Source organism: Kitasatospora sp. NBC_00240, from assembly GCF_026342405.1.
GTDB lineage: Bacteria > Actinomycetota > Actinomycetes > Streptomycetales > Streptomycetaceae > Kitasatospora.
Genome location: NZ_JAPEMU010000001.1, coordinates 3,033,496 through 3,260,944, shown reverse-complemented (window position 1 = coordinate 3,260,944; position 227,449 = coordinate 3,033,496). Strand labels below are relative to the sequence as shown.

General features: G+C 73.4%; 202 protein-coding genes, 1 tRNA gene, 3 pseudogenes and 1 riboswitch (2 of these 207 running past the window's edge). Of the genes and pseudogenes, 119 read left to right on the top strand and 87 right to left on the bottom strand.

What is annotated here, in order from left to right; translation table 11 throughout:
• Window positions 1-681: the 5' portion of a DUF692 domain-containing protein gene (locus tag OG689_RS44800; RefSeq protein ID WP_323189284.1), read on the bottom strand. 156 nt of this gene lie to the left of the window's left edge; the window shows 681 of its 837 coding nt (coding positions 1-681); the start codon lies at window positions 679-681; its stop codon lies off the left edge, out of view.
• Window positions 682-986: 305 nt separating this feature from the next.
• Here OG689_RS44800 and OG689_RS13805 point away from each other — a divergent pair, with 305 nt between their 5' ends.
• The 4 genes from OG689_RS13805 (at window position 987) to OG689_RS13790 (ending at window position 3,904) form a co-directional block, all read left to right on the top strand.
• Window positions 987-1,907: a GNAT family N-acetyltransferase gene (locus OG689_RS13805; RefSeq protein ID WP_266320481.1), complete on the top strand. Its 921-nt coding sequence runs from the start codon at window positions 987-989 to the stop codon at window positions 1,905-1,907.
• Between the two features lie 79 nt (window positions 1,908-1,986).
• A tRNA-Trp gene (locus OG689_RS13800) sits at window positions 1,987-2,060 on the top strand.
• A gap of 92 nt (window positions 2,061-2,152) precedes the next feature.
• A complete protein-coding gene (locus tag OG689_RS13795; RefSeq protein WP_266320479.1) occupies window positions 2,153-3,064 on the top strand; it encodes an aldo/keto reductase in 912 nt (303 codons plus the stop codon).
• Between the two features lie 3 nt (window positions 3,065-3,067).
• Window positions 3,068-3,904, top strand: a complete 837-nt coding sequence (locus OG689_RS13790) for an MOSC domain-containing protein (protein WP_266320477.1) — start codon at window positions 3,068-3,070, stop codon at window positions 3,902-3,904.
• A 155-nt stretch (window positions 3,905-4,059) separates the two neighbouring features.
• Here OG689_RS13790 and OG689_RS13785 read toward each other — a convergent pair whose 3' ends face one another.
• Window positions 4,060-4,338, bottom strand: coding sequence for a peptidoglycan-binding domain-containing protein (locus OG689_RS13785; RefSeq protein WP_266320475.1), 279 nt, complete (start codon window positions 4,336-4,338; stop codon window positions 4,060-4,062).
• 310 nt (window positions 4,339-4,648) lie between these two features.
• Between OG689_RS13785 and OG689_RS13780 the strand changes: the two genes are divergently transcribed.
• A complete protein-coding gene (locus OG689_RS13780; RefSeq protein ID WP_266320474.1) occupies window positions 4,649-4,867 on the top strand; it encodes a hypothetical protein in 219 nt (72 codons plus the stop codon).
• Between the two features lie 497 nt (window positions 4,868-5,364).
• On the opposite strand, the pseudogene OG689_RS13775 reads toward OG689_RS13780, so the two are convergent.
• From OG689_RS13775 to OG689_RS13755, 5 genes and pseudogenes are all read right to left on the bottom strand, one after another.
• Window positions 5,365-5,607: pseudogene (locus OG689_RS13775) on the bottom strand (XRE family transcriptional regulator); the annotation flags it as partial.
• Window positions 5,608-5,646: 39 nt separating this feature from the next.
• Complete coding sequence (gene msrB / locus OG689_RS13770) at window positions 5,647-6,054, bottom strand: peptide-methionine (R)-S-oxide reductase MsrB (protein WP_266320473.1); 408 nt, start codon at window positions 6,052-6,054, stop codon at window positions 5,647-5,649.
• Window positions 6,055-6,097: 43 nt separating this feature from the next.
• On the bottom strand, window positions 6,098-7,507 hold the full coding sequence (gene murC, locus OG689_RS13765) for a UDP-N-acetylmuramate--L-alanine ligase (protein ID WP_266320472.1): 1,410 nt from the start codon (window positions 7,505-7,507) through the stop codon (window positions 6,098-6,100).
• Between the two features lie 112 nt (window positions 7,508-7,619).
• The gene (locus OG689_RS13760; protein ID WP_266320466.1) at window positions 7,620-8,081 is read right to left on the bottom strand and encodes an indole-3-glycerol phosphate synthase; all 462 of its coding nucleotides are present in this window, start codon (window positions 8,079-8,081) and stop codon (window positions 7,620-7,622) included.
• 110 nt (window positions 8,082-8,191) lie between these two features.
• Window positions 8,192-8,974 (bottom strand): pyrimidine reductase family protein, encoded by a 783-nt coding sequence (locus OG689_RS13755; protein WP_266320465.1) that lies wholly within the window; start codon window positions 8,972-8,974, stop codon window positions 8,192-8,194.
• Window positions 8,975-9,038: 64 nt separating this feature from the next.
• On the opposite strand from OG689_RS13755, the gene zapE reads away from it, so the two are divergent.
• Window positions 9,039-10,118, top strand: coding sequence for a cell division protein ZapE (zapE, locus tag OG689_RS13750; protein ID WP_266327103.1), 1,080 nt, complete (start codon window positions 9,039-9,041; stop codon window positions 10,116-10,118).
• 16 nt (window positions 10,119-10,134) lie between these two features.
• Here zapE and OG689_RS13745 read toward each other — a convergent pair whose 3' ends face one another.
• Together OG689_RS13745 and OG689_RS13740 are read right to left on the bottom strand one after the other, a co-directional pair.
• Window positions 10,135-10,719, bottom strand: a complete 585-nt coding sequence (locus OG689_RS13745) for a TetR/AcrR family transcriptional regulator (RefSeq protein WP_266320464.1) — start codon at window positions 10,717-10,719, stop codon at window positions 10,135-10,137.
• Complete coding sequence (locus OG689_RS13740; protein WP_266320463.1) at window positions 10,716-12,332, bottom strand: MFS transporter; 1,617 nt, start codon at window positions 12,330-12,332, stop codon at window positions 10,716-10,718. The genes OG689_RS13745 and OG689_RS13740 overlap by 4 nt, the downstream gene beginning before the upstream one ends.
• Before the next feature lie 122 nt (window positions 12,333-12,454).
• Between OG689_RS13740 and uvrB the strand changes: the two genes are divergently transcribed.
• The 5 genes from uvrB (at window position 12,455) to OG689_RS13715 (ending at window position 19,157) form a co-directional block, all read left to right on the top strand.
• Entirely contained in the window at window positions 12,455-14,545 is a 2,091-nt protein-coding gene (gene uvrB, locus OG689_RS13735) for an excinuclease ABC subunit UvrB (RefSeq protein ID WP_266320462.1), read from the top strand.
• A 248-nt stretch (window positions 14,546-14,793) separates the two neighbouring features.
• A complete protein-coding gene (locus OG689_RS13730; protein WP_266320461.1) occupies window positions 14,794-15,375 on the top strand; it encodes a TerD family protein in 582 nt (193 codons plus the stop codon).
• 410 nt (window positions 15,376-15,785) lie between these two features.
• On the top strand, window positions 15,786-16,766 hold the full coding sequence (locus OG689_RS13725) for a TerC family protein (protein ID WP_266320460.1): 981 nt from the start codon (window positions 15,786-15,788) through the stop codon (window positions 16,764-16,766).
• Window positions 16,767-17,108: 342 nt separating this feature from the next.
• A complete protein-coding gene (locus OG689_RS13720; protein ID WP_266320459.1) occupies window positions 17,109-18,236 on the top strand; it encodes an RNA ligase in 1,128 nt (375 codons plus the stop codon).
• A 3-nt stretch (window positions 18,237-18,239) separates the two neighbouring features.
• Window positions 18,240-19,157 carry an AAA family ATPase gene (locus tag OG689_RS13715; protein WP_266320457.1) on the top strand — a complete coding sequence of 306 codons (918 nt, stop codon included), beginning with the start codon at window positions 18,240-18,242 and terminating at the stop codon, window positions 19,155-19,157.
• Window positions 19,158-19,213: 56 nt separating this feature from the next.
• Here OG689_RS13715 and OG689_RS13710 read toward each other — a convergent pair whose 3' ends face one another.
• Complete coding sequence (locus OG689_RS13710; protein ID WP_190214825.1) at window positions 19,214-19,867, bottom strand: MBL fold metallo-hydrolase; 654 nt, start codon at window positions 19,865-19,867, stop codon at window positions 19,214-19,216.
• 116 nt (window positions 19,868-19,983) lie between these two features.
• Window positions 19,984-20,775 carry a maleylpyruvate isomerase family mycothiol-dependent enzyme gene (locus tag OG689_RS13705; protein WP_266320456.1) on the bottom strand — a complete coding sequence of 264 codons (792 nt, stop codon included), beginning with the start codon at window positions 20,773-20,775 and terminating at the stop codon, window positions 19,984-19,986.
• A 437-nt stretch (window positions 20,776-21,212) separates the two neighbouring features.
• Here OG689_RS13705 and uvrA point away from each other — a divergent pair, with 437 nt between their 5' ends.
• Complete coding sequence (gene uvrA, locus OG689_RS13700) at window positions 21,213-24,116, top strand: excinuclease ABC subunit UvrA (RefSeq protein WP_266320454.1); 2,904 nt, start codon at window positions 21,213-21,215, stop codon at window positions 24,114-24,116.
• A gap of 167 nt (window positions 24,117-24,283) precedes the next feature.
• A complete protein-coding gene (locus OG689_RS13695; RefSeq protein WP_266320453.1) occupies window positions 24,284-24,724 on the top strand; it encodes a Rieske (2Fe-2S) protein in 441 nt (146 codons plus the stop codon).
• Window positions 24,725-24,815: 91 nt separating this feature from the next.
• On the opposite strand, the gene OG689_RS13690 is transcribed toward OG689_RS13695, so the two are convergent.
• Complete coding sequence (locus tag OG689_RS13690) at window positions 24,816-25,229, bottom strand: hypothetical protein (RefSeq protein ID WP_266320452.1); 414 nt, start codon at window positions 25,227-25,229, stop codon at window positions 24,816-24,818.
• Between the two features lie 278 nt (window positions 25,230-25,507).
• On the opposite strand from OG689_RS13690, the gene OG689_RS13685 reads away from it, so the two are divergent.
• From OG689_RS13685 to OG689_RS13640, 10 genes are all read left to right on the top strand, one after another.
• Window positions 25,508-26,530 (top strand): winged helix-turn-helix domain-containing protein, encoded by a 1,023-nt coding sequence (locus OG689_RS13685; protein WP_266320451.1) that lies wholly within the window; start codon window positions 25,508-25,510, stop codon window positions 26,528-26,530.
• 182 nt (window positions 26,531-26,712) lie between these two features.
• Window positions 26,713-28,875, top strand: coding sequence for an excinuclease ABC subunit UvrC (gene uvrC / locus OG689_RS13680; protein ID WP_266320450.1), 2,163 nt, complete (start codon window positions 26,713-26,715; stop codon window positions 28,873-28,875).
• Window positions 28,876-28,993: 118 nt separating this feature from the next.
• Window positions 28,994-29,905 (top strand): RNase adapter RapZ, encoded by a 912-nt coding sequence (rapZ, locus tag OG689_RS13675; RefSeq protein ID WP_266320448.1) that lies wholly within the window; start codon window positions 28,994-28,996, stop codon window positions 29,903-29,905.
• 130 nt (window positions 29,906-30,035) lie between these two features.
• Window positions 30,036-31,040 carry a uridine diphosphate-N-acetylglucosamine-binding protein YvcK gene (gene yvcK / locus OG689_RS13670; RefSeq protein ID WP_266327101.1) on the top strand — a complete coding sequence of 335 codons (1,005 nt, stop codon included), beginning with the start codon at window positions 30,036-30,038 and terminating at the stop codon, window positions 31,038-31,040.
• The gene (whiA, locus tag OG689_RS13665; protein ID WP_073928888.1) at window positions 31,031-32,011 is read left to right on the top strand and encodes a DNA-binding protein WhiA; all 981 of its coding nucleotides are present in this window, start codon (window positions 31,031-31,033) and stop codon (window positions 32,009-32,011) included. Before yvcK ends, whiA begins: the two co-directional genes overlap by 10 nt.
• A 299-nt stretch (window positions 32,012-32,310) precedes the next feature.
• A complete protein-coding gene (gap, locus tag OG689_RS13660; protein ID WP_190214819.1) occupies window positions 32,311-33,315 on the top strand; it encodes a type I glyceraldehyde-3-phosphate dehydrogenase in 1,005 nt (334 codons plus the stop codon).
• Between the two features lie 179 nt (window positions 33,316-33,494).
• A complete protein-coding gene (pgk, locus tag OG689_RS13655) occupies window positions 33,495-34,700 on the top strand; it encodes a phosphoglycerate kinase (protein ID WP_266320446.1) in 1,206 nt (401 codons plus the stop codon).
• Between the two features lie 3 nt (window positions 34,701-34,703).
• On the top strand, window positions 34,704-35,489 hold the full coding sequence (gene tpiA / locus OG689_RS13650; RefSeq protein ID WP_266320444.1) for a triose-phosphate isomerase: 786 nt from the start codon (window positions 34,704-34,706) through the stop codon (window positions 35,487-35,489).
• Window positions 35,490-35,576: 87 nt separating this feature from the next.
• Window positions 35,577-35,813 carry a preprotein translocase subunit SecG gene (secG, locus tag OG689_RS13645; protein WP_266327099.1) on the top strand — a complete coding sequence of 79 codons (237 nt, stop codon included), beginning with the start codon at window positions 35,577-35,579 and terminating at the stop codon, window positions 35,811-35,813.
• Between the two features lie 275 nt (window positions 35,814-36,088).
• The gene (locus tag OG689_RS13640) at window positions 36,089-36,424 is read left to right on the top strand and encodes an RNA polymerase-binding protein RbpA (RefSeq protein WP_035841977.1); all 336 of its coding nucleotides are present in this window, start codon (window positions 36,089-36,091) and stop codon (window positions 36,422-36,424) included.
• A 369-nt stretch (window positions 36,425-36,793) separates the two neighbouring features.
• Here OG689_RS13640 and pgl read toward each other — a convergent pair whose 3' ends face one another.
• The 5 genes from pgl to tkt form a co-directional block, all read right to left on the bottom strand.
• The gene (gene pgl / locus OG689_RS13635) at window positions 36,794-37,582 is read right to left on the bottom strand and encodes a 6-phosphogluconolactonase (RefSeq protein ID WP_266320442.1); all 789 of its coding nucleotides are present in this window, start codon (window positions 37,580-37,582) and stop codon (window positions 36,794-36,796) included.
• Window positions 37,579-38,718, bottom strand: coding sequence for a glucose-6-phosphate dehydrogenase assembly protein OpcA (gene opcA, locus OG689_RS13630; protein ID WP_266320441.1), 1,140 nt, complete (start codon window positions 38,716-38,718; stop codon window positions 37,579-37,581). The genes pgl and opcA overlap by 4 nt, the downstream gene beginning before the upstream one ends.
• Window positions 38,715-40,271 (bottom strand): glucose-6-phosphate dehydrogenase, encoded by a 1,557-nt coding sequence (zwf, locus tag OG689_RS13625; RefSeq protein WP_266327097.1) that lies wholly within the window; start codon window positions 40,269-40,271, stop codon window positions 38,715-38,717. Before zwf ends, opcA begins: the two co-directional genes overlap by 4 nt.
• A 61-nt stretch (window positions 40,272-40,332) precedes the next feature.
• Entirely contained in the window at window positions 40,333-41,472 is a 1,140-nt protein-coding gene (gene tal / locus OG689_RS13620; protein WP_266320439.1) for a transaldolase, read from the bottom strand.
• Between the two features lie 116 nt (window positions 41,473-41,588).
• Window positions 41,589-43,688: a transketolase gene (tkt, locus tag OG689_RS13615; RefSeq protein WP_266320438.1), complete on the bottom strand. Its 2,100-nt coding sequence runs from the start codon at window positions 43,686-43,688 to the stop codon at window positions 41,589-41,591.
• 454 nt (window positions 43,689-44,142) lie between these two features.
• Here tkt and OG689_RS13610 point away from each other — a divergent pair, with 454 nt between their 5' ends.
• From OG689_RS13610 to OG689_RS13600, 3 genes are all read left to right on the top strand, one after another.
• Window positions 44,143-45,084, top strand: coding sequence for a heme o synthase (locus OG689_RS13610; protein WP_266320437.1), 942 nt, complete (start codon window positions 44,143-44,145; stop codon window positions 45,082-45,084).
• 164 nt (window positions 45,085-45,248) lie between these two features.
• The gene (locus OG689_RS13605) at window positions 45,249-45,806 is read left to right on the top strand and encodes a GNAT family N-acetyltransferase (protein ID WP_266320436.1); all 558 of its coding nucleotides are present in this window, start codon (window positions 45,249-45,251) and stop codon (window positions 45,804-45,806) included.
• A gap of 70 nt (window positions 45,807-45,876) precedes the next feature.
• Window positions 45,877-46,215, top strand: a complete 339-nt coding sequence (locus tag OG689_RS13600) for a hypothetical protein (RefSeq protein WP_266320435.1) — start codon at window positions 45,877-45,879, stop codon at window positions 46,213-46,215.
• 105 nt (window positions 46,216-46,320) lie between these two features.
• Here OG689_RS13600 and OG689_RS13595 read toward each other — a convergent pair whose 3' ends face one another.
• Complete coding sequence (locus tag OG689_RS13595) at window positions 46,321-47,295, bottom strand: COX15/CtaA family protein (protein WP_266320434.1); 975 nt, start codon at window positions 47,293-47,295, stop codon at window positions 46,321-46,323.
• 236 nt (window positions 47,296-47,531) lie between these two features.
• Between OG689_RS13595 and OG689_RS13590 the strand changes: the two genes are divergently transcribed.
• The 6 genes from OG689_RS13590 (at window position 47,532) to OG689_RS13565 (ending at window position 56,200) form a co-directional block, all read left to right on the top strand.
• The gene (locus OG689_RS13590) at window positions 47,532-48,833 is read left to right on the top strand and encodes a choice-of-anchor A family protein (protein ID WP_266320432.1); all 1,302 of its coding nucleotides are present in this window, start codon (window positions 47,532-47,534) and stop codon (window positions 48,831-48,833) included.
• A gap of 377 nt (window positions 48,834-49,210) precedes the next feature.
• On the top strand, window positions 49,211-49,900 hold the full coding sequence (locus OG689_RS13585; RefSeq protein WP_266320430.1) for an LAETG motif-containing sortase-dependent surface protein: 690 nt from the start codon (window positions 49,211-49,213) through the stop codon (window positions 49,898-49,900).
• Window positions 49,901-49,987: 87 nt separating this feature from the next.
• Entirely contained in the window at window positions 49,988-50,422 is a 435-nt protein-coding gene (locus OG689_RS13580; protein ID WP_266320428.1) for a hypothetical protein, read from the top strand.
• Complete coding sequence (locus tag OG689_RS13575; RefSeq protein WP_266320427.1) at window positions 50,419-51,057, top strand: hypothetical protein; 639 nt, start codon at window positions 50,419-50,421, stop codon at window positions 51,055-51,057. Before OG689_RS13580 ends, OG689_RS13575 begins: the two co-directional genes overlap by 4 nt.
• On the top strand, window positions 51,057-55,823 hold the full coding sequence (locus OG689_RS13570; protein ID WP_266320426.1) for a putative T7SS-secreted protein: 4,767 nt from the start codon (window positions 51,057-51,059) through the stop codon (window positions 55,821-55,823). The genes OG689_RS13575 and OG689_RS13570 overlap by 1 nt, the downstream gene beginning before the upstream one ends.
• Window positions 55,824-55,843: 20 nt before the next feature.
• Window positions 55,844-56,200 carry a hypothetical protein gene (locus OG689_RS13565; protein WP_266320424.1) on the top strand — a complete coding sequence of 119 codons (357 nt, stop codon included), beginning with the start codon at window positions 55,844-55,846 and terminating at the stop codon, window positions 56,198-56,200.
• A gap of 383 nt (window positions 56,201-56,583) precedes the next feature.
• On the opposite strand, the gene OG689_RS13560 is transcribed toward OG689_RS13565, so the two are convergent.
• Together OG689_RS13560 and OG689_RS13555 are read right to left on the bottom strand one after the other, a co-directional pair.
• A complete protein-coding gene (locus OG689_RS13560) occupies window positions 56,584-57,318 on the bottom strand; it encodes an ABC transporter permease (RefSeq protein ID WP_266327095.1) in 735 nt (244 codons plus the stop codon).
• A gap of 86 nt (window positions 57,319-57,404) precedes the next feature.
• Window positions 57,405-58,346: an ABC transporter ATP-binding protein gene (locus OG689_RS13555; RefSeq protein ID WP_266320423.1), complete on the bottom strand. Its 942-nt coding sequence runs from the start codon at window positions 58,344-58,346 to the stop codon at window positions 57,405-57,407.
• A gap of 163 nt (window positions 58,347-58,509) precedes the next feature.
• On the opposite strand from OG689_RS13555, the gene OG689_RS13550 reads away from it, so the two are divergent.
• The 8 genes from OG689_RS13550 to OG689_RS13515 all read left to right on the top strand — a co-directional run bounded on the left by OG689_RS13550 (window position 58,510) and on the right by OG689_RS13515 (window position 65,366).
• Entirely contained in the window at window positions 58,510-59,364 is an 855-nt protein-coding gene (locus OG689_RS13550) for a helix-turn-helix domain-containing protein (protein ID WP_266327093.1), read from the top strand.
• On the top strand, window positions 59,361-60,776 hold the full coding sequence (sufB, locus tag OG689_RS13545; RefSeq protein ID WP_266320422.1) for a Fe-S cluster assembly protein SufB: 1,416 nt from the start codon (window positions 59,361-59,363) through the stop codon (window positions 60,774-60,776). Before OG689_RS13550 ends, sufB begins: the two co-directional genes overlap by 4 nt.
• 56 nt (window positions 60,777-60,832) lie before the next feature.
• Window positions 60,833-62,065, top strand: a complete 1,233-nt coding sequence (gene sufD / locus OG689_RS13540; protein WP_266320421.1) for a Fe-S cluster assembly protein SufD — start codon at window positions 60,833-60,835, stop codon at window positions 62,063-62,065.
• Complete coding sequence (locus OG689_RS13535) at window positions 62,065-62,382, top strand: bifunctional 3-phenylpropionate/cinnamic acid dioxygenase ferredoxin subunit (protein WP_073928866.1); 318 nt, start codon at window positions 62,065-62,067, stop codon at window positions 62,380-62,382. Before sufD ends, OG689_RS13535 begins: the two co-directional genes overlap by 1 nt.
• Window positions 62,383-62,388: 6 nt before the next feature.
• Window positions 62,389-63,153, top strand: coding sequence for a Fe-S cluster assembly ATPase SufC (sufC, locus tag OG689_RS13530; RefSeq protein ID WP_073928865.1), 765 nt, complete (start codon window positions 62,389-62,391; stop codon window positions 63,151-63,153).
• 2 nt (window positions 63,154-63,155) lie between these two features.
• A complete protein-coding gene (locus tag OG689_RS13525) occupies window positions 63,156-64,442 on the top strand; it encodes a cysteine desulfurase (protein WP_323189382.1) in 1,287 nt (428 codons plus the stop codon).
• 23 nt (window positions 64,443-64,465) lie between these two features.
• A complete protein-coding gene (gene sufU / locus OG689_RS13520; RefSeq protein WP_266320418.1) occupies window positions 64,466-64,918 on the top strand; it encodes a Fe-S cluster assembly sulfur transfer protein SufU in 453 nt (150 codons plus the stop codon).
• Window positions 64,919-65,036: 118 nt separating this feature from the next.
• Window positions 65,037-65,366 carry a metal-sulfur cluster assembly factor gene (locus tag OG689_RS13515; protein ID WP_030290234.1) on the top strand — a complete coding sequence of 110 codons (330 nt, stop codon included), beginning with the start codon at window positions 65,037-65,039 and terminating at the stop codon, window positions 65,364-65,366.
• A gap of 99 nt (window positions 65,367-65,465) precedes the next feature.
• On the opposite strand, the gene OG689_RS13510 is transcribed toward OG689_RS13515, so the two are convergent.
• Window positions 65,466-66,176 (bottom strand): TetR/AcrR family transcriptional regulator, encoded by a 711-nt coding sequence (locus OG689_RS13510; protein ID WP_266320417.1) that lies wholly within the window; start codon window positions 66,174-66,176, stop codon window positions 65,466-65,468.
• 119 nt (window positions 66,177-66,295) lie between these two features.
• Here OG689_RS13510 and OG689_RS13505 point away from each other — a divergent pair, with 119 nt between their 5' ends.
• Window positions 66,296-66,787, top strand: a complete 492-nt coding sequence (locus OG689_RS13505) for an SRPBCC family protein (RefSeq protein WP_266320416.1) — start codon at window positions 66,296-66,298, stop codon at window positions 66,785-66,787.
• 46 nt (window positions 66,788-66,833) lie between these two features.
• Here the strand turns inward: OG689_RS13505 and OG689_RS13500 are convergent, their stop codons facing one another.
• On the bottom strand, window positions 66,834-68,192 hold the full coding sequence (locus OG689_RS13500; RefSeq protein WP_266320414.1) for an MFS transporter: 1,359 nt from the start codon (window positions 68,190-68,192) through the stop codon (window positions 66,834-66,836).
• A gap of 352 nt (window positions 68,193-68,544) precedes the next feature.
• Between OG689_RS13500 and OG689_RS13495 the strand changes: the two genes are divergently transcribed.
• Window positions 68,545-70,176 carry a hypothetical protein gene (locus OG689_RS13495; protein ID WP_266320412.1) on the top strand — a complete coding sequence of 544 codons (1,632 nt, stop codon included), beginning with the start codon at window positions 68,545-68,547 and terminating at the stop codon, window positions 70,174-70,176.
• A gap of 166 nt (window positions 70,177-70,342) precedes the next feature.
• Here the strand turns inward: OG689_RS13495 and OG689_RS13490 are convergent, their stop codons facing one another.
• The gene (locus OG689_RS13490) at window positions 70,343-70,786 is read right to left on the bottom strand and encodes a VOC family protein (RefSeq protein ID WP_266320410.1); all 444 of its coding nucleotides are present in this window, start codon (window positions 70,784-70,786) and stop codon (window positions 70,343-70,345) included.
• Between the two features lie 214 nt (window positions 70,787-71,000).
• Here OG689_RS13490 and OG689_RS13485 point away from each other — a divergent pair, with 214 nt between their 5' ends.
• Both OG689_RS13485 and OG689_RS13480 read left to right on the top strand, forming a co-directional pair.
• On the top strand, window positions 71,001-72,209 hold the full coding sequence (locus OG689_RS13485) for a hypothetical protein (protein WP_266320408.1): 1,209 nt from the start codon (window positions 71,001-71,003) through the stop codon (window positions 72,207-72,209).
• 298 nt (window positions 72,210-72,507) lie between these two features.
• Window positions 72,508-73,989: an alkaline phosphatase PhoX gene (locus OG689_RS13480; RefSeq protein ID WP_266320407.1), complete on the top strand. Its 1,482-nt coding sequence runs from the start codon at window positions 72,508-72,510 to the stop codon at window positions 73,987-73,989.
• Window positions 73,990-74,074: 85 nt separating this feature from the next.
• On the opposite strand, the gene OG689_RS13475 is transcribed toward OG689_RS13480, so the two are convergent.
• Window positions 74,075-75,694: a PucR family transcriptional regulator gene (locus tag OG689_RS13475; RefSeq protein ID WP_266320405.1), complete on the bottom strand. Its 1,620-nt coding sequence runs from the start codon at window positions 75,692-75,694 to the stop codon at window positions 74,075-74,077.
• 170 nt (window positions 75,695-75,864) lie between these two features.
• On the opposite strand from OG689_RS13475, the gene OG689_RS13470 reads away from it, so the two are divergent.
• From OG689_RS13470 to OG689_RS13455, 4 genes are all read left to right on the top strand, one after another.
• Window positions 75,865-76,461: a PadR family transcriptional regulator gene (locus tag OG689_RS13470; protein ID WP_266320404.1), complete on the top strand. Its 597-nt coding sequence runs from the start codon at window positions 75,865-75,867 to the stop codon at window positions 76,459-76,461.
• Window positions 76,458-77,669, top strand: coding sequence for an NAD(P)/FAD-dependent oxidoreductase (locus OG689_RS13465; protein ID WP_266320402.1), 1,212 nt, complete (start codon window positions 76,458-76,460; stop codon window positions 77,667-77,669). The genes OG689_RS13470 and OG689_RS13465 overlap by 4 nt, the downstream gene beginning before the upstream one ends.
• A gap of 157 nt (window positions 77,670-77,826) precedes the next feature.
• Window positions 77,827-79,455, top strand: a complete 1,629-nt coding sequence (gene pruA / locus OG689_RS13460; protein WP_266320400.1) for an L-glutamate gamma-semialdehyde dehydrogenase — start codon at window positions 77,827-77,829, stop codon at window positions 79,453-79,455.
• Window positions 79,456-79,576: 121 nt separating this feature from the next.
• Window positions 79,577-80,506: a proline dehydrogenase family protein gene (locus OG689_RS13455; protein WP_266320398.1), complete on the top strand. Its 930-nt coding sequence runs from the start codon at window positions 79,577-79,579 to the stop codon at window positions 80,504-80,506.
• Here the strand turns inward: OG689_RS13455 and OG689_RS13450 are convergent.
• From OG689_RS13450 to OG689_RS13440, 3 genes are read right to left on the bottom strand one after another with little or no spacing between them, the layout of a single operon-like run.
• Window positions 80,436-80,858, bottom strand: a complete 423-nt coding sequence (locus OG689_RS13450) for a Uma2 family endonuclease (protein WP_266320396.1) — start codon at window positions 80,856-80,858, stop codon at window positions 80,436-80,438. The two genes, OG689_RS13455 and OG689_RS13450, sit on opposite strands and share 71 nt — an antisense overlap.
• Complete coding sequence (locus OG689_RS13445) at window positions 80,848-81,057, bottom strand: DUF397 domain-containing protein (protein WP_266320395.1); 210 nt, start codon at window positions 81,055-81,057, stop codon at window positions 80,848-80,850. Before OG689_RS13445 ends, OG689_RS13450 begins: the two co-directional genes overlap by 11 nt.
• Complete coding sequence (locus OG689_RS13440) at window positions 81,054-81,977, bottom strand: helix-turn-helix transcriptional regulator (RefSeq protein WP_266320393.1); 924 nt, start codon at window positions 81,975-81,977, stop codon at window positions 81,054-81,056. Before OG689_RS13440 ends, OG689_RS13445 begins: the two co-directional genes overlap by 4 nt.
• Window positions 81,978-82,228: 251 nt before the next feature.
• On the opposite strand from OG689_RS13440, the gene OG689_RS13435 reads away from it, so the two are divergent.
• Together OG689_RS13435 and OG689_RS13430 are read left to right on the top strand one after the other, a co-directional pair.
• Window positions 82,229-83,776, top strand: coding sequence for a hypothetical protein (locus tag OG689_RS13435; protein ID WP_266320391.1), 1,548 nt, complete (start codon window positions 82,229-82,231; stop codon window positions 83,774-83,776).
• Between the two features lie 241 nt (window positions 83,777-84,017).
• The gene (locus OG689_RS13430; protein WP_266320390.1) at window positions 84,018-84,401 is read left to right on the top strand and encodes a hypothetical protein; all 384 of its coding nucleotides are present in this window, start codon (window positions 84,018-84,020) and stop codon (window positions 84,399-84,401) included.
• 166 nt (window positions 84,402-84,567) lie between these two features.
• On the opposite strand, the gene OG689_RS13425 is transcribed toward OG689_RS13430, so the two are convergent.
• The 3 genes from OG689_RS13425 to OG689_RS13415 form a co-directional block, all read right to left on the bottom strand.
• Window positions 84,568-86,181 carry a peptide chain release factor 3 gene (locus OG689_RS13425; protein WP_266320388.1) on the bottom strand — a complete coding sequence of 538 codons (1,614 nt, stop codon included), beginning with the start codon at window positions 86,179-86,181 and terminating at the stop codon, window positions 84,568-84,570.
• Window positions 86,182-86,397: 216 nt separating this feature from the next.
• Window positions 86,398-87,597: a TerD family protein gene (locus OG689_RS13420; protein WP_266327083.1), complete on the bottom strand. Its 1,200-nt coding sequence runs from the start codon at window positions 87,595-87,597 to the stop codon at window positions 86,398-86,400.
• 274 nt (window positions 87,598-87,871) lie between these two features.
• A complete protein-coding gene (locus OG689_RS13415) occupies window positions 87,872-89,380 on the bottom strand; it encodes a hypothetical protein (protein ID WP_266320387.1) in 1,509 nt (502 codons plus the stop codon).
• A 318-nt stretch (window positions 89,381-89,698) separates the two neighbouring features.
• Here OG689_RS13415 and OG689_RS13410 point away from each other — a divergent pair, with 318 nt between their 5' ends.
• On the top strand, window positions 89,699-90,211 hold the full coding sequence (locus OG689_RS13410; RefSeq protein ID WP_266320385.1) for an SsgA family sporulation/cell division regulator: 513 nt from the start codon (window positions 89,699-89,701) through the stop codon (window positions 90,209-90,211).
• Window positions 90,212-90,386: 175 nt separating this feature from the next.
• On the opposite strand, the gene OG689_RS13405 is transcribed toward OG689_RS13410, so the two are convergent.
• Together OG689_RS13405 and OG689_RS13400 are read right to left on the bottom strand one after the other, a co-directional pair.
• A complete protein-coding gene (locus OG689_RS13405) occupies window positions 90,387-91,859 on the bottom strand; it encodes a helix-turn-helix domain-containing protein (protein ID WP_266320384.1) in 1,473 nt (490 codons plus the stop codon).
• Window positions 91,860-92,209: 350 nt separating this feature from the next.
• Window positions 92,210-92,575 (bottom strand): annotated as a pseudogene (locus tag OG689_RS13400) (BlaI/MecI/CopY family transcriptional regulator); the annotation flags it as partial.
• A 281-nt stretch (window positions 92,576-92,856) separates the two neighbouring features.
• On the opposite strand from OG689_RS13400, the gene OG689_RS13395 reads away from it, so the two are divergent.
• From OG689_RS13395 to OG689_RS13375, 5 genes are all read left to right on the top strand, one after another.
• Window positions 92,857-93,486: a DedA family protein gene (locus tag OG689_RS13395; RefSeq protein ID WP_266327081.1), complete on the top strand. Its 630-nt coding sequence runs from the start codon at window positions 92,857-92,859 to the stop codon at window positions 93,484-93,486.
• Complete coding sequence (locus OG689_RS13390; protein ID WP_266320382.1) at window positions 93,483-94,196, top strand: phosphatase PAP2 family protein; 714 nt, start codon at window positions 93,483-93,485, stop codon at window positions 94,194-94,196. The genes OG689_RS13395 and OG689_RS13390 overlap by 4 nt, the downstream gene beginning before the upstream one ends.
• A gap of 122 nt (window positions 94,197-94,318) precedes the next feature.
• Window positions 94,319-94,831: a pyridoxamine 5'-phosphate oxidase family protein gene (locus OG689_RS13385; protein ID WP_266320381.1), complete on the top strand. Its 513-nt coding sequence runs from the start codon at window positions 94,319-94,321 to the stop codon at window positions 94,829-94,831.
• Between the two features lie 258 nt (window positions 94,832-95,089).
• Entirely contained in the window at window positions 95,090-96,211 is a 1,122-nt protein-coding gene (locus OG689_RS13380) for a TIGR03364 family FAD-dependent oxidoreductase (protein WP_266320379.1), read from the top strand.
• A gap of 90 nt (window positions 96,212-96,301) precedes the next feature.
• Window positions 96,302-96,979, top strand: a complete 678-nt coding sequence (locus OG689_RS13375) for a phosphonatase-like hydrolase (protein ID WP_266320378.1) — start codon at window positions 96,302-96,304, stop codon at window positions 96,977-96,979.
• A gap of 65 nt (window positions 96,980-97,044) precedes the next feature.
• Here the strand turns inward: OG689_RS13375 and OG689_RS13370 are convergent, their stop codons facing one another.
• On the bottom strand, window positions 97,045-97,599 hold the full coding sequence (locus OG689_RS13370) for a hypothetical protein (protein ID WP_266320376.1): 555 nt from the start codon (window positions 97,597-97,599) through the stop codon (window positions 97,045-97,047).
• The gene (locus OG689_RS13365; protein ID WP_266320374.1) at window positions 97,596-98,003 is read right to left on the bottom strand and encodes a hypothetical protein; all 408 of its coding nucleotides are present in this window, start codon (window positions 98,001-98,003) and stop codon (window positions 97,596-97,598) included. The genes OG689_RS13370 and OG689_RS13365 overlap by 4 nt, the downstream gene beginning before the upstream one ends.
• A 130-nt stretch (window positions 98,004-98,133) precedes the next feature.
• On the opposite strand from OG689_RS13365, the gene OG689_RS13360 reads away from it, so the two are divergent.
• The 6 genes from OG689_RS13360 (at window position 98,134) to OG689_RS13335 (ending at window position 102,274) form a co-directional block, all read left to right on the top strand.
• Complete coding sequence (locus OG689_RS13360) at window positions 98,134-98,961, top strand: helix-turn-helix transcriptional regulator (protein ID WP_266320373.1); 828 nt, start codon at window positions 98,134-98,136, stop codon at window positions 98,959-98,961.
• Window positions 98,961-99,173: a DUF397 domain-containing protein gene (locus OG689_RS13355; protein ID WP_266320371.1), complete on the top strand. Its 213-nt coding sequence runs from the start codon at window positions 98,961-98,963 to the stop codon at window positions 99,171-99,173. Before OG689_RS13360 ends, OG689_RS13355 begins: the two co-directional genes overlap by 1 nt.
• A gap of 119 nt (window positions 99,174-99,292) precedes the next feature.
• Window positions 99,293-99,748: a MarR family transcriptional regulator gene (locus OG689_RS13350; RefSeq protein WP_266320370.1), complete on the top strand. Its 456-nt coding sequence runs from the start codon at window positions 99,293-99,295 to the stop codon at window positions 99,746-99,748.
• On the top strand, window positions 99,745-100,608 hold the full coding sequence (locus OG689_RS13345; protein WP_266320369.1) for an ATP-binding cassette domain-containing protein: 864 nt from the start codon (window positions 99,745-99,747) through the stop codon (window positions 100,606-100,608). The genes OG689_RS13350 and OG689_RS13345 overlap by 4 nt, the downstream gene beginning before the upstream one ends.
• Entirely contained in the window at window positions 100,568-101,437 is an 870-nt protein-coding gene (locus tag OG689_RS13340) for an ABC transporter permease (protein WP_266320367.1), read from the top strand. Before OG689_RS13345 ends, OG689_RS13340 begins: the two co-directional genes overlap by 41 nt.
• 48 nt (window positions 101,438-101,485) lie before the next feature.
• Window positions 101,486-102,274 (top strand): hypothetical protein, encoded by a 789-nt coding sequence (locus OG689_RS13335; protein WP_266320365.1) that lies wholly within the window; start codon window positions 101,486-101,488, stop codon window positions 102,272-102,274.
• Window positions 102,275-102,373: 99 nt separating this feature from the next.
• On the opposite strand, the gene OG689_RS13330 is transcribed toward OG689_RS13335, so the two are convergent.
• The 10 genes from OG689_RS13330 to OG689_RS13285 form a co-directional block, all read right to left on the bottom strand.
• On the bottom strand, window positions 102,374-104,341 hold the full coding sequence (locus OG689_RS13330) for a phosphocholine-specific phospholipase C (protein ID WP_266320364.1): 1,968 nt from the start codon (window positions 104,339-104,341) through the stop codon (window positions 102,374-102,376).
• 14 nt (window positions 104,342-104,355) lie between these two features.
• Entirely contained in the window at window positions 104,356-105,774 is a 1,419-nt protein-coding gene (locus tag OG689_RS13325) for an endonuclease/exonuclease/phosphatase family protein (RefSeq protein WP_266320362.1), read from the bottom strand.
• Window positions 105,775-106,128: 354 nt separating this feature from the next.
• A complete protein-coding gene (locus tag OG689_RS13320) occupies window positions 106,129-108,084 on the bottom strand; it encodes an alpha/beta fold hydrolase (RefSeq protein ID WP_266320360.1) in 1,956 nt (651 codons plus the stop codon).
• A gap of 305 nt (window positions 108,085-108,389) precedes the next feature.
• Window positions 108,390-108,965 carry a TetR/AcrR family transcriptional regulator gene (locus OG689_RS13315; protein WP_266320359.1) on the bottom strand — a complete coding sequence of 192 codons (576 nt, stop codon included), beginning with the start codon at window positions 108,963-108,965 and terminating at the stop codon, window positions 108,390-108,392.
• A 236-nt stretch (window positions 108,966-109,201) separates the two neighbouring features.
• On the bottom strand, window positions 109,202-109,522 hold the full coding sequence (locus OG689_RS13310) for a multidrug efflux SMR transporter (RefSeq protein ID WP_266320358.1): 321 nt from the start codon (window positions 109,520-109,522) through the stop codon (window positions 109,202-109,204).
• A 6-nt stretch (window positions 109,523-109,528) separates the two neighbouring features.
• Entirely contained in the window at window positions 109,529-110,344 is an 816-nt protein-coding gene (locus tag OG689_RS13305; protein ID WP_266320357.1) for an HAD family phosphatase, read from the bottom strand.
• A gap of 234 nt (window positions 110,345-110,578) precedes the next feature.
• Entirely contained in the window at window positions 110,579-111,664 is a 1,086-nt protein-coding gene (locus OG689_RS13300; protein WP_266320356.1) for an ABC transporter ATP-binding protein, read from the bottom strand.
• Window positions 111,665-111,685: 21 nt separating this feature from the next.
• On the bottom strand, window positions 111,686-112,513 hold the full coding sequence (locus tag OG689_RS13295) for an ABC transporter permease subunit (RefSeq protein ID WP_266320354.1): 828 nt from the start codon (window positions 112,511-112,513) through the stop codon (window positions 111,686-111,688).
• On the bottom strand, window positions 112,501-113,493 hold the full coding sequence (locus OG689_RS13290; RefSeq protein WP_266320353.1) for an ABC transporter permease: 993 nt from the start codon (window positions 113,491-113,493) through the stop codon (window positions 112,501-112,503). The genes OG689_RS13295 and OG689_RS13290 overlap by 13 nt, the downstream gene beginning before the upstream one ends.
• Window positions 113,494-113,501: 8 nt before the next feature.
• Window positions 113,502-114,671, bottom strand: coding sequence for an ABC transporter substrate-binding protein (locus tag OG689_RS13285; protein WP_266320351.1), 1,170 nt, complete (start codon window positions 114,669-114,671; stop codon window positions 113,502-113,504).
• Window positions 114,672-114,993: 322 nt separating this feature from the next.
• Between OG689_RS13285 and OG689_RS13280 the strand changes: the two genes are divergently transcribed.
• Entirely contained in the window at window positions 114,994-115,788 is a 795-nt protein-coding gene (locus OG689_RS13280) for a GntR family transcriptional regulator (protein ID WP_266327079.1), read from the top strand.
• A gap of 73 nt (window positions 115,789-115,861) precedes the next feature.
• On the opposite strand, the gene OG689_RS13275 is transcribed toward OG689_RS13280, so the two are convergent.
• Window positions 115,862-117,454: a TauD/TfdA family dioxygenase gene (locus OG689_RS13275; RefSeq protein WP_266320350.1), complete on the bottom strand. Its 1,593-nt coding sequence runs from the start codon at window positions 117,452-117,454 to the stop codon at window positions 115,862-115,864.
• A gap of 261 nt (window positions 117,455-117,715) precedes the next feature.
• Between OG689_RS13275 and OG689_RS13270 the strand changes: the two genes are divergently transcribed.
• A complete protein-coding gene (locus OG689_RS13270) occupies window positions 117,716-118,387 on the top strand; it encodes a hypothetical protein (RefSeq protein WP_266320348.1) in 672 nt (223 codons plus the stop codon).
• Between the two features lie 31 nt (window positions 118,388-118,418).
• Here OG689_RS13270 and OG689_RS13265 read toward each other — a convergent pair whose 3' ends face one another.
• The 4 genes from OG689_RS13265 to OG689_RS13250 form a co-directional block, all read right to left on the bottom strand.
• The gene (locus tag OG689_RS13265; protein WP_266320347.1) at window positions 118,419-119,930 is read right to left on the bottom strand and encodes an MFS transporter; all 1,512 of its coding nucleotides are present in this window, start codon (window positions 119,928-119,930) and stop codon (window positions 118,419-118,421) included.
• A 175-nt stretch (window positions 119,931-120,105) separates the two neighbouring features.
• Window positions 120,106-120,285 carry a hypothetical protein gene (locus tag OG689_RS13260; protein ID WP_266320345.1) on the bottom strand — a complete coding sequence of 60 codons (180 nt, stop codon included), beginning with the start codon at window positions 120,283-120,285 and terminating at the stop codon, window positions 120,106-120,108.
• 1 nt (window position 120,286) lies between these two features.
• Entirely contained in the window at window positions 120,287-120,502 is a 216-nt protein-coding gene (locus tag OG689_RS13255) for a hypothetical protein (RefSeq protein ID WP_266320344.1), read from the bottom strand.
• 99 nt (window positions 120,503-120,601) lie between these two features.
• Window positions 120,602-121,708, bottom strand: coding sequence for an aminotransferase class V-fold PLP-dependent enzyme (locus OG689_RS13250; RefSeq protein ID WP_266320343.1), 1,107 nt, complete (start codon window positions 121,706-121,708; stop codon window positions 120,602-120,604).
• Between the two features lie 185 nt (window positions 121,709-121,893).
• On the opposite strand from OG689_RS13250, the gene OG689_RS13245 reads away from it, so the two are divergent.
• The 7 genes from OG689_RS13245 (at window position 121,894) to OG689_RS13220 (ending at window position 128,553) form a co-directional block, all read left to right on the top strand.
• Window positions 121,894-122,982, top strand: coding sequence for an amidohydrolase family protein (locus OG689_RS13245; protein WP_266320342.1), 1,089 nt, complete (start codon window positions 121,894-121,896; stop codon window positions 122,980-122,982).
• 147 nt (window positions 122,983-123,129) lie between these two features.
• Window positions 123,130-123,807: a uracil-DNA glycosylase gene (locus OG689_RS13240; protein WP_266320341.1), complete on the top strand. Its 678-nt coding sequence runs from the start codon at window positions 123,130-123,132 to the stop codon at window positions 123,805-123,807.
• A 264-nt stretch (window positions 123,808-124,071) separates the two neighbouring features.
• Window positions 124,072-125,061: an SCO1860 family LAETG-anchored protein gene (locus tag OG689_RS13235; RefSeq protein WP_266320339.1), complete on the top strand. Its 990-nt coding sequence runs from the start codon at window positions 124,072-124,074 to the stop codon at window positions 125,059-125,061.
• 366 nt (window positions 125,062-125,427) lie between these two features.
• Complete coding sequence (glnII, locus tag OG689_RS13230) at window positions 125,428-126,450, top strand: glutamine synthetase (protein WP_266320337.1); 1,023 nt, start codon at window positions 125,428-125,430, stop codon at window positions 126,448-126,450.
• A gap of 176 nt (window positions 126,451-126,626) precedes the next feature.
• Window positions 126,627-126,710, top strand: a complete 84-nt coding sequence (locus tag OG689_RS45040; protein ID WP_354536921.1) for a putative leader peptide — start codon at window positions 126,627-126,629, stop codon at window positions 126,708-126,710.
• Between the two features lie 77 nt (window positions 126,711-126,787).
• A complete protein-coding gene (locus OG689_RS13225; protein WP_266320335.1) occupies window positions 126,788-127,885 on the top strand; it encodes an LLM class flavin-dependent oxidoreductase in 1,098 nt (365 codons plus the stop codon).
• 113 nt (window positions 127,886-127,998) lie between these two features.
• Window positions 127,999-128,553: a hypothetical protein gene (locus OG689_RS13220; protein ID WP_323189381.1), complete on the top strand. Its 555-nt coding sequence runs from the start codon at window positions 127,999-128,001 to the stop codon at window positions 128,551-128,553.
• Between the two features lie 33 nt (window positions 128,554-128,586).
• Here the strand turns inward: OG689_RS13220 and cobC are convergent, their stop codons facing one another.
• Together cobC and OG689_RS13210 are read right to left on the bottom strand one after the other, a co-directional pair.
• Window positions 128,587-130,242: an Rv2231c family pyridoxal phosphate-dependent protein CobC gene (gene cobC, locus OG689_RS13215; RefSeq protein WP_266327077.1), complete on the bottom strand. Its 1,656-nt coding sequence runs from the start codon at window positions 130,240-130,242 to the stop codon at window positions 128,587-128,589.
• 42 nt (window positions 130,243-130,284) lie between these two features.
• Window positions 130,285-131,235, bottom strand: a pseudogene (locus OG689_RS13210) (cobalamin biosynthesis protein); the annotation flags it as partial.
• A gap of 232 nt (window positions 131,236-131,467) precedes the next feature.
• Between OG689_RS13210 and OG689_RS13205 the strand changes: the two are divergent.
• From OG689_RS13205 to OG689_RS13195, 3 genes are read left to right on the top strand one after another with little or no spacing between them, the layout of a single operon-like run.
• Window positions 131,468-132,361 carry an alkaline phosphatase family protein gene (locus OG689_RS13205; protein WP_266320333.1) on the top strand — a complete coding sequence of 298 codons (894 nt, stop codon included), beginning with the start codon at window positions 131,468-131,470 and terminating at the stop codon, window positions 132,359-132,361.
• 5 nt (window positions 132,362-132,366) lie between these two features.
• Window positions 132,367-133,674, top strand: a complete 1,308-nt coding sequence (locus OG689_RS13200) for an MFS transporter (protein ID WP_266320332.1) — start codon at window positions 132,367-132,369, stop codon at window positions 133,672-133,674.
• Window positions 133,671-134,723, top strand: coding sequence for a TolB-like translocation protein (locus tag OG689_RS13195; RefSeq protein ID WP_266320330.1), 1,053 nt, complete (start codon window positions 133,671-133,673; stop codon window positions 134,721-134,723). Before OG689_RS13200 ends, OG689_RS13195 begins: the two co-directional genes overlap by 4 nt.
• An 83-nt stretch (window positions 134,724-134,806) precedes the next feature.
• Here OG689_RS13195 and OG689_RS13190 read toward each other — a convergent pair whose 3' ends face one another.
• The gene (locus OG689_RS13190; RefSeq protein WP_266320329.1) at window positions 134,807-135,322 is read right to left on the bottom strand and encodes a MarR family transcriptional regulator; all 516 of its coding nucleotides are present in this window, start codon (window positions 135,320-135,322) and stop codon (window positions 134,807-134,809) included.
• 95 nt (window positions 135,323-135,417) lie between these two features.
• Here OG689_RS13190 and OG689_RS13185 point away from each other — a divergent pair, with 95 nt between their 5' ends.
• Both OG689_RS13185 and OG689_RS13180 read left to right on the top strand, forming a co-directional pair.
• Entirely contained in the window at window positions 135,418-136,374 is a 957-nt protein-coding gene (locus OG689_RS13185; protein ID WP_266320327.1) for an ABC transporter ATP-binding protein, read from the top strand.
• A 206-nt stretch (window positions 136,375-136,580) separates the two neighbouring features.
• Complete coding sequence (locus OG689_RS13180; protein WP_266327075.1) at window positions 136,581-138,122, top strand: ABC transporter permease; 1,542 nt, start codon at window positions 136,581-136,583, stop codon at window positions 138,120-138,122.
• Window positions 138,123-138,166: 44 nt separating this feature from the next.
• On the opposite strand, the gene OG689_RS13175 is transcribed toward OG689_RS13180, so the two are convergent.
• The 3 genes from OG689_RS13175 to OG689_RS13165 form a co-directional block, all read right to left on the bottom strand.
• The gene (locus OG689_RS13175; RefSeq protein ID WP_266320325.1) at window positions 138,167-138,628 is read right to left on the bottom strand and encodes an NUDIX hydrolase; all 462 of its coding nucleotides are present in this window, start codon (window positions 138,626-138,628) and stop codon (window positions 138,167-138,169) included.
• 166 nt (window positions 138,629-138,794) lie between these two features.
• Complete coding sequence (locus tag OG689_RS13170) at window positions 138,795-140,111, bottom strand: M48 family metallopeptidase (RefSeq protein ID WP_266320323.1); 1,317 nt, start codon at window positions 140,109-140,111, stop codon at window positions 138,795-138,797.
• 83 nt (window positions 140,112-140,194) lie between these two features.
• Entirely contained in the window at window positions 140,195-140,542 is a 348-nt protein-coding gene (locus OG689_RS13165) for a hypothetical protein (protein WP_266320322.1), read from the bottom strand.
• Between the two features lie 115 nt (window positions 140,543-140,657).
• Here OG689_RS13165 and OG689_RS13160 point away from each other — a divergent pair, with 115 nt between their 5' ends.
• The gene (locus tag OG689_RS13160) at window positions 140,658-141,095 is read left to right on the top strand and encodes a DUF3574 domain-containing protein (protein WP_266320321.1); all 438 of its coding nucleotides are present in this window, start codon (window positions 140,658-140,660) and stop codon (window positions 141,093-141,095) included.
• A gap of 223 nt (window positions 141,096-141,318) precedes the next feature.
• Window positions 141,319-141,765: a VOC family protein gene (locus OG689_RS13155; protein WP_266320319.1), complete on the top strand. Its 447-nt coding sequence runs from the start codon at window positions 141,319-141,321 to the stop codon at window positions 141,763-141,765.
• A 600-nt stretch (window positions 141,766-142,365) separates the two neighbouring features.
• On the opposite strand, the gene OG689_RS13150 is transcribed toward OG689_RS13155, so the two are convergent.
• The 5 genes from OG689_RS13150 to OG689_RS13130 form a co-directional block, all read right to left on the bottom strand.
• Window positions 142,366-143,730, bottom strand: a complete 1,365-nt coding sequence (locus OG689_RS13150) for a cobyrinate a,c-diamide synthase (protein WP_266320318.1) — start codon at window positions 143,728-143,730, stop codon at window positions 142,366-142,368.
• A 13-nt stretch (window positions 143,731-143,743) separates the two neighbouring features.
• On the bottom strand, window positions 143,744-144,349 hold the full coding sequence (cobO, locus tag OG689_RS13145; protein ID WP_073928813.1) for a cob(I)yrinic acid a,c-diamide adenosyltransferase: 606 nt from the start codon (window positions 144,347-144,349) through the stop codon (window positions 143,744-143,746).
• Between the two features lie 3 nt (window positions 144,350-144,352).
• Window positions 144,353-146,482 (bottom strand): putative cobaltochelatase, encoded by a 2,130-nt coding sequence (locus OG689_RS13140; RefSeq protein WP_266320316.1) that lies wholly within the window; start codon window positions 146,480-146,482, stop codon window positions 144,353-144,355.
• Window positions 146,483-146,564: 82 nt separating this feature from the next.
• Window positions 146,565-148,088: a cobyric acid synthase gene (locus OG689_RS13135; protein WP_266320314.1), complete on the bottom strand. Its 1,524-nt coding sequence runs from the start codon at window positions 148,086-148,088 to the stop codon at window positions 146,565-146,567.
• Window positions 148,085-149,068, bottom strand: coding sequence for a cobalamin biosynthesis protein (locus tag OG689_RS13130; protein ID WP_266320313.1), 984 nt, complete (start codon window positions 149,066-149,068; stop codon window positions 148,085-148,087). The genes OG689_RS13135 and OG689_RS13130 overlap by 4 nt, the downstream gene beginning before the upstream one ends.
• A gap of 125 nt (window positions 149,069-149,193) precedes the next feature.
• Window positions 149,194-149,327, bottom strand: a riboswitch (cobalamin riboswitch).
• Window positions 149,328-149,677: 350 nt separating this feature from the next.
• Between OG689_RS13130 and OG689_RS13125 the strand changes: the two genes are divergently transcribed.
• The 3 genes from OG689_RS13125 to OG689_RS13115 all read left to right on the top strand — a co-directional run bounded on the left by OG689_RS13125 (window position 149,678) and on the right by OG689_RS13115 (window position 153,597).
• The gene (locus OG689_RS13125; RefSeq protein ID WP_266320311.1) at window positions 149,678-150,367 is read left to right on the top strand and encodes a helix-turn-helix transcriptional regulator; all 690 of its coding nucleotides are present in this window, start codon (window positions 149,678-149,680) and stop codon (window positions 150,365-150,367) included.
• A 186-nt stretch (window positions 150,368-150,553) separates the two neighbouring features.
• Window positions 150,554-151,948 (top strand): hypothetical protein, encoded by a 1,395-nt coding sequence (locus OG689_RS13120; RefSeq protein WP_323189283.1) that lies wholly within the window; start codon window positions 150,554-150,556, stop codon window positions 151,946-151,948.
• Window positions 151,949-152,091: 143 nt separating this feature from the next.
• Entirely contained in the window at window positions 152,092-153,597 is a 1,506-nt protein-coding gene (locus OG689_RS13115; protein WP_266320310.1) for a hypothetical protein, read from the top strand.
• Window positions 153,598-153,708: 111 nt separating this feature from the next.
• Here the strand turns inward: OG689_RS13115 and OG689_RS13110 are convergent, their stop codons facing one another.
• The 9 genes from OG689_RS13110 to OG689_RS13070 all read right to left on the bottom strand — a co-directional run bounded on the left by OG689_RS13110 (window position 153,709) and on the right by OG689_RS13070 (window position 165,285).
• Entirely contained in the window at window positions 153,709-154,548 is an 840-nt protein-coding gene (locus OG689_RS13110; protein WP_229912694.1) for a phosphatidylcholine/phosphatidylserine synthase, read from the bottom strand.
• A gap of 40 nt (window positions 154,549-154,588) precedes the next feature.
• Complete coding sequence (locus OG689_RS13105; RefSeq protein ID WP_229912675.1) at window positions 154,589-155,281, bottom strand: phosphatidylserine decarboxylase; 693 nt, start codon at window positions 155,279-155,281, stop codon at window positions 154,589-154,591.
• A 427-nt stretch (window positions 155,282-155,708) separates the two neighbouring features.
• Window positions 155,709-156,911 (bottom strand): acyl-CoA dehydrogenase family protein, encoded by a 1,203-nt coding sequence (locus OG689_RS13100; protein ID WP_266320307.1) that lies wholly within the window; start codon window positions 156,909-156,911, stop codon window positions 155,709-155,711.
• Between the two features lie 216 nt (window positions 156,912-157,127).
• A complete protein-coding gene (locus OG689_RS13095; RefSeq protein ID WP_266320306.1) occupies window positions 157,128-157,631 on the bottom strand; it encodes a MaoC family dehydratase in 504 nt (167 codons plus the stop codon).
• A 34-nt stretch (window positions 157,632-157,665) separates the two neighbouring features.
• The gene (locus OG689_RS13090) at window positions 157,666-158,652 is read right to left on the bottom strand and encodes a CoA ester lyase (protein ID WP_266320304.1); all 987 of its coding nucleotides are present in this window, start codon (window positions 158,650-158,652) and stop codon (window positions 157,666-157,668) included.
• Between the two features lie 25 nt (window positions 158,653-158,677).
• Window positions 158,678-160,717 (bottom strand): protein meaA, encoded by a 2,040-nt coding sequence (locus tag OG689_RS13085; RefSeq protein ID WP_266320302.1) that lies wholly within the window; start codon window positions 160,715-160,717, stop codon window positions 158,678-158,680.
• Window positions 160,717-162,054 carry a crotonyl-CoA carboxylase/reductase gene (gene ccrA, locus OG689_RS13080; protein WP_266320300.1) on the bottom strand — a complete coding sequence of 446 codons (1,338 nt, stop codon included), beginning with the start codon at window positions 162,052-162,054 and terminating at the stop codon, window positions 160,717-160,719. Before ccrA ends, OG689_RS13085 begins: the two co-directional genes overlap by 1 nt.
• A gap of 337 nt (window positions 162,055-162,391) precedes the next feature.
• The gene (locus OG689_RS13075; protein WP_266320299.1) at window positions 162,392-163,351 is read right to left on the bottom strand and encodes a TetR family transcriptional regulator; all 960 of its coding nucleotides are present in this window, start codon (window positions 163,349-163,351) and stop codon (window positions 162,392-162,394) included.
• Window positions 163,352-163,509: 158 nt separating this feature from the next.
• On the bottom strand, window positions 163,510-165,285 hold the full coding sequence (locus OG689_RS13070) for a 3-hydroxybutyryl-CoA dehydrogenase (RefSeq protein WP_266320298.1): 1,776 nt from the start codon (window positions 165,283-165,285) through the stop codon (window positions 163,510-163,512).
• Between the two features lie 536 nt (window positions 165,286-165,821).
• On the opposite strand from OG689_RS13070, the gene OG689_RS13065 reads away from it, so the two are divergent.
• Complete coding sequence (locus tag OG689_RS13065; protein WP_266320297.1) at window positions 165,822-167,252, top strand: glutamine synthetase family protein; 1,431 nt, start codon at window positions 165,822-165,824, stop codon at window positions 167,250-167,252.
• 1 nt (window position 167,253) lies between these two features.
• Entirely contained in the window at window positions 167,254-168,432 is a 1,179-nt protein-coding gene (locus OG689_RS13060) for an amidohydrolase family protein (protein ID WP_323189282.1), read from the top strand.
• A gap of 79 nt (window positions 168,433-168,511) precedes the next feature.
• Here OG689_RS13060 and OG689_RS13055 read toward each other — a convergent pair whose 3' ends face one another.
• On the bottom strand, window positions 168,512-170,014 hold the full coding sequence (locus OG689_RS13055) for a cellulase family glycosylhydrolase (protein WP_266327070.1): 1,503 nt from the start codon (window positions 170,012-170,014) through the stop codon (window positions 168,512-168,514).
• Window positions 170,015-170,391: 377 nt separating this feature from the next.
• On the opposite strand from OG689_RS13055, the gene OG689_RS13050 reads away from it, so the two are divergent.
• Both OG689_RS13050 and OG689_RS13045 read left to right on the top strand, forming a co-directional pair.
• Complete coding sequence (locus OG689_RS13050; RefSeq protein ID WP_266320295.1) at window positions 170,392-173,325, top strand: glycoside hydrolase family 48 protein; 2,934 nt, start codon at window positions 170,392-170,394, stop codon at window positions 173,323-173,325.
• A gap of 227 nt (window positions 173,326-173,552) precedes the next feature.
• A complete protein-coding gene (locus OG689_RS13045) occupies window positions 173,553-175,043 on the top strand; it encodes a S8 family serine peptidase (RefSeq protein ID WP_266320293.1) in 1,491 nt (496 codons plus the stop codon).
• A 155-nt stretch (window positions 175,044-175,198) separates the two neighbouring features.
• On the opposite strand, the gene OG689_RS13040 is transcribed toward OG689_RS13045, so the two are convergent.
• Together OG689_RS13040 and OG689_RS13035 are read right to left on the bottom strand one after the other, a co-directional pair.
• Window positions 175,199-176,092: a HipA family kinase gene (locus tag OG689_RS13040; RefSeq protein WP_266320291.1), complete on the bottom strand. Its 894-nt coding sequence runs from the start codon at window positions 176,090-176,092 to the stop codon at window positions 175,199-175,201.
• A gap of 43 nt (window positions 176,093-176,135) precedes the next feature.
• Window positions 176,136-177,074, bottom strand: coding sequence for a winged helix-turn-helix transcriptional regulator (locus OG689_RS13035; protein WP_266320290.1), 939 nt, complete (start codon window positions 177,072-177,074; stop codon window positions 176,136-176,138).
• A gap of 265 nt (window positions 177,075-177,339) precedes the next feature.
• Between OG689_RS13035 and OG689_RS13030 the strand changes: the two genes are divergently transcribed.
• The 12 genes from OG689_RS13030 (at window position 177,340) to OG689_RS12975 (ending at window position 191,422) form a co-directional block, all read left to right on the top strand.
• Window positions 177,340-178,143 carry an ABC transporter permease gene (locus OG689_RS13030; RefSeq protein ID WP_266320289.1) on the top strand — a complete coding sequence of 268 codons (804 nt, stop codon included), beginning with the start codon at window positions 177,340-177,342 and terminating at the stop codon, window positions 178,141-178,143.
• Window position 178,144: 1 nt separating this feature from the next.
• Window positions 178,145-179,206 carry an ABC transporter ATP-binding protein gene (locus tag OG689_RS13025; RefSeq protein ID WP_266320287.1) on the top strand — a complete coding sequence of 354 codons (1,062 nt, stop codon included), beginning with the start codon at window positions 178,145-178,147 and terminating at the stop codon, window positions 179,204-179,206.
• Complete coding sequence (locus tag OG689_RS13020) at window positions 179,203-180,225, top strand: ABC transporter permease (protein WP_266320285.1); 1,023 nt, start codon at window positions 179,203-179,205, stop codon at window positions 180,223-180,225. The genes OG689_RS13025 and OG689_RS13020 overlap by 4 nt, the downstream gene beginning before the upstream one ends.
• A 206-nt stretch (window positions 180,226-180,431) precedes the next feature.
• Complete coding sequence (locus OG689_RS13015; protein WP_073928796.1) at window positions 180,432-180,872, top strand: SRPBCC family protein; 441 nt, start codon at window positions 180,432-180,434, stop codon at window positions 180,870-180,872.
• Between the two features lie 346 nt (window positions 180,873-181,218).
• Entirely contained in the window at window positions 181,219-182,382 is a 1,164-nt protein-coding gene (locus OG689_RS13010) for a glycosyltransferase (RefSeq protein WP_266320283.1), read from the top strand.
• Between the two features lie 331 nt (window positions 182,383-182,713).
• A complete protein-coding gene (locus tag OG689_RS13005) occupies window positions 182,714-184,240 on the top strand; it encodes a sugar transferase (protein ID WP_266320281.1) in 1,527 nt (508 codons plus the stop codon).
• Between the two features lie 5 nt (window positions 184,241-184,245).
• Complete coding sequence (locus OG689_RS13000) at window positions 184,246-185,646, top strand: O-antigen ligase family protein (RefSeq protein WP_266320280.1); 1,401 nt, start codon at window positions 184,246-184,248, stop codon at window positions 185,644-185,646.
• Window positions 185,643-187,427: a lipid II flippase MurJ gene (locus OG689_RS12995; protein ID WP_266320279.1), complete on the top strand. Its 1,785-nt coding sequence runs from the start codon at window positions 185,643-185,645 to the stop codon at window positions 187,425-187,427. The genes OG689_RS13000 and OG689_RS12995 overlap by 4 nt, the downstream gene beginning before the upstream one ends.
• Complete coding sequence (locus tag OG689_RS12990; protein ID WP_266320278.1) at window positions 187,417-188,334, top strand: polysaccharide deacetylase family protein; 918 nt, start codon at window positions 187,417-187,419, stop codon at window positions 188,332-188,334. Before OG689_RS12995 ends, OG689_RS12990 begins: the two co-directional genes overlap by 11 nt.
• Window positions 188,331-189,479, top strand: coding sequence for a glycosyltransferase (locus OG689_RS12985; protein ID WP_266320276.1), 1,149 nt, complete (start codon window positions 188,331-188,333; stop codon window positions 189,477-189,479). The genes OG689_RS12990 and OG689_RS12985 overlap by 4 nt, the downstream gene beginning before the upstream one ends.
• 63 nt (window positions 189,480-189,542) lie before the next feature.
• The gene (locus tag OG689_RS12980; RefSeq protein WP_266320275.1) at window positions 189,543-190,253 is read left to right on the top strand and encodes a Wzz/FepE/Etk N-terminal domain-containing protein; all 711 of its coding nucleotides are present in this window, start codon (window positions 189,543-189,545) and stop codon (window positions 190,251-190,253) included.
• Window positions 190,250-191,422 (top strand): GNAT family N-acetyltransferase, encoded by a 1,173-nt coding sequence (locus tag OG689_RS12975; RefSeq protein ID WP_266320273.1) that lies wholly within the window; start codon window positions 190,250-190,252, stop codon window positions 191,420-191,422. Before OG689_RS12980 ends, OG689_RS12975 begins: the two co-directional genes overlap by 4 nt.
• Here OG689_RS12975 and OG689_RS12970 read toward each other — a convergent pair.
• A complete protein-coding gene (locus OG689_RS12970; protein WP_266320272.1) occupies window positions 191,399-192,580 on the bottom strand; it encodes a glycosyl hydrolase in 1,182 nt (393 codons plus the stop codon). The genes OG689_RS12975 and OG689_RS12970 overlap by 24 nt on opposite strands.
• Before the next feature lie 484 nt (window positions 192,581-193,064).
• Between OG689_RS12970 and OG689_RS12965 the strand changes: the two genes are divergently transcribed.
• From OG689_RS12965 to OG689_RS12925, 9 genes are all read left to right on the top strand, one after another.
• Window positions 193,065-194,000, top strand: a complete 936-nt coding sequence (locus tag OG689_RS12965; protein WP_266320271.1) for a hypothetical protein — start codon at window positions 193,065-193,067, stop codon at window positions 193,998-194,000.
• A 306-nt stretch (window positions 194,001-194,306) separates the two neighbouring features.
• Entirely contained in the window at window positions 194,307-195,905 is a 1,599-nt protein-coding gene (locus tag OG689_RS12960) for an ABC-F family ATP-binding cassette domain-containing protein (RefSeq protein WP_266320270.1), read from the top strand.
• A gap of 449 nt (window positions 195,906-196,354) precedes the next feature.
• Window positions 196,355-196,588: a helix-turn-helix domain-containing protein gene (locus OG689_RS12955; protein ID WP_030059940.1), complete on the top strand. Its 234-nt coding sequence runs from the start codon at window positions 196,355-196,357 to the stop codon at window positions 196,586-196,588.
• Window positions 196,589-197,001: 413 nt separating this feature from the next.
• Entirely contained in the window at window positions 197,002-197,808 is an 807-nt protein-coding gene (locus OG689_RS12950; RefSeq protein WP_266320266.1) for an enoyl-CoA hydratase/isomerase family protein, read from the top strand.
• A gap of 223 nt (window positions 197,809-198,031) precedes the next feature.
• Window positions 198,032-198,487 carry an Asp23/Gls24 family envelope stress response protein gene (locus OG689_RS12945; protein WP_266327068.1) on the top strand — a complete coding sequence of 152 codons (456 nt, stop codon included), beginning with the start codon at window positions 198,032-198,034 and terminating at the stop codon, window positions 198,485-198,487.
• Window positions 198,488-198,579: 92 nt separating this feature from the next.
• Window positions 198,580-198,771: a hypothetical protein gene (locus OG689_RS12940; protein WP_266320265.1), complete on the top strand. Its 192-nt coding sequence runs from the start codon at window positions 198,580-198,582 to the stop codon at window positions 198,769-198,771.
• On the top strand, window positions 198,771-199,115 hold the full coding sequence (locus OG689_RS12935; protein ID WP_266320263.1) for a hypothetical protein: 345 nt from the start codon (window positions 198,771-198,773) through the stop codon (window positions 199,113-199,115). The genes OG689_RS12940 and OG689_RS12935 overlap by 1 nt, the downstream gene beginning before the upstream one ends.
• Window positions 199,116-199,145: 30 nt before the next feature.
• Window positions 199,146-199,952 (top strand): DUF6286 domain-containing protein, encoded by an 807-nt coding sequence (locus OG689_RS12930; protein ID WP_266320261.1) that lies wholly within the window; start codon window positions 199,146-199,148, stop codon window positions 199,950-199,952.
• Window positions 199,949-200,575, top strand: coding sequence for an alkaline shock response membrane anchor protein AmaP (locus tag OG689_RS12925; protein ID WP_266320260.1), 627 nt, complete (start codon window positions 199,949-199,951; stop codon window positions 200,573-200,575). Before OG689_RS12930 ends, OG689_RS12925 begins: the two co-directional genes overlap by 4 nt.
• 23 nt (window positions 200,576-200,598) lie before the next feature.
• On the opposite strand, the gene OG689_RS12920 is transcribed toward OG689_RS12925, so the two are convergent.
• The gene (locus OG689_RS12920) at window positions 200,599-201,360 is read right to left on the bottom strand and encodes an SDR family oxidoreductase (RefSeq protein ID WP_266320259.1); all 762 of its coding nucleotides are present in this window, start codon (window positions 201,358-201,360) and stop codon (window positions 200,599-200,601) included.
• 183 nt (window positions 201,361-201,543) lie between these two features.
• Here OG689_RS12920 and OG689_RS12915 point away from each other — a divergent pair, with 183 nt between their 5' ends.
• Both OG689_RS12915 and trxA read left to right on the top strand, forming a co-directional pair.
• Window positions 201,544-201,960, top strand: a complete 417-nt coding sequence (locus OG689_RS12915) for a MerR family transcriptional regulator (RefSeq protein ID WP_266320257.1) — start codon at window positions 201,544-201,546, stop codon at window positions 201,958-201,960.
• A 125-nt stretch (window positions 201,961-202,085) separates the two neighbouring features.
• Window positions 202,086-202,436 carry a thioredoxin gene (gene trxA / locus OG689_RS12910; RefSeq protein ID WP_323189281.1) on the top strand — a complete coding sequence of 117 codons (351 nt, stop codon included), beginning with the start codon at window positions 202,086-202,088 and terminating at the stop codon, window positions 202,434-202,436.
• 87 nt (window positions 202,437-202,523) lie between these two features.
• Here the strand turns inward: trxA and OG689_RS12905 are convergent, their stop codons facing one another.
• Complete coding sequence (locus OG689_RS12905; RefSeq protein ID WP_266320255.1) at window positions 202,524-203,339, bottom strand: SURF1 family protein; 816 nt, start codon at window positions 203,337-203,339, stop codon at window positions 202,524-202,526.
• Window positions 203,340-203,388: 49 nt separating this feature from the next.
• Window positions 203,389-204,384, bottom strand: coding sequence for a DEDDh family exonuclease (locus OG689_RS12900; RefSeq protein WP_266320253.1), 996 nt, complete (start codon window positions 204,382-204,384; stop codon window positions 203,389-203,391).
• 154 nt (window positions 204,385-204,538) lie between these two features.
• Here OG689_RS12900 and OG689_RS12895 point away from each other — a divergent pair, with 154 nt between their 5' ends.
• From OG689_RS12895 to moaA, 4 genes are all read left to right on the top strand, one after another.
• A complete protein-coding gene (locus OG689_RS12895) occupies window positions 204,539-205,582 on the top strand; it encodes a zinc-dependent alcohol dehydrogenase family protein (RefSeq protein ID WP_266320252.1) in 1,044 nt (347 codons plus the stop codon).
• Window positions 205,583-205,834: 252 nt separating this feature from the next.
• Window positions 205,835-206,197: a DUF485 domain-containing protein gene (locus OG689_RS12890; protein WP_266320251.1), complete on the top strand. Its 363-nt coding sequence runs from the start codon at window positions 205,835-205,837 to the stop codon at window positions 206,195-206,197.
• Complete coding sequence (locus tag OG689_RS12885) at window positions 206,194-207,837, top strand: cation acetate symporter (RefSeq protein ID WP_266320250.1); 1,644 nt, start codon at window positions 206,194-206,196, stop codon at window positions 207,835-207,837. Before OG689_RS12890 ends, OG689_RS12885 begins: the two co-directional genes overlap by 4 nt.
• 109 nt (window positions 207,838-207,946) lie before the next feature.
• Window positions 207,947-208,936: a GTP 3',8-cyclase MoaA gene (moaA, locus tag OG689_RS12880; RefSeq protein WP_266320249.1), complete on the top strand. Its 990-nt coding sequence runs from the start codon at window positions 207,947-207,949 to the stop codon at window positions 208,934-208,936.
• A 60-nt stretch (window positions 208,937-208,996) separates the two neighbouring features.
• On the opposite strand, the gene OG689_RS12875 is transcribed toward moaA, so the two are convergent.
• Together OG689_RS12875 and OG689_RS12870 are read right to left on the bottom strand one after the other, a co-directional pair.
• The gene (locus OG689_RS12875) at window positions 208,997-209,317 is read right to left on the bottom strand and encodes a hypothetical protein (protein ID WP_266320248.1); all 321 of its coding nucleotides are present in this window, start codon (window positions 209,315-209,317) and stop codon (window positions 208,997-208,999) included.
• Window positions 209,318-209,659: 342 nt separating this feature from the next.
• Window positions 209,660-210,016 carry a DUF3099 domain-containing protein gene (locus tag OG689_RS12870; protein ID WP_266320246.1) on the bottom strand — a complete coding sequence of 119 codons (357 nt, stop codon included), beginning with the start codon at window positions 210,014-210,016 and terminating at the stop codon, window positions 209,660-209,662.
• A gap of 230 nt (window positions 210,017-210,246) precedes the next feature.
• On the opposite strand from OG689_RS12870, the gene OG689_RS12865 reads away from it, so the two are divergent.
• Entirely contained in the window at window positions 210,247-210,513 is a 267-nt protein-coding gene (locus OG689_RS12865) for a GlsB/YeaQ/YmgE family stress response membrane protein (protein WP_266320245.1), read from the top strand.
• A 94-nt stretch (window positions 210,514-210,607) separates the two neighbouring features.
• Here OG689_RS12865 and OG689_RS12860 read toward each other — a convergent pair whose 3' ends face one another.
• The 4 genes from OG689_RS12860 to OG689_RS12845 all read right to left on the bottom strand — a co-directional run bounded on the left by OG689_RS12860 (window position 210,608) and on the right by OG689_RS12845 (window position 216,194).
• Window positions 210,608-211,159: an RNA 2'-phosphotransferase gene (locus OG689_RS12860; protein ID WP_266320243.1), complete on the bottom strand. Its 552-nt coding sequence runs from the start codon at window positions 211,157-211,159 to the stop codon at window positions 210,608-210,610.
• A gap of 30 nt (window positions 211,160-211,189) precedes the next feature.
• The gene (locus OG689_RS12855) at window positions 211,190-212,587 is read right to left on the bottom strand and encodes a metallopeptidase TldD-related protein (protein WP_266320242.1); all 1,398 of its coding nucleotides are present in this window, start codon (window positions 212,585-212,587) and stop codon (window positions 211,190-211,192) included.
• Window positions 212,587-214,140: a TldD/PmbA family protein gene (locus OG689_RS12850; protein ID WP_266320241.1), complete on the bottom strand. Its 1,554-nt coding sequence runs from the start codon at window positions 214,138-214,140 to the stop codon at window positions 212,587-212,589. Before OG689_RS12850 ends, OG689_RS12855 begins: the two co-directional genes overlap by 1 nt.
• A 908-nt stretch (window positions 214,141-215,048) precedes the next feature.
• The gene (locus OG689_RS12845; RefSeq protein ID WP_266320240.1) at window positions 215,049-216,194 is read right to left on the bottom strand and encodes an MBL fold metallo-hydrolase; all 1,146 of its coding nucleotides are present in this window, start codon (window positions 216,192-216,194) and stop codon (window positions 215,049-215,051) included.
• A 370-nt stretch (window positions 216,195-216,564) separates the two neighbouring features.
• Between OG689_RS12845 and fabG the strand changes: the two genes are divergently transcribed.
• Together fabG and fabI are read left to right on the top strand one after the other, a co-directional pair.
• Window positions 216,565-217,284: a 3-oxoacyl-[acyl-carrier-protein] reductase gene (fabG, locus tag OG689_RS12840; RefSeq protein WP_266320239.1), complete on the top strand. Its 720-nt coding sequence runs from the start codon at window positions 216,565-216,567 to the stop codon at window positions 217,282-217,284.
• Window positions 217,285-217,288: 4 nt separating this feature from the next.
• Window positions 217,289-218,056 (top strand): enoyl-ACP reductase FabI, encoded by a 768-nt coding sequence (gene fabI / locus OG689_RS12835; protein ID WP_266320238.1) that lies wholly within the window; start codon window positions 217,289-217,291, stop codon window positions 218,054-218,056.
• A 150-nt stretch (window positions 218,057-218,206) separates the two neighbouring features.
• Here the strand turns inward: fabI and OG689_RS12830 are convergent, their stop codons facing one another.
• From OG689_RS12830 to OG689_RS12815, 4 genes are all read right to left on the bottom strand, one after another.
• Window positions 218,207-219,310, bottom strand: coding sequence for a hypothetical protein (locus tag OG689_RS12830; RefSeq protein WP_266320237.1), 1,104 nt, complete (start codon window positions 219,308-219,310; stop codon window positions 218,207-218,209).
• Window positions 219,307-221,463, bottom strand: a complete 2,157-nt coding sequence (locus tag OG689_RS12825; protein WP_266320236.1) for a DUF6571 family protein — start codon at window positions 221,461-221,463, stop codon at window positions 219,307-219,309. Before OG689_RS12825 ends, OG689_RS12830 begins: the two co-directional genes overlap by 4 nt.
• A gap of 2 nt (window positions 221,464-221,465) precedes the next feature.
• Window positions 221,466-221,777 carry a hypothetical protein gene (locus OG689_RS12820; protein ID WP_266320235.1) on the bottom strand — a complete coding sequence of 104 codons (312 nt, stop codon included), beginning with the start codon at window positions 221,775-221,777 and terminating at the stop codon, window positions 221,466-221,468.
• A gap of 105 nt (window positions 221,778-221,882) precedes the next feature.
• Window positions 221,883-222,557 (bottom strand): FadR/GntR family transcriptional regulator, encoded by a 675-nt coding sequence (locus OG689_RS12815; protein ID WP_266320234.1) that lies wholly within the window; start codon window positions 222,555-222,557, stop codon window positions 221,883-221,885.
• A gap of 209 nt (window positions 222,558-222,766) precedes the next feature.
• On the opposite strand from OG689_RS12815, the gene OG689_RS12810 reads away from it, so the two are divergent.
• From OG689_RS12810 to OG689_RS12800, 3 genes are all read left to right on the top strand, one after another.
• Window positions 222,767-224,086, top strand: a complete 1,320-nt coding sequence (locus OG689_RS12810; RefSeq protein WP_266320233.1) for an MFS transporter — start codon at window positions 222,767-222,769, stop codon at window positions 224,084-224,086.
• Between the two features lie 100 nt (window positions 224,087-224,186).
• The gene (locus OG689_RS12805; RefSeq protein ID WP_266320232.1) at window positions 224,187-224,309 is read left to right on the top strand and encodes an SGM_5486 family transporter-associated protein; all 123 of its coding nucleotides are present in this window, start codon (window positions 224,187-224,189) and stop codon (window positions 224,307-224,309) included.
• Window positions 224,310-224,398: 89 nt separating this feature from the next.
• Window positions 224,399-224,926 carry a histidine phosphatase family protein gene (locus tag OG689_RS12800; protein ID WP_266320231.1) on the top strand — a complete coding sequence of 176 codons (528 nt, stop codon included), beginning with the start codon at window positions 224,399-224,401 and terminating at the stop codon, window positions 224,924-224,926.
• Between the two features lie 63 nt (window positions 224,927-224,989).
• Here OG689_RS12800 and serB read toward each other — a convergent pair whose 3' ends face one another.
• Complete coding sequence (gene serB, locus OG689_RS12795; protein WP_266320230.1) at window positions 224,990-226,252, bottom strand: phosphoserine phosphatase SerB; 1,263 nt, start codon at window positions 226,250-226,252, stop codon at window positions 224,990-224,992.
• A gap of 317 nt (window positions 226,253-226,569) precedes the next feature.
• On the opposite strand from serB, the gene OG689_RS12790 reads away from it, so the two are divergent.
• Window positions 226,570-227,449, top strand: partial view of an FHA domain-containing protein gene (locus OG689_RS12790; RefSeq protein ID WP_266320229.1) — the start only. 1,688 nt of this gene lie beyond the right edge of the window; only the first 880 of its 2,568 coding nucleotides appear in the window; its start codon is at window positions 226,570-226,572; the stop codon falls past the right edge of the window.

Genomic DNA, 227,449 nt, shown 5'->3' with positions numbered 1-227,449 from the left:
GGTGACGGGGTGGGCGTGGGTGTCGTGCCAGATCCCGTCGACCAGCCGCCCGCCCGCCACGTGCACGTAGGCGATCGCCTCCAGCGGCAGCCGGTCCAGCTCGGCGGCCGGGTCGACCCCGAGGTTGACCCGGTTGGTGTGCAGGTTGGCGACGTCGATCAGCAGCCGGACGCCCGTCCGCTCGACCAGCTCCGCCAGGAACTGCGCTTCGGTCAGCTCGTCCTCGGGCCAGGCCAGCTGGGCCGCGATGTTCTCCAGCGCCAGCGGCACCGGGAGCTGTTCCTGGGCGATCCGGACGTTCTCGGCGATCACCCGCAGCGAATCCCGCGAGCGCGGCACCGGCAGCAGGTGGCCGGCCTCCAGGCCGCCGGCCCGGACGAACGCCAGGTGCTCGGTGACCAGCGGCGACCCCAGGGCCTGGGCGGCCTCGGCGAGCCGGGCGAGCCGGTGCGGCTCGGGCAGGTCGGCGCCGCCGAGGCCGAGCGAGACGCCGTGCGGGACGACGGTGACGCCGCGCTCGCGCAGCAGCCGCAGCGACTCGGGGAGGTGGCCGGCGCAGAGGTTCTCGGCGACCACCTCGACCCAGTCCAGGCCGGGCAGCCGTTCCACGACGGTGTCGATCTCGGTGCGCCAGCCGAGGCCGACACCGAGCCGGGGCAGGGTCGTTGCAGGGGTGGTCATGGGTGCGCCCCCTTCGGAGGGCTTGCGAAAAGGGTGCCGGACGGTGCGCGGGCTTCGTCGCCGGGCGGCCGTCGGGCCGGTGTGGAGTACGTGCCGCGGGGCTTCGGCCCCGCCTGCTGCTGAGGATGTCCCCGGCCGGGGCCGCTGCCAAGCCTCGACCGGGATTCTCAGAGCATTACTTGAGCATATGGCCGCGGCACCGGTGGCCCCGGGGGGTGTCTCAGCCGTGTGACCTGCGGGGACGCGGCCGGGGCAGCGGAAAACCGGAGGCGTACGGACGGCTGCTCGGATAGCGTGGCATGCATATGACTCTGATGATTCGTGACTTCAGCCCCGCCGACGCCGAGGCGGCCGCCGCCTCCCACTGCGCCGGTCGCCCCCACCTGGTCCTCACCGCCGAGGTGTTCGCCTGGCTGCCCGGGCACCTGCCGGCGGAACAGCACTACCGCACCTTCGTGGCCGAGATCGACGGCCGGGTGGTCGGCAGCGTCCGCTGCGGGCGGGTCGTCGACACCAGCGCGGAGGGCATCGGGTACGCCAACGGCAGCGTGCTCCCCGAGTTCCGCCGCCGGGGCGCCTTCACCGCCCTGCTGGCCACCGCCGAGCGGCACCTCGCCGAGCACGGCGCGACCGAGGTGCACAGCTGGGTCGACGACGAGCCGCAGGCCCGCGCCTTCGCCGCCGGGCGCGGCTACCGGGAGGGCAGGATCGCCCACTTCGCCCGCCGCGACCTCACCGCACCGCTGCCGCCGGTGCCGGCGCTCCCGGCCGGCGTCGAGCTGCGGACGGCCGCCGACTACCGCGACGACCCGTACCCGCTGTTCGTCGTGGAGGCGGACGCCGCGCGGGACGAACCCGGCGAGGTGGACATCGACCGGGCCGACTACCAGGACTGGCTGGACGCCGTCTGGTCCCGCCCCGACCTCGACCGCGAACTCACCGTGGTGGCCGTGGTCGACGGTGCCCCGGTGGCCTTCAGCGCGGCCCAGACCGACGGCGGGTCCCGCTACTGGTCGGCCTTCACCGCCTGCCGCCGGGAGTTCCGCGGCCGCGGCCTGGCCGGCCTGGCCAAAATCCACTCCCTGCACCTGGCCCGGGCCGCGGGCCTGACCGAGGCGTTCACCAGCAACGACGCCACCAACGCCCCGATGCTCGCGATCAACGAGCGGCTCGGCTACCAACGCTGCGCGAGCGAACGCAAGTTCGTCAAGCAGCTGACGGTCTGAGGGCCCGCCGGGCGGGCGTGACGCCGCAAATGACGTTGCGTGCGCCCGGCGCGGTACGGCAGGCTGGGGCCACCCACCGAGGGGCGTAGCTCAGTTGGCCAGAGCGGCGGTCTCCAAAACCGCATGTCGCAGGTTCGAATCCTGTCGCCCCTGCTCACCCCGTCGGGCGCGCCGCCGCTCGGGCCGTCGGCCTGACGTGTCTTATTCAATGGCGGCCGGGCCGTGTCCCGATGATGATGCTCGGCATGACCAACGAGACCATCACCGCGGCTGCCTCGGGCGCCTGGGAACTCGGCGACCTGACGGTCAACCGGATCGGCTTCGGCGCGATGCGCCTGACCCAGACCGGCGCGGCCTTCGACCCCCGCGCCGCGCCCAGCGACCGCGGCCGGGCCGTCGGCCTGCTGCGCCGCGCCGTCGAACTCGGCGTCAACCACATCGACACCGCCGCCTTCTACTTCTCATCGCTGCGCTCCGCCAACGAGCTGATCAACAGCGCGCTCGGCCCCTACCCGGACGACCTCGTCATCACCACCAAGGTCGGCCCCGCCCGCGGCCCCGCCGGCGACTGGGCCCAGCACGCCGCGACCCCCGCGGAGTTGCGCGGCCAGGTCGAGGAGAACCTGCGCCAGCTCGGCCGCGACCACCTCGACGTGGTCAACCTGCGCATCCTCGGCACCGCCTCGATCGCCGAGCGCTTCGGCGCCCTCGCCGACCTGCGCGACGCCGGACTGATCCGCCACCTGGGCCTGTCCAACATCCAGCCCGAACACCTCGCCGAGGCCCAGGCCATCGCCCCCGTGGTCTGCGTGCAGAACCTCTACGGCATCGGGATGCGGCCCGAGCACGACGACTTCCTGCGTACCTGCGGCGAGCAGGGCGTCGCGTTCGTGCCCTTCTACTCGATCGCCGCCGCCGGCCGGGAGGGCGGCGCCACCGGCACCGAGGCCGAGGAGGTGCTGGCCGTCGCGCGCGCCCACGACGCGACGCCCGCGCAGATCCGGCTGGCCTGGACGCTGCACCAGGGCCCGCACGTGCTGGCCATCCCGGGCACCGGCGACCCGGAACACCTGGCCGCCAACGTCGCCGCCGGCGCCCTGCGCCTGACCACGGACGAACTGGCCCGGCTGGACGCCCTGCACCGGCGCGGGGCGTGACCGGTGACGGACACCGCGGTGGGCACGGTCGGCGCCCTGCGGCGCTACCCCGTCAAGTCGATGCTCGGGGAGCGGATCCCCGCCACGGAGGTGACCGACCGCGGGCTCGCGGGTGACCGGCGCCTCGCCCTGCTCGATCGGGGGACCGGCAAGGTCGCCAGCGCGAAGACCCCGCGACTGTGGCGCTCCCTGCTCACCTGCGCGGCCGCCCTCGCCGGCCCGGCCGCGCGGATCACCGGCCCGGCCGGCGAGACCCTGCTGAGCACCGACGCCGGCGTCGACGACGCGCTGTCCGCGATCGTCGGCCGGCCCGTCATCCTGACCGACCGGCCGCCGGACGGGGCCGAGCTGGACCGGTCCAGACCCGACGAGGTCCTGGCGCAGGGCCTGGACGCCGAGGTGGCGGCCGATGTCGTCCGGTTCGGGTCGGCGTCCCCGCCCGGGACGTTCTTCGACTTCGCCCCCGTCCACCTGCTGACCACCGCCACCCTGGACCGGCTGGCGGCGCTGAGCCCGCGCGGCGTCGCCGAGGTGGAGCGCTACCGCCCCAACCTGGTGATCGACACCCCCGGTACGGGATTCGTCGAGCAGCAGTGGGTCGGCCGGGAGCTGCGGATCGGCGACCGGCTCGTCCTGCGGGTGGTGGCCTCGACACCCCGCTGCGCGGTGCCGACCCTCGCGCACGGCGACCTGCCCCGGGACGCCGACGCCCTGCGGACCCCGGCCGTGCACAACCGCGTCCCGGCCCTGCCCGGACGGCCCCCGGAACCGTGCGTCGGGGTGTACGCCCAGGTGCTGCGGCCCGGTCCGGTCCGGGAGGGGGACACCGTCCGGTTCTGACGGCCCCTCGGGCGGCCTGGGTAACAGCAGCCGCAGGCATGGGCCTGCGGCTGCTGTCGCGCCGGATCGCTCCGGCATTCGTCCCGCTCACTGTGCGGGTCGGACCTCATTCCCGGTCCGGCCGCCCGCCACTCCCCGCGTGGTGGCGGCCGGCGTCAGTCGAGGTGGGTGCTCGCCACCGGCGTGAAGGTGGCGTCCGGCGACGGGACGTACCAGAAGCAGTAGGTGCCGCGACCGTGGTACTCGCCGCCGTAGGAGAGCGGGTACTCGCCGGTGGTCGGCCCCACGATCCCGTCCGCCCCGTTCGAGGAGGTGGCCCAGAACCGGTTCTGGAACTTCTTCACCGCCTCGAAGGTCTTCGGCCCCCGGACCCCGTCCTCGTCGACCGTGGGCTGGCCGTACTGCCGGGACGGGTCGTTCATCAGGTGCTGCACGCACCACACCGCATGCGGGTTGTGGCGTAGCCCGGGCCGACGTAGGCGGCGCCCGGCGTCGCCTACGCGGTGCCGCTGACCCCGCCGAGCGCCGGCGCCGCCACCCCCGCCGTGAGCCCCAGTCGGGTCACGAACTTCTTCATCATCTCCGCGTTCCTTTCCTAGGTCACCGACGGGACGATCCTCCGGGCCCCCGCCGACGGGGCTCCAACAGGACGCCAACCGCCCGCCAACACCCCGGGAGGCCCGCGGCGGCCGCCGGATGGGCCAGGATGGCCGGGACAGGTCGCGTCAGCAGGGAGGCACACCGATGAGCCGGACACCACCGCCGGGTGCGAAGGGGCCGAGCCGGCCCGGTGGCGGCCGGGGCACCCGGGGGCCGTCCCGCGGCCCGGCGGGCCCGACAGCACCGCCCTTCCCCGACGGCCCGGCGATCGGCGAGCCGGACGGCGGCCACATCGTCCGCCGCCCCGCGCCGGGCACCGACTCGTCGGCCGAGGGCGACGGCGGCGAACCGGAACAGGCATGATCGAGCGGTGCTGGTCGGGGTGGAGAAGTTCGCGAGGCTCCCGGGGAGCCCGCTGCCGGCTCAGGTCAGGACGCCCGCCGGCCGCGCCGCGGTGCGCCGGCGTGGGGCCCGGCCGGTCTGCGTTCCCTGGCACGGCGATGGACATGGACGGGGGCGGTCCGGAGTACGTCGTCGCGATGGCGAACCGCGGCCGCTTCAGCCCGCCTCCGGGCCGCTCCGGTGACCTCCGCCCCGGTGCCGGCGGACGAGCACCCGCCTTGTCACTGCTGCCGGTTCGCCCCGGAGGAGCATGCCGGCCGCCCTCCGGCGGAGGACGAGCGTCGACGAGGACGGAGTTGCCGGCCGCATTCCGTGAGACCGATCGAGGTCAGACCCGGAGACTCCCGCCCCGGTCGCCGGTCCTTGACGGACGACGGCGACCGGAACGGGTCCGCGACACCGAGGGGCCTGGCCACCGACCGGTGGCCGGTTCGCCCCGGTGAGGAGGAGACCCCATGCTATTCCGGAGGCACGCTGTACCTCTCGACAGCCGCTTTACCCGTGCTGGCGTCCTTGAACACCAACGACCACGGTCCGGTGTTGACGTAGTAGCCGTCCTCCGCCGTCTGCTCGGTCCACGTGCCGGTGATCACCGTTCGATCCACCGTGAGTTCAAGCGTCAGCGGTGAATCCGGGTCGGAGGAGGACAGAGACCGACCGGTGATGCGATTCCCGCGCTGAAGCAGGACCACGTGATGACGCTTGGCGGTGTCATGTCGGGGGCCCTGTGCTGTGCGCGATCAGTCCTCGGCCGGCTTCAGTGTCAGCGAGATGCTGTTGATGCAGTACCGCTGGTCGGTGGGCGTCCCGTAGCCCTCGCCCTCGAAGACGTGGCCGAGGTGGCCGCCGCAGGTGGCGCAGCGGACTTCGACGCGCCGCATGCCGAGGGTGGTGTCCTCGATGTACTGGACCCGGTCCTCGGCGAGCGGGGCGTAGTACGACGGCCAGCCGCAGTGGCTGTCGAACTTGGTCTCCGAGCTGAAGAGTTCGGCGCCGCAGGCGCGACAGCCGTAGACGCCGACGGTCTTGGTGTCGGTGTACTCGCCGACGAACGGGCGCTCCGTCCCGGCCTCGCGGAGCACGTGGTACTCCTCGGGGCTGAGCTGCTCGCGCCACTCGGCGTCGGTCTTCTCGATCTTCTTGCTCACGGCGGGCTCCCGGTCGGTCGGACGTCGGGCATGGGTGGCGACGTCAGGCGTTGGTTGCAACGTTCGCGAGGTGCTTCAAGATTTCCGGGCCGAGGTTGGTGACGTCGCCGGCGCCCATGGTGAGCACCAGGTCGCCGGGCCGGGCGAGGCCGGCGAGCACGGCGGGGGCGGCGTCGAAGACGTGCTCGGCGGTGACCCGGGCGTCGGCGCGGCGGGCCGCGTCGATGATCAGTTCGCTGGTGACGCCGGGGATCGGGTCCTCACGGGCGGGGTAGATGTCCAGGACGACGGAGCTGTCGGCGAGCGCGAGGGCCTGGCCCATCTCCTCGGCGAGCTGCTGGGTGCGGCTGAACAGGTGGGGCTGGAAGACCACCAGGATCCGGCCCTGGCCGTCCAGGCCCTCCCGGACGGCTTCGAGGTCGGCCGTCATCTCGGTCGGGTGGTGGGCGTAGGAGTCGATCACCTGGACGCCTGCGGCCTCGCCCTTGAGCTGGAGGCGGCGGCGGACGCCGGTGTAGGCGCCCAGTGCCTTGGCGAGGTCGGTGGCGGGGACGCCGAGGGCGGCGCCGGCGGCCAGTGCGGCGACGGCGTTGTGGGCGTAGTGGCGGCCGGGCACGGACACCGTGAAGGTGAGCTCGGCGCCGTCGAGCAGGACGGTGACCTCGCTGGTCATGCCCCGGGCGGCGACGGAGAGGACCCGGACGGTGGCGTCCTCGGCGGCGCCGACGGTGACGATGTTCAGGCCGCCCTGGCCGGCCAGCCGAGAGGTGAGTTCGCGGGCGCCGGCGTGGTCGGCGGAGATCACCAGGGTGCCGCCGGGGGTGATCCGCCCGGCGAAGGTCTCGAAGGACTCGTAGATCTCTTCGATCGAGGCGTAGTTCGCGTGGTGGTCGAGCTCCACGTTGAGGACGATGGCGACCTCGGGGGCGTACTTGTGGAAGCTGCGGTCGCTCTCGTCGGCCTCGGCGACGAAGATCTCGCCGGTGCCGTGGTGGGCGTTGCTGCCGGGGGCGTCGAGGTCGCCGCCGATGGCGTACGAGGGGTCCAGGCCCAGCTCGGCGAGGCTGACGGCGAGCATGCTGGTGGTGGTGGTCTTGCCGTGGGTGCCCGCGACGGCGAGCGCGCGGCGGCCGCCCATCAGGGCGGCGAGGGCGTCGGAGCGGTGCACCACCGGGACGCCGCGTTCGCGGGCGACGGCCAGTTCGGGGTTGTCCTCGCGGATGGCGCTGGAGACGACGACGCTGCTGACGCCGGCGGGGACGTTCTGGGCGGCGTGGCCGACGTGCACCTGGGCGCCGAGGGCGCGCAGGGCGAGGACGGTCTCGGACTCCTTGGAGTCGCTGCCGGAGACCTGGGCGCCACGGACGGCGAGGATCTTCGCCAGTCCGGACATGCCGGCCCCGCCGATGCCGATGAAGTGCGGGGCGTGCAGGTCGTGCGCGGCGTCGTTCAAGGCGGGGCTCCGTACGGGCTGGGGCGGCAGGGGGACCACGGGGCGGATCGTCCTCGCGGACCGGTCACGTGGACCGGCCGCAAGGACGATTCTGCACCACCGGGGGAGTGGGTCAGGAGTCGCTGGCGAACAGTCGCAGGACCGGGACACCCACCTTGTGCCGGGCCTGGGAGGCCCAGTCGCGGTGGAAGAACTCCTCGACGAAGTGCGGGGAGGTCAGGACCACCACCTCGTCCGCCGTGTTCGCCTCGACCACCGAGCGCAGGCGGTCCAGGGGTTTGTCCTCGACGAGTTCGCCGGTGGCGTCGGCGCCGGCCTCGCGCAGGTGGCGCAGGCTGTGCTCCAGCGACTCACTGGCGAGGGTGGGGGTGGTGTCCGACTCGTCGTGCTCGTGCACCACCTTGTCCAGGTGTCCCAGCGCCACGTCGTCGAGCGCGCGGAGCAGCTCGTCCTGCTTGCCGCGTGGCTGCATCAGGACGATGAAGGAGACCTTCTCCTCGCTGTGGAGCGTGGTGACGAGTTCCACATCGGCATCGGAGAGTGCCTTCTCGATCATCAGTACGGTTTTGAACACGTGAGTCCCTTCCAGTGGCAGGCCCCCGGGTCCGGCGTCCAGTCCCATACTGCCCGGAGGAAGCTTTCCTCACGCTGCACACACGGCACAGCCGCCACAGGGGAGCTGGATCACCAGGCCTGCGGACGCAGGTAACGGGTGAAGAGGAAACCTTTCTGCTCGATCAATGACACCAGTCGCATCCGCTGCACGTCCGGCATTTGCGCGCCGTGGACTATGCGCGGCGCGTCGCCGCCGGTGATCAGCGGCGCCACCGAGAGGCACAGCTCGTCCAGCAGGCCGTCCGCCGCCAGCTGCCCCAGCAACCGCGGGCCGCCCTCGGTCAGCAGCCTGGTCCAGCCCCGCGCGGCCAGCGCCGCGACGGCCGCCTGCAGGTCCACCGAGCCCCGGCCCGCGAGCACCAGGTCGGCCACCTCCGCGACCGCCGCCCGAGCCCCGGCCGGGGCGTCCTCGGTGGTGATCACCACCGTCCTGACCAGCGGCTCGGTGAACAGCGGCGCCGCCAGGTCCAGCTCCAGCGAGCGGCTGACGATCGCGATCACCGGCGCCGGCGCCTGCCCCGCCGCCTGCCGGGCGGCCCCGAACTCGGCCCGGGCCCGGGCCGGCCGGTACCCCTCGGCCCGGACGGTCTGCGCGCCCACCAGGACCACGTCCGAGAGCGCCCGCAGCACCCCGAAGATCCGCTTGTCGGCGTCTCCCGACAGGCCCTCCGAGAGTCCCTCCAGGCGCGCGCCGCCGTCCAGACCGGCCACCATGTTGGCGCGCAGCCACGGCCGGCCGTGATTCACCTGGTCGGGGTACGCGTAGACGGCCGCGAGCGACTCCAGCGACGCCGGATCGGGTGGCGCGGCACCCGGCTCGGGCCGGGGCAGGGGAGAGATCAGCTGCTGCATGAGAGCCAGTCTTCCACCAGGCGTACCCTCTACTAACGTGCCCGCAGCCTCCCGCCCCGACGCAATAGCGACCCCGGACCAGGTCCCGAACCCGGCCGGCGACCGCGCCGCGACCGCCGTGCCCCCGTTCGCGCTGACCGACCGCCGCCCGGTGGTGCCCGCCGAGCGGCTGGTCGCCGAGATGGTCCCGCCGCCGCGCTTCTCCGACGTCAGCTTCGGCAGCTACCTGCCGGACCGGACCCAGCCCAGCCAGTACGAGGCCGTGCAGGTCCTGGAGGAGTTCGCGGCCGGCCTCAACCACGCGAGCACCGCGCCGAAGCGCAGCTGGTTCCGCCGCACCGCCCCGGTGCCCGCCGGCCCGTCCGGGGTCTACCTCGACGGCGGCTACGGCGTCGGCAAGACCCACCTGCTGGCCTCGCTCTGGCACGCCACCCCCGGCCCCAAGGCCTTCGGCACCTTCGTCGAGCTCACCAACCTGGTCGGCGCGCTCGGCTTCCAGCAGGCCGTCGGGACGCTCTCCGGGCACCGGCTGCTCTGCATCGACGAGTTCGAACTGGACGACCCGGGCGACACCGTGCTGGTCTCCACCCTGCTCGGCCGGCTGGTCGAGAACGGCGTCAAGCTCGCCGCGACCTCCAACACCCTCCCCGACAAGCTCGGCGAGGGCCGGTTCGCCGCCACCGACTTCCTGCGCGAAATCCAGGGCCTGGCCGCGCACTTCCGCCCGCTGCGGATCGACGGCCAGGACTACCGCCACCGCGGCCTGCCCGAGGCCCCGCCGCCGTACACCGACGAGGCCGTCGAGGCCGCCGCCGGCCGGACCGCCGGCGCCTCGCTGGACAGCTTCGACGACCTGCTGAAGCACCTCTCGGCGGTCCACCCCAGCCGCTACGGCGCGCTGCTGGACGACGTCCAGGCGGTCTTCCTGCGCGGGGTGAAGCCGGTCGAGGACCAGTCCACGGCGCTGCGGCTGGTCGTCCTCGCGGACCGGATGTACGACCGGGAGCTGCCGGTCACCGCCTCCGGCGTCCCGTTCGACCAGGTGTTCTCCGAGGAGATGCTGCGCGGCGGCTACCGCAAGAAGTACCTGCGCGCCGTCTCCCGCCTGGTCGCGCTGGCCCGCGACAGCGCCAAGGTGGGGTAGCACCGGACCGGAGCGGTCACCGGTCGGCCAGGGCGTCGAGCATCCTCGTCGTCAGTGCCGCCACCTCGGCGTGCGGTGCGGCGCCGAGGGTGTCGAAGGCGCCGGCCGACCGGGCCAGCGCGATGCCGGCGACCGCCGCGACCGCGAGTTCGGCGCGGAGCCGGGCCCGGTCGGTGCCGGAGCGTTCCAGCCGCTGCTCCAGCGGGTCGGTGAGCCGGGTGGCCAGCGCCGTCCGGGCGGCCCGCTGGACGACCTGGTCGTCGTGCGGGCGGACGGCGGCCTGCAGTACGGGGCTGGGGCCCATCCGGTCGACCTTGGCGAGCACCTCGTCCAGCCGGCCGGGGGCGAGGAGGTCGGTGAACGGCCCCTCGGGGTCGTTGTCACTGTGCAGCGCGGCCACGTAGAGGGCCGCCTTGCTGCCGAAGTAGCGCGCGATCAGGGCCGGGTCCACCCCGGCCTGCTCGCCGATCTCCCGGACGGTGGTCCGCTCGAAGCCCCGCTCGCCGAACAGGGCCCGCGCGGCGTCCAGCAGCGCCCGGCGGCTGCCCTCGGCGTCCCGGCGGCGGGGCGTGGCCGCCGCCGCAGGGTTGGTGTCCGTCATCGGCCCTCCCGATGGTCCGCGGGGACGCGTCCGGGCCGGTTGCCGTCCTGGCCGTGCCCCTCGCCGCCGTCCGGCCCGCTGCCGGTGGCCCCGGCGGTGACCTTACCGGCGGCGCCGTCGGAGACGTCCGCGCCGTCCCGGGTGGCGGGGGCGACGGCGGCGCCTTCCCCGCCCGGCCGGCGGGCCGGGAGCAGCAGGCCGGCCAGCCCGGCGAAGACCCAGACGCCGATCCCGACCAGCGTCGCCACGGTGTAGCCGCTCTCGGCGGGCAGCCGGGCCGGCGGGGTGGTGTGGGCGGTCAGGATGCCGGCGCTGAGCGCGCTGCCGATCGAGCCGCCGATCACCCGGAGCACCTGGTTGACGCCGAGCGCGCTGCCGGTCTCGCCGGGCGGGACGGCGCTGACGATGAAGGCGGGCATCGCCGCGAACGTGCACCCCACCCCCAGGCCGGCGATCCCCATCAGCAGGAAGATCTCCCAGAGGCCGGAGCGGGCGAAGCAGAAGACCAGCATCGCGACCACGAAGGCCAGCGCGCCGGCCGGCATCACCGCCCGGGCGCCGAACCGCCGGCCGATCAGCGGGGCCACCCGGCTGGCCCCGACGCTGGCCACCGAGAACGGCAGCAGGGTGAGGGCGGCGACCACCACGGACCGGCCGAGCCCGTACCCGGCCGAGACCGGGGTCTGCACGTAGCGGATGACCAGCGACATCAGGAAGTACATGCCGACGCCGGCGACCAGGCCGGTGACGTCGGCGGCCAGCACGGCCCGGTTGCGCAGCAGCCGCAGCGCGACCAGCGGATGCTCCGTCCGCAGCTCGTGCCGGACCCAGGCGCCGAGGGCCAGCGGGGCGACGGCGGCGACCGCCAGCAGCCGGGCCGAGGTCCAGCCCCACTGCCCGCCCTCGCTCAGCGCGACCAGCAGGGCGGCGAGGCCGAGGCCGAGCAGGACGGCGCCGGGGGCGTCCAGCGGGCGGTGCGGGCGGTGCGTACTGGCGGGCAGCACGAACGCGGCGGCGGCGAGCACGGTGGCGCCGGCCGCGGCGGCCACCCAGAAGGCGGCGTGGAAGCCCAGGTGCTGGGCGATCATCCCGGTCAGCGGGTAGCCGAGCCCGACACCAGCGACGGTGGTGACGGAGAGCGTCGCGACGGCGGACCGGGCCCGCAGGGCGGGCAGGTGGTCGCGGGCGACGCCCATCGCCAGCGGGGTCAGGCCGAGGCCGATGCCCTGCAGTGCCCGGCCGGCCAGCAGGAGCGGGAACCCGGCGGGCAGGGCGGCGAGCACGCAGCCGGTGACGATCAGGGTCAGCGCGCCGAGGACGACCCGGCGCCGGTGCGGCCCGTCGCTGAGCCGGCTGAGCACCGGCGTGGCCACCGCGCCGGCCAGCAGCGTGATGGTGAGGGACCATTGCGCGCCGCCCAGCGAGACGCCGTAGTCGGCGGCGACGGTCGGCACCAGCGGTGCGCCGAGGCTGCTGACCACGGCGACGACCATGCCGAGGAAGACCAGGACGGGGACCAGGGCCCGGCCGCGTACGGTCCGCGGGTCGGCCAGGACCGGTGCGCTGGGGGTGCCGGGGCGCACGGGGTGCTCCTTGTCGTCATTCGATGTCATCAGCTGATGTCATCGAATGATGACACGTTCTCCCGCCCGGTTGAAGGGCCCGCCGCCGCCCCCGGCCGCCCGTGCCCGCGGAACCCCGCCGGATTGTCGGTGCCGGGCCTTACGGTGGAGGCGTGCGACCCATCACGAGCATTGAGCGGACAGTGGCGCCCTTCGAGGTCGTCAGCCCCTACCAGCCCAACGGCGACCAGCCCGCGGCCATCGCCGACCTGGAGCGCCGCATCCGGGCCGGCGAGCAGGACGTCGTCCTGCTGGGCGCCACCGGCACCGGCAAGTCGGCCACCACCGCCTGGATGATCGAGAAGCTCCAGCGGCCCACCCTGGTGATGGCGCCCAACAAGACCCTGGCGGCCCAGCTCGCCAACGAGTTCCGCGAGCTGCTCCCCAACAACGCCGTCGAGTACTTCGTCTCGTACTACGACTACTACCAGCCCGAGGCGTACGTCCCGCAGACGGACACCTACATCGAGAAGGACTCCTCCATCAACGAGGAGGTCGAACGGCTGCGCCACTCCGCGACCAACTCGCTGCTCACCCGCCGCGACGTGGTCGTGGTCGCCTCGGTCTCCTGCATCTACGGCCTCGGCACGCCGCAGGAGTACGTCGACCGGATGGTGCAGCTCAAGATCGGCGAGGAGATCGACCGGGACGTCCTGCTGCGCCGCTTCGTCGACATCCAGTACTCCCGCAACGACCTCGCCTTCACCCGGGGCACCTTCCGGGTCCGCGGCGACACCATCGAGATCTTCCCGGTCTACGAGGAGCTGGCCGTCCGGATCGAGATGTTCGGCGACGAGATCGAGGCGCTCTACACCCTGCACCCGCTCACCGGCGAGATCATCAGCCAGGACGACTCCGTCCACATCTTCCCCGCCTCCCACTACGTGGCCGGCCCGGAGCGGATGGAGCGGGCCGTCAACGGCATCGAGCAGGAGCTGGAGCAGACGCTCGCCCGGATGGAGAAGCAGGGCAAGCTGCTGGAGGCCCAGCGGCTGCGGATGCGGACCACCTACGACATCGAGATGCTGCGCCAGATCGGCACCTGCTCCGGCGTCGAGAACTACTCGATGCACTTCGACGGCCGCGAGCCGGGCACCGCCCCCAACACCCTGCTCGACTACTTCCCGGAGGACTTCCTCCTGGTCATCGACGAGTCGCACGTCACCGTCCCGCAGATCGGCGCGATGTACGAGGGCGACGCCTCCCGCAAGCGGACCTTGGTCGAGCACGGGTTCCGGCTGCCGTCCGCGATGGACAACCGCCCGCTCAAGTGGGAGGAGTTCCTGGAGCGCACCGGCCAGACGGTCTACCTCTCGGCGACCCCGGGCAAGTACGAGCTGTCCCGCGGCGACGGCGTGGTCGAGCAGATCATCCGCCCGACCGGCCTGATCGACCCCGAGATCGTGGTCAAGCCGACCGAGGGCCAGATCGACGACCTGGTGCACGAGGTGCGCAAGCGGGTCGAGCGCAACGAGCGCGTCCTGGTCACCACCCTGACCAAGAAGATGTCCGAGGACCTCACCGACTACATGCTCGGCCTCGACATCCGGGTCCGGTACCTGCACAGCGACATCGACACCCTGCGCCGGGTCGAGCTGCTGCGCGAGCTGCGGGCCGGCGAGTACGACGTCCTGGTCGGCATCAACCTGCTCCGCGAGGGCCTCGACCTGCCCGAGGTCTCCCTGGTCGCCATCCTGGACGCGGACAAGGAGGGCTTCCTGCGCTCCGGCACCTCGCTGATCCAGACCATCGGCCGGGCCGCCCGTAACGTCTCCGGCCAGGTCCACATGTACGCGGACCGGATCACCCCGGCGATGGAGAAGGCCATCGAGGAGACCAACCGCCGCCGGGAGGTCCAGCAGGCGTACAACGCCAAGCACGGCATCGACCCGCAGCCGCTCCGCAAGAAGATCGGCGACATCCTCGCCACTCTCAGCCGCGAGGAGATCGACACCGAGGAGCTGCTCTCCACCGGCTACCGGGGCAGCGGCAAGGGCAAGGCCCCGGTGCCCGCCCTGGGGGCCGACCGCAAGCCCGCCAAGAGCCTGCCGGCCACCGAGCTGGCCGACCTGATCCAACAGCTGACCGAGCGCATGCACGCGGCCGCCACCGACCTCCAGTTCGAGGTCGCGGCCCGGATCCGGGACGAGGTCAAGGAACTCAAGAAGGAGCTGCGTCAGATGCGCGAGGCGGGCATGGCCTGAGCCGGCCGGCGCGGCCGACCCCGGGGGTGTCCCGGGACTGGTACAAACGGTCCGTCCTGCACGGCGGCGACATCCGCAGGCCATAGGCTTGCCTGCGGGTGTCGGCAGCGTGCCGCCGGCCGGCCGGCGGCCGGAGGCGGTCCGGGGCCGGTACCAGGGGGCCTCAGCCGGGGGACGGCAACGGGGTGTTCCGCCGTGGAGCCGGCGCGGGATACCGACCCGCGTGGCCGAGGAGAGAGGACAGCACCGTGTCGGTGAACCTGGCCAAGGGACAGTCGGTCAGTCTGCAGAAGAGTTCGGGCGAGTCCCTGACCGTCGTCCGGATGGGGCTGGGCTGGCGGGCCGCCCCCAAGCGCGGCCTGTTCGGCAGCCGCACCCGCCAGATCGACCTGGACGCCTCCGCGCTGCTCTACGCCGAGAAGACCCCGTCCGACGTGGTCTTCTTCCAGCACCTGGAGAGCAACGACGGCTCGGTGCGGCACACCGGCGACAACCTGGTGGGCGGTGCCGGGGCGGGCGACGACGACGAGTCGATCCTGGTCGACCTGGGGCACGTGCCCGTGCACATCACCCAGGTGGTCTTCACGGTCAGCTCGTACACCGGGCAGACCTTCGCCGAGGTGCAGAACGCGCACTGCCGGCTGGTGGACGAGAGCACCGGCCAGGAGCTGGCCCGCTACGAGCTGGCGGGCGGCGGCCCGCACACCGGCCAGATCATGGCCAAGGTGTTCCGGGAGGAGTCCGGTGGCTGGGGCATGCAGGCGATCGGCGCGCCCGCCCGGGCCCGGACCTTCCAGGACATGCTGCCCGCGATCGACCCCTTCCTCTGAGCCCGGCCCGGATTCCGCCGCGCCGATCCGCCCGCCCGACCCACGGCGCCGATCCCACGGTGCCGACTCCGGTGCGCCCACCCCCGCCGCGCCGACTCCCTTGCACTGATCCCGCGCCCCGCGCCCCGGCCCCGCTGGGGCCCTCCGACAGGCCGGGCCCCTTCGTACGGTCCTGCCGGCGGGCGGGTACGGGCCAGCTTTTTACCTTCTTTACCTTTTCTTGGGCTTCCTGTTAGTGTTGGGCGCAGCGGAGGGGAGTATTCCCCCGCAGTGTTCCCGTCATCACGGACGCCTGTTCCAGGTTTCCCGGGGCGCTGGTCCGTCTGCCCCGGCTCGTGGGGCCGACGGGCGGAAGAGACCTCCGGCAGTGACGATGACTGTCTCGCCTATCTGCCGGAGGAGCAGCAGAAGTGGACGTTTCCGTATCCATGTGGGTCGGCACCATCGGGGTGTTGATCGCCCTGATCGTGGCCGATTTCTTCATCGGCGGTCGAAAGCCCCATGAGGTCTCGATCAAGGAGGCCGGAATCTGGACGGGGGTCTGGATCGTCCTGGCCCTGATGTTCGGCGGATTCCTCTGGTGGCACTCGGGCTCGCAGCCCGCCACGGAGTTCTTCGCCGGGTACATCACCGAGAAGTCGCTGAGTGTCGACAACCTGTTCGTGTTCATCCTGATCATGGGCAAGTTCGCGGTGCCCAGGATCTACCAGCAGCGTGTGCTGATGTTCGGTGTGATCATCGCGCTGGTCCTGCGCGCGGTCTTCATCGCCGGCGGTGCCGCCCTGGTGACGCAGTTCTCCTGGGTCTTCTACATCTTCGGCGCCTTCCTGATCTGGACGGCCTGGAAGCTGATCAAGGACGCCCGGGCCGGCGAGGAGGAGGAGTTCGAGGAGAACCGCCTGCTCAAGACGATCGAGCGGCGCTTCCCGTCGACCAGCGTCTACCACGGCACCAAGCTCTTCATCCGGGAGAACGGCCGCCGGCTGATGACGCCGATGCTGATCGTGATGATCGCGATCGGCACGACCGACGTCCTGTTCGCGCTCGACTCGATCCCCGCGATCTTCGGCCTGACCCAGGACCCGTACATCGTCTTCACCGCCAACGCCTTCGCCCTGATGGGTCTGCGTCAGCTGTACTTCCTGATCGGCGGTCTGCTGAAGAAGCTCATCTACCTGTCGTACGGCCTGTCGGTGATCCTCGGCTTCATCGGCGTGAAGCTGGTGCTGCACGCCCTGCACGAGAGCGGCCTGCACGTGCCGGAGATCGGCATCCCGCTCTCGCTCGGCTTCATCGTGGTGGTCCTGACCGTCACCACGGTGGCCAGCCTGATCGCCTCGAAGCGGCAGGAGGCCGCGGCGGGCGAGCGGCAGGAGAAGATCGACGTCTGACGCCCTCGGGCGGGCGAGGCGGCCCCGCGGACCGGAACACCGGTCCGCGGGGCCGTTCGCGTTCGCGTACGTGTCACGTTCAGCGGTGGCTTCCCGTCCGCTGCACCGAGCGCGTTCCCGGTCACGTTCTCGCTCGCATTCCCGGGGGCGGTCCGGCCGCCTGTGGCCCGGTGGCTGACGGTCGCTTCGGCTGACGGCTCCTCGGGTGGACGGCCGGTTCGCGACGGGCCCGGCCGGTGGGTGTCTCCGTGCGGCCCGCCCTCGACGGCTCGGTAATATTTCCCGGCAGTCGTACCGCTATTCGGGGCACAATCGCGGGCAGACCACCGAAAGCAGGCTCCCGTGACTCCCGTACCGACCCGTCCGACCCTCGACGACCTCTTCGACGCCGCGGATCTCGCGGCCGCGATCGAGGCCGGACACGTCACCCGCAAGCCGCACCCGACGCTGCCGATCTCGATCTACACCTACACGCCGATCTGTCAGTACGGGCATGTCTGGACCCCGGTCACCATGCGCTGCCGGGGCCTGATCGCCGACGACGCGAGCGGCGAGGTGGTCGCCCTGCCGTTCCCGAAGATCTTCGTGACGGCGATGCACGGTCTGCACGACTTCGCGCCGGAGCTGCCCGCGGAGCCCTTCGAGGTCTTCGAGAAGGCCGACGGCAGCCTGGCCATCGTCTTCCACCACGCCGGCCGCTGGCACGCCGCCTCCAAGGGCTCGTTCATCTCCGAGCAGGCCCGGTGGGCGCAGCAGGTCCTGGACCGCTCCGACACGAGCGGCCTCGACGAGGGCCTCACCTACCTGGCCGAGGCGATCTACCCCGGCAACCGGATCGTCGTGGACTACGGCGCCCGCCAGGAGCTGGTGCTGCTCGCCGCGTACCGGCCCGCCGACGGCACCGAGGAGCCGCTGGCGGCCGCCGCCGAGCACTGGGCGCCGATCGGCCCGGCGGTCCGGAGCTGGGGGCTCAGCTCGGACGTCGCGGAGCTGGAGAAGCGCGCCGCGACGGACACCTCCATGGACGGCGACCAGGTCGGCGGGACGCAGGAGGAGGGCTACGTCATCCGGTTCGCCTCGGGCGTCCGGGCCAAGCTCAAGCTGACCGCCTACCTCGCGCTGCACCGCCTCTACACCGGCACCAACGAGAAGACGGTCTGGGAGGCGCTGGCCGCCGGCCGCGAGCCGGGGACGCTGTTCGACCGGGTCCCGGACGAGTTCCGGGACTGGGTGGAGCAGATCGCCGACCGCCAGCGCGCCCAGGCCGCCGAGTTCGTGGCCCGGGCCGGGGCGGACTTCGCCCTGATCCCGGCCGGCCTGGACCGCAAGTCCTTCGCGGCCGAGGCCAAGAAGTCCCGCCTGCCCGCCGCGATGTTCCGCCTCTACGACGGGCGGGACGTCACCGACATGGCCTGGAGGGCCGTCAAGCCCCGCGGCGACGCGCCGTTCAAGACCGACGACGAAGGCTGAACCATGCCCACCGTGCACCTCACCACCGGCCTGCCCGCCTCCGGGAAGACCACCCGGGCCCTGCAACTCCTGGCGGACTCCCGGGGCACCATGCGCCGGGTCAACATGGACGACATCCGCGCCATGCTCGACGAGCACGGCGGGGAGCGGGCCTGGAGCCACAAGCACGAGAAGACCGCGATGGCCGTCCAGGAGGCCGCGATCCTGGCCGCCGTCCGGGACGGCTTCGACGTGATCGTCGACAATACCCACATGACCTCGGGGATGGCCGGCCGGCTGAAGGCCGTCCTGGCCCAGGCGGACGACATCACGTTCGTCGTCCACGACTTCACCGACGTCCCGCTGGAGGAGTGCCTGGCCCGCGACGCCGCCCGCGCCGACCCGGTCGGCGAGGAGGCGATCCGGCGGCTGGACCAGCGGCACCGCTCGGCCCGGCGCAGCGGCTGGCGGCTCACCGCCGAGTGGATGGCCGAGACGATCCCGGTGCAGCCGTACGTGCCCGCCGAGGGGCTGCCGTCGGCGGTGATGGTCGACATCGACGGCACGCTCGCCCTGAACGTCTCGCGCGGGCCGTACGACTTCCAGCACTGCGACGAGGACGCCCTCAACCCGGCGGTCGCGGACACCGTCCGGCTGTACCGGGACGCCGGCCACCAGGTGGTGGTCCTGTCCGGTCGCAGCGAGGAGTACCGGCCGCAGACCGAGGCCTGGCTGGCCACCCACAGCGTGCCGTACGACGAGCTGTGGATGCGCGCGGCGGGGGACACCCGCCGGGACGACGCGGTGAAGCTGGACCTCTTCGACGCCCACGTCCGCCACCGCTTCGCCGTCCGGGTCAGCCTCGACGACCGGGACCGGGTGGTGGCGCTCTGGCGCCGGCTCGGTCTGCCGACCTTCCAGGTCAACTACGGGGACTTCTGACGATCGCCGGACCGGTCGGTGGGGCCGCCCCGACCGGGGGCGGCCCCACCGTCGTGTCACCAGCCGCGCTCGCGCCACTCGCCGAGCTTCGGGCGCTCGGCGCCGAGCGTGGTGTCGGCGCCGTGGCCGGGGTAGACCCAGGCCTCGTCCGGCAGCACGTCGAAGATCTTCTCGTTGACGTCCCGGAAGAGGCTCTCGAAGGCCGCCGGGTCGCCCCAGGTGTTGCCGATCCCGCCGGGGAACAGGCAGTCGCCGGTGAAGACGTGCTGGTGGCCCTGCGGGTCGTCGTAGACCAGCACGATCGCCCCGGGGGTGTGCCCGACCAGCTGGCGGACGGTCAGCTCGACCTGGCCCACCCGCAGCACGTCGCCGTCGTCCAGCAGCAGGTCGGTGGGGACGTCCACCGCCTCGGCGTCGATCCGGCCGGCCGCGGTACGGGCGCCGGTCGCGGCCACCACCTCGGCCAGCGCGCCCCAGTGGTCGTGGTGGCGGTGGGTGGTGACGACGGTGGCCAGCCGGTCGCCGACGGTCTCCAGCAGTACCGGCGCGTCCGCGGCCGCGTCGATCAGCAGCTGCTCGTCGGTGGCCCGGCAGCGCAGCAGGTAGGCGTTGTTGTCGTACGGGCCGACGGCCACCTTGCTGATGATCAGGTGGGCCAGCTCGCGCACGTCCGGCGGGCCGCCGACCTTCACCGCTCCGTGGTACGTCATCGGGGCGCTCCTCGTTGGTCTCGGGTGCTGCCGAAGGGCAGGACTCCTGGCTCTGCAGTGATCATCGCGTGGTCCCCGCCCGCGCCGCGAGTCCCGGCGTTCCCATCGTGGCGCGCTCAGCCGAGCGGCGGAAGCCCGGGCAGCGCGGTGCGGGGGTCGGTGAGCTGCCGGCCGTCCTGGTGGACCTGCAGGCCGTCGCCGGCCGACCGGCCGGACAACCAGGCGGTGAGCGCCCGCACCGGGCCCTCGGCGGTCAGCGCGGGCTCGCCGTCCCGGTCGCCGATCCGGGCCCGCTCCCCGGTGTCCTCCGCGACCAGCTGGACGCCGGGCAGTCCGGGCGCGCCGTCCAGCTTGGCCGCCAGCCGGCGGAACTCGGCGGTGGCGAACTCCCGCGGCCAGTGCGCGGGGGTGTGGCCGGCGTCCAGGTCGACGTGGTGGTACTCGACCTCCATCAGGCGCCTCCAGGGGATCTCGGACGCCTCGAAGGTGAAGCCGGCGCGGTGGCGGACCTCCGCCGTCCAGGCCTTGTCGTCGAGTTCGGCGGCGGCCGCGGTGAAGCGCAGGGCGGAGGCACGGATGTCGTCGAGCTGGACGTCGAGCGGTCGCGGCGCACCGGCCTCGATGTCCCGGTCCCGGGTCTCGGGGGTGGCGTACTGCGGGATGTCCGTGCCGGTGCGCGCGCCGTCGAGGAGGTTGACCAGCGAGTCGGCGTTGCGGGCGATGTGCGCGAGGACGTGGCCGCGGGTCCAGCCGGGCAGGGCCGAGGGACCGGCGAGGGCTTCCGGGTCGAGTGCGGCGACGGTCCGCAGCAGCTGGGCGGTGCTGTCGGCGACCAGGAGCAGGCTCGCCGCCGCGGCCCGGGCCGCGATGTCGGGAGCGCTGGGTGCCGAGTGGTCGGTGTCGGTCATGGTGTTCCCCTCCGAAGGTGTCGCCCGGCCGGTCCGAACCCGCCCGGGTCTGTCGTGCCCTGTCCGGTGACGCGTGGACCGCTGGGTGTCGCCCTGGCCGCGTGCCTGCCGGGGCGGCCGCTCGTTGAGTGGTACGACGCTATCGCCGATCCGCCGGGCGGTGGGGCGGATATCCGGTGCGGCGGCCCGGATTGGCCGGTTCACCTGGGGGGTTGTCCGGGTTGCGGGGTCGGGCGGGGCCGGGCCGCCGTCACCCGTTCGGGTGGTCTCCACTGGACAAGCTCGATAATCGAACGCCTGAGCTAGTAGGCTGGCCGTCCCAAGCTGCGAGACTGGGACACCGGAAGAACGGGCCCTCCGCGCTCGTTGGCATCTGGGTGAGAGTCCTCAGCCAAATCACTGAGTGAGAAGCCCACCGGAGAAAGGCGCCAGAAGCAGTGGCCGACCGCCTCATCGTCCGCGGTGCTCGCGAGCACAACCTCAAGAACGTCTCCCTCGACCTCCCGCGCGACTCGCTGATCGTCTTCACCGGCCTCTCCGGCTCGGGCAAGTCCTCGCTGGCCTTCGACACGATCTTCGCGGAGGGGCAGCGGCGCTACGTCGAGTCGCTGTCCTCGTATGCCCGGCAGTTCCTCGGGCAGATGGACAAGCCCGACGTCGACTTCATCGAGGGCCTCTCCCCGGCCGTCTCCATCGACCAGAAGTCGACCAACCGCAACCCCCGCTCGACCGTCGGCACCATCACCGAGGTCTACGACTACCTCCGGCTGCTGTTCGCCCGGATCGGCAAGCCGCACTGTCCGCACTGCGCGCGGCCGATCGCCAAGCAGTCCCCGCAGGCCATCGTCGACCGCGTGCTGGAGCTGGCCGAGGGCACCCGCTTCCAGGTGCTGAGCCCGGTCGTGCGGGAGCGCAAGGGCGAGTTCGTCGACCTGTTCGCCGACCTCCAGTCCAAGGGCTACGCCCGCGCCCGGGTGGACGGCGCGACGATCCAGCTGGCCGAGCCGCCCAAGCTCAAGAAGCAGGAGAAGCACACGATCGAGGTGGTCATCGACCGCCTCACCGTCAAGGACAGCGCCAAGCGCCGGCTGACCGACTCCGTAGAGACGGCCCTCAAGCTGGCCGGCGGCATGGTGGTGCTCGACTTCGTCGACCTCCCGGACGACGACCCCGAGCGCGAGCGGATGTTCTCCGAGCACCTCTACTGCCCGTACGACGACGTCTCTTTCGAGGAGCTGGAGCCGCGCTCCTTCTCCTTCAACTCCCCGTTCGGCGCCTGCCCCGACTGCTCGGGCCTCGGCAACCGGATGGAGGTCGACCCCGAGCTGGTCATCCCCGACGAGGAGAAGTCCCTCGACGAGGGCGCGATCCACCCGTGGTCCGGCGGCCACACCAAGGAGTACTTCCAGCGGCTGATCGACGCGCTCTCCGGCGAGCTGGGCTTCCGTACCGACATCCCCTGGGCCGGGCTGCCCGCCCGCGCGAAGAAGGCGCTGCTGTACGGCCACAAGCACCAGGTCGAGGTCCGCTACCGCAACCGCTACGGGCGCGACCGCTCCTACACCACCGGCTTCGAGGGCGCGGTGCCGTTCATCCAGCGCCGGCACACCGAGGCGGAGAGCGACAGCAGCCGCGAGCGCTTCGAGGGCTACATGCGCGAGGTGCCCTGCCCGACCTGCGAGGGCACCAGGCTCAAGCCGGTGGTGCTGGCGGTCACCGTGCAGGGCCGCTCGATCGCGGACGTGTCGGCGATGTCGATCAGCGACTGCTCCGACTTCCTCGGCGCGATGAAGCTCGACCGCCGCGACAAGCAGATCGCCGAGCGGGTGCTGAAGGAGGTCAACGAGCGGCTGCGGTTCCTGGTCGACGTCGGCCTGGACTACCTCTCGCTCAACCGCGCGGCCGGCACCCTCTCCGGTGGTGAGGCCCAGCGGATCCGCCTCGCCACCCAGATCGGCTCCGGCCTGGTCGGCGTGCTCTACGTGCTGGACGAGCCGTCCATCGGTCTGCACCAGCGTGACAACCACCGTCTGATCGAGACGCTGGTCCGGCTGCGGGACATCGGCAACACCCTGATCGTCGTCGAGCACGACGAGGACACCATCAAGATGGCCGACTGGGTGGTCGACATCGGTCCGGGCGCCGGCGAGCACGGCGGCAAGGTGGTGCACTCCGGGTCACTGAAGCAGCTGCTGACCAACAAGGAGTCGCTGACCGGCCAGTACCTGTCCGGCAAGCGGTCCATCCCGATCCCGGCCGCCCGCCGGCCGCGCGACAAGAAGCGCCAGCTGGTGGTGCACGGCGCCCGCGAGCACAACCTCAAGGACGTCACCGTGGGCTTCCCGCTCGGGACGTTCACGGCGATCACGGGTGTCTCCGGCTCCGGCAAGTCCACCCTGGTCAACGACATCCTCTACACCCACCTCGCCCGGGAGCTGAACGGCGCGCGCAGCGTGCCCGGCCGGCACACCCGGGTCACCGGCACCGACCTGGTCGACAAGGTCGTGCACGTCGACCAGTCGCCGATCGGCCGCACCCCGCGTTCCAACCCGGCCACCTACACGGGCGTCTTCGACCACGTCCGCCGGCTGTTCGCGGAGACCCAGGAGGCGAAGGTGCGCGGCTACCTGCCGGGCCGCTTCTCCTTCAACGTCAAGGGCGGCCGCTGCGAGAACTGCTCGGGCGACGGCACCATCAAGATCGAGATGAACTTCCTGCCGGACGTCTACGTGCCGTGCGAGGTCTGCCACGGCGCCCGGTACAACCGGGAGACGCTGGAGGTCCACTACAAGGGCAAGTCCATCTCGGAGGTGCTGGACATGCCGATCGAGGAGGGCCTGGCCTTCTTCGAGGCCGTCCCGGCCATCGCCCGGCACCTGCGCACCCTCAACGACGTGGGCCTCGGCTACGTCCGGCTCGGCCAGTCCGCGCCGACCCTCTCCGGCGGTGAGGCGCAGCGCGTCAAGCTCGCCTCCGAGCTGCAGAAGCGCTCCACCGGCCGGACGGTCTACGTGCTGGACGAGCCCACCACCGGCCTGCACTTCGAGGACATCAGCAAGCTGATCAAGGTGCTGGACGGGCTGGTCGAGAAGGGCAACACGGTCGTCGTCATCGAGCACAACCTCGACGTGATCAAGACCGCCGACTGGGTGGTCGACATGGGCCCCGAGGGCGGCTCCGGCGGCGGCTCCATCGTCGCCGAAGGCACCCCGGAGGAGGTCGCGTCCGTGCCCGCCAGCCACACCGGCAAGTTCCTGCGCGACATCCTGCCCGACGTCAGTGACGCGCCCGCGCCCGCACCGGTGAAGGCGCCCCGCAAGCGCGCCGCCGCCAAGAAGTAACCCAGGCCCCGTGCCGTCCGCCCCCGGCCCACCCGGGGCGGGCGGCACGGTCTCGCGCCGTAGAATGCGGACGCGACCGGCGGGCCGCCCGACAACGGGAGCCCCGAGCCGAACCCGCCAGGGCCGGCCGCGGCAGATCCGACCGTACGAGCAGGGAGCAGCCACCGATGTCCGAGGCCCAGCCGAGCCCCGCCACCACCCGCCGCACCCTGCTCTGCGGGGCGGCCGCCGTGCTCGCCGGCGGCGGTGCGCTCGCCGTCTCCGGCTGCGGCTCCTCGTCCTCGAGCGACTCCGCCGGCGCCGCGGCCGGCCCGGTCGAGGTCGGCCCGGCGAGCGAGGTGCCGGTGGGCGGCGGCAAGGTGTTCCGCGAGAAGAAGATCGTCGTCACCCAGCCGACCGAGGGCCAGTACAAGGCCTTCAGCGCCAAGTGCACCCACGCCGGCTGCATCGTCGACCAGGTCAAGAACAACGAGATCCTCTGCCCGTGCCACGGCAGCCGGTTCAGCATCACCGACGGTTCGGTCCAGGGGACGGGCCCGGCGCCCACCCCGCTGCCCTCGTACCAGGTGGCGGTGGAGGGCGGCACCCTCAAGGTGACGCCCGCCTGATCGGCCCCGGCCGCCTCGGCCGCTCCCCCCGAGCGGCCGGGCCCCGGGCGACCGGCGCCTCGGCCGACCGGGGCCTGTGCGGTGCCGGCCCTCAGCAGGTGCCGGACGGGACCCACTTGTGGGAGGCGATGTTGTTCTCCAGGGTCTCGCCGCGCCCGCCGCCGCTCCCGCGGTTGAAGGTCACCGTCGACAGGTCGTCGATCACCGTGCCGGTGTTGATGCAGCGGTAGGCGCCGGTGTAGCCGGTGCCCCAGTAGACCAGGACGTCACCCATTCCGTCGTCCACGCCGTTGTTCCAGAGCGAGTGGGTCACGTTGGCGCACGACCCCCAGTTCGAGGAGTTGCCCTCCCACTGGGCGCACTGCGCACTCCGGTTGACGCCCAGGTAGGCGTGCAGGTTGCCGTCCGCCGAGAGCTGCGACGGTGCGGCCTGGGCGGTGGACGGCAGCAGGGCGGCGAGCGCGGCCACGGCCGCGCCGGCCACAACGGTGGAGATCTTCCTCATGCTGGGCACTCCCTCTTCGAGGTGAACGGTGACGGGTGAACGGTCCGGTCGGTGATCGCCCCTGGACACGCGGGGACGGATGCCCGGATGCGCCCCCACCCCTGTCGGGGGCGCCGGCCGGGCTCCCCTTCGGGCCGGACAACTCCAGCCTGCGGCCCGGGAGCAGGTGACCGGCAGGCCTTTCGGCGGAGCCTTAAAGGCCCTGCTGGACGGCGTGCGTCCGACCCGCGAGACTGCAGCCGGGGCGGGGGCGGAAGCCTCCGGGGGAGGGGAGGACCATGCTGCGGATCCATTTCACGGCGGACGACCTGGCCAGGACGAGGGTGGCCGGCACGGTCGGGGCGGCCGCCGAGACCGGCCACGCGCTCGACCAGTTGCTCTGCCGCGCCGGCCCGGTGGCCTTCCGCCCCTGGCGCAGGCAGCTGAGCAGGCAGCTCGGCGGCCGGCTCCGGGACGTACTCGGGCCGCTGGTCTCGCTGGTGCCCGGCCCCGGCCAGCTGCTCGACCTGACCGCGCTCGCCGGCTCGGGGCCCTCCATCGAGGCCGGCACGGAGCAGCTGCGGTCCGCCGCCGACTCGCTGGTGCGGCTGGAGATCGAGCACCTCACCCTGCCCCGGGCCGAACCCCGCTGGTCACGGGCGCTGATGGAGGGCGACCGGGAGGCCAGGGAGGTGCTGGCCGACTCGCTCGACACCTGCTACCGGGTCCTGGTGGAACCGCACTGGCACCGGATGCGCGGACACCTCGACGCGGTGAAGGCCGGATACGCGCGCACCGTCCTGGACGGCGGTGTCGAACGGCTGCTGGAGACGGTCTGCCCGGCGCTGGTGCGCTGGGAGGCGCCGGTGCTGAGGGTCCGGTACCCGCGGGACGCCGACGTCCGGCTCGGCGGCCGCGGACTCGTCCTGGCACCGACGGTGTTCCTGGGCGGGCAGGCCGTCCTGCTGACCGACCTGACGGACGAGGCCGCCCCGCCGGTCCTGGGCGTCCCGGCGCTGGGCGACCCGCTCACCGCGGCCGCGCTCTGGGCGGACGGGGACCAGGACGGCGGTACGGAGGCCCGGCGCTCCCTCGGCGCCCTGCTGGGCCGGACCAGGGCGGCGGCCCTGGACGTGGTCGCGCAGGGCTGCAGCACGGGGGAGCTGGCCCGCAGGCTCAACATCTCCCCGGCGGCCGCCAGTCAGCACGCGGGCGTGCTGCGCGATGCCAATCTGATCATCACCCGCCGCCGGGGCGGCGCGGTGCTGCACTCGATCACCCCGCTCGGCGTCGACCTGCTGAACCGCGGCGCCGCCCGCTGAGCGCCCGCCGGACCCACCACCCGCCCCGGCACCCGACGTCGCGCCCCGGCATGCCGTCCGGCCCGCCGCCCGCCCTGCCGCCGGACCCACCGCCCGACCTGCGGACGGACCGGCCGCCGGACCGGCCGACCGAACCGTGAACCGGGCCCCGGGATGTCCGGCCGACTCGGTACGGTAGACCCATGGCTGACCCGTCCACCTACCGCCCCGCCCCGGGCGCGATCCCGACCTCACCCGGTGTCTACCGGTTCCGCGACGTTCACGGGCGGGTCATCTACGTCGGCAAGGCCAAGAGCCTGCGTCCGCGGCTGTCCTCCTACTTCCAGGACATCGCCGGCCTGCACCCCCGTACCGCGACGATGGTCACCACCGCCGCCTCCGTCGAATGGACGGTGGTCGGCACCGAGGTCGAGGCGCTGCAGCTGGAGTACTCCTGGATCAAGGAGTTCGATCCCCGGTTCAACGTCAAGTACCGGGACGACAAGAGCTATCCGGAGCTCGCGGTGACCCTCAACGAGGAGTTCCCGAGGGTTCAGGTGATGCGCGGGGCGCACAAGAAGGGCGTGCGCTACTTCGGTCCGTACGGGCACGCCTGGGCGATCCGCGAGACGGTCGACCTGCTGCTGCGGGTCTTCCCGGTCCGCACCTGCTCCAACGGCGTCTTCAAGCGGGCGGCCCAGGTCGGCCGGCCCTGCCTGCTCGGGTACATCGGCAAGTGCGCGGCGCCCTGCGTCGGCAAGATCTCGCAGGCCGAACACGTCGAGCTGGCCGAGGAGTTCTGCGACTTCATGGCCGGGCGCACCGGCAACTACCTGCGCCGGCTGGAAGAACAGATGCGGGACGCCGCCGCCGACATGGAGTACGAGAAGGCGGCCCGGCTGCGCGACGACATCGGCGCCCTCAAGCGGGCGATGGAGAAGAACGCCGTCGTCCTCGCCGACGGCACCGACGCCGACCTGCTGGCCCTCGCCGAGGACGAACTGGAGGCCGCCGTCCAGATCTTCCACGTCCGCGGCGGCCGGGTGCGCGGGCAGCGCGGCTGGGTCACCGACAAGGTCGAGGACGTGGACACCGCGGCGCTGGTCGAGCACGCCCTCCAACAGCTGTACGGGGGCGGCGCGGAGAGCGTCCCGCGCGAGGTGCTGGTGCCGGCGATGCCCGAGCCGGCGGGGCCGGTCCGGGAGTGGCTGAGCGGCCTGCGCGGCTCCCAGGTCGATCTGCGGGTGCCGCAACGCGGCGACAAGAAGGACCTGATGGCCACGGTCGAGCGCAACGCCCAGCAGTCGCTGGCCCTGCACAAGACCAAGCGCGCCTCCGACCTCACCACCCGCAGCCGGGCACTGCAGGAGATCGCCGACGCGCTGGAGCTGGACTCGGTGCCGCTGCGCATCGAGTGCTTCGACATCTCGCACCTGCAGGGCGAGGACGTGGTCGCCTCGATGGTGGTCTTCGAGGACGGACTCGCCCGCAAGAGCGAGTACCGGCGGTTCCAGATCAAGGGCTTCGAGGGCCAGGACGACGTCCGCTCGATGCACGAGGTGATCAGCCGGCGGTTCCGCCGCTACCTCCAGGAGCGTGAGCAGACCGGCGAGTGGGCCGTCCCGGAGGCCGACGACCCCGGGCAGCAGCAGCCGGCCGACGCCAACGGCACCGGCACCGGTGCGGCGGCCGCGGGCGAGCTGCCCGCCGGCCCGATCGACCCGGAGACCGGCCGCCCGCGCCGGTTCGCCTACCCGCCGCAGCTGCTGGTGGTCGACGGCGGCCAGCCGCAGGTCGCCGCCGCCCGCCGGGCGCTGGACGAGCTGGGCATCGACGACGTCGCCCTCTGCGGCCTGGCCAAGCGCCTGGAGGAGGTCTGGCTGCCCGGCGAGGACGACCCGGTGGTACTGCCCCGCAGCAGCGAGGGCCTGTACCTGCTGCAGCGGGTCCGCGACGAGGCGCACCGGTTCGCGATCTCCTACCAGCGCAGCAAGCGTTCCAAGCGACTCACCGCCGGGGAGCTGGACTCCGTACCCGGCCTGGGCGAGACTCGCCGCCAGGCACTGCTCAAGCACTTCGGTTCGCTGAAGAAGCTCAGGGCGGCCACCGTGGACGAGCTCTGCGAGGTCCCGGGGATCGGCCGGCGCACCGCCGAGACTGTTGCGGCAGCGTTGGCCTCCCGTACACCTGCGGCATTCGCGGTGAACACCGCCACCGGAGAGATCCTTGACGACGGCGCCGACGAGGGCGCCGTGACCGGGGGCGGCGCCGCGGTGCCCGCCGGGGCAGCGCCGCCCGCAGGGCCGTCGGCGACGATGCCGCCGGCCGCAGCGCCACCGACCGCACAGCAACCGGAGACGCCATGACGGCCGGCGCCGCCCGTCAGCCCGCGCGGCCCGCGTTCACTCCCCAGGGTGACCTGGGGAAGCGCGACGCCGCCCCGGGCGTTCTCCTCAGCAGAACCATTGAGAGCGGGGAAGCGAAGTGACCGTGACAGACGATGGGGGTACCGCCCGGCCGCAGCCCGGGGCGGAGACCACCCCGGAGCTGGTGATCATCTCCGGCATGTCCGGGGCCGGCCGCTCCACGGCGGCCAAGTGCCTGGAGGACCTGGGCTGGTTCGTCGTGGACAACCTGCCGCCGGCGCTCATCCCCACCATGGTCGACCTCGGCGCGCGCTCCCAGGGCGCCGTCGCCCGGATCGGCGTCGTGGTGGACGTCCGCGGCCGCAAGTTCTTCGACGACCTGCTGACCTCGCTGGACGAGCTGGAGAAGCGCGGCGTGCGGCTGCGGGTGGTCTTCCTGGAGTCCTCCGACGACGCGCTGGTCCGCCGGTTCGAGAGCGTCCGCCGTCCGCACCCGCTGCAGGCCGAGGGCCGGATCGTGGACGGCATCGCCCAGGAGCGGGACCTGCTGCGCGAGCTGCGCGGCGAGGCCGACCTGGTGATCGACACCTCCAACCTCAACGTCCACCAGCTGCGGGCCAAGCTCGACGCCCAGTTCGCCGACCACGACGAGCCCGAGCTGCGCGCCACGGTGATGTCCTTCGGCTTCAAGTACGGCCTGCCGGTCGACGCGGACCTCGTGGTGGACTGCCGGTTCCTGCCCAATCCGCACTGGGTCCCGGAGCTGCGTGCCCGCACCGGCACGGACAGTGACGTCGCCGACTACGTGTTCCAGCAGCCCGGGGCGAACGAATTCCTTGACGGCTACACGGACCTGCTGCGTATCGTCACCGAGGGGTACCGCCGCGAAGGAAAGCGGTACATGACGCTTGCCGTAGGCTGCACCGGTGGCAAGCACCGCAGCGTGGCCATGTCCGAACGGCTGACGAAGCGTCTCATCGCCGACGGGGTGGAGACGGTGCTCGTCCACCGGGACATGGGACGGGAGTAGCCGCGACGCCCTGCCGCCAGGCAGCCGGCGGCGGCAGGCAGAGGAACGCGAGGTGGTTGTGGCGGGATACGTGCCCGGGCGGCAGCTCCAGAACAAGGCCGCCGACCGGTCGGCGGTCCCCTTGCGCTGGATGACGGGCAAACCCCGTGCCAACGCTCCGAGAATCGCGGCGCTGGGCGGCGGGCAGGGCCTGTCGGCCTCGCTGTCGGCGCTGCGCCGGCTCACCACCCATCTCACGGCGGTGGTGACCGTGGCGGACGACGGCGGCTCCAGCGGCCGGCTGCGCACCGAGCTCGGGGTCCTGCCGCCGGGTGACCTGCGCAAGGCGCTGGCGGCGCTGTGCGGCGACGACGACTGGGGCCGGACCTGGTCCGAGGTGATCCAGCAGCGCTTCAGCGGCACCGGCGAGCTGGGCGGGCACGCGGTCGGCAACCTGCTGATCGTGGCGCTCTGGGAGAAGCTCGGCGACCCGGTGGCCGCCCTCGACTGGGTCGGCCGGCTGCTCAACGTGCAGGGCCGGGTGCTGCCGATGTCCGCCGTCCCGCTGGACATCGAGGCGGTCGTCCGGGGCCACGACCCGGCCCTGCCCGGCGAGCTGTCCGCCGTGCGCGGCCAGGCGAACGTCGCGGTGACCCCCGGCACGGTGCAGTCCATCCGGCTGCTGCCGGACGCGCCGCCGGCCGTCCCGGAGGCCGTCGCGGCCGTCCGGGAGGCCGACTGGGTGGTGCTGGGCCCGGGCTCCTGGTTCACCAGCGTGCTGCCGCACCTGCTCGTCCCGGACCTCGCCGAGGCGCTCGTCGAGACCCGGGCCCGGCGCCTGCTCACCCTGAATCTGGCCCCCCAGCCCGGCGAGACCGAGGGCTTCACGCCTCAGCGCCACCTGGAGGTGATGGCCGACCATGCCCCGGGGCTCGCCGTGGATGCGATCCTGGTGGACGAGCGGGCGGTCACCGGCGGCGCCTTCGGCGTCGCCGACCTGGCCGGCCTGGAGAAGGCGGCGGAGCGGATGGGCGCGGCACTGGTGCTCGACCGGGTCGCCGCGGCGGACGGGACGCCGCGACACGACCGGGAGCTTCTGGCCGCGGCGTACGACCGGATTTTCCGGACACATGGAAGGATCGGCCCATGGCGATGACGGCAGCGGTGAAGGACGAAATCAGCCGGCTCCCCGTCACCCGGGCCTGCTGCCGCAAGGCGGAGGTTTCGGCGATCCTCAGGTTCGCCGGCGGCTTGCACATTGTGAGCGGCCGGATCGTGATCGAGGCTGAGCTGGACACCGGCGTGGCGGCGCGGCGACTGCGCAAGGATCTGCTGGAGATCTTCGGACACTCCTCGGATCTGGTGGTGATGGCCCCCGGCGGCCTGCGACGCGGCAGCCGGTACGTGGTGCGGGTGGTCAAGGACGGCGAGCTGCTCGCGCGGCAGACCGGGCTGGTGGACGGCAGGGGTCGCCCGATCCGGGGCCTGCCCCCGGCGGTGGTCTCCGGCGCGACCTGCGACGCGGAGGCGGCCTGGCGCGGGGCGTTCCTGGCGCACGGCTCGCTGACCGAGCCGGGGAGGTCCTCCTCGCTGGAGATCACCTGCCCGGGCTCCGAGGCGGCGCTGGCGCTGGTGGGCGCGGCCCGGCGGCTCGGCATCCCGGCGAAGGCCCGGGAGGTGCGCGGCGTGGACCGGGTGGTGATCCGGGACGGCGACGCGATCGGCGCGCTGCTGACCAGGCTGGGCGCGCACGAGTCGGTGCTGGCCTGGGAGGAGCGCCGGATGCGCCGCGAGGTGCGGGCCACCGCGAACCGGCTGGCCAACTTCGACGACGCCAACCTGCGCCGCTCGGCGCGGGCGGCGGTCGCGGCCGGCGCCCGGGTGCAGCGGGCGCTGGAGATCCTGGGTGACGAGGTGCCCGAGCACCTGGCGGCCGCGGGTCAGCTGCGGATGCAGCACAAGCAGGCCTCGTTGGAGGAGCTCGGCGCGCTCGCCGATCCGCCGCTGACCAAGGACGCGGTGGCCGGCCGGATCCGCCGGCTGCTGGCGATGGCCGACAAGCGGGCCTCCGAGCTCGGACTGCCGAGCACCGAGGCCAACCTGACCGACGAGATGGCGCTGAGCTGAGCCGGGCAAAATGATCTCAGTTGCTGAACGGCTGGTGTCCCACATCGTGGACACCAGCCGTTTCGCGTCCGAACTGTTCGACGGCTCCGGCCCAAGTGCCTTTCGGTGTCCGGCGACCAGCTCCGCGGCGGCCGGCGGTACACGCCCTGCTCGGGCGCCCTCGGCGCGCCACGCCACGGTGTCGGCCCAGGGCGATGTGCCCTCGCCGCTCTCGGAGAGGTAGGGTCATGGGTGGTCGGGGACATCCCATTTCCACCCCGTCGGCATAGTTCCGGCGTACCTAACAAGGAGATCGGTTCGTGACGATCCGGGTAGGCATCAACGGATTCGGCCGCATTGGCCGCAACTTCTTCCGCGCGGTTCGGGCCCAGGCCGCGGACATCGAGATCGTCGGTGTCAACGACCTGACCGACACCAAGACCCTGGCGCACCTGCTGAAGTACGACTCGATCCTGGGCACCCTCCAGGCCGAGGTCAGCCACACCGCTGACAGCATCACCGTCGACGGCAAGACCTTCAAGGTCATCGCCGAGCGCGACCCGGCCAACCTGCCCTGGGGCGAGCTGGGCGTGGACATCGTGATCGAGTCGACCGGCATCTTCACCAAGGCCGACGCTGCGAAGAAGCACGTCACCGCCGGTGCCAAGAAGGTCATCATCTCGGCGCCCGCCACCGACGAAGACGTCACCATCGTGATGGGCGTCAACGACGACAAGTACGACGCGGCGAACCACACCGTCATCTCCAACGCCTCCTGCACCACCAACTGCGTGGCGCCGATGGCCAAGGTTCTCCAGGAGAACTTCGGCATCGTCAAGGGCCTGATGACGACGGTGCACGCGTTCACCAACGACCAGGTCACGCTGGACTTCCCGCACAAGGACCTGCGTCGCGCCCGCGCCGCCTCGATCAACATCATCCCGACCTCGACGGGTGCCGCCAAGGCCACCGCCCTGGTCCTGCCGGAGCTCAAGGGCAAGCTGGACGGCACCTCGCTGCGCGTCCCGGTCCCGACCGGCTCGATCACCGACCTGGTCGTCACCCTCGAGCGCGAGGTCACCGTCGAGGAGGTCAACGCCGCCTTCCAGAAGGCGTCCGAGGGCTCCCTCAAGGGCATCCTGCAGTACACCGAGGACCCGATCGTCTCCTCCGACATCGTGAACTCGCCGTTCTCCACGATCTTCGACTCGCTGATGACCATGGCCCAGGGCAACCAGGTCAAGATCTTCGGCTGGTACGACAACGAGTGGGGCTACTCCAACCGCCTCGTCAACCTGACCACCCTCGTCGGCGGCCAGCTCTGACGCAGCGGGAGCTGACGTGAAGTGAGGACAGGGCCCGGACGGCCGTGCGTGGCCGTCCGGGCCTTGTTCCTTGGCGTGTCCCTGCGCCCGCCTCACCGCGGCACCCTCGCTTCTCGGACCCGGCGGCCCGGCGTCGTGCCGTCGCCTCGCTCCAACTCTCCCCAGGAGACTCGAAGACCGTGAAGACCATCGAAGACCTCGACGTCGCCGGCAAGCGCGTGTTCGTCCGCGCCGACCTCAACGTCCCGCTCTCGAACGGGAGCATCACCGACGACGGCCGGATCCGTGCTGTCGCGCCGACCATCGCCAAGCTGCTGCAGGCCGGCGCGAAGGTGATCGTCGCGTCCCACCTGGGCCGTCCCAAGGGCGAGCCCGACCCGCAGTTCTCCCTCGCTCCGGTGGCCGTGCGCCTCGGTGAGATCCTTGCCGCGCCGGTCTCGTTCGCGACCGACACCGTGGGCGAGAGCGCGAAGGCCACCGTCGCCGCCCTGGCCGACGGCGAGGTCACGCTGCTCGAGAACCTGCGCTTCAACGCGGGTGAGACCGCCAAGGACGACGCCGAGCGCGGCGCCTTCGCGGACGCCCTCGCGGGCCTCGCCGACCTCTACGTGGGCGACGGCTTCGGTGCGGTGCACCGCAAGCACGCCTCGGTCTACGACCTGCCGGCCCGCCTGCCGCACGCCGTCGGCGACCTGATCGCCACCGAGGTGGGCGTGCTCAAGCGCCTCACCGACGAGGTCGAGCGCCCGTACGTCGTCGTGCTCGGCGGTTCGAAGGTCTCCGACAAGGTCGGCGTGATCGACAACCTGCTGGGCAAGGCCGACCGCATCCTGATCGGCGGCGGCATGGCGTACACCTTCCTCGCGGCTCTGGGCCACGAGGTGGGCATCTCGCTGCTGCAGAAGGACCAGATCCCCACCGTCCTGGAGTACCTGGAGCGCGGCAAGGCCAACGGCGTGGAGTTCGTGCTGCCGGTGGACGTCTCGGTCTCGGGGAGCTTCCCCGACCTGAAGACGCTGGCCCCGGTCGCCGACTTCGAGGTCGTCGACGCGGACAAGATCCCCGCCGACAAGGAGGGCCTGGACATCGGCCCGAAGTCGCGCGAGCTGTTCGCGGCCAAGCTGGCCGACGCGAAGACCGTGTTCTGGAACGGGCCGGTCGGCGTCTTCGAGCACCCGGCCTTCGCCGAGGGCACCAAGGCCGTCGCGCAGGCACTGCTCGACAGTGACGCGTTCACCGTGGTCGGTGGCGGGGACTCCGCCGCCGCCGTCCGTATCCTGGGCTTCGACGAGACGAAGTTCGGGCACATCTCGACCGGCGGGGGCGCGAGCCTCGAATACCTGGAGGGCAAGACCCTCCCCGGTCTCGCCGCCCTGGAAGGCTGATCAATGAGCGAGCGTCTCCCGCTGATGGCGGGCAACTGGAAGATGAACCTCAACCACCTTGAGGCCATCCAGCACACCCAGAAGCTGGCCTTCGCGCTGGCCGACAAGGACTACGAGGCGGTCGAGGTCGCGGTGCTCGCGCCGTTCACCGACCTGCGCTCGGTCCAGACCCTGGTCGACGGCGACAAGCTGAAGATCAAGTACGGTTCGCAGGACATCTCGGCCCACGAGTCCGGTGCCTACACCGGCGAGGTCTCCGGCCCGATGCTCGCCAAGCTGAAGTGCACCTACGCGGCCATCGGCCACTCGGAGCGCCGCCAGTACCACGGCGAGAACGAGGAGATCGTCAACGCCAAGGTGAAGGCGGCCTACCGCAGCGGCATCACGCCGATCCTGTGCGTCGGCGAGCCGCTGGAGATCCGCAAGGCGGGCACCCACGTCGCCCACACGCTGGCCCAGCTGGACGGCGCCCTGGACGGCGTGCCGGCCTCGGACGCCGAGAGCATCGTCGTGGCGTACGAGCCGGTGTGGGCGATCGGCACCGGCGAGGTGGCGACCCCCGAGGACGCCCAGGAGGTCTGCGCGGCGATCCGCGTCCGGCTGGCCGAGCTGTACGACGGTGAGCTGGCCGCGAAGGTCCGCGTGCTCTACGGCGGTTCGGTGAAGGCCTCCAGCGCGGCCGGCCTGATGGCCAAGCCCGATGTGGACGGCGCCCTGATCGGTGGTGCCTCCCTGGACGCCGACGAGTTCGTCAGGATCGTGCGTTACCGTGAGCAGGCAGTAGGCTAACGCCGCTGCAGCAACGTAGGCTTTGGGGCCGGGCCGCTCAGGGCGGCCCGGCCCCTTGCCGATGAACGAGAGAGTTGGTCCGCTGTGTTGGTTCTCGGGTTCTCCATCGCCCTGATCATCTTCAGCCTGCTGATGGTGCTGCTGGTACTGCTGCACAAGGGCAAGGGCGGCGGCCTGTCCGACATGTTCGGCGGCGGCGCGATGTCCGCGGGCGGCGGCTCGGCCGTGGCCGAGCGCAACCTCGACCGCATCACGATCATCATCGGGGTCGGCTGGTTCGCGTGTGTCATGGTTCTCGGCCTGGTGCTCAAGTACAAGAGCTGATGTTTCCTGCGCGAACAGCCTTTTTGCCGCATATCTGACGGCGCGTCGTCCGCCCGCCTATCCTGAGGGAGTGCCCACCGAGGGCGCATTCCCGGAGGCGGTGCGGACAGATCCTTATCGGCTGCTTACACTGGGACAACTTCGCCACCGCCCGCAGGCCGCAGCCGGCCGGCAGTGGATACTGGCCGCGACCCGCACCCCGCGAGGGGCCAGGGTCTCCCTGTCCCAGGGTGTCGGCTGAGATCGCATCGCATCAGCACGCAGGGAGTCAGACCGTGGCAAGTGGCAACGCCATCCGTGGCAGCAGAGTCGGCGCCGGCCCGATGGGCGAGGCGGAGCGCGGCGAGTCCGCGCCCCGCAACCGGATCTCCTTCTGGTGCGCCAACAAGCACGAGACGCGCCCGAGCTTCGCCGCCGAGGCCGTCATCCCGGACACCTGGGACTGCCCGCGCTGCGGCTTCCCGGCCGGCCAGGACGAGCACAACCCGCCGGCCCCGTCGCGCAACGAGCCGTACAAGACCCACCTCGCGTACGTCCGCGAGCGGCGGACCGACGCCGACGGCGAGGCGATCCTCGCCGAGGCGCTGGCCAAGCTGCGCGGCGAGATCTGAGCTGACGTCACCCGCGTGCGGGGGGTCGGGCCACCGGCCCGGCCCCCCGCACGTTTTCCGCTTCCTCCCGGGCCGCCACCCGTGCCCGCCCCGCTGATCGGCGCAGCCCGCCCCGGCGGTGCGGCGGTCGCCGTGTGAGCGCCGTAAGGCCCTCGCGGCCGGGCCGGGCGCCGGCGGTTGGTCCGGCGGCGGCAGCGGGCCGCCCTGGCGCTCCGGACGCCCTCCTGCGGTGGTCGCCCGCACCGCCGACCGGGCCGCACCGGTGACCGGTCGCACCGCCGGACGGGCCGCGCGGACGACCGGAGGGGGCGGGCGCCGTGGCGCCCGCCCCCTCCGTCCGTACGGTCCTGCGTTACTGCGGTCCGGCTGTCAGGCCGAGGCCGGCGGGTACAGCTCCGCCGGGATGTTCGACGCGGCGGCCCGGTCGAGCAGCCAGAGCGTCCGGGCGCGGCCGTACGCGCCCGAGGCGGGCGCCTGCAGCTCGCCCGGGCCGGAGAGGGCCAGCGCGACCGCGTCGGCCTTGTCCTCACCGGCCGCGAGCAGCCAGACCTCGCGGGCGGCCCGGATCGTCGGGAGGGTGAGCGAGACCCTGGTCGGCGGGGGCTTGGGAGCCCCCCGGACGCCGATCACCGTCCGCTCGGTCTCCCGGACGCCCGGGTGCTCGGGGAAGAGCGACGCCACATGGGTGTCCGGGCCGACCCCGAGCAGGAGCACGTCGAAGGCCGGTACGCCCAGCCGGTCGCCCGGCTCGGCGGCCGCGGCCAGCTCCTTGGCGTACCGGTCGGCGGCCGCCTCCACGTCGGAGCCGTCGACACCGTCCGAGGCCGGCATCTCGTGCACCCGCGCCGGATCGACCGGGACCTGGTCCAGCAGCTCGGCCCTGGCCTGGACGGCGTTGCGCTCCCCGTCCCCGGCGGGGAGGAAGCGCTCGTCGCCCCACCAGAGGTCCAGGTACTTCCAGTCCACCGCGTCGCGCGCGGGGGAGGAGGCGATCGCGGCGAGCAGCGCGTTGCCGTTGCGCCCGCCCGTCAGCACCACCGAAGCGGTGCCGCGGGCGGACTGCGCGTCGACGATGCGGGTGATCAGCCGGGCCGCCGCGGCCTGGGCCATCAGCTCCTTGTCCCGGTGGACCACCAGCTGCGGGACGGCGGCGGTCACGAGCCGCTCCGCTTGGGGGCGCGCTTGGCCGGAGCCTTCTTCGCCACCCCGCTCGCCGTCTTCCTGGCCGGAGCCTTGGCAGCGGCCTCTGCCGGAGCCTTCGCCTCGGCCGGCACCTTGACCGTCACCCGGGCCGGGGCGGCGGTGGCCGCCTCGACCGTCTTGGCGGCCTTGGCAGCCTTGTCGGCCGCCGCAGTCTCGGCGTTGACCGGCTCGCGCAACCGCTCGACGGGCGTCCGGACCGACGTCGCGTAGATGTCGTCCGGGTCGAGCCGGCGCAGCTCCTCGGCGATCAGCTCCGAGGTCTCGCGCCGCTTGAGCGCCACCTGGCGGTCCGGCGCGCCCGGCATGGACAGGGTGCCCATCAGGCCGTCGGGACGGTCGAGCGTGATGTCGCCGTCCTTGGTGCGCAGGGTCACCGAGGTGATGCCGGGGCCGCCGGTGACGACCCGCTCCACCGGTACGTGCAGCCGGGTCGTCAGCCAGAGGCCGAGCAGCTCGACGCTCGGGTTGTACGACTCGCCCTCGACCACGGCGTAGGTGACCTTCGCCGGGCGCTGGTCCAGGGCGGCGGCCAGCATGGAGCGCCAGCCGGTGATCCTGGTCCAGGCGAGGTCGGTGTCGCCGGGGGTGTAGCTCTGGGCCCGCTGGGCGAGCTGGCCCACCGGCGACTCGGCGGTGACCGCGTCGGTGATCCGGCGCTGGGCGATGGAGCCCAGCGGGTCCTGCGCGGGGTGCGCGGGGGAGTTCTCCGGCCACCAGACCACCACCGGGGCGTCCGGCAGCAGCAGCGGCAGGACGACCGACTGCGCGTGCGCGGCGAGCTCGCCGTGCATCCGCAGGACGACCGTCTCGCCGGAGCCGGCGTCGGAGCCGACCAGGATCTCGGCGTCCAGGCGGGTCTCGGCGCGGGCCCGGGGCGAACGCCCGGCGCGCTTGATCACCGCGAGGGTGCGCGAGGGGTGCTCGCGGGAGGCGTCGTTGGCGGCCTTGAGGGCGTCGTAGGCGCTGCCCTCGTCGGTCACGATCACCAGGGTGAGCACCATGCCGGCCGCGCCGGCGCCGCCGGCCCGCCGGGCGTCCATCAGGGCTGCGTTGATCTTGCTGGACGTGGTGTCCGTCAGGTCGATCCTCATGGCCGGCGCCAGCTCCTGCCGTCTCGTGCGAGCATCTCGTCCGCCTCAACCGGGCCCCAGCCGCCCGCCGGGTACTGCGCCGGCTTGCCGTGGGTGTCCCAGTACTTCTCGATCGGGTCGAGGATCTCCCAGGAGAGCTCGACCTCCTGGTGCCGGGGGAAGAGGTTGGCGTCGCCCAGCAGCACGTCCAGGATGAGCCGCTCGTACGCCTCGGGGCTGGACTCGGTGAACGACTCGCCGTAGGCGAAGTCCATCGTCACGTCCCGCACCTCGAAGGAGGTGCCCGGCACCTTGGAGCCGAACCGCACCGTGACGCCCTCGTCCGGCTGCACCCGGATGACCAGGGCGTTCTGCCCCAGCTCCTCGGTGGCGTAGGAGTCGAACGGCAGGTACGGCGCCCGCTGGAAGACCACCGCGATCTCGGTCACCCGGCGGCCCAGGCGCTTGCCCGTGCGCAGGTAGAACGGGACGCCCGCCCAGCGGCGGTTGTTGATCTCCAGCTTGATGGCCGCGTAGGTGTCGGTCTTCGAGGAGGGGTTGATGCCGTCCTCGTCGAGGTACCCGACGACCTCCTCGCCGCCCTGCCAGCCGGCCGCGTACTGTCCGCGGACGGTGTGCTTGCCGAGGTCCTCGGGCAGCTTCACGGCGCTGAGCACCTTCAGCTTCTCGGCGACCAGGGCCTTCGGGTGGAAGGAGGCCGGCTCCTCGATGGCGGTGAGCGCCATCAGTTGGAGCAGGTGGTTCTGGATGACGTCGCGGGCCGAGCCGATGCCGTCGTAGTACCCGGCCCGGCCGCCGATCCCGATGTCCTCGGCCATGGTGATCTGCACGTGGTCGACGTACGACCGGTTCCAGATCGGCTCGAACATGGTGTTGGCGAAGCGGAGCGCCAGGATGTTCTGGACGGTCTCCTTGCCCAGGTAGTGGTCGATCCGGAAGACCTCGTCCCGGGGGAAGACCTCGTGGACGATCCGGTTCAGCTCCTGGGCGCTCTCCAGGTCGTGGCCGAAGGGCTTCTCGATCACCGCGCGCCGCCAGGAGTTCGGCGGCGGGTCGGCCAGACCGTGCTTCTTCAGCTGCTGGACGACCAGCGGGAAGAACTTCGGCGGCACCGAGAGGTAGAACGCGAAGTTGCCGCCCGTCCCCTGCGCCTTGTCGAGATCCTCGATGGTCTCGCGCAGCTTGTCGAAGGCGTCGTCGTCGTCGAAGTCGCCCTGGACGAACCGCATGCCCTTGGCGAGCTGCTGCCACACCTCCTCGCGGAACGGCGTACGCGCGTGCTCCTTGACCGCGTCGTGCACCTCCTTGGCGAAGTCCTCGTCCTCCCACTCGCGGCGGGCGAACCCGACCAGCGAGAAGCCCGGCGGCAGCAGCCCCCGGTTGGCGAGGTCGTAGATGGCCGGCATGAGCTTCTTGCGGGACAGGTCGCCGGTGACCCCGAAGATGACCAGGCCGGACGGCCCCGCGATGCGCGGGAGCCGCCGGTCGGTGGGGTCACGGAGCGGGTTGACGGGCGCCGGTGGGGGGTCTCCCGCCTCGGCGTCCTGTGTCAACTCGGGGTAATCAGTGCTCACTTGATTGGCTCCGCTTTCAGTGCGTCGATGTGAGCGGGGATCACTTCTCGGCTGCGAAGGAGGCCAGCGAGGCGGTGACGGTGTCGAGCAGCTCGTTCCAGGACTGCTCGAACTTCTCGACGCCCTCGTCCTCCAGCACCTGCACGACGTCGTCGTACTCGACCCCGGCGGCGGCGATGGCGTCCATCACGGACTTGGCGTCGGCGTAGTTGTCGGTGATGGTGCCGGCGGTGACCTCGCCGTGGTCGCCGGTGGCCTCCAGGGTGGCCTCGGGCATGGTGTTGACCGTGCCGGGGGCGACCAGCTCGGTGACGTACAGGGTGTCCGGCAGGGCCGGGTCCTTCACGCCGGTGGAGGCCCAGAGCGGGCGCTGCGGGTTGGCGCCGGCGGCCTCCAGGGCCTTCCAGCGGGCGCCCGGCGCGGTGGAGCCGTCGACGGAGCCGAAGACCTCCTCGTACGCCTGGTAGGCGAGGCGGGCGTTGGCCAGCGCGGCCTTGGAGCGCAGCGCCTTGGCGTCGCCGCCGACCTTGTCGAGGCGCTTGTCGATCTCGGTGTCGACGCGGGACACGAAGAACGAGGCGACCGACTCGATGGCGGAGAGGTCCAGGCCCTTGGCCTTGGCCTGCTCCAGGCCGGTCAGGTAGGCGTCCACCACGGCGCGGTAGCGCTCCAGCGAGAAGATCAGTGTGACGTTGACGCTGATGCCCTTGCCGATGACCTCGGTGATGGCGGGCAGGCCGGCCTTGGTCGCGGGGATCTTGATCAGCACGTTGGGGCGGTCGACCAGCCACCACAGCTGCTTGGCCTCGGCGATGGTCGCCGCGGTCTCGTGGGCGAGGCGCGGGTCGACCTCGATGGAGACCCGGCCGTCGCGGCCGTTGCTGGCGTCGTAGACCGGGCGCAGCACGTCGGCCGCGTCGCGGACGTCCGAGGTGGTGATCATGCGGACGGCCTCGTCCGTGGTGACCTTGCGGACGGCGAGGTCGCGCAGCTGGGCGTCGTAGGAGGTGTCGCCCCCGCCGATGGCCTTCTGGAAGATGGTCGGGTTCGTGGTGACGCCCACGACGTGCTTGTTCTGCACCAGCTCGGCCAGGTTGCCGGTGTTCAGCCGCTTGCGGCTGAGGTCGTCCAGCCAGATTGCCACGCCTTCGTCGCTGAGGCGCTTCAATGCGTCAGTCATGGTGCTCAGTCCTCTTTTTGGTCTTCTGCGTCTTTGAGTTCGTCGGACGGGCCGCGTACCCGGTGTGCGGCCGGGTACGCGGCTCCGGCTGTTCTGTACTCGCCCGGGGGCGGGTGTTAGCGGTTGACGGCTTCCAGCGAGCGCAGCGCGTTGTGGGCCTCGGCCACCACGGCCTCGCTGGTCAGGCCGAACTCCTGGAACAGCACCTGGTAGTCGGCCGAGGCACCGAAGTGCTCCAGGCTGACGATGCGGCCGTGGTCGCCGACCAGCTCGCGCCAGCCCTGCGCGATGCCGGCCTCGATCGAGACCCGGGCCTTGACGTCCGGCGGCAGCACGCTGTCGCGGTAGGCCTGGTCCTGCTCCTGGAACCACTCGAAGGACGGCAGCGAGACCACCCGGGTGTGGATGCCCTCGGCCTCCAGGACCTCGCGCGCCTTGACGGCGAGCTGGACCTCGGAGCCGGTGCCGAGCAGGATCACCTGCGGGACGCCGCTGGAGGCCTCGGCCAGGATGTAGCCGCCCTTCGCGGTGCCCTCGGCGGAGCCGAAGACCTCGCGGTCGTACGTCGGGACGTTCTGGCGGGTGAGCGCCAGGCCGACCGGGCCGGGGTGGCTGGTCTGCCGCTCGATGACGGTGCGCCAGGCGACGGCCGTCTCGTTGGCGTCGGCCGGGCGGACGATCGACAGGCCCGGGATGGCGCGCAGCGAGGCCAGGTGCTCCACCGGCTGGTGGGTCGGGCCGTCCTCGCCGAGGCCGATCGAGTCGTGCGTCCAGACGTAGGTGACCGGCAGCTTCATCAGCGCGGCCAGGCGCACGGCGGGGCGCATGTAGTCGGCGAAGACCAGGAAGGTACCGCCGTACACGCGGGTCTTCCCGTGCAGCGCGATGCCGTTCATGGTCGAGCCCATGGCGTGCTCGCGGATGCCGAAGTGGATCGTCCGGCCGTAGGGCGAGGCGCTCTTCAGCGGGTTGCCCTCGGGGAGGAACGAACTGTCCTCGTCGATGGTGGTGAGGTTGGACTCCGCGAGGTCGGCCGAGCCGCCCCACAGCTCCGGGACGACCCCGCCGATGGCCTTGAGGGTCTCGCCGCTCGCCTTGCGGGTGGCGACGTCCTTGCCCGCGGGGAAGACCGGGATCTGCTTCTTCCAGCCCTCCGGCAGTTCGCCCGCCTGGATGCGGTCGAACTCGGCGGCGCGCTGCGGGTCGCCGGCCCGCCAGGCGGCGAAGCCCTTCTGCCACTCGGCGCGGAAGGCCTTGCCGCGGGTGACCACCTCACGGGCGTGGGTGATGACCTCGTCGGTCACCTCGAAGGTCTCGTCGGGGTTGAAGCCGAGCACCTTCTTGGTGGCGGCGATCTCGGCGGCGCCGAGCGCGGAGCCGTGTGCCTTCGCGGTGTTCTGGGCGTCCGGCGCGGGCCAGGCGATGATCGTCCGCATGGCGATCATCGACGGGCGCGAGGTCTCGGCCTTGGCGGCGTCCAGCGCGGCGGCCAGCGCCGCCACGTCGACGTCGCCGTTCTCCTTCGGGGTGACCCGCTGGACGTGCCAGCCGTACGCCTCGTACCGCTTGAGGACGTCCTCGGAGAAGGCCGTCTCGGTGTCGCCCTCGATCGAGATGTGGTTGTCGTCGTACAGCGCGACCAGGTTGCCCAGCTTCTGGTGGCCGGCCAGCGAGGACGCCTCGGCCGAGATGCCCTCCTCCAGGTCGCCGTCGGAGACGATGGCCCAGATGGTGTGGTCGAACGGGGAGGTGCCCGCGGCGGCCTCGGGGTCGAAGAGCCCGCGCTCGTAGCGCGCGGCCATCGCCATGCCGACCGCGTTGGCGATGCCCTGGCCGAGCGGGCCGGTGGTGGTCTCGACGCCGGCGGTGTGGCCGTGCTCGGGGTGGCCCGGGGTGCGGCTGCCCGCGACCCGGAAGGCCTTGAGGTCGTCCAGCTCCAGGCCGTAGCCCGACAGGTAGAGCTGGGTGTAGAGCGTCAGGCTGGTGTGCCCGGGGGAGAGGACGAAGCGGTCGCGCCCCACCCAGGAGGGGTCCGTCGGGTCGTGGCGCAGGAAGCGCTGGAAGATCAGGTACGCCGCTGGGGCCAGCGACATGGCCGTCCCCGGGTGTCCGTTACCGACCTTCTGTACTGCGTCCATGGCCAGGACACGTGCCGTGTCGACCGTACGCTCGTCCAGCTCGGTCCACTCGAATGCGTTCGTCGGCGTGGTGCTCACCCTAGTCTCAGGGCTCCTTCCGTATTGAAGAGTGACCCCGTGAAGGGGACCGGGTCGGCCACGTCGCTGTGGACCAGACGTTTGGGTGGTGCCGGTCACGGAGGGTAGATCCCGCTTCTCTGTGCGAGCCTACCGTTAGGGCCGGGGCTCACCCTCCGTGCTTGGACAACCCGGCACCGCGGGTCGCTGTTCCCGGGCGTACGGGTGGAGGTTTTGTCCAGCCTCGTACCTTTTCCGCCCGTCTGCCTCTCAGCGGGGCCGGGACGGGCGAGCGGGTCCGTCCAGGTCAGCCGCGGCTGTTCACCCAGCGGTGTGCGATCCGCCCCGCCGGGGGACCCCGAGGCCGGTCGGGACATATGGAGCGTCTAAGGTGGCGTGGTACGCGCAGAGCGGACGAATTCGGCCCCTTGGTCCGGTGGACGCCTGCGAAGATTCATCTTCAGTTGGGGTGTTAGTGACCGCCGTCGAATCCCGCCCCGCCGGGGTCACCGGTGCGACGCCTGCGCACCGTCCGTTCGGGGCCCGTGTCGGCGCGTTCGTCGCCCTGACCAAGCCCCGGATCATCGAGCTGCTGCTGATCACCACCGTGCCGGTGATGTTCCTGGCGCAGCGCGGCGTCCCGGACCCGCTGCTGGTGCTCGCGGTCGTGGTCGGCGGCTACCTGTCGGCCGGCGGCGCGAACGCCCTCAACATGTACATCGACCGGGACATCGACGCGGTGATGACGCGCACCGAGCGCCGGCCGCTGGTGACCGGCATGGTCTCGCCGCGGGAGGCGCTGCTCTTCGGCATCGCGCTGGCGATCGGCTCGACCCTCTGGCTGGGACTGCTGGTCAACTGGCTGTCCTCCGCGCTCGCGCTGACCGCACTGCTGTTCTACGTGTTCGTCTACACGCTCGGTCTCAAGCGGCGGACGGCCCAGAACATCGTCTGGGGCGGCATCGCCGGCTGCATGCCGGTCTTCGTCGGCTGGGCGGCCGTCGACAACTCGGTCTCCTGGTCCGCGCTGGTGCTCTTCCTGGTCATCTTCTTCTGGACGCCGCCGCACTACTGGCCGCTGTCGATGAAGGTCCGCGACGACTACGCCAAGGCCGGCGTGCCGATGCTGCCGGTGATCAAGGGCAACCTGGCGGTGGCCAAGCAGATCGTCGCCTACTCCTGGGTCATGGTGGCCGTCTCGCTGGCGCTCTGGCCGCTGGCCGACACCAGCCTGCTCTACCCCGTCGCCGCGGTGGTGCTCGGCGCCGCCTGGCTGAAGGAGGCGCACGGCCTGTACGCCCGGGCCAAGGCCGGCCTGGTGGGCGCCAAGCTCAAGGAGATGCGGCTGTTCCACTGGTCGATCACCTACCTGACGCTGCTCTTCGTGGTCATCGCGGTCGACCCCTTCCTCCGCTAGCCGCTCGCCCGCTCCGGCGGCCCGCCGCGACTCCTCGCCCCGCCGTCCGCCCGGACGGCGGGGCGAACCGCTTCCCGAGGCCGTCCTGCGGCCGGGGCCCCGGCCCGTGCCATCCTGGGTGATCGTCCCGGCGCCCGGACGCGCCGGCGGGAGCGGAGGTCGGTATGCGGGAGACACAGCAGGGGGCCGGCGAGTGGACCGGGGCCGACGGGGCGGTCCGGCTGGAGCCCTGGGCGGAGGAGGACCTCGGACTGCTGCGCCTGATCAACTCGCCGGGGATGACCGAGCACCTGGGCGGCCCGGAGACCGAGGAGCAGCTGCTCGCCCGGCACCGGCGCTACGTGGAGCTGCCGGGCACCGGTCGCGGGCGGATGTTCACCGTCCGGCTCGGGACGGCCCCTGACGGCCCGACGGCCGGGAGCATCGGGTACTGGGAGACCGTCTGGCGCGGCGAGAAGACCTACGAGACCGGCTGGAGCGTCCTGCCCGGCTTCCAGGGCCGAGGCGTCGCGGTGGCCGCCGCGCGGGCCGTGATCGCCGCCGTGCGGGCCGAGGGGCGGCACCGGGACCTGCACGCCTTCCCCTCGGTCGGCAACCCCGCCTCCAACGCGATCTGCCGCCGGGCCGGGTTCACCCTGCTCGACGAGTGCGGGTTCGAGTACCCGAAGGGCAGCTTCATGCGCTGCAACGACTGGTACCTCGACCTCGCGGCGCAGGGGTGACGCCCCGATGTGGCCCGCCGCACACGGCGCTGCCGTCGCCAGCTCCACTACCGCTCGGTAGCATGCGGGCATGAGCAGCGCAGAGACCGCCACCCCCGCCGCGACCGACGCCCGCGCCGAGCGCCGCGCCAAGCGCATCGCCAAGCACCTCACCAGCTTCGCCGCCCAGCACGGCGGCAGCGCCGACGGCGTCGTCGAGTACGTCGGCCGCACCGCGACCCGGATCGTCGTGGTCGGCGCCGACGGCACCTGGGGCGACCAGGTCGCCCCGACCTACGCCGTGGGCCTGCGGGCCGCCGAGCTCGCGGGCCTCACGGTGCACGACACCTTCGAGGGCGAGCTGGGCCTGCGGGTGAAGACCGGCGCCTACGAGTGGAAGCGGATGGCGGGCCTCCAGCTCGGCGGCTGACCGCGCCCCGCTCCCGCCTGTACGACGAAGGCCGGGCCGACCGCTGAGCAGCGGTCGGCCCGGCCTTCGTCGTACGACGTTCCGGACGGCGGCTCCTACGCCGTCTCAGACGGTGGCGGCGGCCGCGGGGGCCGGCACCGCCGCCGGGCCGGCGGCGGGCGCGTCCGTGCGCACCCGCAGGGCGAGCGGTACGCGCAGCACGGCGATCCAGGTGAGCGTGGCGCCCAGCATGTGCACGCCGACCAGCACCTCCGGCACGTCGGTGAAGTACTGGACGAACCCGAGCACGCCCTGCGCCAGCAGCACCACGAGCAGCTCGCGCGCCCGGGCCCGGGCGGCCGGCGGCGCCTTCACGGCGGCGAACACGAAGAGCACCGCGACGGCCAGGCCGACCGAGACGAACGCCAGGTCGGCGTGGACCTGGGCGAGCCGGTCGTAGTCCAGCGGGATCCGCGGCACCATCCGGTTGTCCTTCGGTGTCCCCGGGTGGTGGCCCGCGCCGGTCACCAGGGTGCCGGCCGCGACCAGCAGTCCGATCACCGTCACCAGGACGTACGAGAGCTGGACGATCGGCCGGGCGACCGAGACCCGGGGCGGGCCGTCCCCCTCCTTCGAGCGCTCCCACATCAGCAGTGCGACCCAGACCAGCGCCATCGCGGAGACCAGGTGCACGGCCACCGTGTACGGGTTGAGGCCGGTCAGCACGGTGATGCCGCCGATCACGGCGTTGCTCATCACCAGCCAGAACTGGGCCCAGCCGAGCCGGGTGAGGCCGCGGCGCCAGGGGGTGGCGCAGCGCGCCGCCAGGATCGCCCAGCCGACCGCCGCGCACAGCACGTAGGTCAGCATCCGGTTGGTGAACTCGATGATCCCGTGCAGGCCCATCTCGGGCGTCGGGGTCAGGCTCTCGCCCGTGCAGCGCGGCCAGGTGGTGCAGCCGAGGCCGGAGGCGCTGAGCCGGACGGCGCCGCCGGTGACCACGATCACGATGCTCATCACCAGCGCGGCGAGCGCGGCCCGCCGTACGACGACGGCGGAGGGCTGCCAGCGTTCGGCGAGGAGGGAGGAAGGGGTACGCACGGATTCATCCTAGATTGGACGGTTGACGATCTTCCGGCGGGGCCGCCGGGCGCGGGGCGTGGCGGGCGGCACTTCGCGAGCGTGATCACGCATGGGTGTTTTGTCGGTATTGCGGTCACAGGTCTCTACCACTGCGAGGCAAAGGTCTTGACCATTCGCCAGCTCGGCCGCAAGAGTGCGATTGGTCCATACCTGTGGACCTCTCCCACCCCGCACCTACCGCGGAGATCCTGCACATGCGCATATCCGTACCCGCCGCCGCCCTCGCACTCGGCGGCTCCCTGGCCCTGGGCGCCCTCCTCGCGCCGGCCTCCCACGCGACCGAGGCCGGCCGGCAGTGCCAGAGCCTCGGCGTCGCCAACCTCTACGGCGAGTTCGTCGAGGGCGACGACACCCACACCCCGGACGCCGAGGGCGCCGTCGCGATCGGCGGCAACGCCGACTTCACCGGCGGCTTCACCGTCGGCCAGGAACTGACCGCCGAGCAGGTGGCCGCCCTCCCCGGCGGCAACGCCCTGGTCGTCGCCGGCAACCTCACCGGCACCAACACCCAGGTGATGAAGGGCAACGGCATCTACGGCGGCACCCTGACCGGCGTCGCCGACGCCCACCAGGGCAAGATCGTCAAGGGCACGTCCCCGATCGACTTCGGGGCCGAGTTCGGCAAGCTGCGCGCCGCCTCCACCGCCCTCGCCGCCGCGCCCGCCACCGCCGGCGCCAAGGTCGAGAGCTCCGGCGACCGGCTGACCCTCACCGGCACCGACACCCAGGTCAACACCTTCACCGTCGCCGCCGCGACCCTCCAGGGCGCCAAGGAGGTGTACCTGAACGTCCCGGCCGGCGCCTCGACCATCGTCAACGTCACCGGCTCCGGCTACGACATGGCCGCCGCCGGCACCACCGGGTTCTTCCTCTGGGACGCGGACAGGAAGAGCTACGTCCTCGACGACAAGCTGCAGTCCGCGGCCGGCGGCGCCGTGCGCGCCAAGCTGCTCTGGAACTTCCCGACCGCCACCAAGGTCGTCAAGAACAGCGCCGCCGCGTGGTCCGGCAGCGTGCTCGCCCCCAACGCCGCCTTCGACCTCGGCAGCGGCGGCCCGGTCAACGGCTCGGTCATCGCCAAGTCGCTCACCGGCAAGGGCGGCGCCGAGACCCACCACTACCCCTTCACCGGCTGCCTGCCCGCCGAGGTGCCCCCGGTCGTCGTCCCGACCACCCCGGGCGTCCCCACCGGCAGCGCCTCCGCCCCGGCCACCCCCGGTACTCCGGGCGCCCCCGCCGGCACCTCGCCCGCCGCCACCCCCGGCACCGGCGGCACGCCCGCACCCTCGCCCAGCGCCACCGGCAGCGCCCCGGCCACCCCCGGCGCCGTCCCCAGCCCGAGCGTCAGCCCCTCGGCCACCCCGAGCACCGGCGGCGGCCTCGCGCTCACCGGCGCGGGCGGCGCCCTGCCGATCGCGATCGGCGGCCTGGTCGTCCTCGCGGCCGGTGGCGGCATCGTGGTCGCCAGCCGCCGCAGGGCGGCCGGCAAGGCCTGACGGCTGTCGTCCGTCCGAAGGTCTGAAAGTCCGAGGCTCCGAACGGACCGGTGCCCCCGGTGACCACTCCTGGCCACCGGGGGCACCGCGCTGTTCGCACGCCCGCCACGGCACCGGTGGCCTGCGCAGTCCCGTCCGGCGGTCCCCGGAGGGCGGCGGCCGCCGGGGGCGCCCGGGCCCGCGGGTGCCCAACGACCATTCCTGATCCGGACGTTCGGCGGGGGTGGCAGGTGGCCGCAGGGGCGGTAGAGTCCCCCGCAACCTCGCGGCAGGCAGGCCCGGACCATCCCCGGAACGCCCCTCGGCGTACTTCCCGGCACAGCTCCCGGCGTGTTCAACACCCTTGCCGCCCAAGCCCCTTCGGAGGGAAGAGCGAAATGGCGCGACACGTGCGCATTCGCGGCGCGGCGCTCGCCGCAGCCGCCGGCACCGCCGTCCTGCTGTCCGGCGTTCTGGCCACCGGTGCCTCGGCGCACACCCCGGCCTGGTCCGTGACCTGCGACAAGGTCACCGTCGACCTGGCCGACTACAGCGGCAGCAAGAACGTCAAGAACCTGGTCAGCCTGACCATCGACGGCGAGAAGGTGGTGGACCAGCACCAGTTCGGCAGCGGTTACCACCAGAGCTTCACCGTCAAGGCGCACAGCGCCCCGGTCATGGCCACCCTGGTCGTCACCACCACCGAACAGCCCAAGAACCCCCAGTGGAACGTGACGGAGACCAAGACCATAGCGGTCTGCGCCACCCCGTCCCCGACCCCCACCACCCCCACCACCCCGCCGACCCCCAGCACCTCGCCGACCCCCACCCGCACCGCCACGGCGACACCCAGCGGCTCGGCCTCGCCCACCGTCGCCCCTACCAGCACCACCACCTCCGCGGCCCCGGCCACCAGCGCGCCGGCCACCAGCGCCCCCGCGACCGTGAAGGCCGCGAGCACCACCCCGGCCCTGGCCCAGACCGGCGGCAGCAGCGCGACCCCGATCGTCGCCGCAGCCGGCGGCGCCGTCGTCCTGATAGGCGGAGCCCTGCTCCTGCTCTCCCGCCGCCGGGGCAACCGCCACTGACCCGGCCCGCCCCGATCCACGCCCGCGCCCCGGGCCGGCCTCCGAAACCCCCGGAACCGGCCCGGGGCGCGGGTGCGTCGTGATCGAATGGAAGACGTCGTCGACGTACCGGGGGGTGCGGTGAGCGCGGTGGGGCTTGCGGAGCGGATCGCCGACATGCACGCGGGGCGGGGCGACGGGCCCTCCCTGCCGGGCGAGTTCAGACGTACGACGGTGCTCGCGCCGACGGTCGGGGACGGTCTCTGGACGGCCGGGTCGGGCGGCGTGCGCCGGGTGTTCGTGTTTACCGGGGAGGAGGCCTTCGGCCCCTTCGCCAAGGAGCGCGCGGCGGACCGGCCGGACGGCCGATGGGACCACCTGACCGTCCACGGCGCACGGCTGCTCGATGCGGTGATCCCCGCCCTCGACGTGCCGGCGGGGGTCGTGGTGGACGTGGCCGGCCCGTACCCGCTGTTCTTCCCGCCGCTCACCGGAATCGTGCCCGGGAGCGCCGCACCGGACGGACGGGGGCAGTCCCGGTGACCGGTTTCCAGGTCGACCCGCAGGCCTTGCAGCTGGCAGCCAAGGGCATCGACGCGGCCATCGCCGAGCTCAAGGAACTCGGCGTCACCGGCTCGGCGGTGACCGGCCGCGGCTTCTCGATGCTGGAGCTGTCCGGCCTCGCCATGGGTGACGGCGAGCTGCAGGGCGCGTTCGCCGGATTCTGTGACCGCTGGGAGTGGGGGGTGCGCACGCTGGTGCAGGACGGCAACGAGATCGCCGTCCGGCTGGGACTGTCGGCGGGGCTCTACCACGAGCAGGAGCAGTACCTCAGTGGTGTCGCCAAGAACATCGCCTCCGCCGCGATGGGCAACCCGCACCTCACCGGGGAGGACGCCGAGCAGAAGACCTGGGGGCAGATCGGCGCGGACAACCCGTGGACCCAGATCGAGCATGCCGACTACTCGGCCGAGTCCTTCGGCAAATCCGGTGACCGGATCGGCACGGCGTGGAAGGAGGCCGGCCGCGACCTCTCCAACGGGCCGCTCGGGCTCCAGGAGAAGGCCGCCGACCTGGCCGGCAAGGGTGCCGAGTACCGGGCCGTGCAGGACCAGGTGTTCGGGCCCCGGCCGCCGAAGCCTGCCGAGGGGCAGGCCGCTGGGGAGGGGGAGCACTGATGGGGTTCGGGGATTTCGTCAGCAAGGCCGGTGACGGGCTCGGTGGCCTCGTCCACGACGGGCAGAAGTTCGTCGGCAAGGCTGTCGGAGCCGGCACGCACCTGGTCGGGGACGCACTGGAGTCGGTGGGCCTCGAAGGCGCCGCCGACATGGTCGACGACTTCGGCGACCGGGTGGCCGACAGCCTCGGCGCCCAGGTGGGGGAGGAGCAACTCGGACGGACCAAGGACCCGAGGGAACTGCTGCGCGGCGACGTCGACGCGATCGGCGAGCGCGTCTCGCACCTGCGGGACTTCGAGAGGGCCTTCGATTCGACCGGCCAGGGCCTGACCCGGCTCGACTCCGACCACTGGAAGGGTGCGGCGGCTGACGCGTTCCGCGCCAAGTTCGACGGCCAGCCACGCAAGTGGATCGTGGCCGGCGAGGCCTGCGGTGCCGCGGCCGGCGCCCTGGAGTCGTACGCGAAGACGGTCACCTGGGCCCAGGGGCAGGCGGCCGAAGCCGTCGAGCTGTACGAGCGCGGCACGAAGGCGTACGAGCAGGCCGCGGACGCCTACAACCGGAAGGCCGAGGCCTATCGCAAGGACGTCCGGGCCTACAACGCCAAGATCGACGCCGGGACGGACCCGGGCACCGTTCCCACCTCGCCCGGCGCGTTCCAGGACCCGGGCGAGGGGGACCGCAAACGCGCCCAGGACCTCCTCGCGGCCGCCCGCAAGCAGCGCACCGAAGCGGCCCGGACAGCGAGGACAGCCGTGGAAGCGGCCACCGCCACCGCACCGGGCAAGCCGGACTTCCTGCACCGGGCGGGCAAGGACTACGCCGACGCCATGGTCGGCGGCAGCGTCGAGCTCACCCACTTCGCGGGTGGTTTCGCCAAGGGAGCGGCGGACACCCTCCGCTTCGCCCGGACCCTCAACCCGATGGACGTCTACAACATCACCCACCCCGCCGAGTTCGCCACCTCGGTCAACACCACCGCCACCAGCCTGCTCGGCGCCGCCAACCACCCCGACCGGGTGGCCACGTCACTGCTCGGCTCCGGCTGGGGCAAGGATCCGAGCGAGGCCGGCGGCAAACTCTTCTTCGACTTCGCCTCCGGGGCCGTCACCGGCGGCGGCAGCACAGCCGCGTCCGCCGCCAAACGCACCGCCCTCGGCCTCGGCCGCGACAGCGCCGAGGCAGCCGCGAAGCGGACTGCCGTGCGGGACGCGGAGAAGGCGGCGGCGAGGAAGCAGGTCGAGAGGCCGAGGGAGGCGGGCCGGGCCGACGACGCGATCTGCGAGGGCGGCGAGCCCGTCGACGTGGCGACCGGGCGGATGTTCGTCGACCAGACGGACGTCTCGCTGGCCGGTTCCCTGCCGCTGCTCTTCACCCGCACCTTCGAGTCCGGCTACCAGGCCGGACGCTGGATGGGCCCACGTTGGGTCTGCACCTTCGACGAGCGGCTGGAGATCGACGCCGAGGGGGTCATCTACCTGGGCCCGGAGCGGGTCTCCCAGCGCTACCCCCACCCGGTGCCGGGACTGCCCACCCGGGCGAGCGCCGGAGCCCGCACCGATCTCGATGTCGACGAGTACGGCGATTTCACGCTCACTGACGTCTCGCGGGGCCTGGTCCGGGAGTTCACCCGTACCCCCGAGGGCGACAGCGCGCTGCTGACCAGGGTCCGCGACCGCTCGGGGCGCCACCTCGACTACGCCTACGACGCGGAGGGCACCCCGCTCTCCCTGACCCACTCCGGCGGCTACCGTCTCCTGGTGCGGACGAGCGGTCGGCGCATCACCGAACTCCGGCTGGTGGGGGCCGGTCCCGACCGCCGGGACGAGGTCCTGGTCCGCTACGGCTACACCGACGGTCACCTCTCCGAGGTCTACAACTCCTCCGGCCTGCCGATGCGTTTCGCCAACGACGCCCAGGGCCGGATCGTCTCCTGGACCGACCGCAACGACAGCCACTACACCTACACCTACGACCGCCTCGGCCGCGTGGTCGACGAGGGCGGCCGCGGCGGTTGGCTCCGGTTCCACTTCGAGTACGGGGAGCCGGACCCGGAGACCGGGATCCGGGTCAACGCGGAGACCAACGCCCTGGGCCACACCACGCTCCACCACGTCAACGAGCACGCCCAGGTCGTCGCCCGGACCGACCCGCTCGGGAACACCACGCGCTTCGAGCGCGACGAGTACGACCGGCTGCTCGCCGAGACGGACCCGCTGGGCCGCACCACGCGTTTCGAGTACGACGGCGCCGGCGACCTGGTAGCCGTCACCCGCCCGGACGGCGCGCAGTCGCTCGCGGCCTACGCCACGGAACTCAGCCTGCCGTCGGTGATCGTGGAGGCCGGCGGAGCCACCTGGCGCCAGACCTACGACGAGGCGGGCCGGCGGACCACCCTCACGGACCCCTCCGGGGCCGTCACCCGTTACGCCTACGACGACCTCGGGCACCTGGCCTCCGTCACCGATGCGCTCGGACACGTGACCCTTGTCCGATGCAACGCGGCCGGACTGCCGATCGAGGTCACCGAGCCGTCCGGCTCCGTGCAGCGCTACGAGCGGGACGCCTTCGGCCGCACCGTCGCGGTGACGGACGCCCTCGGCGGCACCACCCTGATGACCTGGACCACGGAGGGGTACCCCGCCTCGCGCACCGCACCCGACGGCGCCGCCGAGTCCTGGACGTACGACGGGGAGGGCAACCTGCTGACCCATGTCGACCCCCTCGGCCAGGTCACCAGCTGCGAGTACACGGACTTCGAGACGCTGGCCGCCCGCACCGGACCGGACGGTGTCCGGCACGTCTTCACCCACGACGCACAGCTGCAGCTGACCGCCGTCACCAACGCCGTCGGCCAGACCTGGAACTACACCTACGACGCGGCCGGTCGGCTGGTCGCCGAGAGCGACTTCCAGCAGCGGACGGTCGGATACCGACTGGACGCCGCCGGTCAGCTCGTCACCCGTACCAACCCGCTCGGCCAGCGGATCCGGTACACCTACGACGTGCTCGGCCGCACCATCGCCAAGGACGCCGCCGGGCTGCTCACCACCTACGCCTACGACCGGGCCGGTCACCTGCTCCGCGCCAGCGGTCCCGGTACCGAGCTGGTCCGTACCGTCGACGTCCTGGGCAACCTGCTCACCGAGACCGTCAACGGCCGCACCCTCACCCACACCCGGGACGCCCTCGGGCGCCGCACCCGTCGAACCACCCCCGCCGGACACACCAGTACCTGGACCTACGACGCAGCCGGTCACCCCACCGCCCTCGCCACACCCGGCGGCACCCTCGACTTCGCGTACGACGCGGCGGGCCGCGAGTACTCTCGTGGCTTCGGCGGTGACCTCACGCTGGCCAGCACCTGGAACGCCGACCACCGGCTCACCGGCCAGACGCTGGGAACCGCCGTCCAGACCCTCCAGCGACGCGGCTACACCTACCGCGCCGACGGCAGCCTCACCGGCGTCGACGACCTGTTGTCCGGCCGCCGCACCTTCGACCTCGACGCCGCCGGTCGCGTCACCGCCGTGCGCGCCGCCGGCTGGACCGAGTCCTACGCCTACGATCCGGCCGGCAACCTCACCGACGCCCACTGGCCCGCCACCGGCGCCACCCGCGCCGCCCTCGGCCCGCGCACCTACACGGGCACCCGGCTCACCACCGCCGGCCGCATCCGCTACGAGTACGACGACGCCGGGCGCATCACCCTGCGTCAGAAGACCCGCCTCGACCGCAAGCCCGACAGCTGGCACTACGCCTGGGACGCCGAGGACCGCCTCACCGCCGTCACCACCCCCGACGGCACCCGCTGGCGCTACCTCTACGACCCCTTCGGCCGCCGGACCGCCAAGCAACGCCTCGCCGCCGACGGCGCTGCCGTCGAGGAACGGACCGATTTCACCTGGGACGGCCCCACCCTCGCCGAGCAGACCACCCACGCCCCCTACCTCCCCGGCCCGCACACCCTCAGCTGGGACCACAAGGGCCTCCAGCCCCTCGCCCAGACCGAGACCATCACCACCCCCGGAACCGCCCAGGCCGAGGTCGACCGCCGCTTCTTCGCCATCGTCACCGACCTCGTCGGCACCCCGACGGAGCTGGTCGACCCCGCCACCGGCACCATCGCCTGGCGCACCACCCCCACCCTCTGGGGCAACACCACCTGGCCCAGCAGCAGCACCACCTACACACCCCTGCGCTTCCCCGGCCAGTACTTCGACCCCGAGACCCGCCTGCACTACAACGTCCACCGCTACTACGACCCGGAGACGGCGCGGTACGCCAGTCCGGACCCGCTGGGGCTGGTAGCCGCGCCCAACGCGGACTCCTACGTCCACAATCCCCTTGCCTGGGCGGACCCACTGGGGCTTTCCCCTTATCAAGAATCAAAGCTTCCGCGTACCCTGTCGGACAAGGCGCGCGATCTGCTCAGGAGTGGAAAGTGGAAGGAAGCCGCCGATGTCCACTACGAAGACCAGGTTCGTGCTATCACGGGCGGAAAGTCAAAAATTATCGGCCCTAGGGAGGTGGATTCCGTGACCGATGATTTGCTGATCCAGGTCAAGCGTACGTGGAGTGCGGTGAATAAGCCGCACAATTTCCTTAGCAAAAGCACGAGAAAGCAGATCAACTGGACGGCGGAGACGGCAGCTGAAATGGGCATTTCATTTGAATACTGGTTCAAATACGGAGCCCATCCTGACGTGAGGAAATATGTCGAGCGTAAGGGTGGGGCTGTGGTCGAAGGTCTGGGGCATAATTAGAAATGTCCAGATTCTATGACGTGCGAGGCTTCATCGACTGTGATGAGGAAGATTGGTCGGTGATTCGCAGAATCGTGGCCGATCACTCCGCGAGGTCGGCCGAATTCTTCCTGGGGGCGGATCAGGTTGACCTGTACATGGAGGGCTGGATTTATCCCGAAACGGCTATCAATGGGGCCGGGCATGTGTTCTTCGGTGCCGCCATGAGGGTCCAGGGAGTCCAGTTTGTGTTCAGCCAGATCTCTGCTGTCGCCAATGCCGTGGAAGAGGTGTCGGGGCTGTTCCTCGTGAGTGACGACGAAGATGGCGACAGTATCTTCTGGAAGATCGAAAGCGGCGGCGTTGCGGTTTCCGGTGACTTGCCGGGGAGGCTGTGAGTGGTTGATCAATGGCGCAGCGCGCGGAGGAACCGGGATGGCATCCGTGGACGGCATGGATCTGGATGGGCAGCCGCCCACCTCCGACGTTGTCGTCGAGGTTCAGGACTACTCCCCGAGTACCGGTGCGGTGAGTTGGTGTGACGAGGAATCGGTGCTCCGCCTGGAGGTCACCGGAGCCGACCGTCGTGGTCTCCGGGAATCCGGCGGGCCTGATCTCCACGGCTCGGCATCTGCTGACCTTGGCCCAGGAATCCGTTCCTGACGGCAGGCACATGGATTCGCCACGTACTGCGGATGGCTGGCCGAAGACTCGGCGGGCCTGCGTATCGAGGTGGAGAAGAAGGGCCCGCGCCCGTAGCCGCGGAGCGTGCCGCGGGCCGCTACTCCCAGCGGAAGAACCGCGCCGCCGCCGCAAGCCCCAGGACGGACCAGACGCCCAGGATCCCAAGGTCGCCCCAGGGCACGCCGGCGCCCTGCTGGAGGACGGCCCGCAGGCCGTCCGAGAGGGCGTTGATCGGGAGGAGTTCCAGGACGCGCTGGACGGCGGCGGGGAACTTCGACAGCGGGACGATCACGCCGCCGGCCAGCAGCAGCAGGATGAAGACCAGGTTGGCGGCGGCCAGGGTGGCTTCGGCGCGCAGGGTGCCGGCCATCAGCAGGCCGAGGCCGGAGAAGGCGGCGGTGCCGAGGACGAGCAGGGCGGCGACGGCCAGTGCCCCCTGCGGTGTGGCGAGCCCGTGCGGGGACCAGCCGAGGGCCAGCGCGATGGCGGTCAGCAGGGCGACCTGGAGGGCCTCGGTGACCAGCACGCAGCCGGTCTTGGCGGTGAGCAGGGCCCAGCGGGGGAGCGGGCTGGCGCCGAGGCGCTTGAGGACGCCGTAGCGGCGTTCGAAGCCGGTGGCGATGGCCTGGCCGGTGAAGGCGGTGGACAGCACGGCGAGGGCGAGCAGGCCGGGGGCGAGGAAGTCCACGCGCTTGCCGGGGCCGTCGACGGCGACGATGTCGACGGCGCTGAAGAGGACCAGCAGGACGCTGGGGATGATCACCGTCAGCAGCAGCTGCTCGCCGTTGCGCAGCAGCATCTTCGTCTCGAAGGCGGTCTGGGCGAGCAGCATCCGGGGGATGGGGGCGGCGCCGGGCCGGGGGGTGTATTCGGGCCGGGTGGCGCGGTCGGTCGGGAGCGGCCGGGTGGTCTGGTCGGTCACGAGCGGAGGTCCCGTCCGGTCAGGTCGAGGAAGACGTCTTCGAGGCTGGGGCGTTGCACCGTCAGCCGTTCCGGCAGGATGCCGGAGGCCGCGCACCAGGTGGTGACGGTGGCGAGCAGCTGGGGGTCGACGGGGGCTTCGACGCGGTAGCTGCCGGGGGTGGGTTCGGTGACGGCGGCGCCGTCCGGGAGCACCTTGAGCAGGGAGCCGAGGTCGAGGCCGGCGGGGCCGTCGAAGCGCAGGCTGTCCTCGGCGCCGCCGCGGCGGAGGGCGTCGGGGGTGCCGGTGGCGACGACCTTGCCGTGGTCGACGATGGCGACCTGGTCGGCGAGCTGGTCGGCCTCGTCCATGTGGTGGGTGGTGACGACCACGGTGACGCCGTCGCGGCGCAGGTCGCGGACGAGCTCCCAGGTGGCGCGACGGGCCTGCGGGTCGAGGCCGGCGGTGGGTTCGTCCAGGAAGACGAGTTCGGGGCGGCCGACCACGGCCATGGCGAGGGCGAGGCGCTGCTGCTGGCCGCCGGAGAGCCGGCGGTAGGTGGTGCGGCCGCAGGAGCCGAGGCCGAGGCGTTCGACCAGCTCGGGGACGTCCAGCGGGTCGGCGTGCAGCTTGGCGGTGTGCCGGAGCATCTCGACGGCGCGGGCGCCGGCGTACACGCCGCCGGACTGGAGCATCACGCCGATCCGGGGGCGGAGCAGGGCGCCCTGGGTGACGGGGTCGAGGCCGAGGACGCGGACGGTGCCGGCGTCGGGGCGCCGGTAGCCCTCGCAGGTTTCGATCGTGGTGGTCTTGCCGGCGCCGTTGGGGCCGAGCACCGCGGTGATGCTGCCGCGTTCGACGACGAGGTCGAGGCCGTCCACCGCGGTCTTGCCGCCGTAGCGCTTGACCAGCCCGGCGATCTCGACTGCGGGCTGCGGACGGTCGGGGTCTGCGTGCATACCGGCGAGTCTAGGAGGCCTTCACACGGGGTCCGCACAGGGCCTCGGTGATCGTTTCCGCAGGTCAGGTAAGCCTTACCTGCGTGACTGAGGCCACCCATGAGGCGTGGATCACGGCTTGTCCTTCCGGAAGTAATTACGCAACACTGGTGTTGTGAAAAACATGCGGGAGCGGAATCAGCAGCAGGAGGCCGAGTCGGCCCCCGGTTGCGCCGTGCCCGAAACCGCGGCCGAGGTGCTGCTGGAGGGCCATCGGGCCACCCGTGACCGGGTCGCCCGTTCGATTCTGGACCACGGCCCCTCCTCCGCCGCCGACCTGGCGAGCCGGCTCGGCCTCACGGCCGCCGCCGTGCGCCGCCACCTGGACGGCCTGGCCGCCGCCGGTCTGGTCGAGTCCCGCGAGCAGCGGGTCTACGGCAGCCGGGGCCGGGGCCGTCCGGCCAAGGTCTTCGGTCTCACCGAGTCCGGCCGGGACGCCTTCTACCAGGCGTACGACCAGCTCGCCGCCGACGCACTGCGCTGGATCTCCGACGCGGTGGGCGGCGGCAAGGCGGGCGAGGAGGCGGTTGCCGCCTTCGCCCGGGCCCGCTTCGGCAAGCAGGGCGAGAGGTATCTCGGAGCGCTGGAGCAGGCCTCGGCCGACCAGCGGACCGAGGCACTCGCGCAGGCCCTGAGTGCCGACGGGTACGCTGCCACGGTGCGGCGGGTGCCGTCCGCGACGGCGTCCAACAGCCCGGCGGGCGCTCAGCTCTGCCAGCACCACTGCCCGGTCGCGCACATCGCCGAGCAGTTCCCGCAGCTCTGCGAGGCGGAGACCGAGTTCTTCTCCCAACTCCTGGGCACCCATGTGCAACGGCTGGCCACGATCGCCCACGGCGACGGGGTCTGCACCACCTATGTGCCGGCACCCGGTGCCGCATCGTCGTCCGCGAAGTCGCGGACGCCCGGTGCGGTGCCGACTGCCGGTACGCCACTCACTGATCCGGAACCTGCGTCCGCGCGGAGGAACCTCGCATGACTGACATCGTTTCGCACCCGGAGCTCGAAGGCCTGGGCACCTACGAGTACGGCTGGTCGGACCCGGACGCGGCCGGCGCCGTGGCCAAGCGCGGCCTCAGCGAAGAGGTCGTGCGCGACATCTCCTCGAAGAAGTCCGAGTCCGAGTGGATGCTGAACCTGCGCCTCAAGGGCCTGAAGCTCTTCGGCAAGAAGCCCATGCCGACCTGGGGCTCCGACCTCACCGGCATCGACTTCGACAACATCAAGTACTTCGTGCGGTCGACCGAGAAGCAGGCGGAGTCCTGGGAGGACCTGCCCGCCGACATCAAGGCGACCTACGACAAGCTGGGCATCCCGGAGGCGGAGAAGCAGCGCCTGGTCGCCGGTGTCGCCGCGCAGTACGAGTCCGAGGTGGTCTACCACCAGATCAACGAAGAGCTCGAGGCTCAGGGTGTGATCTTCATGGACACGGACACCGCGCTCAAGGAGCACCCGGAGATCTTCGAGGAGTACTTCGGCACGGTCATCCCGGCCGGCGACAACAAGTTCGCCGCGCTGAACACGGCCGTGTGGTCCGGCGGGTCCTTCATCTACGTGCCCAAGGGCGTCAACGTGGAGATCCCGCTGCAGGCCTACTTCCGGATCAACACCGAGAACATGGGCCAGTTCGAGCGGACGCTGATCATCGTCGACGAGGACGCCTACGTCCACTACGTCGAGGGCTGCACCGCGCCGATCTACTCCTCGGACTCGCTGCACAGCGCCGTGGTCGAGATCATCGTCAAGAAGGGCGGCCGCTGCCGCTACACGACGATCCAGAACTGGTCGAACAACGTCTACAACCTGGTCACCAAGCGCGCCGTGGCGTACGAGGGCGCGACCATGGAGTGGATCGACGGCAACATCGGTTCCAAGGTCACCATGAAGTACCCGGCCGTCTACCTGATGGGCGAGCACGCCAAGGGCGAGACGCTGTCGATCGCCTTCGCGGGCGAGGGCCAGCACCAGGACGCCGGCGCCAAGATGGTCCACATGGCACCGAACACCTCCTCGAACATCGTCTCCAAGTCGGTGGCGCGTGGCGGTGGCCGCACCTCGTACCGCGGCCTGATCGAGATCGGCGAGGGCTCCAAGGGCGCGAAGTCCAACGTGCTCTGCGACGCGCTGCTGGTGGACACCATCTCCCGCTCGGACACGTACCCGTACGTGGACGTCCGCGAGGACGACGTGTCGATGGGCCACGAGGCCACCGTCTCCAAGGTCAGCGAGGACCAGCTCTTCTACCTGATGAGCCGGGGCATGACCGAGTTCGAGGCGATGGCGATGATCGTCCGTGGCTTCGTCGAGCCGATCGCCCGCGAGCTCCCGATGGAGTACGCGCTGGAGCTGAACCGGCTGATCGAGCTGCAGATGGAGGGCTCCGTCGGCTGACGTCAGCCGCGCGAAGTCCAGTCGAGAACTTTCAGGAAGAGAGCAACACGACAGCCATGGCTGACGTCAACAACAGCACCGGCTCCACGACCGCCGGGTCCATCGAGGTCGGCACGTCCGGCGCCGGCGAGAAGCTGGCCGGTCCCGGCACGGGCCGCGCGAGCGTCCAGCAGCCGATCGACGCCCGCGTCACGGTCAAGCCCTCGTACGACGTGAACGACTTCCCGGTGCCCACCGGCCGCGAGGAGGACTGGCGGTTCACCCCGCTGCACCGCCTGGCCGGGCTGCACGACGGCACCGCCGCCGCCGACGCCAAGGGCGTGGACAAGGTGGAGCTGGGCCTGCCGGACGGCGTCACCGCCGAGCAGGTCGGCCGCGACGACGACCGCCTGGGCAAGGCCGGCAAGCCGGTCGACCGGGTCGCCGCGCAGGCGTTCAGCGCCTTCGAGCAGGCGCTGGTCGTCACCGTTCCCAAGGAGACGGTGCTCACCGAGCCGGTGAAGATCGACGTGCACGGCGAGGGCGGCACCCGTTTCGCCCACGTGGTGATCGACGTCAAGCCGTTCGCCGAGGCCGTCGTGGTGATCAACCACACCGGTACCGGCACCCGGGCCGCCAACGTCGAGCTGCTGGTCGGCGACGGCGCCAAGCTGACCTTCGTCTCGGTCCAGGACTGGGACCGCGACGCGGTGCACCTCGCCCAGCAGACCGCCCTGGTCGGCCGGGACGCCTCGCTCAAGTCCGTCGTGGTCACCTTCGGCGGCGACGTGGTCCGGATCCACCCGCGGGTCACCTACGCCGCCCCCGGCGGCGAGGCCGACCTGTTCGGCCTGTACTTCGCGGACGCCGGCCAGCACCTGGAGCACCGTCTGGTCATCGACCACGACACCCCGCACTGCCGCTCCAACGTGGTCTACAAGGGCGCCCTGCAGGGCAAGGACGCGCACGCGGTCTGGGTCGGCGACGTGCTGATCCGCGCCGCCGCCGAGGGCACCGACACCTACGAGCACAACCGCAACCTGGTGCTCACCGACGGCGCCCGGGTCGACTCGATCCCGAACCTGGAGATCGAGACCGGCGAGATCGTCGGCGCCGGCCACGCCTCGGCGACCGGCCGCTTCGACGACGAGCAGCTCTTCTACCTGCAGGCGCGCGGCATCCCGGCCGAGGAGGCCCGCCGCCTGGTGGTCCGCGGCTTCTTCGCGGAGCTGGTCCAGCAGATCGGCGTCGCCGAGATCCAGGACCACCTGCTGGAGAAGATCGAGGCCGAGCTGGAAGCGAACGTCTGATGAGCTTTCTCCGCGCCTGTTCGCTCAGCGACCTGGCCGAGGACGAGCCCAAGCGTGTGGACCTCAACGGTGTCCCGGTCGCGATCGTCCGTACCGAGGGCGAGGTGTTCGCGATCAACGACATCTGCTCGCACGCGAACGTGTCGCTCTCGGAGGGCGAGGTCGAGGACTGCATGATCGAGTGCTGGCTGCACGGCTCCAGCTTCGACCTGCGCTCCGGCAAGCCCTCGGGCCTGCCCGCCACCAAGCCGGTCCCTGTCTACCCCGTAAAGATCGAAGGGGACGATGTGCTCGTCTCCGTCAACCAGGAGTCCTGAGTCCCCATGGCAACGCTTGAAATCCGTGACCTGCACGTCTCCGTCGAGGCCGAGAACGGCCCGCGCGAGATCCTCCGCGGCGTCGACCTCACCGTGAAGCAGGGCGAGACCCACGCGATCATGGGTCCGAACGGCTCCGGCAAGTCGACCCTCGCGTACTCGCTGGCCGGTCACCCGAAGTACACGGTGACCAGCGGTTCGGTGCTGCTCGACGGTGAGAACGTGCTCGACATGACCGTCGACGAGCGGGCCCGCGCCGGCGTCTTCCTGGCCATGCAGTACCCGGTCGAGGTCCCCGGCGTCTCGGTCTCCAACTTCCTGCGCACCGCCGCCACCGCCGTCCGCGGCGAGGCCCCCAAGCTGCGGCTGTGGGTGAAGGAGGTCAAGGAGGCGATGGCCGCCCTGCACATGGACCCGGCCTTCGCCGAGCGCAACGTCAACGAGGGCTTCTCCGGCGGCGAGAAGAAGCGCCACGAGATCCTCCAGCTGGAGCTGCTCAAGCCGAAGATCGCGATCCTCGACGAGACCGACTCCGGCCTGGACGTCGACGCGCTGCGCCAGGTCTCCGAGGGCATCAACCGGGTCGCCTCCAGCGGCGAGGTCGGCACCCTGCTGGTCACGCACTACACCCGCATCCTGAAGTACATCAAGCCCGACTACGTCCACGTCTTCTCGGCCGGCCGCATCGTCGAGTCCGGCGGCGCGGAGCTGGCCGACAAGCTGGAGAACGAGGGCTACGAGTCCTACGTGAAGGGTGGCGCTTCCGAGTGACAATCGATTCTGGCTCGGCGCGTGCGCTGACCGGTCCGCTGGCCGAGGCGCAGGAGTTCGGCGACTCGCTCCGCAAGGACTTCCCGATCCTGCAGCGGGTGCTGCACGACGGCAAGCCGCTGGTCTACCTCGACAACGCGGCGACCTCGCAGAAGCCCCGTCAGGTGCTCGACGCGCTGAACGCGTACTACGAGCGGCACAACGCCAACGTGCACCGCGGCGTGCACGTCCTGGCCGAGGAGGCCACGGCCCTGTACGAGGGCGCGCGTGACAAGGTCGCGGCGTTCATCAACGCGCCGAGCCGGGACGAGGTGATCTTCACCAAGAACGCCTCGGAGTCGCTCAACCTGGTCGCCAACATGCTGGGCTGGGCGGACGAGCCGTACAAGGTCGACGCCGACGCCGAGATCGTCATCACCGAGATGGAGCACCACTCCAACATCGTTCCGTGGCAGCTGCTCTCGCAGCGCACCGGCGCGAAGCTGAAGTGGTTCGGGCTGACCGACGAGGGCCGGCTCGACCTGTCGAACCTCGACGAGCTGATCAACGAGAAGACGAAGATCGTCTCGTTCACGCTGGTCTCCAACCTGATGGGCACCGTCAACCCGGTCGAGGCGATCGTCCGCCGCGCCCAGGCGGTCGGCGCCCTGGTGCTGATCGACGCCTCGCAGGCCGCCCCGCACATGGTGCTGGACGTCCAGGCGCTGGAGGCCGACTTCGTCGCCTTCACCGGCCACAAGATGCTGGCCCCGACCGGCATCGGCGTCCTCTGGGGCCGCCAGGAGCTGCTGGAGGACCTCCCGCCGTTCCTCGGCGGCGGCGAGATGATCGAGACCGTCACGATGGGCTCGTCCACCTACGCCCCGGCGCCGCACAAGTTCGAGGCGGGCACCCCGCCGATCGCGCAGGCGGTCGGGCTGGGCGCGGCCATCGACTACCTGTCGGCCATCGGCATGGACCGGATCGCCGCGCACGAGCACGCGATCACCGAGTACGCCGTCGAGCGGCTGCTGGAGATCCCGGACCTGCGGATCATCGGCCCCCGGTCGGCGGTCGACCGCGGCGCCGCGATCTCCTTCGTGCTGGGTGACATCCACCCGCACGACGTGGGCCAGGTGCTGGACGAGCAGGGCATCGCCGTGCGCGTCGGCCACCACTGCGCGCGGCCGGTCTGCCTGCGGTACGGAATTCCGGCGACCACCCGGGCGTCGTTCTACCTGTACTCGACGCCGGCCGATGTCGACGCCCTCGTCGACGGCCTGCACCACGTCCGGAACTTCTTCGGCTGAGGCATCGGAAGGGAGCCGCGGGCATGAAGCTCGACTCCATGTACCAGGAGATCATCCTGGACCACTACCGCAACCCCCACGGCAAGGGGCTGCGGGACGGCGACGCCGAGGTGCATCACGTCAACCCGACCTGCGGTGACGAGATCACCCTGCGGGTCCGGCTGGACGGCTCGACGGTCGCGGACATCAGCTACGAGTCGCAGGGCTGCTCGATCAGCCAGGCCAGCGCCTCGGTGCTGAACGACCTGGTGGTCGGCAAGACCGTCGGCGAGGGCCAGCTCATCCAGGAGGCCTTCCTGGAGCTGATGCAGAGCAAGGGCCAGGCCGAGGGCGACGAGGAGGTGCTGGAGGACGCGGTCGCGTTCGCCGGTGTCTCCAAGTACCCGGCGCGGGTGAAGTGCGCGCTGCTGAGCTGGATGGCCTGGAAGGACGCCACCGCCCAGGCGCTCGCGCAGCACCCCGCCGTCAACGACTGAAGCAGCAGAGGAGGACACACGTATGAGTGACACCGAGACCAGCACCACGGCCCCGGAGGCGGCCTCCCCGGCTGCCGCCACCCCTGCGGAGACCGTTGCCACCGAGGGTCCGACGGTCATCGTCGGCACCACGGCGGGCACCGTCTCCGTCGAGGACCTCACCGAGGCCCTGATGGACGTCGTCGACCCCGAGCTGGGTATCGACGTGGTCAACCTGGGCCTGATCTACGGCATCCACATCGACGAGTCCGACGTGGCCACCATCGACATGACGCTCACCTCGGCGGCCTGCCCGCTGACCGACGTCATCGAGGACCAGGCGAAGACCGCCACCGACGGCCTCGTCCAGGACCTGCGGATCAACTGGGTCTGGATGCCGCCGTGGGGCCCGGACAAGATCACCGACGACGGCCGCGAGCAGCTGCGCGCGCTCGGCTTCAACGTCTGAGCACCGTTACTCCGTTACGACACTGCCGCGTGGACCTTCCGGTCCGCGCGGCTTTGTCGTTCCCGGATGCGGCGGGGCCCGGCCCGCGGGCGGGCGCGGTCAGCCGGCCGGTGCGGGCCGGAACCCGATCAGCGTGCCGAGGGTGCGCGCGGTGTGGTCGAAGGCCTCGGGGAGGTTCAGGACCGAGCCGGTGAACTGGCCGAAGAGCTCGAAGCCGAGCCACCCGTGGACGCCCGTCCAGGCGGTCAGGGCGCGCAGGACGGTGTCGTCGGGGACGCCGGGCATCACCTGGCGGACCCGCTCGGCGTCCTCGGTGAGGACGGCCGGGGGTGTGGGAAGGCCGGCCGGCGGGGTGATCGCCCCGGCCCGGTGGGCGTCGGCGACCAGGCCGCCGAGCACGAGGGTGGTGCGCATCGCGGGGGCCAGGGTGTCCGCCGGCGCGTGGTAGCCGGGCACGGGGGAGCCGTGCAGCAGGGCGTACTCGTGCGGGTGGGCCACCGCCCAGCCGCGCAGGGCCCGGCAGACGGCCAGCCAGCGGCCGGCGTGGTCCTCGGCGGGGCGGCTCGCGTCGGCCTGCTCCACCGCCGCGCCGACGGCCTGGTAGCCGTCGATGATCAGGGCGGTGAGCAGCTCGTCGCGGGAGGCGAAGTAGCGGTAGACCGCCGAGGAGACCATGCCCATCTCGCGGGCGACGGCGCGCAGGGAGAGGCCGCCGGCTCCTTCGGTGGCGAGCTGGCGCCGGGCGATGTCGGTGATCTGCCTGGTCAGCTCGGCGCGGACGTCGGCTCGGGCGGTGCGGCTCGCGGTCATGGACAGCACGCTAGCAGAGCGGTGCACGGAAAAGAGAGCGGTGCTCTTGACGATGACGGGCGCACGAGAGAGCATTGCTCTCAAGTGAGAGCACCGCTCTCGATCGAAGGGGGATCACCATGAAGCTGTTCTACGCGGGCCCGTCGCTGGCGACCCTGCACACCGAGTACGCCAAGCAGGGCCGGATCGACGACCGGGCGCCGGTGGCCTCCGCCTCGCAGACCCGGATCGAGGCGCCCGTCGAGCGGGTCTGGGCGGTCGTCGCCGACGTCGCCGGCTGGCACCGCTTCCTGCCCGCCCACCGGGTGCTGGAGCTGGCGGACGGGGTGCGGGAGGACGCCCGGTTCGTCTGGGCGATGGGCTCGACCAGGATCACCTCCCGGTTCGCGGTGGTCGACCCGGGCCGCGAACTCACCTGGACGGGCCTGGCGATGGGCGTCAAGGCCGTCGACCGGCACGTCCTGACCCCCACCGGGGACGGCGCTACGCTGCTCCGGATCGAGGAGTCGATGGCCGCGCCGGTGGTCGCCGTCCTGTTCGGCCGGGAGCGGCTGCGCACCCAGCACGAGCAGTGGCTGGCCGCCGTGAAGGCGGCGGCCGAGGCGGCCTGAGCGCCGCCGGCGGGCCGCCGGCCACCGCGCCCGGGCCGGCCGCGGGCTACCGCGCCGGGCGCCGCAGCACGGCCCCCGCGAGGGTCAGGCAGGCCAGGGCGGCGACCACCCCGAAGCCGCTCACCGCGGGCAGCAGGCCGTAGTGCTGGGTCAGCGCGCCGACGGCCACGATCGGCAGCGAGCTGCCCAGGTAGACGATCACCCACAGGGTGCTCAGCTCGCCGCCCCTGCGCTCCGGGTCCATCGCGGCGACCGCGCTGGTGAACAGCGAGCGGAAGGCCACCCCCTGGCAGGCGCCGCCGAGCACGCTGCCGATGAAGAGCAGCGCCGGGGTGCCGGTGTACTGGGCGGCGACCACCAGGGCCAGGCCGGCCGCGAGACCGGTCATCCCGAGCGCGATCACCAGCCGGTCCGAGGTGGGCGGCACCAGCAGCTGGACGGCGGCCGAGGAGCCGAGCAGCAGGGCCGCGACCACCGCGCCGGTCAGGTGCGAGCCGCTGTGCAGCAGCTTCGCGGAGAAGGCGGGTGCGAGGCTGAGGTAGACGCCGAAGACCGCGTACGAGACGAAGCCGGCGCCGGCCGCGAGCAGGAACTCCCGGCGGCCGCTCGCGGGCAGGGCGAGGCGGCGCGGGCGCAGGTGCGCGGGGGTGGTGACGCGCGGCGGTGAGGCCGGCGGGCGCCGGCGGCCGGGCATCCGGGGGTGCACCAGGGCCAGCGGGACGCACAGCGCGAGCAGCGCGACGGCGTGCACCAGGAAGGGCGTGAGCAGCGGGTTGTCGCCGCCGGCGAGACCGCCGTCGGAGAGCACGGCGCCGACGATCGGGCCGAGCGCGACGCCGCCGGCCGAGCAGGCCAGGGTGAGCTTGGCGGCCAGGGTGGGGCGCTCGGGCAGCAGGTCGCCGAGGGCCGCGCCGGCGGCGCCGGTGGACATGCCGACCGCGATGCCCTGGACGGCGCGGCCCGCGGCCAGCTGCCAGAAGCTCCCGGCGGTCGCGAAGATCGCGTCCCCGCCGGCGGCCAGCGCCACGGCGGGCAGGATCAGCGCCCGCCGCCCCAGCAGGTCGGACCAGTGGCCCACGGCGGCGAGCACCGGGACGAGCGCGAAGACGTACACGGTGAACAGGACCGTGGTGTCCAGTGCGGTCAGGCCGAGCCGGGACTGCAGGTAGGGGTAGATCGGGGTGGCCAGATTGGCGCCGATCAGGAGGAACAGGAGGGCGGCGGCACAGAGGCCGACGCGGATGCCGCGTACCGCGTTCCAGCGGCTGACGGCGGCGAGCTGGAGCTGCGTGCGTGGTGCGAGCTCCAGGGGGAGCAAGGCCTCCGAGAGCCGGCGTCCGCTGCCGTGGCGCCCGGGGAAGGGCGCGGAGGGCAGGCCGGAGCCGGCGGGGGAGAGGTCCGCCATGTCAGGGGTCTCCTGTGGCCGGGCGCCACCATGGGTCGGCGGGTGTGCCGATGCGCCCGTCCTGCGGCGCTCTGGTGGTGGCCTCGGTGCGGGGCTCCCTGGCGGAGCGGGTGTGCGTGGGCCCCGCCGCCCGTTACGGGCCTGGGGGAGGGTGGGCTTCGTTGCCCGGGGGCGCGCGCGGGGTGTGCGCGGCGCCTGTCGAAGGATACGCGGTCGGCGTGCGCTGCGGCGCGCGCCCCCGGAGGCGGGGCATCGGCGGTGCCCGACCGATACGCTGGGCCGATAGGCCGGTACACACAGCTGAGGCTGGACCGGTTGGCTGACAGGTCTCTGTAGGGAGAACGCGCACACCATGGCCGGACGACGTCGCAAGAATCCTGACAACCCGTCGGCGGCCGGGCCCGGCGAACACCCTGCCGAGGGCCTGCTGCCGGCCGACTTCGCCCTGGAGGACCTCTACGGCGCCTTCGCGGCGCATGGTCTGGACGACGAGGACCTCGACGACGCCGCCGTCCTGGTGCCGCCCGTCCGGCTGCCCTCGGAGCAGGAGCTGACGGCCGAGGCGCTGGCCGTCCCGATGCTCGGGTACGCGCTGAAGCTGTCCCGCTGGACGGCCCCGCACCGGGCGGTGGACGAGTTCGGCGACCTGACCGAGGCGGACCGCGAGCCCGCCGCCCGGCTGCTGGGCCTGGCCGCGGCCGAGGGCGAGGTGGCCGAGGAAGAGGTCGTCGAGGCGATGCGGGCCTGGTCGCTGGCCTGCGACCTGGACCTCGTGGAGATCGGCACCACCGCGGCCGGCGAGCACGTGGCGATCCCCGGGCCGGACCTGGAGCCCGCCGAGCAGGGTGACCCGGAGACCGTCCTGGAGCTGTGGCTGACCGCCGCCGGCATCGTCCGCGAGCTGGCCGCCGAGGCCGACTCGTTGCCCGCCGAGGGCGAGGAGGAGGACGAGGCCGAGGAGAGCCCGGAGGAGGACGAGGCCCGGCTGGCCGAGGTCGAGGAGTCCCGCGACGCCGCCGCCGAGCTGCTCGACGAGGCCCTCCAGGTGCTCTACGAGACCACCGCGTTCGCCGAGCCCGGCACCGAGACCGTGCCGCTCGGGGTGCTGGCCGCGCTGCTGGTGGTGCCCGAGGGGGAGGAGCCGAGCGAGGAGCTGCTCGGCGACATCACCGACGTCATGGTGGCGCTGGACCCGATGCTCGGCGACCTGGCCGAGCTGGGCCTGCTCGTCTACCGCCCGATCGACCCGGAGCTCTTCGACGAGGAGGACGGCGAGACGCCCGCGCCGGCCGGCGACGAGCCGCTGGACGAGGCCGAGTCGGCCCGCTTCGGACTGGTCCGGCTGACCCCGCTCGGGGTCTACGCCGTGCGGCAGTGGCTGTTGGAGGACGGCTACGACGCCCCGCTGGTCGGCGAGCTGGCCCAGGGCGACGCGGCCGAACTGCTGACCGCGGTGGCCGAGTCCGCCAACGTGCTGCCCGAGGAGGAGATCCGCGAGTGGCTGGAGGGGCGTGAGCCGCTGCCGGCGGCGCGCGAACTGCTGGCGGCGGCGCGTGGCGTCGACACCTACGCCCCGCTGCGGCGGCTGCTCTGCCGGCTGGCGCTGGACCAGCTGGGCAGCCCGGCCGAGCCCGCCGTACGGGAGGTGCTGGACGACCCGGAGCTGGGTGGCGCGGCCCGGGCCTGGCTGGCGGCCGCGGGCGTCGCGGACGTACCGGCGCCCGAGCGGCCGATGGTGCTCTGGACGGTGGTGGACACCTTCGCCGCCCACCTGCTCGACAGTGGCGGCGACGCCGGCACCCTGCGCGAGCTGGTCACCGGGCTGCCGGTGACGGACAACCCCGCGAGCTACTTCGGCGAGCTGTGGCGGGTCGACCACCCGAACACGGCGGACGTGCTGGACGCGGTCGGCGAGCTGCACCTGGACCGGCAGGTCGCCAAGGAGGCCCGGAAGGCCGCGTTCAAGGCCCGGTCGAAGAACTAGGCCCCCGTCCGGTCCGGTCCGGTCTGGTCCTGCCCGGCTCCGGGCCGGACGGCCGGGCTCGGACGGACCGGACCTGAGGGGGCGGCGCGCGGCGCCGGCGGTGCCCGGCGGGCGGGCGGCGGCCGGCCGTGTCGTGCCGGACTGTGCCGCGGGCCGTGCCGCGGTCCTACGCCAGGTCGAGCTGGCCGGTCTCGGTGAACGGGAAGAACGGGTTGTGGGCCAGCTCCCACAGGTGCCCGTCCGGGTCCTCGAAGTAGCCGGAGTAGCCGCCCCAGGATGTGGCGGCCGGCGGCTTGACCACCGTGGCGCCGGCCTCCACCGCCACCTTCAGCGCGGCGTCCACCCGTTCGGGTGATTCCAGGTTCACCGCGAGGGTCACCCCTCGGAAGGACGGCTCGCCGGTGGCGGGGACGCCCGCGTCGGCGGCCAGCTCCTCGTACGGGAACAGGCCGAGGACGGAGTCGGCGGTGCGGAACCAGACGATCTCGGGGCTGGACTTGGCCGAGCGGCGCCAACCGAGCCGCTCGTAGAAGCCGGCGCTGCGGTCGAGGTCCGAGACCCCGAGGGTGACGATGCTGATACGGGCCGGGAACTCGTCGGTTGCTGTCATGCCGCCAGCGTAGGCACGGTGACTGACAGGGCGTCCGGAACGCGGCCGGTGCGTCGCCGCCGGCTGCCCGGGCCGCTCGTCCGGGGGCGGCTGATGACCCGGCAGGTCGGCCCGTCGTATCGTTGGGCGGGCGTCGTGCGGGCGCCGGCCGGGCGGCCGGACGGCCGGGCGGGGCACAGGCGGGTACGGCGAGGACACGGGGGTGCGGCGGAACATGATGCGAGAGAGCGGGAGCAGGCCCCAGGACCCGGACGACCGCTACGCCGGCCAGGAGGCGTTCTCCCGACGGACGATCGCGGAGGCGGACTTCCCGGTGTACGGGGTGGGGCGCATCGCCTGCCGGGCCACCGCGGAGCGGCTCGGCCGGGCGCGGGCGGCCGAGGGCGCGCCCCTGCACAGCGAGGCTCTTGCCGCCTTCGAGAGCTGCGACGGCGAACTCAGCTGGGTGGAGGTCCGCACCGGTGACTGGACCTCGGCCGACGGCCCCTACCTGAGCGTGCGCACCTACCGGCCGGGCGCCGAGCACGGTGAGGCGCTGCCGGATCTGGAGGACGTGGTCGAGGACGAGCGGGACCGCCTCTACGAGCAGCTCGGCATCGACGAGGGCGACGGCCCCGGCGTCGTCCGGGCGCTGCGGGAGTGGATCACCGTGGAGGGCGAGCCCCGCGCGCTGCAGATCCACGAGGACCGCCGTCCGGAGGCCGTCCCGGGCGCGGGCCTCGCGCCCGGTCCGCTGCTGGAGGCCGGGGCGGTCTGGGCCGGCCGGCTGCGGGTGGACGGTCTGACCGTCACGGTCTGCGGCCGGGGGGTGCCGCCGGGCGCGGTCGAGCTGGCGAGGATCGAGGACTTCGAGCGCTACATCCTGGGCCGCACCGAGCTGATGCGCCGGCTGGCCGCCCGGCGCGGCCTGGACGTCCCGGTCGAGGAGCGTGAACTCGCCCCCGCCGTCGGGCTGGAGGCTCACCGGGAGCTGATCGAGCACAACATCGCCGAGTCGATGGCGATCGACGCACAGGTACGTGCCCGGCGTACCCCGCGGCTGCCCCGCCGGCTGCGCGGCGAGGTCGGCGCCGTCCGCTGGGAGGCCGCCGTGCGCCAGCAGATGAGGCTGGCCTCGGAGACCCGGGAGGAGGCCGCCGAGGCGGTGGCGGCGATGGTCAACCACCTGACCAGGCTGGCCCGGAACACCGACTGGGCGGTCGGCACGCCCGACGGGCGGGACGCCGTGGAGGAGGTCGTCCGGTACACCGTGTTCGCCAGCGAGGTGCCGAGCCTGCCCGCCCAGCGGGCCTGGGAGCAGCTGTGGAACGGCGGGCCGGACCGGACCGACGAGGACGGGAGCGGCGGCGCCGCGCGCCGGCTGGCCGAGCAGGTCTGGCTGTCCGCCTGGGAGCAGTGGCGGCTGGAGCGCAGCATCCGCTGAGGCGGCGGCCCGGCGGCCCGGCGGCCCGGCGGCCCGGCGGCCCGGCGGGCTGACGGGCTGACGGGGCGTAGACGGCGGGGCCCGGTGGGTGGTGGGGCGCCCGGTCGGGCTTTGGCAAAGTGTGAGTCATGCATTCGGATACGGTCGGCAAATGACCACTCCGGCGCGGTGTCGGATTCACCTGAGGTTCACCCGCGGGGCACAGTCTGCTCGGCGTCGACGTTCCTTCTCGACACCCGCTCGCCGCGCACCGGGGATTCCGCACCGGGCGGACGGCCAACCCTCAGGAGTGACTGCCATGTCGCTGTCCCGTCGGGACTTCGTCAACCGTTCCACCCTCGTCGGCGCCGGTGTGCTGATCGCGGGCAGTGCCGAGGCGCTGGCCACCGCCCCGGGCGCGATCGCCGCTCCGGTCGGTGGGGAGGCGCAGGCCGCCGAGACCGCCGACGCCGAGCGTGCCGCCGTCGGCTACGGCCCGCTGCTCGCCGACCCGGAGAACCTGCTGGCCCTGCCCAAGGGCTTCAAGTACAAGGTGATCACCCGCGCCGGTGTCACCAAGCTGAAGACCGGCGAGTTCACCCCGAGCAACCACGACGGCACCTCCGCCTTCGAGGACGAGCGCGGCGGCAACCTGCTGGTCGTCAACCACGAGCTGGCCGGCGCCCGCGCCAACTGGCCGAACCCGGTGCCGTTGACCGAGGGTCACGTCTACGACCCGGGCGCGGCCGGCGGCTGCACCGTCGTGCACGCCAAGGCCGACGGCACGGTCGAGGAGTGGGTCGGCATCGCCGGCACCGCCACCAACTGCGCGGGTGGCGTCACCCCGTGGGGCACCTGGCTGAGCGGCGAGGAGACCGAGGACAAGGCCGGCAAGAACGGCTTCACCAAGGACCACGGCTACATCTTCGAGGTCGACCCCTTCGACGACGAGTACAACCTCAACCCGCAGCCGGTGAAGGCCTTCGGCCGCTACGCGCACGAGGCCGTCGTGGTGGACCCGAAGCGCGGTCACGTGTACCTGACCGAGGACGCGTCCAACCCGAACGGACTGCTGTTCCGCTGGACCCCGCCGGCCGGCTTCAAGCACGGCCGCTACAAGCTGCGCGCGCTGGCCGCGGACGCCGGTGTGCTGGAGGCCTTCAAGGTCTTCGACTCGCAGGGCAAGTTCATCGACGACCTGTCGCGCGCCACCAAGGTCGGCACCACGTACGGCGTGGACTGGGTCAAGGTCGAGGACCGCGACGCCCGGACGGTCTCCGTCCGCAAGCAGTTCAAGGACGGCGAGGTGACCCGCGCCCGCAAGCTGGAGGGCATGTGGTGGGGTGACGGCGGCTTCCACTTCGTCTCCAGCTTCGCCCGTTCGGAGAGCCCGCTGCAGCACGACGGCCAGGTGTGGTTCTACAACCCGGTCCGCCGCACCATCACCCTCAAGGTGCTGCTCGGCGTGAACACCGACGTGTTCGGTGACCACGACAACTACGACGGCCCGGACAACATCACCGTCTCGCCGTACGGCGGCATCGTGATCGCCGAGGACGGCGAGGGTGTCAGCCACCTGTTCGGCGCGACCGAGGACGGCCTGACCTACCCGATCGCCCGCAACGACCTGAACATCGGCACGGCGGAGAAGCCGGAGTTCAGCGAGTTCACCGGAGTGACCTTCTCGGACGACGGCAGGACGCTGTTCGCCAACATCCAGGTGCCGGGCATCCAGCTCGCCATCACCGGCCCGTGGCACCGGCTGAACGAGCACCACCGCGGCCAGGGCTACGGCGCCTGATCGCAGCGGTGAGCACGGCGGCCCGTCGGGGGAGACCCCGGCGGGCCGCCGTCGTCCCCGGGCCTGCCCGGCCGCCCGGGGGCGGTCAGTCCTCGGCGGGCAGCCGCAACTGGAGCATCGCCAGCAGCCGCTGCTGCGGCTGGGCGAGGTCGATGCCGGTCAGCTGCTCGGCCCGGCGCACCCGGTAGCGCAGGGTGTTGGGGTGGATGTGCAGCGCCTGGGCGGCCACCCGGACCTCGCCCAGCGCGTCCAGCCAGGCCAGGACGGATTCGGCGAGCCGGGTGCCGTGCTTGCGGTCGTAGCCGGTGAGCGCGGTGAGCCGGGGGTCGCGCAGGCCGGCGCGTTCCTGCAGCAGCGCCAGCATCTCGCTGACCAGGACCTGCGCCTGGACGTCGATCAGTGCCGCGACCTCCAGGTCGACGCCGCCGCGGCGCATCGCGTCCAGGATCCGGTCGGCCTGCGCGCGTGACTCGGGGACGGCGGCCAGGCCGTCCACGGTGCTGCCGATCGCGGCCCGCAGCGGTACCCCGAGGTGGTCCCGGGCGGCCTCCACGACCTCCTGGGCCCAGCTGCGGACGGTCGACATCGGCAGGCCGGCGGGCAGGTCGGGGAGCAGGACGTAGACCCGGGACTCGACCGGTGCGAGCAGCGCGCCGCGGTGCCGGGCGGCGGTGTGGACCGAGATCAGGCCGGTCACCTCGGCGCGGGTGAGCTCCAGGTCGGCGCCCTCGGAGGGCGAGCCGGCGGCGTACGCCAGGACGGTGGCCGGGCGGCGCAGGTCCAGGCCGAGGTGGGTGGCGAGCGACTGCGGGCCGGTGGAGCCCTCCAGCAGGCCGGTCAGCAGGGTCTGGGTCAGCCGGACGTCGGCGGAGACCTCCCGGCGCCGGCGGACCAGTTGGGCGGCGGCGACCCGGGCCGCGCCGACCAGGGCCTGTTCGGCCAGCGGGGCGAGCGGCTGGGCGCCCTCCTGGACCCAGATGGTGCCCAGCGGCTGGGCGCCGGCCCGGATGCCGATGGCCAGGCGCCGGCGGATGCCGAGGTCGGGGTGCGGGTCGACCGGGATGACGCCCTCGGAGGCGCGCAGCTGCTGGAAGACGCCCCATTCGCGGAGCTTGGCGAGGTAGGGCTCGGGGCCCTGGCGGCCGAGGATGGAGAGCCGCCGCAGGTCGTCCACCTCGTCGGAGTCGGAGGAGCGGGAGTAGGCGAGGACCCGGCTGGAGGTGTCCTCGATGGAGACGATCCCGCCGGTCAGGACGGCGACGGTCTGGGCGAGGGAGAAGAGGTCGCCGGCGCCCGGCCCTTCGCTGTCGGGGGTGTCCGGGCCCGAGATGATCACCCGGGCGAGTGAGTCCAGGTGCTCCCAGCGGGTCTCCCGTCGGACGGAGAGCAGGGCGACGCCGGCCTCGGTGGCGGCTTCGCGCAGGGCGTCGGCCTGGCCGGGGGCGTCCAGTTTGACGGCGACGGCGGCGGCCCGGGCGCGGCCGGCGGCGCGCAGGGCGGGCAGGGCGGCGCGGCCGCGGGCGCCGATGGCCAGCACGAGTTCGCCGGCGGCAGCGGTGGCCTGGTCCTCCGGGTCGAGGATCGCCACGTCCCGGACGGGGACGTCCAGCCCGGCGGGGGCGGCCTGCAGTTCGACCAGTGGTTCGCCCAGCGACATCAGCAGCTGGCGCAGCGTGATTCCGGTGCCGGGGCCTGGCTCGGTCACCTCGGGTCTCCTGCCGGTCCGGTCGGGCGGTTTCTGATGCGGCATTGTCGGATCGGACAATGCGGTACCGACGACTTTAGCCGTGCGGGCAGGATGCCGGCCCGGTGTCACTAAATAGTTGACACTGACTATTCGATCTCGGATAGTCGATACTGACTAAGGAGAGCCTGATGGCGAAGCGACGCAAGGTCGGCAACCCGCTGGCACTGGCCGTCCTGGCCGAACTCGTGGCCGAGCCGATGCACCCCTACGAGATGGGGCGCCGCCTCAAGGAGCACGGCAAGGACCGCGACATCAAGTACACGCGGAGCTCGCTGTACATGGTGGTCGAGCAGCTGCGGAAGGCCGGGTTCGTCGCCGAGCGGGAGACCGTCCGGGACACCCAGCGGCCCGAGCGCACCGTCTACGCGCTGACCGACGAGGGCCGGACCGAGCTGCACGACTGGATGGTCGAGCTGGTCGCCGAACCGCAGCACGAGTACCCGCTGTTCGGCGTCGCGCTGTCGCTGCTCGCGGTCCTGCCACCGGCCGAGGCGGTTGAACTGCTCGCCCGCCGGGTGGAGGCGCTCACCGAGCGGCTCGCGGAGATTCGCTCCGACATCGCGGCCGCCACCGCCCAGGGAGTCCAGTGGATCTTCCTGATCGAGGAGAACTACCGCCTCGGCGCCCTGGAGGCCGAGCACCGCTTCGTCACAGGCCTGATCGAGTCACTCAAGGAGCCGGAGTACCTCCGGACCTGGCAGCAATTCTTCGGGAGTCGGACATGAACGGAGTACGGAAAGCCATCGTCGTCGGCGGCGGCATCGCCGGGCCGGTGACCGCCCTGGCCCTGCGCCGGGCGGGCATCGAGGCGAGCGTCCACGAGGCGTACGACACCACCGCCGACGGCGTCGGCGGTGCCTTCACCCTCGCCCCGAACGGCCTGGCCGCGCTGCGCCTGGTCGGCCTGGGCGCGGAGGTGGAGGAGATCGGGCAGCCGATCACCCGGATGCTGATCGACGACCCGAACGGACGGCCGATGGCCCGGTTCGACGGGGTGCCGGGCCTGCCGCCCAGCCGGGTGCTGTGGCGCTCGGAGCTGTACGCCCTGCTGCACGAGCGGCTGCGCCAGGAGGGCATCCCCGTCAGCTTCGGCCGGCGGCTGGTCGGCGCGGACGAGACCCCCGACGGCGTCACCGCGCACTTCGCCGACGGCTCCACCGCCACCGGCGACCTGCTGGTCGGCGCGGACGGCGTCCGCTCCGTGGTGCGCACCCTCGTCGACCCGACCGCGCCCGGGCCGCGCAACGTCGGGCTGCTGGGCTTCGGCGGCTTCAGCGACCACGTGCCGGCCACCGGGGCCGGCCCGGACGGCCCGCGGGCCATGCACTTCGCCAACGGGCGGCGGGCCTTCTTCGGCTGGTGGGCGCTGCCCGAGGGCGGCACCGCCTGGTTCAGCAACCTCCCGTACAAGGAGCTGATGACGCCGGCCGAGGCCCGCGCGGTGCCGGTGGCCGAGTGGGTCGAGCGGCTGCTCGCGCAGCACGCCGGGGACACTCCCGCCGAGGACGTGCTCCGCGCCGTCCGCCCGGACAGCCTGGTCAGCGTCGGCTCCATGCACATCCAGCCGAAGGTGCCGCGCTGGTACCGCGGCCGGCTGGTGCTGGTCGGCGACTCGGTGCACGCGCCGTCCCCCAGCTCGGGCCAGGGCGCCTCGCTCGCGGTGGAGAGCGCCGTGCAGCTCGCCCGATGCCTGCGGGACATCCCGGAGCCGCAGGCCGCCTTCGCCGCCTACGAGGCGCTGCGCCGGCCCCGGGTGGAGAAGATCATCGCGCGGGCGGAGCGCAGCAACAGCGAGAAGTCGGCCGGGCCGCTCGCCAGGACCCTCACCCGGATGCTGGCACCGGTCGCGCTGCGCACCTTCCTGACGCCGGAGAAGATGTTCGGCCCGGTGCACCGCTACGCCATCGACTGGGACGAGCGCGCGACGGGCTGACCGCCGCCCGGCCCACTTCGTCCGATCGGACAACGCCGTACGGATGACTTGGGCCGCCAGGCCAATCAAGTGGGGCCGCCCGGCGGCATACCTTTCGGTCTAGGCCGGTGCGCGACCCGCACCGGCGTCCCCCATGACCCGAAGGAGAGCGCGCGCCATGGATGCTGTGACCCAGGTCCCCGCGCCGGTGAACGAGCCGGTCCGCAGCTACGCCCCCGGCAGCCCGGAACGGGCCCGCCTGGAGGCCAAGCTGAAGGAGCTGGGCGGCCAGGAGCCGGTCCAGCTGACCATGACGATCAACGGTGAGCGCCGGATGGGTGGCGGCGCCGAGATCCACGTCGTCCAGCCGCACAACCACGCGGCACGGCTCGGCACCCTGCGCAGCGCCACCCGCGAGGACGCGCAGGACGCCGTCGACACCGCACTCGCCGCCGCTCCGGCGTGGCAGGCGCTCTCCTTCGACTCCCGCGCCGCGATCTTCCTCAAGGCCGCCGACCTGCTGGCCGGCCCCTGGCGCGAGACGCTGGCCGCCGCCACCATGCTCGGCCAGTCGAAGACCGCCCAGCAGGCCGAGATCGACACGCCCTGCGAGCTGGTCGACTTCCTGCGCTTCAACGTGCACTTCGCCCGCCAGATCCTGGCCGAGCAGCCGATCTCCTCGGACGGCGTGTGGAACCGCAGCGACCACCGCCCGCTGGAGGGCTTCGTCTACGCGATCACCCCGTTCAACTTCACCGCCATCGCCGGCAACCTGCCGACCGCGCCGGCGCTGATGGGCAACGTGGTGCTCTGGAAGCCGTCCCCCACCCAGCAGTTCTCCGCGCACCTGCTGATGCAGCTGCTGGAGGAGGCCGGCCTGCCCAAGGGCGTCATCAACATGGTCACCGGCGACGGCCTGGCCGTCTCCGAGGTCGCCCTCAAGCACCCCGCGCTGGCCGGCATCCACTTCACCGGCTCCACCGCGACCTTCCAGCACCTGTGGCGCGAGGTCGGCAACAACATCGCCGGCTACCGCACCTACCCGCGGATCGTCGGCGAGACCGGCGGCAAGGACTTCCTGGTCGCCCACCCGTCGGCCCACCCGGACGTGCTGCGCACCGCGATGACCCGCGGCGCCTTCGAGTTCCAGGGCCAGAAGTGCTCCGCGCTCTCCCGCGCGTACGTCCCGGCCTCGCTCTGGGCCGGTCTGAAGGACGAGTTCCGCGCCGAGGTCGAGGGCCTGACCATGGGCGACGTCACCGACCTGTCGAACTTCATGAGCGCCGTCATCGACGAGCGCGCGTTCGCCAAGAACAAGGCCGCCATCGACCGCGCCCAGGCCGACCCCTCGGTCGAGGTGCTGGCCGGCGGCACGTACGACGACTCGGTGGGCTACTTCGTCCGCCCGACCGTGCTGGTCTGCGCCGACCCGACGGCGGAGTACTTCCGCGACGAGTACTTCGGCCCGATCCTCGCCGTGCACGTCTACGAGGACGACAAGTACGACGAGATGCTCGCCCAGATGGAGTCCGCCTCCCCGTACGGCCTGACCGGCGCGATCATCGCCCAGGACCGCGCGGCCGCCCAGGACGCCATGCACAAGCTGCGCTTCGCGGCGGGCAACTTCTACATCAACGACAAGCCGACCGGCGCCGTCGTCGGCCAGCAGCCCTTCGGCGGCGGCCGGGCCTCCGGCACCAACGACAAGGCCGGCGCGAAGCAGAACCTCACCCGGTGGACCTCGACCCGCTCGGTCAAGGAGACCTTCGTCCCGCCGACGGACTACCGCTACCCGCACATGGGCTGACACCCCCAGACGAGGGGCGCCTCTCCCCCGTGCCGCCCCTCACCCGGGGCGGCGGCCCACCCCCCCCGGCCGCCGTCCCGGCCCCTCCGCCACCGCTGAAAAACCAGTTCCAGGAGTACCGATGCTCCGTTCCGCCCTCCTCGCCGCCTCCCGCTCCCCGCAGGTGCGCACCGTCGTCGAGAAGTTCCCCCCGACCCACGCGATCGTCGAGCGCTTCGTCGCCGGCGAGCTGCTCGACGACGCGGTCACCGCCTGCGACGACCTGGTGGCCACCGGCCGCACGGTCACCCTGGACCACCTCGGCGAGGACACCAAGGACGCCGCCCAGGCCGCCGGCACCGCCGAGGCGTACGAGCACCTGCTGACCGCCCTCAAGGACACCGGCCTGGCGGCCGGCGCCGAGGTCTCGGTCAAGCTCTCGGCGGTCGGCCAGTTCCTGCCGGTGGACGGCGAGAAGATCGCGCTGGAGAACGCCCGCCGGATCTGCGCGGCGGCCGCCGACGCCGGCACCACGGTCACCCTGGACATGGAGGACCACACCACCACGGACTCCACCCTGTCGATCGCCCGCGAGCTGCGCGCCGACTACCCGTGGCTCGGCGTCGTCCTCCAGGCCTACCTGCGGCGCACCGAGGCCGACTGCGAGGAGTTCGCGGCCGCGGGTTCGCGGGTGCGGCTCTGCAAGGGCGCCTACAAGGAGCCCGAGTCGGTCGCCTTCCAGGGCAAGCGCGAGGTGGACCTCGCGTACGTCCGCGCGCTCAAGGTCCTGATGGCGGGCCAGGGTTACCCCATGGTGGCCTCGCACGACCCGAACATGATCAAGATCGCCGGCCAGCTGGCCGAGTGGAACGGCCGCAAGCGCGACAGCTTCGAGTACCAGATGCTCTACGGCATCCGCCCCGAGGAGCAGCTGCGACTGGCCGCCGAGGGCAACACCATGCGGGTCTACCTCCCGTACGGCCAGGAGTGGTACGGCTACTTCATGCGCCGCCTGGCCGAGCGCCCGGCCAACCTGACCTTCTTCCTGCGCGCGATGGCCACCCGGGGCTGACCTCCCCGGCGCCGGCCCGGAGGAACGGCTTGGTGTCCAGCTCGAACCCGAACGGGTCGGGCAGGGCCGGCGGTTGCCCGAACGGGGCGAGACGCACTTCGGTGTACTCGTCCCGTTGCGGCTTTCCGAACAGACCGACCTGCGACTTGTCGCGGTCGACCAGCAGGTATAGCGGGATCCCGGCGCGGGCGTAGCAGTGCCGCTTGGCGATCCGGTCCTGATCGGGCCTGCTGGAGGTCACCTCGGCGACCGTCGCCACGCCGGCCGGCTCCGTCCAGGGCGGGGCGCCAGCTCCATGGGGCAGGATGTCCTCCTGTGTCGGCGGCTCGTGGCCCCTCACCTCATGTGACATCGCAGGTGAACCGTACGAAGGCGGCCCAGGCGTCCGGGGTGAAGCCGAGGAGGGGGCCGCCGCGGTCCTTGGAGTCGCGAACGTGGACGGTGGCGGTGGCCATGGCGACCTCGACGCACTCGCCGCCCTCGTTGCCGCTGTAGCTGCTCTTGAACCAGGTGAGTTCGGTGCCGGTCCGGCCGAATTCCTCGGTGCTCATCGCTCTCCCAGCATCTTCTCGATCAGGGCCAGGGACTCCGGCGGTGTCATGGCCTGCGCCCTGAGGCTCCCGTAACGTGCAGCCAGGATACGGACTTCCTCCGCGTCCGTCGTCAGACGACTGACCGCCTGCACTTCGACGTAGGCCACCTGCGGCCGTCCCTTCGGAGTAAGCAGGATGAACGGGCCGCCCATGCCGGCGTGTTCGTGCCGCTCCAGGGGCATGACCTGAAGTTCCATGCTGCGCAGGCCGCCCAGTCGGAGAAGCTGCCTCAGTTGTTCGTCGTGCACGGCCCAGCCGCCCAGCGGGCGCCTGAGTACCGATTCCTCGATGATGCAGCTCACGATCGGTGTGGGCCATCGGGTCAGGATCTCCTGACGCGCGAGGCGCGCCAACACCCGTTCCTCGATGACCTCTTCGGCCAAGAGTGGCTTGCGCATCGCGTAGAGGGCACGAGCGCGGGCTTCGGTCTGGAGCAGCCCCGGGATGTCGTGGCTGCTGTAGAAGTGCAGCTCCACCGCCTCCGCCTCCAGCCGGGCGTAGTCCCGGAACCACGCCGGGTGCCGGACCCGGGCCTTGGCCTTCGCCCGCGCCAGGTCCTCCTTCGCGGCCTTCAGCAGGCCGCCGGCGCCGAGGAGTTCGTCGGCCGCGTCCAGGAACTCCGGTTGCGGGGTGCGCCGCCCGCGCTCCAGCGAGGAGATCTGGTCCTCGCCGTAGCGGAGCCGGTCGCCCAGCTCCTTCTGCGTCAGTCCGGCGCGCTCGCGCAGCAGTTTGACCTGCTTGCCGATCGCCCGGAGGAAGTCCGTGACGCCGTCGGGGTCGTCCGGCGGCTCCGGCCGCTGCTCCCCGAGGAGCGGGTGCGGGATGCCCGTCGCCCGTCCCGCTTCGTCCTGACCCACCACTGCCATCGTCGCCACCACCCGTGTACCTGCCCGACCCCGGCCCGCCGACCGCTCAATGTGTCGCTGCGGACACGTTCGGTAGCGGTTCGTGATCAGCCTAGGGGTGTCCGGCCGGATCCGGAGGCGCAATGGCCGAAACCGGTGGTCCATGGCGGCCCGTACCCCTCCTGCGGGGCCCGTTCCCGCTCGTCGCCCGTCGGGTGTCTCGTTGGTGATCCGTTGTTGACCTCGTGCTATGAATGCGTGTTCGTTTTCTACGGGGGAGCCCCATGTCGTATCCGCCTCAGCCCAACCAGGCCCAGCCATCGCCGTACGGTCAGCCGCCGCAGCCGTACGGCCAGCAGCCGCAGCAGTCCTACGGCTATCCGCCGCAGCAGCCGTACGGCCAACCGGCTGCGCCCCAGGCGTACGGGCAGCAGCCGTACGGCGTTCCGCAGCAGCCGCCGCCGGGCTTCGGGCAGCAGCCGCCGCCGCCCGAACGGCCGCGCCGACGTGGGCTGAAGGCGGTCCTGATCGTGCTGGGGACGTTCCTCGGTCTGGTCGCGCTCGCGGGCGGGTACGTGGTCTACCACATCTCCACCCGCCCGGGCCCGGTGGACCTGAGCGGCGACAACAACCCGTACTCGAAGATCGCGGCCGGGATGACGGCCGCGCTGGCGGCCAAGGACGAGGAGGCGTTCGTCAAGTCGTTCAAGAGCGAGGAGTTGAAGGCCAAACAGCGCAAGGTCTTCCGGAACCTGGTCAAGATCCCCTGGGAGCAGGCGCACTGGGAAACCCAGTTCGCGGCGCCGCTGAACGGTGACATGTGGGTCACCTTCGTGCACCAGATCAAGGGCGTGGACAGCAAGCCGGTCGGCGAGACCTTCAACTGGCGGGTGGAGCCGGGCGTCACCGCGCCGGTGATCACCGAAGTGAGCGGCACCAAGGGCCTGACCGGCAAGACCTCGGACGGCAACTTCTACCCGGGCCCGTGGGATCTGTACGACGAACTGGCGGTCGAGGTCCGCGACCACCTGGTGGTGGTGGCGGACAAGGCGCAGGCGGCCGAGGTGCAGCGGGACGTCGACGTGCTGGCGCAGGCCGCGAAGGACGACCTCGACGCCTGGAAGAAGTCCGGGCCGCCGCCGGCCGCCGGACGGGAGAGCGCGCGCGGCTACTTCATCGTGCTGGAGAAGCAGCGCGAGGTCTACAACAAGCTGTACGCCGGTGACGGCCGCGAGAACGACAGCCTGGAGGCCGGCGTCAACATGCCGATCCCGGTGCACGCGCCCAACTCGACCTCCAAGGACAAGGAGTCGGGCGGCTCCCGGATCGTCATGGACACCTCGCTGAGCCGCTTCACCAGCCCCCAGTGGAAGGACGGCGTCACCGACATCGGCCGGCACGAGATGGGTCACGCCACCGTCGAACTGCTCGCGACCGAGGAGGTCTACGTCAAGGGCCTCCAGGCCACCCAGACCTGGGTGGTCGAGGGCTTCGCCGACTACATGGCGTTCCGCGGCAAGGACGACCTCGCCAAGGCGGACGCGCAGGCCTCGCTCCAGGGCTACCGGTTCGGCGGCGCGCTGCCGGACAGCCTGGGCTTCTACTCCGACCAGGCCAAGGACCGTTCCGCCAACTACGCGTTGGGCGCGCTCGGGATCCGGTACATGGCCCAGAAGTACGGTGAGGACAAGGCGTTCGCCTTCGTGGCGGCGCACTACGCCGATCCGAAGGCGTACGAGCAGCAGATCACCACCGCCACCGGGCTGCCGCTGAAGCAGTTCCAGACCGAGTGGGCGGCCTGGGTGCGGTCCTACGTCCCCGGAATTCGCTGACCTGACCCGCCTGGTTGTCGGCCCGAGGCCGTCCGCGCACCGATGCGTGGGCGGCCTTCGCCGCCCATCCGACCATTGCTCGAAGTAGTCACATGAATGCGTAACGTTCTTCTGATGGTTCGTCGGCGGTGTGGCGTGGCCGCCGAAGCGGGGCGCCCCTGCCGGAAAAGGGGCGGCCCGGGCGGGTGTTGACGCCCCCGGCCGAGCTCTTCACCCGCCGAGTGGACAAGGACCACCGAGGATGCTCGGGCATGTTGTCGCGCCTTCGCGCGCCTTCACCCAGATCGCCAACACGCATGTGTGGGACGACAGTCTGTCTGACGCCGCGTTCCGGCTGCTCGTCCGCGGCCTGTCGCTGCCGCCCGCACGGGCCAGGGCGACCACCGTCACCGAGCTGGCGGCCGGCCTCTCCGGCGGCCGGATCACCGCGGACCGGGCACGCCGTCAGCTCACCGCCGCCGGGCTGCTGCACTGCCGGCGCCGGCACAGCGCCACCGGTCAGGTCCGGACGGAATCCCTGCTGTCCGACGTCCCGCTCGACGCGGCCGACGCGGAGCAGCTGTTCGCCGGATGCCGAACCCGACCGGCGACCCGGACGCGGGGCGCTTCGGGGCCACGGCACTGATGCGGAGATGCTATCCATCGCCGGCCGATTTCCGTCACGACACCCCGATGGACATCGACGGGACGACCCCGGCGGGCTCCGGGCCCGCACGCGATCGCCCCCGTCCGCAACCGGACGGGGGCGATCGGAGCGTACGCGGCGTGCCGGGCGCCGGGCCCGGACCGACCTAGTCGGCCGTGGCGATCAGCGGCTGCAGCAGGATGTCCGGCTTGGCGCGCTGGAAGGCGCTCAGGTGCCACTTGTCGGCGAACAGGGCCAGCAGGGCGTTGTCCGAGCGGCGGATCAGCACCTCGGCGTCGGTCAGCCGGGCCTTGGCCAGCTCCGCCGCGCCGTCGGCGTCGGTGACCCGGGCCAGCTTGTAGGAGAGCCGGTCGAGGGTGATCGGGGAGGAGAACTCGTGCTCCATCCGGTGCAGCACCACGTCGAACTGCATCGGGCCGACGGCTGCCATCACCGGGGCCTGGTCGCCGCGGCGGTCCGAGACCAGCACCTGGACCACGCCCTCCTCGTCCAGCTGGGAGACACCCTTGCGGAACTGCTTGGAGCGGCTGATGTCCTTCGGCCGGGCCACCGCGAAGTACTCCGGGGCGAAGGCCGGCAGCGGCGGGAACTCGGCCTTCTTGCCGCTGTACAGGGTGTCGCCCACCCGCAGCGCGCTGGCGTTGATCAGACCCACCACGTCACCGGGGTAGGCGGTGTCGACCACGGTCCGCTCGGCGCCGAAGACGGTCTGCGCGTACTTGGTGGCGAAGGACCGGCCGCTGGCCGCCCGGGTGACGTTCATGCCGCGCTCGAAGACGCCGGAGCAGACCCGGACGAAGGCCATCCGGTCGCGGTGCGCCGGGTCCATGTTCGCCTGGATCTTGAAGACCAGACCCGAGAAGTCCTCGGTGACCTCGCGGCTGCCGCCCTTGGCCAGCGGACGCGAGGCGGGGGAGGGGGCGAGGTCGACGACCGCGTCCAGCAGGAGCTTCACGCCGATGTTGCTCAGGGCGGAGCCGAAGAAGACCGGGCTGATCTTGCCGGCCTCGAAGGCCTCCTGGTCGTACTCGGGGCCGGAGGAGAGCACCAGCTCCAGCTCCTCCAGCGCGGTCTCCCAGACCTCGCCCTCGCGCTCGGTCGCCTCCTCGGCGGTGAGCACCTCCTCCAGGGCGGCGTGCGTTCCGCCGGGCACCTTGGTGTAGCGCAGCATCTGCTCGGTGTCCGAGGCCCGGACGAGTCCGCGCAGGTCACCCGCGCCGCCGACCGGCCAGACCACCGGCACCGGGGTGATGCCCAGGTGGGTCTCGATGTCCTCCAGCAGGGTGAGCGCCTCGCGGCCGCGGCGGTCCCACTTGTTGATGAAGGTGATCACCGGGACGCCGCGGTGGCGGCAGACCGCGAACAGCTTGCGGGTCTGCTCCTCCAGGCCCTTGGCCGCGTCGACCAGCATGATCGCGCAGTCGACGGCCGCCAGCACCCGGTAGGTGTCCTCGGAGAAGTCGGCGTGGCCGGGGGTGTCGACCAGGTTCATCACGTGCCCGCGGTAGCCGAACTGCAGGGCGGCCGAGGTGACCGAGATGCCGCGCTCGCGCTCCAGCTCCATCCAGTCGCTGGTCACGCCCTTGCGGGCGCCCTGGCCGTGCACCGCGCCGGCCGAGGTGATCGCCCGGGCGTGCAGGGCGAGCGCCTCGGTGGTGGTGGACTTGCCCGCGTCGGGGTGGCTGATGACGGCGAAGGTACGCCGGCGCCCGGCCTCGTTGACGATCTGGACGACCGGGACGGACTGCTCGTTGCTCACGTGACTTTTCCTCGGGTGCGGGGACGGCATCAGGCCGGGTGGACGCCTCTCCGCACCTGCTGAGCCGGGCCTCTGGTCCGCAGGCTCAAGGGGTGATTCTAGTCGGCCGGACGGCTCAACCTCGAACCGCCCGGTCAAGTGCCCGGAGAGGGCGGCCCGGACGCGACGGTGCCCGGTGCCCCGCCGCCTCGGGCGGGGCACCGGGCACCGGGTGGTTCAGAGCATCGCGGAGGCGGGCTTGACCATGGCGCGGGCGGTCTTGGCGTCCACGTACTCGCCGATCGCCGTCATCACCCACTCGCCGGAGAACTGGCGGACCAGCTTGCACATCACCACGCCGGTGTGCGGCTCCGAGCTGGTCAGGTCGAACCGCACCAGCACCTGGCCGCTGCCGGCGTCCAGCAGCCGGCAGTAGGCGTTCTTCACGTCGGTGAACTTCTGGCCGGAGAAGGAGTTGACCACGAAGACCAGGCCGACCGCCTCGGGCGGCAGCCCGTCCAGGTGGACGGTGATCGACTCGTCGTCGCCGCTGCCCTCGCCGGTGAGGTTGTCACCGGAGTGCGCGATCGCGCCGTTGAAGATCGACAGCTTCATGAACCAGGCGGTCTCGATCTTGTTCCGCTGGGCGTCGAAGGCGATGCACGAGGCGTCCAGGTCGACGTTGCGCCCGCCCCGGGCGGGCTCCCAGCCCAGGCCCATCCGGACCGAGGACAGGAACGGCTTGCCGTTCTTCTCCAGCGAGACCGAACCGCCCTTGACCAGGTTCACCCGGCCCTTGTCCAGGGTGACCTTGGTGAAGGACGGCGCGGTGGCCGGCGCCGGGGGCGCGGCCGGGGGCGTGATCGGCATCGGCGGAGCCTGCGTGGCGGGCGCGTGCGCGGGCGGCGGCGGGGTCTGGGCGGCCTGGGCGGCCGGCGCCGGCTCGTCCTCGACCGAGACCCCGAAGTCGGTGGCGATGCCCGCCAGGCCGTTGGCGTAGCCCTGGCCGACGGCCCGGACCTTCCAGGCGCCGCCGCGCTGGTAGACCTCGACCACGACCAGTGCGGTCTCGCGGTCCAGCCGCGGCGGGGTGAAGGTGACCAGTACGGCGCCGGTGTCGGCGTCCCGCACGGTCGCGGTCGGCTCGATGCCGGCGAAGGTCGTGCCGGCCTCGTCCGGGCTGGCCGTCACCACGATCTTGGTGATGCCGGCCGGGACCGCTCGGGTGTCGATGGTGATGGCGTCCGCCACGCCGCCGCTCGCGGGTCTGTGCGACACCCCCGGGCCGTTCGGGGCGTTGAAGAAGACGAAGTCCGCGTCCGAGCGGACCTTCCCGGCGTCGGTCAGCAGCAGACCCGAGACGTCCAGCGCCTTGGGCGCGGTCACCTCGACGGTCACCCGCGCGGCGGTCAGCGGGGCGTTGCCGCCTTGGGTCAGGACCGTGGTCACGGGATCCTCCTGGGATGCGTTTGGGAGGCCGGCGCGGCCGACGCGCCGACGGGATCCACAGTAACGAACGCGTGTGGCAAAGTGACCGGCCGACGGGCCGGGTTCTGTCGGATCGTCGGACCGGACGACACGCCGCCGCCGGGCCCGGTGACCGCGCCCGCGACCGGGTACCCGAAGACGTACGGGAAAGGCTGGCGGGCCGCCCCGCGGAGGTGCCCGCGGCCGGCCTGCCGGCCCGCGCGGCACGGTGGTTGAGGCGGGGTCAGCGCCCGGGGGTGAGTGCCGGGTGGGCGGCGGGCACCGCGGGCGTGCCGGGCGCGAGCGGCCCGGCGGCCGGCAGGGCCTCGAAGGCGCCGATGGCGGCCACCGCGCGCGGGTCCAGGATGCCGAAGGCGGAGGCCGTCCAGGTCTCCGCGGGGGCCTTGCCCGGTCCGGCGGCGGGCAGCACGCCCCGCACCCCGAAGGTGTACTCGCCGGGCGGGACGTCCGCCCCCACGGGGGAGGCGAACCGGTAGACCCGGGCGCCGTGCTCCTGGGAGGTGGTCATCACCGCACCGGCCAGGTTGGTCCACGCCGTGGTGCCGTGCACGACCTCGGCCGGACCGAGCCGGAACTCGGCCTGGAGCGCCGTCAGCGGCTCGCTCACGGTCAGCCCGAGCAGGTGGCGGGTGCCGTCCTGGCCGAGCGAACGGACGCTGGCCGCGCCGGTGAGCGCGAGGTCGGGAGCGGCCTCCTGGCTCGCGGGGTGCTGGTCGGCAGGGAACTGCCCGGCGGGGTAACGGTCGGCCGCGTGCGGACCGACCGGGTACCGGCCGGCCGGGTTCTGGGTCGCCGGGTGCTGGCCGACCGGGTTCTTTCCGGCCGCGTGCGGGCGGGCTGCGCCCTGGGCCGGCGTGGTCGTCGAAGGGGTACCCGGACCGGTGGGCCCGGGCCGGCCGGTGGGCGCACCCGGAGCGTCCGGGCGGGCGGGCACCGGCACGGGGAAGGGCATCGCCGCGGACGGCCGGGCGGCGGACGGCCCGGTCGACGGGGCGCCGATCCCGGGCACGGGGGCCCCGGGCGGGGGTGTGAGCGGCTGCGGCGGGGCGGGCCGCGCGGCGGACTGCGTCATGGCCGGTGGTGCGGCGAGCGGCGACGGGGTCAGGGACGGTCCGAACGGGCGCGATCCGCTGCCGGTCGGTCCGAACTGGGGGCCGACCGGTACGGGGCTCGCAGTGGCCTGCAGCAGGCACTCCGCGGCCGTCGGGCCTTCGGGCCGGAGCCCGTCGGGGGCGGGGCTGCCGGTCGGCGCCGGCACGGGAGCCGGCGCGGAGGGGGCGGGCGCCGTGGCGGAGGGCGCGGCCGTGGGGGCGGGCGCCGGCGTGGGCGCCGGGCTGCCGAGGGGCGGCGGGGTGGTCCGTTCCGCGTTGCGCGAGCCGGGCGTGCCGATGCCCGGGCCGATCGCCCGGACGGAGGGCTCGGCGCCGGAGGCCGGGGAACGACCGGCGTCACTGCCGGTCCGGGAGTCACCGTCGGTGCCCGGAGCCGGCGGCGGGGTGGCACCGACCGTGGCGAAGCCGGCCCGGCGCCCCACCGCCTGCTGCTCGTTCAGCAGCCAGGTGGTCGCGATGCTGAGCCCGACCACGGTGGACATCGCCATCGCGGCGCCGGAGAAACGGAGGGTGGGCAGGCGCAGGCGGCCGCCGAAGGGCTTCGGGCGGCTGTGCCGGCCCTGCGGCGCAGGCCGCTCGTCCGGGCGAGGTGCCGCCTCGGGGTCCTTACGGAGAGCCACCGGACTCCCTTCCCTCCGTGTGCCGTCCGCCGCTTTCCGCGACGGGTTCCGGGGTCGGACCCGTGAGGAAGCAACGGGCTCGCGACCGTGCCCGCGCGGGCCGGAGGCACGAGAGTACCAGCGGCGGAGGGGATCGTCGCCGGACCGCGCGCGAACCCGGCCGTCCGACGGACCGTCCTCGTACGCAGAACAGTTGACGGACCGTCGGACAATCCGCCCGGGGCCTGACACGATTATTGCAACCTCCTTGCAACCCTTGCCGTACCCCGCCGGATGGCGCACGCTGGTGAAATTCCAAGCCGTACCGGAGAGATAGTCATGCCGCGCGACCCTCTGCCCGCACCCTCCGATGCCTCTCTCGCCGCTACCCCCACGGGCGGCGATGAGGAAGGCTCCACCGCCGCTCCGGCGGCGGTGGAGGAGGTGCTGACCATGCGCATCGCGCTCGGCGACGAAGCAGTCGGAGAAGTCAGCACCCGGTTCCGGTTCGACCCGCAGCGTCCGTACGAGGTACTGCTGACCTTCCACCTCGGCCGGCCGGACGAGGCGGACTGGGTGTTCTCGCGCGAACTGCTGCGGGACGGCCTCACCACCCTGAGCGGGCAGGGCGACGTCAAGCTCTGGCCCGCGTACTGCCCCTGCCACGGGGCGACGCTGCACGTGGCGCTGGAGTCGCCGCACGGCAGTGCGCTGCTGGAGGTCGCCAAGCCCAAGGTCCAGGACTGGCTCGACCGGACGTACGCGCAGGTGTCGGAGGCGGCCGAGGCCTCCTGCGGCCCGACGGACGCCCAGCTGGCCGCGCTGCTCGCCGGGGGCTTCCCCACCGACTGACCGGCCGACCGGCTGAGCTGCGACCGGCTGAGCTGCGACCGGCTGAGCTGCGGTCGGCTGACCCGTGGCCGGCGCACGGCGCCGTTGCACGCCCCGGCGTCCGGGCGCGCGCCGGGCTTGGAGTCGACGGTTCGGGCGACCAGGCCGGGTTATTTCTCCGCGCGGACCGGCGGGTTCAGCAGACCCGGGGGCGCGTGAGAACGGGCGGGTGCCCGCCGTCCGGGTGAACCGCCACCTCCGACGTTCTGGCGAGGGCCGGCGGGTGCGCGGCGTCCGGCGGGGCCGGCAGCCGTACCGTCCCGGCGGCCAGCCGGGAGCGCAGCCGGCGGACGGCCGGCGCCGAGGAGCCGGGCAGCAGGTCGTACGGATCGTCCGGGCCGATCACGCCGACCGTCACCGTCGGGGCGAAACGGTACGGCCGGTGGACCAGTAGCCCGCCCAGGTAGCGCCGCAGCCGGGACAGCTCGGCCCGGACGGTCACGGTACGGGCCGGATCGCCGAACAGCGCCTCGGCCAGCTGGGCCGCGCTGCGGCCGTCCCGGTGGGTGGCGAGCAGCAGCAGCAACTCCGCGTGGCGCGGGCTGAGGCCGTGCGACCAGGTGCCGGCCGCACCCTCCACCGACAGCTCGGGGCGGTCCGGGCGGCGCAGGTCCAGTCGCAGTCGTGCGCCCTCGGTCTGCTCGGAGACCCCGGACCGGTCGCCGGCGGCGGCCCGGCCCGGCGAGTGGAGGGGCCGGACCAGCCAGCCGTCGGCGAGCGGCTCGACGGCGCACTCCCCGAGCGAGGGCAGCCAGTGGACGGAGGCCGAACCCCACCCCTCGGCGGGCAGCCGCAGCCGGTCGGTCGGCGGCAGGCCGGCGGCGGCCGCCGTCCAGCCGTCGTCGTCCACCACCAGGGCCGGTCCGCTCACCTTGGCGAGCAGCGGGGTGGCCACCGTCCGCAACTGGTGCAGTGCCTCCAGCCGGCGGGCCCGCAGCTCGGCCTCCGCCAGCCGGGCGGCGGTCATGGTCAGCTGGAGCAGGTACGGTCGGGCGTGCTGGGCCGGGGCGCTGATGTTGATCACGCCGGCCAGCCGGCCCGTCCGGGGCTCGTGCACCGGGGCGGCGAAGCAGGTCCAGGCGTGGTGGCTGCGCAGGTAGTGCTCGGCGGAGTGCACCTGCATCGGCCGGCCGGCGCGCAGCGCGGTGCCGATGCCGTTGGTGCCGACGTTCTCCTCCACCCAGCGGGCGCCGATCAGGAAGCCGATCCGGTCGGCGCTCCGGCGCAGCTGCCGCTCGCCCTCGTGCCACAGGACGTGCCCCTCGGCGTCGGCGACGGCGAGGATCAGCGGGCAGTCCCCGGTGGCGTCGAGCAGGGAGTCGCGCAGGATGCCGATCACCTCGTCCAGCCCGCTGGCGCGACGGCGGTGCTCCACCTCGGCCGGGCCGAGGTGAACGGTGGCGGCGCCCCGGTCGGGGTCGAGGCCGAGCCGGCGCAGCCGGGCCCAGGAGTCGCCGATCTCGGGCCTCGGGCCGGCCTCGGGGCCGCTGTCGGCGGGGAGTTCGCCGCCGGTCGCGGCGTCGTGGACGGCGGAGAGGTCGGGCCCCCCGGGTGCGGGCGCAGCGGCCGCGCCGGCCGGTCGTCGAGTGTGCCGCCGGGTCTGCCGCACTCCGCTCCCCCTAGCCGCGAACCGTCGCTACCTCGTCGTTGACGCGTTGCCGAAAGCGTACGGCGGGAGCACGGTCGGCGGGGGTCCCGTGCGCAAATGTGACCTACCGACCGGTATGAGCTGCACGTTCGCGCAGACCTTCGCCCCTTGCGGTCATTCTGGGCGGCGGCTGCGACCCTGTCCAGCAGGCGTCGGGGCGCCGTCGGGGCGGCGATCGGGGCGGTGAGTGGCCGTCAGCGCCCGGGCGGGCCGGCGCTCCGGGCGGCGTCGGCCGTGCGGTGCGGGTCGGTGGTGGCGTCCGGGGCTTCGATCGGGACGGGGGAGCCCTGGCGGCCGCGCGGGCCGCCGGCGCGCTCCCCGAGGAGGTCGCGCAGCACCCGCTCGTCCTCGTCCGAGAGGTCGGAGACGAAGCGCGCCAGTACGGTGGAGCGGTCGGCCCCGCGCTCCAGCTCGGTGCGCATCCGGCGGGCGGCCAGCCCGGCCGGGTCCCGGACGGTCGGAACGTAGCCGTACGCCCGGCCGGCCCTGATCCGCTCCACCGTCCCCTTGTCGTGCAGCCGGGCGAGGATGGTGGCGACCGTGGTCCGGGCGAGCCCGGCGCCCAGGGCGGCCCGGACGTCCTGCGGGGTCAGCGGGTGCTCCGCGGCCCAGAGGACGGCCAGCACCCGGGCCTCCAGCTCCCCGGCGGAGCGACGGGCCGACGGCGCTTCACTCATGTCGGGGTTTTCCTCCAGCGGTCGTCTACAGTCACGTAGACCGTCTACATGACTGTAGACGACAGTAGTGCGCCCCGCGGGGTCGCCCCCAACGTCCGGGAGGTCCGCCCGCCGTGTTCGAGTCGTCCGTGTCCACGTGGTCCGCCGCGCAGGCGCACGTCCTGCAGGCGCACGTCCTGCAGGCACACGTCCGGAGCCTCGCGGGCCCGGCCCTCCCCGGTCCGGCCCTCCCCGGTCCGGGGCAGGCCGGTCCAGGGCAGGCCGGTCACGAAGCACTGGCGGTGAACCTGCTGGACGCCTCCTCCCTGCTGGCCGCCTTCGGCGCCCTGGGCATCGCCGTCATCCTGTTCGCCGAGACCGGCCTGCTGATCGGCTTCTTCCTCCCCGGCGACTCGCTGCTCTTCACCGCCGGCCTGCTCTGCGTCCCCGGCGCCACCGACGGCCCCCGGCTCCACCTCCACCAGGTGCTCCCGGCCGCCGTGCTCGGCGCACTGCTGGGGGCCCAGGTCGGCTACCTGATCGGCCGCCGCGGCGGGCACGCCCTGCTGCGCCGGTCGAGCAATAAGAGCCTGCACCACGGCGTACTGCGGGCCGAGGAACTGCTCGCCCGGTACGGCTACGGCAAGGCGATCGTGCTGGCCCGCTTCATCCCGGTGGTGCGCACCGTGCTCAACCCGCTCTGCGGCGTCCTCGACGTGCCGCTGCGCACCTTCACCCTCTGGCAGATCGTGGGCGGCACCCTGTGGGCCGTCGGGGTGACGATGGCCGGATACGCCCTCGGTTCGTCCGTGCCGGATATCGACCGTTATCTGCTACCCATCATCGGTCTGGTAGTAGTTGTCTCCGTGATTCCTCTTGTTCTTGAACTGTTCCGCGCCCGTAAGGGGCGCCGTGGCGGGGGCGACACGTGACCGTCACCGTGCCCCAGGGGCTTCCGGCCGGGCCGCGCGCGCTGCTCGCCTACGACGGCAGCGGCATCGACGGCGGCCTCTACGTCCGGGTCGTCGGCTGGGCCGACCGCGCCCCGCACTGGCTGGACGAGCTGGTCAAGGCCTGGTCGGCGGTCGGGCTCGGCCTGTTCGCGCTGCTCATGCTGTACGCCTGGTGGCGAGCCCGGGGGGCCGACTCCGTGGTGCTGGCCCGGGTGCTGGCCTCGCCGTTCGTCGTGATCGTCGCGTACCTCGTCAACTCGGTGTTCAAGAGCCTGGTGGAGGAGGTCCGCCCCTGCGCGCAGATCGCCGGCACCATCTCCCTGGAGACCTGCCCGGGCGCCGGTGACTGGTCCTTCCCCAGCAACCACACGGTGATCGCCTTCGCGGCCGCCGCCGCGCTCTGGTTCGCCTTCCGCGGTCTCGGCCTGACCGCCCTCGCCTGGACCGGCTGGGTCGCGGCCGCCCTGATGGGCCTCTCCCGGGTCTGGGTCGGCGTGCACTACCCGCACGACGTCCTCGTCGGCGCGCTGGTCGGCACCGCCGTGGGCCTGCCGCTCGCCCTGGCGGCCGGCCGCGCCGCCCCGCTGGTGGACCGGGGGCGCGCGGGGCCGTTCGGCGCCCTGCTGGGCGCCGGCCCGACCGACCCCGGCGTGCCCCGCGAGACCCCGGCGCGGATGCCGGCGGACTGATCCCGGCGGTCGTCCGCCACTCTTGTGCGGCCGGGCCGGCGGGGAGAGCATGTGAGCCGGGCGAGGGCCCCCGAACACCGGGGTCCACGCCCGGCTCTGTCGTTCCAGCGGAGGGATGCGCCATGCCGTACCGGCTCGACATCACGCAGGGCGAGTGGCCCGCCGAGGATTTCCGCAAGGGCGTCGAAGGCATCCTGGCCGAGAGCATGGTGCTCACCCTGGCCACCGCCGGCCCCGAGCGCGGGCCGCACGCCAACCTGGCCTTCTTCGCCTACGACGAGGACCTCGTCCTCTACTTCGTCAGCGAGCGCTCCACCCGGCACAGCCTCCACCTCGCCGAGGAGGCCAGAGCCGCCGCCACCGTCTTCCTGCCGCCGCCGGTCTTCGGCGAGCAACTGCGCGGCGTCCAGCTGACCGGCAGCGCCTGCGAGGCGTGGGGGCGGCAGGCGGAGGCGGCCCTCGCCGCGTACCAGGGCCGCTACCCCTCGTTCGCGCAGGACCCGGACGTCCGCGAGCAGTTCCTCACCGGCGCCGGGGCCGCCGCGCTCTACCGGCTCCAGGTGGAGGAGCTGACGGCGGTGGACGAGCCGCAGTTCGGGCGGCGCAACTACCTGCGGGCGACGGTCCTGCGCTGAGCCCGGGGGCGCTCCTGCGCCGAGCCCGCGGCGGGGCGGTGGTGGGCCCGAGGGGCGGTGCCCCGGTGGGTCCGCGTACGGGTGCGAGTACGCGTGCGGCGGTGGGTCCGAGGGTGTGGAGGTGGGTCCGCCGGCCCGGCCGGGGCTCCGGTGAGCCGGACGATCAAGAGCGTGTTGTCTGTACAACTTTCTGGGCCATTCACCTGCGCGCCGCGATTCGGACCCCTCGCGGCCACCTCCAGGCGACAGCCTGGCCGCATGAGAATCATCGTTGTAGGAGCAGGCGTCCTGGGCAGCATGCACGCCTGGCAGGCCGTCGAGCGCGGCCACGAGGTCGTTCACCTGGAGCGCGAGGCCGAGGCCCGCGGCGCGTCCGTCCGCAACTTCGGGCTGGTCTGGGTCAGCGGACGCGCCGCCGGCGAGGAACTCGCCACCGCGCTGCGCGCCCGCGAGCTGTGGGAGCGGATCGGCGAGCGGGTGCCCGCCCTCGGGTTCCGCGCCAACGGCTCGCTCACCGCGATCACGACCGAGGCCGAACTGGCCGTCGCCGAGCACGCCACCACCCTGCCGGACGCCGCCGCCCGCGGCTACCGCCTGCTCGACCCCGCGGAGACCCGGGCCGCCAACCCGGCCCTGCGCGGCAAGCTGCTCGGCGCCCTGTGGTGCGGCCAGGACGCCGCCGTCGAGCCGCGGATCGCCCAGCCCGCGCTGCGCGCCGCCATGTCGGCCACCGGCCGCTACACCTTCCTGCCCGGGCGGGAGGTGCGCGAGGTGATCGGCGAGAACGCCGTCCGCGACGACCACGGCGACGTGCACACCGGCGACCTGGTGATCCTCTGCACCGGCGCGTGGACCGGCGGCCTGGTCCGCGAACTGGCCCCCGACCTGCCGGTCCGCCGCGTCCGCCTGCAGATGATGCAGACCGACCCGCTGGACGAGCCGCTCACCACCTCGGTCGCCGACGGCGACAGCTTCCGTTACTACCCCGCCTTCGCCGGCGGCGCGCTGGAGCAGCTGAAGGCCGTCCAGCCGCAGCCGCCGGTCGCGGCCGAGCACAAGATGCAGCTGCTGATGGTCCAGCGCAAGGACGGCGGCCTCACCATCGGCGACACCCACGAGTACGAGCACCCCTTCGCCTTCGACGTCGACGAGGCGCCGTACGAGCACCTGGTCTCCGTCGCCGAGGAACTGCTCGGCCGGCGGCTGCCCCGGATCCGGCGTCGCTGGGCCGGGGTCTACGCCCAGTGCACCGACAGCTCCCGGGTCGTCCACCGCGAGCAGCTGCGGGACGGCGTCTGGCTGGTCACCGGCCCCGGCGGGCGCGGCATGACCTGCTCGCCGGCCATCGCCGAAGCCACCGCGGACCTCGCCGGCCTCTGAGCCCGCGGCCCCTCGCAGAGGCTGCCCCCAGCCCCGCCGAACCTGTTCCCCCTCGCAATCGAACGCGCCTATCTTTAAGGACACTTGAGCATGAGCACCGACATCCGTCTGGTCGTCCTCGACATGGCCGGCACCACCGTCGCCGACGACGGTCTGGTCGAGCTGGCCTTCCGTTCCGCCGCCGCGGCCCTCGGGGTCGAGGCCGACAGCCCCGAGCACCGGCGCATGCTGGAGCACGTCCACGCCACCATGGGCGAGTCCAAGATCTCGGTCTTCCGGCACCTCTTCGGCGAGGAGGAGAAGGCCCAGCGCGCCAACCTCGCCTTCGAGGAGGCCTACCACGACCTGGTCGGCGCCGGGCACTGCGCCGCCATCCCCGGCGCCGCCGAGGCCATCGCCGAACTCCGCGGCCAGGGCCGCAAGGTGGTCCTCACCACCGGCTTCTCCCGCTCCACCCAGGACAGCATCCTCAACGCCCTCGGCTGGCAGGGCATCGCCGACCTCACCCTCTGCCCGTCCGAGGCCGGCCGCGGCCGCCCCTACCCGGACATGGTGCTCACCGCGCTGCTCCGCACCGGCACCGACTCCGTCCGGCAGATCGCCGTCGCCGGCGACACCGGCTACGACATGCTCACCGGCACCCGCTCCGGCGCCCCGATCGTCGCGGGCGTCCTCACCGGCGCCCACGGCGAGGAGCGGCTGCGCGCGGACGGCGCGACCCACGTCCTGGCCTCGATCACCGAGCTGCCGAAGCTGATCGCGGGCTGATCGCGGGCTGATCGTGGGCTTGGCGCGGGCTTGGCGTGGGCTGACTCCGTCCGCCCGCGCCCGCCTCAGCCACGGGAGGCCGGCTCGCGCTCCGTCCGGAGCCGGGCCGCCTCCCGGGCGTGCCAGTCCTCCACATGTTCCAGGCACCACCGGCACAGGTGCAGCGGGACGGTCGAGTCGGCCACGGTCAGCTGGCCCGATCCGGCCACCTCCGCCAGCCGGAGGCAGCCGAAACACCGGTCGGCGCGCCGCCGTTCGCCGTCCGGGGCGGGCACCGGCGACCGCTCCGCCGTCGGCGTCCGTGCCGGTGCCGGTGTCGCTGCCGGTGCGGGCGCCGGGCCGGACACCCACGGCGGGGGAGACTCCGCACACCGTCCCGAGTCCGGCCCCGAGTCCGGTGCCGCCTCCGCCGGGTCTGCGGCCGCCCGGCACATCACCGGTTCGGACGCCGAGACCCCCACCATGAGCGAGATCCCGAACGCCAGCAGCGCGACCAGACCGGTGGTGCCCGCCGGCCCGTCCCGGATCGGCCAGGCCGCACCGAAGGCGACGGCGCCGCTGACGGCGACCACCACGACGGTGGCGGCCGGCGCCGCCACCGGGCGCACCGGGGGCCTCATACCGGCTCCGCGGTACCGGAGTTGAGCCGACTGTCCCGGTTCCGCTCGGACAGCTTCGCCCCGAGCGCCTTGGGCGGCCGGTCGATCCAGCCGGGATCGGCCTCCCACTCCGCGCCGCCGGACTCCGGCCGGAGGTAGACCGTCTTCCCGATCCGGTCCATGAAGTGGCCGAGCCGCCCGCTCAGCGCGTCGAGCACGAGTTCGCCCACCTGCCGGGGAACGTACGGGATGGTCGGCGGCGCCGGGCGGCCTGCCGCGGCCGCGACCGGCGGGTACGGGCTGGTGAGCCTGAGCCCGGCCTCGGGGCGGCCGCCGCAGTCCCGGGGGCACTCGCAACTGGGCATCGAACGGTCGCTCACCGGAGCCGGGGACGGCTGCGGGCGGTCGGACTGATCTCTCGTCATGGGCTCTGCTCCGTAGGGTTCTTGCAGGCGACGAACTTCACTGTTCGTGTCCCCATGATTACCGGGAGGAGCTACGATCGGTACCAGTTTCGACTTGACAACTCGTAGTGTGGAGTTGGGGGAAGCGCTCGTGAACCTGAAGGAACTCGATCCCTCGGCCTCGCCGTGGGCCGCCTTCGGAGTACAGCTCCGCAGGTCGCGCCAGGCGGCGAACGTGACACAGGCCGAGTTGGGGAAGCTGGTCAGCTACGGCGCCTCCTACGTCTCGTACGTGGAGCTCGCCCAGCGCCCGCCGTCCGCTCGCTTCGCCCGTCTCGTCGACGAGGCGCTGGGGACGGGCGGCACGCTGTCGCTGATGTGGTGGCAGCAGCGCAACACCGCCCTGCTGGAGGGGTTTCCGGAGTACGCGGCGGACGAGGCCAAGGCCGCCGAGATCAGACTCTTCGAACTCGGCGTCATCCCCGGACTGGTGCAGACAAAGGAGTACGCGACCGCGCTGGTGGCGGCGGCCGTCGGGCGGGGCAACATCACCCCAGGCCAGGCCGACGAGCGCCTGGCCTTCCTGGCCACCCGCCAGTCACTGCTGGAGCGGAATCCGGCGCCGATCGTGCACGCGGTGCTGGACGAGAGCTGCCTGCGGCGTTCGATCGGTGGACGTGAGGTGATGGCACGCCAGTTGGACCACCTGCAGAGCCTGGCCGGCCGGCCGAACGTGATCGTTCAGGTGGCGCCGTACGACCTGGGGGAGCGTCGCCCGTTCGCTTTGCCCGTGACCCTGCTGACGCTTGCCGACCGGTCGGTGCTGGGGTACACGGAATCGCAACAACGGGGCTTCCTGGAGCGTGAAACGGAGACGGTCACCGGATGGGAGAGGAACTACGATCGGCTGCAGGTTGAAGCGCTGTCGCAGGCTGATTCCCTGTCCATGATCCGCGCCATACGGAAGGAACTGCTGTGATGAATAGGCACGTTGACCTGACCGGCGCTCTCTGGCGCAAGTCCAGCCACAGCGACAACGGCGGCCAGTGCGTCGAGGTGGCGCCCGGGTTCCCGGGCGTGATGCCCGTCCGTGACTCCAAGGACCCCGAGGGGCCCGCCCTGGTGTTCCCCGCCGGCGCCTGGCAGGCGTTCGTGGCCGCCGCCGCGCGCGGCGAGTTCGGCGCCGTCTGACCCGACCGTCCACTTCGGAGCCCCGCCGTCCCTCCGGGGATGGCGGGGCTCCGGCGTGTGCGGGGGCGGGTTCGGGATTTCCCGAGCTTTTTGCTCTCAGTGAGAGCTAAAATCGAACAATGGACGACTCGGCATTCCCCGGCGACTTCGAAGGGCTGCTGGTCGGTATCAACCGGCTGGTGCGGCGCCGGCTCCGGCGTGGAGTGCCCGAACCCCGGCTGCGCGGTGCGCAGGTCGAGTTGCTGCGGCTGGTCGGGGCCCGGCCGGGGCTGCGGATCTCGGAGGCGGCCGAGGAGCTGCGACTTGCCGGGAACTCGGTGTCGACGCTGGTCCGGCAGTTGATCGGGCTGGGAATGCTGACCAGGGAGCCCGACCCGCAGGACGGCCGGGCGGCGCTGCTGCGCGTCACCCCGGCGGCGGCCGGCCGGCTGCGGGCCTGGGAGGAACGCCGCGCGGCGCTGCTGCGCGAACAACTGGACCGGCTGTCGGAGGAGGACCGGGCCTCGCTCGCGGCGGCGCTGCCCGCGCTGCGCAGGCTGGCCGCGAACCTGCACGAGGAGGAGGCCGCGCGATGACCGACCGCACGGGCACGGGTACCGCGGACGCGGTGAGCTGCACCGGCTTGGAGTACAGCTTCGGCGGGGCCAGAGCCGTCGACGGGGTCGACCTCACGGTCGCGCCGGGAGAGGTGTTCGGCCTGCTCGGCCCCAACGGCGCGGGCAAGACGACGGCGATCCGGGCGATCACCACGCTGCTGCCGGTGCCCGCCGGCATGGTCCAGGTCTTCGGCCTGGACGTGGCGCGCGAGCGGATGGCGGTGCGGCGGCTGCTCGGGTACGTCCCGCAGCAGCTCTCCGCCGACGCCAACCTGACCGGACGCGAGAACGTCGAACTGTTCGCCCGGGTCTACGACGTGCCGCGCCGCGAGCGCGCGCCGCGGATCGCCCAGGCGCTGGAGGCGGTCGGACTCGGCGACGCCGCCGACCGGATGGCGGGCACGTACTCCGGCGGCATGGTCCGCCGGCTGGAGCTGGCCCAGGCCCTGGTCAGCGCGCCCCGGCTGCTCATCCTGGACGAGCCGACCATCGGGCTGGACCCGATCGCCCGTACCAGCGTCTGGGACCGCCTCGCCGAGGTTCGCGCGGCGACCGGGATGACCGTGCTGGTCACCACCCACTACATGGACGAGGCGGACCAGTACTGCGACCGCCTCGCCCTGATGGACCGGGGCCGGATCCGGGCGCTCGGCACCCCCGCCCAGCTCAAGGACGAACTGGCCGGGCAGCAGACGTCGTCGGGGGAGCCGGGCGGTCCGGCGCCCACCCTGGAGGACGTCTTCCGGCACTTCGCCGGCAGCGGCCTCACCGACGACCAGGCAGGAGGGGAGTTCCGCGATGTCCGCAACACCCGTCGTACCGCGTCCCGAGTCGGCTGAGGCCCCGGCCGCTCCGACCGCTCCGACCATCGGTCTGCTCGGCACCCCGCCGAGGGTCCGCTCCGGCTGGCAGGTCTTCCCGGCCCGGGTCGGCGCCATGTGCGTGGTCGAACTGCAGAAGCTGCGGCACGACCGCACCGAGCTGTACACCCGCGCCGTCCAGCCGGCCCTCTGGCTGCTGATCTTCGGCGAGACCTTCACCCGGCTGCACGTGATCCCGACCGGCGGCATTCCGTACCTGGACTACCTGGCCCCGGGGATCATCGCCCAGTCCGCGATGTTCATCGCGATCTTCTACGGAATCATGATCATCTGGGAACGCGACTCGGGCGTGCTCCCCAAACTCCTGGTCACCCCCACCCCGCACTCCGCCCTGGTGGCAGGCAAGGCCTTCGCCGCCGGAGTGAAATCGGTGATCCAGGCGGTGGTGGTGATCATCATCGCGGCGCTGCTCGGCGTCGCGATGACCTGGAACCCGCTGCGCCTGCTCGGCGTGGTGGTCGTGGTGGTGCTCGGGTCGGCGTTCTTCTCCTGCCTCTCGATGTCCATCGCCGGCATCGTGCTCACCCGGGACCGCCTGATGGGCATCGGCCAGGCCATCACCATGCCGCTCTTCTTCGCCTCCAACGCCCTCTACCCCGTCGCCCTGATGCCGGGCTGGCTGCAGGCCGTCAGCCGGGTCAACCCGCTCAGCTACGAGGTCGACGCGCTGCGCGGCCTGCTGCTGGGCACCCCGTCCCATCTGTGGCTGGACTTCGGCGTGCTCTGCCTCGCAGCCCTCGTCGGCATCGCCGCGGCCTCCTCACTGATGGGCCGGCTGGCCCGCTGAGCGGGCTCGGTCGGGCTTGCTCCGCGCGGACCTGGGAGGATGCCCCCCATGCAACCCTGGGACTCGCTGACCGTCGCTGAACAGACCGTGCTGCGGGCCGCCATGGGGCAAGGCGGCTCGCTGGCCGGGCTGATCCAGATGCACGGCGTCGACCTGCGCTGGGCCGGTGCGGCGGACGCCCCACCCCCGCGCAGCTACACGGGCGACGAAATACTCGCACTGGCACCCCGGTTCGGGGCTCTGACGCTCGACCTGGTCGGGCGCGGGCTGGTCACCGTCCGCCGGCTACGGGGCGGTTTTCCGGCCGACGACGACCCGGTGGTCGCCGGGGCCGAGTTGCGGGACATCCTCGCCGAGCCGGCCACCTGGATCTGGAGCCCCCGGACGGCGGCCACGTGCTACCTGGCCGCCACCGAGGCCGTGGGCGAGGAGTGGCGCCGGGACCGCTGGTCGATCGCGGACGCCGCCCCCCGCCCCGCCCCGCCCGTCTGGGAGGAACTGGACCAGGACCAACGGGACGTGATGGTCTGCGCCATGGAGGTCAGCGGGATGCTGACCGGCCCGTTCGGGATCTGGGCGGACCTCCCGGACGACCTCGGCGAGGCCGACCGCGCAGGCTGGGTGGACGCCCAGCTCGCGCCGCTGCTGCCGCTGGTGCGCGACGGCTGGATCGAGGTGCGGTACCGGGCCGACCCGCACAGGGACGAGTTCACCGTGATCCCTTTCGAGGGCTTGCACCGTGCCTTCGCCGACCCGGCGTTCCGGCGCGACGACGCGGACGACTGGGGCATCGGCTTGACCTGCGTCTACACCCACGCCTACCTCGCGCTCAGGTAGCGGCCATGGCCACCGGTCCACCGGTCCACGGGCCCGCGAGCCTTGTCCGGCGCCCCGGTGCCGCCCCCGAACGAGGGCGGCACCGGGCCGAAGCCGGGCTCAGTGCAGACGGCCCGCGTACCGCTGGGCGAACCGGGTGCCGGCGCCAGCCGTCACGGTCAGGTCGTAACGCCCCTGATCGAGAGGCCAGTTGACGGTGACGCTGCCACCGGGAGCGACCCAGGCGGTCTGGGCGGCGCCGGCGAAGTCGTTCCGCGCCAGGGTGAACGACGTCTCCGTCCGGCCGCCGTTGGTGAGCAGCACGGCCACCGTCGTGGCGCCGGGCGCCGGGGCAGCTGCGGTGACGGACGGCACCGCTACGTCGTCCTGGCCCGCCCGCACCACGGTGCCGGCGAAGCGGCGCACGAAGCCGTCCGGGCCGTGCACGGTGAAGTCGTAGCGTCCGTCCGTGGTGGAGGCGTCCCAGGTGTAGGTGCGCTGCGCACCCGGCGCGACCGTGAACGGCGTGCCCGCGAACGGGAAGACGATGTTCGGGTACACGGTGAACGGGAACGCCACCGACCCCTGGTTGGCCAGCGTGCAGGTGACCGCGCCCGTCGTCCGGTCGACCGTCGCGTCCGCCCACGGCCGGTACGGCAGCCGGCGGGACGGGCGCGTACCCGGCTCCTGGACCGGTATCGCCTGGGTGCCGGTTGGGGGGAGGGGGACGGCGGGGAGTTTGGTGGCGGCGTCGGCTTTGGTCATGAGGGCGGTGGTGTCGGGGAGGGTGGGGATGCTGGTGTCGGGGGTGGTGAAGTCGAAGGCGCTGGTGAGGTCGCCGCAGACGGTGCGGCGCCAGGTGGAGATGTTGGGTTCGGTGACGCCGGTGACTTTTTCGAGGAACTGGAGGACGGAGGTGTGGTCGAAGACCTGGGAGTTGACGTAGCCGCCGCGGGTCCAGGGGGAGACGATCCACAAGGGGACGCGGTTGCCGAGGCCGATGGCGCGGCCTTGGGTGAATTCTTCGGGGGTGCCGGGTTCGGGGGTGGGCGGGATCATGTGGTCGAAGTAGCCGTCGTTCTCGTCGTACATGACGAGGAAGGCGGTGTGCTTCCAGACGTCGGGGTTGGACATGAGGGACTGCAGGGCGGTGTTGACCCAGTGGGCGCCGTAGGCGGGGCCGGCGTTGGGGTGTTCGGAGAAGAGGTAGGGGGCGACGAGCCAGGAGACGGTGGGCAGGGTGCCGTCCTTGCAGTGGGCGTCGAAGGCGGCGGGGTCGAACTTGGTCATCGCGTTGACGTAACGCGGGTCGGTGGTGGGGTAGTTGTGGAACTGCTTGAAGTAGGAGAGGGCGTTGTCGTCGTAGTCGCCGGTGCGGTCGTCCTTGCTGGGGTTGTGGTAGACCCGCCAGCTGACGCCGGCGGCCTGGAGGCGTTCGGCGTAGGTGGTCCAGTCGGCGACGGGGTTGTCCGTGACGGGGGTGTTGTCGATCCAGGGGCCGGTGGTGCCGTCGCGGCCGGGGCCGGCGGTGCCGGTCCAGAGGTAGAGGCGGTTGGGGTCGGTGGGTCCGGCGAGTGAGCAGAAGTAGGCGTCGCAGAGGGTGAAGGCGTCGGCGAGGGCGTACTGGTAGGGGATGTCGGCCCGGGTGAAGTAGCCCATGGTGCGTTCGCCCTTGGCGGCGATCCATTTGTTCATGGCGCTGTTGTTGATGGCCTGGTGGCCGGTGGCCCAGTCGTGGGCCAGGCCGCCAGCGTTCTGCGCGTTGTACTTCGACGTGTCCATCCGGTACGGGAGCATGGCGCCGCCGTCGGTGCGGGCGGTGTCGGGCTGGCGGAAGACGTCTGTGCCGTCGGGGAACTGCAGGGCCTGCTTGTCGTTGAAGCCGCGGACGCCGCCCAGGGTGCCGAAGTAGTGGTCGAAGCTACGGTTCTCCTGCATCAGGATCACCACGTGCTTCACGTCCGCGATGCTGCCGGCGGCCGGTGCGGCTGCGGCTGCCGTGGCGGGGGTGGTGGAGAGGCCGACGAGGGCGGTGGCGCCGGCCGCCGCGGTGGCGCCGACGAAGCTGCGGCGGGAAAGCTCAGGCATGGTGGACCGGCCTCTCAGAGGGTGAAGGTGGCGACGGCTGCGGCGGTGTCCGAGGGCCACTCGTTGGCGGCCGTCGCGGGGTCGGCCTGCGGCCAGCCGGTGGCCAGGGTGTGCGCCTCGGCCAAGGTGAGCGGACCGGCGAACTGCACCTGGTCGATCCGGTCCTGCGGCTCCGGCTTGCTGCCCCGGACCTTGCGGGTCGGCGACCACGTGTTCCCCGGGAAGGCGACCGGGTCCGGATGCGCGTTGCGGAACGCGTCGGTCAGCCCCGCGGCCTGAAGCGCCACCGTGACAGGCCAGTTGAGCGGCCGGCCGGAGGCAGCCGTCCAGTCCAGGTGGGACGGCGAAGCGAGGCCCGCGCCCAGCAGCACCGGGACGCCGGTGGCGATGTCCGCCTGGACCGCCGTCGCCAGCGCCTTGGCCTGCTGCAGCCGGACGGAGGCGTTCTCCGCCGCCTCCACCTGGGCCGCGCTCTGTCCGTCCTGCACGGCGTACGGGCCGTAGCCGGTCTCGCTCAGGTGGGCGGCCCAGAAGCGGGCGGTGCGGCCGCCGGGCAGTTGCAGGGTGACGCCGGCGGCAGGCAGGGCGGTGGTGACGGGGGTGACGGCGGTGAGCGGGTAGCGGCTGAGCACGCCGACGCTGCCGGGGCTCTGGTAGGCGTACCAGCCGAGGGCGTCGGCCAGCGCTTGGGCCGCGGTGCCGGCGGTCTCCTGGAGGGCCAGCACGTCCAGGCCCTGGGTGAGGATCACCCGCAGCTGCTTCTCCAGCGCGTCGGTGACATGGGTGCCCGCGTCCCAGAGGTTCCAGGCCGCGGTCTTGAGTGGGAGCGGTCCGGCGGCCGGGCGGACGGGCACCAGGACGGTCACGGTGTCGGTGGCGCCCGCGCTGTCCTTGACCCCGACGGTGACCATGGCCGGGTGCGCCGGGGCGGTGGCGGGGGCGGTGCCGGTGACCGTCCCGTCCGCTGCTACGGACAGCCAGCTGTCCCCGCCGATCCGGCGGAAGGTCGCCGAGCCGGCCGGGTTGCCCGCCGGCCGGGCCCAGAGCTTGCCGAGCTTCACGGTGACCGCCCCGCCCGGCGCCACGGCGGTCGCGGTCAGCGCGTCCACCGCTGAGTGCGGCCGCAGCACGGCGGGCTTCGGGCGGAAGGTGAACGGGGCGCTCTGCGCCAGGATGCCGTAGCCGTCCTTGGCCAGCAGGTAGGCGGTGTACGGGCCGCCGGTCAGCGCGGAGGTGTCCAGCTGGACGTCCCCCGAGGCGCCAGGGGTGTACTTCCAGAGCAGCGAGGAGCCGGTGCCCGGCTGGCGGGTGCCGTCGTAGATGCCGACCCAGTTCTTGGCGTCGGGCGCGCCGGTGGTCCAGTGAAAGGTGAGCTTGTCGCCTTCGGTGGGGCTGCCGGAGGAGCTGAGGGTGAGGGTGCTGCCTGTGGCCACGAGGATCCTTCAGGTCAAGTTGGTTGCACAACTGGAGGCCTATTGACCCGAAGGGCGGCGTACTGCGCGTGAACGGCGAGTGGCCGGGCGCCGGGGCGCGCGGTAACTCCAAGGCTGTGCAGGCGGGGTGAGTCGTTGGGGGGTGGCCGTCGCGAGGCGGGCGGAAGTGGCGCCGCACGGCCGGCGGGCCAGGGAGACGGCCTTCACGGGGGTCGGGGGCGGTCGGGATCGGGGCAGGGGGTTGGGGTCGGGGCGGGGTCGAGCGAGCGGGAACTGGCGAGCGGGAACGGGCGACGGAACATGGCCCCGGGACCAGGCCGGCGGCCCACAGGAAGCGGGCCGCCGGCCGAAGGATCACGGTCGGGTGTCCAACATTGCGGTGATCGGGGAGCTGATGGGGGCGGTGAACTCGGCCAGAATTTCGGCGAGTCGGGCGGGATGGCTCAGCTGTGGATGATGACCCGCGCCCGGCACGGTGACGACTGGAAGCGCGATCGCGGGGTTGGCGGGAACGGCCACGGTCAGCGGATCGTGCTCGCCGACCACCAGTCGCACAGGCACCGGACAGGATCGCAGCAGTTCCGACAACTCCGAACGCACCCGCGGCCCTTGGAGGCTCCGCAGACGACGGGCGGTTCGTCCGGCCACCCCCGGCCGACGCAGACCGAGCACTGCGACGGCCACCGTGGCATCCGCCTCCGCGCCGCGGGCGCCAGGGCCGAGCAGGGCGCCGGCCAGGAACCGGGCGGACGCCCGCCGCAGGACCGTCGCGGTGATCGGCACGATCCGGACCGCCCGGGGCGGGCGCGACTGCAGGAAATACGGCGCCACCAGCACCAGTGCGGACACCCGTTCGGGGTGCGCCGCCGCGTAGGCCAGTGCGGGGCCGGCGGCCGCCGAATGCGCGACGATCACCGGCCGCGAACGCACCGGCGCCAGAAGGTCGGTGAGCCACTGCGAGGCGCTGCCGGTGGCGGGCGAGGAGCGGCCGAGCCCCGGCAGGTCGGCGAGCAGGGACGGCGCCGGGAGGCGGTCCACGACCGCGTGCCAGCCGTCCGAGTCCAGCGGCAGACCGTGCAGCAGGACGTAACCGGGTGCTTCCCGCTCGCCCGCGACGTAGCTGCGGCTCCCGGAGAGCCCGACGAAGGAGCCGACCGACCCGACCGACCCGCCGGGGCCGCCCGACCCGCCGGGCCCGGCGCCGAACCGATCGGCGACCAGGCGGCCGGCCCACCGCCGCAGCAGGTCCTCCACCGGCGGATGCCGGAGCCCGGCAGCCTCGGCCAACCGGTCGGCGGAGGAGGTGTCGTAGCGCTCCTCGGAGATGAAGGAGAGCGTCTCGGGGTCCGCGCGGGTGAGTGCGCGGGGGAGACGGCGAAGGACTCCCGTCGGGACGAGGTGCCGCGGCGCGCGAACGCCGAGGTGCGCGGCCACGAGCCCGACCAGCTCGGGGAGATCGGGCGTCGTCGGGTCGAGCACCGTGTGCAGACCGAGCGGGCCGCGGTCGTGCTCCGGCACCGCTGCCAGGAACCGGGCCAGGTGGTCGATCGCCACCACGGGCAGGAAGGTACGTCGGCTGCCGGGAAGCGCCGGGAGGCGGCCGTGCCACAACTGCTCGACGAGGCCCGCCAGGCCGATGTACTGGCCCGCCTCGCCGGTGACGGAGTGCCCGATCACGCTGCTCGGGTTCACCACGGACAGTGGTACGCCCAGCCTTCCGGCCTCGACGCGGACGGCCGCGTCGCCCTCCAGCTTGGAGGCCTCGTAGGCGCCGAGCCGGGCGTATCGCTCGTCGGCCTCGCGGGGTGGGAGCGGAAAGACGGCCGGGCTGTTCCCGACGCGATAGCCCGAGACGTGGACGAGGCGCCGGAGCTGCGGTCGGGTGGACGCCCAGCGCAGGGCGTGCAGCGCGCCGTCCACGTTGGCCGCGTAGGCCTCGGCCCTGGACAGTCCGAAGCGGTAGAGGGCTGCGGTGTTGAAGACGTCGCGGACGGTCGAGAGGCGTGCGTCGTCGGCCTGGTCGAGTCCCAGTCCGGGGCGGGTGATGTCGACCTCGACCGTGACCAGCCCGCGATCGTCCGCACCATGCTCGCGGAGCCATTCGCGGAGCTCGCCGTCGCGCCGTGCCCCACCTCGGACGGCCGCAGCGACCGTGAGGCCGGAGGAGAGGAGTTCGAGGACGAGCCAGCGGCCGATGAAGCCGGTGGCGCCGAGGACGAGGGTGGTGGGGGTGATGGGAGTGGTGTGAGCCGTGGGGGTGATAGGCGTGGTGGGTGTGCTGGGCGTGCTGGGGTTTTCGGGGGACGGCATGCGCGGCCTTTCGGTGGACCGGTCTACATAATTTTGGATGACGGAGGATCGGAGGTCGCCGGTGCGGGCGGTGGGCGGTGTGCTGAAGGGTGGCGATCGTGCGGCGCGGGGGTCGGCTCACGGGGGGCCGGCTCGCGAGGGGCGACGCCCCGAGTGAGAGGGGTCGGCGGCGGCTCTGGCCTGCTTCGGAGTTGGGTCGCTGCAGGGTGAGCCACCTGCGTCACGGGCGGGTCGCATCTTGGTAGACCGGTCTACATATTTTCAAGGCCTACGAACCCCCAGTCGCCACCCCTGCCCTCCCGACCTCAGGACATCGTGAGCAGTAGTTGCACAGCCCGCGCCGCCTGGTCGAGCGGCGCACGGCTGTGTCGTACGCGGGCGAGCAGCAGCGCGCCTTCGAACTGGGCGAGCACCGCGCCGGCGGCGACGTCGGCCGCCTGGGACGTCCGGCCCTCGGTCACCAGCTGCGCGGCCAGGGCCTGCTGCCAGTTGTCGTAGGCCTCGGCGCAGGTCCGCCGTAGCTCCTCGTTCCCGCCCGCCACCTCCAGGGCCACGGTGGCGATCGGGCAGCCCTTGGTGTAGCCGGACCCTTCCATGCGGTCGCCGAACGCGTCCAGCAGGCGTCGGACCATGACCCCCGCGCTGAGCTTCTCGCGGGCGAAGGAGTCGATCAGCCCGCCGATCTCAAGGCCGGCATCGGTCAGGGCCGCCGCGACCAGTTGGTCTTTTCCGGCGGGGAAGTGGAAGTACAGCGAGCCTCGCGGTGCCCCGCTCTCGGCCAGCACCTGGTTGAGGCCGGTGCCGAAGTACCCCTGCGCCTCGATGAGTGCCCGGGTCGCGGCGACCAGCCGGGCACGTGTCTCCTCGCCTTTTGCTCCCATGGCGAAAGAATAGACCGGCCTACATATTCTGTCCACAGGTCGCGCTGCGCCGCCGCCGTAGCGGCAGTAGGTACCACCACCGTCCGTCCGTCGCGCGCACCTTGACCGCCGTGCCGCGTCGAACCAGCCCCACAGCCACCCGGTGGCCCCCGGCCCCCGGCGCCCCGGCCCCCGGCGCCCCGGCCCCCCGGCCCTCGCGCGGTCCCCTCGACTGCGCGAGGCCCGGCCGCCCGGCCTCAGTGACCGCCGCGCAGGTTCAGCGCCACCACGCCCCCGATGATCAGGGCCAGGCCCAGCCACTGGGCCCGGCCCAGGCTTTCGCCGAAGGCCAGGACCCCGATACCGGCGACGGCGGCCGTGCCGGCCCCGGACCAGACCGCGTACGCGACGGAGACCGGTATGTGCTTCAGGGCCTGCCCGAGCAGGACGAAGGAGAGCACGTAGCCCACTCCCACGCCGAGGCTCGGCCAGAGCCGGCTGAAGCCCTCGGTGAGCTTCAGGCAACTGGTCGCGCAGACTTCGCTGACGATGGCGAGGCTCAGCAGCAGATAGGGCATGGTCCGTCAAACCGCCCGGGCCGCGGCGAGCTTCCCGAGCAGGTCCAGATCGGCGAGCTCCAGGCTGTCGAGCAGGGTGACCCGGGGGGCGGCGGCGATCGGTACGGCGGAGGGGACCGCCAGCACGGCGCAGCCGGCCGCGTGGGCGGAGGCGACGCCGGTCGGGGTGTCCTCGACGGCGACGCAGCCGGCCGGGTCGAGGCCGAGCAGGTCGGCGGCCGCGAGGTACGGGTCGGGTGCGGGCTTGGTGTGCTCGGTGTCCTCGGCGGCCAGGGTGACGGTGAACCAGTCACGGCCCAGGCTGTCGAGAACCAGGTCGACGACCCGCCGGGGGGAGGCCGAGACCAGTGCGGTGGGCACCTGGGCGTCGCGCAGCGCCGTGAGCAGCGTGAGGGCGCCCGGGCGGGGCACGATCTCGGCGGCCACCTTGCCGGCGAAGTTGTCCCCGAGCAGGGTGGCCAGCTCCGCCTCGGTGCGGTCGGTGCCGCTGCGGTGGTGGAGGTGGCCGGCGGTGTGCTCGATCGCCTGGCCGAGTACCTCGGGGAGGTCGCGGTCGGTGAGGGTGAGTCCGAGCTCGGTGGCGATCTCGGCGGCGGTCTGGCACCAGAGATGTTCGGTGTCGACCAGGGTGCCGTCCATGTCGAACAGGACGGCGGCGGGCGGTGCCCAGGCCAGAGCGGCGGTCCGGGAAGCGCCCGGCACACCGGCGTCGGGCAGACCGGAGCCGGGCAGGTCGGAACGTGCCGAACCGGAGTCGGGCGGGCCGGAGCCGGCCGATCCAGCGCCGGGCAGGTCGGAGTCGGGCAGGTCGGATGCAGGCATGGCGGTACCTTTTCGGTGTTTCGGGTGGTGCCGGTCGTGCGGGTGCCGCGCGTACGGTCGGCCGTTCGTGGGCCGTTCGTGGGCCGTTCGTGGGCCGTCCGTCGGCTGTCCGTCGGCCGTTCGGCCGTCCGTCCGGGACGGGTCGTCCGGGACGGGTGGTCCGGGACGGGTCGTCCGGGACGGGTCGTCCGGGACGAGCCGGCCGTTCGCCGCGCGGGCTCCCGGTCGACGGTGTCAGGCGGGGCGGCGGTCCACCAGTACGGGCCGCTCGGGGAGGGTGATGGCGGCGGTGCTGCCGATCGGCAGGTTGGCGGCGGCCTCGGTGGGCAGGTCCGTCTTGACCTCGGTGCCGTCGGCGAGCCGGACGGTCAGCCGGGTCACGGCGCCCAGGAAGGAGGCGGCGACGACCAGCGCCGGGCCGCTCGCAGCGGGGGTCAGGCCGACGTTCTCCGGCCGTACCAGGACGTGCAGTTCACCGTCGGCGGGGATGACACCGTCCACCGGGTGGCGGCGGCCGAGCACCTCGACGCCCTCCCCGGAGCGCACGCACGGGATCCGGCTCATGGTGCCGACGAACTCGGCGACGAAGGCGGTGGCCGGGCGGGCGTAGAGCTCGGAGGGCGTCGCGCACTGCTCCAGGCGTCCGGCGCGCAGAACGGCGACCCGGTCGGCCATCGACAGGGCCTCCTCCTGGTCGTGGGTGACGAACAGGGTGGTGATGCCCAGCTCCTGCTGCAGGCGGCGGATCTCCTCGCGCAGGCTGAGGCGGACCTTGGCGTCCAGCGCGGAGAGTGGCTCGTCGAGCAGCAGGACGCGCGGCTCCAGCGCCAGTGCGCGGGCCAGCGCGATGCGCTGCTGCTGGCCGCCGGACAGCTGGTGCGGGTAGCGGTCGGCGTGCTGCGGCAGGCCGACCAGCTCCAGCAGCTCCAGCGCGCGCTTGCGCCGCTGGGCCTTGGCGGTGCCGCGCATCCGCATGCCGAAGGCGACGTTGTCGGCGGCCGTGAGGTGCGGGAAGAGGCTGTACGACTGGAACACCATGCCGGCGTCGCGTCGGTGGGCGGGGATCCGGGTGATGTCCTCGCCGTCGACCAGCACCTGGCCGCTGTCGTGCTGCTCGAAGCCGGCCAGGATCCGCAGGGCGGTGGTCTTGCCGCAGCCGGACGGGCCGAGCAGGGCGAGCAGTTCGCCCGGGTGGACGGTGAGGTCGAGCCCGTCCAGGGCGGTGGTGGCGCCGAACGAGCGGCGCAGGGAACGGAATTCGACGGTCGCGCTGCCGGGCGCGAGCGGTGCGCCGGCAACGGGGGCGGTAACCGTGGTCATGGGGGTTTCTCGCTAACGGAGTCAGGGGCGGGCAGGCGTGCGGTGCCGGCGCTCACGGCCGGCGGCGGCCAGCAGGAGCAGCAGCACCCAGGTGATCAGCAGGCTGAGCACCGAGACCGCGACGGACATCTGGGCCTGGCTGTTGCCGACCGAGTAGATCCACACCGCGAAGGGCTGGTAGCCGAGGATCGAGGCGGAGGTGAACTCGCCGAGCACCAGCGCCAGGGTCAGGAACGACGCGTTCAGCAGCGCCCCGCGCAGGTTGGGCAGCACCACGGTGAACACCGCGCGCGGCCAGCTCGCCCCGCAGTTGCGGGCGGCCTCGACCAGGGTCCGGACGTCGACCGCGCGCAGTCCGGCGTCCAGCGCCCGGTAGGCGAGCGGCAGCGACATCAGCACGTACGCGATCACCAGCACCAGCGGGAACTTCGGGTCCTGGACGAACACGAAGGTCTGGAAGAACGGGGTGTCCATCAGGTAGTCCGGACCCCAGCGCAGCACGCCGATCAGGCCGGCGGTGAGCGCCACCGGCGGGACCACCAGCGGGAGCGTGCAGACCACCTCCAGCACCGTGCGCAGCCTCGGCGAGCCGAGCCGCACCGCGATCAGCGCCGGTACCAGCAGCAGCAGGACGACCAGGACGGTCACCAGGGCGAGCTGCAGGGTCAGCCACAGGCTGTCGGTGAAGCCGGGGGCGCTCAGCAGGCCGGTGTAGGCCTCGAAGGTGAAGCCCTGCGGGTCGTCGATGCTGAACCACACCGAGGCGGCCATCGGCAGCAGGAAGTAGATGCCGGCCACCAGCAGGACGGCGCCGCGCCACAGGCGCAGCCTTGAGATCAGCTGAGCCATCGGGCACTCCGGCGCTGGAGGGGCAGGTACACGGCCATCACGAGGGCGGCCACCACGATCATGTCGAGGCTGAGGGCGAGGGCGAGGTTGCCCTGGCCGACCAGCACGTTGCCGGACAGCGCGTCGGCGATCGAGCGGCTGATCAGCGGCACGGTGGCGCCGACCATCGCGGCGGCGGTGGCGTAGGCGGCGAAGGCGCTGCCGAAGAGCAGCACGAACCCGCCGAGCAGGGACGGGAAGAGGATCGGCAGGGCCACGTGGCGCCAGTACTGCAGTGTGGTGGCCCGGTTGTTGTGGGCGGCCTCGCGCCACTGCACCCGCAGGCCGTCCAGTGCCGGGGTGATGCTGAGCACCATCAGCGGCACCAGGAAGTACAGGTAGACCACGGTCAGGCCGGTGAAGGAGTACAGGCTCCAGCCGTGGTCGGTGAGGTGCAGCAGCTTGGTGAGTTCGCCGGCGTTGCCGAGGGTGGCGACGAAGGCGAAGGCCAGCGGCAGGCCGCCGAAGTTGGCGAGCACGCCGGAGGCGGACAGGACGGCTTCGCGGACGGCCCGGTAGCGGGAGGTCACCACGGCCTGGGCGATGGGCAGGCCGATCAGGGTGCCGAGCAGCGCGGTGAGCGCGGACAGCTTGACGCTGCTGAGCAGGGCGGTCCAGTAGGCGCCCTGCACGGAGGCGGTGAGGTTGTCGGTGGTGAACTGGCCGGCGCCGGTCTCGGCGTCGCTGGAGGCGGTGAACGCGCCGATGGCGATGGCGATCGCGGGCAGGCCGAAGCTGATCGCGAAGAAGGCGAGCAGCGGGACGGTGGCCAGCCAGCCGCCGGCGCGGGGGCGCAGTCGGCGTCGGCCGGTGGTGTGCCGGCCGGGGGTGCGCTGCGCGGGAACGGTGGGGGAGGTCGCTGAGGCGGTGCCGGAGACCCCCGCGCCGCCACTGTGGTCAGTGGCGGCCGGGGTCGGCACCGGGGTGGGAGCCGTTGTCATGGTGTCGATCAGCCCGCGATCGCCTTGGTCCAGTTCTCGGTCACGACCTTCTTGGCCGCGGCGATCTGGTCCTGGGTCGGGAAGGTGGTGAAGGGCTTCTCGACGGCCGGCAGCTTGGCGGCGGCGGCCGCGTCGAGGGTGCCGTCCTTCTTCAGGGCGTCGAAGAGGGCCGGGGTGGCGTAGCCGCCGAGGAAGAGGTTCTGGCCCTCGGCGCTGAAGAGGTACTCCTGCCACAGGCGGGCGGCCGCCGGGTGCGGGGCCCACTTGTTGATCGCCTGGTTGTAGTACTGGGCGTAGCTGCCGTCGTTGGGGACGGCGACCTGCCAGTCGACACCCTTGGTCTTGAACTCGTCGGTGTAGCCGGCGTTGAGGTACGACCAGTCGATGCTGATCGGGGTCTCGCCCTTCTCGATGGTCGCCGGGGTGGACTCGACCGGGTTGAAGTTGCCGGCCTGCTTGAGCTTGCCGAAGAAGTCGATACCGGGCTGGATGTTGTCCAGCGAACCGCCGTTGGCCAGCGCGGCCGCGTAGACGCCGCCGAAGGCGGAGCCGGACTTGGTCGGGTTGCCGTTCATCGCGACCTGGCCCTTGTACTCGGGCTTGAGCAGGTCGGCGAAGGTCTTCGGGCAGTTGGCGATCTTCTTGGCGTCGCAGCCGATCGAGACGTAGCCGCCGTAGTCGTTGACCGCCAGGCCGGTGGCCTCCTTCATGGTGTCGGCGATCTTGTCGAAGTTGGCGGTCTTGTAGGCGGCGAGCAGGCCGTCCTTGGCGGCGGACTGCGCGAAGGCGCTGCCCAGGTCCACCACGTCGGGGGCGCGGTCCTGGCCCTTGCGGGAGGTGATCGCGTTGATCTCGTCCTGGCTGGAGCCGTCCGGGTTCTCGTCCTCGATCTCGATGCCGTACTTGGCCTTGAACGAGTCCATGATCTTGCCGTAGTTGGCCCAGTCCCGGGGCAGCGTGATGACGTGCAGCTTCCCCTCCTTCTTGGCGGCCGCGACGAGCGCGTCCATCCCGCCGAGGTCGGCGGCGGAGGTGGCGTCCTTGGCCTCCTTGGCGCCGGCCTTGGCGGCGTCGCCGGACTTCGCGGTCGAGCCGGCGGAGCCGCAGGCGGAAAGGGAGAGCGCGGCGGCGGTCAGAACGGCCGCGAAGGCGGCGGCACGGGCACGGTGCACGGTCACGAGTCAGTCTCCTGATCAGGGGGCGTACTGCGAGGGATGCGATGGCGAGAGTGGGGCCGGCCCGACTGGCCGCCTGGTTCAGGGAGCTGAACCGGGCTGAGTTGACTAGCCAACTTTGCCGACGGGGGTAAGTACGCCGGAGTCCGGTGACGGGAAGGTGAACGGATGCCCGAGAACCGGGGGCGGCTACGGGAACGGTCGAATCCGCCCGGCGGCCGGTGATCGGAATGGTGCGATGCTTCGAAGGCGCAACGGATAAGGTCAGCCTGTCCGCGCCGGTACGGCAGCGCAGGACACCGCCCCAGGAGGGACCTTGACTGACGTGGCACTCGAACCGGACCAGTCCGCACCCGGCCCGGCCGGAACCGAGCGCGGCGTCGCCCTCTACCGCAAGGTCGCCGCCGACCTCCGCGAGGCCATCACCACCGGCGCGTTCGGCGAGGCCGGGCGGCTGCCCGCGGAGGGCGCGCTCGCCGAGCAGTACGGCGTGTCCCGTGGCACCGTGCGGCAGGCGCTGGCGGTGCTGCGCTCGGACGGCCTGGTCACCTCGCGCCGCGGCACCCGCCGGGTGGTGCTCGGCAACGCCCGGGTTCAGAGCTTCTCGGAGCTGCTCAGCTTCACCCACTGGGCCCGCTCGATGGGGGAGGAGCCTGGCGGCATCCTGGACTCGCTGGTCCACCGCCCTGCCGACGCCGCCGAGCGGGAGCAGCTGCGCCTGGAGCCGGGCGCCGAGGTCTACGCGATCGTCCGGCTGCGCACCCTGTCCGGCGCGCCGGTGATGGTCGAACGGACGGTCTACCCGCCGCGGGTGGGCGAGCTGGTGGCCGAGCTGCCGGCCGACGTGGTCTCGCACACCGAGCAACTGCGCGAGCACGGCATCCTGTTCACGGACGCCGACCACACCATCGACGTGGTCGCCGCGAACGCCGAGGACGCCCGGCTGCTGGGATGCCGGCGCGGCAGCCCGCTGCTGCGCGAGCGCCGCCGCACCACCGACCCGACCGGTACCCCGGTGGAGTGGTCGCAGGACCGCTACCTGCCGGGGACGGTGGCCTTCAGCGTGCACAACTCGCTGGCCACGTCAGCGCTTTCGCGGCACGCACGGGACAGCGACTGAGCGACGGGGCCATGACCGGCGGGGCGGCGGACCGCCACCCGAGCCCCGGCCCCGTCACCCCGCCGGCCGGGCGTCAGCGGATCAGGGCGGCCAGCAGCGGACGGAAGTGGTCGAAGGTGGGCATGGCCGCGTCGGCGTACTTGGCCTCCTCGTCCCAGCGGCGGACCGCCACCGCTTCCTCGGCACCCGGCAGGGCCGCGAAGGCGGCGGCCTGCTCCTCGGTCATCGGGCCGCCCTGCACCCGCAGGGTGTACTCGGAGGCCTCGGAGAGCCGGGCCCGGTAGCCGGGCTCGGCCGTGCACAGGTACCGCTTGGCGGCCACGTGCAGCCGGACCGGCTCGGTGACCTCGGGGCCGAACCACTGCGCCAGCCAGGCGGCGCCGGTGTCGCTGTGCCGGTTGTCCCGGCCGGCCATCAACTCCAGCCCGGTGCGCTCGAAGTGGCCCACGTCGTGCAGCAGCGCCGCCGCGACCAGGTGGGCCGGCGCCCCGGCCGCCTCGGCCAGCGCTCCGGCCTGCAGCATGTGCTCGGCCAAGGTGACGGCCTCGCCCAGGTACTCGGCGGCGCCCTCGCCCTCGAAGTACTCGGCGATGGTGTCGAGCGCGGCGGCCTGCCGGTTCAGCACCGCGAGGGTGCTGGTCAGCGAGTCCAGGTCGGCGTAGCAACCCTGGAGGTGGCGCGCGCCGCCCCCGGGGCCGGCCGGTTCGAAGGCCGTCCGGGCGTGCAGCAGGCGGACGTTGTCGAAGATCAGGCAGTCGCCGGGGCCGAGCCGGAACTCCAACCGCAGTTCGGGGCGTAGGGTGACGGCGGCGAAGCGCCGGTAGGCGGCGTAGAAGGCGTCCAGTTCGGCGGCGGGCAGGCGCAAGGTGCTGATCGAGCGGTTGTTGAACCGCACCTCCCGGATCCGCCCGAGCGCGTCCAGCTCGATCAGCGGGCGGTCGGCGCGCAGTTCGGTGGCGCGGTCGCGGAAGACGAACGGGACGAGGGTGCGGGTCAGCACCGCGAAGGCCGCCGGGTCCTCCGCGCGAAGCTCGGCGGCCGCGCGGAAGCCGTCGACCAGGCCGGAGTCGCCGCCGACGGCCGAGTTGTCGAGGCAGTGCAGCAGTTGGAGGGTCGGTACCGGGTCGCGGTACGGGTTGTCGCTGTGCGGGGCGATGGCCGCGTTCGTGAAGGCCAGGTTGTTCGGGTCGGCCTCAACCCGGACGTCGAACAGCCGGCCGTAGTTGGTCTCGCGGACGTAGCCGAAGGTCCGGGCCACGTCGAGCACCTGACCCTCGACGGCCGGTACCCCGCGCAGCACGGCGAAGCCGGATCGCAGCACCGCGCCGAGCACCGCCGCGCGTTCCGCCGGGTCGGCCAGGTAGGCGCCCCAGTCGGCCTCAGGCAGGCCCGCGGCGAAGTCGGCGGCGGCCCACAGCCGCTTGCCGTCCTCGTTGCGGCCGTCGTCGGCGCCCTCGGCGTCCAGCCACTCCAGCGGGTAGCGCGAGCGGTGGCCGTCGGACCAGAGCACCGCCAGGTGGTCGGCGCCCTCGTCCTGGTCCGCGATCGCCAGGTCCTCCGGCAGGTCGGTGATCTGGAACAGCTTCTGCCCGTTGCGCGGGTCGCGGCACCGGGTGCAGGGGCAGTTGTCGCGCAGCCAGTACGGCGACAGGGGGGACAGCGGCATGCGGGTTCTCCTCCTCGGGCGATCGGGCGGCCGAAGTTGTATAGCCAACTTTGCCGATGTCGAAGACCCTGCCGGGCGCGGGTGAGGAGCCGGTGCCGCAGAGGTGAACGGTGCGGGAACAGTGCCGACGCAGGCGGCGCGCGGTACCGGGGGCAACCCGGAGGCGATCCGGTAACGATCATGCGGGCAATTGCTCCCGCAGACCCCCAAAGCGGGGATTTCGACCTTGCCCGGACAGCTTGCAGCTGATGCGATCCGCCGATGGAACAGCCTGACCAGGAGCCGGCCGAGGCCGCCGAGCCAGCCGTCGCCGACACCCCGGACACCCCGGACGGCACCGCCCCCGACGACCACGGCGTACCCGCCGGCCCCCGCCGTCGGCGGTGGATGGCCGTCCTCACGGTGGTCGCCCTCGCCCTGGGCGGCGCCGGCTACGCCTTCGCCGACAACTTCGCCGCGCTCGGCGCCTACCGCTTCCAGGCCCCCGCGCAGTTCCGCGGGATGGCACTGGAGCCCGACTCGCCGCTCACCCTTGCCGTGCGCCGGCGCGCCCGGGAGGGCGCCGCCGACCCGTCCGCCTTCGGCACCGTCCACTCGTCCGAGGGCGAGCACCGGATGGTCATCGTGCAGGGCTACGAGCGCCACGCCTTCGTCCCGTCCCTGGACGAGAGCACGCGAGCGGCCGGCGACGACGCGGAGTTCGCGACGGCCTTCACCGAGCGGCGGACGGTCGACCCCGGCGCCCGGGGCGGGGTGATGGAATGCGGACGCCTGGCGATGGACGAGGGCCTGGTGGCCGGCGTCTGCTTCTGGGCGGACGGCAGCATGACGGCCATGTACAGCGAGGTGGACGAGTTCGGCGGCCCTCCGGAGGTCGAGGAGGTCGCCGCGCACGCCCGGGAGATGCGGCTGCTGGCCGAGGTGCCCGCCTGACCGGTGCCGAGCGGGCCGGCCGCCGCCCGCGTCACCCGGAGCCGGCGACCTCGGAGCTGACGGTATGGGCGTGGGAGGCCGCCGCCGCCCCGTACGCCCCGGGCCGGACCCGGCGACGGCGGGCCCGGGCGGCCAGGACGGAGAGCAGTACGCCCACCCCGCACGCGATGGTGAGCAGCAGGCAGGCCCGGGAGAGGCCCGCCGCCAGCGCCTGCGCCGTTCCCGCGCCGCTCGCGAGGTGCGACGCGCCGACGGACGTGTTCACGGTGGCCACGGCCGCGGTGAACGCGGCGGCACCGATGTAGCGGGCCATGTTCGAGATGCCGGACGCCGCGCCGACGTCGTCCTCGGCCACCGACGAGGTGGAGGCCGAGCTCGCCGGGCCGTTGACGAGCCCCAGGCCGGCGGCCAGCAGCACCAGCGGCAGGGCGAACGCCCCGTACCGCCAGTCGGCCTGCACCAGCACCAGCAGCGCGCAGCCGGCCGTCGCCGCCAGGAAACCGACCCCGATCACCGGCCCGACGCCCAGCCGCTTGACGGCCCGGGGCACCAGCGGGGTGACGGCGATCAGGCCCACGGTCGCGGGCAGGGTCGCCAGGCCGGCCTGGAACGGGCTCAGGGCGAGCGTGGCGGGATTCTGGAAGTAGAGGCTGACCAGGTACATCAGGCCGTTGATCACGCCGGCGCTGAGCAGGATCGCCACCGTGGCGCCGATCAGCACGCGGTCGCGCAGCAGCCGCAGGTCCACCAGCGGCTCGTCCACCCGCCGCTCCACCGCGACGAAGGCGAGGGCCGCGAGCAGGGACAGTGCGAGGCAGCCCAGCACTCCCGCCGACGTCCAGCCCCAGTCGGCGCCCTCGCTCAGCGCGAGCAGCGCCGGGGCCAGCACGGCGGCGATCAGCACCGTCCCCGCGAAGTCGATCGACCGGCTGCGGTCGGGATCACGGGACTCGGTGATGCCGCTCAGGGTGACCGGGACGCAGGCCGCCGCGATCGCCGCGTCGATCCAGAACAGGCCCTGCCACCCGATGCCGTCCACCAGTAGGCCGCCCACCAGCGGCCCGACGGCCGCGCCCACCGCCGAGGCGGCGCCCCACACGGTCACGGCCCGGACCCGGCCCTGTCCCGAGGTCGCCACCGACAGCAGGCTCATCCCGCACGCCAGGATCGTGGCCCCGGAGGCGCCCTGGACCGCCCGGCCCGCGATCACCCCCGCGCCGCTGCCGGACAGCGCGATCACGGCGCAGGAGGCGATGAACAGGGCCAGCCCGGCGAGGAAGACCAGCCGCCGCCCGAAGACGTCGCCGAGGGCGCCCGAGGTGACGATCACGGCCGCGCCGACCAGCGAATACCCGGTGATGGCCCACTGGAGGGTGTCGAGGGACGCGCCGGTGTCCGCGCTGATCGCCGGCAGCAGGATGCTCACCGCCGAGGTGTTGGCGTTGACGACCAGGGTCGAGACGCAGGTGGCGGCCAGCAGGGCCGCGCCCGCCGGCCGGCCCGGTTCCTCGCCCGGTACGGCGTCCTCCGTGGTCTCCGGCACCTTCGTAGATTCGCACGGTCCAAGTCGCTCCGCAGCCGGGGACCACGGGCCTCACCCGGCCCGCGCCCCCGGCACGGCCCCGCGCCCCGCGCTCAGCACCCCGGAGCCCGGAGCCCGCAGCCCGCAGCCCCACGCTCCGGCGCCCGTTCCGGCCAGCCGGCGCACCCGGCCGCCCTCATCGCTGCCGGGCTGCCAGCAGATCCCCCGCGTCCAGGCGCGGGTCGGGCTCCACGCCGGAGTGCAGGCCCGCCGGGCAGACGGTGACCAGCCGGGCCCCGGCGGCCTCGGGCACCAAGGCCCGGGCTCCGGCCGGATGGGCCGGTTCGCCGGCGGTGACCGCTTGCGCTCCCGCCACTTCACCGTGCCGACGGCCGTCCCTGCCGGGTCCGGGCGGTCCGGGCCACGACGTCGCTGCTGTTCTCGTGGGTCAGCTCCTGTTCGACGAGAGGCCGGGCGCCGGCCGCGGTCGCGCACTCCCGGAGCAGCCGCGGGTAGCCCCCGGTGACCAGATGGGCGTCGAAGGCGTCCATGGGATCGTGGCCGGAGCCCAGCGGTTCACTTGAGGTGCTCAAGAGGTCCGTCGGTCGCGGTCGCCCCGGCCGCCCCGGGGGTCCGCCCGCACGCGCACGGACGGAGCGGCCGCTCCGCCCCGACCGGCCCCCTGCCGCGGGTCACCCGGTGGGGCCGCCCGCCGCCCGCCAGGCCGCCGCCGCGGCGGCCGTCGCCGTCGGCACGTCGGCGGCGGCGCCGGTGGCCAGCAGCGCCTCGCCGAGCGCGGTCAGGCAGTCCTGGACGACCTCCGACGACGCGTTCCGGCCGTAGTGGTTGACCCGCAGCATCTCGGCGGCCGGTGCGCCGCCGCCCGCCTGCACGGGCAGGGCGCGGTCCAGACCGGCGGCCAGCTCGGCGGCGTTCAGGCCGGGCGGGGTGCGCAGGGTGGTGGCCACGGGAGCCGCGTGCCCGTCGGCGGGGACGAACGGGGTCAGGGTGCCCAGTGCCCGGACCCCGGCGCGGGTGGCGGCCGCCGCGGCGCGGTGCCGGGCGACGGTGGCGTCGAGGGTGTCGGCGGCGATCCGGTCGAGGCAGGCGTCCAGCGCGAGCATCTCCAGCTGGGCGGGGGCGTGCGGGAGGACGGTACGGCCGGCGTCCGTCCAGCGCTCCTTCCAGTCCAGCAGCGAGAGGTAGGAGCGGCGCGGCGCGGCCGGGTTGGCGGTGATCCGCTCCCAGGCCCGCGCGCTGACCGACACGGCCGAGACGCCGGCCGGGCCGCCCATCGCCTTCTGCCCGCCGATCACACAGAGGTCCACGCCCCAGGCGTCCGTCAGCAGCGGCTCGGCGGCGACCGAGGCGACGGCGTCCAGCATCAGCAGCGCGCCGTGCTCGCGCACCACCGCGGCGATCTCCGCCACCGGGTTGGTGTTGCCGGTGGCGGCCTCGGCGTGCACCAGCGAGACGAAGTCGATCTCCGGGTGGGCCCGCAGCGCCTCGGCGACCTGGTCGGCGGTGACGGCGCTGTCGAAGGGCACCGCCAGGTCCACGACCTTGGCACCGCAGTCCCGCAGCCAGTTCCCGAAGGTCTGCCCGTACGGGCCGGTCACGATGTTGAGTGCCGTGCTGCCGGGGTGCGCGGCGCCGCGGATGGCCGCCTCCAGCGGGAGCAGCGCCTCGCCCTGGGTGACGATCACGTCGGCGGTGGTGTGCAGCAGTGCGGCCACCTTGTCCTCGATCGCGGCGAAGTGCGCGGCGCCGAGCGGGGGGAGGTCGAGGAAGGGGTTCACGGGGCCGGCCTTTCGCGGGTCGTGGTGCTCCGCCGCCGGCCGGGCGGGGCAGGCCCGCCGGGCCGCCCTGCCGGTGGCCGGGGCGGCCTGTGGTGTACGGAGGACGCCGTGCGGACGGGCCCCGGCGCCCAGTCTGCCCCATCGCCCGCCGCCGGCCCGGCCGGACCCGTCGGTAGAGTGCGGTCATGAGCGACGCTGGGGTGCTGCACATCAAGGGCCGGGTGCTGGTCGGCCCCGAGGACGTCCGGGACGAACTCTGGGTGGTGGACGGGCGGGTGACCTTCGAGCGGCCGGCCGCGGGCGACGTCCGGACGGTCTCCGGCTGGGTGCTGCCCGGCCTGGTCGACGCGCACTGCCACGTCGGCCTGGACGCGCACGGCGCGGTGGACGAGGCCACCAGCGAGAAGCAGGCACTGACCGACCGCGACGCCGGCACCCTGCTGATCCGCGACGCCGGCTCGGCCGCCGACACCCGCTGGATCGACGACCGTGAGGACCTGCCCCGGATCATCCGCGCGGGCCGCCACATCGCCCGTACCCGGCGCTACATCCGCAACTACGCGCACGAGATCGAGCCGGGAGACCTGCCGGCCTACGTCCGGGCGGAGGCCCGGCGCGGCGACGGCTGGGTGAAGCTGGTCGGCGACTGGATCGACCGCGAGCGCGGCGACCTCGCCGCCTGCTGGCCCGGCGACGCCCTGGCCGAGGCGATCGCGGCCGCGCACCAGGAGGGCGCGCGGGTCACCGCGCACTGCTTCGCCGCCGAGTCGCTGCCCGACCTGCTGGCCGCCGGCATCGACTGCGTGGAGCACGCGACCGGCCTGACCGAGGAGTTGATCCCGCAGTTCGCCGAGCGCGGCGTGGCGATCGTCCCGACCCTGGTCAACATCGCGACCTTCCCGAAGCTCGCGGCCGGTGGCGAGGACAAGTTCCCGGCCTGGTCCGCGCACATGCGCCGGCTGCACGAGCGCCGTTACGACACCGTGGGCGCCGCGCACGACGCGGGCATCCCGGTCTACGTCGGCACCGACGCCGGCGGCTCGCTCGCCCACGGCCTGGTCGCGCAGGAGGTGGCCGAGCTGGTGAAGGCCGGCCTGACGCCCGCCGAGGCGCTCTCGGCCGCCAGTTGGGGTGCCAGGGCCTGGCTCGGCCGGGACGGTCTGACCGAGGGCGCCTCCGCCGACCTGGTGGTGTACGCCGAGGACCCGCGCGCCGACGTCCGGGTGCTGGCGGACCCGCGGCTGGTGGTGCTGCGAGGCCGTCCGGTCGGGTGACCCGGTCGGTCGGACGGGCCCTGCGGGCCTGCCAGGACGGGTCGTCGGCGCTGCCGCCGACCGGGCGTACGGGCTGCGCCGGGGCCGTGCCCGGCCAGCCGGCGGGCCCGGCAAGGTGGCCCGCACTGGGCCGATAGGGTGGTGCGCATGGCACCGCGTCCACTGAACGAGATCGTCGAGCCCGGCTGGGCCACCGCACTGCAGCCGGTGGCCGGACAGGTGGCCGCCATGGGCGACTTCCTGCGCGCGGAGATCGCCGCCGGCCGAACCTACCTGCCCTCCGGGCCGAACGTGCTGCGCGCCTTCCAGCAGCCGTTCGACGCGGTGCGGGTGCTGATCGTCGGACAGGATCCCTACCCCACGCCGGGCCACGCCGTGGGTCTGTCCTTCTCGGTGGCGCCGGAGGTCCGGCCGATCCCGGCCAGCCTGATCAACATCTACCAGGAGTACGGCCAGGACCTCGGCCTGCCGCAGCCCTCCAACGGCGACCTCACCCCCTGGACGGAGCAGGGCGTCCTGCTGCTCAACCGCGCCCTGACGACCGCGCCGCGCAAGCCGGCCGCGCACCGGGGCAAGGGGTGGGAGGAGGTCACCGAGCAGGCGATCAAGGCGCTGGCGGCGCGCGGCGGTCCGCTGGTGGCGATCCTCTGGGGCCGCGACGCCCGTAACCTGCGCCCGTTGCTGGGCGAGGTGCCGGCGGTCGAGTCGGCGCACCCGAGCCCGTACTCGGCGAACTCGGGCTTCTTCGGCTCGCGTCCGTTCAGCCGGGCCAACGAACTGCTGGTACGGCAGGGTGCACAGCCGGTGGACTGGCGACTTCCGTAGCGCTCAAGGGCGTTGGGGCGCCCGGCCCCGGACCGGGCCCGGTCCGCGGCCGGGGAGCGGCTGTCGCCGTACCGTCAACACGTGGCGTCAATCTCACCCGAAGGAGTGAACTGACGCTCTGTGTTACTCATGTGACGGATTGTTCGAAGAGGATGGCGGCAGTCGAGAGCGGCAACCTTCCCCCGGTCCGGCGCGGAGCATTCCCGCGCGTGGGGTGACATCGGTGGCGCTCTCTCCCGATCGCCATGTGTGGGGGTTCCTCCTTTGCTGTCCTCATCTCTCCGTGTCGCCGTCGCCACCCTGGTCGTCGCGGCGGCCGTACTGCCCGCCGGCGCCGCCCACGCGACCGTGCCCGGTGCCGTCTCCGGGGCCGGCGGCACCGGTTCGACGGGGGCCCCGGCCGCCGGCAGCGCCCGCGCGGTCACGGCCGAGGTGGACCTGGACGTCAGCCTGCTGAACAACGCCGTGGACGTGCCGGTGAACATCTCGTTGAACAAGGTCGAGAGCCCGGCCCGACGCGACGGCTCCGTCCTCACCGCGAAGGTGGACGGCGTCGACCAGCAGGGCCCGGTCACCCTGGTCAAGGCCGACGTCGGCCGTTCCGTCACCACGGTCGACGCCAAGGGGACCGCGGCCTCGGTCGAGCTGGTCAACGCGGACGTCCACGCGCCGGGCCTGCCGCTGACCGCCCTGCTCGGCCTGGAAGCCCTCAGCTCCAAGGTGACCTGCCCGGTGGACGGACCGCCCACCGCCGACGTCACCGCCCCCGCCAAGCTCACCGTCCTCGGCAAGCCGGTCGCGGTCGGCCTGTACGCACCGACCAAGGTGGACGTGCCCGCCGTCGGCAGCGTCTCGGTCGAGTTCTCCAGGCGCAGCACCACCTCCAGCACGGCGGCCGCCTCCGCCCTGGAGGTGCGGATCGAGCTGAACCCGCTCAACCTCAACGTGGCCAAGGTCAGCGGCACCGTCACCATCGCCTCGGTGAGCTGCGAGAAGCCGGCCGCCGGCAGCACCACGCCGACCACCGCCGCCACCACCGCCACGGCGCCGACCACCCCGGCCGCCGTGAAGGCGGCGGACAGCACCGGCAGCGGCAGGGCGGCCGTGCCGCAGGCCGGTACCGGCGAGCACCTGGCGGCCACCGGCAGCAGCGGCACCGGCCCGCTGGCCGCCGGGGCCGCCGCGCTGATCGCGGGCGGAGCGGGCGCCCTCTGGTTCGCCCGCCGCCGCCGGGCCCACGCGCGACGGCACTGAAGGGGCGTGTACCGAAGGGGCATGTGCTGAGAGGAGTGCGCCTGGGGTGCGTACTGAGGGGGTGCGTACTGAGGGGAGTACGCGCCGAAAGGAGCGCGCACCGAGAGGGTGCGTACCAAGGCGCGCGTGCGGCGCGGGGGAGCGCGCCGAGCGGGTGCGCTCCGACGGTCGCCCCTCCCGTGCGCCCACCCCGTTCCGGGGGTGCACCCGGAGGGCCCGGGGGTGACACCGACGGCACTCCCGGAGCGTGACAGGGCCGGTGCGGACAGTTGGTTTACATGGGCGTCACATAGGAGGAACAACCGGGAAACGGCGGCTTGCGACGCTACGCGGGCACCCACCACTCAGTTTGCGAGGTTCACCGCCGTGGCAATCAAGGCCGAGTACATCTGGATCGACGGCACGCAGCCGACCGCCAAGCTCCGCTCCAAGACTCGGATCCTGGCCAACGCGGACAAGATCCCCACGTGGGGCTTCGACGGCTCGTCGACCAACCAGGCCGAGGGCCACGCGTCCGACCGCGTGCTGGAGCCGGTCCGGACCCTTCCGGACCCGATCCGCGGCGGCGACAACATCCTCGTCCTGTGCGAGGTCTTCGAGATCGACGGTACCCCCCACGTCTCGAACACCCGCGCCCTGCTGCGCCCGGTCGCCGAGCAGTTCGCCGCCCAGGAGTCGATCTTCGGCATCGAGCAGGAGTACACCTTCTTCAAGGGCTCGCGCCCGCTCGGCTTCCCCGAGGGCGGCTTCCCGGCCCCGCAGGGCGGCTACTACTGCGGCGTCGGCGCCGAGGAGGTCTTCGGTCGCGAGATCGTCGAGCTGCACCTCGACCGCTGCCTCGCCGCCGGCCTGGCGATCTGCGGCATCAACGCCGAGGTCATGCCCGGTCAGTGGGAGTTCCAGATCGGCCCGGTCGACGCGCTGACCGTGTCCGACGACATGTGGATCGCCCGCTACCTGCTCTACCGCACCGCCGAGGAGTTCGGCATCGACGCCACCCTCGACGCCAAGCCCGCCCGTGGCGACTGGAACGGTGCCGGCGCGCACACCAACTTCTCCACCAAGGCGATGCGTGAGGGCTACGACGCCATCATCACCGCCTGCGAGTCGCTCGGCGCCTCGCAGGAGAAGGTCCTCGAGCACGTCACCCAGTACGGTGCCGAGATCGAGTCCCGCCTGACGGGCAAGCACGAGACCGCCCCGTGGAACGTCTACAGCTACGGCGTCTCCAACCGCGGCGCCTCGGTCCGCATCCCGTGGCAGGTCGAGGTCGACCAGAAGGGCTACATCGAGGACCGTCGCCCGAACGCCAACGTCGACCCGTACGTGGTGACCCGCCTCATGGTCAACACCTGCTGCTCGGCGCTGGAGAAGGCCGGCCAGATCTGAGCCTGAGGCTCTGTTCGTCCGCTGCAACGTGACGCCCGCCGTCCCCCGCAAGGGGTGACGGCGGGCGTCCGTCGTTGCGCCGGCCGTGCCCCGTACCCGCCGGACCAGGCGCTCGGACCGAGGCGATCCGCCCTCCGCCCTTGATCCAGGGCGATCCGCCCCCGGATAATCCCCCCATGACCGCCGCTCCCGCCGACCGCCTGGTCCGACGTCTGCACGTCGACCTGTGCCGGCTGGCCGGTGCCACCTGTCGCGGCTGACCTGTCACCTTCGTCACCCGTAGGTTTCCGCAGGCAGCGCCCGGCCGTGCCGGCCGCACCCGGTCAGGAGTTCGCGCATGTCCCTCGCCTTCCACTGGTTCCTCCCCACCAACGGTGACAGTCGTCACGTCGTCGGCGGCGGCCACGGCTCGACCCCCGGTACGGCCGGCTCCGACCGGCCGCCGAGCATCGCCTACCTCGGGCAGGTCGCCCGCAGCGCCGAGCAGTTGGGCTTCGAGGCGGTGCTCACCCCGACCGGCGCCTGGTGCGAGGACGCCTGGCTGACCACCGCGATGCTCACCCAGGTGACCGAGCGGCTGAAGTACCTGGTGGCCTTCCGCCCCGGCCAGGTCGGCCCGACGCTGTCCGCCCAGATGGCGGCCACCTACCAGCGCCAGTCCGGCGGTCGGCTGCTGCTCAACGTGGTCACCGGCGGCGAGTCGGCCGAGCAGCGGGCGTACGGGGACTTCCTCGACAAGGACGCCCGGTACGCCCGGGCCGGCGAGTTCCTGGACATCTCGCGGCGGCTCTGGGCGGGCGGGACGGTCGACCACCACGGCCCTCATCTGCGGGTGGAGCGGGCCAAGTTGAACCGGCTGCCGGATCCGGTCCCGGCGGTGTACTTCGGCGGCTCCTCGGCGGCGGCGGGCGAGGTCGCGGCGCGGCACGCCGACGTCTACCTCACCTGGGGCGAACCGCCCGCCCAGGTCGCGGAGAAGATCGGGTGGATCCGCCGGCTGGCCGCCGCGCACGGGCGTTCGCCGCGGTTCGGCATCCGGCTGCACGTGATCGCCCGGGACACCTCCGCGCAGGCCTGGGCCGAGGCCGACCGGCTGCTCGCCGGGATGGACCCGTACCGGATCCGGGAGACCCAACGGGCCCTCGCCCGCAGCGAGTCGGAGGGCCAGCGGCGGATGCTGGAGCTGCACGGCGGTTCGGCCGAGCGGCTGGAGGTCCATCCGGGTCTGTGGGCCGGCATCGGCCTGATCCGGGGCGGCGCGGGCACCGCGATGGTGGGCAGCCACCGGGAGGTGGCCGCTCTCGTCGAGGAGTATCACGCCTTGGGCATCGAGGAGTTCATCCTCTCCGGCATGCCGCACCTGGAGGAGGCCTACTGGTTCGGCGAGGGCGTGCTGCCACTGCTGGCGGAGCGCAAGCTCTGGCAGCGGCCCTGACGGCGGCCGGCACCGGTCCGGGGCGGTCGGGTGTATCGCCCGGCGGACGCCGGTCCGCATTCCGGTTTCCGGCCTCCCCGCTCCCTTGTTCGTGGACCACCCGCCGGGTGAGGATGGCGGGCATGACCCCGCCGCCGGCACCGCTGCTGCTCCTCGACGTGGACGGCCCGCTCAACCCGTATGCGGCCAAGCCGCACCGCCGCCCGGCGGGCTACCGTACGCACCGGATCAAGCCCGACTCATGGGTGGCCCGCCACCCGCAGCGGCCGGCCGAGTACGTGCGGCCGCTGCGGGTCTGGCTCAACCCCGGGCACGGCCCCGAACTGCTGGCACTTCCGTACGAGTTGGTCTGGGCGACCACCTGGATGAACGAGGCCAACACCTGGCTCTCGCCGTTGCTCGGTCTGCCCCGCCTGCCGTTCATCGCCTGGCCGCAGCTCCACCAGGAGGACCCGGACGGTCTGCACTGGAAGACCCGCCACCTGACGGCCTGGGCCGCCGGGCGCCCGTTCGTGTGGGTGGACGACGAACTCGGCCCGCAGGACGCCGAATGGATCACCGCCCACCACCCGGGCCCGGCCCTGGCGCTGCGGATCGACGCCCGGATCGGCCTGCTCCCGGCCGACTTCGCGACGCTGGCCGACTGGGCGGCCGCCCGGCAAGCCTGACCGGTGCCGTCCGGGCGCAGCGAGCGGCCCGGGTCAGGCCAGTACGGACGCCAGGGCCGCCAGGAACCGGTCCGTGGTCCCCTCGTCGCGGACGGCGATCCGCAGCCAGTTCGGGCCGAGGCCGGGGAAGGTGTCGCCGCGGCGGACGGCGAAGCCGGCGTCCCGCAGTCGGAGCCGGACGGCGGCCGCGTCGGGCAGCTCGACCAGGAGGAAGGAGGCGGCCGCTTCGCCGTGCACCCGGACGCCGGGGAGGGCGGCCAGGCCCTTGAGCAGGTGGGTGCGCTGCAGGGCCGTGGTGGCGGCGGCCTGTTCGGCCTCGGCCAGGGCGGCGGGGGCGCTGCAGGCCTCGGCGGCGGCCAGGGCGGGGGTGGAGACCGGCCAGAGCGGCTGGGCGGCGGCGAGCGCGGCGATCAGCGGGGCGGGCCCGAGCACGTAGCCGATCCGCAGGCCGGCCAGGCCCCAGGTCTTGGTGAGGCTGCGTAGGACGACTACCTGGCCGGGCAGGTCCCGCGGCGTGGCCAGGGACTCCTGCTCGCCGGGGACGGTGTCGATGAAGGCCTCGTCCACGACCAGGGTGCGTCCGGGCCGGGCCAGGGCGGTGAGGGCCGCGGCGGGATGCAGGACGGAGGTCGGGTTGGTGGGGTTGCCGACGACGACCAGGTCGGCGTTCTCGGGGACGGCGCCGGGGGTGAGCCGGAACCCGTCCCGGGAAGTCAGCACGACCCGCCCGACCTGGTGTCCGGCGTCCCGCAGGGCCGCCTCCGGCTCGGTGAACTGCGGGTGCACGACGACAGCCTGACGGGGCGTCAGAACGCGGGCGAGCAGGACGAAGGCCTCGGCGGCGCCGGCGGTGAGCAGTACCTCGTCCTCGGGCCGGCCGTGCCGGGCGGCGACGGCGGCACGCGCCGCGCTCGGCTCGGGGTAGGCGGCGAGGGCCGCGATGGTCGCGGCGAGGTGCTCGCGCAGCCAGTCCGGCGGTGTGCCGGCGCGGACGTTGACGGCGAGGTCGACCAGCCCGGGGGTGCGGACCTCGGCGTCGCCGTGGTGCCGCAGGTCCGGCCCCGGCTCGGCCGTGCCGGTGTCCCCGGCGCCCGGGGCGGCGGGGACGGGCTGGTCGATGGTGCTGGTCACGGTGTTGCTCCTGCGTGGTTCGGACGAGTGGGAGGGGCCGGTACGGGAGGCCCGGGGCCGGCCGGGGCCGGGCCCGGCGGGCTCTGAAACGGGCGGCTCGGGTACGGGCGGCCTGGTTGCGGACAGCTCGGGCACGGACAGCTCGGGCACGGACAGCTCGGGCGCGGACGGCCCGGGTACGGGCGGCCCGGGGGTGGGAGCCCCCGATGTCGGCAGTCCGGGGACGTGCAGCAGGTCGAACCCGGCGCCGGGGGCCACCTGCCCGGCGTACTCGCCCGCGTCGCCGGTGCCGATCAGCGCGACCGCGTACCCCTGCCGGGCCAGGCCGACGGCGCAGGCCGAGCGGGCGTGCCCGGCGGCGGCCGCCCGGTCGCGCTCGGCGGTGCCGGAGGGCGTACCGGTGCCGGCCGGGGGTGTGGTCCGCCGGGTGCCGGGCAGCAGCAGGTCGGCGATCTGCGCGAGCGCGGCGGCGGAGCCCACCACCACGGCGGCGCGGCGCAGTTCGGCGACCGCGCGAGGGGTGAGCTGGTCCCGTTCGCCCGGGCCCAGGCCGATCACCGCGAGCCGTCCGCGCACGGCGCGGCGGACCACCGCGACCGTGGCCGCCGCCGACTTCCGCTTGGGGACGAGGAGTTCACCGCCGGGGGCGTCCAGCAGGGCCGCCGCCTCGGCGACGCTCGGGGTGCCGACCGCCAGGTCCGCCGCCCGGGAGGGGTGCGGCACCCGTACGGCGGCCAGGGCCTCGGCGGGGTGGCCGACCACCGGCACGCCCAGCACCAGGGCGGCCCAGCGGATCGCCGGATGCTCCGTCTTGCCGTCCAGGGTGGAGAGTTGGGCGATCGAGTAGCGGGACAGGCCGGCCTCGGCCAGGGCGGCCAGGACCAGCCGGACCAGCTCCTGGCCGTCGGCGGCGCGGCCGGCGCCGACGCCGACCACCAGGGTGCGCGGGTGGAAGGTGAGCCCGGCCCGGCCCGCGCCGGGCGCGCGGTCGGTGATGCGCAGCAGGGGCGCGTGCGCCGGGGCGTCCGGGCGGACGCCGGGCGGGAGCGCCGGCAGGGGGTGCACCCGGTCGCGCTCCAGACGTACCGGCCGGCCGGCCGCGATCGCCCGGGTGGTGTCGGCGCCCGCGCCGCCGACGCCGAGCGTGGTGCCGTGCCGCCGCAGGGCGTCGAGCGGCCCGGGGGCGGCGGGCGGCCTGCCGGTGACGACCGGATGGGCGCCGAGTACGCCGGAGACCTGTGCGGCCAGTTCGTCGGCGTCGCCGGGGCCGCCGGTGAGGGGGACGGCGTACCGGGCCTGCGGGTCCACGGCGACCACGGCGGGCACCGGGTCGAGGTGCGCCAGCTCGGGGCCGAGCAGGCGGACCGCCATCGGTACGGAGGTGAGGCAGACCACCTGCCGGCACTCCTGGAGGGCCCTGGTCAGCGTCTCGGCCGGGCCGGCGCAGGAGCCGGGGACGGCGCGGTAGAGCCGGCTGCCGTCCGGCCAGGCGGTGTGCAGTTCGTCGGCGAGCGGGCGGCCCGCGGCGGTGACGGCGACCAGACCGATCATGCGCGGCTCCTCCCGTCCGGTCACCGCTGCGCGGCTCCGAAATCCCACCACGGTGGTACGGGGACGGTCAATCGGGACAACTGTGACCTGCGCCGCCACTCGACCGCGCAAGGTGTCGCTCCGGGCGGTCGTTGTTCGTCTTTTCTTCATTTCCCTTGTGCCGTACGCGCCACCGAGCCGACCCTAGGGTTACGGCGCTCCGCCCCCAATTCCCCTGTGCACGGAGGTCACCATGCCCTTCGCTCGGAACAGCAAGCGCCCCCGTCGTCCCCTCACCGCCCTCGCCGCAGGCTTCGGCCTGGTCGCCGGCTCGCTCGGCATCTGGGCCGCCACCGGCAGCACCGCCCAGGCCGTGGTGGGTCTTCCCACTCCCGACCACGTGATCGTCGTGGTGATGGAGAACCACGCCTACTCCCAGGTGATCGGCAGCTCCAGCGCGCCGTACATCAACAACACCCTCAAGGCCGGCGGCGCCAGCCTGACCAACTCCTTCGGGCTGACCCACCCCAGTGAGCCCAACTACTACATGCTGTTCTCCGGCAGCAACCAGGGTCGCACCGACGACAGTTGTGTGGGCGTCGGCTCGATCAACCAGCCCAACCTGGCGTCCGAGCTGATCGCCGCCGGGAAGACCTGGGCCAGCTACAACGAGACCCTGCCGAGCCAGGGCTCGACGGTCTGCTCCAGCGGCAAGTACGCGCAGAAGCACAACCCGTGGTTCGGCTTCAGCAACGTGCCGACCAACACCGCGTACACCTTCGCGCAGTTCCCCACCGACTACACCACGCTGCCGAAGGTCTCCTTCGTCGTTCCGAACCTGTGCAGTGACATGCACGACTGCTCGGTCGGCACCGGTGACACCTGGATCAAGAACAACCTCGGCGCGTACGCCACCTGGGCCAAGACCCACAACAGCGTCCTGGTCGTCACCTTCGACGAGGACAACAAGCTCTCGGGCAACAAGATCCCGACCGTCCTGTACGGCCAGCACGTGACGCCGGGCAGCAGCTCCGCCACCACCTACAACCACTACAACGTGCTGCGCACGGTGGAGGACCTCGCCGGTCTCACCAGCCACGCCGGCAACGCCGCCACCGCCGCCGACATCACCGGCATCTGGAACTGACGGCCGTGTACCTCGCGGATCGCCGCGGCACCACTGCGCCGGCCTCCGCCGCCACCGCCCCGGGCACCCGCCCGGGGCGGCGGGCGGCCGCCGTCCCCGGTACGGTGCTCGCCCTCGGCATGGTCAGCCTGATCACCGACGTCTCCTCGGAGATGGTCAGCGCCGTCCTGCCGCTCTACCTGCTCACCGGACTCGGCCTGTCCCCGCTCGGCTTCGGCGTCCTGGACGGCCTCAACAACGGTGTCGGCGCCCTCGTCCGGCTGGCCGGCGGGCACCTCGCCGACCGCGGCCGGAGCGGCCACAAGACGGTCGCGGCCGTCGGCTACGGGCTCTCCGCCCTCTGCAAACCGCTGCTGCTGTGCGCCCACACCGTGCCGCTGATCGGCGCCGTCATCGCCGTCGACCGCACCGGCAAGGGACTGCGGACCGCCCCCCGGGACGCGATGATCTCGCTCGCCACCGCACCGGAGCACCGCGGCCGGGCCTTCGGCGTGCACCGCGCGATGGACACGGCGGGCGCCCTGCTCGGCCCGCTGGTCGCGTTCGCGGTGCTCCGCCTGGCCGGCGGGCCGCTGCTCGCCGACGGGGGCGAGAAGGGCGGCTACGACGCCGTGTTCGCGGTCAGCGGCTGCGTCGCCGCGCTCGGCGTGCTGGTGCTGCTGCTCTTCGTACCGGGCCGGCAGGGGAAGCAGACCCCGGCCACCGCACCCGCCTCGCTGCGCGACGCCTTCGCCCTGCTGCGGCTGCCCGCGCTGCGCCGGCTGACGCTCTGCGCGGTGCTGCTCGGTCTGACCACGGTCAGCGACTCGTTCCTCTACCTGCTGCTGCAGCGCGGGCTCGGCCTCTCCGCCGAGCTGTTCCCGCTGCTGCCGCTCGGTACCGCCGCGGCCTTCCTGCTGCTCGCCGTGCCGCTCGGCGCCCTCGCCGACCGGATCGGCCGCCGGCGGCTGTTCCTGGCGGGCCACGGTCTGCTGCTGCTGGCGTACGGGCTGCTGCTGGGGCCGCTGTCCGGCACCGCGGCGGCGGTCTGCGTCCTGCTGCTGCACGGCGCCTTCTACGCCTCCACGGACGGCGTGCTGGCGGCGGCCGCCGCCGACGCCGTGCCGGAGGGGCAGCGCGGGGCCGGCCTGGCCCTGGTCGGCACCGGGCAGGCGCTGGCCAGGTTCGCCTGCTCGCTGGCCTTCGGTGCGGCCTGGAGCGCGGTCGGCGGCACCATGGCGCTGGCCTGGTCGGCCGGCGCCCTGTCGCTCTGCGTGGCCGCCGCCGCCTTCGTCCTGCGTGAACCCCGCGACCTCGCCGAGGTGTCTTCGTGACCGATCCCCAGCCGCCGCGCCGCGGCCCCCTGACCAGCCGGGTGGTGGTCCTGCTGGTGGCCGTCCTGGTGCTCGGCGCGGTCGGCACCGGCTCGGTGTTGTACGCGGCCGACCGGTCCGGCCGCCGCGACCAGGCGCAGCCCGGCGGCCCGTCGGTGGTCCCCGGCCGGATCGAGCTGCACGCGCAGGCCGGCGCCCGGCAGCTGGTCTTCCGGAACATGGCCTGGGGGCCGCACCACGACGAGGTGGTCAGCGTCCCGCTGGACGATCCCGGCGGCGTCCGCACCGCCTCCGGCCTGCAGTGCCTGCGCTTCCACGCCGCCGCCGGCACCGGGATCTGCCTGCAGGCCGAGCGCGGCGCCCTGCAGGACACCTACCGGGCGGTGGTGCTGGACGACCGGATGCGGGAGCTGCGGCACTTCCCGGTGGCCGGCATCCCGACCCGGGCCCGGGTCTCGCCCTCCGGCCACCTGGCGGCCTGGACGGTCTTCGTCAGCGGGGACTCCTACGCGGGCACCGACTTCTCGACCCGGACCTCGATCGTCGACACCCGCGACTGGAGCCTGCAGGACAACCTGGAGACCTTCGCGGTGATCAAGGACGGGCGCCCCTACCAGGCACACGACGTCAACATCTGGGGCGTCACCTTCGCCGACGACGGCACCTTCTACGCCACGCTGGCGACCGGCGGGCAGACCTACCTCGTCCGCGGCGACCTGGCCGCCCGGACCCTCACCACCCTGCACCAGAACGTCGAGTGCCCGTCCCTGTCGCCCGACGGCACCAGGATCGCGTACAAGAAACGGGTGGCCGGTGCCGACGCCGACGCGCCCTGGCGGCTCTACGTGCTGGACCTGGCCACCATGACGGAGACCGCGACCGCCGAGCAGCGCAGCATCGACGACCAGGCGCTCTGGTCCGACCCCTCCACCCTGGTCTACGCCCTGCCCGGCGACTTCGGCGCCGACCTGTGGACCGTCCCCGCCGACGGGAGCGGAACGGCCGGCCGACTGCTGGACTCGGCGGTGGCACCGGCCGTGCTGGGCTGAGGCCGCCGGGGCCGGAGTGCCCCGGCGTGGGCAGGCGCACCGGCGGGGCGGGTTCCGGGACAGTGGCTCACCCGTCGGGCGCGCTACCGCCCGCCGGCCTCCCGCAGTTCGGCGCGCTTGCCGTGCCAGCGCGACAGCAGGCCGGGGAGCTCCTCCCGCACGAACTCGAAGAAGGCCAGCGACTCGGCCATCCGCGCCCCGGCCGGGCTGTCCGGGCCGAGCGCCGTGACGCCCTCGCGCAGGCTGTCCTCCCAGCGCACCAGCATCTGGTCGCGCCGGACCAGCGCCTCGTACCAGACGTCGTTGTGCAGCCGGTAGCGGTCGCGCCGGGAGCCGGCCTCGCGCTCGCGGCCGACCAGGTTGACCTGCGTCAGGTAGCGCACGGCGCCGGACACCGCGGCCGGGCTGATCTGCAGCCCCTCGGCGAGTTCGGCGGCGGTGAGCCTGCCGTTGTCGGTGGCCAGCAGGGCGGTGAAGATGCGTGCGGGCATCCGGGGGAAGCCGGACTCGCCCAGTACGCCGGCGAACCGCTCGATGAAGGCGGTGACCGCCTCTGTGTCCCGCTCCACCGCGTCGTCTCCCGCCTGCTCCGTGATCACCGTGCCATCATCTCCCGCCGCCGGCTCCGGGCCCGCCGAGATCCATGCGATTCATTAACTTCACAGATTTGTGAAACAAGCGTAGCTTCGGAAGCATGGCAACCGCACTCCAGGTGTCCGGTCTGGTGAAGACCTTCGGCCGGACCCGCGCGCTCGACGGACTGGACCTCGACGTCACCACCGGCGAGGTGCACGGCTTCCTCGGCCCCAACGGCGCCGGGAAGTCCACCACGATCCGCGCCCTGCTCGGCCTGCTGCGCACCGACGCCGGCCGGGCCGAGCTGCTCGGCGGCGACCCCTGGCGGGACGCCGTCGCCCTGCACCGCCGCCTCGCCTACGTGCCGGGCGACGTCACCCTCTGGCGCAACCTCTCCGGCGGCGAGGCCATCGACCTGCTCGGCGCCCTGCGCGGCGGGCTCGACACCGCCCGGCGCGCCGAACTCCTCGACCGCTTCGAACTCGACCCGACCAAGAAGGGCCGCAGCTACTCCAAGGGCAACCGCCAGAAGGTCGCCCTGGTCGCCGCGTTCGCCTCCGACGTCGAACTGCTGATCCTGGACGAGCCCACCTCGGGCCTCGACCCGCTGATGGAGGAGGTGTTCCGCGACTGCGTCGGCGAGGCGAAACGGCGCGGGTGCACGGTGCTGCTCTCCAGCCACATCCTGTCCGAGGTCGAGGCACTCTGTGACCGGGTGAGCATCATCCGGGCCGGCCGTACCGTCGAGACCGGCACCCTGGCCGGGCTGCGCCACCTCACCCGCACCGCCGTCGAGGCCGAACTCGCCGCCGAGCCCGGTGACCTGTCCCGGCTGCCCGGCGTCCACGACCTGGACGTCCACGGCCCGCGGGTCCGCTGCCAGGTGGAGACCGGACACCTCGGTCCGCTGCTGGCCGAGTTCACCCGTATCGGCGTCCGCGCCCTCACCAGCCGGCCGCCCACCCTGGAGGAACTCTTCCTCCGCCACTACCAGAGCCCGCCCGGGCGGCCCGACGGCCCCGGGCAACCGGACGACCCCCGACACCTCGGCGACCCTGGGGCGGTGACCCGGTGAAGCCCCTCCCCGAACAGAGCGCCTCCGAACAGAGCGCCCCCGAGCGGACCGCCCCCGCCCCGACCGCCCCCGCCGGACGCCGCCCCGCCAAAGCCCGCCCGGCCGGGGAGCGGACGACCGGGAAACGGACGGCCGGGGAGCGGACGGCGAACGCCCTGGCCGGTACCGGCACCCTGCTCCGCCTCGCGCTGCGCCGTGACCGCGTGATGATCCCCGCCTGGGTCTACCTGCTCACCGCCTCCGTCGCCTCCACCGCCTACTCCTTCGACAAGCTCTACCCCACCGAGCAGGCCCGCCGCAGCTTCGGCGCCGGCATCGCCGGGAACGGCTCGCTGCGCGCCCTCTACGGCCCGCTCCACGACGCCGGCACCATCGGCGGGCTCACCGCCTGGCGGATGGGCGTCCTCGGCGCCACGCTCGCCGGGCTGATGAGCATCCTGCTGGTGGTCCGCCACACCCGCGCCGAGGAGGAGGACGGCCGCCTCGAACTGATCGGCGCCGGCGCGGTCGGCCGCCCCGCGCCGCTCACCGCCGCCCTGGCCACCGTGGCCCTCGCCGACCTGCTCCTCGCCGCCCTGATCACGGCCGCGCTGGCCGTCCTGGGGCAGCCGCTCGCCGGCTCCCTCGCCCTCGGCCTGGCCACCGGCTGCTGCGGCCTGGTCTTCGGAGCGGTCGCCGCCGTCACCGCACAGCTCGCCGAGACCGCCCGCGCCGCCACCGGCTCCGCGAGCGCCGTCCTGGGCCTGGCCTTCGTCCTGCGCGCGGCCGGCGACGCCACCGACACCGCCGGCCCCGGCCGGCCGGGTCTGCTCTCCCCGATCGGCTGGGCCGGGCAGGTGCGCCCGTTCGCCGCGGACCGCTGGTGGATCCTCGCCGTCCTGCTCGGCGCCGCCCTGGCACTCGCGGGCCTCGCGTACGCACTGGTCGCCCGCCGCGACCTCGGCGCCGGCCTGATCCCCCAGCGCCCCGGCCCGGCCGTCGCCGCACCCTCGCTGAGCACGCACTTCGCCCTCGCCCGACGGCTGCACAGCGGCACCCTGTACGGCTGGTGCGCCGGCCTGGCGGCGGCCGGCGCCGTGTTCGGCGCTGTCGCCGAGGGCGTCGCGTCCCTGGCCGGGGACAACGCTTCCGTGGCGGACATGCTGCGCCGGACGGGCGGCTCACGCGGCATCCTGGACGCCTACCTGGGCAGCATCATGGGCCTGCTCGGCATGGTCGCCGCCGGCTACGCGGTCCAGGCCGTGCTCCGGCTGCGCGCCGAGGAGACCGGCGGCCGCGCCGAGCCCGTCCTCGCCACCGCCGTCTCCCGGCTCGCCTGGGCCGGCGGTCACCTGCTCTTCCCGCTGCTCGGCAGCGCCGCCGTGCTCGCGCTCGCCGGACTGACGGCCGGGCTCACCGCGGGCACCGTCACCGGCGACCTCGCCGGCACGACCGGGAGGCTCCTCGTCGCCGCCCTCGTCCAACTCCCCGCCGTCTGGCTGACGGCGGCCGTCACCCTGCTCCTCCACGGACTGCTGCCCCGGTGGAGCGCGGCGGGCTGGGGCGTCCTCACCCTCTTCGTTCTGATCGGCTGGATCGGCCCGGTCGTCCAGGCCGCCCCGTGGGTGCTCGACCTCTCGCCGTTCACCCACCTCCCGCACCTGCCGGGCGACGCCCTCGCGGTCCGGCCCCTGCTCCTGCTCACGGTGTTCGCCGCCGCCCTCGCCGCAGCCGGCCTGGCCGGCCTGCGCCGGCGGGACTTCGACTGAGCGCCCCGGAGCCGCCGAGCACCTCGCCGCCCGGCGTCAGGGGCTCAGCTCCTGACGCCGGGCTCCAGGTGGTCCGTACGCCCCGCCGTCCGGGCCGCGATCGCGGCCCGGACCCGCCGGGCCAGCCGGGCCGGCAGCAACTCCTCCAGCCGGGAGGGCGGATGGAACGCGGCCTCGCCGATCTCCACGCCGTCCGGTGCCAGCCGCTCGCGCCACTCCCGGTCGGGCACACCCCCGTCGAAGAGGAAGAGCACCCGGTCCTCGGGGCCCATCGGGGCCCAGTCCACCACCAGCAGCGGCCCGAGCCGGGTCGTCACCCCAAGCTCCTCCGCCACCTCGCGCACCGCGGCCGCCGACGGCGACTCCCCGGGCAGCAGATGGCCGCCCGGCACCTCCCAGCCGTCCTTGTACTTCGGCTTCACCAGCAGGACCAGGCCGTCCGGGTCGAAGAACAGCACCCCGGCGGCGAGCAGCGCCCGGGCGATCGGCTCCGGCTCCCCGGTCACCCGGCGGCCGCCCACCCGGGCGGGCGCCCGCACCCCCGAGGCCGGCCGGGCCCCGCCGCGCGGTCGCCGCCGCAGGTCACCTCCGCGCCGTACCAGCCGACTTCGCTCATGCGGGCCCCCTCTCCCGCCGGAAGACTATCCGCCGGGCCGGGGCGGGAACCCGGGTTCAGGCGAGCAACTCGCGGGCGATCCGCAGGCGCAGCGGCGCCAGCTCCGCCTCGATCGCCGCGGCCTCCTCCGGGGCGACGACCAGCGCCGGCGCCGGGACGGGCCGGTGGCCGAGCATCCTGATCCGCAGGTAGGTCGGCGGATGCGTGCTGTCGACGCTGCTCAACTCCCGGACGGACAGCCTGAGCAGCCGCTCCGTCTCGTGCGCCGGCACGGCGGCCAGCTCGGCGGTGAACGACGCCCAGAACCCGGCGACCCCGGCCGAGTGGCTGGACCGCCGCACCCCGGAGAGGCTTCGCAGCCGCGCCCGCACCGTCGCGGCGCTGCCGGAGAGCAGCAACGTCCGCAGCAGCCGCTCGGTCTCGGACGTGGAGGCGATCCGGGCGGCGATCGCGTCGGCGCGGTACTCGGCGCCCTGGCCGGACCGGCTGCTGAGCCGCTCCAGCACGCCGAGCAGCAGCCCGATGAGCCAGTTGACGCCCGCCATCGCCAGGTTGGCGACCACCTCGACCAGACTCGCCAGCACGCCGCCATGTTCCTCCCGGCCCGCCGGCTCGGTGACGTACCACCACTGGGTCAGGGTGGTGATCGCCGACCCGAGCCACCACCCGCTGCGGTGGTCACCGTTGACGTCGTGGCCGAGCTCGTGCGCGAGCAGGGCGAGGCGTTGCCCGTCGCCGAGCGGCTCCCAGAGCGGCAGCCCGAGCGTGAGCACGCTGCGCCGGCGCAGGCCGACCCGGTTGAAGGAGGCGTTGAACTCGTCCGTCACCCGGATCATGTCGACCGGCCGGGAGCCCACGGCGGCCGCCACCCGGTCGGCCAGCGCGTACAGCGCGGGCGCGTCCGTCCGGCGGAGCACGCTGCCGCTGTCCGGGATGCCGGCGAACCGGGGGCGCAGGAAGAAGGCGAAGGCGAGCCCGAGCCAACCGGCCACCCGCAGCGGCCAGCTGTCGACGAACTGCAGCGCCACCGAGCCGACCAGCAGACCCGCCGTCACCAGGTGCACGATCGCGGCCATGACCATCGCCGCGATCCAGGTCCGGTCCTCCCGCGGCCCGGCACCCGCGGCCACCGCGCCGTACACCTGCTCCGCCCGTTGCCGCGCGAGCGCCAGCCGGTCGGCCTGGGCCTCCCACTCACGCGCCGCCGCCTGCCGCTGCGACTCGGACAGGTCGGTGGCGGGCACCACCACCGGCGACAGGTTCCACTCGCAGCCCGGGCACCAGGCCGGGTACCGCACATCGGTGGTGAGGCCGGCGGAACAGGCAGGACAGACGGAGGGCTCGGGGGGAGCCGAGGTGTGGCTGGTGGGCATAGCCGCTGATCATGCCAGCAGGCGCGCGGGTTGTTCGCGCAGGGGGGAGGGTGGGCCGAGAGCGAGGACATCGGAGGGTCCGGCTACGAGTCGGTCTCCGAGCGGAGTGCCAGCTCCTGCAGGACGTCGAGGGCGGTGACGTCGGTGCGTCCACTGTCGTGCACCTCGGCCAGCTCCCAGAAGGCGATGGCGAAGGCGGTGGTGAGCTGCATGATCCGACCGCCCAGCTCCTCGCTCAGGATCGTGCTGATCTCCTCGGCGGTGGCGTCGGCGGGGATGATCACCTGCGGCATCACGTCGTTGAGCAGCTGCATCACGACGCCCGGACCCTCCTCCGTAGCATCCTCCGGGACGCCGTCCGGCTCGTGCAGCCACTCTCCCGCCTGGGTGAGAATGCCGATGACGCGCTTCAGTACCTCGCCCTGTTCCATGATCTGAAGGATGCCACCCGTAGGCGTCCGCCGGGCGTGACCCGGGCTCGCCGGTCCGTCACCCGGACGGCGGCCGGCCCGTGTCGTGCCGGGCGCCGGGGGAGTTGGGGCGGGTATGCAGACCAAGATCTGGACGGGCCTCCTCGCCGGGGCCGCCCTGCTCGCCACCGGCGCCGCCGTCGCCCCCGTGGCCGGGGCGGCGGACGTACCGGTCGGGCCGCGGGACGCCTACACCCGGACCGAGCTGTTCTTCGGCACCGAGCGGCCGGACGGCGGGGCGGCCGTCACCGCGCAGGAGTTCGAGGCGTTCCTGGACGCGGAGGTGACCTCGCGCTTCCCGGAGGGGCTGACGGTCGAGGAGGGCCGGGGGCAGTACCGGGACCGGTTCGGGGTGATCGAGCGTGAACGTTCCTACCACGTCGTCCTGTTGTACCCGCGGGGGGCGGCGCGGTCCTCGGACGTGAAGATCGAGGAGATCCGGCGGCGCTACGACGCGGCGTTCCAGCAGGAGGCGGTCGGCCGGGTGGACGACTCGGTGCGGGTGGCCTTCTGAGCCGGCCGGGGCGAGCGGATCGGCGTTGCCCCGGCCCGGGGCGGGAGTTAGGGTCGTCCCCGTGACTGCCGGGTCGGCCATGGGCCATGCACGAGTGGGGCGCCCGGCCCCGGCATGAGCCAGGGGCGGGCCCGAGCCCCGCCCTGTCCTCTTCGTGTCTTCCTCGCAGGCGCCCGCGTGGCGCCTGGCCAGCAACGGAACCCGGACCGGAGAGAGCCCGCCCATGTCGCAGGACCAGCAGGACCAGCAGGACCAGTACCCGCAGCACCCGCACACGCCGCCCGCCGCGGCCGTCCGGCTCGACCACACCGTCGTCCACGCGACCGACCGGCAGGTGTCGGCCGAGTTCCTCGCGGAGGTCCTGGGGCTGGCGGTGGGTGCCCCGTTCGGGCCGTTCCTGCCCGTCGACCTGGGCAACGGCGTGACGCTCGACTACTACCAGCAGCGCGACCAGCCGATCCAGTCGCAGCACTACGCCTTCCTGGTGCCGGAGGACGGCTTCGACGCCATGATCGCGCGGTTGGAGGCGCTCCGGGTCACCTACTACGCCAACCCGAACCACACCGGGCCCGGCCAGGTCAACCACCTCTTCGGCGGTCGGGGTGCCTACTTCGCCGATCCGGACGGCCACAACATGGAGATCATCACTCGGACGTACGCCCGGCCCTGAGCCCCTGAGCCCCTGAGCCCCTGAGCCCCTGAGCCCCCGCGTCAGCCGTACCCCCTGCGCCGCTGCGGCGGCCGTACCCCCCCCGTCAGCCGCGCCCCGGGCCGGCCTGCGGGGGTGCGGCCGCCGTCCCCGCGTCCGCCCGGTGCGGGACTGCGGCGTGGCCCAGCGTCCGGCTGCTGACCTCGGCCCACACCTCGGGCGGACAAGGGCCCGCGTACCGGCGGAAGTTGCCGGGCGGCAGCTGCCGCAGCCGCAGGTCCAGGCAGCTGTCGTGGGTGGCGCGGCGGTCCCAGCCGGCGGTCGGCAGCGGGATGTGGCCGGTACCAGTGGGCGATCAGCAGCGCCGCGGGCAGGGCAAGCAGGCCGCCCACCCAGGCCTCCGGGTGCCGCTGCAGGTCGTCGGCGAGCTTCGGCTCGTTCCCGAACCGGACGACCAGCAGGCTCCCGCGTAGCCGAAGGTGGAGGTGACCGCGGCGAGGAACGGCGAGACGGCGAGGAAGCGCAGCAGCGCCCGGAACATCATGGCCGCAGCCCAGCCGTGGCCCCCGGCGGCCGGACATTGCCCGACGAGGCCACCCAGGGGCCCGGCTTGACGTGGCGTCAGCGGAAGGCCGCGGCGACGAGGTGCTCGGCCAGCTGCGGCGCGCCGGCCCAGTGCAGGTGCAGGTAGGAGGCGTGCACGTTGCCGCCCGCGAAACCCTCGGTCCGGGGTCCGGCGGGGGTGCGCCAGCCCCAGGCGGGCTCCTTGCCGGCGCCCGGTTCGCAGACCGTGCGGTGGAACTCGTGGCCGCGCACCCGGGTGCCGGCGGGCGCGAGCGGGGAGTCGTGCAGGGCGACCGCCTCGCGGTAGCCGAGGGTGAGCCGCTCGGTCATCCGCGCACCGGTGTCGAGCACCCCGCACATCGGCAGGCCGTCCAACTCCTGCCCCAGGTAAAGCAGTCCGGCGCATTCGGCGGCGACCGGCGCGCCGGTGGCGGCGAGCGCCCGGATGGCCTCGCGCAGGGCGGTGTTGGCGCTCAGTTCGGCGACGTACATCTCGGGGAACCCGCCGCCGATCACCAGACCGGCGGTGTCCGTGGGCAACTCCCGTGCGTGCAGCGGGTCGAAGGGCAGTACCTCGGCTCCGGCGGCGGTCAGCAGTTCGGCGTTCTCGGCGTAGGAGAAGGAGAACGCGGCCCCGGCGGCGAGTGCGATCCGGGGGCGCCGGCCCTCGACGGGGGTGACCTCGGCGGCCGGGTCCCAGACGGCGTCCGGCAGCGGGGGAGCGGTGGCAGCCAGGGCCAGTACGGCGTCCAGGTCGACCGAGGCGGCGATCAGTTCGCCCATGTCCCGTACCGCGCGCAGGGCTTCGGCCGAGCGCTCCACCGCCGGGATCAGCCCGAGGTGCCGGGACGGGGTGGCGACGGCGGCCGAGCGGCGCACCGAACCGAGCACGGGGACGCCGGAGCCCTCCTCCAGCGCCTCCCGCAGCAGCAGCTCGTGCCGGTCGGAGGCGACCCGGTTGAGGATCACCCCGGCGAGCCGGACCTCCGGGTCCCAGGAGGCGAAGCCGTGCACCAGGGCGGCCACCGACCGGGACTGCGAGGAGGCGTCCACCACCAGCACCACGGGGGCCTTCAGCAGCTTGGCCACATGCGCGGTGGAGGCGAGTTCGCCCTGCCCGGACGCGCCGTCGAACAGCCCCATCACGCCCTCGACCACCGCGACGTCGGCGCCGGCCGCGCCGTGCAGGAACAGCGGGGCGATCCGCTGCGGGCCGCACATGTAGGCGTCCAGGTTGCGGCCCGGACGCCCGGCGGCCAGCGAGTGGTAGCCCGGGTCGATGTAGTCCGGTCCGACCTTGTGCGGGGAGACCGCCAGGCCCCGGGCGGACAGGGCCGCCATCAGCCCGGTGGCGACGGTGGTCTTGCCGGTGCCGGAGGCCGGCGCGGCGACGACGATGCGGGGGATGTTCACGGTGCTCACGGCTGCGTCGGCTCTACCACTCGATACCGCGCTGGCCCTTGCGGCCGGCGTCCATGGGGTGCTTGACCTTGGTCATCTCGGTGACGAGGTCGGCGAGGTCGGTCAGCGGCTCCTTGGCGTAGCGGCCGGTGATGACCACGTGCTGGTTGCCGGGGCGGTCCTTGAGCACCGCGACGACCTCCTCCACGTCGACCCAGCCCCAGTGCATGGGGTAGGTGAACTCGTCGAGCACGTAGAAGCGGTAGGTCTCGGCGGCCAGGTCGCGCTTGACCTGCTCCCAGCCCTCCTTGGCGGCGTCCTCGCTGGACTCGACCATGTCGGCGTTGCGCTGGACCCAGGACCAGCCCTCGCCCATCTTGTGCCAGGCGACGGTGCCGCCCTCGCCGGAGGCGCCGAGCACGCGCAGCGCGTTCTCCTCCCCGACCTTCCACTTGGCGGACTTCACGAACTGGAACACCCCGACCGGCCAGCCCTGGTTCCAGGCCCGCAGGGCCATCCCGAAGGCGGCGGTCGACTTGCCCTTGCCGGGGCCGGTGTGCACGGCGGTGATCGGCAGGGTGCGGCGCTGGCGGGTCGTCAGGCCGTCGTCGGGGACGCTCTCCGGCTTTCCCTGTGGCATGGGTCAGGCTGCCTTTCGGTTGGCGGTGGTGGTGCTGGTGGCGGGTCGGTGGGCGTGCACGAGCGCGGTGACGCCCTCGGCCCGCAACTCGTCCAGGGTGACGGCGGAGGCGCCGAGCTGTCCGGCGAGCTTGCGGGCCAGGCCGAGTCGGACGGGGCCGGACTCGCAGTCCAGCACCACGCTCGCCAGGCCCTGGGCGGCGAGCAGTCCGGCGGCCCGGCCCGCGTCGGTGAGCGCGTCCCGCCCGCCGGTGGCCCGGCCGTCGGTGACCACGACCAGCAGCGGCCGGCGGTGCGGGTCGCGCATCCGCTCGACCCGCAGGGTCTCGTGGGCGCGCAGCAGACCGGCGGCCAGCGGGGTGCGGCCGCCGGTCGGCAGCGACTCCAGCCGGGCGGCGCCGACCTCCACCGAGGAGGTCGGCGGCAGGGCCAGCTCGGCGCCGGCGCCGCGGAAGGTGATCAGGCCGACCTTGTCGCGCCGCTGGTAGGCGTCCATCAGCAGGGAGAGCACGGCGCCCTTGACGGCGGTCATCCGCTGCCGGGCGGCCATCGAGCCGGAGGCGTCGACCACGAACAGCACCAGGTTGGACTCCCGGCCCTGCCGGACCTGCTCGCGGAAGTCGTCCCGGCGCAGTTCCAGCGCCCGGCCGGTACGGCCGCGGACGTGCTGGTGCGGGGCGGCGGCCTGGAGGGTGGCGGCCAGGTGCAGCCGGGTCAGCGGGCCGGCCGGGCGGCGGGCGCGGATGGTGTGGCCGCCGTCGGTCTCGGCGGGGGAGCGGCGCCCCTGGGCGCCCTTGCCGGTGCCGGGCACCTTGAACAGCTTGGTCCGGTACGGCTCCCCGGCGGCGACCGGCGCGCTCTCCCGGGCCGGGCGGGGGTGCTGCGCGGGCACGTCCGTCTCGGGGGCGTCCGGCGCGGGCGCGGTGTCGGTGGCGGCGAACTCGTTCGGTGCGGCCGGTCCGGCGGGGTCGGGCGCGCCGCCGCCGGGGCCGCCGCCGTCCGGGCCGTCGGGGCCCTCGTCCTGCGGGCCGCCGCCGTCGGGGCCGTCACCGTCCGGGTCGGGCTGCTCGTCGTCCGGCCCGCGGCCCTCGCTGCGGGCCTCCTCGGGCTGCTCGTCCTGCTCGGCGTGCTCCTCCAGCGTCCGGTCCAGCTTCTCCTCGTCCAGACCGGGCGCGTCGAAGGGGTTGCGCCGGCGGCGGTGCGGCAGGGCGAGCTGGGCGGCCTTGCGGACGTCCTCCTCCAGCACCTCGGTGCGGCCCGACCAGGCGGCCAGCGCGACCGCGGTGCGGGCCATCACGATGTCCGCGCGCAGCCCGTCCACCTCGAAGGCCGCGCAGACGGCGGTGATCTGGCGCAGCGCCGTGTCGGTCAGCTCGACCTCCGGCAGCAGTTCGCGGGCGGTGGTGATCCGCTCGGCGAGGGTCCGCTCCTCGGCCGCGAACCGGGCGGCGAAGGCGGCCGGGTCGGCGTCGTGGGCGAGCCGGCGGCGGACCACCTCGGCGCGCTCGCGCGGCTCCCGGGTGGCGGCGATCTCGACGGTGAGGCCGAAGCGGTCGAGCAGCTGCGGCCGCAGCTCGCCCTCCTCCGGGTTCATCGTGCCGACCAGCAGGAAGCGGGCGGCGTGCCGCACCGAGACGCCCTCGCGCTCGACGTAGGAGCGGCCCATCGCGGCGGCGTCCAGCAGCAGGTCGACGACGTGGTCCTGGAGCAGGTTGACCTCGTCGATGTAGAGCACGCCGCGGTGGGCCTTGGCCAGCAGGCCCGGCTCGTAGGCCTTGACGCCCTCGGACAGCGCCCGCTCCAGGTCGAGCGAGCCGACGATCCGGTCCTCGGTGACGCCGACCGGCAGTTCGACCAGCTGGGCGGCCCGGGCGGTGCCGGCCAGGCCGTCGTGGGCGCCGTCCGGGCACTGCGGGTCGGGGGCGGCCGGGTCGCAGGCGAAGCGGCAGCCCTCGACGGTGTCGATCGAGGGCAGCAGGCCGGCCAGCGCGCGGACCATGGTGGACTTCGCGGTGCCCTTCTCGCCGCGGACCAGCACCCCGCCGACCGCGGGCGAGACCGCGTTGAGCAGCAGTCCGAGCCGCAGGTCGGCCATGCCGACGATCGCGGTGAACGGGTATCGGACGTCAGTCATCGGGTGTCCCTCTCCTTGGCCGGTCCTGCGGCATCCGTACCCAGCAACGTCTTCACGGCGCACCCGGCGCCCGGCAACGTCTTCACGGCGCACCCGGCGGCACGAACGGCAGGCCGTCCGCCGGGACGCCGCCCTCGATCAGCCGCCACAGCGCGTCGGTGTCCGCGTGCTCCTCGATCAGGTCGCCGAGGCGGTCCAGCCGGGCCTCGCGGGCCTCGGCGAAGCAGGTGTCCGGCGCCGGGACGAACGCCCGCCCGGCCAGCGTCGCCACCTCGCGCAGCAACTCCCGGCGGAACCCGTCGTTCTCCAGCACGCCGTGCCAGGTCGTCCCCCACACCGATCCGGCCCGGCAGCCGTCCAGGCCCTGCCCCCGGTCATCGGAGATGAACAGCTCCCCGCCCTCGACCGTGACCACGCCGTGGTGGATCTCGTAGCCCTCGACCCGCTGACCGAACGCCTCGCCCACCGGCCGGGCCAGCACCTTCTCGGCGCCGAACCGGACGTGCGCCGGCAGCAGTCCCAGCCCTTCGACCTCGCCGGCCTTCGACTCGACCCGGTCGACGATCTCGCGGGTCAGCATCTGGTAGCCGCCGCAGACGCCGAGCACCGGCAGCCCGGCGGCGGCGCGGGCGCGCAGGGCCGGCTCCAGGCCGCGCTCACGCAGCCAGGCCAGGTCGGCGACGGTGGCCCGGGTGCCGGGCAGGATCACCAGGTCGGCGTCGGCCAGCTCCTCGGGGCGGGTGGCCCAGCGGACCAGCACCCCGGGCTCCTGGGCCAGCGCGTCCACGTCGGTGAAGTTCGACAGCCGGGGGAACCGCACCACGGCCACCCGCAGCACGTCCGCGCCGAGCGGGCCGCGGTCGTCCTCGCGGTCGACCACGGTGGAGAGGTCGAGCGAGTCCTCGGCGTCCAGCCACAGGCCCTTCAGCATCGGCAGGGTGCCGAGCACCGGACGGCCGGTCAGCCGGTGCAGCATCTCCAGGCCGGGCTCCAGCAGCCGGGCGTCGCCGCGGAACTTGTTCACGAACCACCCGGCCACGTGCCGCTGGTCCTCCGCCGAGAGCAGGGCCAGCGTCCCGTACATCGCGGCGAAGACCCCGCCCCGGTCGATGTCGCCGACCACCACCACGGGCAGGGCGGCGGCGGTGGCCAGGCCCATGTTGGCGATGTCGCGGTCCCGCAGGTTGATCTCGGCCGGCGAGCCGGCGCCCTCGCACACCACCACGTCGAAGCGGCGCCGCAGATCGGCCAGGCACTCCAGGGAGCGCTCCAGCAGGACGGGCTTGCGCTCGCGGTAGTCCAGCGCGCCGACCTCGGCGATCGCCCGCCCGAGCAGCACCACCTGGCTACGGCCGTCGGCGCCGGGCTTGAGCAGCACCGGGTTCATCGCCGCCTCCGGCTCGACCCGGGCGGCCTGCGCCTGCATCGCCTGGGCACGGCCGATCTCGGCGCCGTCGGCGGTGACGAAGGAGTTGAGCGACATGTTCTGCGCCTTGAACGGCGCGACCTTGACGCCCTGTCGGGCCAGCCAGCGGCAGATCCCGGCCGTGACCACGCTCTTGCCGGCGTCCGAGGTCGTTCCGGCGACCAGCAGTGCCCCGCTCAATTGCGGCCACCCTTTCGTTGACGTGTGAGACCCCGGCCCGCGTGGTGCAGGAGGGCGTGCCCGGCGGCCGTGACGCCGAGCGCGAGCAGCCCGACCCGGCGGGAGAGCCGGCAGGCCCGTTCGATGTCCGCGACCTCGACCGGGGGCAGTTCGCCGCCCAGCACCGGCCGGTGCTCGACCCTCTCGCCGTAGGCCAGGGTGCCGCCGAGGCGCACGCCGAGCGCGCCGGCGAAGGCGGCCTCGGCCCGGCCGGCGTTGGGGCTGGGGTGGGCCGCGCCGTCGCGGTGCCAGACCCGCCAGGCGGTGGCGGGCCTGGGCGCGGCCAGGACGGTCAGCAGCGCGGTGAGCCGCGCGCCGGGCCAGCCGGCCACGTCGTCCAGCCGGGCCGAGGCCCAGCCGAAGCGGAGGTGGCGCGGCGAGCGGTGCCCGACCATCGCGTCCAGGGTGTTGACGGCCCGGAAGGCGAGCAGGCCGGGGGTGCCGGCCAGCGCGCCCCAGACCAGGGCGTTCACCACCGCGTCGGCGGTGTTCTCGGCGACGGACTCCACCACCGCCCGGGCGATCTGCTGCTCGTCCAGCGCGCTCGGGTCGCGCCCGCACAGGTGCGGCAGCCGCTCCCGCGCGGCCTTGAGGTCACCCGCCGAGAGCGAGCGCCCGATGGTCCTGGCCTCGCGGGTGAGCGAGGTGCCGCCGAGCACCGTCCAGGTCGCCGCGGCGGCCAGCGCCGCCCGGCCGGCCGCGGGGCGGCCGAGGGTGCGGTCGGCCAGGGTGGCGGCGGCCGCGACGGTGCCCACGCACAGGGCGGTGTACGCCGCGCCGGCCGCGCGCCGGTCGCGCCAGAGCGCCCGCTCCAGGCGGCCGGCGGCGGTGCCGAAGGCGGCCACCGGGTGACCGCGCCGGGGGTCGGCGAAGCGGGCGTCGGCCAGGTACCCGGCGACGGCGCCCAGGGCGAAGGCTGTGCCGCGGGTCAGCCCGCGCACGGCAGGGGCGCGGCGGTACGGCGGCGGGCTCGGTTCGACGGTGGCCGGTGGACGGCCCGGGCAGCCTGCATGGCGTGCGTGTCCTCACTCAGGGTCCGCGCCCTGGCTCGACGTACCGGGGGCGAGAGTCTCCTGGCTTCCGGGTCGGACACACCCTCGGGCCTTCCCGCGGGCTTCTGACGGACCGCCGTGACCATGGTTCGAGCGTGCTCCCCGGTGACAGTGGCGGGACCGCGCCGGATTCGCACCGGCTTCCTCTGCATGCCTCCGTTTGGCTGATGGATCCCATCACGCGGCCGAACCGGGAGTCAACCAAGGCCACCGAGGGTTTGGTCACACGCGCGGCCGGCGTGCGCCGTGCGCGGCGCCCGTCCGGCGCGGGCCTGCCGGTTCGCGTGCGGCGCAGGCCAGGGTCGCGCTACCCGCGTAGCGGAAGGCCTTGGAGGAAACCGTCATTACCTCCGAGTAGCGCGGCCGTCCGGCGGCACGGATCTGTACGATCCGCCAGTCGCCCACCGGGGGCCTGACCTGCGCTTCGTGCGTTCGGCGTCTGGGGCCGTCCGGGCCCGGCCCGTACGGTCGTTGCTCATGCGATCCAGAAAGCCCTCCGTGACGCCGGTCCCCTTCTCGCCCTTGGCGGCCAGGGCGCACCGCGCCGGGCTGGGCCTGACCCCTCATCAAGTGGCGGAGGGGATGGCCGCGCACGGGGTCCGACTGCTGCCGGCCCATGTGATCGGCTGGGAGACCGGCGAGATCCGGCCCTCCGAGGAGGAGTTCATCGCCCTCGCCCGCGCCCTGTGGTGCCCGCCCGCCCAGTTGATGGGCGCCCGGCCGGCCTGCCTGCGCGACTTCCGGGTGGCCCGGGAGCTCGGCCGGGACGAGGCCGCCCGCCGGGTCGGCCTCTCGCCGCGCGCCTACGACCTCGCCGAGGACGCCGGCCGGTGGACGGGCGACGAGGACCAGACGTTCGCGCTGGCCCAGGTGCTCGGGATGACGCTGCGGGACGTGGTGGCCGTCCTCGGCCGCCAGGAGGAGCTGGACCAGCGGTTGCGCCGCTGCGTCGACGGGCGCTGGCAGGCCCAGGTGAAGGCGGTGGGGCGGATCGTGCCGGTGCCCGGGGACGTGCTCGCGGCGGTGCTGACGGACCTGCAGAACGAGTACCAGGTGACGGCGCACTGGGGATCCGGCGGCTGGGGATCGTCCGCCCCGGCGCAGCCCGAGCCCCCGCAGCAGGCCCGGCCGGTCGGCGAGCGGTTCTGGGAGCTGCTGTCGCGGCGGTCCACCGAGATCCCGGTCTGACCTTCCCCTCTGTTCGTCCCCCACTCCCCGCGCGTGCTCGCCCGCCCCGGCCGGATCGCCCGCCCCCGTGCCCCGGACGGCCCCGCACCGGTGGCCGCCCGGCCCCGCGACGCGTGGACTGGTGTGCGGATGCAACCGGGCCGCGGCCGGCCGCCCGGCAGGGAGCAGCAGAGCGGGGAGCGAGATATGCGTTGGGGAACCGCAGCAGTCGTGGCGGCCGCCGCGGCCGGTACGGGTGTGGCCGTCCTGGCACTGGGGCGCAAGGTGTCGGAGCGGGCGGTGCACCCTCGCGCGGATCGGGCGTCGGGCGCCCGGGTCGTCCGGGTGCTCGGCCTGGCCGCCGGCCGGGTGACCCTCACCAGGACGGTGGAGACCGCCCGTCCGGGCCACTACGCGATCGAGTGGGGAGTGGACGGCCACGGGGTGGTCGGCGAGATCCTACAGAGCGACCAGCAGGGCGTCACCCGCCGGCTGGAGCGCGCCGACACCGGCACCCTGGAGACCGGCACCGTGGTGCGGCTGACGCCCCGGGTCCTCCTCGGGAACCCGACCACCGCGCTCGGACTGCCCTTCCTGGACACCGCCGCGGTCGGCGAGTCGGGGCCGCTGCCCGCCTGGTACCTGGACGGGATGCGCGGCACCTGGGTCCTGCTGGTGCACGGCCCGGGCGCGGACCGCCAGCAGACGCTCCCGGTCATTGCGCTGCTGAACCGCCTGCGGCTGCCGGTGCTGGCCGTCACCTACCGGGGCGACGACGGCGCGCCCGCCTCCCCCGACGGGCTCGGCCACTTCGGGGACACCGAGTGGCGCGACGTCGAGGCGGCCGTCCGGCTGGCGCTGGACAGCGGAGCGGGCAAGGTCGTGCTGTACGGCTGGTCGCTGGGCGCCACGATGGCGCTGCAGACGGCGGCCCGCTCCGCCTGGGCCGACGCGGTGTGCGGCCTGATCCTGGACTCGCCGGTGCTCGACTGGTCCCGGACGGTGCGCCGGGAGGCCGCCGGGGCGGGCGTCAGCGCCCCGCTGGCCGGGCTCGGGGCCCCTGGCGGCCCAGGGGCGCTCCGGGGTCGACCTGGCGGGCTTCGCCCGGCTCGCCGAGGGCACCGACCTGCGGGTGCCGGCCCTGCTGCTGCAGAGCCCGGACGACACCGTCGCCCCGTGGTCGGCCGCCGCCCACCTGGCCGAGCGCCGCGAGAACCTGGTCACCCTGCGGCCGGTGCCCGGCGCCGAGCACGCCGCGCTGTGGAACGCCGACCCGGACGGGTACGAGGAGAGCCTCCGGCGCTTCCTCACGCCGCTGCTCTGACCCCTGCCGCCGGCGCGAGGGTGCCGGTGCCGGTGCTGCCCCGGCGCCGGCGTCCCGGGGCACGCCCCTGCCGTGAAACGCCCCGGCGTGACCTCCCGCGGCCCGGCCCTCCGGCATCGCCGCGCCCTCCGGCGCCGTGTACCCGCGCGCTCGGCCGCGCCGGCTTCGGGCGCCGTACGCACCCGGTCCGTCCCGGGGTGACCGGGCTGCGGGTCCGCGGGCCCCCGGCGGCAGTGGGCCGGGGTGGCGCCCGCCGGGGTGGTACACCACCTATTTAGTGGCGTGACCACGTCATTTTTGCGGTGCGCAAGCCCGGTTTGGGGTCTGTTGCCCGATCTTGCGGCCCTCCCCGCCCCGCCTCCCCGCAGACTCGCCGAACTCGATGTGACAGAACGCCCGTGCACGGGGAAGACTGCACGGCGTGACGTCTCGGAACCCGCGCGACCGTGATGCCCCGCTCCCGCCGACGATCGGTACCGGCGCGACGGTGACCCGTCTGCCCGGTACGGCCCACCGTCCCGACGGTGCGCGCCCGGGCACTCCCGGCGCACCTCGCCGCCGTGGCCCCGCACCGGCTCCCGGTCGCGGGCGCACACCTGTACCCGAAGGCTTCCCCGCCCCCGCCGAGCTGGCCCCGCTGGCCCGGCGGATGCTCGTCGACGCCGTCCGGATCGCCCGCTGGGCCGGCGAGCTGGAGCAGGTCGACAAGCGCGGCGAACTCCTCCCCGAGGACGCCCGCGCCGCCGGCCGCGCGCTCGCCATGACCGTCGGCGCCGCCGCCAAGGCCTGGGGCCAGGCCCTGCTGGTCGGGCTGATCGAGCCCCGCGACGGCGGCGCCGCCCCCGGCTGGCGCCTGCACGCCTGGGAGCACGACGACGAGGCCGTCGTCCGCGGCTGGTCCGCGCTCTTCGACGCCTGGACACTGCTCGCCCCCGTACCGCCGGCCGCCCTGCGCGGTGTCTTCGCGGTGCTCGCCGGGCAGGCCGTCGACCAGGCCCCGCAGCTGCTGTCCTTCCTCCACCTGGTGGACGGCCCGGTCTCCGACGGCGAGCTGATGGAGCTGCTGCGCCGCGGTCTGGACGAGCGCCGGATGGGCGCCGGCACCGGCCTGCTCTCGCTGTCGCCCGTCCCGCACGCGGCCTCCGCCGTGTCGGCCGTCCGCGGCACCTGCCGCGAGCCCCAGGTCGACACCCCGCCGGCGCCCTCCGACGTCGCCGCGGTGCTGGACTGGATGCTGGACGGCCTGGCGGCCGTCGGCGCGGTGATCCGCCTGGACGAGGCCGCCGAACTCTCCCCACTCGGCCACTGGGCGGTGCGCGCCAAGCTGGAGGAGATCTGCACGGTCGCACAGACCGCCGCCGGGCACATCGAGCAGAGCGCGCTGGAACTCCTGAACGCCTGCGCCGACTACTCCCCGGGCCCGGCCCGCGCCGAGTACCGCGCCTGGGTCGCGGCCCGGCCGGTGGACCGCGCCGTCGCCGAGCTGCTCGACGCGGCCCAGGGCGACGACGCGCTGGTGCGCGGCCTCGCCTTCGAGGCGCTGCGGGTGGCCGGCGGCACCGCCGAGCAGGCGGTCAGGGCCGCCGTCGACCAGCCCGTGCTGCGCCCCTACGCGCTGCTGTGGCTCGCCGAGCAGTCGGACGAGGAGGGCGTCTCACCGGCCGACGTGCTGGGCGCGGAGGACGCCGCCTGGCTCTGGGTCGACACCGCCGCCGCCGTCCTGGACCACGGCGAGACCGGACTGCTGGTCGGGCACGTCGAGGGCGCCTCGGCCGGCGACCCGGTCCGGCTCTTCGCCCGCGCCCGGCAGTCCGGGCACCCGCGCGCGGCCTCCGTGCTGACCGCCGTCTCCGGCGTGCACCCCGACCCGGCGGTGGCCCGGGCGGCCCGCCGCTCGGCCTTCTCGGTCCACAACGGCGGCGCGTAGCCCCGTGGGCGGCCCGGCCCGGTGGGCCGGACGCCGCCCGCCCGGCCCCGGACACAGCACGAAGGGCCCGGATCCTGGTGGATCCGGGCCCTTCGTGGTGGTGCGGTACCGCTACAGCTCGCCGTCGCAGCCGAGGCGGGACTCCGCGCGGCGGGCGCGGACGTCGCCGACCTTCTGGCCGACCTTGCGGCGGATGACCAGCAGCGGGGCCATCGCGGCCAGCGCGATCTGGGCGAAGGCGCCGATGTGCAGCAGGGTGTCGCCACCCGGCAGGCCGGTGGCCCAGGCGGCCAGGCAGCCGATGCTGACGACGATCCAGCAGAGCGTCGCGGTGGCCAGCAGGCCCTGCGGCTTCGGGTACTCGATCCGGCTCATCATCAGGTACGCGGTACCGGCGATGGCCAGCAGGCCCGGCAGGAACGGCGGGTCCAGCAGCACGATGGCGATCACCGTCATCGCACCCATCGGGCAGGGCATGCCCTGGAAGACCCCTGGGCGCATCTTCACGGCGGAGAAGCGGGCGAGCCGCAGCACCACCGAGAGCAGCACCGTGAGGGCGATCAGGGCCGACAGCCGGCTGTCGGAGCCCGGCGAGACCATGCCCCAGACCGCGACGAAGTAGGCCGGCGCGATGCCGAAGCTGATCAGGTCGGCCAGGTTGTCCAGTTCGGCGCCGAGCGCGGAGGAACGCAGCTTGCGTGCCACCAGGCCGTCGAACAGGTCGCACATCGAGCCGATGAGCAGCAGCACCACGGCGGTGGCGGCGCTGTGCCGGTCCGGCGCGGCGTCCGGGTTGGTGATGTGCGGGACCAGGACCCCGGTGGTGATCGAGTAGATCGCCAGGAAGCCGCAGACGGCGTTCCCCAGGGTCAGGAAGTCAGCGGTGGACAGGTGCTGGGGCGAACGCGGAGCGCGCAGCTCGCGGTCGCGCGCCCAGCGGCGGCGACGCAGCTCCGTCTCCTCGTCGTCCAGACCCGCGATCGTCTCAGGATCAGTCACGGTCAAGGCGTGTCACCCCGGCAGTGGTCTTCTGGCCGACCTCGACGCCGACCTCGACGCCGGCCGGCAGGTAGGTGTCGACGCGGGAGCCGAAGCGGATCAGACCGATCCGCTCGCCCTGCTCGACCTTGGTGCCCGCGTTCACGTACGGCACGATCCGGCGGGCCACGGCCCCCGCGATCTGCACCATCTCGATGTCGCCGAGCTCGGTGTCGAAGTGCCACACGACACGTTCGTTCTGGTCGCTGTCCTTGTTGAACGCCGGCACGAACCCGCCGGCGACGTGCTCGACCGAGGTCACCGTGCCGGGCAGGGGAGCCCGGTTCACGTGGACGTTCAGCGGGCTCATGAAGATCGCCACCCGGGTGCGGCCGTCCGGCCAGGCGTCGATGCTCTGCACCACGCCGTCGGCGGGCGAGATCACTCGGCCGGTGCTGATCTCACGCTCGGGGTCGCGGAAGAACCACAGCATGCCCGCGCTGAGCGCACAGGCCGGTACCGCCGCCAGGGCCCACTTCCCGCTCCGCCTGGTGAGGGCGGTGGTGAGAGCGGCCGTGGCCAGGGTGGGGACGAACCAGGGGGTGGCTCCGCGCGCGATGGTCACGCGGGGTCGCCGACCGGCCGTCGGAGCGGCGAGGGCATCGCGGTCCGTGACGGAGGTGTGAGGGGACGGGCTGATGGGCATCGAAGACCTTAGTCGCGGGGGATCATGGCCGCTGGACGGGGGCCACCGCGGGGATCGAGTGATAAAGGGACGGCTGTGCTGTCCCGGTGGATGCTATCGGGAGCACACGGTGGGTGGGCAACCCGCCTGCTCGTTCATCTGTCCTGGGCTGCGCGGGGGTGCCCCTGCTATGTGTACGACCGTAGCTCGACCCGGTTCGGTTCCCAAGGGGTCCGCAGATTCGGGTGACCCATGTCTCAGCCCAATGGGTGTGTGCGCGGGGGCGTGCAGAAGCGGCCGCAGGGCGCATACCTACTGACATGCGCCCTGCGGCCGCCCCCCTGGCGCCGTACCGACCCGCGGCGGACCAGGCCGGGGTACGGGGGTACGGCGGTGCCGGGTCGGGCCCGCACGCCCGTCCACCGGCCGTCAACCGGAATTGCTCCGGTCAGTCGGCGAGTCGGTACTCCTCCAGCAGGCGACGTCCCACGATCATCTTCTGGATCTCCGCGGTTCCTTCACCGATGAGCAGCATCGGAGCCTCCCGGTAGAGGCGCTCGATCTCGTACTCCTTGGAGAAGCCGTAGCCGCCGTGGATGCGGAAGGAGTCCTCCACGACCTCCTTGCAGTACTCGGAGGCGAGGTACTTGGCCATGCCTGCCTCCAGGTCGTTGCGCTCGCCGCTGTCCTTCTTGCGGGCGGCCATCACCATCATCTGGTGCGCGGCCTCGACCTTGGTGGCCATCTCGGCCAGCTTGAACTGGATGGCCTGGTGCTCGGAGATCTTCTTGCCGAAGGTCGAGCGCTGCTGGGCGTAGGAGATGCCCAGCTCGAAGGCACGGCGGGCGACACCGCAGCCACGGGCGGCCACGTTGACCCGGCCGACCTCGACGCCGTCCATCATCTGGTAGAAGCCCTTGCCGGGGACGCCGCCGAGGATCCGGTCGGCCGGGATCCGGACGTCCTGCAGCACCAGCTCGGTGGTGTCGACGCCCTTGTAGCCCATCTTCTCGATCTTCCCGGGCACGGTGAGGCCGGGGACGGTCGGGTTCGGGCCGAAGCCGGGCGTCTTCTCGATCAGGAAGGTGGTCATGTTGCGGTACGGCGTGCTGCCGCCCTCGTCGGTCTTGCAGAGGACCGCGACCAGGGTGGAGGTGCCGCCGTTGGTCAGCCACATCTTCTGGCCGTTGAGGACGTAGAAGTCCCCGTCCTTGACGCCCTTGGTGGAGATCGCCGCGACGTCGGAGCCGAGGCCCGGCTCCGACATCGAGAAGGCGCCGCGGATCTCGCCGGCCGCCATCTTCGGCAGGAAGTAGTCCTTCTGCTCCTGGGTGCCGTGCGCGTTGATCATGTGCGCCACGATGAAGTGCGTGTTGACGATGCCGGAGACGGACATCCAGCCGCGGGCGATCTCCTCCACCACCAGGGCGTAGGTGAGCAGCGACTCGCCGAGGCCGCCGTACTCCTCGGGGATGGTCAGGCCGAAGAGGCCCAGCTGCTTCATCCCCTCGACGATGGCGGTCGGGTACTCGTCCTTGTGCTCCAGCTCGGTGGCGACCGGGATGATCTCCTTGTCGACAAAGTCCCGCACGGTGGCGAGGATGTCCCGCTGGATCTCGGTGAGGCCGTCGGTCTGTGCGAGGCGTCCCATCGTGCGGCTCCTGTCATGCAAAGGAAAAAAAGAGGGTGGGGGTACGGGGCGTGCGTGCTGCGGGGGTACGGCGGCGGTGCAGGGAGGGGGTACAGGGGGCTCCACGGGCGTGACTTCCGTGGAGCCCCCCGTGACCGGAGAGCGGCCGATGACGGCGGCCCCTCGTTCCGGGGTCCTGGGGGCCGGCCCCGGGTGGGGCCGGGGCCGGGGTCGTTGCTAGGACAGGGGCTCGGGACGGCCGGGCTGTTCGCCGCCGCGGGCCTTGATGTAGGTCTCGGTCGGCACCATCACCTTGCGGCGGAAGATGCAGACGACCGTGCCGTCCTGCTTGTAGCCCTTGGTCTCGACATGGACGATGCCGCGGTCGTCCTTGGACTTGGACGGCCACTTGTCGAGGACGACGGTCTCGCCGTAGATCGTGTCGCCGTGGAAGGTCGGCGCGACGTGGCGCAGCGACTCGATCTCCAGGTTGGCGATCGCCTTGCCGGAGACGTCGGGGACGGACATGCCGAGCAGCAGTGAGTAGATGTAGTTGCCGACGACGACGTTGCGGCCGAAGTCGGTGGTCTTCTCGGCGTAGTTGGTGTCCAGGTGGAGCGGGTGGTGGTTCATGGTGAGCAGGCAGAAGAGGTGGTCGTCGTACTCGGTGACGGTCTTTCCCGGCCAGTGCTTGTAGAGCGCGCCGACCTCGAACTCTTCGTAGGTGCGTCCGAACTGCATGGGGTGTCCTTAGAGGCAGGGGTGCGGGCGGGGCTCAGGACTGCGGGGGCTCGAACTTCGAGGTGCGCTCGAAGCCGGCGGCGCGGCCCTTGCCCGCGATGACCAGGGCCATCTTGCGGCTGGCCTCGTCGATCATCTCGTCGCCGAGCATCGCGGAGCCCTTGGCGCCGCCGGCCTCGGAGGTGCACCAGTCGTAGGCGTCCAGGATCAGTTCGGCGTGGTCGTAGTCCTCCTGCGAGGGCGAGAAGATCTCGTTCGCGGCGGCGACCTGGTCGGGGTGCAGGACCCACTTGCCGTCGAAGCCGAGTGCGGCGGCGCGGCCGGCCACCTCGCGGTAGCCCTCGGCGTTGCGGATCTGCAGGTAGGGGCCGTCGATGGCCTGCAGGTCGTGGGTGCGGGCGGCCATCAGGATGCGCATCAGGATGTAGTGGTAGGCGTCCGCCGGGTAGCCGGGGGGCTGCTGGCCGACCACCAGGGTCTTCATGTTGATCGAGGCCATGAAGTCGGCCGGGCCGAAGATGATGGTCTCCAGCCGGGGCGAGGCGGCGGCGATCTCGTCGACGTTGACCAGGCCCTTGGCGTTCTCGATCTGCGCCTCGATGCCGATCTTGCCGACCTCGAAGCCCATGGTCTTCTCGATCTGGGTGAGCAGCAGGTCGAGGGCCTTGACCTGGGTGGCGTCCTGGACCTTGGGCAGCATGATGCAGTCCAGGTTCGGGCCGGCGCCCTCGACGACGGTGATCACGTCGCGGTAGGTCCAGTGGGTGGTCCAGTCGTTGACCCGGACGACCTTGGTCTTCTTGCCCCAGTCGCCGTTGTTCAGGGCGTCGACGATGTTGTGCCGGGCGCTCTCCTTGACCAGCGGGGCGCAGGCGTCCTCCAGGTCGAGGAAGACCTGGTCGGCGGGCAGGCCCTGGGCCTTCTCCAGGAAGCGCGGGTTGCTGCCCGGTACGGCGAGGCAGGAGCGGCGGGGGCGGAGCCTGTCGTAGCTGGCGGCGGGCGACGGGTGAGGGGTGCTCATGAGGGTGGGTCAGTTCCTTCCGGGGTCAGCTGGTGGACGCGGCGGTGGTCGGCGTCCAGGGCTGGAGCCTGTTGGCCAGCCGGATCTCGTCCACGATCCGGCCGATGATGGTGGTGATGCCGAAGTCCTTCGGGGTGAACACGGCAGCGACGCCGGCGGCCTTGAGGGCCTCGCCGTCCGCTGCCGGGATGATGCCACCCACGATCACGGGGACATCCTCCACCCCGGCCCGCCGCAGGCGGTTCAGGACGTCGGGCACCAGCTCCGGGTGCGCCCCGGAAAGGATCGACAGACCCACGCAGTGCACGTCCTCCGCGACGGCGGCGGAGACGATCTGCTCGGGCGTCAGCCGGATGCCCTGGTAGACCACCTCGAAGCCGGCGTCGCGGGCCCGGACGGCGATCTGCTCGGCGCCGTTGGAGTGCCCGTCCAGGCCGGGCTTGCCGACCAGCAGGCGCAGCTTGCCGGCGCCCAGCTCGGCGGCCGTGGCGGCCACCGCCTCGCGGACGGCGGCCAGCTCGCCGCCGGGCTCGGCCGCGACCGCGACCGGGGCGCCTCCGACGCCGGTGGGCGCGCGGTACTCACCGAAGACGTCCCGCAGGGCGAAGGACCACTCGCCGGTGGTGACCCCCGCGCGGGCGCAGGCCAGCGTGGCGGGCATCAGGTTGTCCGAGGTGACCGCGGTCGCCCGCAGCTGCTCCAGGGCGCTCTGGACGGCGCTCTCGTCGCGGTTCTCCCGCCACTTCTTGAGCGCGCCCAGCACCGACTGCTCGGAGGCCGGGTCGACCACCATGATCGCGGTGTCGAGGTCGGCCGTGAGCGGGCTCTCCTCGGTGGTGTCGAAGCAGTTGACCCCGACGATCTTGTCCTCGCCGGACTCGATCCTGGCCCGCCGCTCGGCGTGCGAGGAGACCAGGTTGGACTTCAGGTAGCCGGACTCGACGGCCGGGATGACCCCGCCCATCTCCAGCACCTTGGCGATCTCCGCCTCGGCGCCGGCCAGCAGCGCGGCCGTCTTGGTCTCGATGACCTCGGAGCCGTTGAAGATGTCGCCGTACTCCAGCAGGTCGGACTCGTAGGCCAGCACCTGCTGGATCCGCAGCGACCACTGCTGGTCCCACGGGCGGGGCAGGCCGAGGGCCTCGTTCCAGGCCGGCAGCTGGACGGCGCGGGCGCGGGCGTCCTTGGAGAGGGTGACGGCCAGCATCTCCAGGACGATCCGCTGGACGTTGTTCTCCGGCTGGGCCTCGGTCAGGCCGAGCGAGTTGACCTGCACGCCGTACCGGAACCGGCGCTGCTTGGCGTCCTGGATGCCGTAGCGCTCCAGGGTGACCTTCTCCCAGAGCTGGGCGAAGGCGCGCATCTTGCACATCTCCTCGACGAAGCGCACGCCGGCGTTCACGAAGAAGGAGATCCGGGCGACCACCTCGCCCATCCGCTCGGCCGGCACCTGGCCGGAGTCGCGGACGGCGTCCAGCACGGAGATCGCGGTGCACATCGCGTAGGCGATCTCCTGGACCGGGGTGGCCCCGGCCTCCTGCAGGTGGTAGCTGCAGATGTTGATCGGGTTCCACTTGGGGATGTTGCCGACCGTGTAGGCGATCATGTCGGTGATTAGTCGGACGGACGGGCCGGGCGGGAAGACGTGCGTCCCGCGCGAGAGGTACTCCTTGACGATGTCGTTCTGGGTGGTGCCGGTGAGCTTGGCGATGTCGGCGCCCTGCTCCTCGGCGACCACCTGGTAGAGCGCCAGCAGCCACATCGCGGTGGCGTTGATCGTCATCGAGGTGTTGGTCTGTTCGAGCGGGATGCCGTCGAACAGGGTCCGCATGTCCCCGACGTGGCCCACCGGGACGCCGACCCGGCCGACCTCGCCGCGGGCGAGGACGTGGTCGGAGTCGTAGCCCGTCTGGGTCGGCAGGTCGAAGGCCACCGAGAGGCCGGTCTGCCCCTTGGCGAGGTTCTTGCGGTACAGCGCGTTGGAGTCGCTCGCGGTGGAGTGTCCCGCGTAGGTGCGCATCAGCCAGGGCCGGTCACGCACGATCCGCTCGCTCGGCTCTGCCATCAGATGTCCCTGAAGCGGTTGATCGCCGGCAGGTGCTTCTCGCGCAGCTCGTGGTCCCGCACGCCCAGGCCCTCGGACGGGGCCAGGCAGAGCACACCGACCTTGCCCTGGTGCTTGTTCTGGTGGACGTCGAGCGCGGCCTGGCCGGTCTCGTCGAGGGTGTAGACCTTGGACAGGGTCGGGTGGATCTTGCCCTTCGCCACCAGGCGGTTGGCCTCCCAGGCCTCGCGGTAGTTGGCGAAGTGCGAGCCGACGATCTTCTTCAGGGACATCCACAGGTAGCGGTTGTCGTACTGGTGCATGAAGCCGGAGGTGGAGGCGCAGGTGACGATGGTGCCGCCCTTGCGGGTGACGTACACCGAGGCGCCGAAGGTCTCGCGGCCCGGGTGCTCGAAGACGATGTCCACGTCCTCGCCGCCGGTGAGCTCGCGGATCCGGCCGCCCAGGCGCTTCCACTCGCGCGGGTCCTGGGTGTTCTCGTCCTTCCAGAACCGGTAGCCCTCGGCGCTGCGGTCGATGATCGCCTCGGCGCCCATCGACCGGCAGATCTCGGCCTTCTGGTCGTTGGAGACCACACAGATCGGGGTGGCGCCGCCGGCCAGCGCGTACTGGGTGGCGTACGAGCCGAGGCCGCCGCTGGCGCCCCAGATCAGCACGTTGTCGCCCTGCTTCATGCCCGCGCCGTTCCGGCTGACCAGCTGGCGGTAGGCGGTGGAGTTGACCAGGCCCGGGGACGCGGCCTCCTCCCAGGTGAGGTGCGCGGGCTTGGGCATCAGCTGGTTGGTCTTCACCAGCGCGATCTGGGCCAGGCCGCCGAAGTTGGTCTCGAAGCCCCAGATGCGCTGCTCCGGGTCCATCATCGTGTCGTTGTGGCCGTCCGAGGACTCCAGCTCGACCGAGAGGCAGTGGGCGACGACCTCGTCGCCCGGCTTCCAGGCGTTGACGCCGGCGCCGGTGCGCAGCACCACGCCCGCGAGGTCCGAGCCGAGCACGTGGTACGGCAGGTCGTGGCGCTTGGTGAGCGGCGACAGCCGGCCGTAGCGCTCCAGGAAGCCGAAGGTGGAGACCGGCTCGTAGATCGAGCTCCACACGGTGTTGTAGTTCACGGCGCTGGCCATGACGGCCACCAGGGCCTCGCCCGGGCCGAGCTCGGGCAGGGCGACGTCGTCCAGGTGCAGGGACGTGCGAGGGTCCTTGTCGCGGCTGTCGAGGCCGGCGAACATCTGCTCCTCGTCCTTGTGGAGCGTGACCGCCCGGTAGGACTCCGGCAGCTTGATCGCGGCGAAGTCCGCCGCGGTGCTGTCGGAGCTGAGGATCGCGTCGAGGATTTCCTTCATGGCTGCCTCCGAAGGCGTACCTGTGTGAGGGGCACAGGGCGTCTGGGGGAGCCGGGAGCGGACACCGGCTTCGCTGAGGGTGGGTGGGTTTGGTGAGGCCTGACTCCCGGGGTGTGGGAGTGCCTGACGACGGCGCGCCGAGGTGGGGAGCCGCGGCGCCGCGACTGGTGAGTAACAAGGTAGTGGCACCCTGTGCCACTCGTAAAGACACTGGGTGTCATCAATTCGAGTGAGTCGGAAAACCGTTCGAGCATCCTTCGGCGGGTATGCGAAAGGCCCGCCCCGGCTGACCGGGACGGGCCTTTCAAACGCTTCTGACCTGGGAGAACGCCCCCGGCTAGCCGGCCTTGGGGCCGGCCAGGGCGGCCCGGATGCTGTCCAGCACGATGTCCAGCGGGGCGTCGGTGCGGGCCACTGTGATGAGGACCTCACCGCCCGGGGTGGCACTCAGTGCGCTCGCGGCCGCCGACTCCAGCGCGGAAGCCGCGTCACTTGTGGCACCGGGTGCCACAACAGCCCCACGGCGCCGGACGCCGGACGGCTCGGTGGCCCAGAACGTCCCCCGGATCACCTCGAAGGAGTGGTCCAGCTGGGCCTCCACGTCACCGTGGCCGCCCGCCCGCAGCCAGCGCCGCAGCACGTGGTTGTGCGCCGCGACCACCGCCGCCGCCGAGACCTCGGCGAGCATCGAGTCGTCGTCCCCGCCGCGCTGCCAGCCCGGCGGGATCTGCGCGGCCGTGTCGAACCGGCCCAGCAGGTACCGGGTGAACAGCCGCTCGTACCGGGCCACCACGGCGATCTCCCGCTCGCGCAGGGCCGGCACCTGGCGGATCAGCTGGTACCGGGCCACCGAGACCGAGGGCATGGAGGCGTACATCCGCAGCACCTCCTTGATCCCCCGGCAGACCACGTCCAGCGGGTGCTCCTCGGAGTCGGCGCTGGCCAGCAGGTCGGCCACCCGGACCAGGGTGTCGTCGTGGTCCGGGAAGATCGCCTCCTCCTTGGACCGGAAGTACCGGAAGAAGGTCCGCCGGGCCACCCCGGCGGCCGCGGCGATCTGGTCGACCGTGGTCTCCTCGTAGCCCTGCCCGGCGAACAGCTCCATCGCCGCCGTGGCGAGGTCCTGCCGCATCTGCAGGCGCTGCGCCGCGGCCCGGCGGCCGCCCGGCCCGGGGTCCGCCGCGGCGGGGGTGCCCGCCGGGGCCGGCCGCGGCGGGTCGTGCCGTGCCGGGTCGGGCCGGCCGGCCGGCTGCCGTACGGCGGACTGCTGCTCGGACGCTGCCTGAACCCGATCCATGCCCGGAACGCTACACGTCCCGGCGGGTGCGGATTCCGGCCTTGCCCGACGTACCGGCGCGACCGGCCCGGCGACACTCGGTCTGGGCCACCTGGAGGACACCGCGGCGGGGCTCCAGCCGCCCCTCGGCAGGCCGCCGGACGGTCCTGCGGGGGCAGTCATCGGCGTGCGTGGTCGCGGAACCCGCGGCCGGTCTTGCGGCCCAGGCAGCCCGCCGCCACCAGGTGCTCCAGCAGCGGTGCGGCCGCCAGGCCCGGCTCGCGGAACTCCTGGTGCAGCACCTGCTCGATGGTCAGCGAGACGTCCAGGCCGACCACGTCCAGCAGCTCGAAGGGGCCCATCGGGTACCCGCAGCCGAGCTTCATCGCGGTGTCGATGTCGTCCACCGTGGCGTAGTGCTCCTGCAGCATCCGCACCGCGTCGTTCAGGTACGGGAAGAGCAGCGCGTTCACGATGAAGCCGGCGCGGTCGCCGCACTCCACCGGGTGCTTGCGGACCTTGGTGCACAGGTCGAGCACGGTGGCGGTGACGTCCGGGGCGGTCAGCACGGTCGAGACGACCTCGACCAGCTTCATGGCCGGCGCCGGGTTGAAGAAGTGCATGCCGATCACGTCCTGCGGGCGCGAGGTCGCGGCCGCGCAGCTGATCACCGGCAGGCTGGAGGTGGTGGTGGCCAGCACCGCGCCCGGCCGGCAGATCTTGTCGAGGGCCGCGAACAGCTCGCGCTTGACCGCGAGGTCCTCGGCCACCGCCTCGACCACCAGGTCGGCGTCGGCGAGGTCGGTGTACGCGCCGGTCGGGGTGACCAGGGCGAGCGCCGCGTCGCGCTGCTCCTCGGTCAGCCGGCCCTTGGCGACCGAGCGCTCCAGCGACTTCGCCAGCTGGGCCTTGGCGCGGTCCGCCTTCTCCTGGCTGCGGGCGGCCAGCAGGACGCTGTAGCCGGCCTTGGCGAACACCTCGACGATGCCGGTGGCCATCGTGCCCGAGCCGCAGACGCCGATGCTGCGCACCTCGCGGCCGGCCGGCCGGTCCGCCGCGCCGCCGCCCGTGCCGGGCACCACCTTGGCGGAGCCGGGCGCCTCGTACGTGTAGAAACCGCGTCCGGACTTGCGGCCCAGCAGCCCGGCCGAGACCAGCTGGCCCAGGATCGGCGCCGGCGCGTGCAGGCGGTCCCTGGACTGCTCGTACATCGCCTCCAGGACGGTACGGGCGGTGTCGACGCCGATCAGGTCCAGCAGGGCCAGCGGGCCCATCGGCAGGCCGCAGCCGAGCCGCATCGCGGCGTCGATGTCCTCCCGGGTCGCGTACTTGGACTCGAACATCGCCGCGGCCTGGTTCAGGTACGCGAAGAGCAGGCCGTTGACCACGAAGCCGGCCCGGTCGCCGGCCGCGACCGGCTCCTTGCCGAGGTCCCGGGCGAAGGCGGCGGCGGCCTCGGCCACCGGCGGGGCGGTCAGCACGGTGCGGACCACCTCGACCAGCTTCATCACCGGCACGGGGTTGAAGAAGTGCAGGCCCAGCACCCGCTCGGGGCGCGAGGTGGCGGCTGCGATCCGGGTCACCGACAGGGCGGTGGTACCGGTCGCGAGCACCGTTTCGGGCGGGCAGATCCGGTCCAGCTCGGCGAAGATCTCCCGCTTCAGCTCCAGCTGCTCCGGGACCTCCTCGATCACCAGGTCGGCGGCGGCCGCCGCGTCCAGCCGGTCGCCGACGGTGATCTGCGCGAGCAGCGCGGTGCGCTCCTCGGCGGTGATCCGGCCACGCTCGACGTCGTGGGCGGTGGTCTCCGCGATCCTGGCCAGGGCCCGGGCGGCGCTGTCGCCGTTCGCCTCGACACCGATCACCCGGCGGCCGCTCCGTGCGACCGCCACCGCGACGCCGGCACCCATGGTGCCCAGGCCGATCACGGCGACAGTGGAAAAGGGACGCTCCATTGGATCCTGACTCCTTGTCATGTGGACCCGGGCGTGCTCCGGCGGCGCGGCCGCGCCCGTCGTCGGGGGGCCGGCAGCCGCCGGAGGAGGGTCACGCACGGGGGAGGGAGATGACGGTCCGGCGTACGCGAGGGGGCCGGTCCGCTCCGGCCGTGCCGCGGGTACGCCGTGGTACTCAGGCGCTCAAGAAGAAGGAAGCGACTCTGATACGAGGATCCGGCCGCGCGCCGCCAGGGCGCGGGCCGGGAGAAAGGCACCCGTGCCGCCGCCCCGCAGAGCGCGATGGCGCGGCGGGCGACGACCCCGCCGGTGCGGCTCCCGAAGCCCGGCGGTGGTGCGTGCGGTCACTGTAGCGAAGTTACCGTCGAGTAGGAAGGGGGTGGGCGAGAATTCACGGCCGAAGGATCGCCCGGCCGACCCGGTCCGGCGGACCGGGTCGGCCGACCCGCTCGGAACGCCGCCCTGCCCGGCCGGGGCCGCGCAAACCACCCGTACGGGGAGTACCGCCAGGTCGGCGGGCACGGAAGCATGGCCCCATGAGTACCGCCGCCGACACCCGGTTGCCCAGGGCGGAGCGCGCCGCCCTCGCGCGGCTCGCCACCGACCGGCTGCGGACGGCCGCCGTGGACGCGGTCGCGATCGGCTGGGTCGACAACGCGGGGCTGGCCCGGGTCAAGGCCGTTCCGGTCGGCGGGCTGGTGCACGCCGCCTCCTGGGGCATCGGCGCGGCGCCCTGCTTCGACGCCTTCCTGGTCGACGACTCGACGGCCGAACCGGTGGCCGACCCGGCGGCCGACGGCTCCGGGCCCGACCCGGCCGTGCCGCCGGCCGGCAGCGGCGCCGTCGGCGACCTGCGGCTGTACCCCGACCTGGACCGGCTCGTCCCGCTCGCCGCCCAGCCCGGCTGGGCCTGGGCCCCCGCCGACCGCTACACCCAGCAGGACACCCCGCACTCCGGCTGCCAGCGCCTGTTCGCCCGCCGGGCGGAGGCCGCGGCCCGGGCCCGCGGGCTGACCGTCCGGGCCGGCATCGAGGTCGAGTGGGTGGCCGCGCTGGCCGGCCCGCCCGAGGAGGAGCCGCGCTACCCGACGGCCGGCCCGGCCTACGGCCTGCAGCGGCTGACCGACCTCTCCGACTACCTGCGCGACATCCTGCGGGCACTGGAGCAGCAGGGCCTGACCGTGCTCCAGATCCACCCCGAGTACGCGCCCGGACAGTTCGAGGTCTCCGTCGCCCCCGAGGGGCCGGTGGCCGCCGCCGACACCTCCGTGCTCGTCCGGCACACCGTGCGCGCCGTGTCGGCCCGGCACGGGCTGCGCGCCTCCTTCGCGCCCGCCGTCGAGCCCGGTGGCGTCGGCAACGGCTCCCACCTGCACCTCAGCCTCTGGCGCGACGGCCGCAACCTCTCCCACGGCGGACCGGGCCCGCACGGGCTGACCGGCGAGGCCGAGAGCTTCCTGGCCGGAGTGCTCGCCGCGCTCCCCGAACTCCTCGTCCTCGGCACCCCCAGTCCGGCCGGGTACCTGCGGCTGGTCCCCTCCCGCTGGGCCGGCGCCTACCGGTGCTGGGGGCTGGAGAACCGGGAGGCCGCGCTGCGCCTGGTCACCGGATCGGAGGGCGAGCGGGCGGACACAGCCAACGCCGAGATCAAGTGCTTCGACGGCGCCGCCAACCCCTACCTGGCCGTCGGCGCGGTGCTCGCCGCCGGGCTGGCCGGCATCGACGGCGGCCTGCGCCTGCCCCCCGAGACCACGGTCGACCCGGCCAGGCTGGCCCCCGGGGCGGTCGACCGGCTGCCGGCGGACCTGGGCGAGGCCGTCGCTGCCTACGAGCGCTCGGCCGTCCTGCGGGAGGCCCTCGGCGAGCCGTTGTACCGGGCGGTGCTGGCCGTCCGCCGGGCCGAGAGCGCGCTGTTCGCCGGGTGCGGCGCCGAGGAGATCATCGCGGCGACCCGCTGGCGGTACTGAGGTGGACGCCGCGGGGGCGGGCCGTACCGGGACGGGCGCCGCGGGGTCGGGCGATGCGGCGGAGGAGGCCGGCCCACCCGTCCTGGTCGACCACCACTGCCACAGCGTGCTCGACGTCCAGCTCGACGACGACGAGCTGGCCGGCCTGCTCACCGAGTCGGACCGCCCGCCGGCCCCCGGTGCCTCGCCCCTGGACAGCGCCCTCGGCCTCGCCGTCCGCCGCTGGTGCCCGCCCGTGCTCGGCCTGCCCGCCCATGCCCCGGCCGCCGACTACCTGGCCCGTCGCCGGGAACTCGGCGCCCCCGAGGCCACCCGGCGGCTGCTCGCCGCCGCCGGACTCGACACCTGCCTGGTCGACACCGGCCTGACCGCCGCCGCCGGCCGGCCGCTGCTGCCGCTGCCGGAGTTCGCCGCCCTGACCGGCGCGGAGGTCCGGGAGGTGGTCCGGCTGGAGACCCTCGCCGAGGCTCTCGAACCGGACGCGGCGGCCTGGCCGGCCGCCGTCCGGGAGGCCGTCGGTGGGGCCGTCGAGGCCGGCGCCGTCGCGCTGAAGTCCGTGCTGGCCTACCGGCACGGACTGGACATCCCGGCCGAGCGGCCGACCGACCGCGAGGTGGTCGCCGCGGCCGGGGCCCGGCTGCGGGCCGGCGGCGGCCGGCTCGTCGACCCGGTGCTGCTGCGCCACCTGCTCTGGACGGCGCTCGACGCCTGCGCCGGACGCCGGCTGCCGATCCAGCTGCACACCGGATTCGGCGACCCGGACCTCACCCTGCACCGGGCCGACCCGGCACTGCTGGCCGCGTTCGTCCGGGCGGCGGAGCCCACCGGCGTCCCGCTGGTGCTGCTGCACGGCTACCCGTACCACCGGCAGGCCGCCTGGCTCGCGCAGGCCTTCCCGCAGGTGTACGCCGACCTCGGTCTGACCGCCTCGTACGTCGGGCCGAGGGTGGCGGCGGTGCTCGGCGAGATGCTGGAGCTGGCGCCGTTCGGCAAGCTGCTGTTCTCCACCGACGGGTACGGCCTGCCCGAACTGCACCTGGTCGGTGCCGCCCAGTTCCGGCACGGCCTGGGTGCGCTGCTGGCGTCCTGGCGGGCGGACGGCGCGTGCTCCGCCGGGGACGTGACGCGGATCGGCCGGCTGCTCTCGGCGGAGAACGCGCGCCGGCTCTACCGGCTCTGAGCACGCCCGTCCGGCCGGGGCGCGCGGAACGCGGCCGGCCGGGCACGGGTGGTGCCCCCCGTGCCCGGCCGCCGCCGGCTCAGCCGATCGCGCGCAGGTGGTCGCGCACGCCGATGCCGAAGTTGGTCGGGGTGCCGTCGAAGTTGCTGATCAGGGACGGGCCGGAGCCGCAGTCCCAGGTGTTCCAGGTCCAGCCGAGGTAGGAGAGCTTCTTGGCGTCCAGCCAGGACATCACCTGGTCGACGAAGCCGTGGGCGCAGTCGTTCTCGCCGATCTCACCGGCCATCAGCGGCACCTGGGCGGCCACGGGGGACAGGGTGGAGTCGAAGCAGGAGACGGTGGAGCAGGTGTTGAAGTTGTACACGTGGAAGGCGGCGCCGAGGTTGCCGGTCGGGTCGTCGGGCTTGTGGGCGAGCCACTGGCCGAGGTCGTTGGAGTAGGCGAGCCCGCCGAGCAGGATGACGTTCTTCGCACCCGTCGCGCGCACGGTGTCGACCAGCGTCTGCATGCCGCTGACCGGGTACGAGATGCCGGGGCAGGCGCTGCCGCCGTCGCGCCAGCAGAGCCAGGCCTGGGAGAGCGAGGAGACCGCGCGGTCCGCGTAGGGCTCGTTGAACAGGTCGAAGACGATCGACGTGTCGCCCTTGAAGGTGTCGGCCACCGACGTCCAGAACGGCACCGCCTCGGCGCCGGGCATCGGCTTCTGGCAGGTGGCGTTCACGTCGGAGCAGCCGGAGGAGTTGCCGGTGTACAGGCCGTGGCTCCAGTGCATCTCGACGATCGGCGTGATGCCGTTGGTGCGCAGGGTGTCGACCCAGGTCTTGATCGCGGCACGGTAGTTGGCGCCGCCGTACTCGGGCTTGACGTTGGAGGCGCCGAGCCAGCAGTCCTCGTTGAGCGGGACGCGGACGGCGTTGACCTTCCAACTCTTGATGGCGGCCACCGACGCGGCGTCCACCGGTCCGTCGAAGAAGCCGTAGCCCTGGACGCACATGAACTCGGTGCCGGAGCGGTTGACCCCGTGCAGGGTCACCGCCCGGCCCGCCGTGTCGGCCAGGGTGTTGCCGGCCACGTGCAGGGCGGGTGCGGCGCCGGTGCCGGTGGGTGTGGCGGTGGCGGTCGGGCTCGCGGTGGCGGTCGGCGAGGCCGTCGCCGTGGGCGAGGTGGTGGCGGTGGGGGAGGCCGTCGCCGTGGGCGAGGCGGAGGCGGTCGGGGAGGGGCTGCCGGTCGGGGCGCCGGTGCAGGCGAGCCCGTTCACCGCGAACGAGGTGGGAGCCGAATTGGCGCCGCTGTAGGCGAAGTTGGCGCCGGCCGTGACCGAGGCGCCCGGGGCGACGACGGCGTTCCAGGACAGGTTGGTGACGCTGACGTTCTTGCCGCTCTGGCTCCAGGTGCCGCTCCAGCCGCTGCCGGAGAGAGTCTGGTTGCCGGTGTAGGCGTACGTCAGCTGCCAGCCGTTGACGGCCGCGGTGCCGAGGTTGTTGACCTTCACATTGGCGGTGAAGCCGCTGCCCCAGTCGTTGGTGGACCAGTCGACGGTACAGGCGACGGTGGCGGCGGAGGCGCTGCCGGGGCCCACCATCGCGACGGTCGCGGCGACGGCCGCGGCCAGCGCCGATCCCATCGCGAGGGCCTTCCTGCGGACGGACATGGGTTGCTCCTTGAGGTGCCAAGATCGAGAGATTTCATGGGCGCGCTCCCACGTCCCGGTGAGGAAGATAGCGACCAGTCATCGGCATGACAATCCATCTCCCCTTTCTGACTTGGTATTTGTCCGCCACGTGGAACTTGTCAGGAACGCGCGCGCACCCTCTTGACACCTCCTTTGGGTGGTCCGATTCTTGGGAGCGCTCCCACAGCCCGCAAGCGGGAGCGCCCGGCGCCCGCCGGGCGCAACGGCTCGCGAACGCAAGGCATGCAAGGCAACGACCCGCTCACCCCCACCCCATGGAGCCCGTCTTGTCACCACCCACCCTGCGCCCCCGCACGCCCGGAAGGCGTCTCACCGGCTCGCTCGGTGTCTCGCTCGCCCTGCTCGCCACCGGCCTGACCACCGCCGTCGGCGCGCCCGCCTCGGCGGCCGCCCTCCAGTGCACGGTCGACTGGACCACCAACGACTGGGGCAGCGGCTTCACCGCCAACGTCGCCGTCAACAACAAGGGCACCGCCGCGATCAGCGGCTGGCAGCTGACCTACGCCTACACCGGCAACCAGACCCTCTCCGGCACCGGCTGGAACGGCACCTGGAGCCAGAGCGGCAAGAACGTCAGCGTCACCAACCTGTCGTACAACGCCACCATCGCACCCGGCGGCTCGGCCACGGCCGGCGCCAACTTCGCCTACAGCGGCACCAACGCGGCGCCCACCGCGTTCGCCGTCAACGGCACCACCTGCACCGGTGCCCACCAGGCGCCGGTCACCACGCTCACCAGCCCGGCGGCCGGGGCGAGTTACGCCGCCGGGGCGGCCGTGCCGATCACCGCGACCGCCTCGGCCTCCGACGGCGCGACCATCAGCCGGGTCGATTTCTACGACAACACCACCCTGCTGGGCAGCGACACCACCGCCCCGTACAGCTACACCTGGACCGGCGCCGCGGCGGGCAGCCACTCGGTCTACGCCAAGGCGTTCGACAGCACCGGCGCGACCGGGGAGTCGGCGCCGGCCGGCATCACCGTGGCGGCCGGGCCGGCCGTCTCGGCGGTGCCTTCCGCCGTGTCGGTGGCCCAGGGCAAGACCGGCACCTTCGCCCTGAAGCTCTCGGCCCAGCCGGCGGCCAACGTCACCGTCACCACCGCCCGTACGGCCGGAAACACCGGACTGTCGGTCACCGGGGGCGCGACGCTGACCTTCACCCCGGCCAACTGGTCCACCCCGCAGACCGTCACGCTGACCGCGGACGCCACCGGCACCGGCTCGGCGACCTTCACCTCCACGGCCCCGGGCCACACGGCCTCGACCGTCACGGTGACCGAGCTGGCCGCCGCCAGCGGGGTGTACAACGACCGGTTCCTGCAGCTCTACAACAAGATCAAGGACCCGGCGAACGGCTACTTCTCACCCGAGGGCATCCCGTACCACTCGGTGGAGACGCTGCTGGTGGAGGCCCCCGACCAGGGGCACGAGACCACCTCGGAGGCGTACAGCTACCTGATCTGGCTGGAGGCCCAGTACGGCCGGGTCACCAAGGACTGGACGAAGTTCAACGCGGCGTGGACGCTCATGGAGACGTACATGATCCCCACCCACGCGGACCAGCCCACCAACAGCTTCTACAACGCCGCCAAGCCCGCCACCTACGCCCCCGAACGTCCGCTGCCGAGCGACTACCCGGCGCAGCTGGACACCTCGGTGACGGCGGGCCAGGACCCGATCGCGGCCGAGCTCAGCAGCACCTACGGCACCAGTGACATCTACGGCATGCACTGGCTGCAGGACGTCGACAACGTGTACGGCTACGGCAACGCGCCGGGCAAGTGCGAGGCCGGGCCGACCGACACCGGGCCGTCCTACATCAACACCTACCAGCGCGGCGCGCAGGAGTCGGTCTGGGAGACCATCCCCCAGCCGACCTGCGACAAGTTCGCCTACGGCGGCAAGAACGGCTACCTGGACCTGTTCGTCAAGGACTCCTCGTACGCCAAGCAGTGGAAGTACACCGACGCGCCGGACGCGGACGCCCGGGCCATCCAGGCCGCCTACTGGGCGGACACCTGGGCCAAGGCGCAGGGCAACGGCGCGACGGTGGCCGGCACGGTCGCCAAGGCCGGCAAGATGGGCGACTACCTGCGCTACGCGATGTACGACAAGTACTTCAAGAAGATCGGCAACTGCGTCGGTCCGAGCGCGTGCGCGGCCGGCTCCGGCAAGGACTCCTCGCACTACCTGCTCTCCTGGTACTACGCCTGGGGCGGGGCGAGCGACACCAACGCCGGCTGGGCCTGGCGGATCGGCGACAGCGCCGCACACGGCGGCTACCAGAACCCGATGGCGGCCTACGCCCTGGTCAACGACGCCGCACTGGCGCCCAAGTCGGCCACCGGCAAGACGGACTGGACCACCAGCCTGGGCCGGCAGATGGAGTTCATCCAGTGGCTGCAGTCCAGCGAAGGCGCCATCTCCGGTGGTGCGACCAACAGTTGGGAAGGCAGCTACGCGACCCCGCCGACCGGTACGCCCACCTTCTACGGGATGTACTACGACGAGGCGCCGGTCTACCACGACCCGCCGAGCAACCAGTGGTTCGGGTTCCAGGCCTGGGGCATGGAGCGGGTCGCGGAGTACTACTACGCGAGCGGTGACACCAAGGCCAAGGCCGTGCTGGACAAGTGGGTGAGCTGGGCGCTGTCCAAGACCACCTTCAACGCGGACGGCAGCTACCAGATCCCGTCCACGCTGGCCTGGACCGGCAAGCCGGACAGCTGGAACGCCACCGCGCCGGGCGCCAACACGGGCCTGCACGTGAGCGTCGTGGACTACACCAAGGACGTCGGCGTGGCGGGCTCGTACGCCAAGCTGCTCTCCTACTACGCGGCCAAGTCCGGCAGCGCGGCGGCGAAGACGGCCGCGCAGAAGCTGCTCGACGGCATGTGGGGCAACAGCCAGGACGCGCTGGGCATCGCGGTGCCCGAGACCCGCACGGACTACAGCCGGTTCGCCGACTCCCTGTCGGTGCCCTCCGGCTGGACGGGCACCATGCCCGACGGTGACGCGGTCAACTCCTCGTCCACCTTCCTGTCGATCCGCTCCTGGTACAAGAACGACCCGTCCTTCGCCAAGGTGCAGGACTACCTGAACGGCGGCCCGGCCCCGGTCTTCACCTACCACCGGTTCTGGGCGCAGGCCGACATCGCGACCGCGATGGCGACCTACGGAGATCTGTTCAACTCCTGACGGGAGCGGCCCCCGGGGAATCGTGGGAGCGCCCGACGGGGCCGGCAGTACGGAGAGTTGGGCGCACGGTCCGGTCGACCCGGACCGTGCGCCCTGCCATGTGGCCGGAATGTGGTGGGGACGTGTCAACCTCTTGCGGATTGCGACGCCTGTTCACTAACGTCCCGATCATTCCCGTGCACCAGCCAACCAGCAGGTGCATCCGAGTCTCCGGAGGGTCAACCCCTATGAGAGTTCAGCGGATACGCCCGACCCGGCTCGCGGTGGTGGGTCTCACCCTCGCCACGGCCGGCGCACTCGCGCTGCCGGCCGCCGCGGCCGCCGCGGCCACCCCCGCGGCCGCCGGCACGACCGGGCCGCTGATCAGCTACGTGGTCAACACCAAGGCCAACCACGGCCAGGTGCAGAAGGTGGAACAGGCGATCGGCGCCCTCGGCGGCACGGTGGTCCAGTCGTACGAGCAGATCGGCGTGGTGATCGCCCGCTCCACCGACACCCAGTTCGCGGCCAAGCTCCGCCCGGCCAAGGGCGTCGACTCGGTCGGCGCCAGCCGGACGGCCGGCATCCTGCAGAGCGACGTCGAGACCACCGAGGCGGCCACCGCCCCGGCCGCCGCGCCGACGGACGGCAGCGAGCCGCTGGAGGCCAACCAGTGGGACATGCGCCAGATCGGCGTGGACAAGGCCCACAAGATCTCGCTCGGCAGCCGTGACGTCACGGTGGGCGTCCTGGACTCCGGCATCGAGGCCACCCACGAGGACCTCGCCGCCAACGTGGACGCCTCGCAGTCGGTGTCCTGCATCGACGGCGGCAAGCCCAACACCGCCTGGCAGGCCTGGCAGCCGACCACCAGCGACCACGGTACGCACGTCGCCGGGACGATCGCCGCGGCCAAGAACGGCAAGGGCATCGTGGGTATCGCCCCGAACGTCCGGCTGGCCTCGGTCAAGGTCGTCGACGACGGCGGGTTCATCTACCCCGAGTACGCGATCTGCGGCTTCGTCTGGGCGGGTGAGCACCACTTCAAGGTGACCAACAACAGCTACTACATCGACCCGTGGCTGTTCAACTGCAAGAACGACCCGGACCAGGCGGCGATCACCACCGCCGTCCGCCGGGCGGTGGCCTTCTCGCAGCGCAACGGCGTGCTCAACGTCGCCGCGGCCGGCAACGAGAACATCGACCTGGCCCACAAGACCGTCGACACCAGCAGCCCGGACGACACCACCCCGGGCACCCGCCCGGTCGACCAGAGCTGCCTGTCCCTGCCGACCGAGCTGCCGGGCGTGATCGTCACCACCTCCGTAGGCGTCAACGGCGAGAAGTCCTACTACTCCAGCTACGGCAAGGGCGTGGCCACGGTGGCCGCTCCCGGCGGCGACGCGCGCTACCAGCTCCCGGACACCCCGGACAAGAACGGCCGGGTGCTGTCCACCGTCACCGGCGGCGGCTACGGCTACAAGCAGGGCACCTCGATGGCGTCCCCGCACACCACCGGCGTGGTGGCGCTGCTCGCCAGCACCTTCCCCTGGGCCGACCCGGAGGAGCTGACCGAGCTGCTGCTCAACCAGGCCGAGTCGCACGCCTGCCCGACCGTCCCGTACAACCCGGGCGGCGCCGGTGCCTGGGCCGCCACCTGCGAGGGCGGCGAGAACGACAACGGCTTCTACGGGGCCGGCATCATCAACGCCCAGAAGGCGGTCCAGTGGTGGCGCTGACGCGCTGACCGACCACGGGACCTGCCGGGAACGGGCGGGACAGCAGGTGTGAGGGGGAGCCGGTCCGTCATGGGCCGGCTCCCCCGTACGTGATGGCGCCCGGTGGGCTCCGCCGTAGGTGCCGGCCGGACCCGACGCCCTCCGGGCCGGGTCGGTCAGTCGAAGTGGCCCCGGCCGTCGATCTCGACCGCCGGCTTCCCGTGCAGGTCCGGCACCTGCTGCAGCCAGGCCGGCCGGCCCGCCCGGGTGACCGCCGCGCGCCGGGCCTCGGCCGCGCGCTGCTGCTCCGGGGTGGCGAAGCCCTCCGGCAGCCAGCCGGCCGAGTCGGCGGCCCGGGCGGAGAGGTGGCCGACGTACGCCTCGCGCAGTTCGGCGGCCGAGTCGAAGCCCGGTTCGTCCGCGAGCCAGGCGTCCGGTACCAGGGCCAGCACCTCGCGCAGCAGCGCGGGGGTGACCAGCGGGGCCAGCTCGGCGTCGGCCCGGGCGACGTCCGGCCGGTAGCCGCCGAGGGCGTGGGCGCTGAGGTCGTAGCGCCGGTGCACGCCGGCCGCGGCGCCGGCCCAGCGGTGGTGGAAGACCAGCGCAGCGCCGTTGTCGATCAGCCAGAGCCGGCCGTGCCAGACCATCAGGTTGGGGTTGTGGACCGTCCGGTCGACGTTGGCCGTCAGGGCGTCCAGCCAGACCACCCGGCCGGCCTCGGCGGGGTCGACGTCGATCATGCCGGGCCGGAAGTCGCGGGCGCCGGGGAGCAGGTCCATCCCCAGGTTGAGGCCGGCGCTGGAGCGCAGCAGGTCCTGGATCTCGGCGTCGGGTTCGTCTGCGCCCACCGCCGGGTCGAAGTCGACCAGCACCAGCGGCGGCACCCGCAGGCCCAGCCGGCGCGCCAGTTCGCCGACGATCACCTCGGCCACCAGCGCCTTGCGGCCCTGCGCGGCGCCGGTGAACTTCACCACGTAGGTGCCCAGGTCGTCGGTCTCGACGACGCCGGGTACGGATCCGCCCGCGCGGAGCGGGTCGACATAGCGGACTGCGGTCACCTGATCGAGCACATCGGCCACCATAGCCTGCGGCCCCGCTCCGACCGCGAACGGTTTACCCGGCCGGTGAGGTGCCCGGACGTCCGGTCGCGGGCCCGGCCGGGAGGGGCGCCGCTCCTCCGGCGACCGCCCGGGCCACCGCGAGGGCCCGTCCGACGGCCGCCGGGATGTCCGTGACCGGGAAGACCACGTGCCGGACCACCCGCTCGCGGTCCACCACCAGCACGGACCGCTTCAGCCGCAGGCCCTGCCCCACGTGGAAGGTGGGCAGCCGCAGCGCCGCCGCCAGCCGGACGTCGAGGTCGGACAGCAGGGTGAACGGCAGCTCCTCGGCGGTGGCGAAGGCCCGCTGCTCGTCGGGTCGCTGGGTGCTGACACCGCGTACGGCGACGCCGGCCGCCCGGAAGTCCGGGTACGCCTCCCGGAACAGCCGGTTCTCCAGGGTGCAGCCGACCGCGCCCGGGATGTCGTTCCACTCCTGGGGCAGCGGGGCGGGCCGGCCGGTCGCCGGGTAGCAGAACAGCACCGTGGCGGCCGCGGCCGGGTCGACCGGGTCGAGGTCGCCGCCGGTGTGCGCGGGCAGGGTGAGGGCCGGCAGCCGGGTGCCGGGCAGGGCGAGCATCCGGGCCGCCTCGGCACTGTCCGGCGCGGCGGAGCCGGAGAGCGAGCCGTCGCCGAGCAGCCAGCGGTCGGCCCAGTCCTGCATGGTGACCAGCACCGGCAGCAGTCCGCGCCCGGACTCGGTCAGCCGGTACTCGTGGCGGACCGGACCCTGCTGGTAGGGCACCCGCTCCAGGACACCGCACTCGCCGAGGTGGACCAGGCGTTCGGTGAGCACCTTGCGGGAGATGCCCAGCTCGTGCTGGAGCTCGTCGAAGCGCAGCCGGCCGCGGGCCACCTCGCGGACCACCAGGATGCTCCACCAGTCGCCGATCACGGCCGCGGAGTGGGCGATCGCGCAGTCCGCGTCGCGTTCGGGCACTGCTCTGGGCACGACCGCTCCTCCTCGGCCGGCCGGTGCTCTCGCGGGCCGGCCGCTTTCCCCGGCCGGTTTCTTGGCCGGCCGGCACCTCCGCGGGCCGGCGTGGTCGCCGGCGGGCTCCCCATCCTCGCACCGGGCTTGCGAGTTTCAAAAGGGAACTAGTAAGTTCCCAATAGGAACTCGCTCGGGGTGCGGCGCCGCGCCCACCCGGACAGCTGAAAACGCGCCCACCCGGACACCCGCCGCCCCGCCCCACCCCGACACCGGAAGGAGCCGCATGCCCGTCGCCTGGGCGACCCTGCGCCGCACCTGGACCATGACCAGCCGGGCCTACCCCTGGTCCTACGCCGTCGGCTGCCTGCTGAGCGGCATCCTCACCATCGGCCTCTCCTACCTCGCCCTGCACGCCATCGGCGGCGGCACGGTGGCCGCCGACTTCACCGCCCGCACCGGCGGCGCCGACTACCTCGGCTACATCGCGATCGGCGCCGGCGCCTTCATGTTCACCGTCCGGCTGCTGCTCTGGAGCAGCAAGGCCCTGATCACCGAACAGCGGCAGGGCACCCTCGGCGCACTGCTCGTCGCCCCCGCCGGCCGGCTGCCCTACCTGCTGGGCTTCACCGGATTCGCGCTCGCCAACACCGTGGTCGAGGTGGGCCTGCTCGGCGGCTTCGCGGCCCTGCTCGGCATCACCCTGCCCGCCTGCCACCCGCTCGCCGCCCTCGCCGGGATCCTGGCACTGGCCTTCGCGGTCTTCGCCGTCTCGGTCGTGCTCGGCGCCCTGATGATCGTCGCGGGGGAGGCGCACATCTCGCAGAACACCGTCTTCCTCGCCGTCTCGCTGCTCTGCGGCATCACCTTCCCCAACAGCTACCTCCCCGCGCCGGCCCGCTGGCTGGCCGAGACCCTGCCCGTCACCTCGGCGATGGACGTGCTGCGCGGCGCCCTCTCGCACGGCGCGGGCCCGGCCGAACTCGCACCGCGCCTGCTCACCTGCCTCGCCCTCGGCGCGGGGTACCTGCTGCTCGGCCTGCTCGTCCTGCCCGGCGCCGAACGCCGCGCCATCGAACGGAGTTACTGACGTGATCCGCACCCATGACCTCCGCAAGACCTTCCACGTCCGCGAGAAGGGCCTGTTCGGTCCGCGCCTGGCCAGGACCGCCGTGGACGGCCTCGACCTGCTGATCCCGCCCGGCCGGGTGACCGGCCTGCTCGGCCTCAACGGTGCCGGCAAGACCTCCACCATCAAGATCCTCGCCACCCTGCTGCGCCCCACCTCGGGAACCGTCACGCTGGACGGCCTCGACCTGGTCGAACACGCCCGGGAGGCCCGCCGTCGGATCAACCTGATCGCCGGCGGCGAGCGGATGGTCTACGGCAAGCTCACCGGCGCCGAGAACCTGCGCTACTTCGGCCGGCTCTACGACGTGCCGACCCCCGTCCTGCGCCGCCGGATCACCGAGCTGCTCGACCTCGTCGGCCTCACCCACGCCGCCGACACCCCGGTCGAGCGCTACTCGCGGGGGATGGCCCAGCGGCTGTCGATCGCCCGCGGACTGGTCAACGACCCCGCGTACCTGCTGCTCGACGAGCCCACCCTCGGCCTGGACGCCCCGATCGCCCGCGACCTGCGCCGGGTCGTCGCCGACCTCGCCGCCGACGGCCGGGGCGTCCTGCTCACCTCGCACTACCTGGCCGAGGTCGAGGAGCTCTGCCGGCACGTCTATGTGATCGCCGACGGCCGCCACCTCGCCGAGGGCAGCCCGGCCGAACTCAAGGCGGCCACCGGCAGCCACCGGGCCGTCCGGGTCACCGTCACCAACCCGTCGCCCGAACTGACCGACCGGATCACCGAGTTCGTCCGTGGGATCGGTGTCGAGCCGCAACTCGTCCCGACCGCCGAGGGCGGCCTGCTGGTGACCGTCCACCACCCGGAGGACATCGCCGGCCCGCTGGCGGGCGCCGTCGTCGGGGCGGGCGGGGCGATCGGCGGCCTGGAGGTCACCGAGGCCAGCCTGGAGGACGCGATCATCGCACTCGCCGACGGCAGCGCCGGCGCCGGCTCGGGGGCCGGTTCCGCCGGCGGTCCCGGCGGCCCCGGCATGGCCGACCGGGCCGGCGCCGGCGCGGAGGTGGCGGCGTGAGCGGGCACCCCCGGCACCCCGGCGGCCTGCCCCGCCCCGAGCACCTGCCCCGCACCGAGGCCCTGCTGCTCCCGCTCGCCGACCGGCTGCTGCCGCTGCGACCGGTCGAGCCCGGCCGGCCCGGCGGCCCCGGCCCGCACCGCCCGCCCCGCCGGCCCCGGCCGCTCCGGTCGGCCGCCCACCAGGTCCGCGCCGAACTGCGTCACGCCGGAAAGGTGTTCGCCGCCGAGGCGCTCAAGCAACACCGGACCATGTTCGGGCAGCCCCTGGTGGTGGCCTCCATGCTGATCTGGCCACTGCTCCAACTCGCCGCCACCTACTACACCCTGCACCCGATCGCGGCGGGCTCCGCCGCCGCCGCCCGCTGGCCGCTCGCCGCCGACCCGGCGAAACTGCTCGGCTTCCTCGCCACCGGCGCGCTCGCCTGGGCGTTCTTCTTCTCACTGGTGCAGTCCGCCTGGAACTTCTCCTACGAGCGGACCACCGGCACCCTGGAGCTGCTCTTCCTGTCGCCCGCCGGCCGGCTGGTGCTGATGCTCGCCAACGGCGCCGGCGCCCTGCTGCAGAACGCCTGGCTGCTCACCTGCTTCCTCGGCGCGGCCGCCTTCGGCTTCGGCAGTCTCCAGGTGGCCGGCTGCTGGACGTACCCGGTGGTGCTGCTCGCCCTGCTGCTGCCCGCGATGGCCTGGGGTGCGCTGCTCAACAGCCTGATGGTGTTCTCCCGGGACTCCACCTTCGTCTACACCGTGCTGGACGACCCGATGTGGTTCGTCGGCGGCGTCCGGCTGCCGGTGTTCGCCCTGCCCGGCCTGCTCCGGGTGTTCGGCGCGGCGCTGCCGCTGACCGGCAGCCTGGCGGTGGTGCGCGGCGCCCTGCTGGAGCGGCAGGACCTGGCCGAGCTGGCCCCCGCGCTGGCCCGGCTGGCCGTACTCTGCGTCCTGCTGCTCGCCGGCGCCGTGCTGGCGCTGCGACTGGGGGAGGCCCGGGCGCAGCGGACCGGCGGCCTGCGGCTGGTCTGACCGCTCCCCGCCCCGGGCCTGCCCCCGCCCCGGGCCTGCCCCCTCCCCGGGCCTGCCCCCGCCCCGGGCCGGACCGCGCCGCCGCGCCGCCGCGCCGGATCGCGCCACCGGCGCCCGCCCCGCCCCGGCCGCGCCGGTTTGGTACCGGGCCCTACCGGTGGTTGGCTTGCCGGAGTTACCGGATTCCAGTCGAGGAGTGCAAGGTCATGGGACAGGTGTACGCCACCACCGAGCGGGTCTACGAGGCTTCCCCCGAGCGGGTGTACGAGGCTCTCGCCGACTACCAGGTGACCCGCCCGAAGCTGCTGCCCGCGCAGTACAGCGAGTACGAGGTGCGGGCGGGCGGCACCGGCGCGGGCACCGAGGTGCACTGGCGGCTGCAGGCCACCGAGAAGCGGGTGCGCGACTGCCTGTTCACCGTCACCTCGCCCAGCCCGGAGAAGCTGGTGGAGAGCGACGCGAACTCCAGCATGGTGATCACCTGGACGGTCTCGGCGGCCGGCGAGGGCCGGGCCAAAGTGACGGTCGAGACCACCTGGCAGGGCGCGGGCGGCATCGGCGGCTTCTTCGAGCGGACCTTCGCCCCGAAGGGGCTCAACCGGATCCACGACCAGGTGCTGGCCGCGCTGGCGGACGAGGTCCGCTGACCGGCGGCCGACCGGACCCGACCGGGGCAGCCGGCCTTCCGGCCCCGACCGGGGCAGCCGGCCTTCCGGCCCCGACCGGGGCAGCCGGCCTTCCGGCCCCGACCGGGGCAGCCGGCCTTCCGGCCCCGGGCAGCCGGGCCCCGGACGACCCGGCCCCCGACAACCCGGCCCCGGGCAGCCGGGCCCCGGACGACCCCGTTCCCGGACAACCCGTTTGGCGGGCAAGTCTGTTCGAATGACCCGGACACCCGTACGGCCGTCGGCGCCGTACGGGTGGAAGCCGTACCGGGCGAGCGGTCGAGGGGTTTCGCGGAGGTGGGCGGACCCTAGGCTCGCGGCCGTGCCTATGACGATCCTTCACATCGCCCAGCCGGTCGACGGCGGCGTCGCCCGGGTGCTGGTCGACCTGGTCCGCGGCCAGCGCGAGGCGGGCCACCGGGTGCTGGTGGCCTGCCCGGACGGCGGCCGGCTGGCGCCCGAGGCCGCCGCGGCGGGGGCGCTGGTGCGGGCCTGGCCGGCCCGCCGCTCGCCCGGCCCGGCGACGGCGGCCGAGGCCTGGCGGCTGCGCCGGATCGTCCGGGACGCGGCGCCCGACGTGCTCCACCTGCACAGCGCCAAGGCGGGGCTGGCCGGCCGGCTGGCCGTCCGGGGCGCGGTGCCGACCGTCTTCCAGCCGCACGCCTGGTCGTTCGCGGCGGTCCAGGGCCCGCTGGCGGCGGCCACCCTGCGCTGGGAGCGGTACGCGGCCCGGTGGGCGGACCGGGTGCTCTGCGTCAGCGAGCAGGAGCGCCGGGACGGCGAGGGCGCCGGGGTCCGGGCGCGCTGGGCGGTCGTCCCGAACGGCGTGGACGTCCGCCACCACTCACCCGCCGACCGGCGCGCGGCCCGGATCTCGCTGGGCCTGGACCTGGAGGCCCCGCTCGCGGTCTGTGTCGGCCGGCTCTGCCGCCAGAAGGGCCAGGATGTCCTGCTGGCGGCCTGGCCGCAGGTCCTGGCGCGGGTGCCGGCGGCCCGGCTGGCGCTGGTCGGCGGCGGTCCGGACCAGGCCGTACTGGCCGCCACAGTAAGGGAGTTGGCGGAGCCGTTCCGGGTGCGGGCGGTCGGTGACGTACCGGATCCGCGCCCCTGGCTGGCGGCCGCCGACCTGGTGGTGCTGCCCTCGCGCTGGGAGGGGATGGCGCTGGCGCCGCTGGAGGCGATGGCGGCGGGCCGGCCCGTCCTGCTGACCGATGTGCCGGGGGCACGGGAGTGCCTGCCGCCGTCGGAGCGGGCCGGCGGGCCGGTGCCGGCCGGGGACCCGGTCGCGCTGGCCGCGGGGATCGCGCGGGCACTGACCGATCCGATCGAATGCGAACGGCGCGGGGCGGCCGCCCGGGCGCACGCGGTGGCGTGCCACGACGTCCGGGATGTGGTGGAACGGGTCGACGTGCTGTACCGGACTGTTGTGCGGGCGGGCCGGGCGGGGCGGACAGCCGCGCGCGGCGGGGACCGTGTCCCGGGGCGGATCTGATCGTTCTAACAGCCGTGAATGCTCGCCGCGAAGGTGCTGCCGTATTCGCACCTCAACCGAATAGGACGAGGCTTCAAGTCGGACATTCCTATTAATGGGCGGGTGGAATGAAGTGGCACGTCAACTGCCGGGGAAAAAGCCAGCGTTCGGTATTGTCTGAATTTGCCTGCTTCGTTTCCATTCGCGTCGGCAGTCCACCGAACATGCCGAAATTCGTTCGCGGCGGCAGGTACCACCTGGACCGCGCCCACCGGGCCGGGACGGCCGCCCCGGGGGCCCCGGAGCCGCACTCCCGACGTCACGGGCACACAGCAGGGGAGTTCGTGCGCTGATGACCATTGACCACGAGAGCGTGCCGAGGCCGGGCGGACCCATGGGCGCCGCCCGCCGGCCCGCCACCGGAGTCCTGGACCGCCCGGCCGCCGCCGGCCCGGCCCGGACCACCCCGGCGATCGGCCGCCACCGCCGGCCGTTCCGCTCCCGGCTCGCGCTGCCCGCCGCGCTGGTCACCGTGGACATCCTCGCCCTCGGCGCCGCCGCCGCGGTCGGCACCGCCACCCTCGGCGCCACCGACCGCGACCGTCCGCTGCTCGCCACCAGCACCCTGCTGGCACTGCTGCTGGTGCTCAACCTCGCCGGCGGCCTCTACCGCACCCGCCTCAGCCTCTCCGCGCTGGACGAACTCCCCGCCCTCGCGGCCCGGTCCGTGGTCGCCACCGCCTTCGCCGTCACCGTGGCCGGCTGCCTCGACGGCTGCTGGCCCGACCGGGGCACCGGCACCCCGGTACGGCTGCTCACCCTGCTCGGCGTCTTCCTGCTGCTCGCCAGCTGCGGCCGCGCCGTCTCCTACCACCTCATCCGCCAGGCCCGCCGCCGCCGGCCCAGCCCCGTCCTGCTGCTCGGCGCCGGCCAGCTCGGCCAGTGGGTCGCCGCGGCGCTCACCGAGCGCCGCGAGTACGGCCTGCGCCCGGTCGGCTTCCTCGACCCGGACCCGGTACTGACCGACCAGGGCACCGGGCTGCCCGTCCTCGGCGGCCGCGAGGCGCTCGAACGCGAGGTCCGCCGCCACCGCGTCCACCACGTGCTCGCCACCGAGGGCGCCGCCGACGGGACGGAGACCGCCGCCGCCCTGCGCGAGGCCGCCCGGCTGGGCTGCCAGGTCTGGTTGGTCCCCGCCCTGCGGGAGTACGGCTCGCTCCCGGCGGGCGCCCGCCCGCGCGGCGGCGACCACCTCTGGGGCTTCCCCTGCCTGCGGATCGGCCGCCCCGCGATGCGCCGCCCCGGCTGGGCCGGCAAGCGCGCCCTCGACATCACCGCCGCCGGCCTCGGCCTGATCGCCCTGGCGCCGGTGCTGGCCGCCTGCGCGCTGGCCGTCCGCTGCGACACCGGCTCCGGCGTGCTCTTCCGCCAGCAGCGCACCGGACTCGACGGCCGGGTCTTCACCCTGCTCAAGTTCCGCACCCTGCGGCCCAGCAACGAGCACGAGTCGGCCACCCGCTGGAACATCGCCCAGGACCACCGGATGGGCGCCGTCGGCAAGCTGCTGCGCCGCAGCTCCCTCGACGAGCTGCCGCAGCTGTGGAACATCCTGCGCGGCGACATGAGCCTGGTCGGCCCGCGGCCGGAGCGCCCGTACTTCGTGATGCGCTTCGGCCAGGCGTACCCGGAGTACGCCGACCGGCACCGCGTCCCCGTCGGCCTCACCGGTCTCGCCCAGGTCAACGGCCTGCGCGGCGACACCTCGATCGAGGACCGGGCCCGGTTCGACAACCGCTACATCGAGAGCTGGAGCCTGTGGCAGGACGTCAAGATCCTGCTCCGGACGGCAGCCCTGATGCTCCACCCGGACGGAAGCTGACCACCGTGGCCCTCATCCCTCCCGCCTCGCCAGGACCGGCCGCGGCCTTACGCCGGGCAGCGGCCGCGCTGTCGGCCCGGCCGAGCCTGCTCGCCGCCGCCACCGTCCTGCTGGTCTGCGTGCCGACGGGGGAGAAGGACGTCACCGCCGCCGTCCACGTCACCCCGGCCGACCTCGCCTCGCTGGCCCTGGTGGCCCTGGTCGGGCTCGACCTGGCCCGCGGCCGCACCCCGCGGCTCGGCCGGACGGCCGGCGTCCTGTTCGGCGCCGTGGTGCTGGCCGCCGCCGTCGCCACCCTCGGCTCGATCGACCCGGCCGCCAGCGTCACCGGCTTCGTCCGGCTCGCCCAGGTCTTCGTGCTCGTCCCGGCCGCCGTGCTGTGCGCCCTGCGCGACCGCACCGACCAGCGGCTGATCCTCGGCGCTTTCGTGCTCGCCGCGCTGGTCCAGGGCGTGGTCGGCGCCCACCAGTACCTGACCCGCACCGGCGCCTCGTACATCGGGCAGCCGATCCGGGCGGTCGGCACCTTCGGCGCGCTGGACATCATGGCGATGTCCAGCGTGGTCAGCTACGGCCTGCTGGCCGCGCTGGCGCTGGCGATGGCCGAGCGCGGCCCGGGCGGTGACGCCCGGCTGCGCCGGGCCATGTTCGCGGCCGCGGCGTTCCTGGTGTTCCCGCTCGCCGTCTCGTTCAGCCGGGGCAGCTGGATCGCCACCGGCGTCGCCGCCGCCGTGCTGCTGCTGCGCTGCGACGCCCGGCTGGCCCTGCGGGGCGCCGCGCTCGCGCTGGCCGCCGCGGTGGTGCTGGCGGGCGGCTTCGGGCTCGGCGCCTCCGGCGTGACGGCCCGGCTGAGCAGCATCGGCTCGGTCTCGGCGGCGCCCGACCAGTCGGTCAGCGACCGCTACGACCTCTGGGGCACCGCCGAGCGGATCTGGCAGGACCACCCGGTGACCGGCGCCGGCCCCAAGGCCTTCCAGCAACTGCGGGACAGTCACGCCCCGTTGCGGCTCTCCTCGGGCAGCGACGCGGAGGACACCAGCATCGGGTTCCAGCGCGAGCCGCTGCTCTCCCCGCACAACATGTACTTCCTGGTGCTCAGCGAGCAGGGCCTGCTCGGGATCCTCGCCTACGCCGCGCTCTTCCTCGGCCTGCTGGCCGGCTGCCTGCGCCGGGCCCGGGGCACCGGGACGGCGGCGCTCGCACTGCTCACCTGGGTGCTGGTGGACTTCCTCTACGCGGACATCGGCGGCACCACGACGGTGCTGACCTCGATCGTGCTCGGCCTCGCCGCCCGGACGGCGCTGCCGGCCGGGCCCGGCACGGCCGCCGTACCCCTGCCCGCGCCCGCCGCCCCGGTGCCGTCCGCGCGACCCGCCCCGGCCCCCGCCAAGGTGCCCGCCCCGTGAACGGCGACCGCCCCGCCCCGACGGTGGCCGCGCCGCTGCCGCCGGCCCGCGCCGCCGAGCCCCGGCCCGCCCCGGCCGGGCCCGCCCCGGCCGGGGCCGCGCCGCCCGCCGGGCCGGCCGGTGCCTCGAACCGGCGCGGCTTCCTGGTCAAGGCCTTCGGCGTCACCGCCCTGCTGAGCGCGGCCGGGTCGGCCCTCGGCCTGCTCCGTGACCTGCTGCTGGCCCGCTTCTTCGGCGCCAACCAGGGCACCGACGCCTTCCTGGTGGCCTGGACCGTCCCCGAGACGGCGGCGCCGCTGCTGATCGAGGACGCGATGGCGTTCCTGATGGTGCCCGCCTTCAGCCTGGCCCTGGTGCTGCGCGAGGAGAACCCCGAATCCCCGGACCCGGTCCGGCAGTTGGTCCGGGCCACGCTGCCCTGGCTGCTCGCGGCTCTGTGCGCGCTGTCGCTCGGCGCCGCCCTCGGCGCGCCCCAGCTGGTGCAGCTGCTCGCCCCCGGCCTGCCCGACCCCGGCCTCGCCGTCACCTGCACCAGGATCACCGCGCTCACCATCCTGCCCTTCGGCCTGGCCGGCTACCTGGGTTCGGCGCTGCGCGCGCACCACAACTTCACCGCCCCGGCCGGCATCTACGTGGTCTACAACCTGGGCATCCTGGCCGTGCTGCTGACCTGCAACGCGATCTGGGGGGTCCGCTCGGCGGCGATCGGCGTGGCGGTCGGCAGCCTGCTGATGGCCGCGCTGCTGGTGGGCCCGTTCCTGCGGCGGCTGCGCGGCCCGGGGGCCGGTGCGGCCCGGCCGGCAGCCCGCCGGCGGAGGGGGCCGCGCGCGGACGGCCTGGTCCTGATCCCGCTGGCGATACTCCCGGTCGCGGTGTTCACCCTGACCCGGCAGGCGCAGGTCTTCGTCGAGCGCTACCTCGGTTCGGACCTGCCGCCCGGCACCATCTCGCACCTGAACTACGCCGCCAAGGTCTCCCAGCTCGCCATGACGGCGGCCATCCTGATCTGCACGGTGACCTTCCCGCTGGTGGCCAGGGCGCTGGCGGCCGGCGACCTGGTCACCGCCAGGGACCGGGTGGAGAAGGACCTCGGCCAGGCCACCGCCGTCGTGCTGGCCGGCACCGCCTTCCTGATGGCCTGCGCGCCCTCGGTGGTCGCGCTGCTCTTCCAGCGCGGCGCCTTCGGGCCGCAGGACACCGCGGCGACCGCCGCCGTCATCCGGGTGTACAGCTTCGGCCTGCCCGCGCAGGCCCTGATCGGGGTGATGGTCCGGCCGTACTTCTCGGTCCGCCCGGTGGTCCGCCGGGCCGGCGACCGCCGCCCCGACGACGGCGGCCGCCGGCTGCTCGACTGGTACCCGGCCGCCGCGATGCTGCTCGGCCTCGGCGTCACCGTCACCGTCGGACTGCTCGCCACCCCCGGCTACGGCGCACTGGGTCTGGCGGCCGGCAACGCGGCGGGCATCACCGCGACCGCCGCCCTGCTGCTGCGCGGGCTGCTGCTCCGCGGCATCGCCGTCCGGGTGGGCCGGGTGCTGGGCGGCCAGGCCCGGCTGCTGGCGGCGGCCGTCGGCGCGGCCGCGGCCGGCGCCTTCGCCGCCGGGATGCCCGCCGACCCGCTGCTGTCGACCCTGCTGGGCGGGGCGACTGTGGCCCTGGCCTTCGCCGCGCTCGGCACGGGTTTCGGCGCCGCCGAGGTGCGGGGCCCCGTGCTCGCCGCCGTCCGGGCCCTGTGCCCGCCATCCATCGCCGATGAAGGGAAGCTGCCCCATGGACGCTGAACGGGGCCCGGTACGCCCGGTCCTGTCCGATCCGCGCCGTCGCCCTGCCGGCGCGCCGCAAACCGTGCCGGACGACACCGGCCGGCGGGCCCCCGCGGTCCGGGCCGGCCGGTTGCCCTACCCGCGGCGGCCGCTGCCGGCGGCCCGGCCGGGCTCGCCGTGGGCGCCGTGGATCCTGATGTACCACTCGGTGGCCGTCGAGAAGGACGATCCGTACCTGCTGACGGTCAGCCCCGGGCGGTTCGCCGAGCAGATGAACTGGCTGCACCGGACCGGCCGCCGGGGCGTCTCCACCCGCGAGCTGATGCGGGCCCAGGCCGAGGGCCGGGCCGAGCGGCTGGTCGGGCTGACCTTCGACGACGGCTACGCCGACTTCGCCCGGTACGCCGTCCCGGTCCTCCAGCAGTACGGCTTCACCGCCACCGCGTACGTGGTGCCCGACCTGCTCGGCCGGGTCAACGACTGGGACTCCGACGGCCCGCGCAAGCAGCTGCTGACGGTCGACCAGGTGGCCGGGCTGGCCGCCGCCGGCTGGGAGATCGGCTCGCACGGGCTGGGCCACCGGGCGCTGCCGGGACTGCCGGCCGACCAGCTCGCGACCCAGACCAGGGAGAGCCGCCGGGCGCTGGAGGAGATGGTCGGCGGCCCGGTCACCGGCTTCTGCTACCCGTACGGCGCGGTGGACCTGGCCGCCACCCTCGCCGTCCGCGACGCCGGCTACGACTACGCCTGCGCGATCGCGCACTCCCCGCTGACCGGCCGCTTCGCGCTGCCCCGCTGCTACGTCGGCGACCGCGACGGCGGCTGGCGGCTGCGGGCCAAGCGCGGCCGCCACCGGCTGCGCGACACCGTGACCGGGCTGCGCCGCAGCCGGCTGGCCGCGCGGCACGGGAGGTCCCCGCGATGAGGGTGCTGCACATCGTCACGGGCCTGGCCTCCGGCGGCGCCGAGCGCCAGCTGCTGCTGACCGTCCGGAACCTGCCCGCCCACCAGCACTGCGAGGTGCTCACGCTGACCAACCCCGGCGCGGTGGCCGGCGCGCTGCGGGCCGGGGGAGTGCCCGTCCACGACCTCGCGATGCGCGGCAACCGGGACGTCGGGGCGCTGCCCCGGCTGGTCCGGCTGGTCCGGGCCGGCCGCTACGACCTGGTGCACACCCACCTCTACCGGGCCGGGCTGTACGGGCGGCTGGCCGCCCGGCTGGCCGGGGTGCGGGCGGTGGTCGCCACCGAGCACTCGCTGCAACCCGGGGTGATCGAGGGCCGCCCGGTCACCCCGGGCGTCAAGGGGCTCTACCTGGCCGCCGAGCGGCTGGGCCGCACCACGGTGGCGGTCTCCCGGCAGGTGGAGGGGACGCTGCACGCCTGGGGCGTGCCGCCGTCCCGGGTGGAGCTGATCCCCAACGGCATCGACGCCGCCCGGTACGCCTGGCCGGTCGGGCAGCGCGCCGCGATCCGGCGCCGGATCCGGGACGGCCTCGGGCTGCCGCAGGGCAGCTGGGTGATCGGCGCGGTGGGCCGGCTGGTGCCCGGCAAGCGCTTCGACGTCCTGCTGGACGCGCTGCGCGAGCTGGAGGGGCCCCGGCTGGTGCTGATCGGCGAGGGCCCCGAGCGGGCCGCGCTGGAGCGCCGGGCCGAGCGGCTGGGGGTGCGCGGCCGGGTGCTGTTCACCGGCGAGCGCGACGACGTGCCCGAGCTGCTGGCCGCCCTCGACGTGCTGGCCGCCCCCTCGACCGAGGAGACCTTCGGCCTGGGCGTGCTGGAGGGGCTGGCGGCCGGCCTCCCCGTCCGGCACAGCGCCTGCCCGGCCCTGGACGAGCTGCCCCCGGCGGCGGCTCCCGGGGCCCGCCGGATCCCCTCCGACCCGGCCGCCTACGCCGCGGCCCTGCGCGAGCTGTACGAGGGGCGGGCCGCTGCCACCCGCCCGCTCGCCCCGGCGCCGGCGGTGGCCCACTACGACGTCGCCCGCGCCGCCGCGGACCTGGGCGCCCTCTACGACCGACTGGTGCCGCGCCCCGCGTCCGCACCCGCGGGCGCCGCACGCGGCGTCTGAGCCCGATCCCGATCCCGTCACCTCCGGCCCGCCCAGGGCCGGCCGACCCCACGGAGCCCCCGAATGTCCGAACTGCGTCAGAGCGCTCGCCAACTGGCCCGCCGCTGGTGGCCGGTGGTCCTCGCGGTGCCGCTCGGCGCCGCGGCCGGCGCCGGGTACGCGGCCGTCGCGCACCCCGTGTACGCCGCCAACGCCTACGTGGTGGTGGTGCCGCAGAACCCGGGGGAGGGCGCGAACGCCGTCAACTTCGCCCAGGCCTACGGCCGGCTGGCCGGCCAGCCGCAGGTGCTCGCCCCGGCCGCGGCGGCGAGCGGGCACTCCACCTCGGAGCTGTCGGAGCTGGTGCACGGCACCACCTCCCCGGACGCGCCGATGATCGAGATCACCGGCACCGGCCCGGCGCCGAAGGAGGCCGCGACGGCCGCGGACGCGGTGGCGAAGGCGCTGGTCGCCTTCGCCAACCCGCGCACGCCGGAGACCGGGGTGAAGCTCGTCCCGCTGGCGGCGGCCGCCGCGCCCGACCGCCCGACCTCCCCGTCCGCGCAGCTGGACGTCGCGGTGGGCGGCGCGGCCGGGCTGCTGATCGGCGCCCTGGTGATGATGACCCGCCGGCGTGGCGACGACCCGGCCGCCTCCCCGGTGGCGCCGCCCGTTCCGGTCGCCGCTGCCGCCCAGGCCGCGCCGGTGCCGGCCCCGGCGGCCGCCGCCGGGGAGGCCGCCGGGCGGGCCCGGGGCAAGGACCAGGCCGCCGAACCGGCCGCGAGCACCCGGTGACCGCGGACCTGGCGGCGGCCGGCCTCCCCGCGCAGGCCGCCGCGCCGCGCTGGACCACCGAGATCCGCCGGGACGACGAGGCCCTCGGCGCCCTCGCCGCCGAGTGGGACGACCTTGCCGCCCGCTGCCGCACCGCCACCTCCTTCCAGAGCGCCGCCTGGCAGGCCTCCTGGTGGCGGAGTTACGGCCGCCCGGGGGCCTTGGTGGTGGTCCTGGTCCGGCGGGACGGCCTGCTGGTCGGTGCCGGCGCCTTCCAGCGGCGGGCCGGCCGGCTCGGGCGGCTGTCCGGCGGGCTGACCGGCCTGGGCGGCGCCCTGATCGACTTCACCGACGTCCTGCTGGACGACGGCTGCTCGGCCCGGGCCGCCGCCGAGCTGGCCGCGGCGCTGCCGCTCAGCCGGCCCTGGCACAGCCTGGAACTGCGCGAGGTGCACCCCGACGCGGCCGCCCAGCAGCTGTTCGAGCACTGGCGGGGCGCCCGGCATCGGCTGCCCGACTCGCTCTGCCAGTACCTGCCGGCCGTCCCGATGGAGGAGCTGCTCAAGCGCCTGCCGGGCCGGACGGCCCAGCGCAGCCGGGTCAAGCTGCGCCGGATCGCCGAGTCGGGCGTGGAGTTCCGGTCCACCCCGCCCGAGGAGGTGCCCGAGGCCGTCGCCGGGCTGCTGCGGCTGCACTTCCTGCAGTGGCAGCAGCGCGGCGTCACCCCGGAGCACCGCTCCGAGCGCTTCGCCCGGCACCTGGCCGAGTCCACCACCGGACTGGTCGCCGCCCGCCGCGCCGCCGTGCACCAGTACTGGCTGGACGGGGAGCTGGTGGCGGTGAACCTGCTGCTGCTCTCGCCGGCCTTCGGCGGGCTCTACCTCTACGGCGCGCACCCGGCGCTGCGGGAGCGGCTCGACATCGCCGGCCTGCTGTTCGGCGCGGCCCTGGACGAGGTGGTGGACGCCGGGATCCCGGTCCTGAGCCTGCTGCGCGGCCAGGAGCCCTACAAGCAGCGCTGGCGCCCGGACGCGCTGGCCAACCAGCGGCTGCTGCTGGGCCCCGGCCGGCTCGCCCCGGCCGTGGCGGTGCTGCTGCTCGCGGCCCGGGCCCGGGGGGCCGCCGTCGAGCTGCTGCGGTCCCGGCTGCCGCGCCTCAAGGAGGCGCTAGCGGCCCGCCGCCGGAGCTGACGCCGCAGCCGACGCCGCCGGGGCCGGGGGCGTGGTGGTCGCGGCCGGCGCCGGAGCCGACGCCGGCCCGGCGGGAACAGGAGCGGGTACGGGCGCCGACGCCGCCGGGGCCGGGCTCGGCGCGCCCTGGGAACCCGTCATCAGCTGCTTGAACACCGCGCTCGACCGCGGGTTGCGGTCGCACCCCCAGAACCCGTGCGGGCAGTAGTCCGTCACGGTCTGGTAGCTGGTGTCGTGGGTGCGCATCCACTCCACCATCCGCCGGACGTACTCGGGGTTGTCGCCGTTGCGGAACAGTCCCCATTCCGGGTACGAGACCGGCTTGCCGCGCCTGGCCGCGAACTCCACCTGGTCCTGCAGCCCGTAGGGCTCCGAGACGTAGTCGTCGAAGGTGGCCCCGGCGGGCTGGTCGTAGCTGTCCATGCCGATGATGTCGACCACGTCGTCGCCCGGGTAGCAGCGCGTCCAGGCGATGGCGTCCAGGCCGCGGTTGGGCGTGAAGTCGAAGCGGAACCGCTGCCCGGGCACCGAGCGCATCACCGTGACGATCCGCCGCCAGTAGGCCTTCCAGGCGGTCGGGTCGGGCTTGCAGCGGTGGGTGTACGTGACGCCGTTCATCTCCCAGCCGAGGGTCAGCACGGTGTCGGTGCCGCCCAGCGCGACCAGCTTGCGGGCCAGCTTGAGGAAGTGCTGGTCGAAGTCGCCCTTCGCGCCCTGGGCCAGCAGCCGGGCCACCTCGGCGTCGGGGACGCCGCCCTCGCTCGGCACCAGCATCGGCACGCCGAGCACGAGGGTGCGCGCGGGGTCGGCCTGCCGCCACTGCGACCAGAGGCCGAGCACCACCGGCTCGCCCTCGACGTCGCCCCAGCTGTTGCCGGCCAGGTAGGTGTGGCCGACCTGCAGGTTGGCGTTGCCCAGCCACTGGGCGTAGCGCCCGATCTGCGGGATGTACCGGTCCCAGGAGCCGACGAAGGCCCCGAACGGCGGCTCGTGCCGGGGCTGTTGGGTGGCGGGCCGGGGTGCGGCGCCGCGTGGTGCGGCCCCGTCGGCGGAGAGGGCGCCGCGCTCGTACCGGTCGGGCGCGGGACCGGCCGGGACGCTCGCGGTGGTCAGCATGAGCAGCGCGGCGGCGGCCAGGGTGAGCCGGCCAGAACGCATGGTCTCTCCTCGTGGGCATCAAGGCCGGGCCCGGCAGAGCGGGCCCGCGTTGGCGACACTAAGCCCACAAGGCGTCAGAAAACCCCAATGTCACCCTAAAGTGGACGCCGTTCGAACTCCCCTTCCGTACCGGCGCAGGAGCCTGTCGCAGCACCGCCGCAGGAGCCCGTCGCAGCCCCGCCGCAGCCCCGCCGGGCGTCCTCCGGGAGGCGCCGTGCGGCGTTCCGGCCCCGGCCGGCCGGGGCCGGGAACCGCTCCGGGGCGCGGTGCGTCTGTGTACCACCTCTGTAACAGTCCGGCGGCCCGCCGCGGCCCCGCGGGCGAGTGCCGCCGATCGGCCCGTCCGCCCGCCGGCACCCTCGACGGCGCAGGTCGGCCGACGCGTCCGGCGACCGGCCGGACGGCCCCCGTACGGGTGTCCGTCCTACGGACGGCGGATGATGTCCGGCTGACTCGCGGGGTGAACGGAAGGTACGCTCCGCCCGTGTCCTGGAAGCCGCTGCGTGTTCTCACCCCCCGTTCGATCCTCCCTGCCCTGGCGGTCCTGCTGGTGCTGCTGGCGGGCGCGGCCGCGCATGCCAACAAGCCGGTTCCGTTCGGCGACCGGGTGGCCGAGCCGGGCGGCGCGGACGCGAGCCCGGTGACCGCGCAGTCGCTGGACACCGCCGGGCTGGAGCTCAAGGTGGGCCCCGGCCTGGAGGCCTACGACCCCGCCAGCGGTGAGCACGCCTGGTCCTACCGCCGGGAGGGCGCGACCGCGCTGTACCTGGCGATGGCCGGCGACGACGCGGTGGTGCTCTGGGACGACGGCCTGGTCACCTCGGTCCGCCCGAGCGACCACGAGGTGCGCTGGCACCGCGCCGTGCCCGGCCTCGCGGAGTGGCTGCGCGGCGAGGGCGAGACCGGCGCCGCCCAGCGCACCGAGACGCAGCGCAAGCAGCTGGCCGTGGAGCGCGCGGCCATCGCCCTGTACACCGTCCCCGAGGCCAGCCCGTGGGTGGCGGTGGTGACGCCGGGTCTGACCATGGGCTTCCGCGACGCCGACGGTGATCTGCGTTACAACGACCGCCCGGCGGGCAACTGCGCGTACGACCCGCTGCGCACCGTGCGGACGAACTACGCCGTGCTCGTCCCGCGGACCTGCACCGGCAGCAGCAGCAACAACCACCAGGCGTTCGGCGGCATCACCGGGTACCGCCTGGACAGCACCAACTGGCAGCTGGCCACCGGCCCGGCCGTGGCGATGCGGGCACTGGACGGGCAGCGGGTGCAGATCGAGGACGGCCCGATCCTGGGCAGCCGGGTCTTCGACACCAAGGCGGCCGCCCCGGAGTCGGCCTGCGGCAGCCGGACCGAGGCCTTCGCGGCCGTCCGCCCGCAGGGCGCCTGCGCCGAGCCGGCGGCCAACCCCGGCCCCTGAGCGCGCCGCCGGGGCCGTGCCGCGCGCCCGCCCGGTGCGCGTCGTGCGCCCGTCGTGCGCCGCTCCGGCGCGGTATTGCCTTCGGGCCTTCGCGCGGCGCCCGGTAGACTGGTCCGCATGGCTGACTTCTCCGGGCACTAGCGGGCGGGACGGCGAGTCGATCGGTGCACCTCGGCGGTGCGTCCGACGGCCGGCCGTGTTCCGTGACGCCGCCCCTTCATCCCCGCCGCCGCTCCGGCCCGGTACCCCCAGCCCCTGGGGTTCGCCGCTTGCCCGCGCCCGCCCACGCCCCAGGAGTACCCAGCCATGATTTCCGCGAACGCCCTCGAACTGCGTGCCGGCGCCCGCGTCCTGATCGAGTCCGCCAGCTTCCGGATCGCCCCCGGCGACCGGATCGGCCTGGTCGGCCGCAACGGTGCCGGCAAGACCACGCTCACCAAGGTGCTGGCCGGCGAGGGCATCCCGGCCGGCGGCCAGGTGACCAACTCCGGCCAGGTGGGCTACCTCCCGCAGGACCCGCGCACCGGCGACCTCGACGTGCTGGCCCGCGACCGGATCCTCTCCGCCCGCGGCCTCGACACCGTGCTGAAGAAGATGCGCGAGAACGAGGAGCGGATGGCCAACGGCAAGGGCGCCACCCGCGACAAGGCGATGCGGAAGTACTCCAATCTGGAGACCGAGTTCCTCACCAAGGGCGGGTACGCCGCCGAGGCGGAGGCCGCGACCATCGCCGCCGCCCTCGGCCTGCCGGACCGCATCCTCGGCCAGGAGCTGCACACCCTCTCCGGTGGTCAGCGCCGCCGCGTCGAGCTGGCCCGGATCCTCTTCTCGGACGCCGACATCCTGCTGCTCGACGAGCCGACCAACCACCTCGACGCCGACTCGATCGCCTGGCTGCGGGACTTCCTGAAGACCTACAAGGGCGGCTTCATCGTGATCTCCCACGATGTCGAGCTGGTCGAGACGGTCGTCAACAAGGTGTTCTACCTGGACGCCAACCGGGCCGCGATCGACATCTACAACATGGGCTGGAAGCAGTACAAGCAGCAGCGCGAGGACGACGAGAAGCGCCGCAAGCGCGAGCGCGCCAACGCCGAGAAGAAGGCCGCGACCCTCAACTCGCAGGCCGACAAGATGCGGGCCAAGGCGACCAAGACGGTGGCCGCGCAGAACATGGCCCGCCGCGCCGAGAAGCTGCTCGCCGGCCTGGAGCAGGTCCGGGTCTCCGACAAGGTCGCCAAGCTGCGCTTCCCGGACCCGGCCCCCTGCGGCAAGACCCCGCTGATGGCCGAGGGCCTGTCGAAGTCGTACGGCTCGCTGGAGATCTTCACCGACGTGGGCCTGGCGATCGACCGCGGTTCGCGGGTCGTCATCCTCGGCCTGAACGGCGCCGGCAAGACCACCCTGCTGCGGATGCTCGCGGGCGTGGAGCAGCCGGACACCGGCGAGGTGATCCCCGGCCACGGCCTGAAGATCGGCTACTACGCCCAGGAGCACGAGACGCTGGACCCGGAGCGGACGGTGCTGGAGAACATGCGTTCCTCCGCCCCGGACACCGACCTGGTGCAGATCCGCAAGATCCTCGGGTCGTTCCTGTTCTCCGGCGACGACGTGGACAAGCCGGCCGGGGTGCTCTCCGGCGGTGAGAAGACCCGTCTGGCGCTGGCCTCGCTGGTGGTCTCCAGCGCCAACGTGCTGCTGCTCGACGAGCCCACCAACAACCTCGACCCGGCCAGCCGCGAGGAGATCCTCGGCGCGCTGCGCGAGTTCAGCGGCGCCGTCGTCCTGGTCACCCACGACGAGGGCGCGGTGGACGCGCTCCAGCCGGAGCGGATCATCCTGCTCCCGGACGGTGTCGAGGACCTCTGGAGCCCCGCCTACGCGGACCTCGTCTCGCTGGCCTGACCGTACGGTGACCTCGGGAGCCCCCGCATTCGCGGGGGCTCTTCCCATGGGCGCGCCCGTCGGCGGGGCCGGACCGGTACGCACTCGCCCGGGCGTCCTGCCGTCATGACCGCAGGGTGACGTCGGGTGGACGCGGGGTAGTCCATCGGTACGAGAAGAACTGGTCCTCCCGGTGTGTCCGGGAATGAAGTGGTCGGGGATTCCGTTTGTGTGGGATCTCGTAGCCCTCGTGTCGGTCCTTGGTCGGGCCGGCCGTGCTGATCAGCTCTTTCGCCGTCGGGGCGGCACTCCGAGCAGGGGCGCGTGCACCCAGCGTGAGCGCCGTAGTGCGCTGCGATCACCACCGACGGGCGGTCCTTGCGTACATCCACCTTGTCGAATGGGTGGCCAGGACGCGGTCGATGGGTGATCATGGGAATCTGACCGAGCAACGCTACGAGGAGGCACGGGTGGCCGAGACTCTGAAAAAGGGCAGCCGGGTGACCGGTGCCGCGCGTGAGAAGCTCGCGGCCGATCTGAAGAAGAAATACGACTCCGGAGCGAGCATTCGCGCGCTGGCGGAGGAGACCGGTCGCTCGTACGGCTTCGTGCACCGCATGCTGAGCGAGTCCGGAGTGATTCTCCGGGGCCGCGGCGGTGCCACGCGGGGCAAGAACAAGGCTACTGCAGGAGCTGGTTCCTGACATTACGTCATGCCGGGCGGCGGTGCGACCGTTGAGCGGACCCGAAAGGTGGGTCGTGGTCGCCGTGCCGGAAGCTGCGCGCAGGAGCGCGGTCGGAGGATCAGGACGTATCGGCGGCAGGGCGCCGGCCGGGGAGACGACGTGAGGGTCGTCCGCCCCCGGGCCGGGCGAACCGGCCGCCGATCGCCATGTCCGGCCCCCGTCGCCGTCGCCGGCCTCCTTCCGATGCCGGCCGGACGTGCCCGCTGCGCGCACGGACGCGCCCTCGGGGGCGCCCCTGCCGTCACCCCCGCAAGTTTGTTACTCTCCGGTAGCCGACCGGGTGGGCCGTCCTGCCGCCCGCCGGCCGTGGTCCGCCGCCACCCCTTCGGCGGCGCGTCCCCACGCGATCCCTTCACCGCCGGAGGTGCCCCATGACCACTCCCGCCACCGACCCGCAGGCCGAGGCCTGGGAGCAGGACGGTGTCCGACTGGAGATCGACGGCGACGTCGCCCTGGTGACGCTCTGTCAGCCCAAGCGTCGCAACGCCCAGTCGCCGGCCATGTGGCGAGCGCTGAGCGCGGCCGGCCGCGCCCTGCCCGGCGCCGTACGGGTGGTCGTGCTCCGGGCCGAGGGCGTCTCCTTCTCGGCCGGACTGGACCGGGCGATGTTCACCCCCGAGGGCCTGCCGGGCGAGCGGAACTTCATCCAGCTGGCCGCCGCCGAGGACAAGGACCTCGACGACACCATCGCCGGCTTCCAGGAGGCCTTCACCTGGTGGCGGCGCCCCGACCTGATCAGCATCGCCGCCGTCCAGGGGCACGCGGTCGGCGCCGGGTTCCAGCTGGCCCTGGCCTGCGACCTGCGGGTGGTCGCCGAGGACGTCCGGTTCTCCATGAAGGAGACCTCCCTCGGGCTGGTCCCGGACCTGGCCGGTACCAAGCCGCTCACCGAACTCGTCGGCTATGCGCGGGCGTTGGAGATCTGCGCGACCGGCCGCTGGGTCGGCGCCCAGGAGGCGGTGGCCACCGGGATGGCCAACCTGGCGGTGCCCGCGGCCGAGCTGGACGGCGCCGTCCGCGACCTCGCGGCCGCGCTGCTGGCGGCACCGCGCAACGCGGTGATCGAGACCAAGGCGCTGCTGCAGGGCGCCGGCGCCCGCTCGTACGACGAGCAGCGTTCGGCCGAACGGGTGGCGCAGGCCCGCCGGATGCGGGATCTCGCCGGTATCGGCGACTGACCCGCCGCGCGACCCGGCGTAGGCGCCGTCGAACGGTCGCACGCGGACGGCCCGGCCCCGGGAGGGGTCGGGCCGTCCGTGCTTTCCGGGGGCGGGTTACGTGGCGAAATGCCAGAGTTGGGGTGATTTGCGATATAGCTGGACACGCAACGACAGGAGATCCCCCATGCCTGACACGCCGACGCCCGCAGCCCTGCACAAGACCGCCCCCGCCGGCAGCCCGATGTCCTCCTCCGGATCGTCCGGGTCGTCCACCAACAAGGCGTCCGCCGAGCGCGGGCGCACCGCGCTGGCCGTGGGCGTGGTGGAGAAGATCGCCGGCATGGCCGCCCGCGAGATCCCGGGCATCCACGCCCTCGGTTCGGGCCTGACCCGGACCTTCGGTGCGATGCGCGACAAGGTGCCCGGCGGCAAGTCCAGCATGGGGCGCGGCATCAAGGCCGAGGTCGGCGAGAAGCAGACCGCGATCGACATCGCCCTGGTCGTCGAGTACGGCGTGGTGATCCCCGAACTCGCCACCCAGGTACGGGAGAACATCATCGCGGCGGTCGAGCGGATGACCGGCCTGGAGGTGGTGGAGGTGAACATCGCGGTCAACGACGTCCACCTGCCCGACGAGCCGGACATCGAGGAGGAGGACGAGACCGGCTCCACCGGTCAGCGCCCCAAACTGCAGTAAGCGGCCCGGCCGGACCGGGCCACCCCGGACCCGACCCACCCGGACCCCACCCACCCGGACCCACGCGGACCCGGAGACACGAGGAGCAGCGGATGAACCTGGCCATCGTCGGCCTGGTGGCAGGAATGGCCCTCGGCTTCGCCGGCTACTTCGGCGGCTTCGCCGCCTTCCTGCTGGTGGCCGTCCTCGGCGCGGTCGGATTCGTGGTGGGCCGGCTGCTGGAGGGCGACATCGACCTCGGTGCCCTGGGTGAGATGCTGCGCGGCCGCGACCGGCGGCGCTGATGCCGGCCGTCCTGGCGCCGGCCCGCGGCCGGCGGGGCGGCCTGCGGGTCGCCGACCGGGTCTTCGTCAAGGTCGCCGCCCGGGCGGCCCGCGACGCCCTGGACGTCGCCTGCCCGGAACTGCCCTCGCCCGGCGCCCCGCCCAAGGTCTCCGTCTCGGTACCGGGCCGTACCGCCACCGTCCGGGTCGGCGTGGAGCTTCCCTTCCCCGCCGACCTGGCGGCGCTGGCCCGGATCGTCCGGGACCGGGTGGCCGAGCAGGTCGCCGCCCTCACCGGCACCCGGGTGGTCGAGGTGACCGTGCTGGTCGAGCGGCTGCTGCTGCCGACGACGGACGGGGAGTGACATGACCCACCTGGTGGGGAGGCGGCCGCGATGACCGGACCGCAGCAGGAGCCGCCCGGCGGGTCGGAGGACCGGCCCGCCGCCGGCGAACCCTCCGCCGACGGCACGGCGCCGGCGGCCGGCGCCGGTTCGGGTACGGGAGCGACCGCCTCGTCCCTGGGCGGGCCGCCGCCGGGGCCGCCGTCCGGCTCCCCGTACCGGCCGGAGCCAGGAGCGGAGCCCGCGCCCGAGCCCGGGCCGGGTGACCGGGCCGGGCGGCGCACGGCCCCCGGAGCCGCCCCGGCCGTCCGGGTCCGCCGCGAGCGTGCCCCGCGGACGGCCGCCACCGCGGTGGTCGTGGTGGCCGCGCTCGCCGTCTGCGGCCCGCTGCTCTACGACGTCATCGCGGTCCGGGCCGGCTACCGGGCGGCGTACTGGCGGACGGAACTCGCCGACCAGCTGGCCACCCGCCACCTGGACGACCTGTGGGTGCTGCTCGGCGCCGGCGCCGCCGTCCTGCTGGGCGGCTGGCTCCTCCGGCTGGCCTTCGCCCCCGGGCTCCGGCGCTGGCTCTCGCTGCTGCCCGCGGCCGGCACCGACGCCATGATCGACCGGGCCGGGGTCGGTGCCCTGCTGGTGGCGCGGGCCGACGAGGTGCCCGGGGTGGAGCGCACCACCGTCCGGATCAACCGCCGGCGGGCCCGGGTCACCATCGAGGGACCGGCCGACCCGGCGGCCGTCCAGCGCGACCTGATCGCCGAGCTGGACCGGATCACCCTGGCCCGACCGCTCCGGCTGGAGGTCCTGACCAGCAGGATCGGCGCGGGGACACCCCGGACGGGAGGACGAACCCGATGAGCCGCTCCGGCGTCAACCGGGTGGTGCTGGCCGTGGCCGGCGTACTGCTGCTCGCGGTCGGCCTGCTGGTGCTGGCCGGCGGGCTCGACCTCTACCGCCACCTCGGCCTCGACATGCCGCACTGGTGGCCGCTCACCTCGCCCGACCAGCCGTTGCTCAGCGACGCCTCCCGGACCCGCTGGACCGACCGGAGCTGGTGGTGGCCGGTGGTGATCGGCGGCCTGTCGCTGATCGTGCTGCTGGGGCTCTGGTGGCTCGTCGCCCAGTTCCGCCGGCCGGCGCCGAGCAGCCTGGCGCTGCCCACCCCCGCGGGCACCGGGCTGCGGCTCCGGCTGCGCACCAAGGCCCTGGAGGAGGCCCTGGAGTCGGGCACCGACGGTCTGCCGGGCGTCCAGCGGGCGCGGATGAAGGTGGTGGGCCGCCGGACGGAGCGGCTGACCGTCCACGGCGTCGTGCTGCTCTCGCCGGGCGGCGACCCGGCGGCCCTGGTCGAGGGCTTCGACGCGGGCCCGTTGGATCAGGCCAGGAGCAGCCTCGCGCTGGCCGCCCTGCCGGCCCGGCTGCGGCTGCGGGTGGCGGCCAGGAAGCCGGCCGCCACCCCCAAGCACCCCCGGGTGATCTGAGCACCCGGGCGTCCGGCGACGGGTCAGAGTCCGCGCAGGGCCCCGCCGTCCACCGGGATCATCACGCCGGTCAGGTACGAGGCGGCGGGGGACAGCAGGAAGGCCGCGACCTTGCCGAACTCCTCGGCCGTCCCGTAACGGCCGAGCGGGATCGCGGCGCTGGCGCGTGCCCGGGCCGTCTCGGCGTCCCCGCTGAGCGCGTCCAGCTCGCGCACCCGGTCGGTGTCGATCCGCGCGGGCAGCAGGCCGACCACCCGGATCCCCCGCGGGCCCAGCTCGTCCGCCAGCGACTTCGCCGCCATCGCCAGCCCGGGCCGCAGCCCGTTGGAGACACCGAGTCCGGAGATCGGCTCGCGGACGGAGCCGGACAGCACGAAGCCGATCACCCCGCCCTCGGCCAGCTCCGCAGCGGCCGCGCGGGCGATCCGCAGGGCGCCGAGGAACACCGACTCGAAGGCCGCCCGCCAGGTGTCGTCCTCGGCCAGCACCACCGGGCCGGCCTTCGGGCCGCCCACGCTGATCAGGACGCCGTCCAGCCGCCCGAAGGCCTCCTGGGCGGCCTCCACCAGCCGGGCCGCGGCGGTGGGGTCGGCGTTGTCCGCCACCACGCCGTGCGCGTGCCCCTCGCCGCCGAGCTCGGCCACCGCCGCGTCCACCGAGGCCTGGGAGCGGCCGCTGACCACCACCCGGGCACCGTCGGCGGCGAGCTCCCGGGCGGCGGCGAAGCCGAGCCCGCGGGTGGCGCCGGTGACCACGTACACCTTGTTCTGCAGTCCAAGATCCATGGACGGTATTCTCCCCCGCCCGGAGCGGGCCCGGGGGCCTTCCGGGTGAGACGTGCCGCGGGTCGGCCCGGCCGCCGCCGGGCCCTGGGGCGCGGGTGTCCGCCGGGTGGGGCTGGCGTTGACGCCAGGGTCAAGGTCTACCGTCGGTTACGGCGGCACGGCGCGGCCGGAGGGAGCACGGGCATGCGGATCGGTGAGCTGGCCAGGCGGGCGGGGACGACCACCCGGACGCTTCGGTACTACGAGTCGCGCGGGCTGCTGCCGGCCCGGCGCAGCGGCAACGGGTACCGGGCGTACGGGGAGGACGATCTGCGGCTGCTGCAGCAGATCCGGCTGTTGCAGGACTTCGGCTTCGGGCTCGAGGAGACCCGGCCGTTCGTGGAGTGCCTGCAGGCGGGGCATCCGGCGGGCGACACCTGCCCGGCCTCGCTGGAGGTGTACCGGCGCAAGCTCGCCGAGCTGGACGAGTGCATCGAGCGGCTGCGAGCCGTCCGCGCGCAGGTCGGGGAACAGCTGAGCCGGGCGGAGTGGTCCCGGGCCGAACTGGCGGACGAGGCCGCCGCCGGGCCGCCGCCGCGCTGCGAACTGGCGCACGAGTAGGAACAGGCGCGCGAGGAGGAACCGGCCCGCGCGCGGGCCGGGTTCGGGGATGCCGGCCCGACGACGGGCCGGTGCGGCGGGAAGCGGGCGGCCGGGCGGCCGCCGTCGAGGAGAGGGAGAACAGGATGGCGCAGGTAGCAGGGGACACGGTCATGACCACGGTGGCGTCCGTCACCGACGAGTCGTTCGCCGCGGAGGTGCTCGGGGCCGAGGGGCCCGTCCTGGTGAAGTTCACGGCCGACTGGTGCCCGCCGTGCCGGATGGTCGCACCGGTGCTGGCCGAGGTCGCGGTGGAGCTCGCCGGGCAGCTCAAGGTGGTGCAGCTGGACGTGGACACCAACCCCGGGACGCAGGCGGCGTACGCGGTGCTGTCGATGCCGACGCTGATGGTCTTCCGGGACGGGGAGCCGGTGATGTCGGTGGTCGGGGCGCGGGCCAAGGCCAGGCTGCTGCGCGAGCTGGCCGCCGTGCTCTGAACCGGGCTCCGAACCGGTGCGGGGAACGGCCGCCGCGGGGGAGCGGCCGACCGGCGGAGCGGGCGGCCCGGGGGAACGGCCCGGAGTTCAGCGGGCCGCGGGCACCGGCTCGGGCCCGGCGCCGGCCTCGGCGGTCGCGGCGGCGGCCTCCCGGGCCCGGTCCTTGGCCTCGCGGCGGACCAGCACCCAGACCCCGACCGGGATCATCGCGGTGAACAGCCACCACTGGACGGCGTACGCCATGTGCGGGCCGATGTCGGAGTGGTTGGGCTCGGGCAGCAGCTCGGGCTGGCTCGCCGGGGCCGGCGCGGTGGCGGTCAGCTCCAGGTAGCCGGGGAGTACGGCGGCCCCGGTGCGCTCGCCCTGCTGGGCGCTGTTGATCAGGTTGAACTGGCGGTCCGGCAGGCCGCCGCGGTCGCGGATCCCGCTGCCCGCGGCGGTCTCGTCCGCGCGCATCCGCCCGGTCAGGGTGACCTCGCCCGAGGGCGCGGCCGGGACGTCCGGGTAGGCGGCGGCGGAGTCCCCGGAGGCCGTCCAGCCGCGGTTGACCAGCACCTCGCCGGCGCCGTCGGCGAGCCGGAGCGGGGTGATCACGAAGTAGCCGATGTTGTCCCCGCCGGCGTCCGTGCGCTTGCGGACCACGAACTCGTGCGCCGTGTCGTACTGCCCGGTCGCGGTGACCGCCCGCCAGGTGAGGTCCTTGGGGACGGCGCGGCCGGGCCCGCTCAGCGAGTCGAACGGGACGGGCTCGGCGGTCAGCGCGTGTGCGATCAGCTCGTTGCGGGCCACCCGCGCCTCGTGCCGGTGCAGCTGCCAGAAACCCAGCTTGATCGTGGTGGGGATCAGCAGCAGGGCGATCAGGACGGTGATCACCCAGCGCCGGGAGAGCAGAAAACGGTACACACCGGCACGGTACGCCCACCGCGTCCGGCCGCCCGACACCGGGGGTCGGTCAGGCCCCGGGGTGCGGCGCGACCTCGCGCAGCAGCTGGAGGAAGGCATCCTCGCCGACCACCGGCGTGCCCAGGTCGCGGGCCTTGCGGGCCTTGCCGCTCCAACTGCCCGGCTCGTTGGTCACCAGCAGGCTGGTGAGCCGGCTCACCGAGGTCGCGATGTGCAGGCCCGCCTCCACCGCGCGGTCCTCCAGCACCTCGCGGTCGGTGGCGGTGTCACCGGTGATCGCCACCCGCATGCCCTGCACCAGCGGCTTGCCGTCCTGCCAGCGCCCCGGGTTCGGGTACGGGCACGGCGGGCGCTTCTTCGCCGCGCGGTACGAGGAGCCGCTCCAGGAGCTGCGGCCGGGGGTCTGCGGCTCCTCCTCGCCGAGGTCGGTGACGGCCACGCAGGCCTGCAGCGGCAGCGGCACGCCGCCCTGGCGGGCCAGGTGCAGGCTCGGCCGGAAGGCCTCGGCGAGCACCCGGGCGTCGTCCAGCGCGTTGTGGGCCTGCCGCTGCTGGACCCCGAAGTATTCGGCGAGCGAGGCGAGCTTGCCGTTGGGCAGTGGCAGTCGGAGGTCCCGGGAGAGCACCATGGTGCAGAGCCGCTGGTCGACCGGGGCGCGCAGGCCGGCCCGGGAGTACTCGCGGGAGATCATGTTCCAGTCGAAGAGCGCGTTGTGCGCGACCATCACCCGCCCGCGCAGCCGCTCGGCCAGCTCACCGGCGATCTGCGGGAAGGTCGGCGCGTCCTTGAGCACGGCGCTGGTCAGGCCGTGGATCCAGACCGGCCCGGGATCGCGCTCGGGGTTGACCAGGGTGTACCACTGGTCGGTGACCTCGCCCTCGGCGTCCAACTGGTAGACGCCGGCGGAGATGACGCGGTCCGAGCGGCCGAGGCCGGTGGTCTCGACGTCCACCACCGCGAAGCCCTCGGCGGGGGCGGCGGAGCGCTGCGCCGGGACGGGGAGCGTCCACGGGGCGTGGTTCGTCGGTGACTGGATCGCGTGCATGGTCAACCAGAATAAGGGCCGCGCGGCGCCCCCATGGTCCGAATGTCCGAGCGGCGGCGCCGGAATAGAGTGGTGAGCGTGTTCGCCGGACACCCCGACGAGCGTTTTCCGGCCGCCCTACCCCAGGCGGCAGCCTCCCCGAAGGACGTCCCCCATGCGCGCCACCGTGATCCACGGCCCCAACGACATCCGGGTCGAGGAGGTGCCCGACCCCGTGATCCAGCACCCCACCGACGCCGTCGTGCGGGTGGTCAACGCCTGCATCTGCGGCAGCGACCTGTGGGCGTACCGCGGTGTCGCGGCCCGGGTGGCCGGTCAGCGGATCGGGCACGAGTTCCTCGGCATCGTCGAGGAGACCGGCTCCGAGGTGCGCGACTTCCGGCGCGGCGACTTCGTGGTCGCCCCCTTCGTCTGGTCGGACGGTACCTGCGACTACTGCCGCGAGGGCCTGCAGACCTCCTGCCCGCACGGCGGGTTCTGGGGCCAGGTGGGTTCGGACGGCGGGCAGGGCGAGGCCGTCCGGGTGCCCTTCGCCGACGGCACGCTCGTCCAGCTGCCCAAGGACGCCGCCTCGGACGAGAAGCTGCTGCCCGGCCTGCTCGCCCTCTCCGACGTGATGGCGACCGGGCACCACGCCGCCGTCACGGCCGGGGTGCGGCCGGGCGTCACCGTCGCGGTGGTCGGCGACGGCGCGGTCGGGCTCTGCGGCGTGCTGGCCGCGCACCGGCTCGGCGCGGGCCGGATCATCGCACTGGGCCGGCACCAGGTCCGGACCGACATCGCCCGCAAGTTCGGCGCCACCGACGTGGTCGCCGCGCGCGGCGAGGAGGCCGTGGAGGCCGTCCGGGAGCTGACCGGCGGTCAGGGCGCGCACGCCGTGCTGGAGGCGGTCGGCACCGAGGAGTCCATGCGGACCGCCATCTCGATCGCCCGCGACGGTGGCGCGGTCGGCTACGTGGGCGTGCCGCACGGCGGCAGCGCGGGGGTGGACATCGGCCAGATGTTCGGCCGCAACGTGTCGCTGCGCGGCGGCGTCGCCCCGGCCCGCGCGTACATCCCCGAGCTGCTGCCGGACGTGCTCTCCGGCGCGATCGACCCGGGCCTGGTCTTCGACCGCACGGTCGGCCTGGAGGGTGTGCCGGACGGCTACCGGGCGATGGACGACCGGTCGGCGCTGAAGGTGCGGATCGCCTTCTAGACCAGGGCGGGACACGCAGGATCGGGGTGGCTCCGGGACCGGGGCCACCCCGATCCTGTGTGTCCGAAGCTGACGTGTTTCGGCCAATTGGCGAGCGCTCCTGGGTGAAGATCCGGCTGATCGTGCCCGTTCTCTTCTCGCGACCCGTAGGTCACTCCTAACATCAGCCGCGCACAGCCGAACTGTGACGCCCCTCACGTCCGGTCGTTCCACCGTGCGCACCGCCCCGACGAAGGAGTCAGGAGAGACCGAGTGGAATCACCGCCGCCGACCAGCACCGAGCAGTCGTCCGTCCAACGGATCGAGGAGACCGCAGAGTTCCGCGAACTGCGCCGCTCCTTCCGGAGTTTCGCCTTCCCCGTCACCATCGGCTTCATCCTCTGGTACCTGCTGTACGTCCTGCTCTCCAGCTACGCCCCGGCCTTCATGGCCACCAAGGTGGCCGGACACGTCAACGTGGCGCTGGTGCTGGGCCTGCTGCAGTTCGTCACCACCTTCGCGATCGCCGCCTGGTACGCCCGCTACGCCGACCGCCGGCTGGACCCGCCGGCCACGGACATCCGGGCCCGGTACGAGGCCGCCACCGTCCACGCGCCCCGGGAGGCCGCCGAATGAGCACCCACTCGGCCGCCGGCCGGCTGGCGGCCGGTCAGCTGGCCACCGCCGCGACCGAGCACCGCGGCCTGACGATGACGCTGTTCGGCCTGTTCGTCCTCGCCACCCTGGGCATCACCGTCTGGGCCGGCCGGCAGACCAAGGACGCCTCCGACTTCTACGCCGGCGGCCGCGGCTTCACCGGCTTCCAGAACGGCCTCGCCATCTCCGGCGACTACATGTCCGCCGCCTCCTTCCTCGGCATCGCCGGCGCCATCGCGCTGTTCGGCTACGACGGCTTCCTGTACTCCATCGGCTTCCTGGTGGCCTGGCTGGTCGCCCTGCTGCTGGTGGCCGAGCCGCTGCGCAACTCCGGCCGCTACACCATGGCCGACGTGCTGGCCTTCCGGATGCGCCAGCGGCCGGTGCGGACCGCCGCCGGCATCTCCACCATCGTGGTGTCGATCTTCTACCTGCTCGCCCAGATGGTCGGCGCGGGCTCCCTGGTGGCCCTGCTGCTCGGCGTCGAGGGCGGCGCCGCCAAGCGCTGGACGATCGTCGCGGTCGGCGCGCTGATGGTCGTCTACGTCGCCATCGGCGGTATGAAGGGCACCACCTGGGTGCAGATCGTCAAGGCGGTGCTGCTGATCGCCGGCACCGCGCTGATGACCGTCCTGGTGCTCGCCAAGTACCACTTCAACATCTCGGCGCTGCTCGGCGCCGCCGCCGACGCCAGCGGCAAGGCCAACGCCTTCCTGGAGCCCGGCCTCAAGTACGGGGCCTCCGGCACCACCAAGCTCGACTTCCTCAGCCTGGGCCTGGCCCTGGTGCTGGGCACCGCGGGCCTGCCGCACATCCTGGTGCGGTTCTACACCGTCCCGACCGCCCGGGCCGCGCGCAAGTCCGTGCTCTGGGCGATCGGCATCATCGGCGGCTTCTACCTGATGACCCTGGCGCTGGGCTTCGGCGCCGCGGCGCTGGTCGGCCCCAAGGTGATCAAGGCCTCCAACGCGGCCGGCAACACCGCCGCCCCGCTGCTGGCCGAGAAGCTCGGAGGCGGCGCCGGCTCGACCGGCGGAGCCGTGCTGCTCGCGGTGATCTCGGCCGTCGCGTTCGCCACCATCCTGGCCGTGGTGGCCGGGCTGACCCTGGCCTCCTCGGCCTCCTTCGCCCACGATCTGTACGCCAACGTGATCCGGCGCGGCAAGGTCACCGAGAAGGAGGAGGTCCGCTCCGCCAAGCTCGCGGCGGTCGCGATCGGCGCGGTCGCCATCGTGCTCAGCATCTTCGCCGAGAAGCTCAACACCGCCGCGCTGGTCGCGTTGGCCTTCGCGGTGGCCGCCTCGGCGAACCTGCCCACCCTGCTCTACTCGCTGTTCTGGAAGCGCTTCAACACCAGGGGCGCGGTCTGCTCGGTCTACGGCGGCCTGCTCAGCTCGGTGCTGCTGGTGGTCTTCTCCACCGTGGTCTCCGGCAAGCCCACCTCGCTGCTGCCGCACTCCGACTTCCACTGGTTCCCGCTGGAGAACCCCGGCCTGGTCTCCATCCCGGTCGGCTTCCTGCTCGGCTGGATCGGCACCCTGCTCTCCAAGGAGGACGCCGACCCGGCGAAGTACGCTGAACTGGAGGTCCGCTCCCTCACCGGACTGGGCGCGCACTAGTTTTCCCACCGGACGGACGCCACCGGGCGGTGGCGGTCCCTGCGGTTAAGCTGGCCCGGCCCGCCGTGATGGCGGCCGGGCCGGCCGCACTCCAGGGAAGGGGCCCACCGTGCTCCTCGACACCTTCGGCCGCCAGGCCGTCGATCTGCGCGTCTCCCTCACCGATCGGTGCAACCTGCGCTGCACCTACTGCATGCCCGAGGAGGGCCTGCAGTGGCTCGCCAAGCCGGAGCTGCTCACCGACGAGGAGATCGTCCGGCTGGTCACCATCGCCGTGCGCGACCTCGGTGTCCGCGAGGTCCGCTTCACCGGCGGCGAGCCGCTGCTGCGCCCGGGGCTGGTCGGCATCGTCGCCGCCTGCGCGGAGCTGGCGCCCCGCCCGGAACTCTCGCTCACCACCAACGGCATCGGCCTGGCCCGCACCGCCACCGCCCTGCAGGCCGCCGGGCTGGACCGGGTGAACGTCTCGCTGGACACCCTGGACCCGGACACCTTCCACAGCCTGACCCGCCGGCGCCGCCACCACGACGTGCTGGCGGGCCTGGCCGCCGCCGAGGCCGCCGGGCTGAACCCGGTGAAGCTGAACGCCGTCCTGATGCGCGGGGTCAACGACCACGAGGCGGCCGACCTGCTCGGCTGGTGCCTGGAGCGCGGCTACGAACTGCGGTTCATCGAGCAGATGCCGCTGGACGCCCAGCACGGCTGGGACCGCTCGCAGATGGTCACCGCCGAGGAGATCCTCGGCCGCCTCACCGAGGCCTTCGAGCTCACCGCGGAGCCCTCTGCCGACCGCGGCGCCGCGCCGGCGGAGCGCTGGCTGGTCGACGGCGGGCCGGCGAGCGTCGGGGTGATCGCCTCGGTCACCCGGCCGTTCTGCCGGGCCTGCGACCGCACCCGGCTGACGGCCGACGGCCAGGTCCGCAACTGCCTGTTCGCCACCGGGGAGACGGACCTGCGCACCGCCCTGCGCTCCGGTGCGGCGGACGCCGAGATCGGCGCGCTGTGGAAGGCCGCGATGTGGGGCAAGAAGGCCGGGGCCGGCATCGACGACCCCGCGTTCCTGCAGCCCGAACGGCCGATGTCGGCGATCGGCGGCTGAGGGCCGGAGCCCCGGTCCGGTCCGGCCGGGAGCGACCGGTCGGGAGCGGCGGCGATCCGGTCAGGCCCCGGCGGGTGCGGCCGGCGGGTGCGGCTGCGACTGTGCTCCGGCCTGGGCCTGGGCCGCCGTCCACTCGGCGAACGGCAGGACCTCCTTGAGGAACCCCCGCACGCTCAGGAACTGCGAGAGGTGCTCGCGGTGGTCGTCGCAGGCCAGCCAGGTCTTGCGGCGGTCCGGGGTGTGCAGCTTGGGGTTGTTCCACACCAGCACCCAGACGGCGGCGGCCCGGCACCCCTTGCCCGAGCAGATCGGGCTCTCCGGTTGCCCCGCCGCGCCGGCGAAGAGGCTGAGTGAGGGCTGCTGGTCGTCCTGGGGGGTCATCGCGGGCCGTCCTGTGGCGTCGGGGCCCTCCGGCTCGGGGGAGGGGCGGGAGTGTGCACCGCCAGTCTCTCGCACCCGTCGGGCGCCCCCCGGCGCGGCCGGGCCCGGTCGTACCGCGGGCGACCTGATGGCGTGCGACCTGACCGGGTGCGGGCATGGCGACGCCGGGCAGCCACGGGGGGAGCCGCCCGGCGTCGGTCCGTCGCTCCGACGGGGGATGCGGAGCGCGTACGCAGTATGTCACGGCTGAGAGCCCTTTCGGGGGGCTCTTTCATGATTAATCTGAGGGTGGTTTGAGCTTTCCGCCGGACTAAACATCGGCAATCCGGAGGAAACGGACAGTCACTCGTCCTTGGCTCCGGGTGCCGCCGGTGCGGCCCCGCCGCCGCCCGTTCCGCCCGGTCCCAGCATCAGCGGAGTCTCGGCCGGGACGGCGAAGGTGCTCGGCAGCCCGGGCGCCCGCTCCCGGCCGGCGTTGGCGATCAGCACCGCGAAGTACGGCAGCAGCACGCCGCCGGCCAGCGCGACGAAGGCGACGTACCGCTGGACGTCCCACATGATCACTGCGAGCAGTACGCAGAGGGTGCGGACCAGCATCGAGATGACGTAGCGGCGCTGGCGCCCGCGGACATCCTCGGTGAGACTGCTCCGCGCTCCGGTGATCCGGAAGACCGGTCCGCCGCCGGCGCTCCTGCCCATGTCCTACCGCCTTCGTCTGCACCCGCACGCCTCGCCGTGCGGCCCTCCTCACCGTACGCCGCGGCGGCGCCCTTCAGGAGAGTGGGGGAGGAACCGGCTGCCGCGCCGCGCCCGGGCCCGGGCCGGGGCGGCGGCCCGTCCGGGGTGCGCTTGGGCCGAACGGCGCCAAGACTGTGAGCTGCAAGGGGAACGCCACCGGCCGTCGGCGGCCCCGATCCCTGGGAGCTGGCATGTGGGCAATCGTCTCGGCACTGATCGAAGGGCTGGTCCTCGGTGTGATCGCCCGGCTGCTGATCCCGGGCAAGCAGGACGTCCCGCTCTGGCTCACCATGATCCTCGGCATGATCGGCGCGATGATCGGGAACGGCGTGGCCCATGTCTTCGGGGTGGCGAACACCAGCGGGATCGACTGGTGGCGCCATCTCTTCCAGCTGGGTGCGGCGATCGTGGTGATCGCGACGGTCGCGCCGCTCTGGGCGGGCCGCAAGCAGCACTGACCGCCCGGGCGTCACCCCCGGCCGGTCGTACCGGTGGGGAAGGCCCCGGCCGGTCCGGCCGGGGCCTTCCCCGCCTGCGGAGCTCAGCTCGTGCTCAGCCGTCGGACCTGCTCAGGTACCGCGGCGCCACCGAGTCCGTCAGCCAGACCCCGTTGGCGCTGACCCGGAACTCGTGCCCGGCCGCCGCCATTGCGGCGGCGTCCACCACCAGCACCGCCGGACGCCCGTGCCGGGAGCCGACCCGGACGGCCGTCCCGGTGTCGGCGGACAGGTGGACGTCCTGGCGCGCCATCGGCAGCAGCCCGTCCCGGAAGATCGCCTCCAAAGTCCGGACGGCGGTGCCGTGGTAGAGCACCGGGGGCGGCTCGGTGGCGGTCAGGCCGAGGTCGACCGCCACCGAGTGGCCCTGGCTGGCCCGGATCGACAGGCCGTCGTCGGAGAAGGCGAACCGGCGCTTGTTGTTCGTCTCGACCACGTGGTCCAGCTCGGCGCGGCTCACCGCCCGGCGGTGCCGGGCCAGCGCGGCGAGCAGCACGTCCACCCGGACCCAGCCCGCCTCGTCCAGCGTGACGCCCACCGAGGCCGGATCGTGCCGCAGGATGCGCGAGAGCATCTTGGAGGTCTTGACCGTGCGTTTCTCGTCCACTCTTCCATCGTCCCTGTCGGGTCAGGGCTCCTACGAGGCCTGGCTCACGGAGCTCATGTTGAAGTCCGCCACCCGGACGGGCGGCATCGCGGCGCGGGTGAACCAGTCGCCCCACTCGCGCGGCAGGCAGCGTTCGGTGCGGCCCACCTCGGTGATCCGCCCGAGCAGGTCCACGGGCGACTCGTTGAAACGGAAGTTGTTCACGGCGGCGACCACCTCGCCGTTCTCGACCAGGTAGACGCCGTCCCGGGTGAGGCCGGTGAGCAGCAGCGTCGCCGGGTCGACCTCCCGGATGTACCAGAGGCAGGTGAGCAGCAGCCCGCGCTCCGTGCGGGCGATCATCTCCTCCAGCGTCGGCGCGGCGGCCTGGTCGCCGCTCTCCAGCACCAGGTTGTCGACGGCCGGGGTGAGCGGCAGGCCGGTCAGGCCGGTCGAGTGCCGGGTGGTGAGCAGGTTGGTCAGCTCGCCGTCGCGGATCCAGTCGGTGGCGCCCAGCGGCAGGCCGTTGTCGAACACCGAGGAGTCGCCGCCGGTCGCGTGGGTGAGCACGAAGGGCGCGGCCTCCAGCCCCGGCTCGGCCGGGTCGGAGCGCAGCGTCAGCGGCAGCTTGCCGAGCTTGTCGCCGATCCGGGTGCCGCCACCCGGCTTGGAGAAGACCGTGCGGCCCTCGGCCGCGTCCCGGCCGCCGGACGACCAGCTCAGGTAGACCATCAGGTCGGCGACGGCCGAGGGCGGCAGCAGCGTCTCGTAGCGGCCGGCCGGCAGGTCGATCCGCCGCCCGCCCCAGGCGAGGCGCTCGGTGAGGGTGCGGTGCAGCTCGGTGACGTCCACGTCCCGGAAGTCCCGGGTGGCGGCGCCGGCCCAGGCGGAGCCGGTGAGGTCGGCGGTCTTGGCGTTCAGCTCGACCGTGCCGGTCGGCTGGTCGTGCCGCAGCCGCAGGCCGGTGGAGGTACCGAGGTAGCTGGAGGTCACCTCGTGGCGGGCGAAGCCGTACAGCAGCTCGCCCTGGGCGGCGGCCCGGGCGAAGGCGGCGCCCAGCGCGGGCGCGAAGTCCGCGAACACCTCGACCGTGGTCCCGGCCGGGGGCTCGGTGAAGTCGGGGGAGGACGGCCGGTCGGCGATCAGCGGCTGGGCGTCCTCGGCCGGGCCGGCGTCGCGGGCGGCCGCCTCGGAGGCCCGGACCAGGCTCTCCACCTCGTCGAGCGTGACGGCCTCGCGGGCCACCACGCCGGACGCGGTGCCCTGCCCGCCGTCGACGGTGGAGATCACCGTGAGCCGCCGGCCCCGGGTGACGCCGTTGGTGGTCAGCGCGTTCCCGGCCCAGCGCAGGTTCGCGGTCGACTCCTCGTCGGCGATCACCAGGCAGCCGTCGGCGCGGGAGAGTCCGAGCGCCCGCTCGACCAGTTCGTGGGGTTGGATCGCGGCCATCAGTGACCCGCCTCCTGCTGGGTGTTGAGCACGTTGACGTTGCGGAAGAGCGCGGACGGGCAGCCGTGGCTGACCGCAGCGGCCTGGCCCGGCTGCGCCTTGCCGCAGTTGAAGGCCCCGCCCAGGACGTAGGTCTGCGGGCCGCCGACGGCGGCCATCGAGCCCCAGAAGTCGGTGGTGGTGGCCTGGTAGGCGAAGTCCTTCACCTGGCCGGCGAGCCGGCCGCCCCGGATCGCGTAGGCGCGCTGGCCGGTGAACTGGAAGTTGTACCGCTGCATGTCGATCGACCAGGAGCGGTCGCCGACGATGTACAGACCCTTCTCCACGCCCTCGAACAGGCCCGCGGTGTCCGGGCCGTCCGCGGCCGGCTGCAGCGAGACGTTGGCCATCCGCTGCACCGGCACGTGCGCGGGGGAGTCCGCGAACGCGCAGCCGTTGGAGCGGCCGAGGCCCTTCAGCGCGGCCATGCCGCGGTCCAGCTGGTAGCCGGTCAGGACGCCGTCCTTCACCAGGTCCCAGGACTGGGTGGCCACCCCCTCGTCGTCGTAGCCGATGGTGGACAGGCCGTGCTCGGCCGTCCGGTCGCCGGTGACGTGCATCAGGCCGGAGCCGTACCGCAGGCTGCCGAGCTTGTCGAAGGTGGCGAAGGAGGTGCCCGCGTAGGCGGCCTCGTAGCCGAGCGCCCGGTCCAGCTCGGTGGCGTGGCCGATCGACTCGTGGATGGTCAGCCAGAGGTTGGACGGGTCGACCACCAGGTCGTACACGCCGGCCTCGACGCCCGGCGCCTTCATCTTCTCGGCCAGCAGCGTGGGCAGTTCGGCCAGTTCGGCGTCCCAGTCCCAGCCGGTGCCGCGCAGGTACTCGAAGCCCCGCCCGACCGGCGGCGCCAGCGTCCGCATCGAGTCGAAGGCACCGGTCCGCCCGTCGACCGAGGTGGCCTCCACCTCGGGGTGCAGCCGAATCCGCTGTTGGGTGGTCATGGTGCCCGCGGTGTCGGCGTAGAACTTGTTCTCCTGCACCGTCAGCAGGCTCGCCCTGACGTGCGAGACGCCGTCGGCGGCCAGCAGCCGCCGGCTCCAGTCGGCCAGCAGCGCCGTCTTCTCCGCGTCCGGCACCTCGAACGGGTTCACCTCGTACGACGAGATCCAGGTCGCGTCCGGGTAGACCGGCTCCTCGGCCAGCTCGACCACGTCCTTCGAGCCCGCGGCCCGGCTGATCCCGCCGGAGAGCCGGGCCACCGCCACCGCCTGCTCGGCGACCCGGGCCACCGCGTCGGTGGTCAGGTCCACCCCGGCGGCGAAGCCCCAGGCGCCGTCCAGCAGCACCCGGACGGCGAAGCCGAGCTGGACGCTGTCGGTGGTGCCGGCCGGCCGGGCGTCCCGCAGCCGCCAGGAGGCGCTGCGAACCCGCTCCAGGCGGAAGTCGGCATGTGTGACGCCTAGTTCGCGAGCCCGGGTGAGCGCCGCGTCGGCCAGGGCGCGCAGGGGGTGGGCGAGGAAGAGCGGATCGACGGCGCGACCGTGCTGGGCACCGGCACCGGTCGTCGCGGGCATCGGGGTCAATCGGGCTCCCTGGATCGGGGACGGCAAGGGGGCGGGGCGGTCCGGTCAGGGAGGCCCGCATCGAATCATGGCCGCTCGCACCGCATTCGGCCAGCAGATTTGGCCCGCGCCGCCCCGTGGCGAGGATCCGTCCGGTGGTCCTTCCGCTACCTCAAGAGGCTTCCGGAGGGCATGTGTTGACACCGATAGTGGCCCGTGGGGGGTGGGGGCGACGGCTGTCGTGTTCACGGGGCGCCTGGCGCAGCTGGGCCTGCTGGGCCTGCTGGGGCTGGCCGGGTACTGGCCGGGTACTGGGCGGTGACCGGATTCCGGTGGGGCGCCGGAGGCCTGGCGGCAGCTCTGCTGGCACTCAACCTCGCCCGGCCCTACAACGCCGCGATGATGACCCGGCTGTCGGCCGGCCGGTCGTCGCAGGAGATCGCCGAGCAGTACCGCGTCGCCGAGCGGTGGACCCGGGTGTTCAGCCCGCTGCGGGGCGCCCGGGCCGCGCGCCGGGCCCAGCTCCTCCACCTGGAGGGCCGCGCCCTCGCCGACGCGGGCGGCCACCGGGAGGCCCTGCTGGCCGACGCCGGCGCCCTCCGGGCCGAGTACCTGGCCGCGCTCGGCCGGATCGAGGAGGCCGTCGACGCCCAGCGGGCCGTGGTGGCGCTGCTGGACGGGCAGGGTGCCCGGCAGGCCGACCCCGAGGACCGGGCGGTGGCCTGGGACGGACTGAGCGACCGCCTGCACACGGTGGGGCGCTGGGAGGAGGCGGACCGGGCCGCGCACCGGGCCGACGCCGTCCGGGCCGCCCGGGCCCGGCGCGGCGCCCGTGCCCCGAGGGGGGGAGGGGCGCCGCGCGGCCAGGCTCTGAGCGCACCCGGGCAGCGGGGAAGCGGGCCGTCAGGCCGGGCCGGCGGTCAGGCCAGGCCCTCCCACCAGCCGTCCAGCTCCGGCGGGTTGTCCACGTCGACCCGCTCGCCGGGGCGCGGCACCGCCAGCGGCACGGCCTGCGCCTTCGCCTCGGCCAGCAGTCGCTCCACCGGCTCCGCCCACGGGTGCAGCCCCAGGTTGAAGGTGCACCAGTGCACCGGGACGAGCAGCCCGGCGTCGAGGTCCCGGTGCGCCAGGACGGCGTCCTCCGGCGTCATGTGGATGTCAGACCAGGCCTCGTCGTACGCGCCGATCTGCACCAGCGCGGCGTCGAACGGGCCGTGCTGCTCGCCGATCGCCTTGTACCCCTCGAAGTAGCCCGAGTCGCCGGTGTAGAACACCTTGCGGGTCGGACCGGCGATCACCCAGGACCCCCACAGGGTGGTGTTGCGGGTCAGGCCGCGGCCGGAGAAGTGGTGCGCGGAGGTCAGGGTGAGCACCAGGTCGCCCAGGGTGCAGGTCTCGTCCCAGTCCAGCTCGATGATCCGGTGCTCCGGCACACCCCAGCGCCGCAGGTGGCCGCCGATGCCGAGCGGCACCGCGAACGGCGCGGACTGGCTGAGCACCAGCCGCTTCACGGTCGCCATGTCGAGGTGGTCGTAGTGGTCGTGCGAGATCAGCACCGCGTCGACCGGCGGCAGCTCCTCCAGCTCCACCGGCACCGGGTGCAGCCGCTTGGGGCCGACGTGCGCGGCGGGGGAGCAGCGGTCGCTCCAGATCGGGTCCAGCAGCACCCGGGTGCCCTCGATCTCGACCAGCGCCGAGGCGTGCCCGTACCAGGTGATCTCGACGCCGGCGGCGGCCTGCCGCGGCCCGCCCGCCGTCCGGACGGTCGGCACCGGGAGGACCGGCGTGCGGCCCTCGCGCTCGAACAGCATCCGGCGTACGGTGCCGCGGTCGATCTCCGGCCGGGCGGTGTCCCGGGCCAGGGCGGACGGGGCGTTGTGGAAGACGCCGTCCCGGTACTGGGGCGAGCTGCGGACCCGCTCCTCCCGCTCGGCGTCGGGGCGCCGCCCGAAGGCCGCCGGCAGGTCGCGCAGCGACCAGGCGGCCGCCCCCGCTCCCGCCGCCAGGGCGGCCAGGGCCAGCAGTCGTCCCCGTCGGCCGGTGGTACCGGGCTGTGCCTCGCTCATCAGGGCTCTGCCTTCACTGGGAGTCGTCGGGCGGTGGCGTTGTGACAACCGGGCCGTGCCAAATCGGTGCGGGCGGCCCGTGGTTGCCCGCCTGGTGGTCCGCGTGCATGTCCGCACCGAGAAGGCAACGGGCACACCCTGCCGAGTTGTTCCCGGCCGGGCCGACCACCGTGCCCTCCACTGTGCCATTGTCGGAACGCGACAGTTCAGCCGGTACGGACCTGTGGGAGCCCGATTCGTCGCATCCTCCCCGCGGCCGATAGCGTCACACTGCGTGCGCGTTTCGCCGTACGCGGACGACCTGGCCGGCAGGGGCGGACACCGCCCGGGCCACCGGGTCCCATGGTCAACTACGGAGAGAGGTGGATCGTTGAGCCGCTCGGTTCTCGTCACCGGAGGCAACCGGGGCATCGGCCTCGCGATCGCCCAGGCCTTCGCCGAGGCGGGCGACAAGGTCGCCATCACCAGCCGCTCGGGTGAGGTGCCCGAGGCCCTGGCGAAGTACGACGTGCTCGCGGTCCGCTGCGACATCGACGACACCGCCCAGGTCGACGCCGCCTTCGGCGAGGTCGAGGCCAAGCACGGCGCGGTCGAGGTGCTGGTCGCCAACGCGGGCATCACCAAGGACACCCTGCTGCTCCGGATGACCGAGGAGGACTTCACCTCGGTCGTCGACACCAACCTCACCGGGGCCTTCCGGGTGGTCAAGCGCGCGTCGAAGCTGATGATGCGGGCCCGCAAGGGCCGCGTGGTGCTGATCTCCTCGGTGGTCGGCCTGAGCGGATCGCCGGGCCAGGCCAACTACGCCGCGTCCAAGGCCGGCCTGGTCGGGTTCGCCCGCTCGCTGGCCCGTGAGCTCGGACCGCGCAACATCACCGTCAACGTGGTGGCGCCGGGCTTCGTGGACACCGACATGACCGCGGTGCTCAGCGACGAGCGCCGTAAGGAGATCGTCGCGGGGGTGCCGCTCGGCCGGTACGCCGCCCCGTCCGAGATCGCCACCACCGTGCGGTTCCTCGCCTCCGACGAGGCCGCGTACATCACCGGAGCCGTCATTCCCGTAGACGGCGGATTGGGCATGGGTCACTGATCACATGAGCGGAATTCTCGAGGGCAAGCGCATCCTGATCACGGGTGTGCTGATGGAGTCCTCCATCGCCTTCCACACCGCGAAGCTGGCCCAGGAGCAGGGCGCGGAGATCATCCTCACCGCCTTTCCCCGGCCCAGCCTGACCGAGCGGATCGCCCGCAAGCTGCCCAAGCCGGTCAAGGTCCTGGAGCTCGACGTCTCCAGCGACGAGCAGCTGGCCGGCATCGCCGACCAGGTCCGCGAGCACCTGCCGACCCTGGACGGCATCGTCCACTCGATCGGCTTCGCCCCGCAGGACGCTCTCGGCGGCAACTTCCTGAACACCCCGTGGGAGTCCGTGGCGACCGCCATGCAGGTCTCCGCGTTCTCGCTGAAGTCGCTGACGACGGCGCTGCTCCCGCTGATGCAGGACGGCGGCTCGGTGGTCGGCCTCACCTTCGACGCGCAGTTCGCCTGGCCGCAGTACGACTGGATGGGCCCGGCCAAGGCCGCGCTGGAGGCGACCTCCCGCTACATGGCCCGTGACCTCGGGCCCCGCAACATCCGGTGCAACCTGGTCTCGGCCGGCCCGATCGGCTCGATGGCCGCGAAGTCCATCCCGGGCTTCTCGGAGCTGGCGGCGGTCTGGGACTCCCGCTCCCCGCTGAAGTGGGACCTCGCGGACCCGGAGCCGGCCGGCCGCGGCGTCGTCGCGCTGCTGTCGGACTGGTTCCCGAAGACCACCGGCGAGATCATCCACGTCGACGGCGGCCTGCACGCCATCGGCGCCTGACACCCGCGCGAACCCGCTGCCGGCCGGGTCACGACCCGCCCGAGCGCACCGCCCGAACACCGCTGCCCGCCCGCCACCCGTGAAGTGGCGGGCGGGCAGCGGTGCGTTCGGAGCCGGCCGGTGCGGCGGCCCGCAGGCCGCCGCGACCGGTCAGCGCGGGGCGATCGGCTCGCAGCCCCGCTGGGCCGCCACCGCGTCGGCGAACCGGGCGAAGAGGTCCTTCGGCAGCTCGCTGCGGGCCTCGCCCCGGCCGTCCCGCAGCGCGCTGTCCAGGTACGACACCCCGAGGTAGAGGGTGTCCTTGCCGCACGGCACCAGGATCGGGCCGTCGGTGTCGCCGGTACCGCGCCAGCCGGCCGGCAGCGCGGCCCGCAGGTCGGTGTCCAGGGCGGCCGCGCCGATCCAGGCCTGGTCGGCGGTCACCGTGAAGCTGACCACCGGCGACACCAGGTGCCCGTCGTCCACCCCGCAGATCCAGACCGGCGCGCCCTCGCTGCTGACCCGCTCGCGCAGCGGGGTGGTGCGCCCGGCGGTACTCCCGAGGCCGAGTCCGGGCAGCCCGCAGGCCTTGCCGTCCTCGGAGGCGCGGGCGTCGCCGCCGGGGTCGCCCAGCCGGTCCCCGGCCGGGCCGGCGTCGCCGCACCCGGCCTGCCGTCCGACGGCGGCGGCCAGGCCGTCGGCCACTCGGGCCAGCGCCGTCCGGGCGGCGGTGTCGGGCTGCTCCTCGGCGCGGCGCTTCTCCGGCAGGACGTCGTCCGGCGAGAACCAGACGTCGGCCCACAGGACGTCCGCGTCGCCCCGGGACTTCAGCGGCAGCGGGTCCTTCGCCGGGACGGGCAGCACGCAGCCGGCCGGCAGCAGCACCCAGCCGGTCCGGTTGGAGAACGCGCCCGGCCGGCCGCCCTCCAGCTGCGACATCTGCGGCACGGTCCTGACCTGCTGGTCGATGCCGGGGCTGACCGCGCGCTCGGTGCGCAGCGTGACGTGGGCCCGGGCGGTGCCGCCCAGGCCCGTCCGGGCGGTGATCGTGCAGGAGACCGTCGGGTCCCCGGCACGGGCCGTGGACCCGGATTCGGTGATCCGCCCGGCGCCCAGGAGCTGCTGCGCGTCGGCCCGGGACACCGCGCCGCCGCAGAGGCGGTCGGGGCCGAACACGTTGGTCAGGCGCCAGGCGAGGAGGGCGCCGGCCGAGACGGCCAGGACGGCGGCGAGCGCGATCCAGGCCGTCCGGCGACGGGAGAGCGCCATCGTCACTCGGCCGATCCGTGCCGGCCGAGGGCGATCATCGCCTCGTTGTAGCCGCGGTCGTGGCCGTCGCGCAGGCTGGTGTTGACCTCGTTGGCCAGCTCGCTCTTCGGGTCCAGGCCGTTGTGCTCGGCCCACCCGATGACCATCTGGGTGCCCTGGTTGAGGTTGGCGTCGTGGGAGCTGGAGGCCTCGCTGTTGGCCTTGTCGACGGCTTCCTCCTTCACGCCGTCGGACCAGTTGCTGACGCCCAGGTCGACCAGGCTGCCCGCGACGTCGCCGACGACGGGGATGTAGCCGGTGGCCAGGCCGCCGCCGCTGGAGACCAGCTCGCCGGTCTTGTCCGCCCACTCCTTCTTGTCGTCCCGCTCGTCCAGCAGGATGTCGCTCCTGATGGCGTCGAGGGTGCCGAGCGCGGAGCCGGAGCGGTCGGTCGGCCCGGTTCGGTCGTGGTCGGGGCGGCCGGAGTCGGCCGGGAGGTCGCCGATGACCTGGGCGGACTTGGCCTTCTCGGCCTCGTACAGGGCGGCGTAGGCCTCCGGGTCGTCCGAGACGCCGCGCATCACCCGGGTGAGCGATGAGCTGTCGTCGGAGAGGTGGCCCTTGCCGCCCTCCTCCCAGGCGCCGTCCTTGTGCTTGGCGGTGCTGAGCTCCGCGCCGAGGATGTCGTGGGTGTCGTCGACGTAGTCGGAGAGCGCGCCGGCCAGCGGCTTGCGGAGGTTGTCGGGGATCTCCTGGCCCTTGTTGTCCTGGTCGAGGGCGTCGATGGTGCCCTGCATGACCCGGGCCTGGGCCGGGGTGTGCGCCCCGCCGTTGTGGGTGGTGCCGGTCGGGTCGCCGGTGGTGGCGGCCTCCAGGGCCGCGCCGAGGCCGGCCCGCTGGAACGGGTCGTCCATCTTCATCGGCGCGCTGTAGAGCGTGTTCATGTAGTTCTCGGGCCACTTGCGGTCGCGCAGCAGGTAGTCGAGACGGTCCTTGGCGCCGGGGGAGTCCGGGTCGAGGAAGCCGGTGGCGGCCTCGGGGTTCTTCCCCATCTGCTTGAGCACGCCGTCCAGCGGGTCGGTGACGAGGTCCTGGCGCTCGCCGTCGAACTGGTGGCTCCAGATCTGCGGGTGCTTCTTCTCGACGTCGATGATGTCGGCGCCCAGGTCGTTCAGGTACTCCTTGGAGTACTGCGCGTCGCCCTTGGACATCAGGGTGGCGAGCGTCTGGTAGCCGTACACCGGCGAGGTGTTGCGCCCCAGGTTCTTGTCGCCGATGTCCTTCATGCCCTTGCGCCAGTCCTGGTAGAACTTGCTGTTCGGGTCACGGGTGGCGCCGGCGACGGTGTTGGCAAGGTTGGTCTGGAGCTGGCCGTAGCCCTCCTTGTTCTTGGCGTCCCGGTCGCCGCCGATCTTCTCCAGCTGGTCGGCGAGCTTGAGGGTGCCCTCGGGGCCGAGCGTGTTGAGCAGGGTCTGGCCGTACTGCGGGTTGTTCGCGTTGGCCTTCATCAGGTTGTTGAGCTCGGCGAGCTCGCCCGGCTCCAGCTTGCCGTCCTTCTTCAGCTTCTCGGCGAGGTCGGCGGCGCGGCGTCCGTCGGCCGCGTCACCGCCGCCTATGGCCTGCCCGTTGAAGGTGTTGAAGGGGTCGCCGGCCTTGGAGGCGCGCTTGAGGGCCAGCGAGGCGCGCTCGTCGGCCGCGGTGGCCTCGGCGAGCGCGGCGTTGATCTGCTGGGTCCACTTGCCGGCGGCGGAGCTGCGCTCCTCCATGTAGCCGGGGTCGTGGTGCATGGCGTTGCGCTCGGCCTGGCTGTACTGGCTGGTGTCGAAGACGGCCTGGCCGGTGCCGGTCACCTTCATGCCGTCGGCGGCGGCGTCCGCGGCGGCGGCCTTGAGCTTCTTCTGTGCGGCCTCGAAGTCGGCGTGCGCGTCCGCGATGATCGTCGAGACCGCCCGGGCCTCGGTCTGCGCGTCGATGCTCTGCTGCTTGGTGATCAGTACGTGCTGGTGGGCGGCGCCGGCCGCACTGCCCATCCACAGGTTCTGGCCGCCGGTGACGCTCAGCACCTCGTTCTCCAGGCGGTGCTGCACGCCTTCGTACTTCTTCGCCATCGACTCCCAGTCGGTGGCGGCGGTGCTGAGCGCGGACAGGTCCGCGTTGAGGACGTCCTCGTAGCCGAGCATGGTCAGCGCCCCCCGAACGACTGGGCGAGGACGCCGTCGATGCCGACGTAGTTGATGTGGGTCTGGCGCATCATGCCGGCCTCCTGGTTGAGGCGGGTGTTGAGCGTGGAGACCTGCTCGTGCCACTCGGTCAGGGCGGCACGCAGCGAGTTGGCGGTGTCCCAGCCGCTGAGCTTGGAGGCCGCGGCCCCGGTCGAATCGTCCGCGGTCCTGCCTGCCGCAGTGCTCTCGGTGGCGATGCTGTCGAGTGCCAGCGCCGCCTTGTCGAGGGCGCTGGGTGCCACACCTGTGGTCCCCGCGTCTGGGTCAGCCATCGATTCTCCCCGAATTCTTCATGCTTGACTGTCAGTTGACCGGTTGTTGACCAGTTCTAGCGGGACGTTAGCACGTGTATACGACCAGGTTCCGGCCTGTCCGGGTCAGGACTCGGCCGGGGTGCAGGCCCCGATCGCCCGGCCGGCTTCCACCGAGGCGCGGCGGGCGTCGCCGGCCCGGATGGCGGCGAGGATGCCGTCGTGGCCGAGGTACCGCTCGGGGACGAGTTCGGGGCCGACGTCGTGGCGCAGGTGGGCCCGCATGACCTCGCCGAGGTCCGCGTACACGGCGGCGAGCACGTCGTTGTGGGCGGCGGCCACCACGGCCTGGTGGAAGGCCGCGTCGGCCTGCACGAAGTCCTCGGCGTCGCCGGAGGACCAGGCCTCCTCGCGTCGGGCCAGGGTGTTCTCCAGCAGGTCGAGGTCGCGCTGGTTGCGCCGGTCGGCGGCGAGTCCGGCGGCGGAGGTCTCCAGGGTGGCGCGCAGCTCGGCGACCTGCTGCTGGTCCGCGTCGGCGAAGCGGCGGTGCATCACGCCGGCCAGCTCGCTGGTGGCCAGGACGTAGGTGCCGGAGCCCTGGCGGATGTCCAGCAGCCCGTTGTGGGCGAGCGCCCGGACGGCCTCGCGGACGGTGTTGCGGGCGACCCCCAGCTGCTCGACCAGCGCGACCTCGGTGGGGATGCGCGAGCCCACGGGCCACTCGCCGGAGGTGATCTGGGTCCGCAGCTGCGCGATCACCTGGTCGGACAAGGGGGTGCGCCTCGGGGAGGACAGCGCCACGGGGGGCTCCTAGCGGCTAGGTCGGATCGGGCCATCATGCCAAGAACGGCCGGGCGGGCCGGTCGGGACCGGCCCGGGTGGTGCGGGACGGCGTGCGGTGGCTGTGCGGGTGGTGCGGGACGGCGTGCGGTGGCGGTGCGTGGTGCCGGCGGGCGGCACCGGGGATACCGGCGTGCGTTAATTCATCCCATCATTCTATGATGTCGTTCATGTCCACCGCAGCAGACTCCCCCGCAGACGCCCGGCCGCTCCCTCGGACCGACCCTCCGACCACCGGCCGGGCCGAGTCCGGCGCCCGCGACGGGCGGCCCGCCCCCGCCCGCACCGAGTACCTCGGGGTGCTGTTCGCCGTGGCCATCGCCGCGGCGGCCTTCAACCTCCGGCCCGTGGTCACCAGCCTCGGCCCGCTGCTCGACCAGGTCCGTGCGGACCTCGGTATGAGCGCCACCGTCGCCGGCCTGCTCACCGCCGTCCCCTCGCTCTGCTTCGCGCTCTTCGGCCTGGCGGCGCCCGCGCTGGCCCGCCGGATCGGCCCGATCGCGGTGGTCACGGCCGGCCTGGGCGCGATCACCCTCGGTGTGCTGGCCCGCTCCTTCGCCGGCGGCACCGCGGTGTTCCTGCTGCTGACCGCGCTCGCGCTGGCCGGCGTGGCGGTCGCCAACGTGCTGATCCCGGTCGTCATCAAGCGGTACTTCCCGGACCGGGTCGGGCCGATGATCGGCCTCTACTCGATGGCGCTGTCCGCCGGCACGGCGCTGGCGGCGGCCGTCACGGTGCCGCTGACCTCCGCCCTCGGCGGCGACTGGCGGGTGGGCCTGGGCGTCTGGGCCGGGGTCGGCGCGATCGCGCTGGTGCTCTGGCTGGCCACCCTGCTGCTGCACCGGGAGCGGGCCGGCGGCGCCGCGTCCCGGGCCGCCGAGCGGCTGCCGATCCTGCGCAGCCGCACCGCCTGGGCGCTGGCCTGCTTCTTCGGGCTCCAGGCCACCGGCGCGTACGTGACGATGGGCTGGATGCCGCAGATCTTCCAGGACGCCGGCATCTCCTCCTCCACGTCCGGGGTGCTGCTGGCGCTGACCATGGTGGTCGGGGTGCCGGTCTCCTTCGTGCTGCCGAACTGGGCCGCCCGCCGGGGTGACCAGCGGATCTTCGTGGTGGTGCTGGCCGCCTGCGGGATCGCCGGCTACACCGGGCTGGCGCTGGCGCCGGCCGGTGCGCCCTGGGTCTGGGCCGCGCTGATGGGCCTGTCGAACTGCGCCTTCCCGCTGGTGCTCACCATGATCGGGCTGCGGGCCAGGACCTCGGGCGGGGTGGCGCAGCTGTCCGCCTTCGCGCAGGGCCTCGGCTATCTGATCTCCATCCCCGGCCCGATCCTGATCGGCAGCCTCTACCAGGCCACCGGCCGGTGGTACCTGCCGCTGGGCTTTCTGGCCCTGCTGCTGCTGCCCCAGATGGCTTTCGGCCTGCGGGCCGGTCTGCCCCGGTTCATCGAGGACGAGGCCGTCCGCCCGGTGGCGCCGGCGGCTTCCTGAGCCGGGGCGCGGCGGCGCCCGGCGCCCGGGGGCGGCCGGGGTGCTGCCGGGGGCGGGGGCCGGGACCGGGCCGTCCGGGCGGGGGTGCGAGACTCGGGGCATGCCCGTACTCGAACCGAATCCCACCGACGGCCACAAGAAGCTGGCCCAGATCGCCGGCCTGATCGCCGGCATCGTCGTCCTGCTGGCCGTGGTCGCGATCGTCGCGAAGAACCTCGGCTGAGCGGCGCGGTCGATCCTGTCCCACTCCTGAGGGTGGCGCTGCCCTGAGCGCCGCGCCCGACGGCCGGTTTTCTGCCAAGCTTGCTGGGTATGAGCGCCGAAACGTCCCGCAGGATCATCGTTCTTCGCCACGCCAAGGCCGACTGGCCCAACGGGGTGGACGATCACGAGCGGCCGCTGGCCGATCGTGGCCGTCACCAGGCCCCGGACGCCGGCCGCTGGCTGGTCGACTCCGGCATCAATCCCGACTATGTGCTCTGCTCGACGGCCCTGCGCACCCGCGAGACCTGGAAGCTCGCCGTGCACGAGCTGCCCAGGCGCCCGCAGCGGACCGTCTACGAGGACCGGGTGTACGAGGCCAGCCCCGGCGAGATCATCACGGTGCTGCAGGAGACCCCGGACGAGTTCGTCGACGTGGTGCTGGTCGGTCACAATCCGGGCGTGCTGGGCCTGACCCAGGTGCTGGCGGGCGACGCGGGGGACCGCGAGGCGCTGGAGCGGCTGCGGCTCGGCGGGTTCCCGACGGCGGCCATCGCGGTGCTGGCCTTCACCGGCTCCTGGAAGGGCGTCGAGCCCGGGGTGGCCGAGCTGGTGACGTACCACACGCCGCAGGACTGAACGGACGACCGAAAGGGGCGCGAGGAGTGATCCTCGCGCCCCTTTCGTCGGTGTCCGTCCGGGTCACTCGGTCGGGGTGCCGTCCAGGGCGTCGGCCGCCTCGACCTCCTCGCGGGTGATCCCCAGCAGGTAGAGCACGGTGTCCAGGAAGGGCACGTTCACCGCGGTGTCGGCCGCCTGACGCACCACCGGCTTGGCGTTGAAGGCCACCCCGAGACCGGCCGCGTTGAGCATGTCCAGGTCGTTGGCGCCGTCGCCGATCGCCACCGTCTGCTCCAGCGGGACCTTCGCCTGCTCGGCGAACCGGGCCAGCCAGCGGGCCTTGCCCGCACGGTCCACGATCTCGCCCGTCACCCGGCCGGTGAACTTCCCGTCCACCACCTCCAGGGTGTTGGCGGCCGCGTAGTCCAGCCCGAGCTGCTCCACCAGGTGGTCGGTGACCTGGGTGAATCCGCCGGAGACGATCGCCACCTGGAACCCGAGCCGCTGCAGGGTGCGGATCAGCGTGCGGGCGCCCGGCGTCAGCCGGACCTCCGCCCGGACCTTTTCCGTCACGCTCGCGTCCAGCCCGGCCAGCAGCGCCACCCGGGCGCGCAGCGACTCCGCGAAGTCCAGCTCGCCGGCCATCGCGGCCGCCGTCACCTCGGCGACCTTCTCCTCGCAGCCCGCGTGCGCGGCGAAGAGCTCGATCACCTCGTCCTGGATCAGGGTGGAGTCGACGTCCATCACGACCAGCCGCTTGGCCCGACGCTGCAGACCCGCCTGGACGACCGCGATGTCCACCCGCTGGGTGGCCGCCTCGACGGCCAGCTCGGCGCGCAACTCCTCGGTGGGGACGCCGGACACGGCCAGCTCGACCGCCGTCACCGGGTACTTGGCCAGGCGGAACACCCGGTCGATGTTGCCGCCCGCCGAGGTGATCCGGGCGGTGAGCGCGGACACCGCGGTGGCGGTCAGCGGGTGGCCGAGCACGGTGACGTGCGAGCGGCCCTCCCGGCGCGGCCGGTTGTCGCCGGTGCCGGAGATGATCTCGGCCTGGAGCTTGAGCTCCTCGGCCCAGCGGTGCACGGTGGCCCGAAGTGCCCCCTCGACGCCGGGCGAGCCGCCCGCCGGGGGAGTGATCAGTGCACAGAGAGTTATCCGGCCCCGGGTCACCATCTGCTCGATGTCGATCACGTCGACGGCGAAGTCGGCCAGTGTGGCGAACAGGCCGGCGGTGATGCCGGGGCGGTCCTTGCCGAACACCTTGACGAGCAGGGTCCGCTCGTCATCGGTCCGGGGCTGCGGGCTGGGGAGGGGCTCGGCGGCCGGGAGCGATGCGTTCATGGTGGCTCCCACGCTACCCGCCGCCGGCCGTGGGCACGGCACCGGTCCGGCCCGTGGACAGCGCCGTCCGGTGCCCCCGCCGGGCCCTTCGTACAGGTGCCGCAGGGACCCGCGGGCAGGTGCCGCCGGGGCCCGCGGGCGACGCGGGGCGGGCTTCGGCCCGACACCGTCCGTGAATCGTTGCCAGCTGGTCACAGTCACCAGGGGTGACTTTCGTCATCGGGAGCCGGGCTGGAATGATTCCCCCCGTCAGTTCAGGATCGTCGACCCCCGCAGGGGGCCAAACCGGGGGACCGAGAGAGCGGGGCAGGCGCGTAGTGCCGCAACTCGTCATTGACATCAACGGGCAGCAGCGGACTCTGGAACCGGGGCGGGCCTACACCATCGGGCGCAACCCGCAGTCGGACTTCCCGTTCGACGACGCCAGGATCTCCTGGCAGCACGCCACCATCTCCTTCAACGGCGCCGGCTGGCTGCTGGAGGACCACGGCAGCACCAACGGTACGTACGTCGGCGGCGCCCGCACCCTGCAGGCGCAGCTGTACCCCGGCGCGGTGGTCAACCTCGGCAACGGTGAGAACGGCCCCCGGCTGAGCTTCTCCGAGCCGGTCCAGGCCGCCGCTCCCGCGCAGGCCTGGCACGACGCCGCCACCAGCCGCAGCAGCGCGGCGCCGGCCGCCCAGCCGTGGGCCCAGCAGCCCCCCGTCCAGCAGCAGCCGCCGATGCAGCAGCCCCCCGTCCAGCAGCAGTGGAACGCGCCGCCGCAGCCCGCCTTCCCGCACCAGCAGGGCGTCCCGCCGCAGGCCGGCCCGCAGCAGGGGTTCCCGCCGAACCTCGCCGGTCCGCAGGGCCACGGCCCGCAGCCGACGATGATCCGCAACCTGACCTCCGGAATGCGCACCGTCCGGATCGGCCGTGCGCTCGACAACGACATCGTCGTGTCCGACCTGCAGGTCTCCCGCCACCACGCCGAGCTGCGCCAGCTGCCCGACGGCCGGTACGAGATCGTCGACCTCGGCAGCCACAACGGGATCTTCCTCAACGGCCAGCCGGTCCAGCGCCAGCTGATGGGCCCGCAGGACCGCCTGACCGTCGGCCACTCCAGCTTCGTGCTGGTCGGCGACCAGCTGCAGGAGTTCGTCGACACCGGCGCGGTCTCCTTCTCGGCCCGCCACCTGACCGTCGAGGTCGAGCACA

Bases quoted from the DNA above. Each gene is read 5' to 3' on its own strand.
- OG689_RS13805 (WP_266320481.1), top strand. From the start codon at position 987: ATGACTCTGATGATTCGTGACTTCAGCCCCGCCGACGCCGAGGCGGCC.
- OG689_RS13795 (WP_266320479.1), top strand. From the start codon at position 2,153: ATGACCAACGAGACCATCACCGCGGCTGCCTCGGGCGCCTGGGAACTC.
- OG689_RS13780 (WP_266320474.1), top strand. From the start codon at position 4,649: ATGAGCCGGACACCACCGCCGGGTGCGAAGGGGCCGAGCCGGCCCGGT.
- OG689_RS13755 (WP_266320465.1), bottom strand. From the start codon at position 8,974: ATGCAGCAGCTGATCTCTCCCCTGCCCCGGCCCGAGCCGGGTGCCGCG.
- OG689_RS13745 (WP_266320464.1), bottom strand. From the start codon at position 10,719: ATGACGGACACCAACCCTGCGGCGGCGGCCACGCCCCGCCGCCGGGAC.
- OG689_RS13740 (WP_266320463.1), bottom strand. From the start codon at position 12,332: ATGACATCGAATGACGACAAGGAGCACCCCGTGCGCCCCGGCACCCCC.
- OG689_RS13715 (WP_266320457.1), top strand. From the start codon at position 18,240: ATGCCCACCGTGCACCTCACCACCGGCCTGCCCGCCTCCGGGAAGACC.
- OG689_RS13710 (WP_190214825.1), bottom strand. From the start codon at position 19,867: ATGACGTACCACGGAGCGGTGAAGGTCGGCGGCCCGCCGGACGTGCGC.
- OG689_RS13705 (WP_266320456.1), bottom strand. From the start codon at position 20,775: ATGACCGACACCGACCACTCGGCACCCAGCGCTCCCGACATCGCGGCC.
- OG689_RS13695 (WP_266320453.1), top strand. From the start codon at position 24,284: ATGTCCGAGGCCCAGCCGAGCCCCGCCACCACCCGCCGCACCCTGCTC.
- OG689_RS13690 (WP_266320452.1), bottom strand. From the start codon at position 25,229: ATGAGGAAGATCTCCACCGTTGTGGCCGGCGCGGCCGTGGCCGCGCTC.
- OG689_RS13685 (WP_266320451.1), top strand. From the start codon at position 25,508: ATGCTGCGGATCCATTTCACGGCGGACGACCTGGCCAGGACGAGGGTG.
- uvrC (WP_266320450.1), top strand. From the start codon at position 26,713: ATGGCTGACCCGTCCACCTACCGCCCCGCCCCGGGCGCGATCCCGACC.
- yvcK (WP_266327101.1), top strand. From the start codon at position 30,036: ATGACGGGCAAACCCCGTGCCAACGCTCCGAGAATCGCGGCGCTGGGC.
- whiA (WP_073928888.1), top strand. From the start codon at position 31,031: ATGGCGATGACGGCAGCGGTGAAGGACGAAATCAGCCGGCTCCCCGTC.
- tpiA (WP_266320444.1), top strand. From the start codon at position 34,704: ATGAGCGAGCGTCTCCCGCTGATGGCGGGCAACTGGAAGATGAACCTC.
- opcA (WP_266320441.1), bottom strand. From the start codon at position 38,718: ATGAGGATCGACCTGACGGACACCACGTCCAGCAAGATCAACGCAGCC.
- tal (WP_266320439.1), bottom strand. From the start codon at position 41,472: ATGACTGACGCATTGAAGCGCCTCAGCGACGAAGGCGTGGCAATCTGG.
- OG689_RS13605 (WP_266320436.1), top strand. From the start codon at position 45,249: ATGCGGGAGACACAGCAGGGGGCCGGCGAGTGGACCGGGGCCGACGGG.
- OG689_RS13600 (WP_266320435.1), top strand. From the start codon at position 45,877: ATGAGCAGCGCAGAGACCGCCACCCCCGCCGCGACCGACGCCCGCGCC.
- OG689_RS13590 (WP_266320432.1), top strand. From the start codon at position 47,532: ATGCGCATATCCGTACCCGCCGCCGCCCTCGCACTCGGCGGCTCCCTG.
- OG689_RS13585 (WP_266320430.1), top strand. From the start codon at position 49,211: ATGGCGCGACACGTGCGCATTCGCGGCGCGGCGCTCGCCGCAGCCGCC.
- OG689_RS13580 (WP_266320428.1), top strand. From the start codon at position 49,988: ATGGAAGACGTCGTCGACGTACCGGGGGGTGCGGTGAGCGCGGTGGGG.
- OG689_RS13570 (WP_266320426.1), top strand. From the start codon at position 51,057: ATGGGGTTCGGGGATTTCGTCAGCAAGGCCGGTGACGGGCTCGGTGGC.
- OG689_RS13560 (WP_266327095.1), bottom strand. From the start codon at position 57,318: ATGCTGCTCGCCCAGACCGCCTTCGAGACGAAGATGCTGCTGCGCAAC.
- OG689_RS13555 (WP_266320423.1), bottom strand. From the start codon at position 58,346: ATGCACGCAGACCCCGACCGTCCGCAGCCCGCAGTCGAGATCGCCGGG.
- OG689_RS13550 (WP_266327093.1), top strand. From the start codon at position 58,510: ATGCGGGAGCGGAATCAGCAGCAGGAGGCCGAGTCGGCCCCCGGTTGC.
- sufB (WP_266320422.1), top strand. From the start codon at position 59,361: ATGACTGACATCGTTTCGCACCCGGAGCTCGAAGGCCTGGGCACCTAC.
- sufD (WP_266320421.1), top strand. From the start codon at position 60,833: ATGGCTGACGTCAACAACAGCACCGGCTCCACGACCGCCGGGTCCATC.
- OG689_RS13535 (WP_073928866.1), top strand. From the start codon at position 62,065: ATGAGCTTTCTCCGCGCCTGTTCGCTCAGCGACCTGGCCGAGGACGAG.
- sufC (WP_073928865.1), top strand. From the start codon at position 62,389: ATGGCAACGCTTGAAATCCGTGACCTGCACGTCTCCGTCGAGGCCGAG.
- sufU (WP_266320418.1), top strand. From the start codon at position 64,466: ATGAAGCTCGACTCCATGTACCAGGAGATCATCCTGGACCACTACCGC.
- OG689_RS13510 (WP_266320417.1), bottom strand. From the start codon at position 66,176: ATGACCGCGAGCCGCACCGCCCGAGCCGACGTCCGCGCCGAGCTGACC.
- OG689_RS13505 (WP_266320416.1), top strand. From the start codon at position 66,296: ATGAAGCTGTTCTACGCGGGCCCGTCGCTGGCGACCCTGCACACCGAG.
- OG689_RS13500 (WP_266320414.1), bottom strand. From the start codon at position 68,192: ATGGCGGACCTCTCCCCCGCCGGCTCCGGCCTGCCCTCCGCGCCCTTC.
- OG689_RS13495 (WP_266320412.1), top strand. From the start codon at position 68,545: ATGGCCGGACGACGTCGCAAGAATCCTGACAACCCGTCGGCGGCCGGG.
- OG689_RS13490 (WP_266320410.1), bottom strand. From the start codon at position 70,786: ATGACAGCAACCGACGAGTTCCCGGCCCGTATCAGCATCGTCACCCTC.
- OG689_RS13485 (WP_266320408.1), top strand. From the start codon at position 71,001: ATGATGCGAGAGAGCGGGAGCAGGCCCCAGGACCCGGACGACCGCTAC.
- OG689_RS13480 (WP_266320407.1), top strand. From the start codon at position 72,508: ATGTCGCTGTCCCGTCGGGACTTCGTCAACCGTTCCACCCTCGTCGGC.
- OG689_RS13470 (WP_266320404.1), top strand. From the start codon at position 75,865: ATGGCGAAGCGACGCAAGGTCGGCAACCCGCTGGCACTGGCCGTCCTG.
- OG689_RS13465 (WP_266320402.1), top strand. From the start codon at position 76,458: ATGAACGGAGTACGGAAAGCCATCGTCGTCGGCGGCGGCATCGCCGGG.
- pruA (WP_266320400.1), top strand. From the start codon at position 77,827: ATGGATGCTGTGACCCAGGTCCCCGCGCCGGTGAACGAGCCGGTCCGC.
- OG689_RS13455 (WP_266320398.1), top strand. From the start codon at position 79,577: ATGCTCCGTTCCGCCCTCCTCGCCGCCTCCCGCTCCCCGCAGGTGCGC.
- OG689_RS13450 (WP_266320396.1), bottom strand. From the start codon at position 80,858: ATGTCACATGAGGTGAGGGGCCACGAGCCGCCGACACAGGAGGACATC.
- OG689_RS13445 (WP_266320395.1), bottom strand. From the start codon at position 81,057: ATGAGCACCGAGGAATTCGGCCGGACCGGCACCGAACTCACCTGGTTC.
- OG689_RS13435 (WP_266320391.1), top strand. From the start codon at position 82,229: ATGTCGTATCCGCCTCAGCCCAACCAGGCCCAGCCATCGCCGTACGGT.
- OG689_RS13430 (WP_266320390.1), top strand. From the start codon at position 84,018: ATGCTCGGGCATGTTGTCGCGCCTTCGCGCGCCTTCACCCAGATCGCC.
- OG689_RS13410 (WP_266320385.1), top strand. From the start codon at position 89,699: ATGCCGCGCGACCCTCTGCCCGCACCCTCCGATGCCTCTCTCGCCGCT.
- OG689_RS13385 (WP_266320381.1), top strand. From the start codon at position 94,319: ATGCCGTACCGGCTCGACATCACGCAGGGCGAGTGGCCCGCCGAGGAT.
- OG689_RS13380 (WP_266320379.1), top strand. From the start codon at position 95,090: ATGAGAATCATCGTTGTAGGAGCAGGCGTCCTGGGCAGCATGCACGCC.
- OG689_RS13375 (WP_266320378.1), top strand. From the start codon at position 96,302: ATGAGCACCGACATCCGTCTGGTCGTCCTCGACATGGCCGGCACCACC.
- OG689_RS13370 (WP_266320376.1), bottom strand. From the start codon at position 97,599: ATGAGGCCCCCGGTGCGCCCGGTGGCGGCGCCGGCCGCCACCGTCGTG.
- OG689_RS13365 (WP_266320374.1), bottom strand. From the start codon at position 98,003: ATGACGAGAGATCAGTCCGACCGCCCGCAGCCGTCCCCGGCTCCGGTG.
- OG689_RS13355 (WP_266320371.1), top strand. From the start codon at position 98,961: ATGAATAGGCACGTTGACCTGACCGGCGCTCTCTGGCGCAAGTCCAGC.
- OG689_RS13350 (WP_266320370.1), top strand. From the start codon at position 99,293: ATGGACGACTCGGCATTCCCCGGCGACTTCGAAGGGCTGCTGGTCGGT.
- OG689_RS13345 (WP_266320369.1), top strand. From the start codon at position 99,745: ATGACCGACCGCACGGGCACGGGTACCGCGGACGCGGTGAGCTGCACC.
- OG689_RS13340 (WP_266320367.1), top strand. From the start codon at position 100,568: ATGTCCGCAACACCCGTCGTACCGCGTCCCGAGTCGGCTGAGGCCCCG.
- OG689_RS13335 (WP_266320365.1), top strand. From the start codon at position 101,486: ATGCAACCCTGGGACTCGCTGACCGTCGCTGAACAGACCGTGCTGCGG.
- OG689_RS13330 (WP_266320364.1), bottom strand. From the start codon at position 104,341: ATGCCTGAGCTTTCCCGCCGCAGCTTCGTCGGCGCCACCGCGGCGGCC.
- OG689_RS13320 (WP_266320360.1), bottom strand. From the start codon at position 108,084: ATGCCGTCCCCCGAAAACCCCAGCACGCCCAGCACACCCACCACGCCT.
- OG689_RS13315 (WP_266320359.1), bottom strand. From the start codon at position 108,965: ATGGGAGCAAAAGGCGAGGAGACACGTGCCCGGCTGGTCGCCGCGACC.
- OG689_RS13310 (WP_266320358.1), bottom strand. From the start codon at position 109,522: ATGCCCTATCTGCTGCTGAGCCTCGCCATCGTCAGCGAAGTCTGCGCG.
- OG689_RS13305 (WP_266320357.1), bottom strand. From the start codon at position 110,344: ATGCCTGCATCCGACCTGCCCGACTCCGACCTGCCCGGCGCTGGATCG.
- OG689_RS13300 (WP_266320356.1), bottom strand. From the start codon at position 111,664: ATGACCACGGTTACCGCCCCCGTTGCCGGCGCACCGCTCGCGCCCGGC.
- OG689_RS13295 (WP_266320354.1), bottom strand. From the start codon at position 112,513: ATGGCTCAGCTGATCTCAAGGCTGCGCCTGTGGCGCGGCGCCGTCCTG.
- OG689_RS13290 (WP_266320353.1), bottom strand. From the start codon at position 113,493: ATGACAACGGCTCCCACCCCGGTGCCGACCCCGGCCGCCACTGACCAC.
- OG689_RS13275 (WP_266320350.1), bottom strand. From the start codon at position 117,454: ATGCCGCTGTCCCCCCTGTCGCCGTACTGGCTGCGCGACAACTGCCCC.
- OG689_RS13270 (WP_266320348.1), top strand. From the start codon at position 117,716: ATGGAACAGCCTGACCAGGAGCCGGCCGAGGCCGCCGAGCCAGCCGTC.
- OG689_RS13245 (WP_266320342.1), top strand. From the start codon at position 121,894: ATGAGCGACGCTGGGGTGCTGCACATCAAGGGCCGGGTGCTGGTCGGC.
- OG689_RS13240 (WP_266320341.1), top strand. From the start codon at position 123,130: ATGGCACCGCGTCCACTGAACGAGATCGTCGAGCCCGGCTGGGCCACC.
- OG689_RS45040 (WP_354536921.1), top strand. From the start codon at position 126,627: ATGACCGCCGCTCCCGCCGACCGCCTGGTCCGACGTCTGCACGTCGAC.
- OG689_RS13225 (WP_266320335.1), top strand. From the start codon at position 126,788: ATGTCCCTCGCCTTCCACTGGTTCCTCCCCACCAACGGTGACAGTCGT.
- OG689_RS13220 (WP_323189381.1), top strand. From the start codon at position 127,999: ATGGCGGGCATGACCCCGCCGCCGGCACCGCTGCTGCTCCTCGACGTG.
- OG689_RS13205 (WP_266320333.1), top strand. From the start codon at position 131,468: ATGCCCTTCGCTCGGAACAGCAAGCGCCCCCGTCGTCCCCTCACCGCC.
- OG689_RS13185 (WP_266320327.1), top strand. From the start codon at position 135,418: ATGGCAACCGCACTCCAGGTGTCCGGTCTGGTGAAGACCTTCGGCCGG.
- OG689_RS13180 (WP_266327075.1), top strand. From the start codon at position 136,581: ATGATCCCCGCCTGGGTCTACCTGCTCACCGCCTCCGTCGCCTCCACC.
- OG689_RS13170 (WP_266320323.1), bottom strand. From the start codon at position 140,111: ATGCCCACCAGCCACACCTCGGCTCCCCCCGAGCCCTCCGTCTGTCCT.
- OG689_RS13165 (WP_266320322.1), bottom strand. From the start codon at position 140,542: ATGGAACAGGGCGAGGTACTGAAGCGCGTCATCGGCATTCTCACCCAG.
- OG689_RS13160 (WP_266320321.1), top strand. From the start codon at position 140,658: ATGCAGACCAAGATCTGGACGGGCCTCCTCGCCGGGGCCGCCCTGCTC.
- OG689_RS13155 (WP_266320319.1), top strand. From the start codon at position 141,319: ATGTCGCAGGACCAGCAGGACCAGCAGGACCAGTACCCGCAGCACCCG.
- cobO (WP_073928813.1), bottom strand. From the start codon at position 144,349: ATGCCACAGGGAAAGCCGGAGAGCGTCCCCGACGACGGCCTGACGACC.
- OG689_RS13140 (WP_266320316.1), bottom strand. From the start codon at position 146,482: ATGACTGACGTCCGATACCCGTTCACCGCGATCGTCGGCATGGCCGAC.
- OG689_RS13120 (WP_323189283.1), top strand. From the start codon at position 150,554: ATGCGTTGGGGAACCGCAGCAGTCGTGGCGGCCGCCGCGGCCGGTACG.
- OG689_RS13105 (WP_229912675.1), bottom strand. From the start codon at position 155,281: ATGCCCATCAGCCCGTCCCCTCACACCTCCGTCACGGACCGCGATGCC.
- OG689_RS13100 (WP_266320307.1), bottom strand. From the start codon at position 156,911: ATGGGACGCCTCGCACAGACCGACGGCCTCACCGAGATCCAGCGGGAC.
- OG689_RS13095 (WP_266320306.1), bottom strand. From the start codon at position 157,631: ATGCAGTTCGGACGCACCTACGAAGAGTTCGAGGTCGGCGCGCTCTAC.
- OG689_RS13090 (WP_266320304.1), bottom strand. From the start codon at position 158,652: ATGAGCACCCCTCACCCGTCGCCCGCCGCCAGCTACGACAGGCTCCGC.
- OG689_RS13085 (WP_266320302.1), bottom strand. From the start codon at position 160,717: ATGGCAGAGCCGAGCGAGCGGATCGTGCGTGACCGGCCCTGGCTGATG.
- ccrA (WP_266320300.1), bottom strand. From the start codon at position 162,054: ATGAAGGAAATCCTCGACGCGATCCTCAGCTCCGACAGCACCGCGGCG.
- OG689_RS13075 (WP_266320299.1), bottom strand. From the start codon at position 163,351: ATGGATCGGGTTCAGGCAGCGTCCGAGCAGCAGTCCGCCGTACGGCAG.
- OG689_RS13070 (WP_266320298.1), bottom strand. From the start codon at position 165,285: ATGGAGCGTCCCTTTTCCACTGTCGCCGTGATCGGCCTGGGCACCATG.
- OG689_RS13065 (WP_266320297.1), top strand. From the start codon at position 165,822: ATGAGTACCGCCGCCGACACCCGGTTGCCCAGGGCGGAGCGCGCCGCC.
- OG689_RS13055 (WP_266327070.1), bottom strand. From the start codon at position 170,014: ATGGTGGGCCCCGGCAGCGCCTCCGCCGCCACCGTCGCCTGTACCGTC.
- OG689_RS13045 (WP_266320293.1), top strand. From the start codon at position 173,553: ATGAGAGTTCAGCGGATACGCCCGACCCGGCTCGCGGTGGTGGGTCTC.
- OG689_RS13030 (WP_266320289.1), top strand. From the start codon at position 177,340: ATGCCCGTCGCCTGGGCGACCCTGCGCCGCACCTGGACCATGACCAGC.
- OG689_RS13015 (WP_073928796.1), top strand. From the start codon at position 180,432: ATGGGACAGGTGTACGCCACCACCGAGCGGGTCTACGAGGCTTCCCCC.
- OG689_RS13010 (WP_266320283.1), top strand. From the start codon at position 181,219: ATGACGATCCTTCACATCGCCCAGCCGGTCGACGGCGGCGTCGCCCGG.
- OG689_RS13005 (WP_266320281.1), top strand. From the start codon at position 182,714: ATGACCATTGACCACGAGAGCGTGCCGAGGCCGGGCGGACCCATGGGC.
- OG689_RS12990 (WP_266320278.1), top strand. From the start codon at position 187,417: ATGGACGCTGAACGGGGCCCGGTACGCCCGGTCCTGTCCGATCCGCGC.
- OG689_RS12985 (WP_266320276.1), top strand. From the start codon at position 188,331: ATGAGGGTGCTGCACATCGTCACGGGCCTGGCCTCCGGCGGCGCCGAG.
- OG689_RS12980 (WP_266320275.1), top strand. From the start codon at position 189,543: ATGTCCGAACTGCGTCAGAGCGCTCGCCAACTGGCCCGCCGCTGGTGG.
- OG689_RS12970 (WP_266320272.1), bottom strand. From the start codon at position 192,580: ATGCGTTCTGGCCGGCTCACCCTGGCCGCCGCCGCGCTGCTCATGCTG.
- OG689_RS12960 (WP_266320270.1), top strand. From the start codon at position 194,307: ATGATTTCCGCGAACGCCCTCGAACTGCGTGCCGGCGCCCGCGTCCTG.
- OG689_RS12950 (WP_266320266.1), top strand. From the start codon at position 197,002: ATGACCACTCCCGCCACCGACCCGCAGGCCGAGGCCTGGGAGCAGGAC.
- OG689_RS12945 (WP_266327068.1), top strand. From the start codon at position 198,032: ATGTCCTCCTCCGGATCGTCCGGGTCGTCCACCAACAAGGCGTCCGCC.
- OG689_RS12940 (WP_266320265.1), top strand. From the start codon at position 198,580: ATGAACCTGGCCATCGTCGGCCTGGTGGCAGGAATGGCCCTCGGCTTC.
- OG689_RS12935 (WP_266320263.1), top strand. From the start codon at position 198,771: ATGCCGGCCGTCCTGGCGCCGGCCCGCGGCCGGCGGGGCGGCCTGCGG.
- OG689_RS12930 (WP_266320261.1), top strand. From the start codon at position 199,146: ATGACCGGACCGCAGCAGGAGCCGCCCGGCGGGTCGGAGGACCGGCCC.
- OG689_RS12925 (WP_266320260.1), top strand. From the start codon at position 199,949: ATGAGCCGCTCCGGCGTCAACCGGGTGGTGCTGGCCGTGGCCGGCGTA.
- OG689_RS12920 (WP_266320259.1), bottom strand. From the start codon at position 201,360: ATGGATCTTGGACTGCAGAACAAGGTGTACGTGGTCACCGGCGCCACC.
- OG689_RS12915 (WP_266320257.1), top strand. From the start codon at position 201,544: ATGCGGATCGGTGAGCTGGCCAGGCGGGCGGGGACGACCACCCGGACG.
- trxA (WP_323189281.1), top strand. From the start codon at position 202,086: ATGGCGCAGGTAGCAGGGGACACGGTCATGACCACGGTGGCGTCCGTC.
- OG689_RS12900 (WP_266320253.1), bottom strand. From the start codon at position 204,384: ATGCACGCGATCCAGTCACCGACGAACCACGCCCCGTGGACGCTCCCC.
- OG689_RS12895 (WP_266320252.1), top strand. From the start codon at position 204,539: ATGCGCGCCACCGTGATCCACGGCCCCAACGACATCCGGGTCGAGGAG.
- OG689_RS12885 (WP_266320250.1), top strand. From the start codon at position 206,194: ATGAGCACCCACTCGGCCGCCGGCCGGCTGGCGGCCGGTCAGCTGGCC.
- OG689_RS12875 (WP_266320248.1), bottom strand. From the start codon at position 209,317: ATGACCCCCCAGGACGACCAGCAGCCCTCACTCAGCCTCTTCGCCGGC.
- OG689_RS12870 (WP_266320246.1), bottom strand. From the start codon at position 210,016: ATGGGCAGGAGCGCCGGCGGCGGACCGGTCTTCCGGATCACCGGAGCG.
- OG689_RS12865 (WP_266320245.1), top strand. From the start codon at position 210,247: ATGTGGGCAATCGTCTCGGCACTGATCGAAGGGCTGGTCCTCGGTGTG.
- OG689_RS12855 (WP_266320242.1), bottom strand. From the start codon at position 212,587: ATGGCCGCGATCCAACCCCACGAACTGGTCGAGCGGGCGCTCGGACTC.
- OG689_RS12850 (WP_266320241.1), bottom strand. From the start codon at position 214,140: ATGCCCGCGACGACCGGTGCCGGTGCCCAGCACGGTCGCGCCGTCGAT.
- OG689_RS12845 (WP_266320240.1), bottom strand. From the start codon at position 216,194: ATGAGCGAGGCACAGCCCGGTACCACCGGCCGACGGGGACGACTGCTG.
- fabI (WP_266320238.1), top strand. From the start codon at position 217,289: ATGAGCGGAATTCTCGAGGGCAAGCGCATCCTGATCACGGGTGTGCTG.
- OG689_RS12825 (WP_266320236.1), bottom strand. From the start codon at position 221,463: ATGCTCGGCTACGAGGACGTCCTCAACGCGGACCTGTCCGCGCTCAGC.
- OG689_RS12820 (WP_266320235.1), bottom strand. From the start codon at position 221,777: ATGGCTGACCCAGACGCGGGGACCACAGGTGTGGCACCCAGCGCCCTC.
- OG689_RS12810 (WP_266320233.1), top strand. From the start codon at position 222,767: ATGTCCACCGCAGCAGACTCCCCCGCAGACGCCCGGCCGCTCCCTCGG.
- OG689_RS12805 (WP_266320232.1), top strand. From the start codon at position 224,187: ATGCCCGTACTCGAACCGAATCCCACCGACGGCCACAAGAAGCTGGCC.
- OG689_RS12800 (WP_266320231.1), top strand. From the start codon at position 224,399: ATGAGCGCCGAAACGTCCCGCAGGATCATCGTTCTTCGCCACGCCAAG.
- serB (WP_266320230.1), bottom strand. From the start codon at position 226,252: ATGAACGCATCGCTCCCGGCCGCCGAGCCCCTCCCCAGCCCGCAGCCC.